This window comes from Ralstonia sp. GX3-BWBA (genome assembly GCF_003290055.1).
Taxonomy (GTDB): Bacteria; Pseudomonadota; Gammaproteobacteria; order Burkholderiales; family Burkholderiaceae; genus Ralstonia; species Ralstonia holmesii.
Map to the genome: position 1 here is coordinate 850,208 of NZ_QMKS01000009.1, position 230,686 is coordinate 1,080,893.

General features: G+C 63.7%; 209 protein-coding genes, 2 tRNA genes and 1 pseudogene (2 of these 212 cut by a window edge). 102 read left to right on the forward strand and 110 right to left on the reverse strand.

The window, feature by feature from the left end; all coding sequences use genetic code 11:
• Window positions 1–1,110, forward strand: the 3' portion of a protein-coding gene (locus DOD19_RS11620) for a deoxyribodipyrimidine photo-lyase (RefSeq protein WP_112185604.1). It extends 447 nt beyond the left edge of the window; the window shows 1,110 of its 1,557 coding nt (coding positions 448–1,557); its start codon lies off the left edge, out of view; it ends in the stop codon at window positions 1,108–1,110.
• A 70-nt stretch (window positions 1,111–1,180) separates the two neighbouring features.
• Here DOD19_RS11620 and DOD19_RS11625 read toward each other — a convergent pair whose 3' ends face one another.
• From DOD19_RS11625 to DOD19_RS11650, 6 genes are all read right to left on the reverse strand, one after another.
• Window positions 1,181–7,228: an Hpt domain-containing protein gene (locus DOD19_RS11625; protein WP_112185606.1), complete on the reverse strand. Its 6,048-nt coding sequence runs from the start codon at window positions 7,226–7,228 to the stop codon at window positions 1,181–1,183.
• An 89-nt stretch (window positions 7,229–7,317) separates the two neighbouring features.
• On the reverse strand, window positions 7,318–9,555 hold the full coding sequence (locus DOD19_RS11630; RefSeq protein WP_024976425.1) for a methyl-accepting chemotaxis protein: 2,238 nt from the start codon (window positions 9,553–9,555) through the stop codon (window positions 7,318–7,320).
• A gap of 246 nt (window positions 9,556–9,801) precedes the next feature.
• Window positions 9,802–10,347, reverse strand: coding sequence for a chemotaxis protein CheW (locus DOD19_RS11635; RefSeq protein ID WP_045204649.1), 546 nt, complete (start codon window positions 10,345–10,347; stop codon window positions 9,802–9,804).
• Window positions 10,348–10,425: 78 nt separating this feature from the next.
• Entirely contained in the window at window positions 10,426–10,794 is a 369-nt protein-coding gene (locus DOD19_RS11640) for a response regulator (protein ID WP_004629647.1), read from the reverse strand.
• Window positions 10,795–10,824: 30 nt separating this feature from the next.
• A complete protein-coding gene (locus DOD19_RS11645) occupies window positions 10,825–11,322 on the reverse strand; it encodes a response regulator (RefSeq protein WP_045204650.1) in 498 nt (165 codons plus the stop codon).
• A 293-nt stretch (window positions 11,323–11,615) separates the two neighbouring features.
• Complete coding sequence (locus tag DOD19_RS11650) at window positions 11,616–11,798, reverse strand: rubredoxin (RefSeq protein WP_003261842.1); 183 nt, start codon at window positions 11,796–11,798, stop codon at window positions 11,616–11,618.
• A 215-nt stretch (window positions 11,799–12,013) separates the two neighbouring features.
• Between DOD19_RS11650 and hemL the strand changes: the two genes are divergently transcribed.
• The gene (gene hemL / locus DOD19_RS11655; RefSeq protein WP_024976429.1) at window positions 12,014–13,315 is read left to right on the forward strand and encodes a glutamate-1-semialdehyde 2,1-aminomutase; all 1,302 of its coding nucleotides are present in this window, start codon (window positions 12,014–12,016) and stop codon (window positions 13,313–13,315) included.
• Between the two features lie 90 nt (window positions 13,316–13,405).
• On the opposite strand, the gene DOD19_RS11660 is transcribed toward hemL, so the two are convergent.
• A complete protein-coding gene (locus tag DOD19_RS11660; RefSeq protein WP_112185608.1) occupies window positions 13,406–14,314 on the reverse strand; it encodes a 4-hydroxy-tetrahydrodipicolinate synthase in 909 nt (302 codons plus the stop codon).
• Between the two features lie 91 nt (window positions 14,315–14,405).
• On the opposite strand from DOD19_RS11660, the gene DOD19_RS11665 reads away from it, so the two are divergent.
• The 8 genes from DOD19_RS11665 (at window position 14,406) to DOD19_RS11700 (ending at window position 22,807) form a co-directional block, all read left to right on the forward strand.
• A complete protein-coding gene (locus DOD19_RS11665) occupies window positions 14,406–14,609 on the forward strand; it encodes a hypothetical protein (RefSeq protein ID WP_112185609.1) in 204 nt (67 codons plus the stop codon).
• Window positions 14,610–14,714: 105 nt separating this feature from the next.
• The gene (locus DOD19_RS11670; protein ID WP_112185611.1) at window positions 14,715–15,341 is read left to right on the forward strand and encodes a LemA family protein; all 627 of its coding nucleotides are present in this window, start codon (window positions 14,715–14,717) and stop codon (window positions 15,339–15,341) included.
• 13 nt (window positions 15,342–15,354) lie between these two features.
• Window positions 15,355–16,212 (forward strand): YgcG family protein, encoded by an 858-nt coding sequence (locus DOD19_RS11675; RefSeq protein ID WP_024976433.1) that lies wholly within the window; start codon window positions 15,355–15,357, stop codon window positions 16,210–16,212.
• Between the two features lie 15 nt (window positions 16,213–16,227).
• A complete protein-coding gene (locus DOD19_RS11680) occupies window positions 16,228–16,752 on the forward strand; it encodes a TPM domain-containing protein (RefSeq protein WP_024976434.1) in 525 nt (174 codons plus the stop codon).
• A 1,124-nt stretch (window positions 16,753–17,876) separates the two neighbouring features.
• A complete protein-coding gene (locus DOD19_RS11685) occupies window positions 17,877–19,256 on the forward strand; it encodes a sigma-54 dependent transcriptional regulator (protein ID WP_024976435.1) in 1,380 nt (459 codons plus the stop codon).
• Window positions 19,257–19,466: 210 nt separating this feature from the next.
• Window positions 19,467–20,639 (forward strand): glycosyltransferase family 87 protein, encoded by a 1,173-nt coding sequence (locus DOD19_RS11690; protein ID WP_239497989.1) that lies wholly within the window; start codon window positions 19,467–19,469, stop codon window positions 20,637–20,639.
• Window positions 20,636–21,736, forward strand: coding sequence for an acyltransferase (locus tag DOD19_RS11695; protein WP_112185616.1), 1,101 nt, complete (start codon window positions 20,636–20,638; stop codon window positions 21,734–21,736). Before DOD19_RS11690 ends, DOD19_RS11695 begins: the two co-directional genes overlap by 4 nt.
• A gap of 9 nt (window positions 21,737–21,745) precedes the next feature.
• Window positions 21,746–22,807 (forward strand): acyltransferase, encoded by a 1,062-nt coding sequence (locus tag DOD19_RS11700; protein WP_112185618.1) that lies wholly within the window; start codon window positions 21,746–21,748, stop codon window positions 22,805–22,807.
• Between the two features lie 258 nt (window positions 22,808–23,065).
• Here DOD19_RS11700 and DOD19_RS11705 read toward each other — a convergent pair whose 3' ends face one another.
• From DOD19_RS11705 to DOD19_RS11715, 3 genes are all read right to left on the reverse strand, one after another.
• Window positions 23,066–24,079, reverse strand: a complete 1,014-nt coding sequence (locus DOD19_RS11705; protein WP_037031666.1) for a glycosyltransferase family 2 protein — start codon at window positions 24,077–24,079, stop codon at window positions 23,066–23,068.
• Window positions 24,079–25,278 (reverse strand): glycosyltransferase family 87 protein, encoded by a 1,200-nt coding sequence (locus DOD19_RS11710; protein ID WP_316683718.1) that lies wholly within the window; start codon window positions 25,276–25,278, stop codon window positions 24,079–24,081. Before DOD19_RS11710 ends, DOD19_RS11705 begins: the two co-directional genes overlap by 1 nt.
• 124 nt (window positions 25,279–25,402) lie before the next feature.
• Window positions 25,403–26,674 (reverse strand): glycosyltransferase family 87 protein, encoded by a 1,272-nt coding sequence (locus DOD19_RS11715; protein WP_112185620.1) that lies wholly within the window; start codon window positions 26,672–26,674, stop codon window positions 25,403–25,405.
• Window positions 26,675–27,274: 600 nt separating this feature from the next.
• Here DOD19_RS11715 and DOD19_RS11720 point away from each other — a divergent pair.
• From DOD19_RS11720 to DOD19_RS11780, 13 genes are all read left to right on the forward strand, one after another.
• Window positions 27,275–27,508 (forward strand): hypothetical protein, encoded by a 234-nt coding sequence (locus tag DOD19_RS11720; protein WP_024976442.1) that lies wholly within the window; start codon window positions 27,275–27,277, stop codon window positions 27,506–27,508.
• A gap of 130 nt (window positions 27,509–27,638) precedes the next feature.
• Complete coding sequence (locus DOD19_RS11725; RefSeq protein ID WP_004629688.1) at window positions 27,639–27,806, forward strand: Flp family type IVb pilin; 168 nt, start codon at window positions 27,639–27,641, stop codon at window positions 27,804–27,806.
• A gap of 148 nt (window positions 27,807–27,954) precedes the next feature.
• Window positions 27,955–28,125 (forward strand): Flp family type IVb pilin, encoded by a 171-nt coding sequence (locus DOD19_RS11730; RefSeq protein ID WP_004629689.1) that lies wholly within the window; start codon window positions 27,955–27,957, stop codon window positions 28,123–28,125.
• A gap of 46 nt (window positions 28,126–28,171) precedes the next feature.
• A complete protein-coding gene (locus DOD19_RS11735; RefSeq protein ID WP_024976443.1) occupies window positions 28,172–28,342 on the forward strand; it encodes a Flp family type IVb pilin in 171 nt (56 codons plus the stop codon).
• An 89-nt stretch (window positions 28,343–28,431) separates the two neighbouring features.
• Window positions 28,432–28,977, forward strand: coding sequence for an A24 family peptidase (locus DOD19_RS11740; RefSeq protein ID WP_112185621.1), 546 nt, complete (start codon window positions 28,432–28,434; stop codon window positions 28,975–28,977).
• A gap of 61 nt (window positions 28,978–29,038) precedes the next feature.
• The gene (locus DOD19_RS11745; protein ID WP_200869035.1) at window positions 29,039–30,478 is read left to right on the forward strand and encodes an ATP-binding protein; all 1,440 of its coding nucleotides are present in this window, start codon (window positions 29,039–29,041) and stop codon (window positions 30,476–30,478) included.
• A gap of 49 nt (window positions 30,479–30,527) precedes the next feature.
• The gene (cpaB, locus tag DOD19_RS11750) at window positions 30,528–31,379 is read left to right on the forward strand and encodes a Flp pilus assembly protein CpaB (RefSeq protein WP_112185623.1); all 852 of its coding nucleotides are present in this window, start codon (window positions 30,528–30,530) and stop codon (window positions 31,377–31,379) included.
• 109 nt (window positions 31,380–31,488) lie between these two features.
• The gene (locus tag DOD19_RS11755) at window positions 31,489–33,471 is read left to right on the forward strand and encodes a type II and III secretion system protein family protein (protein ID WP_112185624.1); all 1,983 of its coding nucleotides are present in this window, start codon (window positions 31,489–31,491) and stop codon (window positions 33,469–33,471) included.
• 25 nt (window positions 33,472–33,496) lie between these two features.
• On the forward strand, window positions 33,497–33,835 hold the full coding sequence (locus DOD19_RS11760; RefSeq protein ID WP_024976448.1) for a hypothetical protein: 339 nt from the start codon (window positions 33,497–33,499) through the stop codon (window positions 33,833–33,835).
• Window positions 33,836–33,951: 116 nt separating this feature from the next.
• Window positions 33,952–35,160, forward strand: coding sequence for an AAA family ATPase (locus tag DOD19_RS11765; protein WP_024976449.1), 1,209 nt, complete (start codon window positions 33,952–33,954; stop codon window positions 35,158–35,160).
• Between the two features lie 39 nt (window positions 35,161–35,199).
• Complete coding sequence (locus DOD19_RS11770) at window positions 35,200–36,564, forward strand: CpaF family protein (protein WP_112185626.1); 1,365 nt, start codon at window positions 35,200–35,202, stop codon at window positions 36,562–36,564.
• Between the two features lie 64 nt (window positions 36,565–36,628).
• Window positions 36,629–37,606 (forward strand): type II secretion system F family protein, encoded by a 978-nt coding sequence (locus DOD19_RS11775; protein WP_112185628.1) that lies wholly within the window; start codon window positions 36,629–36,631, stop codon window positions 37,604–37,606.
• 70 nt (window positions 37,607–37,676) lie between these two features.
• A complete protein-coding gene (locus DOD19_RS11780; protein WP_112185630.1) occupies window positions 37,677–38,639 on the forward strand; it encodes a type II secretion system F family protein in 963 nt (320 codons plus the stop codon).
• An 828-nt stretch (window positions 38,640–39,467) separates the two neighbouring features.
• On the opposite strand, the gene DOD19_RS11795 is transcribed toward DOD19_RS11780, so the two are convergent.
• The 8 genes from DOD19_RS11795 to groES all read right to left on the reverse strand — a co-directional run bounded on the left by DOD19_RS11795 (window position 39,468) and on the right by groES (window position 46,908).
• Window positions 39,468–39,914 carry a TadE/TadG family type IV pilus assembly protein gene (locus DOD19_RS11795; protein WP_024976453.1) on the reverse strand — a complete coding sequence of 149 codons (447 nt, stop codon included), beginning with the start codon at window positions 39,912–39,914 and terminating at the stop codon, window positions 39,468–39,470.
• Window positions 39,907–40,404, reverse strand: a complete 498-nt coding sequence (locus DOD19_RS11800; RefSeq protein WP_024976454.1) for a TadE/TadG family type IV pilus assembly protein — start codon at window positions 40,402–40,404, stop codon at window positions 39,907–39,909. Before DOD19_RS11800 ends, DOD19_RS11795 begins: the two co-directional genes overlap by 8 nt.
• Window positions 40,405–40,413: 9 nt before the next feature.
• Window positions 40,414–41,658 (reverse strand): Tad domain-containing protein, encoded by a 1,245-nt coding sequence (locus tag DOD19_RS11805; protein WP_112185634.1) that lies wholly within the window; start codon window positions 41,656–41,658, stop codon window positions 40,414–40,416.
• A gap of 221 nt (window positions 41,659–41,879) precedes the next feature.
• Entirely contained in the window at window positions 41,880–42,326 is a 447-nt protein-coding gene (locus DOD19_RS11810; protein ID WP_024976456.1) for a GtrA family protein, read from the reverse strand.
• A 119-nt stretch (window positions 42,327–42,445) separates the two neighbouring features.
• Window positions 42,446–43,531, reverse strand: coding sequence for a M48 family metallopeptidase (locus tag DOD19_RS11815; protein WP_024976457.1), 1,086 nt, complete (start codon window positions 43,529–43,531; stop codon window positions 42,446–42,448).
• A 26-nt stretch (window positions 43,532–43,557) separates the two neighbouring features.
• Complete coding sequence (locus DOD19_RS11820) at window positions 43,558–44,631, reverse strand: YjgN family protein (protein ID WP_112185636.1); 1,074 nt, start codon at window positions 44,629–44,631, stop codon at window positions 43,558–43,560.
• Between the two features lie 238 nt (window positions 44,632–44,869).
• Complete coding sequence (gene groL, locus DOD19_RS11825) at window positions 44,870–46,513, reverse strand: chaperonin GroEL (protein ID WP_024976459.1); 1,644 nt, start codon at window positions 46,511–46,513, stop codon at window positions 44,870–44,872.
• 104 nt (window positions 46,514–46,617) lie between these two features.
• Window positions 46,618–46,908 (reverse strand): co-chaperone GroES, encoded by a 291-nt coding sequence (gene groES, locus DOD19_RS11830; RefSeq protein WP_004629730.1) that lies wholly within the window; start codon window positions 46,906–46,908, stop codon window positions 46,618–46,620.
• 1,117 nt (window positions 46,909–48,025) lie between these two features.
• Between groES and dapA the strand changes: the two genes are divergently transcribed.
• The 8 genes and pseudogenes from dapA to DOD19_RS27910 all read left to right on the forward strand — a co-directional run.
• On the forward strand, window positions 48,026–48,922 hold the full coding sequence (dapA, locus tag DOD19_RS11840) for a 4-hydroxy-tetrahydrodipicolinate synthase (protein ID WP_112185640.1): 897 nt from the start codon (window positions 48,026–48,028) through the stop codon (window positions 48,920–48,922).
• Window positions 48,923–48,952: 30 nt separating this feature from the next.
• A complete protein-coding gene (locus tag DOD19_RS11845; protein WP_112185642.1) occupies window positions 48,953–50,122 on the forward strand; it encodes an iron-containing alcohol dehydrogenase in 1,170 nt (389 codons plus the stop codon).
• Complete coding sequence (gene pdxA, locus DOD19_RS11850) at window positions 50,119–52,431, forward strand: 4-hydroxythreonine-4-phosphate dehydrogenase PdxA (RefSeq protein ID WP_112185643.1); 2,313 nt, start codon at window positions 50,119–50,121, stop codon at window positions 52,429–52,431. The genes DOD19_RS11845 and pdxA overlap by 4 nt, the downstream gene beginning before the upstream one ends.
• A 121-nt stretch (window positions 52,432–52,552) precedes the next feature.
• Complete coding sequence (locus DOD19_RS11855; RefSeq protein ID WP_112185645.1) at window positions 52,553–53,983, forward strand: sodium:solute symporter family protein; 1,431 nt, start codon at window positions 52,553–52,555, stop codon at window positions 53,981–53,983.
• Between the two features lie 34 nt (window positions 53,984–54,017).
• A complete protein-coding gene (locus DOD19_RS11860) occupies window positions 54,018–55,193 on the forward strand; it encodes a sialidase family protein (protein WP_112185646.1) in 1,176 nt (391 codons plus the stop codon).
• A 63-nt stretch (window positions 55,194–55,256) separates the two neighbouring features.
• Window positions 55,257–56,021 carry a DeoR/GlpR family DNA-binding transcription regulator gene (locus tag DOD19_RS11865; protein WP_112185648.1) on the forward strand — a complete coding sequence of 255 codons (765 nt, stop codon included), beginning with the start codon at window positions 55,257–55,259 and terminating at the stop codon, window positions 56,019–56,021.
• 2 nt (window positions 56,022–56,023) lie between these two features.
• Window positions 56,024–56,731, forward strand: coding sequence for an SDR family oxidoreductase (locus tag DOD19_RS11870; RefSeq protein ID WP_112185650.1), 708 nt, complete (start codon window positions 56,024–56,026; stop codon window positions 56,729–56,731).
• Between the two features lie 210 nt (window positions 56,732–56,941).
• Window positions 56,942–57,121 (forward strand): annotated as a pseudogene (locus tag DOD19_RS27910) (IS481 family transposase); the annotation flags it as partial.
• A 198-nt stretch (window positions 57,122–57,319) separates the two neighbouring features.
• On the opposite strand, the gene DOD19_RS11875 reads toward DOD19_RS27910, so the two are convergent.
• The 6 genes from DOD19_RS11875 to DOD19_RS11905 all read right to left on the reverse strand — a co-directional run bounded on the left by DOD19_RS11875 (window position 57,320) and on the right by DOD19_RS11905 (window position 63,475).
• Window positions 57,320–58,321 carry a transketolase family protein gene (locus DOD19_RS11875; protein ID WP_112185652.1) on the reverse strand — a complete coding sequence of 334 codons (1,002 nt, stop codon included), beginning with the start codon at window positions 58,319–58,321 and terminating at the stop codon, window positions 57,320–57,322.
• Window positions 58,318–59,169, reverse strand: a complete 852-nt coding sequence (locus DOD19_RS11880) for a transketolase (protein ID WP_112185654.1) — start codon at window positions 59,167–59,169, stop codon at window positions 58,318–58,320. Before DOD19_RS11880 ends, DOD19_RS11875 begins: the two co-directional genes overlap by 4 nt.
• A 51-nt stretch (window positions 59,170–59,220) precedes the next feature.
• A complete protein-coding gene (locus DOD19_RS11885; RefSeq protein WP_112185656.1) occupies window positions 59,221–60,546 on the reverse strand; it encodes an MFS transporter in 1,326 nt (441 codons plus the stop codon).
• Window positions 60,547–60,643: 97 nt separating this feature from the next.
• Window positions 60,644–61,393 carry a glucose 1-dehydrogenase gene (locus DOD19_RS11890; RefSeq protein ID WP_045201860.1) on the reverse strand — a complete coding sequence of 250 codons (750 nt, stop codon included), beginning with the start codon at window positions 61,391–61,393 and terminating at the stop codon, window positions 60,644–60,646.
• A 149-nt stretch (window positions 61,394–61,542) separates the two neighbouring features.
• Complete coding sequence (locus DOD19_RS11895) at window positions 61,543–62,436, reverse strand: LysR substrate-binding domain-containing protein (protein WP_112185658.1); 894 nt, start codon at window positions 62,434–62,436, stop codon at window positions 61,543–61,545.
• A gap of 835 nt (window positions 62,437–63,271) precedes the next feature.
• Entirely contained in the window at window positions 63,272–63,475 is a 204-nt protein-coding gene (locus DOD19_RS11905; RefSeq protein WP_024976466.1) for a ribbon-helix-helix protein, CopG family, read from the reverse strand.
• Between the two features lie 78 nt (window positions 63,476–63,553).
• Here DOD19_RS11905 and DOD19_RS11910 point away from each other — a divergent pair, with 78 nt between their 5' ends.
• The 3 genes from DOD19_RS11910 to DOD19_RS11920 all read left to right on the forward strand — a co-directional run bounded on the left by DOD19_RS11910 (window position 63,554) and on the right by DOD19_RS11920 (window position 65,216).
• The gene (locus tag DOD19_RS11910; protein WP_239497990.1) at window positions 63,554–63,904 is read left to right on the forward strand and encodes an HPr family phosphocarrier protein; all 351 of its coding nucleotides are present in this window, start codon (window positions 63,554–63,556) and stop codon (window positions 63,902–63,904) included.
• A gap of 19 nt (window positions 63,905–63,923) precedes the next feature.
• Window positions 63,924–64,769, forward strand: a complete 846-nt coding sequence (locus tag DOD19_RS11915; RefSeq protein WP_024976468.1) for a fused MFS/spermidine synthase — start codon at window positions 63,924–63,926, stop codon at window positions 64,767–64,769.
• Between the two features lie 99 nt (window positions 64,770–64,868).
• Entirely contained in the window at window positions 64,869–65,216 is a 348-nt protein-coding gene (locus DOD19_RS11920; RefSeq protein ID WP_112185660.1) for a YkgJ family cysteine cluster protein, read from the forward strand.
• A 223-nt stretch (window positions 65,217–65,439) separates the two neighbouring features.
• Here the strand turns inward: DOD19_RS11920 and DOD19_RS11925 are convergent, their stop codons facing one another.
• The 13 genes from DOD19_RS11925 to DOD19_RS11980 form a co-directional block, all read right to left on the reverse strand.
• Window positions 65,440–66,366: a cation diffusion facilitator family transporter gene (locus DOD19_RS11925; RefSeq protein WP_112185662.1), complete on the reverse strand. Its 927-nt coding sequence runs from the start codon at window positions 66,364–66,366 to the stop codon at window positions 65,440–65,442.
• A gap of 33 nt (window positions 66,367–66,399) precedes the next feature.
• Window positions 66,400–66,534 (reverse strand): hypothetical protein, encoded by a 135-nt coding sequence (locus tag DOD19_RS28155; protein ID WP_275426885.1) that lies wholly within the window; start codon window positions 66,532–66,534, stop codon window positions 66,400–66,402.
• A 23-nt stretch (window positions 66,535–66,557) separates the two neighbouring features.
• Window positions 66,558–67,934: an ATP-binding protein gene (locus DOD19_RS11930; RefSeq protein WP_112185664.1), complete on the reverse strand. Its 1,377-nt coding sequence runs from the start codon at window positions 67,932–67,934 to the stop codon at window positions 66,558–66,560.
• Entirely contained in the window at window positions 67,931–68,605 is a 675-nt protein-coding gene (locus DOD19_RS11935; protein WP_024976471.1) for a response regulator, read from the reverse strand. The genes DOD19_RS11930 and DOD19_RS11935 overlap by 4 nt, the downstream gene beginning before the upstream one ends.
• Window positions 68,606–68,636: 31 nt before the next feature.
• Window positions 68,637–69,368, reverse strand: a complete 732-nt coding sequence (locus tag DOD19_RS11940) for a cytochrome b/b6 domain-containing protein (RefSeq protein ID WP_112185666.1) — start codon at window positions 69,366–69,368, stop codon at window positions 68,637–68,639.
• Window positions 69,340–69,831 carry a diheme cytochrome c gene (locus DOD19_RS11945; protein WP_112185668.1) on the reverse strand — a complete coding sequence of 164 codons (492 nt, stop codon included), beginning with the start codon at window positions 69,829–69,831 and terminating at the stop codon, window positions 69,340–69,342. Before DOD19_RS11945 ends, DOD19_RS11940 begins: the two co-directional genes overlap by 29 nt.
• A gap of 48 nt (window positions 69,832–69,879) precedes the next feature.
• The gene (locus DOD19_RS11950; RefSeq protein ID WP_112186025.1) at window positions 69,880–70,296 is read right to left on the reverse strand and encodes a DUF1924 domain-containing protein; all 417 of its coding nucleotides are present in this window, start codon (window positions 70,294–70,296) and stop codon (window positions 69,880–69,882) included.
• A 313-nt stretch (window positions 70,297–70,609) separates the two neighbouring features.
• The gene (locus DOD19_RS11955; protein ID WP_112185670.1) at window positions 70,610–70,978 is read right to left on the reverse strand and encodes a hypothetical protein; all 369 of its coding nucleotides are present in this window, start codon (window positions 70,976–70,978) and stop codon (window positions 70,610–70,612) included.
• 627 nt (window positions 70,979–71,605) lie between these two features.
• Window positions 71,606–72,493, reverse strand: coding sequence for an OmpW family outer membrane protein (locus tag DOD19_RS11960; RefSeq protein WP_112185672.1), 888 nt, complete (start codon window positions 72,491–72,493; stop codon window positions 71,606–71,608).
• A 58-nt stretch (window positions 72,494–72,551) separates the two neighbouring features.
• Window positions 72,552–74,516: an acyl-CoA synthetase gene (locus DOD19_RS11965; RefSeq protein WP_112185674.1), complete on the reverse strand. Its 1,965-nt coding sequence runs from the start codon at window positions 74,514–74,516 to the stop codon at window positions 72,552–72,554.
• Complete coding sequence (locus DOD19_RS11970) at window positions 74,513–75,469, reverse strand: fumarylacetoacetate hydrolase family protein (RefSeq protein ID WP_112185676.1); 957 nt, start codon at window positions 75,467–75,469, stop codon at window positions 74,513–74,515. The genes DOD19_RS11965 and DOD19_RS11970 overlap by 4 nt, the downstream gene beginning before the upstream one ends.
• A 31-nt stretch (window positions 75,470–75,500) precedes the next feature.
• Window positions 75,501–76,571, reverse strand: coding sequence for a VOC family protein (locus DOD19_RS11975; protein ID WP_112185678.1), 1,071 nt, complete (start codon window positions 76,569–76,571; stop codon window positions 75,501–75,503).
• 9 nt (window positions 76,572–76,580) lie between these two features.
• On the reverse strand, window positions 76,581–78,197 hold the full coding sequence (locus tag DOD19_RS11980; protein WP_275426887.1) for a bifunctional 3-(3-hydroxy-phenyl)propionate/3-hydroxycinnamic acid hydroxylase: 1,617 nt from the start codon (window positions 78,195–78,197) through the stop codon (window positions 76,581–76,583).
• A gap of 188 nt (window positions 78,198–78,385) precedes the next feature.
• Between DOD19_RS11980 and DOD19_RS11985 the strand changes: the two genes are divergently transcribed.
• Window positions 78,386–79,153, forward strand: a complete 768-nt coding sequence (locus DOD19_RS11985) for a TetR/AcrR family transcriptional regulator (protein ID WP_112185682.1) — start codon at window positions 78,386–78,388, stop codon at window positions 79,151–79,153.
• Window positions 79,154–79,161: 8 nt separating this feature from the next.
• Here DOD19_RS11985 and DOD19_RS11990 read toward each other — a convergent pair whose 3' ends face one another.
• On the reverse strand, window positions 79,162–80,061 hold the full coding sequence (locus tag DOD19_RS11990; RefSeq protein WP_112185683.1) for a LysR family transcriptional regulator: 900 nt from the start codon (window positions 80,059–80,061) through the stop codon (window positions 79,162–79,164).
• Between the two features lie 103 nt (window positions 80,062–80,164).
• Here DOD19_RS11990 and DOD19_RS11995 point away from each other — a divergent pair, with 103 nt between their 5' ends.
• The gene (locus DOD19_RS11995) at window positions 80,165–81,028 is read left to right on the forward strand and encodes an NmrA family NAD(P)-binding protein (RefSeq protein WP_024976477.1); all 864 of its coding nucleotides are present in this window, start codon (window positions 80,165–80,167) and stop codon (window positions 81,026–81,028) included.
• A 206-nt stretch (window positions 81,029–81,234) separates the two neighbouring features.
• A complete protein-coding gene (locus DOD19_RS12000; protein WP_112185685.1) occupies window positions 81,235–82,737 on the forward strand; it encodes a GGDEF domain-containing protein in 1,503 nt (500 codons plus the stop codon).
• A gap of 66 nt (window positions 82,738–82,803) precedes the next feature.
• Here the strand turns inward: DOD19_RS12000 and DOD19_RS12005 are convergent, their stop codons facing one another.
• Together DOD19_RS12005 and DOD19_RS12010 are read right to left on the reverse strand one after the other, a co-directional pair.
• Window positions 82,804–84,069: a hypothetical protein gene (locus tag DOD19_RS12005; protein WP_112185686.1), complete on the reverse strand. Its 1,266-nt coding sequence runs from the start codon at window positions 84,067–84,069 to the stop codon at window positions 82,804–82,806.
• 63 nt (window positions 84,070–84,132) lie between these two features.
• Window positions 84,133–86,340 (reverse strand): LamG-like jellyroll fold domain-containing protein, encoded by a 2,208-nt coding sequence (locus DOD19_RS12010; protein WP_112186028.1) that lies wholly within the window; start codon window positions 86,338–86,340, stop codon window positions 84,133–84,135.
• 396 nt (window positions 86,341–86,736) lie between these two features.
• Here DOD19_RS12010 and DOD19_RS12015 point away from each other — a divergent pair, with 396 nt between their 5' ends.
• Window positions 86,737–87,651: a LysR family transcriptional regulator gene (locus tag DOD19_RS12015; protein ID WP_024976481.1), complete on the forward strand. Its 915-nt coding sequence runs from the start codon at window positions 86,737–86,739 to the stop codon at window positions 87,649–87,651.
• A 36-nt stretch (window positions 87,652–87,687) separates the two neighbouring features.
• Here the strand turns inward: DOD19_RS12015 and DOD19_RS12020 are convergent, their stop codons facing one another.
• The 11 genes from DOD19_RS12020 to DOD19_RS12070 all read right to left on the reverse strand — a co-directional run bounded on the left by DOD19_RS12020 (window position 87,688) and on the right by DOD19_RS12070 (window position 98,702).
• A complete protein-coding gene (locus tag DOD19_RS12020; protein WP_024976482.1) occupies window positions 87,688–88,470 on the reverse strand; it encodes a substrate-binding domain-containing protein in 783 nt (260 codons plus the stop codon).
• Window positions 88,471–88,525: 55 nt separating this feature from the next.
• On the reverse strand, window positions 88,526–89,821 hold the full coding sequence (locus DOD19_RS12025) for an MFS transporter (protein WP_112185688.1): 1,296 nt from the start codon (window positions 89,819–89,821) through the stop codon (window positions 88,526–88,528).
• Between the two features lie 223 nt (window positions 89,822–90,044).
• Window positions 90,045–90,944 (reverse strand): alpha/beta hydrolase, encoded by a 900-nt coding sequence (locus DOD19_RS12030; protein WP_112186030.1) that lies wholly within the window; start codon window positions 90,942–90,944, stop codon window positions 90,045–90,047.
• Window positions 90,945–91,023: 79 nt separating this feature from the next.
• Entirely contained in the window at window positions 91,024–91,905 is an 882-nt protein-coding gene (locus DOD19_RS12035) for an alpha/beta hydrolase (RefSeq protein ID WP_239497992.1), read from the reverse strand.
• Window positions 91,906–92,021: 116 nt separating this feature from the next.
• A complete protein-coding gene (locus DOD19_RS12040) occupies window positions 92,022–92,819 on the reverse strand; it encodes a substrate-binding domain-containing protein (protein WP_112185690.1) in 798 nt (265 codons plus the stop codon).
• A gap of 43 nt (window positions 92,820–92,862) precedes the next feature.
• Window positions 92,863–93,804 (reverse strand): SMP-30/gluconolactonase/LRE family protein, encoded by a 942-nt coding sequence (locus tag DOD19_RS12045; RefSeq protein WP_112185692.1) that lies wholly within the window; start codon window positions 93,802–93,804, stop codon window positions 92,863–92,865.
• Complete coding sequence (locus DOD19_RS12050) at window positions 93,801–95,102, reverse strand: MFS transporter (protein ID WP_112185696.1); 1,302 nt, start codon at window positions 95,100–95,102, stop codon at window positions 93,801–93,803. The genes DOD19_RS12045 and DOD19_RS12050 overlap by 4 nt, the downstream gene beginning before the upstream one ends.
• A gap of 9 nt (window positions 95,103–95,111) precedes the next feature.
• Window positions 95,112–95,933: an amidohydrolase family protein gene (locus tag DOD19_RS12055; RefSeq protein ID WP_112185699.1), complete on the reverse strand. Its 822-nt coding sequence runs from the start codon at window positions 95,931–95,933 to the stop codon at window positions 95,112–95,114.
• A gap of 2 nt (window positions 95,934–95,935) precedes the next feature.
• A complete protein-coding gene (locus tag DOD19_RS12060) occupies window positions 95,936–96,769 on the reverse strand; it encodes an SDR family NAD(P)-dependent oxidoreductase (protein ID WP_112185701.1) in 834 nt (277 codons plus the stop codon).
• Window positions 96,770–96,795: 26 nt separating this feature from the next.
• Window positions 96,796–97,359, reverse strand: a complete 564-nt coding sequence (locus tag DOD19_RS12065; protein WP_112185704.1) for a carboxymuconolactone decarboxylase family protein — start codon at window positions 97,357–97,359, stop codon at window positions 96,796–96,798.
• Between the two features lie 26 nt (window positions 97,360–97,385).
• The gene (locus tag DOD19_RS12070; RefSeq protein ID WP_024976492.1) at window positions 97,386–98,702 is read right to left on the reverse strand and encodes a cation:dicarboxylase symporter family transporter; all 1,317 of its coding nucleotides are present in this window, start codon (window positions 98,700–98,702) and stop codon (window positions 97,386–97,388) included.
• A gap of 225 nt (window positions 98,703–98,927) precedes the next feature.
• On the opposite strand from DOD19_RS12070, the gene DOD19_RS12075 reads away from it, so the two are divergent.
• Entirely contained in the window at window positions 98,928–99,869 is a 942-nt protein-coding gene (locus tag DOD19_RS12075) for a LysR substrate-binding domain-containing protein (RefSeq protein ID WP_112185705.1), read from the forward strand.
• A gap of 92 nt (window positions 99,870–99,961) precedes the next feature.
• On the opposite strand, the gene DOD19_RS12080 is transcribed toward DOD19_RS12075, so the two are convergent.
• On the reverse strand, window positions 99,962–101,548 hold the full coding sequence (locus tag DOD19_RS12080; protein ID WP_024976494.1) for an isocitrate lyase: 1,587 nt from the start codon (window positions 101,546–101,548) through the stop codon (window positions 99,962–99,964).
• A 441-nt stretch (window positions 101,549–101,989) separates the two neighbouring features.
• Between DOD19_RS12080 and DOD19_RS12085 the strand changes: the two genes are divergently transcribed.
• Window positions 101,990–103,234: a saccharopine dehydrogenase NADP-binding domain-containing protein gene (locus tag DOD19_RS12085; RefSeq protein ID WP_112185706.1), complete on the forward strand. Its 1,245-nt coding sequence runs from the start codon at window positions 101,990–101,992 to the stop codon at window positions 103,232–103,234.
• Window positions 103,235–103,264: 30 nt separating this feature from the next.
• Here DOD19_RS12085 and DOD19_RS12090 read toward each other — a convergent pair whose 3' ends face one another.
• Entirely contained in the window at window positions 103,265–104,314 is a 1,050-nt protein-coding gene (locus DOD19_RS12090; protein WP_112185709.1) for an AI-2E family transporter, read from the reverse strand.
• Between the two features lie 252 nt (window positions 104,315–104,566).
• Between DOD19_RS12090 and DOD19_RS12095 the strand changes: the two genes are divergently transcribed.
• Complete coding sequence (locus DOD19_RS12095; RefSeq protein ID WP_112185711.1) at window positions 104,567–104,848, forward strand: antibiotic biosynthesis monooxygenase family protein; 282 nt, start codon at window positions 104,567–104,569, stop codon at window positions 104,846–104,848.
• A 353-nt stretch (window positions 104,849–105,201) separates the two neighbouring features.
• A complete protein-coding gene (locus tag DOD19_RS12100; protein ID WP_112185714.1) occupies window positions 105,202–106,959 on the forward strand; it encodes a GGDEF domain-containing protein in 1,758 nt (585 codons plus the stop codon).
• A 13-nt stretch (window positions 106,960–106,972) separates the two neighbouring features.
• Here the strand turns inward: DOD19_RS12100 and DOD19_RS12105 are convergent, their stop codons facing one another.
• Window positions 106,973–107,785 carry an AraC family transcriptional regulator gene (locus DOD19_RS12105; RefSeq protein WP_112186033.1) on the reverse strand — a complete coding sequence of 271 codons (813 nt, stop codon included), beginning with the start codon at window positions 107,783–107,785 and terminating at the stop codon, window positions 106,973–106,975.
• A 130-nt stretch (window positions 107,786–107,915) separates the two neighbouring features.
• On the opposite strand from DOD19_RS12105, the gene DOD19_RS12110 reads away from it, so the two are divergent.
• On the forward strand, window positions 107,916–108,584 hold the full coding sequence (locus DOD19_RS12110; RefSeq protein WP_112185716.1) for a glutathione S-transferase family protein: 669 nt from the start codon (window positions 107,916–107,918) through the stop codon (window positions 108,582–108,584).
• A 7-nt stretch (window positions 108,585–108,591) separates the two neighbouring features.
• Here DOD19_RS12110 and DOD19_RS12115 read toward each other — a convergent pair whose 3' ends face one another.
• A complete protein-coding gene (locus DOD19_RS12115; RefSeq protein WP_112185718.1) occupies window positions 108,592–110,394 on the reverse strand; it encodes a methyl-accepting chemotaxis protein in 1,803 nt (600 codons plus the stop codon).
• Between the two features lie 233 nt (window positions 110,395–110,627).
• Here DOD19_RS12115 and DOD19_RS12120 point away from each other — a divergent pair, with 233 nt between their 5' ends.
• A complete protein-coding gene (locus DOD19_RS12120; RefSeq protein ID WP_112186035.1) occupies window positions 110,628–111,734 on the forward strand; it encodes an S-(hydroxymethyl)glutathione dehydrogenase/class III alcohol dehydrogenase in 1,107 nt (368 codons plus the stop codon).
• Between the two features lie 22 nt (window positions 111,735–111,756).
• Window positions 111,757–112,620, forward strand: a complete 864-nt coding sequence (gene fghA / locus DOD19_RS12125) for an S-formylglutathione hydrolase (protein WP_112185721.1) — start codon at window positions 111,757–111,759, stop codon at window positions 112,618–112,620.
• Window positions 112,621–112,643: 23 nt separating this feature from the next.
• On the opposite strand, the gene DOD19_RS12130 is transcribed toward fghA, so the two are convergent.
• Window positions 112,644–113,111 carry a hypothetical protein gene (locus DOD19_RS12130; protein ID WP_112185723.1) on the reverse strand — a complete coding sequence of 156 codons (468 nt, stop codon included), beginning with the start codon at window positions 113,109–113,111 and terminating at the stop codon, window positions 112,644–112,646.
• Between the two features lie 251 nt (window positions 113,112–113,362).
• On the opposite strand from DOD19_RS12130, the gene DOD19_RS12135 reads away from it, so the two are divergent.
• From DOD19_RS12135 to DOD19_RS12150, 4 genes are read left to right on the forward strand one after another with little or no spacing between them, the layout of a single operon-like run.
• Window positions 113,363–114,127, forward strand: a complete 765-nt coding sequence (locus DOD19_RS12135) for a paraquat-inducible protein A (RefSeq protein ID WP_239497994.1) — start codon at window positions 113,363–113,365, stop codon at window positions 114,125–114,127.
• On the forward strand, window positions 114,124–114,861 hold the full coding sequence (locus tag DOD19_RS12140) for a paraquat-inducible protein A (protein ID WP_112185726.1): 738 nt from the start codon (window positions 114,124–114,126) through the stop codon (window positions 114,859–114,861). The genes DOD19_RS12135 and DOD19_RS12140 overlap by 4 nt, the downstream gene beginning before the upstream one ends.
• A complete protein-coding gene (locus DOD19_RS12145; protein WP_112185728.1) occupies window positions 114,858–116,501 on the forward strand; it encodes an intermembrane transport protein PqiB in 1,644 nt (547 codons plus the stop codon). The genes DOD19_RS12140 and DOD19_RS12145 overlap by 4 nt, the downstream gene beginning before the upstream one ends.
• A complete protein-coding gene (locus DOD19_RS12150) occupies window positions 116,498–117,166 on the forward strand; it encodes an ABC-type transport auxiliary lipoprotein family protein (protein WP_112185729.1) in 669 nt (222 codons plus the stop codon). Before DOD19_RS12145 ends, DOD19_RS12150 begins: the two co-directional genes overlap by 4 nt.
• Before the next feature lie 9 nt (window positions 117,167–117,175).
• Here the strand turns inward: DOD19_RS12150 and DOD19_RS12155 are convergent, their stop codons facing one another.
• On the reverse strand, window positions 117,176–118,639 hold the full coding sequence (locus DOD19_RS12155) for a PLP-dependent aminotransferase family protein (protein WP_112186037.1): 1,464 nt from the start codon (window positions 118,637–118,639) through the stop codon (window positions 117,176–117,178).
• A gap of 202 nt (window positions 118,640–118,841) precedes the next feature.
• Here DOD19_RS12155 and DOD19_RS12160 point away from each other — a divergent pair, with 202 nt between their 5' ends.
• A complete protein-coding gene (locus tag DOD19_RS12160) occupies window positions 118,842–119,183 on the forward strand; it encodes a hypothetical protein (RefSeq protein WP_112185731.1) in 342 nt (113 codons plus the stop codon).
• 18 nt (window positions 119,184–119,201) lie between these two features.
• Here the strand turns inward: DOD19_RS12160 and DOD19_RS12165 are convergent, their stop codons facing one another.
• Both DOD19_RS12165 and DOD19_RS12170 read right to left on the reverse strand, forming a co-directional pair.
• A complete protein-coding gene (locus tag DOD19_RS12165) occupies window positions 119,202–119,390 on the reverse strand; it encodes a hypothetical protein (RefSeq protein WP_112185733.1) in 189 nt (62 codons plus the stop codon).
• Window positions 119,387–119,692: a hypothetical protein gene (locus tag DOD19_RS12170; protein WP_112185735.1), complete on the reverse strand. Its 306-nt coding sequence runs from the start codon at window positions 119,690–119,692 to the stop codon at window positions 119,387–119,389. Before DOD19_RS12170 ends, DOD19_RS12165 begins: the two co-directional genes overlap by 4 nt.
• 174 nt (window positions 119,693–119,866) lie before the next feature.
• On the opposite strand from DOD19_RS12170, the gene DOD19_RS12175 reads away from it, so the two are divergent.
• Together DOD19_RS12175 and DOD19_RS12180 are read left to right on the forward strand one after the other, a co-directional pair.
• Window positions 119,867–120,454, forward strand: a complete 588-nt coding sequence (locus DOD19_RS12175; protein ID WP_112185737.1) for a hypothetical protein — start codon at window positions 119,867–119,869, stop codon at window positions 120,452–120,454.
• Between the two features lie 135 nt (window positions 120,455–120,589).
• Window positions 120,590–121,222, forward strand: a complete 633-nt coding sequence (locus tag DOD19_RS12180; protein WP_024976513.1) for a hypothetical protein — start codon at window positions 120,590–120,592, stop codon at window positions 121,220–121,222.
• A gap of 50 nt (window positions 121,223–121,272) precedes the next feature.
• Here the strand turns inward: DOD19_RS12180 and DOD19_RS12185 are convergent, their stop codons facing one another.
• From DOD19_RS12185 to DOD19_RS12195, 3 genes are all read right to left on the reverse strand, one after another.
• Complete coding sequence (locus DOD19_RS12185) at window positions 121,273–123,477, reverse strand: TonB-dependent receptor (RefSeq protein ID WP_112185739.1); 2,205 nt, start codon at window positions 123,475–123,477, stop codon at window positions 121,273–121,275.
• Between the two features lie 86 nt (window positions 123,478–123,563).
• Entirely contained in the window at window positions 123,564–123,980 is a 417-nt protein-coding gene (locus DOD19_RS12190) for a hypothetical protein (RefSeq protein ID WP_112185741.1), read from the reverse strand.
• Window positions 123,981–124,085: 105 nt separating this feature from the next.
• Window positions 124,086–125,072 (reverse strand): DUF6685 family protein, encoded by a 987-nt coding sequence (locus DOD19_RS12195; RefSeq protein WP_024976516.1) that lies wholly within the window; start codon window positions 125,070–125,072, stop codon window positions 124,086–124,088.
• Window positions 125,073–125,301: 229 nt separating this feature from the next.
• On the opposite strand from DOD19_RS12195, the gene DOD19_RS27710 reads away from it, so the two are divergent.
• Complete coding sequence (locus tag DOD19_RS27710; RefSeq protein ID WP_200869036.1) at window positions 125,302–125,463, forward strand: hypothetical protein; 162 nt, start codon at window positions 125,302–125,304, stop codon at window positions 125,461–125,463.
• A 17-nt stretch (window positions 125,464–125,480) separates the two neighbouring features.
• On the opposite strand, the gene DOD19_RS12200 is transcribed toward DOD19_RS27710, so the two are convergent.
• Entirely contained in the window at window positions 125,481–126,695 is a 1,215-nt protein-coding gene (locus DOD19_RS12200) for an HD-GYP domain-containing protein (RefSeq protein ID WP_024976517.1), read from the reverse strand.
• 343 nt (window positions 126,696–127,038) lie between these two features.
• Here DOD19_RS12200 and DOD19_RS12205 point away from each other — a divergent pair, with 343 nt between their 5' ends.
• Window positions 127,039–127,380 carry a hypothetical protein gene (locus DOD19_RS12205; protein WP_024976518.1) on the forward strand — a complete coding sequence of 114 codons (342 nt, stop codon included), beginning with the start codon at window positions 127,039–127,041 and terminating at the stop codon, window positions 127,378–127,380.
• Between the two features lie 79 nt (window positions 127,381–127,459).
• On the opposite strand, the gene DOD19_RS12210 is transcribed toward DOD19_RS12205, so the two are convergent.
• The 3 genes from DOD19_RS12210 to DOD19_RS12220 form a co-directional block, all read right to left on the reverse strand.
• A complete protein-coding gene (locus DOD19_RS12210; protein ID WP_092973072.1) occupies window positions 127,460–127,975 on the reverse strand; it encodes a MarR family winged helix-turn-helix transcriptional regulator in 516 nt (171 codons plus the stop codon).
• A 72-nt stretch (window positions 127,976–128,047) separates the two neighbouring features.
• Window positions 128,048–129,181 carry an ABC transporter substrate-binding protein gene (locus tag DOD19_RS12215; protein ID WP_112185743.1) on the reverse strand — a complete coding sequence of 378 codons (1,134 nt, stop codon included), beginning with the start codon at window positions 129,179–129,181 and terminating at the stop codon, window positions 128,048–128,050.
• Between the two features lie 45 nt (window positions 129,182–129,226).
• On the reverse strand, window positions 129,227–130,492 hold the full coding sequence (locus tag DOD19_RS12220; protein ID WP_024976521.1) for a flavin-dependent oxidoreductase: 1,266 nt from the start codon (window positions 130,490–130,492) through the stop codon (window positions 129,227–129,229).
• Window positions 130,493–130,668: 176 nt separating this feature from the next.
• On the opposite strand from DOD19_RS12220, the gene DOD19_RS12225 reads away from it, so the two are divergent.
• The 4 genes from DOD19_RS12225 (at window position 130,669) to DOD19_RS12240 (ending at window position 134,992) form a co-directional block, all read left to right on the forward strand.
• Complete coding sequence (locus DOD19_RS12225) at window positions 130,669–131,391, forward strand: GntR family transcriptional regulator (protein WP_024976522.1); 723 nt, start codon at window positions 130,669–130,671, stop codon at window positions 131,389–131,391.
• Window positions 131,392–131,437: 46 nt separating this feature from the next.
• Window positions 131,438–132,115, forward strand: a complete 678-nt coding sequence (locus DOD19_RS12230; RefSeq protein ID WP_112185746.1) for a DUF2848 domain-containing protein — start codon at window positions 131,438–131,440, stop codon at window positions 132,113–132,115.
• 27 nt (window positions 132,116–132,142) lie between these two features.
• Window positions 132,143–133,504, forward strand: coding sequence for an amidase (locus DOD19_RS12235; RefSeq protein WP_112185748.1), 1,362 nt, complete (start codon window positions 132,143–132,145; stop codon window positions 133,502–133,504).
• 165 nt (window positions 133,505–133,669) lie between these two features.
• Window positions 133,670–134,992, forward strand: coding sequence for an MFS transporter (locus DOD19_RS12240; RefSeq protein WP_112185750.1), 1,323 nt, complete (start codon window positions 133,670–133,672; stop codon window positions 134,990–134,992).
• Window positions 134,993–135,372: 380 nt separating this feature from the next.
• Here DOD19_RS12240 and DOD19_RS12250 read toward each other — a convergent pair whose 3' ends face one another.
• Together DOD19_RS12250 and DOD19_RS12255 are read right to left on the reverse strand one after the other, a co-directional pair.
• The gene (locus DOD19_RS12250) at window positions 135,373–136,785 is read right to left on the reverse strand and encodes a methyl-accepting chemotaxis protein (protein ID WP_024976526.1); all 1,413 of its coding nucleotides are present in this window, start codon (window positions 136,783–136,785) and stop codon (window positions 135,373–135,375) included.
• 149 nt (window positions 136,786–136,934) lie between these two features.
• Complete coding sequence (locus DOD19_RS12255) at window positions 136,935–139,658, reverse strand: EAL domain-containing protein (protein ID WP_112185751.1); 2,724 nt, start codon at window positions 139,656–139,658, stop codon at window positions 136,935–136,937.
• Window positions 139,659–139,827: 169 nt separating this feature from the next.
• Between DOD19_RS12255 and DOD19_RS12260 the strand changes: the two genes are divergently transcribed.
• Both DOD19_RS12260 and DOD19_RS12265 read left to right on the forward strand, forming a co-directional pair.
• Window positions 139,828–141,003, forward strand: a complete 1,176-nt coding sequence (locus DOD19_RS12260) for an alpha-D-ribose 1-methylphosphonate 5-triphosphate diphosphatase (protein WP_112186039.1) — start codon at window positions 139,828–139,830, stop codon at window positions 141,001–141,003.
• 8 nt (window positions 141,004–141,011) lie between these two features.
• Window positions 141,012–141,788: a DUF1045 domain-containing protein gene (locus tag DOD19_RS12265; protein ID WP_112185753.1), complete on the forward strand. Its 777-nt coding sequence runs from the start codon at window positions 141,012–141,014 to the stop codon at window positions 141,786–141,788.
• Here DOD19_RS12265 and DOD19_RS12270 read toward each other — a convergent pair.
• The 3 genes from DOD19_RS12270 to DOD19_RS12280 form a co-directional block, all read right to left on the reverse strand.
• Window positions 141,778–142,593, reverse strand: a complete 816-nt coding sequence (locus DOD19_RS12270) for a hypothetical protein (RefSeq protein WP_037031676.1) — start codon at window positions 142,591–142,593, stop codon at window positions 141,778–141,780. The genes DOD19_RS12265 and DOD19_RS12270 overlap by 11 nt on opposite strands.
• Before the next feature lie 19 nt (window positions 142,594–142,612).
• A complete protein-coding gene (locus DOD19_RS12275) occupies window positions 142,613–143,002 on the reverse strand; it encodes a hypothetical protein (RefSeq protein WP_024976531.1) in 390 nt (129 codons plus the stop codon).
• Window positions 143,003–143,213: 211 nt separating this feature from the next.
• Entirely contained in the window at window positions 143,214–144,398 is a 1,185-nt protein-coding gene (locus tag DOD19_RS12280; protein WP_112185756.1) for an MFS transporter, read from the reverse strand.
• Between the two features lie 156 nt (window positions 144,399–144,554).
• Between DOD19_RS12280 and DOD19_RS12285 the strand changes: the two genes are divergently transcribed.
• The 5 genes from DOD19_RS12285 (at window position 144,555) to DOD19_RS12305 (ending at window position 151,543) form a co-directional block, all read left to right on the forward strand.
• Complete coding sequence (locus DOD19_RS12285; RefSeq protein ID WP_112185758.1) at window positions 144,555–145,469, forward strand: Ku protein; 915 nt, start codon at window positions 144,555–144,557, stop codon at window positions 145,467–145,469.
• Between the two features lie 18 nt (window positions 145,470–145,487).
• On the forward strand, window positions 145,488–148,091 hold the full coding sequence (gene ligD / locus DOD19_RS12290) for a DNA ligase D (RefSeq protein ID WP_112185760.1): 2,604 nt from the start codon (window positions 145,488–145,490) through the stop codon (window positions 148,089–148,091).
• A 139-nt stretch (window positions 148,092–148,230) separates the two neighbouring features.
• Complete coding sequence (gene dacB, locus DOD19_RS12295) at window positions 148,231–149,769, forward strand: D-alanyl-D-alanine carboxypeptidase/D-alanyl-D-alanine-endopeptidase (protein ID WP_112185762.1); 1,539 nt, start codon at window positions 148,231–148,233, stop codon at window positions 149,767–149,769.
• Window positions 149,766–150,293, forward strand: a complete 528-nt coding sequence (gene mobB, locus DOD19_RS12300; protein ID WP_024976536.1) for a molybdopterin-guanine dinucleotide biosynthesis protein B — start codon at window positions 149,766–149,768, stop codon at window positions 150,291–150,293. The genes dacB and mobB overlap by 4 nt, the downstream gene beginning before the upstream one ends.
• Window positions 150,294–150,496: 203 nt before the next feature.
• Complete coding sequence (locus DOD19_RS12305) at window positions 150,497–151,543, forward strand: tetratricopeptide repeat protein (protein ID WP_239497995.1); 1,047 nt, start codon at window positions 150,497–150,499, stop codon at window positions 151,541–151,543.
• A gap of 63 nt (window positions 151,544–151,606) precedes the next feature.
• Here the strand turns inward: DOD19_RS12305 and DOD19_RS12310 are convergent, their stop codons facing one another.
• The 11 genes from DOD19_RS12310 to DOD19_RS12360 form a co-directional block, all read right to left on the reverse strand.
• Entirely contained in the window at window positions 151,607–152,650 is a 1,044-nt protein-coding gene (locus DOD19_RS12310; RefSeq protein ID WP_024976538.1) for an SGNH/GDSL hydrolase family protein, read from the reverse strand.
• Window positions 152,651–152,796: 146 nt separating this feature from the next.
• Entirely contained in the window at window positions 152,797–153,810 is a 1,014-nt protein-coding gene (locus DOD19_RS12315) for an L-threonylcarbamoyladenylate synthase (RefSeq protein ID WP_024976539.1), read from the reverse strand.
• A 13-nt stretch (window positions 153,811–153,823) separates the two neighbouring features.
• On the reverse strand, window positions 153,824–155,059 hold the full coding sequence (locus DOD19_RS12320) for a 5-(carboxyamino)imidazole ribonucleotide synthase (RefSeq protein WP_112185766.1): 1,236 nt from the start codon (window positions 155,057–155,059) through the stop codon (window positions 153,824–153,826).
• Window positions 155,060–155,078: 19 nt separating this feature from the next.
• The gene (gene purE, locus DOD19_RS12325) at window positions 155,079–155,588 is read right to left on the reverse strand and encodes a 5-(carboxyamino)imidazole ribonucleotide mutase (protein ID WP_012434947.1); all 510 of its coding nucleotides are present in this window, start codon (window positions 155,586–155,588) and stop codon (window positions 155,079–155,081) included.
• Between the two features lie 16 nt (window positions 155,589–155,604).
• The gene (locus tag DOD19_RS12330) at window positions 155,605–156,528 is read right to left on the reverse strand and encodes a phosphoribosylaminoimidazolesuccinocarboxamide synthase (RefSeq protein WP_004636116.1); all 924 of its coding nucleotides are present in this window, start codon (window positions 156,526–156,528) and stop codon (window positions 155,605–155,607) included.
• Between the two features lie 113 nt (window positions 156,529–156,641).
• Entirely contained in the window at window positions 156,642–157,706 is a 1,065-nt protein-coding gene (gene fba / locus DOD19_RS12335; protein ID WP_024976542.1) for a class II fructose-bisphosphate aldolase, read from the reverse strand.
• 87 nt (window positions 157,707–157,793) lie between these two features.
• Window positions 157,794–159,233 carry a pyruvate kinase gene (gene pyk / locus DOD19_RS12340; protein WP_024976543.1) on the reverse strand — a complete coding sequence of 480 codons (1,440 nt, stop codon included), beginning with the start codon at window positions 159,231–159,233 and terminating at the stop codon, window positions 157,794–157,796.
• 49 nt (window positions 159,234–159,282) lie between these two features.
• Window positions 159,283–160,494 (reverse strand): phosphoglycerate kinase, encoded by a 1,212-nt coding sequence (locus DOD19_RS12345; protein ID WP_112185768.1) that lies wholly within the window; start codon window positions 160,492–160,494, stop codon window positions 159,283–159,285.
• Between the two features lie 119 nt (window positions 160,495–160,613).
• Window positions 160,614–161,510: an EamA family transporter RarD gene (gene rarD / locus DOD19_RS12350; RefSeq protein WP_112186041.1), complete on the reverse strand. Its 897-nt coding sequence runs from the start codon at window positions 161,508–161,510 to the stop codon at window positions 160,614–160,616.
• Window positions 161,511–161,512: 2 nt separating this feature from the next.
• On the reverse strand, window positions 161,513–161,836 hold the full coding sequence (locus tag DOD19_RS12355; protein WP_024976546.1) for an AzlD domain-containing protein: 324 nt from the start codon (window positions 161,834–161,836) through the stop codon (window positions 161,513–161,515).
• Complete coding sequence (locus DOD19_RS12360; RefSeq protein WP_024976547.1) at window positions 161,833–162,627, reverse strand: AzlC family ABC transporter permease; 795 nt, start codon at window positions 162,625–162,627, stop codon at window positions 161,833–161,835. Before DOD19_RS12360 ends, DOD19_RS12355 begins: the two co-directional genes overlap by 4 nt.
• Window positions 162,628–162,955: 328 nt before the next feature.
• Between DOD19_RS12360 and DOD19_RS12365 the strand changes: the two genes are divergently transcribed.
• The 5 genes from DOD19_RS12365 to DOD19_RS12385 are packed head-to-tail and all read left to right on the forward strand — an operon-like array spanning window position 162,956 to window position 166,379.
• A complete protein-coding gene (locus DOD19_RS12365; protein WP_024976548.1) occupies window positions 162,956–163,153 on the forward strand; it encodes a zinc-finger domain-containing protein in 198 nt (65 codons plus the stop codon).
• A 49-nt stretch (window positions 163,154–163,202) separates the two neighbouring features.
• The gene (waaF, locus tag DOD19_RS12370) at window positions 163,203–164,228 is read left to right on the forward strand and encodes a lipopolysaccharide heptosyltransferase II (RefSeq protein WP_112185770.1); all 1,026 of its coding nucleotides are present in this window, start codon (window positions 163,203–163,205) and stop codon (window positions 164,226–164,228) included.
• A 25-nt stretch (window positions 164,229–164,253) separates the two neighbouring features.
• Window positions 164,254–164,694 (forward strand): nuclear transport factor 2 family protein, encoded by a 441-nt coding sequence (locus DOD19_RS12375; RefSeq protein ID WP_024976550.1) that lies wholly within the window; start codon window positions 164,254–164,256, stop codon window positions 164,692–164,694.
• 34 nt (window positions 164,695–164,728) lie between these two features.
• On the forward strand, window positions 164,729–165,805 hold the full coding sequence (locus DOD19_RS12380) for an alpha/beta fold hydrolase (protein WP_112185772.1): 1,077 nt from the start codon (window positions 164,729–164,731) through the stop codon (window positions 165,803–165,805).
• The gene (locus tag DOD19_RS12385; RefSeq protein WP_024976552.1) at window positions 165,798–166,379 is read left to right on the forward strand and encodes a DUF2946 family protein; all 582 of its coding nucleotides are present in this window, start codon (window positions 165,798–165,800) and stop codon (window positions 166,377–166,379) included. The genes DOD19_RS12380 and DOD19_RS12385 overlap by 8 nt, the downstream gene beginning before the upstream one ends.
• Window positions 166,380–166,399: 20 nt before the next feature.
• Here the strand turns inward: DOD19_RS12385 and DOD19_RS12390 are convergent, their stop codons facing one another.
• Complete coding sequence (locus DOD19_RS12390; RefSeq protein WP_112185774.1) at window positions 166,400–168,097, reverse strand: M48 family metallopeptidase; 1,698 nt, start codon at window positions 168,095–168,097, stop codon at window positions 166,400–166,402.
• A 105-nt stretch (window positions 168,098–168,202) separates the two neighbouring features.
• Between DOD19_RS12390 and moaC the strand changes: the two genes are divergently transcribed.
• Complete coding sequence (gene moaC, locus DOD19_RS12395; RefSeq protein ID WP_024976554.1) at window positions 168,203–168,679, forward strand: cyclic pyranopterin monophosphate synthase MoaC; 477 nt, start codon at window positions 168,203–168,205, stop codon at window positions 168,677–168,679.
• A 59-nt stretch (window positions 168,680–168,738) separates the two neighbouring features.
• Here moaC and DOD19_RS12400 read toward each other — a convergent pair whose 3' ends face one another.
• The 10 genes from DOD19_RS12400 to recA all read right to left on the reverse strand — a co-directional run bounded on the left by DOD19_RS12400 (window position 168,739) and on the right by recA (window position 178,530).
• On the reverse strand, window positions 168,739–169,254 hold the full coding sequence (locus tag DOD19_RS12400) for a pilin (protein WP_112185776.1): 516 nt from the start codon (window positions 169,252–169,254) through the stop codon (window positions 168,739–168,741).
• A gap of 150 nt (window positions 169,255–169,404) precedes the next feature.
• Window positions 169,405–171,174: an O-antigen ligase family protein gene (locus tag DOD19_RS12405; RefSeq protein WP_112185778.1), complete on the reverse strand. Its 1,770-nt coding sequence runs from the start codon at window positions 171,172–171,174 to the stop codon at window positions 169,405–169,407.
• A gap of 205 nt (window positions 171,175–171,379) precedes the next feature.
• Window positions 171,380–171,883 carry a pilin gene (locus tag DOD19_RS12410; RefSeq protein WP_112185780.1) on the reverse strand — a complete coding sequence of 168 codons (504 nt, stop codon included), beginning with the start codon at window positions 171,881–171,883 and terminating at the stop codon, window positions 171,380–171,382.
• A 342-nt stretch (window positions 171,884–172,225) separates the two neighbouring features.
• Entirely contained in the window at window positions 172,226–172,738 is a 513-nt protein-coding gene (locus DOD19_RS12415) for a pilin (protein WP_112185782.1), read from the reverse strand.
• A 184-nt stretch (window positions 172,739–172,922) separates the two neighbouring features.
• Window positions 172,923–173,621, reverse strand: a complete 699-nt coding sequence (locus tag DOD19_RS12420; protein ID WP_112185783.1) for a TerC family protein — start codon at window positions 173,619–173,621, stop codon at window positions 172,923–172,925.
• Window positions 173,622–173,781: 160 nt separating this feature from the next.
• Window positions 173,782–174,663: a succinate--CoA ligase subunit alpha gene (gene sucD, locus DOD19_RS12425; RefSeq protein ID WP_012434934.1), complete on the reverse strand. Its 882-nt coding sequence runs from the start codon at window positions 174,661–174,663 to the stop codon at window positions 173,782–173,784.
• 85 nt (window positions 174,664–174,748) lie between these two features.
• Window positions 174,749–175,915: an ADP-forming succinate--CoA ligase subunit beta gene (sucC, locus tag DOD19_RS12430; protein ID WP_112185785.1), complete on the reverse strand. Its 1,167-nt coding sequence runs from the start codon at window positions 175,913–175,915 to the stop codon at window positions 174,749–174,751.
• A gap of 66 nt (window positions 175,916–175,981) precedes the next feature.
• A complete protein-coding gene (locus DOD19_RS12435; RefSeq protein WP_112185787.1) occupies window positions 175,982–176,608 on the reverse strand; it encodes a DUF2889 domain-containing protein in 627 nt (208 codons plus the stop codon).
• 287 nt (window positions 176,609–176,895) lie between these two features.
• Window positions 176,896–177,375 carry a recombination regulator RecX gene (gene recX, locus DOD19_RS12440; RefSeq protein ID WP_112185789.1) on the reverse strand — a complete coding sequence of 160 codons (480 nt, stop codon included), beginning with the start codon at window positions 177,373–177,375 and terminating at the stop codon, window positions 176,896–176,898.
• A gap of 96 nt (window positions 177,376–177,471) precedes the next feature.
• The gene (gene recA / locus DOD19_RS12445; protein ID WP_112185791.1) at window positions 177,472–178,530 is read right to left on the reverse strand and encodes a recombinase RecA; all 1,059 of its coding nucleotides are present in this window, start codon (window positions 178,528–178,530) and stop codon (window positions 177,472–177,474) included.
• 265 nt (window positions 178,531–178,795) lie between these two features.
• On the opposite strand from recA, the gene DOD19_RS12450 reads away from it, so the two are divergent.
• Genes DOD19_RS12450 through DOD19_RS12460 form a run of 3 tightly spaced genes read left to right on the forward strand, consistent with a single transcriptional unit; the run spans window position 178,796 to window position 181,378 of the window.
• Window positions 178,796–179,506, forward strand: coding sequence for a response regulator transcription factor (locus tag DOD19_RS12450; protein ID WP_024976564.1), 711 nt, complete (start codon window positions 178,796–178,798; stop codon window positions 179,504–179,506).
• Window positions 179,499–181,067 (forward strand): sensor histidine kinase, encoded by a 1,569-nt coding sequence (locus tag DOD19_RS12455; protein WP_112185793.1) that lies wholly within the window; start codon window positions 179,499–179,501, stop codon window positions 181,065–181,067. Before DOD19_RS12450 ends, DOD19_RS12455 begins: the two co-directional genes overlap by 8 nt.
• A complete protein-coding gene (locus DOD19_RS12460; RefSeq protein WP_112185795.1) occupies window positions 181,064–181,378 on the forward strand; it encodes a sodium/substrate symporter small subunit in 315 nt (104 codons plus the stop codon). Before DOD19_RS12455 ends, DOD19_RS12460 begins: the two co-directional genes overlap by 4 nt.
• Window positions 181,379–181,388: 10 nt before the next feature.
• Here DOD19_RS12460 and DOD19_RS12465 read toward each other — a convergent pair whose 3' ends face one another.
• The 4 genes from DOD19_RS12465 to DOD19_RS12480 form a co-directional block, all read right to left on the reverse strand.
• Window positions 181,389–182,039 carry a 3'-5' exonuclease gene (locus tag DOD19_RS12465; RefSeq protein WP_112185797.1) on the reverse strand — a complete coding sequence of 217 codons (651 nt, stop codon included), beginning with the start codon at window positions 182,037–182,039 and terminating at the stop codon, window positions 181,389–181,391.
• Window positions 182,040–182,055: 16 nt separating this feature from the next.
• Window positions 182,056–183,882, reverse strand: coding sequence for a DUF294 nucleotidyltransferase-like domain-containing protein (locus DOD19_RS12470; protein WP_112185799.1), 1,827 nt, complete (start codon window positions 183,880–183,882; stop codon window positions 182,056–182,058).
• A 64-nt stretch (window positions 183,883–183,946) separates the two neighbouring features.
• The gene (locus DOD19_RS12475; RefSeq protein WP_045203694.1) at window positions 183,947–185,677 is read right to left on the reverse strand and encodes a cation acetate symporter; all 1,731 of its coding nucleotides are present in this window, start codon (window positions 185,675–185,677) and stop codon (window positions 183,947–183,949) included.
• The gene (locus DOD19_RS12480; RefSeq protein WP_024976570.1) at window positions 185,674–185,982 is read right to left on the reverse strand and encodes a DUF485 domain-containing protein; all 309 of its coding nucleotides are present in this window, start codon (window positions 185,980–185,982) and stop codon (window positions 185,674–185,676) included. The genes DOD19_RS12475 and DOD19_RS12480 overlap by 4 nt, the downstream gene beginning before the upstream one ends.
• A 526-nt stretch (window positions 185,983–186,508) precedes the next feature.
• Here DOD19_RS12480 and DOD19_RS12485 point away from each other — a divergent pair.
• The 4 genes from DOD19_RS12485 to DOD19_RS27920 all read left to right on the forward strand — a co-directional run bounded on the left by DOD19_RS12485 (window position 186,509) and on the right by DOD19_RS27920 (window position 189,497).
• Window positions 186,509–188,212, forward strand: coding sequence for an MFS transporter (locus DOD19_RS12485; RefSeq protein ID WP_112185801.1), 1,704 nt, complete (start codon window positions 186,509–186,511; stop codon window positions 188,210–188,212).
• A gap of 48 nt (window positions 188,213–188,260) precedes the next feature.
• Window positions 188,261–188,337, forward strand: a tRNA-Met gene (locus DOD19_RS12490).
• A 114-nt stretch (window positions 188,338–188,451) separates the two neighbouring features.
• A complete protein-coding gene (locus tag DOD19_RS27915; RefSeq protein ID WP_239497996.1) occupies window positions 188,452–188,748 on the forward strand; it encodes a hypothetical protein in 297 nt (98 codons plus the stop codon).
• Window positions 188,749–188,837: 89 nt separating this feature from the next.
• The gene (locus DOD19_RS27920) at window positions 188,838–189,497 is read left to right on the forward strand and encodes a site-specific integrase (protein ID WP_239497997.1); all 660 of its coding nucleotides are present in this window, start codon (window positions 188,838–188,840) and stop codon (window positions 189,495–189,497) included.
• Window positions 189,498–189,585: 88 nt separating this feature from the next.
• Here DOD19_RS27920 and DOD19_RS27505 read toward each other — a convergent pair whose 3' ends face one another.
• Window positions 189,586–189,960, reverse strand: a complete 375-nt coding sequence (locus tag DOD19_RS27505; RefSeq protein WP_162634366.1) for a hypothetical protein — start codon at window positions 189,958–189,960, stop codon at window positions 189,586–189,588.
• A gap of 300 nt (window positions 189,961–190,260) precedes the next feature.
• Between DOD19_RS27505 and DOD19_RS27925 the strand changes: the two genes are divergently transcribed.
• Together DOD19_RS27925 and DOD19_RS12505 are read left to right on the forward strand one after the other, a co-directional pair.
• Window positions 190,261–191,577 carry an Ig-like domain-containing protein gene (locus tag DOD19_RS27925; protein ID WP_239497998.1) on the forward strand — a complete coding sequence of 439 codons (1,317 nt, stop codon included), beginning with the start codon at window positions 190,261–190,263 and terminating at the stop codon, window positions 191,575–191,577.
• 20 nt (window positions 191,578–191,597) lie between these two features.
• Window positions 191,598–192,593, forward strand: coding sequence for a hypothetical protein (locus DOD19_RS12505; RefSeq protein WP_239497999.1), 996 nt, complete (start codon window positions 191,598–191,600; stop codon window positions 192,591–192,593).
• A gap of 48 nt (window positions 192,594–192,641) precedes the next feature.
• On the opposite strand, the gene DOD19_RS28160 is transcribed toward DOD19_RS12505, so the two are convergent.
• Complete coding sequence (locus DOD19_RS28160; protein ID WP_275426886.1) at window positions 192,642–192,776, reverse strand: hypothetical protein; 135 nt, start codon at window positions 192,774–192,776, stop codon at window positions 192,642–192,644.
• 561 nt (window positions 192,777–193,337) lie between these two features.
• On the opposite strand from DOD19_RS28160, the gene DOD19_RS27510 reads away from it, so the two are divergent.
• A tRNA-Ser gene (locus DOD19_RS27510) sits at window positions 193,338–193,430 on the forward strand.
• A gap of 84 nt (window positions 193,431–193,514) precedes the next feature.
• Here DOD19_RS27510 and DOD19_RS12510 read toward each other — a convergent pair.
• Both DOD19_RS12510 and DOD19_RS12515 read right to left on the reverse strand, forming a co-directional pair.
• A complete protein-coding gene (locus tag DOD19_RS12510) occupies window positions 193,515–194,471 on the reverse strand; it encodes an alpha/beta fold hydrolase (protein ID WP_112185805.1) in 957 nt (318 codons plus the stop codon).
• A gap of 23 nt (window positions 194,472–194,494) precedes the next feature.
• The gene (locus tag DOD19_RS12515) at window positions 194,495–196,033 is read right to left on the reverse strand and encodes an NAD(P)/FAD-dependent oxidoreductase (protein ID WP_204360060.1); all 1,539 of its coding nucleotides are present in this window, start codon (window positions 196,031–196,033) and stop codon (window positions 194,495–194,497) included.
• Window positions 196,034–196,153: 120 nt separating this feature from the next.
• Here DOD19_RS12515 and DOD19_RS12520 point away from each other — a divergent pair, with 120 nt between their 5' ends.
• Entirely contained in the window at window positions 196,154–196,822 is a 669-nt protein-coding gene (locus DOD19_RS12520; RefSeq protein WP_112185809.1) for a TetR/AcrR family transcriptional regulator, read from the forward strand.
• On the opposite strand, the gene DOD19_RS12525 is transcribed toward DOD19_RS12520, so the two are convergent.
• The 3 genes from DOD19_RS12525 to DOD19_RS12535 all read right to left on the reverse strand — a co-directional run bounded on the left by DOD19_RS12525 (window position 196,819) and on the right by DOD19_RS12535 (window position 200,234).
• Window positions 196,819–197,805, reverse strand: a complete 987-nt coding sequence (locus DOD19_RS12525) for a M14 family metallopeptidase (protein ID WP_112185811.1) — start codon at window positions 197,803–197,805, stop codon at window positions 196,819–196,821. The two genes, DOD19_RS12520 and DOD19_RS12525, sit on opposite strands and share 4 nt — an antisense overlap.
• 37 nt (window positions 197,806–197,842) lie before the next feature.
• Entirely contained in the window at window positions 197,843–199,171 is a 1,329-nt protein-coding gene (locus DOD19_RS12530; RefSeq protein ID WP_112185812.1) for an MFS transporter, read from the reverse strand.
• A 139-nt stretch (window positions 199,172–199,310) separates the two neighbouring features.
• A complete protein-coding gene (locus tag DOD19_RS12535; RefSeq protein WP_024976577.1) occupies window positions 199,311–200,234 on the reverse strand; it encodes a LysR family transcriptional regulator in 924 nt (307 codons plus the stop codon).
• Window positions 200,235–200,354: 120 nt separating this feature from the next.
• Between DOD19_RS12535 and DOD19_RS12540 the strand changes: the two genes are divergently transcribed.
• Window positions 200,355–201,569 (forward strand): NAD(P)/FAD-dependent oxidoreductase, encoded by a 1,215-nt coding sequence (locus tag DOD19_RS12540; RefSeq protein WP_112185814.1) that lies wholly within the window; start codon window positions 200,355–200,357, stop codon window positions 201,567–201,569.
• A 19-nt stretch (window positions 201,570–201,588) separates the two neighbouring features.
• Window positions 201,589–202,164, forward strand: coding sequence for a hypothetical protein (locus DOD19_RS12545; protein ID WP_112185816.1), 576 nt, complete (start codon window positions 201,589–201,591; stop codon window positions 202,162–202,164).
• Here DOD19_RS12545 and DOD19_RS12550 read toward each other — a convergent pair.
• The 3 genes from DOD19_RS12550 to DOD19_RS12560 all read right to left on the reverse strand — a co-directional run bounded on the left by DOD19_RS12550 (window position 202,148) and on the right by DOD19_RS12560 (window position 204,675).
• The gene (locus tag DOD19_RS12550) at window positions 202,148–202,444 is read right to left on the reverse strand and encodes a cupin domain-containing protein (RefSeq protein WP_024976580.1); all 297 of its coding nucleotides are present in this window, start codon (window positions 202,442–202,444) and stop codon (window positions 202,148–202,150) included. The genes DOD19_RS12545 and DOD19_RS12550 overlap by 17 nt on opposite strands.
• 114 nt (window positions 202,445–202,558) lie before the next feature.
• On the reverse strand, window positions 202,559–203,299 hold the full coding sequence (locus DOD19_RS12555) for a response regulator transcription factor (protein ID WP_024976581.1): 741 nt from the start codon (window positions 203,297–203,299) through the stop codon (window positions 202,559–202,561).
• A gap of 458 nt (window positions 203,300–203,757) precedes the next feature.
• A complete protein-coding gene (locus tag DOD19_RS12560; RefSeq protein ID WP_024976582.1) occupies window positions 203,758–204,675 on the reverse strand; it encodes a LysR family transcriptional regulator in 918 nt (305 codons plus the stop codon).
• 150 nt (window positions 204,676–204,825) lie between these two features.
• On the opposite strand from DOD19_RS12560, the gene DOD19_RS12565 reads away from it, so the two are divergent.
• Window positions 204,826–205,731: a pirin family protein gene (locus tag DOD19_RS12565; RefSeq protein ID WP_112185818.1), complete on the forward strand. Its 906-nt coding sequence runs from the start codon at window positions 204,826–204,828 to the stop codon at window positions 205,729–205,731.
• 39 nt (window positions 205,732–205,770) lie between these two features.
• Here the strand turns inward: DOD19_RS12565 and DOD19_RS12570 are convergent, their stop codons facing one another.
• From DOD19_RS12570 to DOD19_RS12580, 3 genes are all read right to left on the reverse strand, one after another.
• A complete protein-coding gene (locus DOD19_RS12570) occupies window positions 205,771–206,805 on the reverse strand; it encodes a serine/threonine protein kinase (protein ID WP_024976584.1) in 1,035 nt (344 codons plus the stop codon).
• A gap of 5 nt (window positions 206,806–206,810) precedes the next feature.
• Complete coding sequence (locus DOD19_RS12575; RefSeq protein WP_112186043.1) at window positions 206,811–208,484, reverse strand: DEAD/DEAH box helicase; 1,674 nt, start codon at window positions 208,482–208,484, stop codon at window positions 206,811–206,813.
• A 131-nt stretch (window positions 208,485–208,615) separates the two neighbouring features.
• A complete protein-coding gene (locus DOD19_RS12580; RefSeq protein ID WP_112185819.1) occupies window positions 208,616–209,620 on the reverse strand; it encodes a LysR family transcriptional regulator in 1,005 nt (334 codons plus the stop codon).
• Between the two features lie 130 nt (window positions 209,621–209,750).
• Between DOD19_RS12580 and DOD19_RS12585 the strand changes: the two genes are divergently transcribed.
• The 17 genes from DOD19_RS12585 to DOD19_RS12665 all read left to right on the forward strand — a co-directional run.
• Window positions 209,751–211,058, forward strand: a complete 1,308-nt coding sequence (locus DOD19_RS12585; RefSeq protein WP_112185821.1) for an MFS transporter — start codon at window positions 209,751–209,753, stop codon at window positions 211,056–211,058.
• Window positions 211,059–211,084: 26 nt separating this feature from the next.
• Entirely contained in the window at window positions 211,085–212,119 is a 1,035-nt protein-coding gene (locus tag DOD19_RS12590; protein WP_024976588.1) for a histone deacetylase family protein, read from the forward strand.
• A 258-nt stretch (window positions 212,120–212,377) separates the two neighbouring features.
• Complete coding sequence (locus DOD19_RS12595; RefSeq protein ID WP_024976589.1) at window positions 212,378–213,442, forward strand: TetR/AcrR family transcriptional regulator; 1,065 nt, start codon at window positions 212,378–212,380, stop codon at window positions 213,440–213,442.
• 117 nt (window positions 213,443–213,559) lie between these two features.
• Entirely contained in the window at window positions 213,560–216,070 is a 2,511-nt protein-coding gene (locus DOD19_RS12600) for an acyl-CoA dehydrogenase (protein ID WP_112185823.1), read from the forward strand.
• Window positions 216,071–216,104: 34 nt separating this feature from the next.
• Entirely contained in the window at window positions 216,105–217,517 is a 1,413-nt protein-coding gene (locus DOD19_RS12605; RefSeq protein ID WP_112185825.1) for a 3-oxoacyl-ACP reductase, read from the forward strand.
• 34 nt (window positions 217,518–217,551) lie between these two features.
• A complete protein-coding gene (locus tag DOD19_RS12610; protein WP_024976592.1) occupies window positions 217,552–218,445 on the forward strand; it encodes a MaoC/PaaZ C-terminal domain-containing protein in 894 nt (297 codons plus the stop codon).
• Between the two features lie 4 nt (window positions 218,446–218,449).
• Window positions 218,450–219,769 carry an acetyl-CoA C-acetyltransferase gene (locus DOD19_RS12615; protein WP_024976593.1) on the forward strand — a complete coding sequence of 440 codons (1,320 nt, stop codon included), beginning with the start codon at window positions 218,450–218,452 and terminating at the stop codon, window positions 219,767–219,769.
• A gap of 89 nt (window positions 219,770–219,858) precedes the next feature.
• Window positions 219,859–221,598 carry an AMP-binding protein gene (locus DOD19_RS12620; protein WP_112185827.1) on the forward strand — a complete coding sequence of 580 codons (1,740 nt, stop codon included), beginning with the start codon at window positions 219,859–219,861 and terminating at the stop codon, window positions 221,596–221,598.
• 20 nt (window positions 221,599–221,618) lie between these two features.
• Window positions 221,619–222,524, forward strand: a complete 906-nt coding sequence (locus DOD19_RS12625) for a DUF1571 domain-containing protein (protein ID WP_024976595.1) — start codon at window positions 221,619–221,621, stop codon at window positions 222,522–222,524.
• A 211-nt stretch (window positions 222,525–222,735) separates the two neighbouring features.
• Window positions 222,736–223,665 (forward strand): OmpW family outer membrane protein, encoded by a 930-nt coding sequence (locus DOD19_RS12630; RefSeq protein ID WP_024976596.1) that lies wholly within the window; start codon window positions 222,736–222,738, stop codon window positions 223,663–223,665.
• A gap of 140 nt (window positions 223,666–223,805) precedes the next feature.
• On the forward strand, window positions 223,806–224,804 hold the full coding sequence (locus tag DOD19_RS12635; RefSeq protein ID WP_024976597.1) for an NAD(P)/FAD-dependent oxidoreductase: 999 nt from the start codon (window positions 223,806–223,808) through the stop codon (window positions 224,802–224,804).
• A 90-nt stretch (window positions 224,805–224,894) separates the two neighbouring features.
• Window positions 224,895–225,308, forward strand: a complete 414-nt coding sequence (locus DOD19_RS12640; RefSeq protein ID WP_024976598.1) for a hypothetical protein — start codon at window positions 224,895–224,897, stop codon at window positions 225,306–225,308.
• Between the two features lie 52 nt (window positions 225,309–225,360).
• Window positions 225,361–226,731 (forward strand): tRNA (N6-isopentenyl adenosine(37)-C2)-methylthiotransferase MiaB, encoded by a 1,371-nt coding sequence (gene miaB / locus DOD19_RS12645; protein ID WP_045203723.1) that lies wholly within the window; start codon window positions 225,361–225,363, stop codon window positions 226,729–226,731.
• Between the two features lie 21 nt (window positions 226,732–226,752).
• The gene (locus DOD19_RS12650; protein WP_024976600.1) at window positions 226,753–227,745 is read left to right on the forward strand and encodes a PhoH family protein; all 993 of its coding nucleotides are present in this window, start codon (window positions 226,753–226,755) and stop codon (window positions 227,743–227,745) included.
• Window positions 227,746–227,757: 12 nt separating this feature from the next.
• Window positions 227,758–228,570 (forward strand): rRNA maturation RNase YbeY, encoded by an 813-nt coding sequence (gene ybeY / locus DOD19_RS12655; protein WP_024976601.1) that lies wholly within the window; start codon window positions 227,758–227,760, stop codon window positions 228,568–228,570.
• Window positions 228,571–228,941: 371 nt separating this feature from the next.
• Window positions 228,942–230,264: a hypothetical protein gene (locus DOD19_RS12660; protein WP_112185829.1), complete on the forward strand. Its 1,323-nt coding sequence runs from the start codon at window positions 228,942–228,944 to the stop codon at window positions 230,262–230,264.
• A gap of 163 nt (window positions 230,265–230,427) precedes the next feature.
• Window positions 230,428–230,686: the 5' end (the start) of an HlyC/CorC family transporter gene (locus DOD19_RS12665; RefSeq protein WP_024976604.1), read on the forward strand. Its footprint extends 635 nt past the window's final position; the window shows 259 of its 894 coding nt (coding positions 1–259); its start codon is at window positions 230,428–230,430; its stop codon lies off the right edge, out of view.

A 230,686-nucleotide genomic window follows, 5' to 3' on the forward strand; every position in this document is an offset into this window, starting at 1 on the left:
GTGATCTTCGAGCGCGATGAAATCCTGAACGGGCAAGGCAAACCGTACGGCGTTTTCACGCCTTACAAGAACGCGTGGTTGGCAGCGTTGACACCGTTCGACTTGCGCGCGTATCCGACCGAGCCTTACCTCGGTGCGCTGGCCAAGCCGCCGCAGGCGCTTGCGCACGCGACGCCTGCGCTGGAAGCGATGGGCTTCGCTCGCACCAATCTGTCGGAGATTGCCCTGCCCACCGGCATGTCGGGGGGGCAGTCCTTGCTCGACGAGTTTGAAGAGCGCATGGACGACTACCATGCGCGCCGCGACTTCCCCGCCGTGCGCGGACCCAGCTATCTGTCGACGCACCTGCGCTTCGGCACCGTGTCGATCCGCACCCTTGCAGCGCGTGCACATGCCGCCATGCTCCGCGGAAGCCGGGGCGCGGCGACGTGGCTGTCCGAGCTGGTCTGGCGCGACTTCTATTTCATGATCCTGCATCACCGCCCGGACTTGGCCGACGCCGCCGCGTTCCATCCCGAATTCGATCGCATCCGCTGGGTAGACGGCGACACCGGCGATGCGCGCTTCGAAGCCTGGAGGGATGCGCGCACCGGTTACCCGCTCGTGGACGCAGCCATGCTGCAGATCTTCCAGAGCGGCTACATGCACAACCGTCTGCGCATGGTGGCGGCCAGCTTTCTCATCAAGGACCTTGGTATCGACTGGCGACACGGCGAGCAGTATTTTGCCGACGTGCTCAACGACTTCGACTTCGCGGCCAACAACGGCGGCTGGCAGTGGGCGGCTTCCAGCGGGTGCGACGCGCAACCGTGGTTCCGCATCTTCAACCCGGTCACGCAGTCGGAGAAGTTCGATCCGCAAGGCCGTTTCATCCGCAAGTACCTGCCGCAGTTGGCAAAGCTGCCCGACAAGTACATCCATGCGCCATGGACAGCACCTGCCAATGTGCTGAAGGATGCGGGCGTCGCGTTGGGCGAAACGTATCCCTTGCCGATCGTCGACCACGCCAGCGCGCGTGCAGCGACGCTGGACCGCTATGCGGTTACCAAGGCGCATCGCACATCGGGCGCTGAGGCGGCGGCACTCAGCAAAACCAGCGACGACGATTGAAAATCGCCATGCACCAAGAGCAACGGGCCGGTGTTTTACCGGCCCGTTGTTGTTTCTGCGATGCGCGTCGTCAGCCTGCGTTGGCCGCCGGCGCCCGCTCGCCGATGAGGTTGCGCAGATGCCGGAGCAATTCCTCTTCGTTGTACGGCTTGCCCAGGTAGACGTTCACGCCGATCTCTGCGGCGTAGCGGCGGTGTTTGTCCGCCGTACGCGAGGTGATCATGATGATCGGCGTGGCGCCGATGCGTTCGTCCGCACGCACGTTGCGCGTAAGGTCGAAGCCGTCCATGTGCGGCATTTCGATGTCGACGAGCATCGCGTCGGGCGTGATCTCCTGCAGCTGACGCAGCGCGTCCACACCGTCGCGTGCGAGCACGGCCTGGTATCCGGAGCGCGTGAGCAGACGCTGCGTGACCTTGCGCACCGTAAGCGAATCGTCGACAACCATGACGATTGGCTGTGTGGCCAAGCCCGGCACGGCGTCGGTGCTGCCGTCGCGGTGCAGCTCGGCAACAGCACCCGTCGCCTCCTGATCGGACAGACCACGCACGGCGGCTTCGCGCTCGAAGCGCTGCGTGAGCACCACGGGGTTGTAGATCAGCACGATCTCGCCGTCGCCCAGCGTGGTCGCACCGGCAATCCCTTCCAGACGCGCCAGGTGCGGGCCGATGTGCTTGACCACCACTTCGCGGTTGCCGATGACTTCGTCGACGTGCACGGCGGCGCGTTCGGCACCGTTGCGCACCACCACGGCCGGCGAGTACTTGCGCCCGCCCGTGACGGACTTCGCCTCTTCAAGCAGCGCGCCAAAGTAGTGGAACGGCACGGGGCCCGTCGGCAATTGCAGCGCGGCGGCGTTGTACGCCTCGGCCAGCGCCTGGGGGCGCAGTTGCTGCACGTGGTCGATCATGCCTGACGGAATCGCATACACGCGCTCGCTCACACGCACCAGCAGCACCTGCGTAATGGCAGTGGTCAACGGCAGGTGGATGGTGAAACGCGTGCCGACTTCCGGCGTGGTCTGCAGCGAGATCCGGCCGCCCAGGGCGACGGTTTCAGCACGCACCACGTCCATGCCCACGCCACGGCCAGCCAGCTCGGACACCTGATCCGCCGTGGAGAAGCCCGGCGTGAAGATCATCTCGGTGAGACGCGCATCGCTGGCCTCCTCCTCCGGCGCCAGAAGCTGGCGTTCCAGCGCGCGGGCGCGAATGCGGTCGAGGTTCAGGCCGGCACCGTCGTCGACGAAATGCAGCACGACTTCGTTGCCTTCCTGCTGCACTTCGAGCGTGAGCTCGCCGGCCGGATTCTTACCCTTGGCGCGGCGCTCGTCGGCGGATTCAATGCCGTGTGCGACGGCGTTGCGGATCATGTGTTCCAGCGGGCCGCCCATGCGGTCCAGCACGCTGCGATCCAGTTCCACCGTACCGCCCTTGATGAACAGACGGACTTCCTTGCCGGTTTCCGATGCGGCCTGGCGGGCCACACGATATAGACGGTCGGCCACGGTATCGAACTGCACCATGCGTGCGCGCATCAGGCTACGCTGCAAGCCGCGCGTGAGGCGTGCCTGAGTTTCCAGATCGAGCGACGCTTGATCGAAACCGCGGAACAAGTTCTGCTGCACCGTCGCCACGTCATTGACGGACTCGGCCATCATCCGCGTGAGTTCCTGCAAGCGCGTGAATCGGTCGAATTCCAGCGGGTCGAACGATTCGTCGTGTGCAGCCGCATCGGCAATGCGCGACTCCATCTGCGTTTCGGCCTGGATTTCGATCTCGCGCACCTGCGAGCGCAAGCGCGCCACGTTGTCGTTCAGTTCCGACAGATAGGTCTTGAGTGCATCGACTTCCGACTCGAGACGCGCACGCGCGGCACCGACTTCACCCGCATCGTTGATGAGCGAGTCAAGCGCGCGCGCCTGCACGCGCACCATCGCACGCTGGCGTTCGGCGACTTCCAGGGCTTCAGCTTCGGGGCTGCGCGCGCCGGTCAGATCGACGTTCGTCGATACCGCAACAGCTGGCAGCATCGATGCGCCTGACGATGCCTGCGCGTCGGCGGCCGTCTGCTGCGCATCGGCAGCATCGGCAAGGCCGGCATCGAGCGGCAGCAGATTGCCCGCGCCCAGCGCATCGACGTGCGCCTGAATGCGGTCAAACCAGACGTAGAGCTTGCGGAACAGTGCGTCGTCCACGCGGTTCTGGCGCAGGCCGCCTTCAATGGCACTTTCCATTTCGTGCGCGGCCTGACCCAGCGTCATGGCACCGGCCATGCGCGCACTGCCCTTGACGGTGTGCAGGTTACGCAGCAGCAGGCCGGCGGCATTGCGGTCCTGCGGCGCGGCTTCCCACGCACGCAGGTGCTGGCCCAACTCGGGCAGCGCGACGTGCGCTTCCTCCAGGAAGATTTCCAGCAGCGCCGGGTCGAGCGCGTCGGACGGTGCCTGGCGGACCAGCTCACCCACGGCGGGCTCGGCAACCGGCGACTCGTGCACGGGCACCAGCGACGGCACAAACGTCGGCGTGATCTCCGCCGGTTCAAACCCGGGTTCGCCGGCCAGGCCAGCGGTTTCGTTCTCGGCCTGTTCGGCTTCGGTAAAGGCCGCTGGCGCCGGCTCCAGCGGCAGGCGCGGACGCACGAGCAGACGCTCGCACAGTTCGTCCAGGCTGCGGCGCATCGCCTCGTCGGCTTCCGGCCAGAGGCTGGCGGCAAATTGATGCAGCATGCCGCGCATGCGCTCGATGGATTGATCGAGCAGGCGGAAGTCGCCCGGATGCATCGCCACCGGGCGGCTGTTCAGGTTCAGCAGCACCTGCTCCAGCGCGCCTGCCAACTGGCGCACTGGCTCCAGTTCGACCACGGCGGAGCTGCCTTGCAGCGTGTGCGCGGCGCGCAGGGCCAGCTCGCTCGGCGGCGTGCGGCCTTCGTGGCGCCACTCCGAGAAATCCACGCCCAGGCGGCGGATCAGGTCATCGGCTTCCTGCAGGTAGACGTTGTACAGCGCCACGCTGATGCGGACCGGGCCAATCTCCTTCACGCCATCGTCGTGCGGTGCTTCCTCCGGCTCGCCGGTCTGCGCGAACGGGAACGGGATCACCTTGGCGTCGACGTCAGCGTCAGCGGCCACCGGTTCAGCGGCAGTTTCCTGATGGGCCTCTTCGACGCGCTCTGCAACCGGCTCGACGGCCTCATGCTCGACCACCGGCGCGGTGGCCTCGGGCATCGGCGCCTCGACTTCGGGCAGCGCGGGCTCGTCATCCCATGTGAGCGCGACAGCTTCTTCGGCTTTCGCAACGGGCACGTCCGGCGCAGCCAGCTCCATCGGCTGTGCCGCGTCGATGTCGTGCGATGCGGTTTCCGCAGCCGGTGCTTCGTGCGTTTGCGGCTCAACGTGTTCAGAAGCAGCGTGCGCTTCGGGCACCGTCTCCAGCCACACGAACGGACCGCCATGGCGCACACGCTCTGCGGCGGCGACCAGCGGTTCGATGGCGTGATCGGCTTGCGGCGATTGCGCAATGGCAGCCGCCCATGTCGACAGTTCGGACTCGGCGCGCGTCAGGAGCGCGGCCAGGTCATGCGTCGGCACGCGGCTCTCGGCCAGCCAGACGTTCATCACCTGCTCGATCGCCCAGGCAGCTTCGCCATAGCGCGTGAGGCCGACCATGCGGCCCGAGCCCTTGAGCGTGTGGAACGCGCGGCGCAGTTGCGTAAGCAAGTCCAGATCGGGGCCGGCAGCCAGGCCTCCGGTGCCCATATCGGCAGCGGCCTGTAGGCCATGCAGATCGGCACGCACGCCGGCCAGCACTTCTTCGGCTTCAGACAGGAAGATGTCGAGCAGTTCGGCATCGATGGATTGGGTATCCCGCACGGCAGCAGGCGCAGATGCGGCGGCAGCGGCAGGCACGGCAGCCGGTGCCGCCAATGCGGCCTGCATACGCTCAAGCGCACCGGCGCTGCCGACCTGCCATGCGTCGAACTGGGCCAGCGCCTCTTCCAGGCGACGTCGGCGAGCCGGATCGTCGTCGATGGCGGCGGCGTCGCGTGCTTCCTGCAGCGCGGCACGCAACTCGGCGGCCAGCGGGTCGGTCGGGTCAACCGGTTGCTTGGCCAGCAGGCGATCGAGCAGCGATTGCAGCGGCGATGCTGCCTCGGCATTGGACACACCCGCGCCGACGAGCGTTTCGGATTGCGGCTCGCGGCGGGTCAGCATGCCGGATTCGGTATCGAAGGCGAACTCACGCCATGCGGTTTCGCGCCCGGTCGGCGTCAACTGGCTTTCGATGACGATCTCGTCGACCTGGCCGCCGGTCAGTTCTGTGCCGGCAGACAGCGCGTCGAGCAAGGTCTGCAGGCCGCTGACATTGGCGGCCAGCGCAGCCAGGTAGCGTTCGCGATCAGCGGTGGCGCCCTCGCCCGCCGCTTGCAGCGCATTGATGGTCGATTGCGCGGCTTCGGTGGCGTGGACAGCCTCATAGGCGTCGAGTGCGGCAAAGGCACTCTGCATCTCGCCGAACAGGCGTGCAGCTTCTTGCAGACCGCCGCTTTCTTTGCCTTCACGCTCGAACGCATCGAGGTGCGTTTCGGCAGAGGCCAACTGCGTTTGCAGCGTGCGCACCTGCTCGGCGCGCGCGCGGCGTTGTGCGGCTTCTTCGGCCAGCAGCGCGAGCCATGCGGGTGCTGGCACGGCGTGGCCGTCTTGCGTGGCGCGAGCGTGTTCGGCCAGTTCGCTGCAGCGGGCGGCAAACCACGCGCTGCGCAAGTCGCCGGATTCGCCATGCACGGCCCACGGGCGTGCCAGCATGCGCGAGAGGAATTGCAGCGTGGGCGCAACGTCCTGCCCGGCAGCTTCGGTCAGTCGGTTCGACAGGTCAGACAGGGCCGGCTGGCCCAACGCGTCGGCATGCAGCGCAAGCGTCTGCAGTGCGGCGTCGAGTTCGTCCGCAGCGGGCGCAGGTTGTTGACTGAGCGATTCGAGCGAGCGGCCAACGCGTTGCAGCGTGTCGCTGGTGTCCGTCGGCAGCAGCGCGTAATACTGGCGCGTATGCAGTGCGCCAGCCGGTGCGTGCGTGGGCGGAATCGCAAAGGCCTGCACACAGGCCACGATGTCCGGGCCGAGCGTGTCGTCGCCCACTGGGGTTGCGGGCGCGTTGCTGTACGCCATGCCTGCCAGCAGGTACAGCGCGTCGGTCAGCAGGCCTTGCGGCAGATGAACGTTGTTGTGCGAGTACTGGCGCAGCAACAGGTTGACGCGTGCCGCCAAGCGCTTGGCGGTCATGTCGGCCGGCACCAGGCCGGCACGCAAGGCGCCGAAGGTCAGGGCCAGCACGAGCCACAGATCGCGCTGCAGATCGTCTCCGGCACGGCGCGGTTCGCGCTCGAGCGCGCGAATGCCATGCAGCAACTCTTCGAGCGGAGCGTAGGCTGCAGCGGCGGCGGACGGATCCACCTGCGCACCATCGGCGTTGGATGCCGGTGCGCGCAGCGCGGTCAGCAACGCGAGTTCGAACTTGCGGCGCAGGCGTGCCAGTCCGGGCAGATCGCGCGAGGGCAGCAGCAGAGCCGGCAGATGGCGCAGCTCATCGGCCCACAGATCAGCCGGGTGGATGCGCTCTTCGCCCAGGCGGGCAAGCACGGCTTGATACGGCTGGAACAGGCGCAGCGGCTCTTCGTCCATGCCGGCCATCAGGTCGGCCACGTATTCCTGCAACGCCTGCACGGCGCGCGAGAACACATCCAGCGTCTGCGCGTCAGCGGCTACGGTGCTGGCATCGACGGCTTCGAGCAGGCGCTTGGCGGCCTGGCAATACACGTCGACACCACGCAGCCCGACGATCAGCAGCGCGCCGGCAGCCTGGTGCAAATACTGGCCAGCCAGGCGCAGCGAGGTCGTATCGCGCGCACCGATGACCTCCGGATTGGCGATGACCTCGGCCGCGTATTCGCCGAACTCGCGCACGGCATCGTCCAGCGCGGCGCGCATGTTGGGCGCCACCCACGCCAGCGCGGAGAGGTCGCGCGCGGGCACGGCAGCTTTCGGACGAACCGCAGGGGCCCCGGTCGCCTCAAGCGAGGCAGGATGGGACTGGGCGGGCTCGGCGGAAGATTGATGACGCATGTGTGCTTCCAAAAAGCAGGTGGCGGTTGCCGCAATTGCCCAGGGGTGGCCCCTTCGGCGCTCCCGCCCGAAATCCAGTGGTGACGAGCTCAGGCGATGCGGAACCGCGCCACCGAGTCACGCAGTTCTTCAGCAAGCTGCGTGAGCTGGCGCACCGACTGTGCGGTCTGGCGCGTACCCGTCGACGTCTGTTCCGTGATGTGCAGGATCTGTTCGATGTTCTGCGCAACGTCCGAAGCCAGCGTCGCTTCGTGCGAGGTCGTCTGCGAAATGCTCTCAATCAGTTCGGCAAGCTGGCGCGACACACGGCCGATCTCCACCAGTGCGGCACCGGCGTTATCGGACAGCTTGGCCCCTTCCACCACACCCGCCGTGCTGCGCTCCATTGCGTGCACCGCGTCTTGCGTGTCGGTCTGAATCGTGCGGATCAGCGCACCGATCTGCTTGGCTGCCTCGGCCGAACGTTCTGCCAGGCGCTGCACTTCCTCTGCCACCACCGAGAAGCCGCGGCCGGCTTCACCAGCCGATGCCGCCTGGATGGCAGCGTTCAGTGCCAGCACGTTGGTCTGCTCGGTAATGTCCGAGATCAGCTCCACGATTTCACCAATCTCCTGCGACGATTCGCCCAGGCGCTTGATCCGCTTCGAGGTTTCCTGAATCTGATCACGGATGTCGTTCATGCCCGTGATGGCGTTCTGCACCGCCTGCTGACCTTGCTCTGCAGCAGCCAGCGAGGCACGTGCAACGTTGGCCGATTCGGCTGCGCCGCGCGAGACCTGCGTAATGCGGTCGGCCATCTCCACCACCGACTGACCGGTCTGGCGAATCTGGCGGGATTGTTCTTCCGACGCGGCCACCAGGCTTTCCGACGTGGTCTGCACTGCCGACGATGCCTGCGTCACCTGCTCGGCCGTCTGCTGCACCCGGCCGACCAGCTCGCGCAGTTCTTCCACGGTGTAGTTCACCGAGTCGGCAATGGCGCCGGTAATGTCTTCCGACACAGTGGCCTGCTTGGTCAAGTCACCGTCTGCGATGTCCTGCAGCTCGTTCATCAGACGCAGAATTGCGGCCTGGGTGGAATCGTTGTTGCGCTTTTCCACCATCCGGCGCTCTTCAGCTTCACGCTGACGGGCTTCTGCTTCCATCGTACGCACGCGCGAATCGCGCAAGTACAGGGCGGCCAGGCCGGCCAGGCAGACCACGGTCAGGATGGCCGACAGCACCACCGCACCGAGCGTCACCGGGCGGCTACGCACGCTGCCGGCATAGGCAGACTGCAGGTCCGACAGGTCGGCACGCAGCTTTTCGTTGTCGTTGAAGATCTGCTGCTGGGCGCGCTTTGCGGCAATCAGGCCCGGCAGGTTTTCAAGAATGATCTGCGTGGTCTTCTGCACGTTGTCGAAGCGGGTCGACAGCTCTTGCAGATAGCCCTTCGTCTCGGCATCGGTGGCGGCCGAGAGGCGCAGCGCTTCCGAGCCGTTGAGCAGGCCGTTCAGGGTTTCGCGGAAGGTGTTCGTGTCCTTACCGAGCAGGAACGCCGTTTCCGGGTTCACGCCTTCGCCGGCCAGGAACTCGTTCATGTTCTTACCCAGACGCTGCGTCAACATCACCAGCTGCGACGAGGCGGCCACTTCACGGGCCGGCGCGTTGGTCTGCAGCTTCATCGACGAGATCTGCTCGGCTTCTTCCAGCAGTTCGGGGTTCGACGCGTTGAACACGTTCAGCGTCTTACCCACCGCCACCAGCGTCTTTTCCTGCGCCAAGATGGCCTGCGCGCTCTTGTCGCTGCGCTTCCACTCTTCGATCGACTTGTCGAGCAGGGCTCCGGCCTCGCCACCCGAGGCACGCACGCCGCGCTCGGAGCTGCCGTTCTTCAACGCCTCGAGGTTCTCCTGCAAGCGCGCGCGGCTTTCCTTGAGCTGGGCGAATGCGTTGGTGTTACCCAGCAGCGCCACCGGCACTGCCTTGGCCAGACGCTGCGAGTGCATCAGCGTGTCACCGGCAATTTCAATCTGCACCGAACCGTTGTTGGCCTGGCGGTTATCCAGGTACACCGAGATCAGCAGGGCCAGCAGACCGACCACCAGGCCAATCGTGAAGACACGCTGCTGCGCGGCAAACGGCACGCGCTCCATCCAGCCGACCACGGCATCCATGGGCGAGCGGCCCAGCTGCGTGGGCGGGCCAGCGGGATTATCGTCATCCGTATGGGACGCATTGTCCAACTGCGCCAACTGCGCGGAAGCCGCCGACGCGCCCTCCACTGCAACCTCCGGCGCCCCAGCCTCACCGGCACGGCGACCTGCGTTGAACCACTTGAACCCCATAGGACCCTCTTGTCTTGTCGATGCTGCCGTCTCGTTCTATCGAGATCAGCCGCATGGATTTCCCGTCCGCGTCCGCGCCTTGTTCCATCCGGCGTGGTACGCACCTTCGGCAGTGCCTGGATACATCTGGCGCGCCCTGTTGCGCGCCACGCACCGCCTCTTGCCCCTGCACACCCCGCTCGCGTTGCGGCGTGCTCAATCTTTCTTGTTTGGTCTACGGCTCTACGGCCTGATTGCCCAATCGCTTTATGTGCGGCTGCGGCCGACCTGCAGGAACGCCGGATCGGCTAGAAGCTGCCGCACATCCAGTTCGCGCCACTGCGTGCCCTGCGCGTCGCGCCAGGCGCGGCCCAACCACGGACGGCCCTCTTCCACGGAGGCTTCCGCGGGCTGCAGATCGCTCAGGCTGCGCAGGCCCGCCACGCGCGGCACAACAATCGCGCACGCCCGCTGCGGGTCTTTGGACAGCACCACGATCTTGGCGCCGCTGCCGCTGCCCGTCGGCGCTTCACCGCAGAACAGGCCGAAATCGATCACACCAAGCAAGTTGCCGCGCGCGTTCACGAGACCGAGATACCACGGCTGCGTGAGCGGCACACGTGCGGGCGGCTGGTAGTCCAGCACCTCGCCGGTTTCAGTTAGGGACAGCAGCCAGTGGTGCTCGCCGATCTGCACGCCCAGAAAGCCTTCCGTCGACGACTTGGCGCGCGCCTCTTGGAGGCGGCGGGCCAGCATCGCCTGGTATTCATGCAGGCGCTGGCGGGAGGTCAGGTTGGTGCGCTGTTCGTTCACGTCTGGCTCATGTCCTGTGCTGTACGCCATGTCAGGCGTTGCGCGCGGTTAGATAACGATTGGCCAACTGCCGCGGGTTTACTGCGCCAGCTTGGCGATCTTCTCGAGCAACTCTTCGGCCTTGACCGGCTTGACGATGTAGTCCGATGCGCCCTGGCGCATGCCCCACACACGGTCGGTCTCCAGGCCCTTGGTTGTGCACATGATCACGGGGATGCCCTGGAAGCGCTCGTCCTTCTTGATGGCGCGGGTCGCCTGGTAGCCGTTTTGGCCGGGCATCACCACGTCCATCAGGATCAGGTCGAAGGTTTCGGCTTCGAGCTTGGTCATGGCCTGCTCGCTATCGGCAGCGACCGTCACCTTGAAACCGTTCTTGCCGAGGATCTCCGACAGGTGCAGCGCTTCGGTCGGAGAATCGTCGACCACCAACACTTTCTTGATTGCCATACAAACAGTCCTTCGTTAAGAGAGATGCCATCACTGCGCGGCAGCTGGCGCCACCGGCAAATGCGTCTGGACCGCCTCCAGCAGCGCTTCCTTCGAGAACGGCTTGGCAAGGTGGTCCACCGCCCCGACCGACTTGCCTCGCGCACGGTCGAAAATTCCGTCGCGCGAAGACAGCATGATCACAGGCGTGGCATGAAACTTTGGGCTTTTCTTGATCAGCGAGCAGGTCTGGTAGCCGTCCAGATTCGGCATCAGGATGTCGCAGAACACGAGATCGGGCTTCAGGTCACCCACCTTGGCCAGTGCGTCAAAGCCGTCTTCGGCCAGCATGACCTGGCACCCGGCTTGGGTGAGGAAAATCTGCGCGGTACGGCGGATGGTGCTGGAATCGTCGATTACCAGCACCTTACAGCCTGTCAGGGAATGCGCCAGCGGAGAGTTCGCCAGCGGTTGAGAGTCAGCCAGTTGTTCCACCCGCGCGGATTGCATCATGTTCTCGCAGTGCGCGACCACGGGTCGCCACGACATTCTGACCGGATGGATCGCGGCAAATCGCCGCGCAGCGTGCCCTCCAAACGGAAAAGGCCCACGCTGACGACGACTTCAAAACTACGCCCCCCGGCCCGCTTATGAAGTGTGAAGCTCAGAATTTGACGAAGTGTGACAAGTCACCTATTCGCCGTCAATGGCGCCGGCCGTCCGCCGAGCGCTTGTGGCATGGAAGCGACGAGCCCATTTCATCGAACCGTCACTTCCTGATACTTGGCTGTCAGCAAGAGGGCAAACGCTCACTTGCTGACGGGAGACAGGTCAGATCCGGATCAGATCTGCACCATTTCAAAGTCTTCCTTGCGCGCGCCGCACTCGGGGCACGTCCAGTTGATGGGCACATCTTCCCACTTCGTGCCGGGCGCAATGCCGTCGTCCGGGGCGCCTTGTTCTTCGTCGTAGATCCAGCCGCAAATCAGGCACATCCACGTCTTGTATTCAATCTGTTGTTCCATAGGGCAAAGCTTCGGTGGGTTCCGTCTATTAAAATGGCAGGCCAGATGGTACCGAATCGCGCCCGGGTGCGCCAGAACACGCGCCGGGCAGACACGGTGTTTGACTGTATCCAACCCGGATCTGCGGCAAACCACCACATAATCACCTCGAACAGCCTTTAAACCGTGCCGTAGCGCCGCTCTGCTCGGCGCTACGCTCTCTTCCAAAACCCTCCATGTCGACTTCCTCCCGCAGCGCTGCCCTGTTTGAACGTGCCCAGAAGACCATCCCCGGCGGGGTGAACTCCCCGGTACGCGCCTTCCGCTCGGTGGGTGGCACGCCGCGCTTCATTGCCAAGGCAGCCGGTCCGTACCTGTGGGACGCCGACGGCACCCGCTATATCGACTACGTGGGCTCTTGGGGTCCGATGATCGTTGGCCACGCGCACCCAGATGTCGTCCGCGCCGTGCAGGAAGTGGCGGCCGACAGCTTCTCGTTCGGCGCGCCCACCGAGGCTGAAGTCGTCATGGCCGAGGAAATCTGCAAGCTCGTGCCGTCGATCGAGCAGGTGCGACTCGTATCGTCGGGCACCGAAGCGACCATGAGCGCCCTGCGCCTGGCGCGCGGTTTTACCGGGCGCGACCTGATCATCAAGTTTGAAGGCTGCTACCACGGGCATGCCGACAGCCTGCTGGTGAAGGCCGGTTCGGGCCTGCTGACGTTTGCCGATACGACGCAGAACGCGCCCTCTTCCGCCGGCGTGCCGGAAGACGTGGTCAAGCACACGATGGTGCTGCCGTACAACGACGTCACTGCGCTGCGCGAGGCATTTGCCCGTCACGGCAAGGAAATCGCCGCCGTGATCGTCGAGCCGGTGGCCGGCAACATGAACCTCGTGCGTGGCAGCAACGAATTCCACCAGGCCATGCGCGCGCTGTGTACCGAGCACGGGGCCGTGCTGATCTTTGACGAGGTGATGACGGGCTTCCGCGTGGCGCTCGGCTGCGCGCAGGCGCTGTATGGCATCAAGCCGGACCTGACGTGTCTGGGCAAGGTGATTGGCGGCGGCATGCCAGCCGCGGCGTTTGGTGGCCGCCGGGACATCATGGGGTTCCTGGCGCCGCTGGGCAGCGTCTACCAGGCAGGAACGTTGTCGGGGAACCCGCTGGCCGTGGCGGCTGGGCTGACCACGTTGCGGCTGATTGCTGCGGATGGCTTCCATGACCGTCTGGCGACGCAGACACGCAAGCTGGTCGATGGCCTGGCGGAAATCGCTCGTGAGGTTGGTGTGCCGTTTGCCGCCGACAGCGTGGGCGGCATGTTCGGCATCTACTTCCGCGAGGGCGTGCCGACGAGCTTTGCTGAAGTGACCAAGAGCGATGTTGGGCGCTTCAATGCGTTCTTCCATGCGATGCTGGATCAGGGTGTTTATCTGGCGCCGTCTGCGTTTGAGGCCGGATTTGTGTCTTCCACGCATGATGATGCGATTCTGGATGCGACGTTTGAGGCGGCTCGGAAGGCGTTTAGGGGTGTTTGAGTTTGTTTTCTTGGGATGAGCCTTGGTGGTGCATCCCTTGTTTCAGCCCCGGCAGGGAACGAAAGAGAGATGGACCACCAACAAAAAAACTCAAACCCTCCCCACCACCCCCACCAACTCCCGCCCCAACCCCTCAGAAGCCAGCATCATCGGCGCCCGCAACACATTCCGAATCAGCCCTTCGGCAGCAAGCCAAGCCTTCAGGGGCCCCGGATTCGTCTCGGCAAACAGCAACCGAATCACCGGCGCCAGCGCATGATGCAACCGCCGCGCGTCGTTCAACCGCTGCTCTTGCACCGCCCTTGCCATCTCGACAAACAGCTCCGTGCGGACATGCGCGGCAGCAATGATCGCCCCCACGCCGCCCGCACACAGCGTGCCGAACACCTGCGCGTCTTCCCCCGCCAGCACCTGCAACCGCCCATCGGCAATCACGCGCTGCGTCTTGTCCGTATCGCCACCGCAATCCTTGATGCCATGGATCTTGGGATGCGCCGCCAGCGCAAGCAGCGTTTCGGTGTCGATGTTCGCGCCGGTGCGATACGGAATGTCGTACAGCAGCACCGGCACGGGCGAGGCGTCGGCCAATGCGGTGAAGTATTCGATGATCCCGTCCTGCGACGGACGAATGTAGGAAGGCGCAGACACCAGGAACGCCGTGGGGCGGTGCTCGGCCAACCGCAGCATGCGCTCGCGCACCGGCGCCAGTATGCTGCCGGGCAACCCCATCATCACAGGCAGGCCACCGGCGGCGGCACGTACCGTATCCAGCACGTCGGCCTGTTCCTGCTCGGAAAGCGCGATGGCCTCGCCCGTGCTGCTGCACGGAACAAAGCCGGCAACGCCCAGGGCGCGGTAACGCGCAACTAATGTATACAGTGCGCCGTAGTCGACGGACCGCGTCGCGTCATCGGCAAACGGCGTCACGATGGGCACCCAGATGCCCGCATACGACGGACGTTGGTGGTTCGACAGATTGATGGATGAATTTTCAAGCACGACAACACTCCTGGACGAATCAACGACCGGTCAAGAACCATCAGAAGCGCTTCGGGAATGCAGGCCCGCGAGATGCGGGTGAGAGGCAACCGTGTCTAACGTATCGGTCAACCGCTGTTCCGTCGCCCATCTGACGGAACAGCGCTCCGGTCAGACGAGCGGCTGTTTGGTGGCTTTTTTGGCGCGCGCGAGCGTCGACACGACCGACAGGCTGAATGCCGGTGCCGAGCAGATCGACGAGGAACGGGAAATCGCGCGCATGGAAATTGTCAAAAAAGTCTCCATACCGTACTGATGTGTGACTGGAGCGTCAAGCGCATAAGCTAAAGTGCGCTGAAACGTCATGAGGCGATGTCGGTCTCATGCCACACTCTTTTCAGATTCAGATCTAGAGGACTTCATGACCCCTGCCCTGACCTTCCGCTCGACGCGTTTTTCGGTGCTGCGCTGGCTGACACTGTCGCTGGCCGTGCTGGCTGCGCCGTTCCTGTCTGCGTGCGGCTATAACGATTTCCAGGCGAAGGACGAAGCCACCAAGGCCGCATGGGCCGAAGTGGTCAACCAATACCAGCGGCGTGCAGACCTGATTCCGAACCTGGTGAATACGGTCAAGGGCTATGCCTCGCACGAAAAGGACACGCTCGAAGCGGTGACCAAGGCGCGCGCCGCAGCCACCAGCTTCCAGATCACGCCGGAGGTGCTGAACGATCCGGCGGCGTTCCAGAAATTCCAGCAGGTGCAGGGCGAGCTTTCGAGCGCGCTGTCGCGCCTGATGGCGGTGTCGGAGAACTATCCGCAGCTCAAGGCTGACCAGTCGTTCCGCGATCTGCAATCGCAACTGGAAGGCACCGAGAACCGCATTACGGTGGCCCGCCAGCGTTACATCAAATCGGTGCAGGAGTACAACGTGCTGGCCCGTAGCTTCCCGACCAACCTGACGGCCAAGGTAATGGGCTACCAGGTCAAGCCGAACTTCACGGTCGAGAACGAGAAAGGTATCTCCACTGCACCCGCGGTGAAGTTTTGACGAGCTGACGATCATGTCGATGCGCGCACGTGCCTGCTTCGCCTTCCTGCTGACTGCAGCCCTGTGGCTGGCCACTGCGCTGCCTGCGCGCGCGCAAAGCGACATGGTGGCCGTGCCGCCACTGGCTGCGCGCGTGACCGACCTGACCGGCACGCTCAGCGCCGAGCAGAAAAGCGCGCTCGAACAGGTGCTGGCCGATTACGAACAGCAGCGCGGCAGCCAGATCTTCGTGTTGATGGTGCCGTCCACCGCGCCGGAACCCATCGAGGCGTATGGCATCCGCGTGGCCGATGCGTGGAAGGCCGGCCGCAAGGGCGTGGACGACGGCGCGATCATCCTCATTGCCAAGGACAACCCGGCGTCGCTGCGCAAGATGCGTATCGAGGTCGGGCGGGGGCTGGAAGGGGCGCTGACGGATGCGCAATCGAAGCGCGTCCTGCAGGACGTGATGGCGCCGCACTTCCGCCAAGGCGATTTTTACGGCGGGCTGTCAGCGGGCATCTCGGCCATCCAGACCGTCATTGCGCAAGAGAGCCTGCCGCCGGCTGAGCGAGCGAAGCATCAGCAATCCGGTGGCGGCATCGGCGATTGGCTGCCGGTGCTGTTTCCGCTGGCGATCATCGTGTTCTTCGTGCTGAGCGCGGCCATGCGCTCGGGCGGGCGCGTGACCGGCAGCCTGCCCGGCCGGCCCGGCTCCCGCGTGATGATGGGCAACCGCGGCTGGGGCCCGGGCACGATTGGCGGCCTTGGCGGAGGCCTGGGCGGCGAATGGGGACGCGACCGGGACGACTTCGGTGGCGGTGGAGGCGGCGGCTTCGGCGGAGGCGGCGGCGGTGGTTTCGGCGGCGGCGGCGCCTCCGGCAACTGGTAACCGGTGAACGCATCCATGACATCCACAACCCGACATCACCGCGGCGCCGGCCGCGCCCTGACCCACCTGCTGACAACCTCGTCGCACGCCAGGCGCGCGTTTCCGCCCGAGGATCTGCAAAAGCTCGAAGCCGCCGTGCGCGAAGGCGAACAACGCCATCGCGGCGAAGTGCGCGTCGTCATCGAAAGCTCGCTGCCAGTGCGCGACGCGTGGGCCGGCGTGTCGCCGCGTCACCGCGCCCGGATGCTGTTCGGGTTGCTGGAGGTGTGGAATACGCGTGAACACGTGGGCGTGCTGCTCTACATCAACCTGGCCGACCACGCGGTTGAGATCCTGGCCGACCACGGGATCGCCGCGAAAGTCGACGCACACACGTGGCGCACCATCTGCGAAATCATCACGCGCGGCTTCGCGCAGCGCGTGGCCATGGCGCCGGTGCTCGATGCGCTGGCGCAGATCAACGACCTCCTCGCCGCACACGTGCCTTCCGATGGCACGCCGCGCACCAATGAGCTGAGCGACCGGCCGGTCGTGCTGTAACGGCGCTACGTTGAGTGAGGCTGCCAAAGCAGCGTCCCAAGCACGGATCTGCCGCCACATCCGTCGCCTTGTTTCGCAGAGACCCGACTGCGGGTGCCATCCACGGCACGTGTTTCAGTTCTGATACGAAAGCGCACGCGCGAAGGCACGCATGGGCAACACGCCCAGGCAATCAGGCGTCTCATCTTTTAGGATGACATGATGGGCGCCGCGCCTCAGGCATCTGCTTCATGTTCTGCGGTGCCGTCACCCACATCGCCGAGAAGCCGTTACGCCATTTCCGCGACGCACATGTGCGTCGTGCGATACGAAGGCACCTGCCACGGTCTCTGGATTGCAGGATTTGCGACCCATGTTTCATGAATGCAACCATTCGAGGCCCCTCTGGTTGTCCCCGAGTTTTCGCACCGCAACAGGCATTAAAAGTCACTTTTTGCGTCCGTTTGCGCGATGTTTTGCGCACAAAACACCTCGGTCTGAGGCGATTTTCAGTAGCCACCGCCGCTATCCGGCACGTATCCAATTCGAAACATCCGACTAGCGCCTGCCACTGCAAACACCTTGATTCCGGCTGGAATCGTTGTGGCTCAACGGTTTATCCGCCGTGGCATGGTCGTCGCTCTACTGTCCAGGCCAGCAAGGCCAATCAGTGATCTGAAGGCTCGGCAGTCAAACCAGAGCGGCATGCAACGCCGCCGCCGAGACCACAGGACAGAGTCAAGACGGAGTGCAAATTCAAAGGCACTCCGAGGGGAAGCTCAGAACGAAGGCGGTGCATCGGCCACACCAGATGGCCAAGCACCCAAGAACACGCCTGATACAGCCATTCATAACGGCCTCAGGCAATGCGAGGGGAGTCCACTCGTCGTAGTGAAAGTCGAATTAGAAGTTGTCCGGGGGTAACGTCGGTGCGAACCGACGACAAAGCCAGTCTCGAACAAGCGAGACCGCCAGGTTGCCAGGCATGCACCGCACGCCGACAGCCGCATGGTGCAAAGAGGTTTCTCCCCCAGACTGCATTTGCGGACGGACGGCTTTCCGCCCTTGTCCGACGGTTGACTTGGCAGTCCATTGGTGGCCGCAACAGCAGTGCGCGGCTCCATAGAAAAACGTTGGGGGAAAACATGAACGCGTACATCAATCGCCCGTTGCTCTATGTTTCACTGCGTCACGATGCAACGCGTTGCCGCTACCTGGCTCAACAGGGTTGGCAACTGCTGTTTGCCAACAACCGCCGCGACCTTGAAGCGCTGAACCTGCGCGATGAGCCCGTCCTGGGCGGTCTGCTGGATCTGGATTGCGGTTACTCCGACACCGAATTGGAAGAACTGGAACCGTGGCTTGCCCGGCAGAACATTGGCTGGATCGGAGTGGTCGGCAACGGCGACATGCTGTCTGACCCAATGCGCAAGCTGCTCGGCCTGTACTTTGTCGACTACTACAACATCCCGTGCGACAGCGCCGAATTGGCACACGCACTGGGGCACGCCGTCGGCATGGCAAACCTGCGCCCGGCGGCAACGCTCACACGCGATGCGCTGCGCCCCGATGGCATGATCGGTAACTGCCCCGCCATGCAGGGCTTGTTCCGCGGCATCGAGAAGGTCTCGAAATGGGATACGCCCGTGCTGATCTCGGGCGAATCCGGCACCGGCAAAGAACTCGCGGCACGCGCAATCCACTGCGCCTCGCGCCGCGCCGGCCAGCCATTCATCGCCGTCAACTGCGCGGCCATCCCCCCCACGCTGCTGATGTCCGAACTGTTCGGCTATGAGCGGGGCGCCTTCACCGGCGCCGTCAAGCGCAAGCCCGGACGCATCGAACTGGCGCACGGCGGCACCCTCTTCCTGGATGAAATCGGCGATATGCCGCTGGAAAGCCAAACCAGCCTGCTGCGCTTTCTGGAAACCGGCTGCATCGAACGGTTGGGCGGTACAGAGTCGGTTGCCGTCGACGTGCGTGTCATCTCGGCAACGCATGTCGACCTGGAAGCGGCCATCGCCGCCGAACGCTTTCGGGGCGATCTCTACCACCGCCTCTGCGTGCTGCGCGTCAAGCAACCTGCACTGCGCGAGCGCGACACCGACATCCTGCTGCTGGCCGAACACATCCTCAACAGCGTGCGTGGCCATTCGCCCGAACACATCAAGGGGTTCTCACCGGCGGCACTCCGAGCACTCAGCGCGCACACGTGGCCGGGCAATGTGCGGGAGCTGATCAACCGCATCCGGCACGCCGCCGCAATGTGCGAAGACGGCATCATCAAGCCGGCCGATCTCGACCTGCAGCCGCCCGTCGAGCCCTCGCACCCGCCTACCCTGGCCGAGGCCCGGGAAGCAGCCGAGCGCTGTGCCGTCAAAGAAGCCCTGCAACGCAATCATGAACGGCTCATCGACGTGGCCGAAGAGCTTGGCATTTCACGCGTCACGCTGTTCCGGATGATGCGCGAGCACAAGCTGCAGATCCGCAAGGGCGAACTTGGGATGGTGTGTGTGCAAGGGTAAAAGCAAGGCGGATAGCGGGGACAGAACAAAAAACAGGGGCGGACCATGTCAGTCAGCCAGCAGGAGACGGCGCGGGTTGACACAGCGCCGAAATCGAGGGGAGCGAGGGGGGGAAGTTGGCAGGGGTCCCGCCGACTGTATGTGTATGGCGGGGCCCTGCTCTTCCTTGAGTATTTCCTGCTCGGCATGTGGTGGTGGGGCCACCACATCTTGCAAAACACCACCATTCCCTCGCCGGGGTGGGATCTGGCTGTCTTCTGGAGTGCCGCCAACCTGGCCATCACGCACGGCGCGACAGCAGCTTATGACTGGGGGTTGTTGCGCGCTGCGGAAGCCGCCATCCTGCCGCCCGACATTTTTGGGCCGTTCTCCTATCCGCCAACGTTTCTGCTGCTGATCTACCCGATCGGCATGTTGTCGTTTGGTGCGGCCACGGTGGTTTTCTCTGGCTGCGGCATTGCGCTCTATCTGGGGATGCTCAACAAAACGCTGCGGTCGGCGCCAGACGCGCTGCGGCTGCCCTGGCTCATTCCGGCGGTTGCGTTTCCTGGTGTGTGGGTCACGCTGGTCACGGGGCAGAATTCGCTCTTCACCGCAGCAGTTGCGGGTGCGGCGCTGGTGCTGCTGCGGCGATCTCCGGTGGCGGCAGGTGCTTGCATCGCCATGCTGTGCATCAAACCGCAACTGGGCATCCTGTTCCCGCTATACCTGCTCTGCGAGCGCCAGTGGCGCGCACTCGCATCGGCGGCGTTCTTCTCGATGCTGACTTTGGTGGTGAGTTGGCTCGCATTTGGCACAGCCACCTTTGTTGCCGCCGCGAGAAGCATGGCCATGTTCCGCCACGCTATTGTCGAGAACGGTGGTGTGATCCTGTACGGCGCGCCAACGGTATTCGGCACGCTGCGGTCCGCCGGGTACTCGACCACGGTGTCATATGCGGCTCACGCCGGCGTGGCGATGCTGGTGATTGCGGTTTGTGTTTGGTTATGGCGCAGCACCTGCCGCTTTGAGTTGCGCGCTGCCTCACTGCCCGTTGCGACGCTGATGGTGCAGCCCTATCTCATCTACTACGACCTCGCCTGGCTCGCTTTGCCGATGGCTTGGCTTGCGGTCGATTTTGTGCGCCACAGCAGCAACCGATTCGAAAATGCGGTGCTGCTTGCCGCCTGGCTGGTGCCTGCGCAAGGCCTGTTCGCTGTGCTTTCGCACCGGACAGGGCAATGGGCGCCGATCGTGCTGGTGGCCTTGCTCGCCATCATCGTGAGGCGCGCGCGTGCGCCACAACGCGTGATCGCACCACACGAGAGCTTTGACGCTGCAACACCACCCGTTGCCGCGATTGGCGCACACGCATCCAACCCGGCGCAGGGGACAACGGCGTGAACAGAAGCTTTGAGGGCCTGCGCGGCATCGCGGCCTTGTTCATTGTTGTGCATCACATGTTCTGCGCATGGCCGCACCCGCTCTCTGCCAATGCCTATCTTGCGGTAGACCTCTTCTTTGTCTTGAGCGGCTTCGTCATCAGCAGCGCGTGTGGCCCGCAGTTGTCGAATCTCGCATCGCTGCGCACGTTCATGATCCGCCGCATTGGCCGTCTGTGGCCAACGCACATCGCAACCACGGTCCTGGCCCTCGTCGTGGCCCGCCATCTGCCGGCGTTTGGCGAGACGCTGGCACTCGCCACCATGTCGCAGGGCCTGAACGTCTTCCAGGCCGGCATCGGCAACGCCGTGAGCTGGAGCGCCAGCGACGAAATGTACGTCTACCTTCTGTTCGGTGCGGGTTGCATCCTGATGCGCGGCCGCACCCGCATGGTGGTATTCGCAGCGTTAGCCTTGACGGCGTGGGCGCTGGCCGCCTGGATCGAGATCGACCGAGCCTGTCTTCTCCAGGGCGGCTGCCTCAGTAAGTTGGTTCACCAATTCGGCTGGCTGCGGTGTATTGCAGGCTTCTTCATCGGTGCCCTCATTTATGAGTTCCGAGATCGCCTTATTACCTGGGCGAGCCACCCCGTCTTTCAGGTGACGGCGTTTTCAGCAGCGCTGTTCCTGCTCATTTCGGCAGATGCCCTTCCCGGGTCTGCACTGACCGCGCCACTGACGTTCGGTGCGCTGATCGGTGCGCTCATCAGTGACCGCGGCCCGGTCGCGCGCATCCTTCAAACACCGGCTGCGCAGTATCTCGGCAAGGTGTCGTACCCGCTGTACCTTACGCATGGCGTCATGCTGCCGCTTGTCGTAAGCATGCCGGCAGACGTCGGGCTCAAGCAGCAACTTGTCACCTACGCGCTATTTCTCTTCTGGGCGTTTGCCTCCGCCAGTTTGCTGCACAACTACGTCGAGTTGCCGTTTCGTAACCGGTTCAATCGGTGGGCTCAAGCCATGCCCGGCGCAGCCATACCCACCGCTCAAGGGGTTGCCGGCGTTAGGTTGCACGAGCACCAACACAGCGTCATTGGCAATCAGAACAAGCAAGCGTGAGATACACCAATGCGAACCACAGTCACAAGCCTGGAAGGTCTTCGCGGCGTGGCAGCACTGTTCGTCGTGTTCCACCATATGTGTTACGCACCACCGCATCGGCAATTTGACAGCGCATACCTCTGTGTTGATCTGTTTTTCGTCTTGAGCGGCTTCGTGATCTGTCGGGCCTATGGCGGGCAACTAGCGAGCCGGGCTCAGCTGCGCACGTTTGCCATCCGCCGCGTTGGGCGTCTTTGGCCCGCGCATATCGCAACGTCTGCACTGGTCATTGCCTTCGCTTATCGTGTTCCGTCGGTTGGCGAAGTGCTCGCGCTCGTAACCATGTCGCAAGGCTTGAACCTGTTCCCTAACGGCGTGGGCAACCTCGTAGGCTGGAGCATCAGCGATGAAATGTTCGTCTACCTCGCATTTGGCGCGCTCTGCTTCCTGCTGCAAGGCAAAGCGCGCATCGCGGGCTTCGCTGCGCTTGCTCTGATCGGATATGCGCTTGCCGTTTGGATCACGCTTAGCATCGATCGCTGCCTGCTCACCGGAAAGTGCCTTGGCATGACGTTCAACTTCGGCTGGACGCGCTGCCTTGCCGGCTTCTTCATAGGTGCGCTGATCTGCGAGTTCAGGGATCGGGTCGCGGCACTGGCGAGGGGACGCGCCATTCAGCTCACAGCATCGGTCGCATCGCTATCGATGGTTATGTTTGCCAATGATCTGCCCGGTTCGGCGCTGTTTGCGCCATTGGTGTTCGCCATGCTGATCGGGTCGCTGTTAGCCGATCGTGGCCCGATCGCAAACCTCCTCCAGACCCGCCCCGCACAGTATCTTGGCAAGGTTTCATACGCGCTCTACCTCGGGCATGGTGTCTGGTTCCTGCAGATGCTCGGCGCAACGACCGGCACTGGCCTCAACGACAGGCTCATTCCCTATGCGTTGTTCCTCTTCTGGACGTTCGGCATCGCACACCTGCTGCACAAGTACGTAGAAGTGCCGTTCCGAGACCGATTCAATCGGTGGGCGCAATCGAGTGCTCAAGCAACACCGGTCTACAGTCAAATCAAGGAACCGCAACAATAAGCAGGCGAGCGCTGCGCGTCACCAAAGCCGTTCTTCAACGCGTGGTTCATAGAAGGACCATGATCGGAGCGGCCGGCGCAGCCACGAGACCATGCAACGCACGCCACATCGTGCTCGATCGCCGCGCGGGCCCCCTTCAGGACGTAAAACCACACGGCCCAGTCGCGGAACCAAAACCCGAAGCATCAATGCGACCAGAGCATGGACGGTCAGGTGACGTGCCGGGTCCGGTGTGGACTCCCCTGTGCCCAGACGCACCTAACCGCGCTGACCTCGCATCATCTGAATCACGCGCCGCTCACCTGTCAACCGGTTGCGCAGCCGGCGCTCCTGATAGCGGCGCTTCACCAGGTAGATCGGGCGCCCCTTGGCCTCGTCGTAGATGCGGCCAATGTATTCGCCCACCACGCCCAACCCGATCAATTGCAAGCCACCAAAGAACAGCAACAGCGACAGCAGCGAGGCGTAGCCGGGCACATCCACGCCCAGAACCATCGTGCGTGCGATGATGTAGCTGCCGTACACGAATGCCAGGCTTGCAATGGCTAAACCGATATACGTCCAGCTACGCAGCGGCCAGGTGCTGAAACTGGTGATGCCTTCCAGCGCGAAATTCCACAGGCGCCAGCCGGAGAACTTCGACTGACCTGCGCTGCGTGCCTCGCGCTCATACGGAACGATCACGGTGTTGAAACCCACCCACGCAAACAGGCCCTTCATGAATCGGTGCCGCTCGGGCAACTGCTTGAGGGCATTGACGACCGCACGGTCCATCAAGCGGAAATCGCCAACGTTTTCCGGCAGCTTCAGGTCGGACAACGTGTTGTGGACGCGGTAGTACGCGGCAGCAGTTACCCGCTTGAGGAAGGTGTCGCAGGCACGGCTGGCGCGCTGTGCGAGGACCACTTCTGCCCCCTTCTGCCAGTGTGCCACCAGGGTGGGAATCAGTTCCGGCGGGTCTTGCAGATCAGCATCGATTGGGATGACGGCATCGCCAAGTGCCTCGTCAATGCCGGCCGTCAGCGCGGCTTCCTTGCCGAAGTTGCGTGTCAGATCGATCACCCGTACACGCTCGTCCATGCGTGACACCGCGATCAACTTCTGCAGTGTGTCGTCCTTGCTGCCGTCGTTCACGCACACGATCTCGAACTGCGTGAACTCGATCGATTCCAGGATCGGCACGACCCGTGCAAAGAAGGACTCCAGCGCCTCGCCTTCGTTGTAGAACGGCACGACCAGCGAAAGCAGTTGGTTTCTTTTGGTATCCAACATCATTGTTCTCCCCGTCCAAGGCGCCTTGGCACGCGGCTGTGTAACGCGTTGCGTGTGCGCTCAAGATGAATACGGCGCGCGATATGCGCGAGTGCCAGAAGCAATACAAGCGGCATCAGTTGAAAGCCGAGTCGGTCAATCAGGAGCATTCCGCCCAGCGGCAGAAGCCACAGCAGGATCAGCCCTTCACGTTCACCGGGCAGCCACCCTTCCCGCCAGGCATGAGAGGCCAGCCAGGCAATGGCTAGACCCAGGAACGCCAGGTCGTAGTCGTACAGGTAGGGGCTGGCGAGCATGCTTGCCGTCAGCACAGCCGCGGCGCGCAATGCAAAGCTGCATGGCCGGCTCCAGGCGTACGCGACTGCGGCACAAGCCGTGAAGGCCCCCATCAGGTGCAGCGCGTAGGCCAACATCACACTGCCGTGCAGCATCTTGACCATGGCAAAGAGGGTCGGCATGCGCTCCAGATGAACTGCGCCGGATTCCACTGCCGAGCGCGCCAACGCCGCGTTGTGCAGAAAGGCAATGAACGACTGCGGGCCGAACGCTGCCAGCGCCAGCACTGCCAGCGCGAGTGAGGTCAGCGCCATTGCAATCAACGCTTTCCAGGATCTGGCGCACATCAGTGCCACCGGAAACATCACAGCCAGTTGCGGTTTCACCGTCAGCAGGGCCAGCAACATGCCCGCTGCGACCGGGCTAGCGGGCCGCTTTGGACGAGGGGAATGCAGCAACGTGAGCGCAAAGCCAGCACACGACGCCAGCAGCAACGCGTTTTGCCCCGTTGCCAGCACAACTGCAATCCCGGGAAAGGCCGCGCACGGCAGCCATGCCTGCCGCCAAGGCACGATCCGACTGACAACCCACAGGAAGCAGCCAACGCTCATACTCAGGAAGACGAGCACGGCAAGCCAGTACGGCAGCAGCGCGAAGGGCGCGACGAAGGGCAGGAACGTTGGCGGATAGAACCAGGGCAACAAGCCCTGGGTAGTCGCCACCAGAGGGACGGTGGCCAGCTCCAAACTGTGCAGCACGGCCACATCGTAGGCAGCGAGTGGGTGCCCTTGCAGCACCAACTGCGCGGCGCTCCAGAACACCAGAAAATCGCCGCCAAGCGGAAAGACGCCCGCGACCTGCAACACACTGGCGCGAACGGCCCAGATTACAAAGTACGCGACGTAGCAGGCCAGCGCAGCCATCGAGTACACGCGCACGCGGTCCGGGCCCAACCAGTGGCGAGCACCCGCGGCGGCCACTGGAGACGCCGTCGTCCCCTCGGGCGCCCTGTGCTTGAGAAGGTTCAAGGTGATGGCCATGGCGCCCTCACACCCGCGTTGCCACGCGACGCACAACAAGCGCCATCATGGCGATCAGAACCAGCGGCCCGATCTGCGGCAGTTTCAGATACGGATTGGCGTGCTCATAGATCGGCAGCAGCCAAGCCACAACGAGCAGCGCCCGCTCGCCGCTCGACAGGCCACTGCCACTGTCATCACGCACACCGTCGCCCACCAAACCGGCAATGGCCAGCCCCAGCCATGTCAGCTCGTAGTCACGCAGATATGGCGACACCATCAGCGTGGCAATCGCCAGCGCCGCAGCACGTAACTCAAACGCCGTCGTCCGCCGCCAGACATAGGCCATCGCGGCGGCCATCGCCAGCGCTGTCAGCACCTGTACGGCGTACGCACCGGTCACGCTCGCCCCGGCCAGCCGGGCGGCTGCGATGGGCGTTGGCATGCCCCACCATAGGTTGGCGCCACCCTCGATGAAGCTCGCCCGCACCCATTGCGCGTTGGCAAGGAACGCCGGCACCGTGCGCCAGCCGCAGACCAACACGCTGACACTCGCAAACGCCACGGTCGTGAGCAGCGCACTGGCCAGCGCCTTCCATGCACGCGATATCACCAGGGCCAGCGGGAACAACGCCGCCAGTTGCGGCTTGATGGCAAGCAATCCGATCAGCACACCGGCAAGGACGGGACGCTTGTTCAGGTGATACACGGCAGCCCCGGCCACACCGGCCGTCAACAGCGCGTTTTGGCCAGCAAGAATGGTGATGAGCGTTGCCGGAGCGGCCAGCACAGGCAACCACAACCCTTGGCGCCACGGGTGCTGTGCCCCCGTCAACATGCTGATCGATTTGAAATAGACGAGCCCCGTGCCGGCCAGGAACAGCAGATAGCTCAAAGTCAGCGGCATCAACGACAGCGGCAAGACCATCAGCAGAAAGGTCGGCGGATAGAGCCAGGGAAGGATCAGCTCAGCCCCCTTTCCCAACGTTCCATGCTCGGCGATCACCGCAGTCAGTTCGCGCACGTCATATGCATGCAGGGGCCCCTGCGTCAGCGCGAGATGGGAGGCCCCCCAGAACGCAGAGAAATCCGTTCCAGGACGCGCCATCGTCACATCGGTAAAGCCGTTGCTCGTCCAGGCCCAGCCAAGCAGCAGCACGCAGAACAGAACCAGCAGCGCACCGCTGTAGGCGCGCACTCGGGCCAGGTCGATCCAGTGGCCAGCAGCATCCTCACCAGTTGCACGAGTTGCTGCAGCGGTGCTGCGCGCGGCTGGCAGACGCACAGATCTCTGGCTCATGCTGCTCCTCGCGTCGGTTCCGGGTGATGCGCCGCACACGATGTCTGCGCTGCGCTGAGTGGGGCTTCGTCACGCGCGCGACAGCTTCACGCCGCGTGCGGGTCTTAGAGCCCAGTCTTGTTCGCGCACTCGGATAAGGCAAGGCAGGGCACGCGCCTGCGGTCTGTGTTTAGCGCCGCCCGAGCGTCGAAATTGCATCGACGTTTCAGCACTGAAGCACGGGGACATTTCCCGCGATGCGTTGTGGCTACGGCCTTGCTGCGCGCAACCATCAGAGCGATACGCCAGGAGGATCGATCGACGTTTCCATCCGGAAACGTCGCCCGGCTATGGACACACCCTCGGCTGGGGCACTGTGAGGAGGCTCACGCAGACCCCCAGCCTACCCGACGGCGATTTCCACCATCCACTACGCTACCCCCCCACCTGTCCATTTGAATGAGGGCACCCCTGCGCTGCGTCATCCCTACGTAGCCTCATCCAAATCGACGTGCCACGCCACGCGTTTCCCCCTGGCAACCCCGCCCCCGAGAACGCGGCCCCCAATCACCAGGCACACGCCCCCGAATTCTGTCAGTCGCCCGCAAACCCTTGTCGCACATGGAAGTGCACGAGGGTGGCCCGGCTCTTGCCTATGCCAGATCGCAAGACATCGTCACCGCCGCCTTGAACGGGGAGCAGCAAGTTCACAGCAGAAGGCGAAGCGAAACGGAATCTCCAATTCAAAGCATCGAATTGAAAAAAGGGATCGAGACAAATGCCGGCCAACAACACGCTCACATCGCCCACACGGGACAGCACGCTGCGCAACACCGCACGGTGCGTGTCACGTGAGTTCCTGCGGGCAGGTGACGGCAGCCAAGGCTGCTGGCCCTTTCATGCTTGTGCCATCTGTGCGCCGCCGACATGACCTCTTTCATTCTGGCTTTTCGAACGCGCATTTTTTCCACCGAAGGAGATTGTCATGAACTACCTCAACGCACTCAAGCAATTCGCCCGTGACGAAGATGGCGTGACCGCCATCGAATACGGCCTGATCGCCGCCCTGATCGCAGTCGTGATCATCGCTTCGGTCAAGCTCGTGGGTCAGAACCTGAGCACGGTGTTCTCCAACATCGCCGCGGCACTGTAAGTGCACCGATGTTGCAAACGCGAGGCTCACTGCATTGATACCCAGCAATGCGTGCCAAGCGAGTGCAAGCGTGGGTCGCCATGAACATGGCAACCCACGCCCCAGCAACAACGGGCAAAACTTCTGCCAGGGTCAAAGGGAGATTGTCATGAACCGCTACAGCACGCTTCTACAGCAGTTCCTGTACGACGAACAAGCCGTCACTGCAATCGAATACGGCCTGATCGCGGCGTTGATCGCCGTGGTGATCATCGCTTCAGTTCAGCTCGTCGGCACGAATCTGAGTACGGTGTTCTCCAACATTGCAGCCGCGCTCTAGCGGACTGCCAACGCGGTCAGCTACCAGCGCTACACAGGAGACCAGCATGCACAAGCCAATCAACCCGAGGAAGTGGCTGCGCGACGATCAAGGTGTGACCTCGATCGAGTACGCACTGCTGGGTTCGCTTATCGCAATCGTCATTCTCGGCTCCGTCGTGGCGCTGGGTAGCAGTGTGAAGTCTCTCTACGAAATGATCGCTGCGGCCATCCCGTGATGCTGCGCTGCACCGAACAACTACAACTTTTGCACGACCCGACCCCATTGAACTGAACACGCAACCGCACCAAAGAACCCGAGGACACCATGAACGACGCCACCCTGCTCTCGTCAATGATTGCCCCCGTTGCCATGGGCGTGGCGCTGATAGCGGCGGCCATCGACGCGCAGCATCGCCGCATCCCGAACTGGCTGACCTTCGGTGCATGGCTTGCGGCGCTGCCGTTGCAGGTAGCAATCCATGGCTTCGGCAATGGCGCGCTGGAGTGGACGTGCGGCTGGCTTACGGGCCTGGCGATCTTCCTGCCCTTCTATCTGCTGCGCGGCATGGCTGCGGGCGACGTGAAGCTCATGGCCGCCGTAGGTGCCTGGCTTGGTGCGTTCATGGCTTTTGAGATTGCAATGGCCACGTTCGTGATCGGTGGCATCTGGGCGCTGGTATTTACCCTCCGGCATAAGCGCATGGCGCAGCTGCGCCGGAACCTGCGCGACGTCCTGTTGACGTCGGCGCAGGTCAGCCGGGAAGCCGGCGCGCCAACGCCGCAAGCCGATGCCTCTTGGTCGGTGGGCACGTTGCCGTACGGCGTTGCGATTGCCGCCGGCACGATTGCAGTCTTGTTTGCATCGGCCTGATGCGCGCAATTTGCACATCTTGGCGCGCACTTCGTATTCACTCAGCCAAACGGTGATGAAGATGATCGGGGACCAAAGAATCGAGCACACAGAATTCGGGCACGCCCAACATGCGCCGCGCTCGCTCGAGGCCGTGCCATCGCCCACCGGGCTGGACGCCGCCCGTCGCGAGCCCGCTGCCCCTTGGCACATCCTGCCCCGCACCGTGGCCGAAACGGGCCTGGACATCTCGTTGCTGCTCGGCCTGCTCATGAAAGTGGCCTACCTGCATCGCAGCGCCACGCTGGTCATGCTGATGGACACCATCAAGCTGCCCGCCATGGTCATCAATGAAGTGGCGGCCTACGCTGTGCGCGAGCGCATGCTGGAAGTCGCCCACCGTGGCGCCAACGACCTGGACGTGCGCTTTCACCTGACCGACGCCGGCTATGTACGCGCCGCTGAGTTCACTGCGCGCTGCAGCTATGTCGGCGCCGCGCCCGTCACGCTGGAAGCCTATGTTGAATCCGTTCAACGGCACTCCATCCAGTTCGCATCGTTGTCCAAGACTGATGTCACCACCGCCTTCAGCACGTTCGTGATGCCGCCAGACCTGCTCGACGATGTGGGCGTCGCACTGAACACGAGCCGCGCGCTGATGCTCTACGGCCCTGCCGGCGGCGGCAAGACCTATCTCGCCCAGCACCTCGGGATGCTGCTGCCCGGCGCCGTGCCGGTGCCGCACGCCATCACGATCGCGGGCGAGATCATCCAAATCTTCGACCCACTCGTGCACGTGGCGCAGGAAGACGAAGAAGGCCCCGTGGCCCGGCGCCCGCTGGATCGCCGCTGGCAGATGTGCCATCGGCCCGCGGTGCTCTCCGGCGGCGAGTTGACGCTGGAGATGCTCGAGCTGCGCTATGACGGCACGACCGGCTTCTATCAAGCGCCCCCGCACATGAAGGCCAACTGCGGCATCTACATCGTCGATGACCTTGGCCGCCAGCAAGTGGGCGTGAGCGAACTGCTCAACCGCTGGATCGTGCCGCTGGACCGCCGCGTCGATATGTTCTCGCTGCGCAATGGCGTTCGGTTTTCCGTGCCGTTCGATGTTTGGCCGATCTTCTCGACCAACCTTGAACCGGCTCAGTTGGGTGACGACGCCTTCCTGCGCCGGCTCGGCAGCAAGCTTTACGTAGGCCCGCTCTCGGTGGCCGACTACCGCGAGGTCTATCTGCGCGCTGCGCAGGATCTCGGCCTGCAGAACGCAGATGCCGCCTTCAATTACCTGCGCGAAGCGCTGCACGAGGGCAGCGGCAAACCGTTGCTGGCCTGCATTCCGCGCGATCTGCTGCGCCTGGTGGCCTCCGCAGTCCAGTACCACGGTGGGCCGTCCGAGGTGACCGCAGAGGCGCTGCGCCGGGCATGGGACATCTACTTCTGTTCGCACACAGATTTCAAGACAACCGATTCCATGAGTGCGGGCATGGGCTGGCGGCAGGACAAGCAGGCTCGCACCTGAGCCTTGCCGATCCGATCCGCTCTATTGATCTCAGAAGGGGGAACTCATCATGAAAAACGCGCGTGCAATCGTGATGCTGGTCGTCGCATTGGTAGCGGGGATCGCGGCCGTTGTCTCTGCATCACGCTGGCTGTCTCAGCAATCATCCAGCTCCGTCAAACAAGTCGCGGTGGCCGCCAGCGACATGGATCTTGGCCAACCGCTGGGCAATGAGCAATTGCGCATGGTCAGTTGGCCAGCCGGCAGCCTGCCACCGGGCACGTTTGACGATCCCAAGGCGCTGCAAGGGCGCGTGGTGCGCGCAAGCCTGCAGAAAGGCGAACCGATTCTGGAAAGCAAGCTTGCACCCATCGGTACCAAGGGCGGGCTTTCTGCCGTCATCGCGGAAGGCAAGCGCGCCATTACCGTACGTGTGAATGACGTGGTGGGCGTAGCGGGCTTCGCATTGCCCGGCAACCTGGTCGACGTGATCGTCAACACCAATGAAGAAGCGAAGAGCGCGAACAACAATAACAACAGCATCTCCAAGATCGTGCTGGAAAAGATCCTGGTGCTGGCAGTCGCACAGCAAGTCAGCCGCGACGACACGCAACCCAAGGTCGTCAACGCGGTCACGCTGGAAGTGACACCCGATCAGGCAGAGAAGCTCGATGTGGCACGCAGCGTCGGAACGCTCTCGCTGGTGCTGCGCAATCAGGTCGACGTGGCCGCCACGGCAACCGGCGGCGCCACCAAGGGCACCTTGCTGGGCACGCCCGCAGCCGAGCCCGCACCCAAGGTGGTGATGGTCAGCACGACACGTGCAACCGCCAAGGTGCGCCACGTTGCCTCGGGCCCGATCCGGCAACGCGACTGCGTCGGTGTACTGGCGGGCGTGCAAGGCAGCATGGAATGCTTCTGACCCGCCATACCTGACAGTCCTTCAACACGCATTGCAACGTAGAGGTTAACCAGCCACAGCGTATCAACCGCATTTTCATCCTGTGCAGCAGACCCTCGGGGGGGGAGATATGAAGACGAACCAAAAAACCAATGTCGCCACTGTCGCGCCACGTAGCGGACAGATCCTCGGCAGCACACGCCTGCTCGTTCTGGCAAGTGCCGCCAGTGCCATGCTCTGCATGCCAACGCACGCGACAGCACAAACGGCCATGGAAGCAGGTGCCGTAGCCAAGTCCACGACAGCACCGGTCGTGATGCAGTCCCGCGCCGGAGCATCCGCGCCAGTGCAGATGACGATCAGCATGAACCCGGCGCTGGCGACTGCGCCGGTGGCTGACGTACGGGGGCCAAACTGCATAGGCGCCGTGCGCGGCGAAAGCAGCGTAGTGGTGCCTGTTGGCAAGTCTTCGCTCATCTCGCTACCGGAGCCCGTGCGCAATCGCACCCTTGGCAATCCATCCGTGGTGCAGGCCACCATGGTGTCGCCGCAATCGATGTATCTGCTGGGCCGCAGTGTGGGCACCACCAACATGATCGTGCAGGGTCGCAGCGGCGCCTGCAGCATCGTCAATGTAGTGGTCAACGCAGATGCAGGGGGCTTGCAGACCTCGCTCGCGCAGCTGATGCCAGGGGAAAGCAAGATTCGTGTGATGACCGCGGCTGACAGCCTTGTGCTCGCCGGCAACGTGTCGAGCGCACAGGCCGCGCAGCAAGCCATGGAAATCGCACACGCCTATGCAGCCTCCGCACAGAGTGGCGCAGACAAGGGCGGTGGCGCAGCCGGTGCACCCGCAGGCGGCAGCGGCGCCAGCGTCATCAATATGATGATCGTGGATACGCCGCAGCAGGTCATGCTGGAAGTGAAGGTGGCGGAAGTGTCGAAGACCCTGCTGAACCAGCTGGGCTCGGCACTCAATGTCCAAGGCGGATTCGGCTCGTGGAGCGGCGGCCTGTTGACCTCCCTATTGACCGGCTCGTCTACCGCGCTCTTTGGCAACAAGGCGAACAACCGGCCCTTCCAGGTTGAGCTGGATGCGCAAAAGAACGACAGCCTGGTGAAGATTCTTGCCGAGCCGAATCTCGTCACGCTCAGCGGGCAGGAAGCCAGCTTCCTGGCTGGCGGCAAGATCTACATCCCGGTTGCGCAGAGCAGCAGCTCAGGCGGCGCACCCACCATCACGCTGCAAGAAGAGGAATACGGCGTTGGCCTGAAGTTCACGCCAACCGTGATGGCCAATGGCCGCATCAACCTCAAGGTGGCACCGGAGGTGTCGGAACTCTCGCCCACGGGCGCAACTGTCACTGGTGCCAACACGAACGGCCAGACCATCCTGCCGCTCATCACCACGCGGCGCGCGTCCACCACCGTGCAGATGCGTGACGGAGAGAGCTTCGCCATCGGTGGGCTGCTGCAAGACAACGCACGCGGCTCGCTGAAGGCATTGCCTGGCGCGGGTGAAATCCCCGTCCTGGGCACGCTCTTCCGCAGCACGCAGTTCCAGCATGATCTGACGGAGCTGGTCATCGTCATCACGCCGCGACTGGTGCAGCCAATGCAGACAGCCTCGTATCCGCTGCCGACTGACAGCTTCTCGACGCCCAACGAGCTTGCCGTCTACCTGACGGGCAACATGGAAGGCTCCGGCCCCAAGAACCGCGCAGCCAAACCAGCAACGGCCGCTTCGCCTGCCACGGCACCGCAGGCACCCGCACAGGCACCGAGCGCACCCACTGCGCCCAGCTCGCAGGCGCCGATGCCGGCTCCGGTTGCGCCCGCTCCGGTGGCCCAGGCCATCCCTGCACCGCGCACTGAGGTGAGCATCGCCCCGCCCACCCAGCCGGCAAACGTCACGCCAGAAAAGCCGGCGGCCACGCTACCGGTTGCAGAGGCCGCGCCCGCCACAACATCGGCCCCGGCGCCCACGGACGACAACGCCGCGCGTGTTGCCCGAATCGAAGCCACCGCAGCACGACTGGCCCAGGCCAGAACCAAGACGCAGGGCCGGCAGACGGCAGTGGCCGATACGACCACAACCCCGCAGACACGCTAACCCGGGAACCATGTGGAGATATGCCATGAACACCAATCTCAAATACCTGCAACGCGCCGCACTCGTGATCCTGGCTTGCCAGGCCCTGACTGCCTGCATGACCACGACACCCAACTGGGACAAGCACTTCGGCGAGGCCGTCACCAGCGTCAAGCAAGCACAGGTGATCAATCCCGACGCACCGGCCGGGTTGCCCGCGCTGAATGGCTATGACGGCAAAGCCGCAGTGGCCGCCATGAGCAACTATGACCGCTCGATGACCCGCTTCCCCGCTGGGGGTACTGGCACCGGCAGCGGTGGGTACGGCGGATTCGGCAGCGGCGGGTACGGCGGTAGCGGGATGTCCGGTAGCTTCTCACGCTGACAGCACTTGGCGGGTGCCCAAACAGCATCCGCCATCGCCAGCCTGATACCAGGCCAGCCCTGTCACGGCGCGATGCAACGACATACAGAACACACGATCGAACGGGGAGCTTTGCCATGCTCAAGATCTTGATTGCCTCCGAAGACGGTGAACGCCTGGCTGACCTTGCACGCCTGGTAGCCGCCGCCGGCAGCTACCAGGTCATGCACCTGCATGCGGCACCGGGCAGCCTGTCCACGCATGCCTGCCAACTGCGCGGCGCGGATGCGCTCATCATCGACCAGCCAAGCAGTGGCCCCAGCCAGATGCTGAGCATCGAACTGCTGCGGCAGCAGTTCGCTGACCTGCCCTGCATTCTCGTCACGCAAACCCAGGAGCGCGACGACTTGATTCGCGCACTGCGCGCCGGCGTCAGTGACATCCTGACTTGGCCGCTGGAACGCGCCCAACTGACGACAGCGCTCACGCGGCTGGAAACCAGCCACATCCCGAGAACGCGAGAGGAAGCGCGCGTGATTGCCTTCATCTCCAGCAAGGGCGGCGCCGGTTCCAGCTTCATCGCCAGCAACGTCGGCTACACGCTGGCAGCACACGAACACAAGCGCGTGCTGTTGATCGACCTGAACACGCAGTTCAGCGACACGCACTTTCTGGTGAGCAACAAGACACCACCCGCCACGCTGTCCGAAGTGTGCGCACAGGTCGACCGCCTGGACGATGCCTTCCTGGAAGCGTGTCTGACACGCGTGGCAAAGGACTTTGACGTCCTGGCCGGCGCCAGCGACCCCATCAAGGCGGGCGAGATCAAGAAGGACAAGATCGAGTACGTGCTCTCGCTGGTGTCACCGATCTACGACTTCATCCTGGTGGACGTCGGGCAAGCAATCAACCCGCTGTCGATTGCGGTGCTCGACCACTGCGACCAGATCTGCGTCGTGGTCCAGCCGACCATTGCCTTTGCCCGCACGGGGCGGCGCCTGCTGGATATCCTGCACGGCCTGCATTACCCCGCCGAAAAGCTGCGCATCCTGGTCAACCGGCATGGCAAGCGCGACGAGCTGCCACGCAGCACGCTGGAGCAAGTCTTCGGGCAGAAGCTCTTCCATGTGCTTCCCGAAGATGCGGCCTCGGTGGATGACTCCATCTGCCAGGGCATGCCCATTGCCCAGCATCACCGCAGCAGCGCCATGGCCAAGGCGCTCATGGCCTTAGCCAACGTCTTCGCCACAGCGCGCGAGAACGATCGTCACGCATCGCAAGAGAAGGGCTTCTCCTTGAGCAAGTTCTTCTCGCGGGCCAAGACGTCGTCTCCGAACATTGCCTAAGTTTCTCCTGTCCATTTCGCCAGTCAGACGGAGCCCATCATGTCGATCCGCGAACAACTCTCCCGCCCGGACCACGCGCCGATGTCCATGAACGGACACGCACCGCACCACCACAACGTGGCGGGCCATCCGGCCTATCGGGACTTCAAGAAAACCGTGCACGAAGTGGTGCTGGACCGCGTGGATCTGGAACGGCTGGCCCGTTTCCCGACCGAGCAGGTGCGCCACGAGATCGGCGCCCTGGTCAACAACATCATCGACGAAGAAAAGCTGCTGCTCAACGACACCGAGCGCCGGCAGATGACTACCGATGTGTATGACGAGATGTTCGGCTTCGGCCCGCTGGAGCCGCTGCTGCAGGACCCAACGGTGTCCGACATCCTGGTCAACACGGCAAAGCAGGTCTACGTCGAACGCCGCGGCAAGCTGGAACTTACCGACGTCACCTTCTACGACGATGCGCACCTGATGAAGGTGATCGAGAAGATCGTCTCGCGCGTGGGCCGTCGCATTGATGAAACCAGCCCGATGGTGGATGCGCGGCTGCCCGATGGCTCGCGGGTGAACGCCATTATTCCGCCCTCGGCCATCGATGGCCCGCTGCTCTCGATCCGCCGGTTTGCGACCAACCCGCTGCAGGTCTCGGACTTGATCGATCTCAAGACACTCACGCCGCCCATGGCCAAGCTGATGCAAGCCTTGTCGCAAGCCAAGGTGAACGTGCTGGTGTCGGGCGGCACGGGCAGCGGCAAAACCACACTCCTGAACATCCTCTCGGGCTTCATCCCGGCCGACGAGCGGATGGTCACCATCGAAGATGCCGCAGAACTGCAACTGCGCCAACCGCACGTGCTGCGCCTGGAAACGCGCCCGCCCAACATCGAGGGTAAAGGCGAGATCACGCAGCGTGCACTGGTGCGCAACGCCCTGCGCATGCGGCCAGACCGCATCCTCCTGGGCGAAGTGCGCGGCGGCGAGGCCCTGGACATGCTCAATGCCATGAATACCGGCCACGAAGGGTCACTCACCACCGTGCACGCCAACACCCCGCGCGATGCGCTCACGCGCATGGAAAACATGGTGAACATGGCGGGCCTGAACCTGCCACCCAAAACAATCCGGCAGCAGATCGCCTCAGCCATCACCGTGATCATCCAGGTTGCGCGTTTGACGGATGGGCGCCGCAAAGTCATCAGCATCCAGGAGATCACCGGCATGGAAGGTGATGTCATCAACATGCAGGAAATCTTCACCTTCCAGCGCACGGGCATCGCGCAAGACGGCTCCGTCAAGGGGCTCTTCCGCGCCACGGGGGTCTATCCGAAATTTGCCGAGCGGCTGCGCGTGTTCGGGGTGGGCTTGCCAGACGAGACCTTTGACCCGCAAAGGCACTTTGAGGTCTAAAGGCTTGAAGTCAAAGCCACCACCAGTGTGGTCCAAGCGCGATCTAGAAACGGGGGCACCCTAAATGAACGAAATCTTCTACGCGTTCGCAATCCTGCTGTTCGCGGCCGTCGTGCTCTGCATCGAGGGGGTCTACCAGTGGTGGAACAACTACCACGGCCCCGAGGCCAAGCGTGTTGATGCCCGCATCCGTGCGCTATCCGCGGGCGGACACGTCGGCACCGAGCAGCTCTCGATTCTCAAGAAACGCCTGCTGAGCGAATCACCGCAGTTCCAGCGCTGGTTGATGAGCCTGCCCCGCGTGAGCACGATCGACCGTTGGCTGGAGCAATCCGGCAGCGCTTGGTCGGTTGCGCAGCTCCTGGGATACACCATCCTGATCGGCGTCGGAGTACTGGCAGTCGGTGCGTTGCTGCCGTTCCCGTTTGGCATCGTGACGGCCTGCTCGCTGCTCATGTCTGCGCTACCGGTCTTGCACATCGCATCGCAGCGGCGCAAACGCCTGAAGAAGCTGGAGGCGCAGCTTCCCGACGCGGTGGACATGATTGCCCGTGCACTGCGCGCCGGCCACTCCTTCGCCAGCGCGCTAGGCATGGTCGGGCAGGAGATCAAGGAGCCGATGGGCCCCGAGTTCCGCACCACATTCGAAGAAATCAACTACGGCGTGTCGCTCGATGAAGCCTTGACCAACCTCGCCAAGCGAGTGCCCGTCAATGACCTGCGCTACTTCGTGATTGCCGTGCTCATCCAGCGCGAAAGCGGCGGCAACCTGGCGGAGATTCTCGACACCATCGGCAACCTTGTGCGCGAGCGCCTGAAGCTGTACGACAAGATCCGCGTGCTGTCAGCCGAGGGGCGGTTGTCGGCATGGATTCTCGGGCTGCTGCCCTTCGGCACCGCAGGCATGATCCTCATCGTCAATCCGGACTTCATGAAGGTGCTATGGACGGACCCGATGGGGCTGAAGATGATCGGCCTGGCAATGCTCAACATGGTGATGGGGCTGATCTGGATGCGCAAGATCATCCGCATCCGGGTCTGACGGACGTGCGATATGCAGCACAGTGACCTGACCTGACAACGTGACTTCGTTTTCTTGGGGGGAGACGATCATGCAAACGCTCTATTCCAATCAATATTTCATTCTGGCCCTGATCTTCGTGGCTGCCTTTGGCGGTGCACTTGGGCTGCTGCACCTGTTCTCTGCGAACCGCGCGCGCGGCCGGATGCAACAGATCGGCGGCCAGACCGTGGGCGCAGACCTGGCCGGCGTCCCCGACCATGCCTGGGTAGAGAAACTGGCCACCTGGGCCAAGCCGGTCTCGCAACTGTCGTTGCCCAAAGACGGCTGGGAGAACTCGCAACTGCGCATCCGCTTCATGAATGCCGGCTGGCGGCAACCGTGGGCGCCGTCGCTGTACTTTGGTGTGAAGACGGTGCTGGCGATCCTCTTCCCGCTGGCGGCACTGCTGGTGCTGAGCAGCCGGCCGGAACATCACGACCAGGAGGTGGTGCTCGCTGTTCTGGGGCTGCTTAGCGCCATTGGCTATTACGTGCCCAATGCGGCACTGGCACGCAAGGTCGAGCATCGTCAGCGCGATGTGTTTGAAGAGTTTCCCGATATGCTCGATCTGCTCACGGTGTGTGTAGAAGCGGGGCTCGGCCTGGACGCGGCCATGATGCGTGTGTCGGACGAACTCGCGCTGCGCTGCCCCGTGATGGCCGAAGAAATGGAACTCACGCTGCTGGAACTGCGTTCCGGGTTCCCCAAGGAAAAGGCACTCACCAACCTGGCGCTGCGCACCGGTGTGGAAGACGTCGACCGGTTTGCATCAATGCTGATCCAGGCAGACCGTTTCGGTACCAGCCTTGCCGACTCGCTGCGCGTGTTGTCCGACATGCTGCGCACCAAGCGCCGCATGCGTGCCGAAGAACAGGCCGCCAAGATCGCGCTGAAGCTGCTCTTCCCGCTGATCTTCTTCATCTTCCCGACGCTGCTGCTGGTGTTGCTCGGCCCAGCATTCATCCAGATCTACCGTGTGCTGCTGCCGACCATGACAGGCTCGGGAGGCTGACATGCACGCGCGAATATAGCTGGTGGTGAAGGCCCCCGGACTATCACCTGGCGTATGTGCTAGCGCGGTGGTCCTGTTCCCGGACGCGCGCCGGGTTTTTTCCTTTGTATCTTTAGCGTTTGGGATTGGGCTTCGTGTTGCTGGCTTCGGCTTCGAGGTTGCGCTTAGTGGTGTGCCTTCCCTTCGCGCGCTACCGGGGCGGGCGTTTGTGGTCCATCCCTGTTTCATTCCCTACCGGGGCTGACTCACTGTCTTGCCAAAGAAAGCCGGCAAAGATTGATGCGCCCGAGATAGCGACTTCGTCTTGCATTTCTGTCACCAGGGAAAGGGTGGGAAAGTCGCTTCGCTCAGACAGTTCCCCACCTTTTTCCCGGCCGCTTGCAGAAATTCAAGGTGCCATCTCGGCAAGGAAGTCAAAGGCCAACCCCTCTGGACACCAGCCCAAACGACAAGGCCAACCTCACGATGAGCTGGCCTTTTTCTCGGGTGCGCCGAACATGGCACCAGAACTAAAAATCCACTCCACCTACACGGCGACCAAAGCAACGCCGAACTCTCGACGGTTTGGCCGTCCCTGCCATTGATGGCGTCTTGGATTTTGTTGCTGGGAGGAAAAAAGGAAGGAAAACTGCCTGAGCGCAGTGAGTTTTTCCCTTCCCCTCACTACGACATAAATTCAAGGAGGCTTTCGCCATCTCGGGCGCATCTATCTTTGCCGGCTTCCCTTGGCAAGACCAAGAAAGTGGTTCAGGCCCGGCAGGGAACGAAAAAGGGGATGAACCACCAGGCCCATCCCCCACAAAAAAAAGTGAACCCGACCAACGCCATTCAGGAGCAAACACTACTGCTATTAGGATCCTGCCCCATGACCTCTCGCGGCAAGTAAGTGGAAAACCCGGGCACAGCGAGCTGAGAAAAGCCAATCCAGGTAGCAGGCGAATAAGGCGCCACCGTCATACCGGTCACGCTGACTGCAACACCACCGCAGCTCGTAGCATCACAACTGGTGCTCACCACCCCACTGGTGTCGTACCACTGCACTGACACATTCGCAGACGTGAGCGTCGGAAGAATGGTCTGCATCTTGCTCAATACAGATGTCGAGCCCTGCCCGCAGACCACCGCCTGTCGCGCCCCCCATCGCGTCGCTTCTCCCACGGCGTTCCAGGTAAAGAGAATGCGCCCAAAGTCGAGGATGCCAAGCAGCACCGTCAGAAAGAGCGCCACCACAATGGCGAACTCAACCGCCGTCGTACCTTTCTGATGTTTATTCATAGGACTGCCTCATGGTCACTGAGATGTTCCCAAACGGAAACGAGGTGATCGACCCGGTGCCGCCTGCATAGAAACGCAGGAACGCCATCATGTCGATCACCGGGTTGAACGTGTAGCCCGAGATCGTGACGGTGACGGTGTTGATGGCAGGGTTGGTCCCTTGTGCAATGTTGGACGTGCAGCTCGTGTTGGACGCATCGCATATGGAAACCATGCTCGACGTCAGCCCAGGTGCCAGCGGCACTTGCGTGCTGCCGACCGTCGGCGTGCCGTAGACCGCCAGATTTGTTGCAGTCGTATAGGAAGTCGTGTTGCCGGCAGCCTGCGTGCTCAGGTAACGGGTGGCGTCTCTTGTGGCCTTGGCCAAGGTGTTGTACGTGTAGATGGCCCGGCCGAACTCCGTTACCGCAAAGGTGATGGCAAGCAGCAGGCTGAGCATGATGGCCAGTTCGACCAGCGCCACGCCATGTTGTCGTTGTCGCGTCTTCATGGTTCGCTCCTACTGCACCAATGCTGGAACCAAGGGGCCCTTGCTGCCGCCCGCCAGGCCACTGGGTGAACACGGGCTGCTGGTGCCCCCTGCGTTGCCCAGGAACTCAAACTGCGGCGTGTTGTGGACACCGTCAATGGGCTGCAACATCAGCATGCAGGCGTAGTCGATGATCTTTGACGCGGATGAGATGACGGGTACTAGGACAACGCGCCGATTCACCCCATAGGTGGCCAAATCGCCACTGTTCCCGCTGGTGGCGAGGCTCTTGTAGCCGCCCTTGACGTTGAGCCCGGTGATCTTGTCGCCGCCGGTGACACTCGTCCCGGTATCGTCGTAGTTGGCATAGGCAAGCCGTTTGCTCTTGAAATTGGCAGCGCTCTTGTCAGAGCCCGCAGCAGGTGTGCCGCTGTAGGCGTTCTGCGGCACCGTGTTCGTCCAATTGGTCGACGTATAGGAGTAGCCCGTGAAATCCGGCTGCAGTTGCGACGCGTTTGACTTGTTCTTGTAGATGCCAAAGCGCCCGTTCCAGTTGTCGTCAACTGAGACCTTCGCACCAGGTGTCCCCAACTGATCACCGATCTTGGAATTGCAATAGCCCTGATCCATTTCGGTTTTCGTCTCGTTGGCATTGGTGGAGCCGTCGAGGTTGTACCAACCCATCTCACCCGGTGTAGTGGACCCGCCGGAGTACAGCATGCTGACCCACTCACCGATCTGGAAACCATAGTTGGGAGCCGTACCCCCGGATTTTGGGATCAGGGCCACTGGAATGGGGCACGTGCTCTGCGCATGTACACGCGTGGCCACCGCCAGCGCAGCAACGGCATTGCTGGTAGCACCACCAACGAACTTGATCAGGCGTGCCGTGATCCCGCTCTTGGTATGCGTGCACTTGACATAGCTCGACGAACTCGACGCCACGCCGGCCGCGCTGTAGGTGCCGTTCAGTGCCGTGCTGAACGTGACATCCGCGTTCGCCAACGATGCGGACGATGCTTGGTAGACGACGCGGTTGGCGTTGCCCGCTGTCAGCCCCGCATTCGTTGCCCGAGTCAGTGCATCCGATGCACCATCCAGTTCCTGCGCCGCTGACAAGGCACAGCTATCCACCGCTGACTGAAGCTCCGTCTTGGCCACGAACAAGCCACTCAAGTCGATGACCAGGCCTGCCATTCCCAGCAACACGGCAAGGGTCAAGCCGACCATTGGGAGCACCGCCCCTCGTTCTCTCTGTTTGGTATGCGCGCGCATATGCCTTCGCCTCCGCCGGTGTGAGTGGCTATCGGGCGTTGTACTGACTACCTGCCGCGGCTCGCCGGTCGCTTGCAGATTTCCCCGTCCCTTATCGTCAGTTGTAGCCGCCACAGACGCAGTCCGAAACTGGCCGTAGGTATGATTCAGCGATGAAACGCGAAGCCGCTTGGTGGCTTGCATTGCGGGCGGTTTGTGCAGGCAGCCCATGTTGCCCTCCGCTAGCGGAACGTCCAGAACCGATGCAATAAAAAGGTGAGCGGCGGCACCACCGACAAGATCGCCGCAAGCCCGACCCAGTAGCTCAGGCCCAACGTCTGGGCTAGCCACGAGATCGCAAGCGTCAGCGCCAAGCAGAGCAGCGAGACGGCGTAGAAGCGCAAGAAGTTCGCGCGTCCCGGCTTGGCCGAGAAGCTCCACAGCGCGTTGAGCAGGTACGAGCAGACGTTGGCGCAGATGAACGCAACGCCGTTGGCCGTCACCTGAGAGGCAGAAAAACCGTTGATGAGCGTGGTGGCGATGGCAACATGCATGCCGGTGGCCACAACACCGGAGACCCCGAAGCGGAACACGCGGGTCACCATCGTGCGGTCCGGCAACCGCCGCACAAGCGTGGGCGGCAGCACACCCGCCAATGCGTTCATGACGCCCGATTCAGCGTGTCGCATGATGTCCCCCCGTCCCTCTGTCACCATTCTTGGTGGCCCGAGGCAGGGGGGAAATCGATCAAACGGATGACGAAGCAGCCGGGAATTAGACGAGCGTGACGAGCGGAGTGCGTGACGCGTCAGTCCGCGTCGCCGTTGTCACTGCCGCCGTGCGTGCGGTCAAAGCGGCGCAGCGTGTCGATGCGCTCGCGCGTCAGCGGGTGAGACGAGAAGAACGCCGAGGCATCGTCATCGCTGGCGGCGTCGGCCTTCTTCGTGGCATCGGCCTTGCGCGTGCCGCCATGCGTGTCTTCCAGCGCCTGCAGCACGTCGGCAAACGCACCGACGGACAAGCCGTTCTCCTGCAGCAGCAACGCGGCATAGTGGTCGGCGTCGCGCTCGTAGTCACGCGAATAGCGCAGCGTCAGCAGCGCCGCCGGCACGCCTGACAGAATGGTCGAAACATCGCCAAACAGCAGCGCCGCCGTGGCTCCAATGGCCGACGACTGAATCACCTGCCGCAGCCCGTGGCGATATTCAACGTGACCTGCCTCGTGCGCCAGCACACCCGTCAGGCCATCGCCCTCACCCACCAGCTTGACCAGCGCGTCAGTCACGACAATGTCGCCGCCGGGCAGCGCAAAGGCATTGGCGCCGATGTCGGCATCACGAAAAACAATGTGATACGTGTGCGTGGCCTGCGGCGGCCTGTGCAGGGCGGCAAACCGTGCACGGATGCGGTCTTGCTGCGCGGCGGGCAGCTTGCTGGGCCGGAGCCAGCGCTCGTCCATGGCTTTCAGCGTGCTGCGCCCGAGCTGTGCCTCGGCGCGCTGCGGCACCATATTGGCCACCACCTTGGCGCCCCACGGCAAGCCGTAGCGATAGCCCAGCGCCAGCACCACCACCATGGCCAGCAGCGAGCCCAGCGCCAGCTTCCAGCTGTTCTGCGCCAGCACGACCCAGCCCTCGCGATAGCCGGTGCGATGCAGCAGCGCGTTCAGCGATGCCTGCTCCGCCGGGTCGGTGATCTCGCAAAACGCACCGTCCTCGAACGTAATCAAGCGCGGTGCATGCTTCACGCGCTCCGACACCCGCAGCGTAGAGAGCGGCGCGCGGCGCAGCGCCGTGCCCTCCGCGTCGAACAGCACCGCCTCGCCCGCCTCGACGGCAAGGCGCACGGGTTGCGCCCGCGAGGTACGGCCGTCGAAGTAGGTCGCGATAATCACAGGGGTTGCCTTTGCCTGCAGCGCGCTTACAGCGCGATGTCGATGTCGTACCAGTCCACCGTGGCGTCGCCCAGGGCGCTCACCTTGGTGGTCTCGCCAGCAACGAAGGTGTCGAGTGAGCCCGACGCAAACATCGTCACGGATTCGAGCTTGTAGCGTGCAGTACGCACCCGTGCAAAGGGCGTGAACAGGCCGACGGTGATCACGATCATCACGGCGTTCGACACGAAGATCCAGAACAGCTTGCCTGCACCGACCTGGCTCTGAAAGCGGTGCGCGCCCAGCGTCGTGTTGCTCCACACCAGGTTCTGCAGGCGCGACAGAACGTACGGGGTCAGGAACAGCATCGCCGCATACATGAACAACCCGATGACGATGAAGCCGAAGATCTGACCTATGCCCGGCGCGCGATGGAACGACACCCCCAGCAACAGCGACAGCACACCAGCCACCACGACGGCGAGCACCGCCAGCCCGAAGGTGCGCAGATACACGCCGTAGAAGTTGCCCGGCGTGCCCGAGAAATCAAACGATGCGGTACCGAAGCGCGTGTTCTTGTGTTGGAAACGCTTGAAGCGCTGATGCGCCAGCGGCGCCAGCAGGTAGAGCGAAAACACGCTTAGGATCGGCCACACCAGGAACACCATGTAGCCCTCGGCATCCTTGCCAGTAAAGGCGAAGCGCAGGCCGCGATAGCTGGAATTGGCCATACGGAAACGCAGCGAGCGCACGAGCAGCCACGGAAACGCAGCGGCCATCAGTGCAAGCAGCGCCAGCCCCAGCAGCGGCGACGAATGGCCCAGGAGGTTGAACGCAAGCGCCAGTACGAAAATGATCGCGCGGCCCTTCAGAATGGCGATCGGGCTGCCGTGATAGTCGAAGCTCGAACCGGCCAGCTGCGTGTTGCGATAGAAATACTGCAACGTGCGCACCTTCGCCCAGGCCGAGTAGATGCCCAGCGTAACGATGGTCAGCAGCAGATTGACGATCCAGATGCGAAAGTATTCGGAGCCACTGCCGATAAAGCGCAGTCGCAAGGGCTGCGGCGCAGCCGGAGCGGGGGCGCTGCCCAGGACGGACTCGCGTGCGATGTCGTTCATCTGTTTTCCCTTCCCTGAGTTGTTGTCGTGCCCGCTTCAGGACGCTGATCGCTTATCGACACTTAACGACGCTGAGGCTCGCGGGTGGGCCGATTGTAGCGAAGCCCACTGCATTGCAGCGTTAACGCCGTCTTAACAAAGCAGGCAACAAAAAACCCCGCGGGCTCGCACCCACGGGGTTTTTTGCTTGGAACAGCCATCCCGAAAGATGGCCGGGCCAGGTTGCCGAACAGGCAAATTACATCATGCCGTCCATGCCGCCCATGCCACCCATGCCGCCCGGCATTGCCGGAGCTGCATCGTCCTTCGGCAGTTCTGCCACGGCGCAATCCGTGGTCAGCATCAGCGAAGCGACCGAAGCGGCGTTCTGCAGCGCGGTGCGGGTCACCTTGGTCGGGTCCAGCACGCCCATCTCCACCAGGTCACCGTACTCGCCGGTCGAAGCGTTGTAGCCGTAGTTGCCCTGGCCGGCGATGACGTTGGCCACCACCACCGAAGCCTCGTCGCCAGCGTTCGTGACGATCTGACGCAGCGGCTCTTCCATGGCGCGCAGCACGATCTTGATACCGGCGTCTTGGTCAGGGTTGGCACCCTTCAGGCCGGAGATCAGCGCACGGGCGCGCAGCAGTGCAACACCGCCGCCAGCCACGATACCTTCTTCCACGGCAGCGCGCGTTGCGTGCAGAGCATCTTCCACGCGGGCCTTCTTTTCCTTCATTTCGACTTCGGTGGCAGCGCCAACCTTGATCACAGCAACACCGCCGGCCAGCTTGGCCACGCGCTCTTGCAGCTTCTCACGGTCGTAGTCCGAGGTCGCTTCTTCGATCTGGGCACGCACTTGCTTCACGCGGGCTTCGATGTTGCGGGCGTCGCCTGCGCCATCGATGATCGTGGTGTTTTCCTTGCCGATTTCAACGCGCTTGGCTTGGCCCAGGTCGTTCAGGGTTGCCTTTTCCAGCGTCAGGCCGACTTCTTCAGCGATGACTTGGCCGCCCGTCAGGATGGCGATGTCTTCCAGCATGGCCTTGCGGCGGTCGCCGAAGCCCGGTGCCTTGACGGCGGCGGTCTTCAGGATGCCACGGATGTTGTTGACCACCAGCGTTGCCAGGGCTTCGCCTTCAACGTCTTCAGCGATGATCAGCAGCGGACGGCCAGCCTTGGCGACTTGTTCCAGCACCGGCAGCAGGTCGCGGATGTTGCTGACCTTCTTGTCGAACAGCAGCACGAACGGGTTGTCCAGCTGGACAACTTGCTTTTCCGGGTTGTTGATGAAGTACGGCGACAGGTAGCCGCGGTCGAACTGCATGCCTTCCACGACGTCCAGCTCGTCGGCCAGCGACTTGCCGTCTTCCACCGTGATCACGCCTTCCTTGCCGACCTTGTCCATGGCTTCAGCGATGCGCTGGCCGATGGATTCGTCGCTGTTGGCCGAGATGGCGCCAACTTGAGCGATTTCCTTGCTGGTGGTCGTCGGCTTGCTGATCTTCTTCAGTTCTTCGACGGCAGCGCCGACAGCCTTGTCGATGCCGCGCTTCAGGTCCATCGGGTTCATGCCGGCGGCAACGTACTTCATGCCTTCGCGCACGATCGACTGAGCCAGCACCGTTGCGGTGGTGGTGCCGTCACCGGCGTTGTCGCTGGTCTTGGAAGCGACTTCCTTGACCATTTGCGCGCCCATGTTCTGCAGCTTGTCCTTCAGCTCGATTTCCTTGGCGACCGACACACCGTCCTTGGTCACGGTCGGGCCACCGAAGCTGCGCTCCAGCACCACGTTACGGCCCTTCGGGCCCAGGGTCACCTTGACTGCGTTGGCGAGAATGTTCACGCCTTCGACCATCTTGGCACGTGCGGCGTCGCCGAACACTACGTCTTTAGCTGCCATCTTGAGAATCTCCGAGATCTTTGGATGTTGCCTACACCGGGGGAATCCGCCGGGCAGACAATGAGGATTGGTTTACTGGTAAGCCGATGCGACAGAGCGCCCGCTTACTTCGCCACCACGGCCATGATGTCTTCTTCGCGCATGACCAGGACTTCCTGACCATCCACCTTGACGCCTTGGCCGGCGTACTTGCCGAATAGCACGCGGTCGCCGACCTTCACGTCCAGCGCGATCGCATTGCCCTTATCGTCTTTCTTGCCCGGACCGACGGCCAGCACTTCGCCTTGATCCGGCTTTTCAGCGGCGGCGTCAGGAATGACGATGCCCGAAGCGGTCTTCGTTTCGTTGTCCAGGCGCTTCACGATCACGCGATCATGCAAGGGACGCAGGTTCATACAAACTCCTCAATGCAAAGTGAGTGTTTATTCACAAAACGCGCCGCGGGACGCGGCGCATCGGGAAAGCATCGGGGGTGGAGGCATTGTTAGCACTCCTGCCCGGCGAGTGCTAATTATAGGGACGGGGTATTACGATTTCAAGAAGGGGGGGCGGCTGATGTCGAGATTCACTCAACGCTGAACTTTGTTCACTCAACTCTGAACTCCATCGCGCCCTCGCTCGACCTCTCCCCGGAGAATCCCTTTTCCATCAATAGGTTGTTGGATGTGGCGTGGCCGAGACTGACCCGCAATAGAACAGCGGAACGCACTAGGAAAGAAGCTCTGGCAAGCTCAGCAACCTTTTCGGAAAGTCATTTTGTGCATCATGGCGCACAAGAAATATTCCCCTACACATCGAGCCCACGCGGGCCACCGACACTCGGGTAAACAAGGAGGCCCAGCTCGGCCACTTTCCAGTTACCGCCCTCGGCAGCGCTTAGGTCTTACTCGCAGCCATCGCCGAGTGCGCTGACGCAAGACCAACAGAGAGCACTGGATGTGTCCGAGATATGCGTGCGGGAGGCCTGGAGCAATACCACGGCCGAACCGTGGCACCTGATCGCGGTTCGAAGCATTGCCCAGCTTGTGAGGGTGATGACGTTTGACCCGGAGGGCGCGTACGCCCATGTCATGGAGGGGCTAGCTGCAAGGGTGACGACGACGGATCAGGCCCGACCTTTGATCACCACGCTGATCCAGATCAGCCAGCGCGGGATTGCCTGCTTTCATTCCCGGACTGCGCGGTAGTCCACCCCACGCCCATACGCGCCTGCGTAAATCAGCTGCCGAACAGGATTGCCTGGGCGAGCCAAGTGTGACTGATTCGATCAAAAATTAGCCGTACCCTCAGAGCATGCCGCTTCACCCAGGTCCAAAAGCAGTACTGAAAGCGCACGAGACGGCGCCCGCTCGGCTTCCACACAGCGGAGCAAGATCAGGGTAAACATTGATCGATTCGGTCATTTTGTGGATTACAATGACTGAACCGATCGATGCCAGAGGTATTCACCGTGCATCCCTCCGGTCCAAGCTGACCCACGGGCCACCGGCCCACCACACAAGGATGTGCAACATGACCGCGTCGTTCAAAGGGATCGTCCCAGCTCTGATTACCCCGATGACCCTGACGGAAGACGTGGATGAAAACGGTTTGCGCGTGCTGGTCGATCGTCTAATCGATGCGGGCGTCCACGGCCTCTTCGTGCTCGGCACCAACGGCGAATTCATCGCGCTGAGCGAAGAAGAGAAGCTGCGCATTGCCCGCATTACCGTCGAGCAGGCGCGCGGCCGCGTGCCCGTGGTGGCCGGCACCGGCGCCTATGCCACGCGTGACGTGATCGCGCTCAACCACAAGATGCAGGACGTGGGTGTGGATGCCGTGTCCGTCATCACGCCGTACTTCAACGGCGCCACGCAGCCCGAACTGTTTGCGCACTACGAGCAGATCGCGCGCGCCACGTCGCTGCCGATCCTGCTGTACACGATTCCGGCCAAGGCCGGCGTGACGCTGACCGTCGACACCGTGCGCCGGCTGGCGGATATCCCGAACATCCGCGCCATCAAGGACAGCGGCGGCGATTTCGACCGCCTGCTGCAACTGATCAACCTGCGCCGCGACGACTTTGCCGTGTTCACCGGCACCGATTCAATGATCCTGTGGACGCTGATTGCCGGTGGCGATGGCGCTGTAGCTGCCACCACCAACGCCGTGCCGCACGTGGTGATGTCGATCTGGAATCAATTCCAGGCAGGCAACATCCCGGCCGCACGCGCCGCACAGGAATCGCTGCGTGCGCTGCGCGATGCGTTTGCGCTCGGCACCATGCCCGTGGTGCTCAAGACCGCCGCCGAGATGCTCGGCATGCCCGCCGGCCCAGCACGCTCGCCGGCCAAACCGCTCGACGCCAAGAGCCGCGAACGCTTGGCCGAAGCCCTTGCCATCTATCGCGCCGCACTGAACGTCGCCTGAGCCTCGTCCGCCCCCACACCGTCAAACGTCATGTCCCAGACCTATCACTTCCAGACCGTCAAGCACATCGTCCACGGCGCCGGCAGCCTGGCGCTGCTGCCCGAGAAGCTCGCTCTGCTCGACGTATCCGTCAAGCGCATCGCCCTCATCACGCAGCCGGTGATGGAACAGAACGGCGTGATCGGCCGTGTGGTGGAAGCGCTGGCCGCACGCGACGTGGAAGCGTGCATCGTGCGCGGCGTCGAACCCGAACCGACCATTGAGAACGTCGAGACCGTCTTCCGCGAGCAGATCGCACCGTTCGCCCCGGACGCAATCCTGTCGACCGGCGGCGGCAGCGTGCTCGATGCAGCCAAGCTGTTTGCGGTGCGCCTGACCAATGACCAGCCGCTGCGCGAATGGCTCGGCATTGACCTGATTCAGCGCCCGGGCATCCCGCTCGTCCTGGTGCCGACCACCGCGGGTACTGGTTCGGAAGTCACACCCAATGCCATCGTCACGCTGCCCGATGAAGAACTGAAGGTGGGCATCGTCAGCCGGCACCTGCTCCCACAGCTAGTCATCCTCGATGCAGAGCTGACCTTCGACCTACCCAAGCCAATCACCGCCGCCACCGGCATCGATGCCTTCGTGCATTCGCTGGAGTCGTACATCTCGACCAAGGCCAACCCGGTGAGCGACATGTTTGCGATGGAGTCGATGCGGCTGATTGGCGGCAGCATTGTCGAGGCGTATCAGAACGGCCGCTCGGTCAAGGCACGCGAGGCGATGATGCTAGGTTCGATGTACGGCGGGCTGGCACTCACCGCTGCCGGCACGGCCGCTGTGCACGCGCTGGCGTATCCGCTGGGCGGCATGTTCGGCGTGACGCACGGCGTGGCCAACGCGATGCTGCTGCCCCACGTGATGGCCTTCAACAAAGACGCCGTCGTCGGGCGCCTGGCCAACGTGGCGCGCGCGCTCGATATCCGCCGCCACGATATGGACGACGAAACCGCCGCCGATGCCCTCATCGAGCGCCTGACCGAGTGGACCGACGTTGTGCAGATCCCGCAGGACCTGCGTCAGTTCGGCGTGTCCGAATCGCACCTGGACGTGCTGGCCGAGGCGGCCTCGAAGGTCAAGCGGCTGCTGAGCAACAATCCCAAGCCGCTGAGCCATGCGGACATCAAGGCCATCTACCAGCGCCTGCTGCCGTGAATACTTCCACCCAAACCGCCCCGAAGCTGCTGATCCTGGCCGACGACCTGTCGGGCGCCGCCGATTGCGCGGTGGCGGGCGTGCGTGCCGGATTGCGCAGCGCGGTCATGCTACGCGCCGATATTGGACACCCCATCGGGCATCCGACCAGCGCCGACGTCCTCGCACTGGACACCGACACGCGGCGCGCCAATGCCGTTGATGCGGCGGCCACGCAGGTGGCGGCATGGCATGCACTGGCCCGGCCAGCCACGCGGCTCTACAAGAAGATCGATTCGACCTTGCGCGGCAACGTCGCCGCTGAGGTGGCTGCACTCGCACCGCTCGCCGGCCTAGCCATCGTGGCGCCGGCGTTTCCGGCAGCGGGACGCACCACCCGCGACGGCCGCCAGTGGCTGCACGGCGTGGCCGTGGAAGACACCGAGGTGTGGCGCAACGAAAGCATCGGCGGCCGCGCCGATCTGCGCGAAATGCTGGAGCGCCAGGGCCTCCAGACCGCCGTGCTGACGCTTGACGACGTCCGCGCCGGTGCCGCCGCGCTGGCCGGTCGCTTGGCGGCACTCCAGGCGGACGGTGTGCAAGCCGTGGTGTGCGACGCCGAGACCGATGACGACCTCGCGCACATCGCCGAGACCTCCGTGCGGCTGGCACATGTGTTCTGGGTCGGCTCCGCCGGTCTGGCGCCCGCGCTGATTCGCGCGGCGGGGCTCGGCAGCGCCAACGCCGCTGTCGAAGGCGATGCGGCAACCGCAATCGCCGGGCCGGTGCTGACGGTGGTGGGCAGCATGTCCAGCGTGTCCCATGCGCAGGCGTCGGAATTGAAGGCCGCTGCCGGTGCGCGCCTGCTGTCGCTGGAACTGCCCGTGGAAGCGCTCGACACACCGCAGGCGGACATCACCCAGACCGTCATCGATGCGCTGTGCGAAGGCCGCGACGTGCTGGTCACGCTCAGCCAAACCACGCGCGGCAACAGCGCCGACGGCCTGCACTTCTGCCGCCGCCTCGCCACGTTGCTGGCGCCGGCCCTGCCGCATGCCGGCGGGTTGATCGCCACCGGTGGCGAAACCGCTCGCGCCGTGTTGTCGACCGCCGGTATCGACGCGCTGCAACTGACCGATGAAATCGAACCGGGCCTGCCGTTGCTGCACGCCCGACTCATTGGCGTCGGCCGCGTGCTGCCGGTCGTCACCAAAGCGGGTGGCTTCGGTGCACCCGGCTCCCTGCTTGCCGCCTGGCAACGGTTGATCGAAGCCGCCGCCAGCACCCCACCCAAAGGAACTCACACAATGACCTATCGTCCTGTCATCGGCATCACCATGGGCGATGCCGCCGGTGTCGGCCCCGAGATCATCATGAAGGCGCTCACGCACCGCGCGGTGTACGAGCAATGCCGACCTCTGGTGATTGGCGACACGGCACGACTGCGCGATGCCGCCCAACGTACCGGCGTGGCACTGGAAGTTCGCTCGATCGAGCGCCCTGCCGATGCCGCCTTCCGCTACGGCGTAGTGGACTGCATCGACCTCGGCCTCATCCCTGCCGACCTGCCCTACGGCAAGCTCTCTCCCATCGCGGGCGATGCCGCGTATCAGTACATCGCCCGCACCGTCGAGCTGACGTCCGCTGGCGAACTGGATGCCATCTGTACCGCGCCGCTGAACAAGGAAGCGCTGCACGCCGGCGGCCACATCTTCCCGGGCCACACCGAAATGCTGGCGCACCTGACCGGCATCGATGAAGTTTCGATGATGCTCGTGGCGCCCAACCTGCGCGTGATCCACGTGACGACCCATATCGGGCTGCTCGACGCCATCCGCCGCATCGAGCCGGGCCTGGTCCAGCGCACCATTGAACGCGCGCACGCCACGCTGGTACGCGCCGGCATCGAGAACCCGCGCATCGGTGTCTGCGGCATCAACCCGCATGCTGGAGAGAACGGCCTCTTCGGCCACGGCGAGGAAGAGGAAAAGATCATCCCTGCCGTGCAAGTGCTGCAGACGCGCGGCTGGCGCGTGGAGGGCCCCCTGCCCGCCGATACGTTGTTTTTCCGTGCCGGCCGCGGCGACTTTGACGTGGTGGTCGCGATGTACCACGACCAGGGCCACGGCCCCGTCAAGGTGATGGGGCTGGAGGCCGGTGTGAATGTCACCGTGGGCCTGCCGGTGATCCGCACTTCGGTTGACCACGGCACCGCCTTCGACATTGCCGGCAAGGGCATCGCCGATGAACGCAGCATGCTCGAAGCCTTCCGCCAGGCCTGCGAACTCGCCACCCGACACGACGATCCGCAAGCCATCCGCGCGGCCTGAGGCTGAGGCTCCCCCGAACACCATGTAGCAACCAGCAATATCGCGCGCCCCCGCGCAAGGCCAGACCCGACGGACACACGCTGGGCCGGCCGGAGCACCCGCTCAAAATCAGGAGACAAAGATGACCTCGTTTTCGAACTGGGACACCACCATGATCATCGCCATGGTCGTGGTCTATATCGTGGTGACCAGCATCGCCAGCATCCGGCTGCGCAGCCGCAATTCCGAGCAGTTCATGGTGGCCGGGCGCTCGATGCCGGCTGTGGTGGTGGCCGTGCTGCTGATGTCGGAATACATCGGCGCGAAGTCGACGGTGGGTACGTCGCAGGAAGCGTTCAACGTGGGGATTGCCGCATCGTGGTCGGTGATCTCGGCGTCGATCGGCTTCCTGTTCTTCGGTCTGTTCATGGCCAAGCGGTTGTACGCATCGGGCCAGTTCACCATCTCGGGCTTCATTGCCAAGAAGTACGGCAACACGGCCAAGCTGGTGGTGTCGGCCATCATGATCTATTCGCTGCTGCTGGTGAACGTGGGCAACTACGTGAGCGGCGCGGCGGCCATCTCCACCGTCATGCACATCAACCTGCCGACGGCGGCCGTCATCACGGCCATCATCAGCACGATCTACTTCGTGTGGGGCGGGCTCAAGAGCGTGGCCTACCTGACCATCGTGCACAGCGCGGTCAAGGTGGTGGGCATCGGCATCATCGTCGCTGTGGCATGGAAGCTCTCGGGCGGCATCACGCCCATGGTGCAGACCATGCCGGAGCACTACTTCACCTGGAAGGGTGCGCTGTCCGGCGGCACCATCGGCGCGTGGATCATCGGTTCGGCCGGGGCGATCTTCTCCACCCAGTTCATCATTCAAGCCATTTCTTCTACCAAGAGCCCTGAAGCCGCCCGCTCGGCTTCGCTCATGGCGGCGGTGCTGTGCGTGCCGATCTCGATTGCGCTGGGCTTCATCGGCGTGGCCGCCAAGTATCTGTACCCGGGCATCAAGAGCCTGTATGCGCTGCCGGTCTTTCTGCAACACATGCATCCGCTGCTGGCCGGCGTGGTAACGACTTCGCTGGTGGCGTCGATCTTCGTGAGCGTGTGTACGGTGGCACTCGCCATTGCTTCGCTCATCGTGACCGACTTCTATGTGCCGCGCTATCGCCCGTCGGCCGAGCAGGAAATGCGCGTGACACGCTGGATCTCGCTGGCGGTGGGCGTGCTGCCACTGGTGTTCGTGCTGTTCGTGCCGCAAATCCTGGCGCTATCGTTCTTCACGCGGGCGCTGCGGCTGTCGGTGTCCATCGTTGCGCTCATCGGCATCTATCTGCCGTTCTTCAACAGCAGTCGTGGAGCCGTTTCTGGCCTGATCCTGGCCGCGATTGCAACCACCATCTGGTATCTGCTCGGCAACCCGTTCGGCGTCGACAACATGTACATCGCGCTCGTCACGCCCGCCCTCGTTCTGGTGGTCGAGAAGCTGCTCTTTCGCGCAGCTGAGCCTGCACAGGCCAGCGCACCCGTCGCCAACATCAAGCCAAACAACGCGGCGCATTGATCCCCAGACACCGAGCATTGAACTGAGACACAACATGACTGCCACCCTTCCGGCCTACGCCGCCTTCGATTCGAACGTGCGAGCCGCCTATACCGACGCAGAGCGCCGCGAAGCGTTCCTGCCCACACCTTGCGTGCAAAACCACGCGGCCAACCTGCACGCGCTGCCCAACGGCGACTTGCTGTGCGTGTGGTTTGGGGGCACGCAGGAAGGCATTCCCGATGTATCGATCTACCTGTCTCGGTTGGCGGCAGGCACCTCCGAATGGCAGCCTGCGACCAGGCTATCGGAAGACCCGACACGATCGGAGCAGAACCCGGTACTGTTCACCACACCCACCGGCGAACTCTGGCTGATCTACACCGCGCAGCTCTCCGGTCACCAGAACACGGCCATCGTGCGCCGGCGCATCTCGACCGACAACGGCCAGAGCTGGGGCCCGATCGAAACGCTGTTCGACCAAGCCGGCACCTTCGTGCGCCAGCCCATCGTCGTGCTCCCTGACGGCGCATGGGCCTGCCCCGTGTTCCTGTGCCGCACGCAACTAGGCGAACGCTGGGTCGGCAATGACGACATCAGTGCCGTCATGATCTCCGAAGACCATGGCCGCACCTGGAGCCGCCACGACGTGCCCGACAGCATCGGCTGCGTGCACATGAACGTGCAGACGCTGGCCGACGGCAGCCTGCTGGCGCTGTACCGCAGCCGCTGGGCAGATCACATCTACGCCAGCCGCTCGCAAGACGGGCGTACCTGGAGCGCACCACAGCCGACAACGCTACCCAACAACAATTCTTCGATCCAGTTTGTGGCGCTGCGTAACGGTCATCTCGCGCTGGTCTACAACGAGAGCAATGCCTCGCACAGCACCGGTCGACGCACCTCGCTGTACGACGACATTGAAGACGCCGAAGACCATGGCGAGCTGCGCGACCAGCAGGCATCCACGCGGGGCACCGCTTTCTGGGGCGCTCCGCGTGCGCCGCTGTCGCTGGCCGTCTCGGAAGATGGTGGCCACACCTGGCGCCGCCGCAACATTGAAATTGGCGACGGTTATTGCATGACCAACAATTCAGCCGACCAGCGCAACCGCGAGTATTCGTATCCCTCCATCGTGCAAGGGAACGACGGCGCATTGCACATCGCCTTCACCTATTTCCGCCAGCGCATCAAATACGTGACGGTTGACGAATCGTGGGTGCGCGGCTGACCTGGGCGGGGGCCAATTTGCTACAGTGGCTCCCCATCTGAGGCCGGTTGGAATTTTGCAGACATGAAAGTCACGAAGCGCCGCGAGGCCATGCTGAAAGCCGTGCTGGGCGGCATGAACGACGTCGCCACGCTGTGCGAGCACTTCGGTATGTCGGAAGCCACCGTGCGCCGCGACCTGCGCGCGCTCGCTTCCGATCGCCGCATCCTGCGCACTTACGGCGGCGCGGCGGCAGTCGGCTCGCACGAACCGGAAGCGCCGCTGGAAGAGCGCCGCACCAGCGCGCGCGAGCAGAAGGAGGCAATTGCCCGCCTGGCGCAAGCGCATATCGTCGACGGCGACACCATCTTCCTCGACGGCGGCACGACCACCGCGGCACTGGCGCGCCATCTGTCCGGCAAACAGATCCACGTTGTCACGAACAACTTGATGGTCGTGACATCGCTGCCGGCTGGCGGCATCCCCGTCACGCTCATCGGCGGTGATGTGCGCCCGTCGAGCATGAGCACGCTTGGGCCCCTCGCGCAGTTGTCGCTCGGCCGCGTGAGCGTCGACAAGGCATTTCTGAGCGCCGACGGCGTGGTGGCCACTAACGGCCTGTGTGAAGCGTCCGCCGATCAGGCGTATCTGAAGGAATGCGTGATCCGGCAGGCCGCGCAGGTGATCGTGCTGGCCACGGCAGACAAGCTCGGGCGCGCCAGCCAGCAGCACTGGACGCCCATCGAACGACCCTGGACGCTCATCACCGACAACGGTGCGTCGCCCGATCAACTGGAGCCATTCCACGAACGCGACGAGGTCGACGTGGAAATCGCCCCGCTGGAATAAGCATGCCAACCCACCCCGCACCGCAAGCCACTACCGCCCGTCATGCCTTGGTGACGGGAGCCTCGTCGGGCATTGGCCGCGCCATTGCAGTGCGCCTGCTGGCCGACGGCTGGCGTGTGACGGGCCTGTGCCGAACCGCCCCTGCCGAGCCGGTCAAGGGCTTGGAAATCGCACACGTGGATGTGACCGACTTCGAGCAGTTAGGCAAGGTGTGTGACAGCTTGGGCGCAGTCGACGCACTCGTGCATGCCGCTGGCTTCATGCGCACAGCGCCGTTGGGTGAGCTTTCCGCCGCCGATGGTGCGGCGATGTGGCGTGTGCATGTCGACGCCGCAGCCTTCCTCGCAGACAAGCTCGTGCCGCGCATGCCATCCGGCGGCCGCGTTCTTTTGATCGGTAGCCGCACCGCCAACGGCGCCCCAACGCGCAGCCAGTACGCGGCCTCCAAGGCGGCACTCGTTGGCATGGCGCGCTCGTGGGCCGCGGAGCTTGCACCACGCGGCATCACCGTCAACGTGATTGCGCCCGGCGCGACGGATACGCCGTTCCTGCACGACCCTGCACGCGCGCACACCCCACCACGCATGCCGCCCATCGGCCGGTTCATCGCGCCGGAGGAAGTGGCCGCCATGGCGGCATTCCTGGCAAGCGAATACGGTGGCGCCATCACCGGCCAGCAGATCGTGATGTGTGGCGGGGCTTCGTTGTAGCGCTGGCGTGCAGTTAGGAGATTACGCCAAAGCGGGGCAGACGCCCCAGGGTCGGTGTCGCCGTCGTCGTATGCCCACTCCTTGTTTTGATTTGAGGGGCTGGGCATGGAGGCCGTGGCCCGCGCGCCGGCGGAAGCACGAGGACAGGCCATGGGCGTGTAATCGTGGAGTTGACCGGAATGCACCACACGGGACACGCATCAAGCGGCCGGCCACCGCGTTATCAGCAACCACCACGACTCGGTGGACGGCGCGGGCTAGGAAATGCTCTTCGTGGCCGCAGATGCCCGCGCTCGCATCGCGTTCACAGCCACGCCCCCGGATAAGAGGAGGGTCAGCCCCGCGCAGTTCCTGCGTGACGCCGTTGCGTACTACGCTGGGGTTGGCATCCTCTGCCTCTGACGTTGGCTCTTGCGGCCAAATTCGATACAGAGCACTCCCCCGCTCGGCAGCGAGCAGGAGAGTGCTCTGATCAACGCGGCTGCCCTCAGCATCATTCGAAGCTGGCGGGACGCGAACCAGCCGACACTACCTCACCGCGGAACGCCCCAATGTGCCGCTGCCCGCTGGAGCGAGAGGTGCACTCTTTCAATCTAGCCAACCGCGAATGGTCGATGCCATGACGTTCGTGGAAATCCCATAGCGATCGTGCAGGGTGGGAAGTGCCCCGGCATCGAGAAATGCGTCCGGCAGCCCAACCTGGCGGAACGGCACGCAGACCCCAGCTCGCATCAAGGTGCCAGCAACCGCCTCGCCCAGGCCGCCGATCACGGTGTGGTTCTCTGCCACCACCACGAGCCGGCCCGAGAGTCGTGCCTCACGCAGGATCGTCTCGGTATCGAGCGGCTTGATCGTCGGCACGTGCAGCACGCCCACGCCAATGCCGTCGTCCTCCAGCGCCTTGGCCACTTCCAGCGCGCGCATCGTCATGATGCCGGACGAAATGACCAGCACTTCGGCGCCATCGCGCAGCAGCTTGGCCTTGCCCAGTTCGAACTGATAGCCGTATTCGTCAAGCACCACCGGCACGTTGCCGCGCAGCAGGCGCGCATAGACAGGCCCGGCATGCGCTGCAATGGCCGGCACCATCTGCTCGATCTCCAGCGCGTCGCACGGGTCGATGACGGTCATGTTGGGCATGGCACGCATCAGCGCCAGGTCTTCGGCGGCCTGGTGGCTCGGCCCGTAGCCAGTGGTCAGGCCGGGCAGCGCGCAGACGATCTTCACATCGAGGTTGTCTTCGGCAATCGTCTGGTGCATGAAGTCGTAGGCACGACGGGTGGCGAAGACAGCGTAGGTCGTCACAAACGGCTGGGCGCCTTCGTTAGCCAGCCCGGCGGCAGCGCCCATGAGCAGTTGCTCGGCCATGCCCATCTGGTAGTAGCGGTCGGGGAATTCCTTGGCGAAGATGTGCAGATCGGTGTACTTGCCCAGGTCTGCCGTCATGCCGACGACGTTCGGCTTCACGCGTGCCAGCTCGGCCAGCGCGTGGCCGAACGGCGCCGGGCGTGTTGCCTGGCCCTCGCCCGCAATGGAGGCGATCATTGCGGAGGTCTTCAGCTTGGGCTTGTTGATGACGGTGCTGCTCATGCGGTCCTCCCGGCTTCCAGTGCTTGCAGCGCGAGCTGCCATTCGTGCGCGTCAACGCGGATGAAGTGATTCTTTTCGCGCTGCTCCAGGAACGGAACACCGCAACCCATGCGGGTATCGCAAATGATCATGCGCGGCTGCGCACCCTTGTGTGCGCGCGCTGCGTCAAACGCGGCCTTCACCGCGTCGATGTCGTTGCCATCCACGCGTTGAGTGAACCAGCCGAACGCTTCGAGCTTGGGCAGCAGTGGCTCGAACGCCATGATCTGCGTCGACGGGCCGTCGGCCTGCTGATTGTTCACGTCCACCACGGCGATGAGGTTGTCCAGCTTCCAGTGCGCGGCGGACAGCAGGCCTTCCCACACGGCGCCTTCATCCAGCTCGCCATCTGAGAACAGCGTGTAGACGAACGCGTCGGAGCCCTTGCGTTTGAGGCCCAAGCAGCGGCCGACGGCAATCGTGAGCCCCTGGCCGAGTGAGCCACCGGACATTTCCATGCCGGGCGTATAGCTGGCCATGCCCGACATCGGCAGGCGGCTGTCGTCACTGCCGTACGTCTGCAGTTCTTCGGCGGGCAGGATGCCGGCTTCGAGCAACGCGGCGTACAGCGCGATCGCATAGTGGCCGTTGGAGAGCAGGAAGCGGTCGCGGCCTTCCCAGTCGGGGTCTTCGGGCCGATAGCGCATGGCGCCGAAGTAGGCGACGGCCAGCACGTCGGCAATGTCGAGCGCTTGCCCGATATAGCCCTGGCCCTGCACTTCGCCCATCAGCAGGGCGTTGCGGCGGATCCGGTAAGCGCGCTCGGCCAGAGGCAGAGCGTCGGTTGGGGGCAATGATGTGGAAGTCATGATGGTTCCTGTGATGAAGCGGGAAACACGGGGGCAGAGACAGTCAGCGCCTCAACGGTTGACGGTCTTTGCGGGCACGAAGAACACCAGCACGGCGCCAAGCACGATGGCTGAGGAGATGAAGATCAGGCCAGCCGTTGATTTACCCGTCAGGTCGTTGAGCCACCCGACGATGGCCGGCGAGAAGAACCCGGCAAGGTTGGCGAAGCAGTTGACCGCAGCGATGCCCGCAGCGGCGGACATGCCGCCCAGCATGGCGGTGGGCAACGACCAGAACTGCGACGACGAAGACAGGATCCCGGCGGCAGCAATGCTCAGGCACACCAGCGCAGCGCCCACGTTGCCAATCAGCGGCAGCGCGGCGAACCCGGCGGCGGCCACCAGCATCGGCACGGCAAGGTGCAGACGGCGCTCGCGGCGGCGGTCCGCGCTCATGCCAATCAACGGCAGCGCGACGATGGCGCAGATATACGGCACGGCGGTGAACACGCCCACCCACAGCGGATCAGCCACGCCAGCCTTGCGGATCAGGGTCGGCAGCCAGAACGTGAGCCCGTATTGGCCAAGCACCACGCAGAAGTAGATGGCGGCCAGCAGCCAGAGGCGGCGGTCTGCGATGAAGGCGCCCACCGAACCGTGAGCGGTCTTCTGTGCGTTGTCTCCGGCGACGTTGCGCTCAAGCAGCGCCTTTTCTGCGTCGGTCAGCCACTTGGCCTGGGCGATGCCGTTGTCCAGATAGAACAGGATGGCCACGCCCAGCAGCAGCGACGGCAGAGCTTCGATCAGGAACAGCCACTTCCAGCCGGACAGCCCTGCCACATCGTGAAAGGTGTGCAGGATGTAGCCCGACAGTGGTCCCCCGACGATGCCCGCGAGCGGAATCGCCATGAAGAACATCGACAATGCCTTGGCCCGGCGCTGCGACGGGAACCAGTACGTCATGTACAGGATGACGCCCGGCGCGAAGCCGGCTTCGGCCACCCCGAGCAGGAAGCGCAGCACGTAGAACGACGTCGGTGTGTTCACGAAGGCAAAAGCTGCAGAGATGACTGCCCACGTCAACATGATGCGTGCGAGCCAGTTGCGCGCGCCGACCTTGTGCAGGATCACATTGCTCGGCACTTCAAACAGGAAGTAGCCAAGAAAGAAGATGCCGGCACCCAGGCCGTACACCGTCTCGCTGAAACGCAGGTCGTTGAGCATCTGCAGCTTGGCGAACCCCACGTTGACGCGATCCAGGTAGGCACCCAGATAGCAGATCATCAGGAATGGAATGAGCCGGCGCGCGACCTTGGCATACGTGCGGGCTTCAAACGTGGCGGCATCGGCATGCGCCATCTCGTCGCCCGGCAGGGGCGATGCAAACTTCGTCGTCATGGTGTCTCCTACCATGTGCCCCGGGTGGGCCCGGGTGCATGTGTCTTGAAGAAGTCCACGGCCGGTGTACGTGCCGTGGCGGTGTAGGTTGGATCGTTCAGTGAATCAGCATGCCGCCGTTCACGTCGAGCGTGATGCCGGTCAGGTAGGCAGACAGATCGCTCACCAGGAACAGGCACGCGTTGGCAACGTCGGCCGCATCGCCGAGCCGGCCAAGCGGGATGCCCTTGATGATCTCGGCGCGCATGTCGGGCGTGAGCTTGTCGCCGGTGATGTCGGTTTGGATCAGCCCTGGCGTGATGGAGTTGACGCGGACATTGTCGCCACCGAATTCGCGGGCCATGGCCTTGGCAAGGCCAAGCACGCCTGCCTTGGCAGCGCTGTAATGGGGCCCGCCGAAGATGCCGCCGCCGCGTTGCGCAGACACCGACGACATGCAGACAATGCTGCCGCGCTTGCGCGCTTTCATATGCGGCAGGACGGCTTGCGACATGTACAGCGTGCCGCGCAGGTTGACGTCGACCACCGCATCGAAATTGCCCGCCTGGATGTCGAGCGTGCGCAGCGGCTGGGTGATGCCTGCGTTGTTGATGAGTCCATCAATACGGTCGTATTTGGCAAGCGTGGCCTGTGCAGCCGCATCGCACGCAGCCCGATCGGTCACATCGCAGGCCAGGCCCAGGTGGCCTTCACCAAGTTCGCGCGCCGCCTGTTCGGCATCTTCGCGCCGCAGGTCGAGTACGACCACATGCGCGCCTTGTGCGGCAAGTGCCTTTGCGGTGGCCCGCCCGATACCGCGCGGCGAAGCGGCACCGGTCACGATCACGACCCTGTTCTCAAGCAACATCGTTGTCTCCTGGCTGTTGGAATCTTGTTGGCTGCAGTGTTGTGCCAGCAGACGATTCGATCAACGCAGTTGGATTCAACTATGGCTGAGAAATTTTCAGATGAAGCCGGGCATGCCACTGGTGCGGCGCACCATGGCGCCCCGGCAAGCTAGGCGCCCGGTGCTGTTTTGACCTGCCGGTCGACCCAGGCGAGAAAGCGCGCCACGCGCGGCAGTTCGGCATTCTGGGGTGGGAAGACGATATGGTGGCCCGCCACCTCCAGCGCGTGGTCCTTGCCAAATACCGGCACGAGCCGGCCCTGGTCGATCAAGACCGATGCGAGCAACGTGCTTTCCAGCGCCACGCCCAGGCCGAGCGCCGCAGTCTCGAGCGACATGTACGAACGGTCGAAGGCGAAGTCGAACGACACGTGCATGTGCTCAACGCCAACGCGTGCAAACCACTGCTGCCACTGCACGATCGGCGTCTCCGACCGAATGAGCCGATGCGCGAGCAAGTCTTGCGGCGAGGGCACGGGGTGCCGTTCGAGGTATGCCGGTGAGGCCAGCGGAGCGATGTGCTCGGTGCGCAGCGTCCTGATCTGCACGTCGCGCCAATGCGCGTGTCCGTAGCGGATGTCGAGGTCGTAGAACCCGCTGGTGAACGAGACGTCTTCATACGAACACGACACGTTCAACCGAATGTCGCTGTGATCCTCCTGGAATGCCGCGAGCCGGGGCAACAGCCACATCAGGCCAAAGCTCGGGCTGGAATGCACGCGAAGAATCTCGACATCGGCGCGGCTGGAGGCGCGCTCCGTGGCACGGTTGAGTTCGGCCAGCGCGCCCGTCACCTCACGCAGATACTGCTCGCCCACGGGCGTGAGTACGAGCCCTCTCCCTTGCCGGAAGAACAGGGGCTGACCGATCGCCGCCTCGAGATTGCTGATCTGGTGGCTGACCGCCGACGCCGTCAAGCCGAGCTCTTCGGACGCACGATTTACGCTCTTGGTCCGCGCGACGGACTCGAATGCGATGATCGCCTTCATTGGGGGAATGCGCATCTTTCGCGTGGCCGATGTCGGCGGGCAGTTGGCGAAATACGGAGCCTAACCCCTTTTTCTGCGTAGGGTGGAAAGTTCCAAACTCAATGACTAGTTGAGCACCGCTTCCTTCAACTGCTTCGATCCCAATGACGCGCCAAACAGGTTGGGATCTTGCGCTCGCCAAGTGCTTGAGCAGAATCTCCCGCAAGGTTGCATCAAGTCCGGGGAGTGTCAGCCAACCCACGCAGTTATCGTCGGAACACTCTGCCCAGGCACGGACTGCGTAGTCGTCGGCGAACTGCCTCCCGAGTTCCTGTCGCACAGGGAAGATCTGCTTCATGGCGGTGAGCTGAAAGCGCGTACTCCGTTCGCGGGAGCATGGCCTCAGATCGTACAGACCGGACCAGTGGCCACGACGGACGACTTACCGGCACCTCTGCTCGCGCCGTTGCGGAACGCCCTGATTGGTCGCACGAGTGGGCTCTTGATGTTCGGTTCGTCGGTCATCACAGACCATTGTGCAATTGACTTGGTGGCCGCATCGCTGGCCCTCGTCAAACATGTTGGCCCAGCGGCGCGCATCATGCCGCGGCACCGCTCCACGCCGGCGAAGGATTGGATGGTGCCCGAGGCGATCTGCCAACGACCTTGCCGTCACCGAAGATGGAATCGAAGCCGCACGAGTGGTTAAGCGACAGCCGCTCTTGCCACTCGCCGGCTTCATCAGTGGTCAGCCGGCGCTGACATTGGTCACAGGAGCATGCAGCCAATTCTTGGACGGTATCCGTCCCTCCCAGGACACAGGCAACGCGTCAGTGCAATTCGAGGCGATCCGCCGTGAGGGGCTCAGAGACTACGGATTGCGTTTTTGAGTCAGGGTGGCCGTCCCGACTTTGGGGCGGGTCGCATAGCTGACGCCGTGCTGCTCCAGGTAGTCGCGAATCAACTGTCGCACCACTTGCGACGGCGTCTGATCTTGCGCCGCGCACAACTTCTCGAAGGACTTCTTCTTCACCGGATCGATCAACACGGTGAGACGCGCAGTCTTGGATTCCATGTGGAGTATCATTGTATGATAATGTCATTATCATTATATACAACCATGCACCAAAGCACAGCCTGAGACGCGCGCTAGGTGCTCCGTCGCCAATTCGCGGGCTGCAGCCAGGCGACCGTGAGCCTGTTTGGAATTCACCGTTTTTTTGAGGATGCATTGGTAGAAGCGACGATCGAGATGACCTGCCGCGTTGGTCTGCAAGGCAGTGGATCTGCGCGGCTGGTACATGCCGCCAGCCAGTTCGATTGCGACATCCTGCTCGTCTGCAACGAGCGCACGGCGAACGCCAAGAATGTCATGGAGGTCATGCGGCTCCCCGCCCGCGCGGGCGCCAAGGTAATGATCCAGGCCGTTGGTCGGGATGACGCCGCCGCAGTGAAAGTCATTGCAGCGCTGCTGAGCGCCCGACTCATTCATACGAACGCTTGATCAAGATCGGCAATTTGACATGTCCTACGGCTCCCTTGACGCCTATGTGAAGTTTCTCGCCGAAGCCCCTAACGACGGGACGCCAACGCTGCTGGAAACTGCGCACGAACTGTCGCTCCATTTTGACGTGCATGGGGTACAGAGCCTCATGTCAAGGCGCGACCCAAACAAGTTGGTGCTCGGCTATACCCGAACGATGATGGGCTTTCTGCTCCTGCAGCCGGCGCCTGCCCGAATCTCCATGATCGGCTTGGGCGGCGGCTCGTTGGCCAAGTACTGTTACCACCACCTTCCCAATACCAAAGTGGCGGCAATCGAGATCGACCCTGCTGTAATCGCTTTGCGCGATACGTTCCACATTCCCCGCGACGACGACCGCTTCGAAGTGATCTGCGCGGACGGTGCCGAGTATGTCAAAGGGCAGGATGCACGACCCGATGTGATTCTGGTCGACGGATTTCTGGCGCATGGCATGGCCGCGCAACTGGGGACTGCAGACTTTTACGCTGCCTGTTACGCGCGCCTTGCCGACGATGGCGTACTGGTTGCCAACTTCCTCGAGAGTGATCGCGATATCCCGTTCTACCTTGAGGAGTTGCACTCGGTATTCGGCGAGTCGTTCTCCGTTTCGACGTCCGAGGACAGCTGCAACTACACGTTGTTCGCTTGGAAGGGGTCGTGGAAACTTCCGGCGCTGGACACGCTGCTCACGCGTGCGCGCACGCTGGAGATGGAGCACGCTCTGAACCTGCGCTTGGCTGCGCGCCGCCTGAAGCAAAGCAAACGGCTCGCGCTGGACCTCGAATTCTGGGAAGAGCGGGCGAGCTTACGGGGCGGCGGCGAACGCCGAATCGACCAGAGCTGAAAGCTCTTGCCACGGAAGTGACCATGCCCATTCGCATATGCCGGGGATCGTGTCCACGATGGACGACAACCTTGTGCTCAGCTACGCCTAGCTACACCGATGCATAGCCAAAAAATCAGGTTTCTTCGCTCACGAATTCCCACATTCGAGTGCACTCCGGGATGTCACGATTGTTGTGGACCTGTGACAACCTCAACGGAGGAGATGTCGAGGCTTCCCGTTAAGAGCGATGCCGAGCGCGACGCTGCGCTGGCAAACCTAAGTTGCCCTCATCTTGATACCAAGGGATGCAGCGTATATTTGGAGCGCCCGTTGATTTGTCGCTTGTTTGGTTCGACTCCAAGGCTTGCCTGTCCGAACGGAAAACGGCCGGACGAAATGATCGATCCGGAAATTGAACAAGAGATTCAGCGCTTCTTTCTTGAGGTGCGTCACGTGCTGGTCTGAGGCAAGGCGACCGCTGCCGATAACAACAGACGCAGGCAATCCGCTATCGTAGGCCGCCCTGCGCAGGAGAGCCAACGCTGGCGGCCAGTAATGAATCGCCCCGGCTTTCCTAGACACCCGCGGGCCGTTGGGAATGGCGTTGTTCGAACTCTACCGGTGGTAGTCCGTTACCCCAGGTTGGGAGTGGCTTCTCACAAGCTCACATAACAGGAGTCGGTTGCGATTAAACCGGCACATCCACCGGATCCACATGGGTCATCAAATTGAGCACGTCGTGGCGTTCCATTACGCGGCGGCGAGCCTCCAGTGCGATGTTGTGGCCCTCGCGCACACTGGCGCGGGCATCGACTTCAAGGTGAGCGTCCACCAGGATCATGTCGCCCATGCGGCGTGTCTTGACGTCGTGTACGCCAAGCACCCCAGGCGTTGCAAGCATGACTTGGTGGATCGCCTCCACAGTCTCCTCATCGACGGCGCGATCCATCAGGTCGTGCAGGGCTTCCCGGCCGAACTGCCACCCCATGCGGGTCACCATCAGACCCACGACAAGCGCCGCCACCGGGTCGAGCAGGCGATACCCCAGCACGTTGCCCACAATGCCAAGCGCCACCACCAGCGACGATGCGGCATCCGAACGCGCATGCCAGGCGTTGGCGACCAGCATGCTCGAACGCACCCTTTCGGCCACCGCCAGCATGTAGCGGAACAACAGTTCTTTGGCGGCCAGGGCGCCCAGCGCGACCCATAGACCAATCAGCCGCACCGGCTGGATCGCCTCGACGTGCTCCAGCTTAAGCACCGCGTTCCAGAGCATGCCCACACCCACCGCCAGCAGGAGCAGACCGAGCGCGAGCGAAGCGGCATTCTCGAAGCGTTGATGACCGTAGTGGTGGGTCTGATCCGGCCCCTTCTGGCTATGGTGGCTGGCAAACAGCACCACAAAGTCCGCGATCAGGTCGGACAAGGAGTGGATGGCGTCGGCAATCAGCGCCTGCGAGCCAGCCAGCATGCCAGCCGCCACCTGCGCGACCGTCAGCCCAAGATTGACCGCCACGCTCACCAGGGTGCTGCGCCGGGCGGCGGCCTGCTTGACCACGCTGTCATCAGAATCGGCAGCGATCTCAAGATCGATTTCTTTTGTCTGTTGCATGGGTTATCTGAGCAGTGAGCGTGGGGATGGGGTTCAGGTTGAGCAGTAGCACTCGGTCGATTCGCAGCCCCGGGCCAATCCATTGAGCATGAGATACGCCGGTGCGGTCTTCCACATATAGATGATCTTCGATCCGCGCTGGTGGCCCGTATTCTTCATGGCTTCCATGAAGGGATGAAGTCGCGCATGACCTATTGGTGGATCCCGGACACGCTGGGCTCCAGCGCTGGCCAGATGACGTCGACGCGCAACCCACCGAGACCCGACGAGCGGCCCACCGTAACGCTTGCACCGTGAACTGCCGCGATCCGGCGCACGATTGACCATCCGAGGCCGCTGCCACTCTGTTCCGTTCCGACGACACGAAAAAAACGCTCGCCAAGTCGGTCCTGTTCGGAAGGCGGAAGCCCGGGGCCGCTGTCTTCCACGCTGAGCGCGGCACGTCCGCTTCGGTTCGCTACCGTCACGACGATGTGGGCCTCGGCGGGGCTGTAGCGTATGGCGTTATCGATCAGGTTGCGGCCAAGTGAGGCAAGCAAAGCCCTGTTACCGGTGACCATGCAACACTCCGGGCTCTCCAATTCGATGTGCTGTCGCTTGCCGAGGGCCATTGGCGCAATGTCTGCCATGACTTGCCTTGCCAGTGCGCCAAGGTCAATCGGTTCTATCGACACGCCGGCGTTGGCGTCCAGTCGCGAAAGCAGCAGTAATTGGTCAACCAGGTGGGCGGCACGGTCGCACCCTTCCAGCGTTCCGAGCAAGGCATGGCGACGCATGGCGTCGTCTTCGGCGCCCATTGCCACCTGGGCTTGTGCCTTGATCGCGGCAAGCGGCGTGCGTAACTCGTGGGCTGCGTCTGCGGTAAAGCGGCGCTCGGCTTCGATCATGGCCTGAATGCGGACAAAGAGCGCGTTGAGCGCGTCGAGCATGGGCATCATCTCGTCCGGCGCATGGGGCATCCGGACCGGATCAAGCGCTCGCGGGTCGCGCTCAGCAAGCGCGTTGCCCAATTTGCGCAGCGGCAGCATGCCCCGCTTGACCGCCCACCAGACGGCCAAGGCGAGTAACGGCAATGCCAACGCCATCGGCCACAGCATGTTGCGCAGTATCGCTGTCAGGATTGCGGTGCGCGAGTCGATGCGCTCGCCGACGTAGACCTGGACGTCCTTATGCACACCCTGCGCTGCAAAGACACGCCAGGCATTGCCCCCGATTCGCACCGTCGCGAATCCGGACGCGGTGTGCTCACCCGGTTTCACCATCGGCTGGTCTGGCGCGTTGGCTGAATGGATGCCCAGTTTCCCTTCGTGAAACACTTGAAAGGCGACCTTGGGCGCGTGGCGATACTGGAGCGGCAGGTCGTGGCTCGGTTCATCGTCTTCGTCGAAGGCCTGCGCGTGCTGCATGGCCAGTAGCGCGCCGGCTTGCGCCAGATGGCTGTCCAGCAGTTGATCAATCTCGTCCTGGGCGTCGTACCACGTGATCAATGCGGTGACGAGCCACAGGCCGGCGACGGCGCCAAGCACCAGAAGCAGCAGCCGACCATGGAGCGAGCGCGGCCGCGTCATGGCGCTTCTGCGTTGTCACGCGGCAGCATATAGCCGACGCCGCGCACGGTCAGGATGAGGTCGCTGCCGAGTTTGGCGCGCAGATGATGGATGTGCACCTCCACTGCGTTGCTTCCAACTTCCTGCCCCCATGTGTACAGGCACTGCTCGAGCTGCTCGCGTGACAGCACGCGCCCTGCGTTCAGCATCAAGGCGTGCAGCAGGTCGAATTCCCGCGTGGACAGCGCAACCGCGCTGCCGTTGCAGAAAACCGTGCGTGACGCCGGCTCAAGCACAATGCCGCGCGCGCGCAGCTGCTCCGTGGGATGGCCATGTGCACGGCGCACCAGCGCGCGAAGTCTCGCACTGAGTTCGTGCAGATCGATGGGCTTGACAATGTAGTCATCGGCGCCGAGATCGAGACCGCGTACGCGATCCGGTATCGCGTCTCGCGCGGTCAGCACCAGGATGGGGACCGCGATGCCTGCGGCGCGCACCTTTCGCAGCACGTCCACACCGTCCATGCGCGGCAACCCAAGATCGAGTATCGCGGCGACGTAGGCGTCCGTGCGCAACTCGCGCCACGCCGCCTCACCGTCGCGCACCCAATCGACCAGGAAGCCCTGCTGCTGCAGGCCCGCCCGAATGCCGTCGCCAAGCAGCGAATCATCTTCGACAAGCAGGATGCGCACGGATCAGATCTCCGCTCGATACCGGGTTGGATCAATAGTCGTCTCTGACTGCACCGTGTTGCTTCGCGGATGCTGAGGGTCGGTCAGTGGCCCCAGCCGGCGGCGCGGACTGCCATTGCACCCACCAGAAGCCCAGCACCGCCACCAGCATCAGCACCGCGAGGCTCCACCACGCGCGGCGGATGCCCTCATTCGGCAAGCCCGTCTTGCGTCCGCTGATCATCGCGCCAACCAGATTCTCACGGTGCAGCCAACTGCTGGCGAAGACGGCGAGAACATGAACGCCCACCAGTGCAAGCATTGCGTTGGCGATGCCCTCGTGCAGTTCGCCGAGCCAGTCACCGCCGACATCGTTGTAGGTGGCCCAGCCCGTTCCTGCCAGGCCGCACGCCATCAGCAGCAAGGCGATGATAGCAAGCGCACCAGCGGGGTTGTGGCCAATATGGTGCTCCGGCTGACCGCGCATGATGCTGGTCAAATAGCGGAGTGTGGCGGCGGGGGACCGTATGAAGTTGGAGAACCTGGCATATCGCGTACCCACCATGCCCCACACCAGCCGAAAGCCGACCAGCGCAGCCATCGTGTAGCCGAGTGTGATGTGGACAAGGCGCCACTGCTCACTTTCCGCAGTCAAGTAGGCACCAAGGAAACTCAGCGCCAGCAGCCAGTGGAACAGACGAGTCGGCGCATCCCAAACCAGGATGCGGCGAGCGATGGAATCGGGTTTCATGGTTTTAGCGTGGGATGCGGACATCGTGTTCATTGAAATTGCCCTGATCCGCCTTGGTATGGCAGGCGACGCAGTTCGAGGCGCTCTTGATGGAGGGCCGGCGCCACACCGCAGCGGGCACTTCGTCGTGGGTGCGTGCAAACCACGCCGAGCGGGTGATACGGTCCTCGGGCGGCGGAGGCATCGACCTCGAGCGATCCGCCGCGTTGGCCGTGAGCCATTGATCAAGCTGCTTGACGGTGGCGGGGTCCAACGACGCATCCGTCCCATAGTGGTGCTGCAGGTTGCCCACAATGCGCTGCCACGAGCTGGCAGGTAGCATGCCCGGCGGATAGGCAATGTGGCAGGACGCGCATTCCTGGCGATACTTGGGCAGCAGCGGTGCAGCGCGCACGCCAGGCCCCTCTTCGGCGGTGGCGAGAAACGACAGCGCCAAGCCCGCGATTGCCAAGCAAGCGCGTGCAGTTGGGCTTGTAACGATGAAATGTCCAGACATTGAGATGCTCCGAATCAGGTCAGGAATTGCGTGGCGTGCTGAACGGTCCTACTTGCCGAGAGTCATCAGCCAACTCAGGATGTCTGCTTTCTCGGCTGCCGTGCACTCACGCCCTACCACGTCGTTGCAGTTGCGCCGGAACCATTTCTCGGTCTTGGCGACATCGGTAAAACGCTCTGGGTTGAATGCCGGAGCCAGCGGCGCGATCGACTTGCCGGTCGCGGCATGCCGGCCGGTTTGCGTTGGCGGATTGCCATGGCAAGAAGCACAGCTCCATTCACGGCCGTGCTTGGATGTAAAGAACTGCTGCCCGCGGGACGGGTCGGAGGGGGTTCCGGCCTGCGCTCGATATTGGTCGAGCAGTTGCGCGGGCGCTTGCGCATTTGCCAGGGGAGCGGCAGCGGCTAGTGCCAACGCCAAGACCGAATGCAGGCGGGCAACAGGAAGAAATTTGGGGGTTGGCATCATGGCCTCTCACGCTGAGGAATGCCTTGATGCTCTCGGATTCTTCTTAACGGATTCTTAAGCGATACCCCGGAAACCATTTCAGTGGCCCGATCAAGGATCGGCCCGCTTGCATGGATTTCCTATCGATAGGTTCCGGATGCGGTGTGGCAAAGGGCGAGCGACGAAGGGAACTTCACCCCGAGGTCGCACTCGTTGCTGCCCTAAGCAGCTGCCGATACAGGAGTCACTCAGTAAAGAGAGCGCCAGCGCGGTCATTCCGCCCGGCTTGCCTCGGCATTCCCGCCCGTCACGGGAATGCGTCAATCGGTTTTTATTGGCTGTAGCCCCGCCGCTCTATGGCAGCTAGTACGTCCCACGTTTGCGGATCGACATCGCGGCCCCCGAGCGACATCGATACGTATGCATCAATCGTATCCACAAAGCCTTTGATGAATGCCGGCGGGAACGCGTGCGTGGAGAGGTGTTGAAGCTGCTCGCGCAGCATGCCCGGGCGACATTGTCCGTGTGAGCGCATGGCGGTGCGCGTGCGCTTGAGATACGCCTGCGCTGCGATTGCGCCGTTCAGGTAGGTGCGGTTCTTGGTGAGCGTGCCTCCATCAGACGACGTGGGCGCGTGCGTGGGTGGTTCGGGTGGAGATGGATAAGACGCGGGGCGGTGCCCGCTTGGACCATTTGGCATAGAGCCTCCAGAGGTGGTTGGAGGCCCGCCAGCTCGTCGCTACACGGGGGTGGCGGGCCCGACGGCGGGGGTAGCGAACCGGTTCTCTGGAGCACCGGCAGACCCGAAGGTCTCCCCACCCGGCCCGCCCTTGAAAGCGCGCGAGTGTCTGCCGGCGAATCGCTGAGCGATTGCCGTCCAGAGGCACTGCATAGATCAGGTCGCTACACCCGGCTGCCGTTGGTGCGGCAGCGGCTGAATTATAGCGAGGGGGGCGGCGGCAAAAGTTGGATTATTGATTCGCCCTGGGCGCCGGGCTGAATCTCACGTTCCACCCTCAAACACTGGAGCTTCACCCTCAGACACTGGAGCTTCACCCTCAAACACTGGAGCTCCACCCTCAATGAGTCGAACGTCAGGGTCAAACACTGAAACGTCACTGTCTGACGGTCGCGTTTTCGGCCTCAAACACTGGAATCTCACTGTTTGAGGGTAAAGCTCCAGTGTCTGAGGGTCGAGCTTCACTCTTCAACACTCGAACTCCACGGTCTGAGCCTCGCGCTCTGCCCCACCGCGGATGCCCAAGCACGAGCGGCGTTTAAGCCCCACCGAGTTCATCAGCTCGCTCACCCTTGGCTTCTCGATCCGCTAGAACCGGTATCCAACGTTCAGGCTGAAGACGACAGGCTTCACGTTGATCTCCGTCTTGTTGACGGCCAGCACCTGGCCTTCCTGGCTTCGGAGCGTGATGGTCGATGTGGTTTTGAGCGGCAGATAGGCGACGGTGCCGACAAGCGTCCAGTTCTTGGCAAACTCGTACGACGCGCCAATGTTGGCAACCGGCGCCCACGAACTGGAGGTCGCTGCCGACACCTTGGCGGGGCCGGTGGGAATCTGGCCCATGCCCAACTGAAGGACTTGGCCGAGGTTCTGCATGGCGCTGACGAAATTCGAGTTCAGGCGCAGTTGGGTGAAGAAGTTGTAGCTGACGCCCGCACCGATGAACGGGCGCAGCTTGCTCTGCGCGGTTCCAAAGTAGTACTGCCCAATGAGCGCCGGGTTCCACGCACGGGCAGATGCAACGGGGTTGTTCTTAGGCAGCCCCAGATCGATGAGCGTGAGGTTCCCAAGTCCCGGCACTGGCGCGACGACCTTGCCACGACCGTAGATGTTCGTGGTGGGTGGGATGCCCCCGACCGCAGTAACAGCCCAGTTGTCGTTGATGAAATATGTCTGCGTGAGCGACAGCGTGGTGGAGCTGCCCGTCTTGGCACTGGTGCCGGGCGACTCATAGCTACCCAGGCCAAGCGCGCTGGTTGAGGTAGACAGCGGCGTTGACGAATCCGTGGGATGAATATGAAGCACCCCAACCGAGAGCACGTTGCGCCCGCGTATGTATCGGTCAAAGAAGCTGGCATCACTGCTGGGCGGGTCTTCGTTTGATTGCGCATGTGCCAAGGGGGCTGCCATTGCGATGGCGGCCGCCACGGCAAAAAAAGAACGAGCGGGGGCGAAGCGCAGAGTGAAGTGCGCCATGGTGTGTCTCCTGTTTTGGAATCGTTGTATTGGCTAAGGCAAGCTGGGGCGTGACGGACTAGGGAGGCGCGCCTCCGTCTGGCGAGATGGAAAACGAAAACGGGAATCGGCCGAGCACGGCTGCAACGCTGTCGTGCAGGGCTGGGTCACTCAGGCCGGCACGTACCAGGATGCCGGTGGTCTTGTCTTCATCCAGCACGAGGTGCACACCCTCGATGCCTGCGTCGCGCAGCGCGCAGTGCAAGGCATCGGCGGCTTCTATTCGCTTCAGCGCGGGCTTGAAGATCTTGCCCACCGCCGTGAGCGGTATGGCATCCACGATGTGAATCTGCTTTGGCTGCGCAGCGCGCTCAAGGATGGCTTCGCGCACGAAGTCCGCAAGTTCTTCGCGGCTGGCCGTGGCGCCGGGCTTGAGCTGGACGTACGCCACTGGCAGTTCGCCCGCATGCGCATCCGGTCGCCCGATGGCTGCCGCAATCTGGACAGCCGGGTGCCGATGCAGCGGCTCCTCAATGGTGGCCGGATCGATGTTGTGGCCACCGCGGATGATGAGTTCCTTCTTTCTGCCGGTCAGCCAGAAATAGCCATCGTGATCCATGCGGCCGAGATCACCGGTGTTGAGCCACGCCCGGCCATCGCCCAGGTCAATCCACAAGCCCTTGTTGTGCTCGGGCTGCACGTAGCCGCCAAAGACGTTTGGCCCCGAGATGACCAGGACCCCAGGTTCGTCCGTAACGCAATCGCGCACATAACGGCCGTCTTCGCCGAGCACCACGGCCTTCATGAGCTGGCCGGGCACACGCAGGCCAATGGAGCCGAGCCGCCGGTCGCCCAGCGGTGGGTTGACGCTGCTCACGCACGTGCCTTCGGTCAGGCCGTAGCCCTCCAGAATCTTGACGCCGGTGCGCCGCTGGAATGTGCGGAACACCTCGACCGGCATCGGCGCAGCGCCGCACAGGCCGTATTCCAGCGAACTGATGTCGCGCTTGCCCACGGGCACATCAAGCAACGCCGCATAGAGCGTGGGCACGGCGCTGAAGAAGTTGATGCGGTGGCGCTCAACGATTTCCCAGAAGCGCGCGACAACGCCCTCGCCGCGATAGCCCTGGGGCGTGCCGAGCACCACGTGCGCGCCCTTGGAGAACGGCAGAAGCCCGGTCGCCAGCACCGCGTTCACATGAAACAACGGCAACCCGCAGAAGATCGTCTTGCCGGGCCCCACGCTGTTGCCAAGGAACTGCCCTGCCGCCCACGCATTGGCTACTTCATTGCCATGGCTGCGCGTTGCAATCTTGGGTAGCCCCGTGGTGCCGCCTGTGCAGAAATACGAAGAGGTATCCCCTGCCTTGAAGACGCGCGGATAGGCGAGCGTTGCACCGGATTCGCGCGCCATCGCCCTGCCGAAATCGTGCAGGTGGATATATCTGGGCACGGCTGCGCGAACACCGTCCCGGCCGAGCAGCCGTGTGCATTCCCTACGCTGCACGAGCCGCGCCATCCAGCCCTTGGGCCCGCGCACACGATCAGCCAGATTGACGAGCACGAGATGCTCGAGCGATGCCACATCGCCCAGAATGCGCTGCACCTTGGGCCACAGATCGGTTCCGGGAAACGGCGCCAGCGTGACCAGCACACGCGCGCCGGCGGCCTTCAGCAGATCGGCAATGGCGGGGGCTTCGAGCAACGGATTGATGGCGCAGACCGTGCCTGCGGCCTCCCCACCCCAGATCACGAAATGCGTTTCCGGCAGATTCGGCAGCACGTAGGCGACCACCTCATCCCGGCGAATGCCGAGCCGCGTGAACAGGTTGGCGGTGCGCGTGATGTCTCGCACAAGCTCGCGATACGTCCACGTTTCGGCCTTGCGATGATCTGATGCACGCAAGAAGAACGACAGCGCTGGGGCAGACGGGTTGATGGCCGCGCCGCGCCGGATCATCTCGTACGTGCTGGTTGGCAGATCCGCCGGCACTTCCCTCGCTTCAATGGCGAGGATGTCGCTCTGGTTTGCGATGCCGTTCATGCTGCGTCTTCCACTACGCGGTTGCGCTGCGTGCCCAGGTCGATCTCGCTGTCGGCACTGAAGATGCGCGATTCGACGATGTCGCCGGGCTTCAGATACTGCGGGCGCGCCGCCTGCACCTTCATGAACATCCGCCACTTGGTGGCCTCCGGCAACAGCGCGGCGATGCGCTGCTTGGCTGGTGACGGAACGCTCAGCGCGCAGCCGGCGGGTGTGCCCGTGGCGATCAGGTCGCCGGTGTGCAGATCATGAACGCCCGACAACTCGGTCAAGGTTTCGGCGGGCCCGTGAACCAGGTTGGCGGTGCAATCGCTCTGCCGCGTCACGCCGTTGACGGTCAGCCTGAGTTGCAGGTCGCGCAGCCGGCCAAAGTCGCGCGGCTGCAGCAGGCACAGATACGGGCCTACCGGGCCGAACGTGCGATAGCTCTTGCCCTTGTAGAACTGCATCTGCGGAATCTGGATGTCGCGCGCCGAGTAGTCGTTGACGATGACGATGCCGGCTACGTACTCGTGCAAGTTGGCGTCCGTTACCGACTGGCGCGTTGTTACCTCGCGTTTCATGACGAGGCCCAGTTCGATCTCGTAGTCGAGAAACTGCACGTGACGAGGCCGCACGAGATCCGATGTGGCCGGAACAATGCAGCCCGGTGCCTTGGTGAACACCATGTTGAAGTGCTTGGCGTCCGGATTCATGCCCGACTCGATCATGTGCTGCCGATAGTTCGCACCCAGGCAAACGAACTGCTGGTTGCGCGTGACCGGCGAGAGGATCTCAACTTCCGACACCTTGATGGCGGGGCCGGCCAACACCGACAGCGCCTCCACCGTGTTGGACTGGAGAAAGGCGGAGGTGGTCGGAAACTCGCCCGGAATGGGCGTGATCATGCCGGCGCGGATCATTCCCCACTGGGCGCGACCCTGGTACCGGTAATGCAGAACATTCAATGCCATGGCGTATCGGGGCTGTCGGTAAATGAGGGGGTTACGCGAAAAGCTTGGCCAGCGTGCGCAGCTTGCCGACTGTCAGGTCGGGGCTGTTCCGCAGGTTCCTTAGCAGGGCCACCAGCTTGGACAGGGAGAGCTTGGGCTTCGTAAAGCTGCGCGGCATGACGGGGCCCCATTGCGACATCGCCTCTCGGCTTACGGCATGGATGCCGGTCGGCTGGTCGGCGGTGAACATGTCACCGTCGCAGTAGTGTTCGTGCTTGTCGCCCCACGGGTCTTGCCAGTAATCGAAGATCTGGCTGCCCAGGATGTGCCGGCCGATGCCCCACGCATGTTTCCAACCGCGCTCGCGCAAGATACGTTGCCCCATGCCGATGGCATCAGCGTCGATCACTTCAAAGGCGCTGTGGCTGTAGACCGGCGCGAAGCCCTGGGCGAGTGCCAGCGTGTGGTGATCGGCAGGCGTAGCGCCCAGGTCAAGCCGCATGAATGCCACCGCCGGCGAGCCATCGGGCAGCACCTGCACATCGCTGGGAATGAAGCCGAAGTGCTGCGTGTACCAGGCGCTCGTGGCTTGGTAGTCGGCCACTTCCAACACGACGTGGCCCAGGCGGATGACCTCCTGCGGCCTGGCCTGAACGCGCTGCGTGTCATTCACACGAACAATGCTGTCGGCCGTGTTGAGCGCCATGGCCGTACGATGCGGCAGCGTGCCGCTGGGCGCCTGGCCCCACACGGCATCCACGCGAAAACCGGACGGGTCACGCAAGCGCACGCACAGTCCGCCGCCCGGTGCAGTGATTGGCTCCACGCCAGATGCGCGCGGCAGGCGGGCGAGCGCTTCCAGGTCTTTGCTGTCGGCAACACGCAAACCGAATCCGACAAAGCGGTCTGTGTCTGCCTTGTTCACCATGTAACAGAACGGGGCTGTACTGGTGCCGCGCATGAACAGCCGCTCGCCGTCGCGCCCCACGGTGTGCAGGCCGAAATCGGTCAGGAATTGCTCTGCCTTGGTCAGGTCAGGCCGTTCGAAGATCAGGTAAGCCAGTTCGAGCGCCTTGGTGGTCGGGTTCGGGTGGCGTGCAGGTTGGGCTGTCGTGAGTTTCATGGTGAGACCTCAAGCGGCGCGTGCGACGGGGGCCAGGGAAGACGCCTGCCCGGCAGATGCGCCGAGCAATGCGAGGCTTTCTCGGACAAGGCGGACGGCGTCCCGTGCCGGGCCGTCATGGACGATGGTGCGATCGGGGCGGATGACGGCAGCCCAGCCAAAGGGCACGGAGCGCGGCAGGAAAACACCTTCTAGGTCTTCCCAGTGCTCGCCTGGCGCAACATGCAGGCGTTGGCCCCGATGCGTGATCTGGACCACCTTGCCGCCCGCCGCTGCAAACGCTTTGGCGGTGTCGGCATCCAGTTGTGTGCTGAGGTCATGGCCAAAGCCGATCAACGCAAGCCCGGCGCCAAACACTTCATCGCTCAGTCGCGTCGTGCCATCGCGGCCGCGCACCCAGCCCTGGGCGAGCACGGCGCCACGGCGCAAGCGCGAGCCGCCCTTCCCCGTAACGAACAGACCCCGTGCGAACGCGTTCTTCGGCTTGATGCCGAGTTCCTCAAGCTGGGTACGCAGCGGCGGAACCAGGCGCACAAGGCGCATGAGCCCGTGCGTGATCAACGCAACGCCGGCATTGCGCGGCATCACGAGCTTGCCCATGAACTTGGCGAGGTTGATCATCGCCTTCGCATGCGGGCGGCGTTCACGGTCGTACGAATCCAGGATTCCCGGTGCCGCGCGGCCATGGACCACCCAGGCCAGCTTCCAGCAGAGATTGGCGACATCCCGCAGGCCGGCCACCAGCCCTTGTCCGACGAAGGGCGGCGTGATGTGCGCGGCATCTCCGGCAAGAAAGACGCGCCCCTTGCTGAACGTATCGACCACGCGTGCATGGAAGCGATAAACGGCCTTGCGCTCGATGACGATATCGTCGACGTTGCACCAGGGCTTGAGCAATGTGCGGATGCGTTCGTCCGATTCCATTTCGGCGCGCGTTTCACCGGGGCTCAGCATGAACTCCCAGCGTTCGCGCCCGCCCGGGGCCGTCATGTGCGGCGTCGGGCGGCGATGGTTGCAGAGGAACTCAACGTGGTCGATCGGGCGCGGCACGTTGCGCGCATCGACGATGAGCCAGTCTTCGGCAAAGGTCTTCCCCTTGAAAGCCTGTCCGATCAACCCGCGCACCACGGAGCTAGCACCGTCTGCCCCGATGACGTAGCGCGCACGCACGCGATGCGTCTGTCCGCCGGCCACTGCGACTGAAGCCACAACGTGGTCTTCGGAGGCTTCCAGCCCCATGAACTCCGCGCCCAACGCGATGTGTACGCCGTCGTACTGCTGGAGTTGGCGCCGCAGGCTGCGCTCCAGATCGGGCTGGTAGAACGTGACGAGCTTCGGGTGCCCGTCTGCGCCGCCGAGCGTATTCACGCGCGCGAATTCGCCAAACACCGGCGAGCGCATGCGCACAAACGGGATCGCGATGGTGTCGAGCTCGCGCTCGCCAATGCCCGCCAACTGCAGGATGCGCAGCGCCTCGTTATCCAGCGCGATGGCGCGAGGCGCCATGAAGATCTCCGTGGATTTCTCCACGACCAACACCCGTACGCCGTATCTGGCCAGCAGGTTTGCAGCCATGGCACCCACGGGGCCAAAACCCACTACCAGCACATCGACTGCAGAAGGCAAATCGGGGGCGGGGGCGCACTGGGGCGCGAACGGAAGCGCTTCCTGCGCCTCTTGTACAGCTGTCTCCACGCGAACTCCTGTTCTTGTATCGCCCATGCATCGGGCGCTTTCGATATTCAAATCATAACTGATACTTTTGTCAACTTTGATCAGGTTAAACTCTAACACCGCTTCATCGACTCGATCCCATGCCCCGCACTCCCACTTCCCGCGCCGCCAAGGCCATCAAATCCGCCACAGCGGCCGCAACGGCTACGCCGGCGGCCACCGCCGTTGAAGAAAAGGAGCCGCGCGGGGCCCGTCGCAAACGCGAGACACGGTCGCGCCTGTTAGAGGCGGCGCTCAAGTTGATGGCCGAGAAAGGAATGGAGGGCGTTGCGATCAACGAGATCACCGAGGCCGCGGATGTCGGCTTTGGCTCGTTCTACAACCACTTCGAATCGAAGGAAGCGATCTACCTGGCGCTGACGGACTGGGTGTTCGAAGAGTTTGCGGACACGCTGGATCGGATTGCCGAGGGTCTTGCCGACCCGGCCGAAGTGATCGCCGTATCCGTGCGGCACACGCTGCTGCGCGCGCGACGGGAGCCTGTGTGGGGACAGTTCCTGATTCGCGAAGGATTCTCGCCTCGCATCCTCAGCCGTGGGCTTGGCCAGCGGCTGCTTCGCGACATTGGGCGGGGCGTTGCGGCACGTCGGTTTGACGCACCCGATCCACTGATGAGCCTGATTTCCGTTGGCGGCACTGTTCTCGCCGCCGTGGCTGTGGGCGTGCAAATCGACGCGCAATCGGAGCCGGCGGCCACGCTGCTGAAAGGCCTCACCGACGGCAAGAGCGATTTTCCGGAGCGTGCGGCGTCGGCACTGCTGCGCATGCTCGGGTTGGACCACGCCGAGGCGGAAGACATTGCGCATCGCCCATTGCCGAAAATGAGCGGAGACACCGAAGCGCTATAACCGCATCCCTATGCTCCAGAATGGAGATAAGCCGCCAACTCTTCGGGCTCGCCCGTCGGAAACGCGTCTTTGAGGTGGTCGAGAAAAGCGGAAACACGGGCGCTGAGCAAACGCCTGGAAGGATAAAGCGCCCATAGCGCGATTTCGGGGCCGTCCACATCACCCCAATGCACCAACGTGCCGGCCTCCAGATCGTGGGCCACGAGCGACACCGGCAGGCACGCTGCGCCCACGCCAAGACGGACTGTGTCGCGCACCATGATCAGCGACGACAGGTGTGCGACGGGCTTGATCGCTATGCGCGACTTTCCCTCCGGTCCGGTGATATCCCAGGCGGTGCTTCCAGTGCCGGGGCCGCGAAGGACGGCCGGCGCAACGGCCTTACCTGATGGCCGCTCCAGTTCCGGCTTTGCCACGACAACGAGGCGGTCACGCAAGAACACGCGCCCGATCAGGCTTTCGTCCGGGTCCGGGTTGACTCGGATCACAAGGTCATAGCCCTCCTCGATCATGTCGACGCCACGGTCTTCGGTCGTCACCTCCAACTGCACCTCGGGATATTTCAACGCGAACGTGGCAACCAGCTTGCCCATGGCAATTTGGGAAAAGAGCATCGGCGCGCTGATGCGCAGACGCCCGCGTGGCCGCTCGCTTCCCGACGCAATTGCCGCGGCGCTCTCGGCAATCTCGGTGAGCAGCGTGCCGGTACGCTCGTAAAGCGCATGTCCCTCCTGCGTGAGCTTGAGCCCGCGGGGCCCGCGCTCAAACAGCCGAATATCGAGACTGCCCTCCAGCTCCGAAACCCTGCGAGACAGCGTGGCCTTCGGACGACCGGTCGCGCGCGCGGCCTCGCCAAAGCTTCCATGCCGGGCAACCAGGTTGAAATCGGCAAGCGCAAGCAAATCCATGTGTTCCACCAGTGAGATACCTCGTCTATTTATAGCATCTTCCGGACCACAGATGGATCACCTACCTTAGCTGGGAACGCAACCCACTCAAGGAGTGAACATCATGACCATCCTCGTTACTGGTGCTACCGGCCGCGTCGGCCGCCAAGTCGTCAATCAGCTCGTCAATCGCGGTGCGAACGTGCGCGCGCTGGTTCGCGACCCGTCGAAAGCCGACTTCCCGGCCAGCGTGAATGTCGTGCAGGGCGACATGCTGGATCTCGAATCGCTTCGGCGTGCCTTCATCGGTGTCCGGACACTGTTCCTGCTCAACGCGGTTGCTGGGGACGAATTCACCCAGGCGCTCATTGCGCTGAACGTTGCCCGCGAATCCGGCGTTGAGCGCGTCGTCTATCTGTCGGTCATGCACGCCGAGCGCTTCGTGAACGTGCCGCACTTTGCGGTGAAGTCCGGCGCAGAACGCATGATCGAGCAGATGGGCTTCAGCGCCACCATCCTGCGTCCGGCTTACTTCATGGACAACGAGCACATGGTCAAGGACGTCATCGTCAACCATGGCGTCTACCCAATGCCGATCGGCAGCAAGGGGGTCGCCATGGTCAACACGCGCGATATCGCAGAAGTGGCGGCCATCGAACTGATCCGCCGGGACACGGCACCGGGCAAGCTGCCGATCGAGACCATCAACCTGGTGGGCCCCGACACGCTGACGGGCCCTGAACTGGCCTCCATCTGGTCACAGACCCTTGGCCGCCCCGTCGTCTACGGCGGCGACGATCCAACCGGTTTCGAGAACAACGCGGCGAACTTCCTGCCCAAATGGATGGCCTATGAGATGCGCCTGATGGCCGAGCGTTATGTCAGCGATGGCATGGTTCCGCAGGCTGGCGATGTTGAGCGTCTGACCAGCATCCTGGGCCGACCGCTGGGCTCGTATCGTGAGTTCGCCGCCGCGCTCGCCGGCTAAGCCGCATGCAGGCGTGGCGGGCATCTCGGCCGAATTGGAAAGGCCTGCAATAAAAGCCGCTCGTCGGACTGCAGTTTTTCTGTCTTGTGCCGATTACCAGCGGGGATGGCGTGCTACGCACACATCAATACCGCCTCCAGATCGACCGCACTCTGTCTCGCCAAACAGGCAGACGTGCGGTCTGTCGTCGCGCCCAAGACCACGACATGCCTCTTCGCCCATTCGCCCGACGGCTGGCCACATCGGCAGGCCAACATCCTTTTGTTGTTGGGGCGGTGGGAACGCTGCTGACATTGATTGTCCTGGCAATCAGTGTACTGACGCTGTGGGCCAACCGTGAAACGGCCATCGAGCACGCTCACGAAACCTCGAGGAATGTCGCGGCCGTTCTGGCGAGCCACATCTCGCGCACCGTTGAATCGGCAGATCAGTCGCTGCAGACGCTGATCGCCGCACTCGACAAACCCAGCATCCGACACCTCGATCCGGAGATCCGGCACGATCTGCTGTTCAGCCCGACAGCCTCTGCCCGGTATGTCACGGGCATGGGCGTCACAGACGACAAGGGCCGGCTCATCGACGGTTGCTGTTCTGTGACACACCACTGGGATTTCAGCGACCGCGATTACTTCATCGTCCATCGCGACCACGCAAACGTTGGCCTCTACACGTCCGCCGTCTATAAGGCGCGCTCACGCGCAGGCGTGGAGGCCATTGCGCTGAGCCGAAGGATGAACCGCGCCGACGGGACGTTCGCGGGCACCGCATTGGTCGCGATCGATCTCGATTACTTCAAGCAGCTTCTTGAGAAGCTGGATGTCGGGCCGCGCGGCATCACGGCCATCGTTCGCACCGACGGAACGCTGGTGGCGAGAAATCCGCCGCCCGGCGCAGCCCGCGCGCTCAATCTCAGCAAATCGTTGACGTTCCCGCGCATGGTGAATCAGGAGTCCGGCTTCTACGTAGCACCGTCGGCCAGCGACGGCGCGCTGCGCCTCTATACGTTTCAACGTGTGCCGGGCACACCCTTCATCGCCGTGGTGGCTCCGGCAATGAGCGATGCACTTGCGCCCTGGCAACGGCTGTCGTGGATCGTCGGGTTGTCGTCGCTGTCGGTCAGCCTTGCCTTCTGCGCAGGTGTCTGGCTCCTGGCTTTTGCGCTGCGGGGCCGCGTGATGGCTGAAAACCACCTGCGCGAGCTTACGCAAACCGACCCGCTGACCGGCCTGAAGAACAGGCGCGCACTGGATGTCGCACTGGAAAACGAGTGGGACCGCCTGCAACGGAATGACAGTCGCCTATCCGTGCTCTTTGTCGATGCCGATCACTTCAAACGCTACAACGACGAGCACGGACATGCCCAGGGCGACTCCGCACTCCAGTACCTCGCCAACTGCATTTCCAAGCATGCGCGTCGACGCGGCGACCTCGCAGCCCGATACGGCGGTGAAGAGTTCGTGGTGTTGTTGCCCGACACGGGCGAAGCCGGTGCCAGGCGAATCGCTGAAGCGATACGCGCCGAAGTCGAAGAAAACCGCACCGCAATCGGGAGCTCAGGCTTGGCTCCCTTCACCGTGAGTGTCGGTTGCGCTACGGGGCGCCGCTCGAGCTTCCCGTCGCTGGATGCGTTGACCAAGGCCGCGGACGATGCGCTCTACGAGGCCAAGCGCAAGGGGAGAAACCGCGTTGACTACGCGGCAACTGCGTAGCCTCGCAAACAGGGTGTGCTCGCGGCATATAGCCCGCGAGCAGCCCCGCATAAGCGCCGCGCCCGGTTATTGCAGCGTGGCCCCGCCCCCGCCGAGATACAGACCGAGCAGGCGCGCAAACTGGCCACCGTCGGTGTTGATCGTCGTCTGGTACGTGCCGCCCGAGCCGAAGACGACCGCGAAGGTATGGCCGTCGCCGTATTCCTGTGTGTTGCGCAGCATGTAGTCGACCCGGTTATCGCGGTAGTGCTGGTTGGTGCCGCCCGGCGCGCTGGACGGCACACCCAGCGGCGTCTGCCACCACAGAATGGGCAACCCATTGCCCAGTGCGGTCCGATAGTCCAGGTAGCTGCTTTGCGACTGATGGAAATTGGGCGTGTTGATGTTGGCCTCGTCCCAGTAGAACGTGCCGCTGCGGCCCGTGCATTCCGACACCGTGGCGGCTTCAAGGCAGCCGGCGTCACGGTCGCTGGTCTGGGCGACGATGAAGTCGGCCTGGTGCGCACCGGCGGCACGCATTTCCCCCGCAACCGCAGTCGGCGATCCCGACCAGAACGCCGGCGGGAAGCCGATCAGCGCCTTGGGTGCGATCTGGCGAGCCATCTGCACCAGACACTGCCCGAGGCCGGCGGCTGTGTTGGGCAGGCTGCTGCATTCGGGCTGGCTGTTCACCACCGCGGCCATCTGCGTCGGATCATGGTTCGGTGCCTGCGCCCACACGTAGCCCCAGAAGTCGGGCTCGAGGTTGACCAGCACGGGCGCATTCAGGGCGGCAATGCGTTGATACATCAATCGCGCCTGGCTCCAGTACGTGTTCATGAACGTTGCATCGGTGATGCCGCTCAGGTTGCCGTCACCGTTCTGCGCCATTTGGTAGAAGGTGAACATCGGCGTTGCGCCATAGGCCTGGGCGGCCTGCGCGCTGTACGTGATGTAGGCGCCGTCGGGGCTGTTCCAGTAGGGCCACGAGCCAGGTCCCGCGCCTACGAGGTAGACGTCGATGATGTCAGGACGAATGCCCTGGCTTTGCATGTCCGAAATCGACTGACCCGAACCCAGGCCGACGAGCACGCGCGAAGGCTTGCCCAACTTGGCGACGAGCGCGGCGCTGGCTGACAGGCTGGATGTGCTGCCGCCGGTGGTTCCACCTCCAGTTCCGCCGCCATTTCCACCGGTCTGGCCACCAGTGGTGCCTCCGTTGGTGCCGCCTTGCGTTCCAGTGCCGCTGCCTGTCGTGCTACTGCCCTGCGTGCTATCGGACCCGCCGCCGCAGCCAAATAGCGCGAACGCAATCGCGGCGACGGCAATCCATCGATGAGAAAACACGGTCATCAAAAAATCCTTGAAAGAAAAGGTGCATCGGATTGCCAGGGCCCTCCATCGGGCCCGTGGCAATCAACTCGCCATGAGCGATGCGATCTGGGCAGCGCTGAGCGCGCCGCGATAGATGCGGAAATCATCGATCCGGCCGTTGAACGTCGGGTCTGTGCTGTATTGCGATTTGCCCAGCCAGTTCTGTGTGGTGCTCTCCAGGCGGAACGGTGCCTGGAACATGGCTGTGTTGGTGCTGACGGCCGCACCGTTCACGTACAGCGTGCCGGTGGAGCCTGATAGCGTCACGGCAACATGCACCCATTGCTTGCTGGGCAGCTCGGTGGGGGCGTCAATGATCTGTTCCGGCGGGCCATCGCCGGGGCCATTGGCCGTCATGGCGAAGCGTATGCCAGCCCAGCCGCTTCGCAACTGCGCGCGGGGCGTCAACATCAGGTAGCGGTGAAAGCCCGTTCCGAAGTCGAACAGGCGGGCCCATGTTTGCGAGCCATTCCAGAACACCCACGCCGCGATGGTGAAGTCCGACACGTCGACCAGAAGGTCGTTGGGCAACGCCACGTAGGCGCCCGAGCCGTTGAGCGAGACCGCGTTGCTGCTGCGACCTGCGCCCCATGCCGCACCATTGAGCGTGCCGTTGCGCCCGTTGCCGGAGCGATCGGCTGCGGTGGTGCCGCTGCCCTCATCGAAGGCGAGATGCGTGAGCAGCTGCACCGCCGTGATGGCCTTCACCTCGTTGGAGACAGCCGATTCACCACCAATCGTTTGCGCTGTCACGACATAAAAATACGTGCCGGCAGCGGGCGGCGTATCGGTATAGGTCAGCAGATCGGTGATACCGCTGCGGATGGTGGTGTACGGGCCACCGGCAATCGTCGCGCGCTTGACGTTGTAGCTGGTGGCGTTGCTGGTGCCCCACCACGACAACACGACCTTGCCCGCGCTGGCATAGCCAGTGAGGCCGCTCGGCGCCGCAGCGGGTGTTCCAGGGTCGAGCGTGCACGTGAGCGTGCCATAGCCAAGCTGATCGAAGCCGCCACTGTTGGGGCCGTAGTTGCCGCCACCGCCTTCCGGCGCCACGAGGTCAGCCGCGCGCTTCGTGTAAGGCGCCGCCAGGCCTTTCCGGTTGATGTAATGGTTGGCCACCAGCGCCCAGCACGGGCGGCCCAAAGCACCGCCCTGCCCACCGGTGGAGAACTGCGTCTGGATGACGCCGGCGCTGTTCTGGTACGTGACAAAGGGCACCGAATAGAACGTGCCGTCCGGCTGTGTCAGGTTGGCCTTGGCGACGTACTCGGCGCCCGCCAGGAAGCGGTTGTTGTCATAGCCGTACAGATCGATGCCCTGGTTCCAGGCCATCTCGCAAATGGCGCCCGTCAAGGCAATGCCGAGCGTGGTGTGGCCCTGATCGCGGCCGGCTTCCTGCCATTGTCCGAGGTTGCCGGGGTGCATGTAGTACACGGCCTGCCGGATACAGCCGTTGCTGCCCCCGGTCTTGAAATGGGTGATGGCCTCGTTGACGAGATCGGCATCGTCACACAGCACCCCAATGGCCAGAATGCACGCGATGTTGGACAGGCCCCAGTTGGCCCAGTAGTGCGTGTCCATGGCGGTGTCGATACGCGTCAGGAAAGCATGACTGACAGGGTAGAAAACCTTGCGCATCATCGACTGGAACGCGGCCAGGCCAGCCGGGCTCCAGCCGCTGTAGCTGCGCATGATTTCGGCCGCGTTGGCGAACTCGTAGCCGTAGATGCCAGCGGCCAGCGCCACGTCACTGCCGCCCAGCGTTGTCAGCGTCGAGGCCCACTGGTCGAGATATTCGATGGCTTTATCGGCGTATTGCTTGTCGTCCGACACTTTCCAGCGCAGCGCGTCGCCGTAGGCAGCGGCGATGTCGTGGTAGAGCGTGCCGTAGTTCTGACCATGTGTCGGGTCATTGCCCCGGTAGATGGCGACTTGCGGATTCGGCTTGTTCGTCAGGCGAGTGTGGCCATTCGCAACCAGCACGTTCCAGCTATCGATCCAAGGGGACGCATGCGCCCCCACCTTGGTGCGCATGCGCGCGAAATCCGCTTCGGTATGCAGCAGGCCGGGATGCGTGAAACTCTGGATCTGCACGGTGCCCGCGGGCGGCGCGACGGGCGTCTTGTTGATCGGGGAGCCCGGCGCGGTGGTGCTCCCGCCTGTCGTTGTCGCAGGGGCGACGCTCGCAGCGTCGGCATCATCGCCCCCGCCCCCGCAACCGGCCAGCAGCGAGGCTCCCAGCCCCATCACGAAGTGTCGGCGCGAAATTTTCGTGATGCTGCCCGGCTGGCAAACCGCTTCCAACAGCGGCTCCCCTGGCACCTGCTTGTTGCTCATACACCCTCCCAACTTTTTTGTTGTCGTCAAACCGTGCGCAAGGCTGCACGAACCATGCCACACCCCCTACGAAAGAGGGGTGACGGGGCGTGGTGCGACATGTGACACGAAGCGTCGGTGCAGTTCAATGCATTGGCAGGTTTGATGAGCTTTTTTGATAAAGCGCGCGTGCGCTTTCCGACATGGTTCCTTGCGCAAATGGGGGCATCATCGTGACAGCAGCATCGCTTCCGTCCTTCTCCGCCCCGTGTCACCCCGTGATAAATCGCGCAAAATGCTGCGCATCTGGGATGTGGAGGCTGGCCCGTGGGCATCAACTTCGATTTGACGGACTTGCAGGCGTTTCGCGCGGTGGTGGAGTTGGGCAACTTCCGAAAGGCCGCCGAAGCGATCAGCATTTCCCAGCCCGCGCTGAGCCGCCGGATCGACAAGCTCGAGAGCGCGCTGGGCGTGCCCCTGTTCGAACGCACCACCCGCAGCGTCACGCTCACCACGGTCGGCCGCGTGTTCGCACGCAGCGCAGAACAACTGCTCGACGATCTCGACGTCGCCCTGCTCGGCATCCGCGACGTTTCATCGAGCCGCCTTGGGCACGTGACCATCGCCTGCGTGCCGTCGGTGGCCTATTACTTTCTGCCCAGCCTGATTGCGACCTATCACCGCCGCTTTCCACGCATCAGGGTCAAGCTGCTGGATGCAAGCGCGAACGAGGTGCTCGGTGCGGTCATTAGCGGCGAGGCAGATTTTGGCGTGAGCTTCATGGGCAGCCAGGAGCCCGAGATCGAATTCAAGATGCTGCTGCAGGAGCGGTTTGTTGCCGCCTGCCGGCGCGATCATCCGCTTGCCCGAAAGAAGCGCGTGACGTGGAATGAGCTTTACGCGCACGAATACGTGTCAGTGGACAAGACGTCCGGCAACCGACTGCTGCTGGATCAGGCGCTGTCGGCCGTAGCGCCGCGTGCGCCAAGCGTTTGTGAGACGCGGCACGTCACCACCATGCTTGGGTTGGTTGAAGCGGGGCTTGGTGTTGCTGCGGTGCCGTCGATGGCCATGCCTGGGAATGACCATCCGATTCTCACGAGCGTGCCGCTGGTGGAGCCGGTGGTGAACCGGCGCGTAGGCATTGTGAAGCGGCGCGGCCGTGCGCTCACACCGGCCGCAGAGGAATTTCACCGGATGATCATTGAAGCGAAGCGCGGCGGGATGGCGAGCGATGCATAGCATGGGCTGCTTGGCCCATCGCCCCGCCGCCCTGCCTCAATGCGCAGTCACCGAATCGAGCCCGGTCGATTTCACGTCTGCCTGCACTCCAGGCGAAGCAAGATAGTCGAGTAGCGCCTTCGCTTCCTTCGGATGCTGTGCCCCAACCGGGATGCCCGCAGCAAAGCGCGTGACCGACTGCAGCGACTCCGGGATCTTTCCGACGAAGGTAGCACCCTGCACCGGCAGAAGCTCGCTCACTTGCTGAAAGCCGATTTCGTAGTCGCCGGTGGCCACCACCGATGCCACCGGAATGCGCGGGACCATCTTCGCTTTCGCCTTGACCTGCTCTTCAATGCCGAGCTTCTTGAACAGCTCGCGCTCGATATAGACGCCGCTCGCGCTGTCCGAGTAGGCAATCGACTTGGCATGCAGCAGCACTTGCTTGAGGCCCTCCGGCGAGCTGATGTCGGGCTTGGCCGCGCCTTCACGCACAACCATGCCGATGCGCGAGTCGGCCAGTTCCACGCGCGAGTCTGGAATGACCTTGCCTTGCTTGATCAGATCGTCGAGTGCGTAGCCGACCATGATGACGGCGTCGGCCGGCTCACCGCGCGCAAGCCGATTTGGAATCGCTTCGGGCGATTTGCCCATCGAGGGTCCAAGTGCGGTGTTGAGCGTGTTGCCTGTCTGCGATGCAAATTTCGGCCCGAGCATCTTGTAGGCGGCGGTAAAGCCACCGGAGCTCATGACGTGCAGCTCGGCAGCCTGAACGTTGACCGCAATGGCTGAGGTTGCGACGAGCGCGGCTGCGCACAGTTTCAAAAACAGAGTCTTCATGGTGATGGTCGTGCCAGGTCGTACGTGTTTGTGAGTATCTGGAGCGCGCTCTGCGTCAGTGGGCCGGAGCCAGCGTCACCGCGCGGCGGCGATACAGCGTCAACGTCGCCAGGAGCGCGCACACAGCGGCAAAACTCATCCAGTAGCCGGGGGCGGCCTTGTCGCCGGTCATGTGGATGGCGGCCGTCGAGATGGCGGGGGTAAAGCCGCCAAACACTGCCGTCGCAAGGCTATAGGCAAGCGAGAATCCGGCAACGCGCACCTGCACGGGCATCACTTCCGTGAGCGCGACAACCATCGCGCCGTTGTAGATGCCGTACATGAACGACAGCCAAAGCAGCACGAGCAGCATGTTCATGAAGCTCGGCGCGTGAGCGAGGAACGAAAGCGCCGGATAGGCGGTAGCGATGGTGAGCACCGTCATGCCGATGAGCAGCGGCCGGCGGCCGATCCTGTCGGAGAGCGCGCCACCAATCGGCAGCCACACGAAGTTCGACACCCCCACACACAGCGTGACGAGCAGGCTGTCGGCCGTGCTCAGGTGCAGAACGGTCTTCCCGAACGTGGGCGCATAGACAGTGATGAGGTAGAAGCTCGTGGTGGTCATCGCCACCAGCATCATGCCGGCGATGACGACGCCCCAGTTTTGCACCAGCGTGCTGAGTACGTCCTTCATGCTCGGACGATGCTTGCGTGCCTTGAACTCCTGCGTTTCCTCAAGATTGCGGCGCAGCACGAAGATGAACGGCACGATCATGCAACCGACGAAGAACGGCACTCGCCATCCCCATGCGGCAATGGCCGGTGCGCTCAGCCATTGGTTGAGCGCAAACCCCAGGCCCGCCGCCACCACAATTGCGACCTGCTGGCTGGCGGACTGCCAGCTCGTGAAGAAGCCCTTGCGGCCCGGCGTAGCCATCTCGGCCAGGTAGACCGATACGCCACCCAACTCGGCGCCCGCCGAGAAGCCCTGCAAGAGGCGCCCGAGCAACACGAGCGCAGGTGCCAGGAGGCCGATCGAGGCGTAGCCGGGAACGAATGCGATCAGCACGGTGCCGCTTGCCATGATGGACAGCGTGACGATCAGGCCCTTCCGGCGGCCGACATCGTCAATGTACGCACCGAGCACCACCGCGCCCAGCGGCCGCATGAGGAACCCGGCGCCAAAAACGGCGAAGGTCATCATCAGCGAGGCGAATTCGCTATCGGTGGGAAAGAAGACGTTGGCGATCTGTGTGGCGTAGAAGCCGAACAGGAAGAAGTCGAACTGCTCCAGGAAATTCCCGGCGGTGACGCGGAAGACCGCGGCGGCCTTTGATTGCCCGGTCGAAAGGCTGGACTGGGGGTGCATCGAGGTGTCTCCTGGAAGCCAAAAAAAGAATACGCCGTCGAACGGCGTTTGTCGTTTTGGCAATGTTCGCCGGGAGACCAACAAACGAGAAGTGCAATTTTCGGAAGGATTGATGTGCTTTGGTTATCAATCCCTTTGCCCTTCCTCGGGGGGTTTTCCGTCCAGTTAGGCAAGCTGTGGAGGCGAATCACGGACCCAGCCTCCACATGGCAAGCACGTTCGATTACTGCTTGGCGGGTTCTGCGTACACGCGCTTGGCGAACGTTGCGATCGCATCCGCCATCGCCTTGGGCTGTTCGGGTGCAAATGCATGGCCTGCATTCGGCACCACAACCACCGTCACACGATCGCCCAGCATCGATTTCAGAACCTGCGAGAAGCGGCGCGGCGCCACAGCGTCGTGCTCGGCCTGCAAGTCCAGGATCGGCGCGGTGCCGGCCGCGAAGTACGCGTTCACCGGCGTCACGTTGCGGGCATGGGACTCCGCCTCATGCGTCTCTTCGTGCCAGCCATCGAGCCACACGCGTGGGTCATTGCCCGGCGCAAAGAAGGCCTGTCGCAGATACGCAAGGCGCTGCGCTTCCGAAAGACGCATATCACCCGCGCCGTCGATGGCTTTACGCATCTCTGCGTTGATCGGCTTTTCGGTCGAACCCGGCGGCACCTTGCCGGCGGAAGCCGCAACCAGAACGACGCCGCGCACCAGCTCGGGCCGATCCACCGCCACCATGCGTGCCGGGAAATTGCCCCACGCGTGGCCAACCACAACCGCCGGCCCTTGCTTTTCATGCTCGATCACGGAGGCCACATCGGCGGCAAAGGCATGCATGTCCAGATTGGTCATGGGCCCCTTGCTCTGGCCGATGCCGCGCGGCTCAGGACGCAACACACGGAAGCCATCGGCGACGAGCTGGTTTGCAACCTGATCGTAATCGCGCCCCGAACGGCCCAGCGACGGCAGGATGACGATCAACGGGCCCTTACCTTGCCGCATCACCTCAATCTGCACGTTGCTGTACTTGACCAATTCACGATCGATCTGACCGGCATCCGTTGCAGCCAGTGCAGAGAAGGAAAGCATGACCGCAGCCAACGCGGTACAGCCGTACTTGATCAATTTCATGATGTTCTCCTTGGTGTGCTTGGTGTGGATAGGCATGCCACGCGGATGCGTCGGCCTGCGCGTTGTTGTGTTGACGAAATCAGGACGCGCCCGCATAGACACGTCGGGCGAAGCGCGCGATGGCGCGGCTCATCGCCGCGGGCTGCTCGGGCGCCATGGCGTGCCCGGCATCTGGAATCACTTCCACCGTCACGCGGTTACCCAGCATGGGCTTGAACACGTTGGGCACGACCACGGCGTCGTACTGCGCCTGCAGATCAAGCATGGGCACCGTGCCGCCAGCGAAGTACGCATCCACAGGCGTGACGTTGCGGGCATGGGCTTGCGCGTGGTGTGCATCCGAATACCAACCGCCAAGCCACGGCTTGGGGTCGTGGCCGGGAGCAAAGAACGCCTGGCGCAGATATTCCAGACGCTTTGCCTCGGGCAGCGCGAGGTTGCCGGAGCCGTCGATCGCTTCGCGCAAGCGGCCATAGGGCTTCTCGTTGGAACCGGGCGGCAGCTTGCCGGCAGAAGCTGCGGCCATGACGAGGCCGCGCACCAGGTCAGGCCGATCCACCGCCAGCATGCGCGCCGGCTGGCTGCCCCAGGCATGCCCCACCACGACAACGGGCCCCGTCTTTTCGTGATCGATCACGGCGGCAACGTCGGCCGCAAACGCATGCATGTCGAGATTCGCCATCGGGCCCTTGCTCTGGCCAATGCCGCGCGGTTGCGGCCGCAGGACACGCAGCCCATCGGCTGCAAGCAGGCGGGCCACCTCGTCGTAATCTTCCGCGCCGCGCCCAAGCGACGGCAGGATGACAACAGTCGGCCCACTGCCCTGGCTGAGGGTTTCGATCTGCACATCGCCGTGGCGCACGAGCGTCCGCTGTACGTCTGCTCCGTTGTTTGGCGGCGCGGCGCACGCCGCCATCACCAAGGTCAATGCGGCGCCCAGAAGGCACTTCTGCAACGTCATGGAGTCTCCTAGTTCCGGGATCTAGCCCGGTTGTTTTTTGCTTCGGGCAGCAGTTGCCCCTCGCGGCAGGAAACCCACCGCGATGCAACGGACAACGGCAACGAATCAGGCGATTTCTATTTGGTGGGGATCGGGTCGAGCCCCGTCTGGACCAGCTTGGCGGCGACTTCCGGAGAACGCAGATACGTGATGAGACCTTCAGCGGCCTGGCGCTCCTTGGCATCTTTTGCCACTGCAACGGCAATCACGCTCGTCTTCTGCACCTCGGCGGGCAGCGGCCCCACATATTGGATGCCGCCGAATGCCCGTAGCTCGCTGATCTGCTGCAGGCCCAGATCCGCCTCGCCGCGCTCAAGCGCCGAGCCGACCAGCTCCTTGCCCCGGATCAGCACGCTCTTGGTTTTCATCTGCTCGGCAATCCCGAGACGCGCGAACAGCGTGCCGGTGATGTAGGTACCGCTGGCGCCTTCCGAAAACGCCACAGACTTGGCCGCCAACAAGGTTTGCCGCAGATCGTCAACGGTCTGGATATTCGGCTTGGGCAAGCCCTTGCGCACTGCAACGCCCACGCCTGACGCCACCAGGTCAACGCGCGACTCCGGAATGAAGCGCCCTTGCTTCACTTGATCCGTCAAGGCGGCGCCGATCATGAAGCACACATCCATCGGCTCGCCGTTCTTGATGCGCATCGGCAAGGCGTCGGGCGAGGTGCCATAGGACGGCCCCCACGCGATGATCAGATGGTTGCCCGACTGCTGCTCGTACGCCGGTATGACCTTCTCGAAGGCCGCGTGCAACGCGCCGGTCGCCAGCACGTGCACATCTGCGGCCCAGGCGGCACTGGTGGCGGCAATGAGCGGTATTGCACAGAGGCTGCGCACTGCAAAGCGGCGCACGCTGGATTGGAATGGCATGTCGTGTCTCCTCGTTCATTATTGGTGTAGGGGTGGCGCAGGGCTAGACTGCCCCGCGTGTGTTCACGTACAGGGCATAGAGCGATGTGGTGGACGCCATGAACAGGCGATTGAGGTGTCGGCCGCCGAAGCACAGGTTCGCGCAACGCTCCGGCAGTGCGATGTGACCGATCGCGGTGCCGTCGGGGGCGAACACGCGCACGCCATCAAGCTCTGCCGACCCCGTGCCCCAGCCGCACCACAGGTTGCCGTGCGCATCGACGCGAAAGCCGTCCGGCGCACCGTCCGCGGCGTCGATCAACACACGGCGCTCGCCAAGCGCTTTGCCGTCGACCACGTCGAATGCCAGGATCTCGCGCGGCCGCGCACGCGATGCCACCACATACAACGTCCGCTCATCCGGCGAGAACGCCAATCCGTTGGGGCCGAGCACATCGTCGGCAACACAGTCCAATCGCCCGTCGCGCGGGTCGATCCGATAGATGCTGGCCGGCAACTGCGGCTCGGCAATCTGGCCCATGTAGTCGCTCACCAGGCCGAACGGCGGATCGGTAAACCACACTGCGCCGTCGCTTGCGACCACCACATCGTTGGGCGAATTCAGCGGCTTGCCATCGAACTCGCTGGCCAGCACGGTGATGCTGCCGTCGTATTCCGTGCGCGTGACGCGGCGCTGGCCGTGCTCGCAGGCAATCAGCCTGCCCTGCCTGTCGCGTGTCAGGCCGTTGGCCTTGTCTGAGGGCGCGCGGTATGTCGCCACCGCGCCGGAGGCCTCGTCCCAACGCAGGATGCGATCGTTGGGCAGGTCGGTCCAATAGATCGCCCCTGCGTCCCCAAACCAGACGGGGCCTTCGGCCCACCTGCAGCCAGTCCAGAGGCGTTCGACCTTGGCGTGCGGCAGACGGTAGTGCTCGAAGCGCGGGTCCAGGATACGCACGGCCGGATCTGGCGTGCGCAGGCTCGGCTGCCACCCATCGTTGCTCATCGCTGGCCCTCCTTGACGCGGCCCAGCAGCACCATAGAAAGCAGCGTTGCGAGAACCAGCATGGTGCCCATGCCGATCAGCCCGGCCTTGAACGAGCCCGTGGCGTCTTTCAGCCAGCCCACCATGTACGGGCCGAACAACCCGCCAAGGCTGCCCACCGAGTTGATGAACGCCAGCCCGCCGGCGGCGGCCTGCTTGTCCAGGAACGTGGCCGGGATGCCGTAGAAGCACGTGCGCACGGATGACAACCCCACCACCGCCACGGTCAAGCCCAGCATGGCCGGCACCAGCGCATCGGACGCAACCGACACAAAGAAACCCAGCGCCGCCACCGCACAGGTGATCACCAGGTGCAGAACATAGCGCTGCGTGCGCGCCACCACGCGTGCCCAGCCCAGCATCACCAGGGCGCCAACAACATAGGGCAGCGCCGTGGCAAAGCCCACCTGCGTGTTCGACAGGTGATGCGTCTTGAGGATGGTCGGCATCCACACACCAATGCCGAGAATGCCGATGATGTAGCTGAAGAGAATGGCCGTGAGCAGCCAGACGCGGGCGTCCTTGAGCGCCGGCCCGAGGCGATGCTCGACCGCCGCGCTGCGCTCCCGCTCGATGGCAGCCGCCAGGGCGGAGCGCTCCTCTGCCGTAAGCCAGGCTGCGTTGTCCGGCCGATCGGTCAGCATGCGCAGGCACAGCAGGCCCAGCACGCAGGCCGGCAACCCCTGCAGGATGAAGAGCCATTGCCAGCCGTGCAGCCCGAGCCAACCGTCCAGCTCCAGCATCGATACCGACAGCGGCCCGCTGAACACGGACGACAACGGAATAGCAGCGAGGAACCAGCCCATCATGCGCGTGCGATACCGCGACGGAAACCACAACGTCAGATAGAAGATGACGCCGGGAAAGAACCCCGCCTCGCCAATCCCGGCGAGCAAGCGAATCGCCGCATAGCTGTTGGGGCCCACGGCAAAGCTGGTGGCGGCGGCAAACAAACCCCACGTGATCATGATCCGCGCCAGCCAGCGACGTGCGCCGTAGCGATACAACGCCAGGTTGCTCGGCACCTCGAACAGGCAATAGCCCACGTAGAAGATGCCGGCCGCCAGGCCAAACTGGGCCGCGCTCAGGCCCAGGTCGCGGTTCATGGTCAGCGCGGCAAAGCCGACGTTGGTCCGGTCGAGATAGTTGACGAAGTAGGCGAGCGACAGCAGCGGAACCAGGCGCCAGGCGGCCTTGCGGCAGGCGCTCTGCTCAGCAGTGTGCTCTGCCTGGGCGGCATCGATAAACGTGGCTTGCATGGCGATGCCTCAGAAATAGAGCCGTTGCGGGTTATGAACGAGCACGGCTTCAGCCGCTTCAGCACCGCAGGCTTCCTGCACGAACGCGAGCAGGCTGCTGTCGTCGGGCACGTCGCCCTTGATGTTGGGGTGCGGCCAGTCCGTGCCCCAGATGGCCCGCTCGGGCGCCGCCTGCACCAGCCGCCTGACCAGCGGCAGCGCTGCAGTCCATGGCGGCGCAGCGCCTTGCATCAGGCGGTCGACACCGGAGAGCTTGATCCACCGATTGTCTTTACGCAGATGGCGCTCCAGCTCGCGCACGGCGGCTTCATCCAGCGGGCGGGTCGCATCCTGCCGGCCCATGTGGTCGATCACCAGCGGCACGTCGAAGTCTTCCCACGCATCGAGCACCGGCAGAAGCTGATCCAGTTGCCCATGCAGCAGCACGTGCCAACCCATCGGCCCAACGCGCTCGGCGAGTTCGCGCAAGCGGTCCAGATCGCGCTCGCCCGGCAGGTGGCCCATGAAGTTGAAGCGGATGCCGCGGACGCCGCCCTCGTGCAATTCGCGCAGGGCGTCGTCACTCGTGGTGTGGTCGACCAGCGCGACGCCGCGATAGCGCCCGTGCGTCATGGCCAGCGCCGACAGCAGCGCACGGTGATCGGACTGGTAGCACGCCGCCTGCACCAGCACGCCGTGCGTGACGCCCAACTGCTCATGCAACGCAAGCAGTTGCGTCATCGGAGCTTCCACCGGGCGATACGACGCGTCGGCGGGCAGCGGAAACGCGTCCCAGGGCCCATAGATGTGCGTATGGCAATCCCACACGCCGCCGTTCAGCTCGCCTTGCATGGTCAGTCGCACCGCGCCGTCATGCCGCCATCGACCACGACTTCGGTGCCGGTGACAAAGCGCGCCTCGTCAGACGCCAGGAACAGCGCGGCATGCGCGGTGTCACGCCCGTCACCCATGAAGCCGAGCGGAATGCGAGCGAGCCGGCTTTCGAGCAGCTTGTCGACGTCGCCGCCGGAGCGCTGGCCGGCCAGGCGCACTTCCACCATGGGCGTATGCAATTGGCCCGGCACCACGGTGTTCACGCGGATGCCCTTCTTCGCGTACTCGACGGCCACCACCTTGGAAAGCTGGATCACGCCCGCCTTGCAAGCGGCATAGGCCACCTGCGCCGAGCCCGTCCAGCGGATGCCGGATGTTGAAGCCGTATTGACGATGGCGCCACTGCCCTGCGCTTCCATCACGGGCAGCACGTGCTTGCAGGTCAGATAGACGCTCTTGAGGTTGAACGCAACCTGTGCATCCCACTTGTCTTCCGACAACGCCACAGGGCCGCCGGCAGCGGAGCCGCCAACGTTGTTCACCAGGATATCGACGCGGCCGTACTGCTCCACGCAGGCATCGACCATGCCTTTGACGGCCGTAGTGTCGGTCACGTCGCAGGTGTACGGCGTGACCTCACCACCCGCCTCGCGCACGCGGCGCAGCGTTTCTTCCATGGCTTCGAGGTTCTTGTCGACGGCGAATACGCGTGCCCCAGCCATCGCAAACAGCACGGCCACGGCGCGGCCGTTGCCCCAGCCCGGCCCGACGCAGCCCGCGCCAGTCACGATGGCTACCTTGCCTGCCAGTCGGCCCGCAGCCGTGGTTTGTTCAAATTCGGTCGTTGCTTGCACAGTGAATTCCTTGTTGCTTGTTGCTGTTACATCGGCAGTTGCGTCGGCAGTTCCGGCGTCGCACCGGCCGGCGCGGGCACGTTGAATGCCTTGATGGTCATGGAGATGAGCGTGTAGTAGCCGGCAATGCCAACCAGATCGACCACGCCGTCCTTCCCAATGGCGTCAACCAGCTCGGCGTACAGGCCGTCGTCCACTTCGCGCTCGGCATGCAGTTGCTTCAGGAAAGCGAAGACGAGCGCCTCGTCGCGCTGCTCGAACGCCGGGTTCATGCCGTCACGAATGGCGTCGATCACCGCCGGCGACACACCGGCTTCCAACGCGAACGGCTTGTGCGCGGCCCATTCGTATTCCGCCAGCCAGTAGCGGCCCATGAACAGGATGGCCAGTTCGGACAGGCGCGGCGGCAGGCTGCTGTCGTAACGGCAGTAGCGTCCGAGCGCCTGTGCGCGGTCGGCCAGCAGCGGGCGATGCAGCCAGACGGCCAGCGGGCCGCGCACACCCTTGCGGGGGCCGTTGGCAATGGCGTCGTAGACGGCGCGCTGGTCTGCGTCCAGCGCATCAGGATCGAGGGCGGGAATGCGTTGCATGTTGGTGTTGCTCAGTGCTTAGTGGCTTAGTGGGTCAGCGCGTCTTGCGCAACCGCAGCCTGTGCGGTGGGCTTCTGCAGCTTGAGGAGAGAAGAACGGGCCTGCCCGCCGGTCTCGCGATGGAACGCTTCGGCGTCGAACGCACCTTCCCAGCGGGCGATGGCGAACACCGCCACGGTGTTGCCCACCACGTTCACGAGCGCAGTGGCAATCGCCATCACGCGGTCGATGCCGAACAACAGCCCCAGGCCGGCTACGGGCAGCGAGCGCACCGATTGCAGCGTGGCCGCCAGCTTGACGAACGCCCCGCCGGCAACGGTGGTCCCGCCCTTGGAAGTGAGGCTCAGGATGGCGAGCAGCCCGAGTTGCTGCCACAGCGAGAACGGCGTGTCCGTCGCCTGCGCAATGAAACCCACGGCGATGGCCATGTAGATGGAGGTGCCGTCGAGGTTGAAGCTGTAGCCCGCAGGCAGCACGAACCCGACCACGGCCTCATCACAACCTGCGCGTTGCAGCTTCTCAACCAGACGCGGGAAGGCCACCTCGCTTGATGCCGTGCCGAAGATCAACAGCATCTCGTCGCGAATCAGCTTGAGCACGCTGAAGTACGGCAGGCCGATCATCCACGTAATCGAACTGAGCACGCCGAACACGAACAGCAGCGACGCGGCGTAATACAGCAGGATGACCTTCAGCAGATAGAGCAACGTCACGCCGCCATAGCTGCCCACGGCCGCGGCCATGGCACCGAACGCGCCGAGCGGTGCCAGCTTCATGATGAAGCCGAGCATGCGAAACAGCACCTTCTGCGCTTCATCCATGCCGCGCAGCAGGACCGAATCCGGACCCACCGAGAGGTTCAGCGCCAAGCCCGCCAGGATGGAGATGATCAGCACCTGCACGATGTCGCCCTTGGCAAATGCATCGACCAGCGTGTGCGGAATCAGGCTGAGCAGGTAATTGACGGCCGAGATGCCGCCGGCGCCGCTGGTGGCCTTCACAGCATCGGCGCTTTCGGCAAGGTTGGTGGCATGCAGCCCCACCCCGGGCTCGAACACGTTGACGAGCACAAAGCCCAGCACCATGGCCACCGTGCTGACCACCTCGAAGTACACCAGCGACTTCACGCCCATGCGGCCCAGCATGCGCAGGTCGCGCACATGCGCCAGGCCCTGCACCAGCGTGCAGAAGATGATCGGGGCCAGCATCATCTTCAGCAGCGCGATGAATGCCTGCCCGATGGGCTTCATGGCAACGGCCCACTGCGGCGCGGCGATGCCGAGGACGACCGCACACGCCAGGCCGATCAAGACCTGCACATGCAGCTTCTTCAGATGTTTCATGGTGTCTCCTGCGTCCAGTCATTCAGCGCTCTGCCGCTACCAGGCGGCACCAGCGTGCTGGACTTGTCTTGCTTGAAAGGCGGTCGTCGCTGGGGGCGTGAACGCCGTCTCCGCTACGCGTTGGGTGATTTGTTATTTGTAGAAAGCATAGATTGACGGTCTTTTCTTGACAAAGACCATGTGAACATACAAATCTATGCCGACACGGCATATCTCAACGCAAGCATGGACATCCGAGAACTCAAGAGCTTCATTCGCGTGGCGCGTGCCGGCAGTTTCAGCCGCGCAGCCGCCGAGCTGTACATCGCGCAACCCGCGCTGAGCCGGCAGATTGCAAAGCTGGAGGCAGAGATTGGCGTGCCGCTGCTGGTTCGGCATGGCCGGGGCGTCCGGCTCACCGCGGCGGGCTCGCGTCTGCTGGAGCGCGCTGAAATGATCACCCACCTGCTCAGCGAAACCAGCGAAGACGTACGCGCCAGCGCGGACGAGGAGCGCGGGCATCTGGCTGTTGGCCTGCCGCCGACCATGGGCGCGCTGATCGGCGCCGATCTCGTCCAGGACTTCCGGGCGCAGTGGCCTCGGGTGTCACTGCACGTGCGAGAAGGCCTGAGCAGCTCGCTGCAGGAGTGGGTGCTGGATCGGCGCGTTGACCTTGCCGTCGTCTACAACCAACCGCCGCTGGATGCGTTCCACGTGCGCCCTTTGTTCAGCGAGCCCATGATCCTCGTGGGGCCGCCTGGCTCAGAGACCGACAAGCGCGAATACCAGATCCGCGACCTGGCCAGCATTCCGCTGATCTTGCCCGGCCTGCCGCACAGCAACCGGCGCCTGGTCGAACAGGCGGCGATCCAGCACGGTGTGCGCCTGCGCATCGCCCTGGAAGTCGACAGCGTGTCGCTGACCAAGCAACTGGTGAAGGCCGGCGCCGGCTATTCGATCCTGACCTACATCGCAATCAAAGAGGAGATCGCGCGTGGTGAACTCGTTGCACATCGCATCGGGCGTCCCGGCATCCGGTCGAGCGTGGCGATCACGACCCTGCGCGAGAATCCCCCTTCCCGCTTCGCCGCTGCCTGGACCGCACTGCTGCAAGACAAGCTCAAGCAATTCATTGCGTCGGAATCGTGGAAAGCCGATGTGGTCTGGCCGAAGGACGGGACTCACTGAGCAGGCCGTCTCACGGCCCCCCAAAAGAAAACGCCAACCCGCGATGGGTTGGCGTTTTGCTTGGGGTATGACCGAATCAGTCGATCAATGCATCAGTGGAACTGGTTCATCGTGTTGTCCTTACCCGCAGCCTTCAGCGCTGCTTCGCCGCTGAAGTATTCCTTGTGGTCGTCGCCAATATCCGAGCCCGACATGTTCTGGTGCTTGACGCAGGCGATGCCTTGACGGATTTCCTTGCGCTGCACGCCAGCCACATAACCGAGCATGCCCTGGTCGCCGAAGTATTCCTTGGCCAGGTTGTCGGTCGACAGCGCGGCGGTGTGGTACGTCGGCAGCGTGATCAGGTGGTGGAAGATGCCGGCTTCGCGCGACGCATCGGCCTGGAACGTGCGGATCTTCTCGTCAGCGAGCTTCGCCAGTTCGCTGTCGTCGTATTCCGTGCTCATCAGTTGGCCGCGCTCGTAGGCCGACACATCCTTGCCGGCTTCCTTCATCGCGTCATACACCTGCTGACGGAAGTTCAGCGTCCAGTTGAACGACGGGCTGTTGTTGTACACCAGCTTGGCGTTCGGGATGACCTTGCGGATTTCGCTCACCATGCCGCCAATCTGGGCGATGTGCGGCTTTTCGGTTTCGATCCACAGCAGGTCGGCGCCGTTTTGCAGCGAGGTGATGCAGTCGAGCACGCAACGCGCTTCGCCGGTGCCAGCGCGGAACTGGAACAGGTTGCTCGGCAGGCGCTTCGGACGCAGCAGCTTGCCGTCGCGCTTGATGACGACATCACCGTTGCCCAGTTGGTCGGCCGACAGCTCTTCGCAGTCGAGGAACGCGTTGTATTGGTCGCCCAGGTCGCCCGGCGTGTTCGTCACGGCGATCTGCTTGGTCAGGCCTGCGCCCAGCGAATCGGTACGGGCGACGATGATGCCGTCGTCCACGCCCAGCTCCAGGAACGCGTAGCGGATCGCGCGGATCTTGGCCAGGAAGTCTTCATGCGGCACGGTGACCTTGCCGTCCTGGTGGCCGCACTGCTTCTCGTCCGACACCTGGTTTTCGATCTGGATGCAGCAGGCACCCGCTTCGATGAACTGCTTGGCCAGCAGGTACGTGGCTTCTGCGTTGCCGAAACCGGCGTCGATGTCGGCAATGATGGGCACCACGTGGGTGACGTGGTTGTCGATCTTTTCTTGGATCGCGGCCTTGGCAGCGGCGTCTTTGGCAGCGTCCAGTTCGCGGAAGAGGCCGCCCAGTTCACGCGCGTCGGCTTGGCGCAGGAACGTGTACAGCTCGCGGATCAGCGCGCTGACAGAAGTCTTCTCGTGCATCGATTGATCCGGCAGCGGGCCGAACTCCGAGCGCAGCGCAGCGACCATCCAGCCCGACAGGTACAGGTAGCGGCGTTCGGTGCTCTTGAAGTGCTTCTTGATGGAAATCATCTTCTGCTGGCCGATGAAGCCGTGCCAGCAACCCAGCGACTGCGTGTACTTGGACGGATCGGCGTCGTAGGCGGCCATGTCGGCGCGCATGATCTTGGCGGTGTACTTGGCGATGTCCAGACCCGTCTTGAACTTGTTCTGTGCACGCATGCGAGCAGCGTACTCGGGGTTGATCGCGTTCCATGCGTTGCCGTAGGTTTCTTTCAAACCGGCAACTGCCTTGATGTCGTCTTGATACTGGGCCATGTCAATTTCCTGGAAATAAAGCGCGTTTGAGAAGAATCGGTTGCGTGTGCAGCTCCGGAGTTCGAAGCGAGCAGCATGGATTTATTGTAGGTCGGCTTTGACGCGTCGCAGCAATGTCTTATATAAGACATAAGAGTTAGTTTTTCTTTATTTTTCAAATAGATAGCTGACAAATTTTGCGATGCGGAACGTGTTTTCAGCAAACGGGAAGACGACGCCCGAGAAATTCGAGGCAAATTCCGTAATGTGAAACGGTCTTTCAGGTGCTGGAGGCGGTGAACGTGGGGGCCGCGGGGGGCGACGCAGGCGTGTCCGCCTGAGTCATGCGATGCCGACGATGCCAGTTGCCTGGCGGGCGGGGCACCTTCACTATTGTTTGCCGCTGAACGACAGAAGGCCGCCATACCGGCACTTTCATCCGCCCATCAAAAGGAAGACTCCATGCCCGCTCCGGACTATGACGTTGTCGTGTTTGGCGCCACCAGCTTTGTCGGTCAGATCCTGACCCGCTACCTGGCCGAACAGTTTTCGGGCGGTGGAGAAACGCTGCGCTGGGCCATTGCCGGCCGATCCGAAGCGAAGCTGCTGGACGTCAAGCGTTCACTAGGCGCGGCGAGTGAATCCCTCCCGATCATCGTGGCAGACGCCGCCAACGAACCCCAGTTGCGCGCACTGTGCGCACAGACCCGGGTAGTGGTCTCCACGGTTGGCCCCTACGCGCTGTACGGCGAGCCCTTGATCAAGGTCTGCGCCGAAAGCGGCACGGACTACTGCGACCTCACCGGCGAGACCCAGTGGATCAAGCGCATGATCAACAAATATGAAGCGACGGCGCAGCAGTCAGGGGCACGCATCGTGCATTGCTGCGGCTTCGACTCGGTGCCGTCGGATATGGGGGTCTACTTCCTGCAGCAACAAGCCATGCGGCAATGGGGTACACCCGCCACGCGGGTGAAGTTGCGCGTCAAGACGCTCAAGGGCGGCGCATCTGGCGGCACTGTGGCCAGCCTGATCAACGTCGTGCAAGAAGCCGCTGCGGACCCTGCCTTGCGCCGGGAACTCGCAGACCCTTACTCCCTCTGCCCCCAGGGCCACGGCTTCACGGCACGCCAACGCTCGGTACGGGGCGCGGCGTTCGATGCCGATTTCGATGTGTGGATTGCGCCCTTTGTCATGGCGGCCATCAACGAGCGCGTGGTGCACCGCTCCAACGCCCTGTCCGGAAACGCCTATGGCAACCCATTCACCTACGACGAAGCGGTGATCACCGGGCCCGGCCTGCGCGGCCGTTTGCGGGCCGTGACGATGGTGGCCGGCCTGGGCGCCTTCATGCTGGGCATTGTCATCAAGCCCATCCGCATCGTGATGGAGCGCTTTCTGTTGCCCAAACCCGGCGAAGGCCCCACGCCTGCGGCGCAATTGGCAGGCCGCTATGACCTGCGGCTCTTTGGCCGCACCGATCAAGGAAACACCTTGCGGGTGAAGGTGACCGGAGATCGGGACCCCGGCTATGGCTCGACCGGCAAGATGCTGGGTCAGGCTGCCGCCAGCCTCGCGCTGGACCACGTAAAAGAGGGCACCAAGACCGGACGCCCCGGCGGCTTCTGGACGCCGGCCACAATGTTCGACGAACGCTTCATCGAGCGCCTGACCCGCCATGCTGGTCTGCGTTTCGAGCGGATATAAGCGCGATGAAGCGCCAGCTCAGCCGAGGCATCAGTCGTTCTGCCCGCGCGCAAAAATATCCCAGCTGGCCATGAACAGCGCGGCAACCAGCGGCCCGATCACGAAGCCTGTGATGCCGAACAATTCCATACCGCCCAGGGTGGAGATCAGCACGACCCAGTCGGGCATCTTGGTGTCCTTGCCGACCAGCAGCGGGCGCAGCAGGTTGTCGACCAGGCCGATCACACCGCCGCAGAACGCGACGAGGATCACGCATTTCCAGATCGCGCCCACCATCAGGAAGCAGAGCGCGACCGGAATCCACACGAGGCTCGCGCCAATCGCGGGCAGCAGCGACAGGAAGGCCATCAACGCGCCCCACAGCACCACGCCGTCAATGCCGAGGAGCCAGAAAATCAGCCCCCCAAGCGCGCCCTGCACCAGCGCAACGGCAATGTTGCCTTTCACGGTGGCGCGCACGACGGTCGTAAACTTGCTCAGCAGCAGGCGCTTGTGCTCTTCATCCATCGGCAGCGCGCGGCGCACGCGGCGGCCGATCTCGGCGCCATCGCGCAACAGGAAGAACACCATGTACAGCATCACGCCAAAGCCGACGACGAACTGGAACGTGTTCTGCCCGATGCTCAGCGCCTGCGTCGCGGCAAACTGGCTGATCTGCGCTGCCCCGTCGGCCAGCTTTCTCTGGATGCCGGGGATGTTGGTCAGGCCGGCTTTGGCAAGCAGTTGCTGCACCCATGTGGGCAGCGCATGGACCGCCTCCGAAAGGTACCGGGAATAATTGGGCTGCGCGCTCTGGATCTCCTGATAGGCAACGCCGATTTCCTGCACGATGGTCGCCGTCACAAAGATGACCGGCAGGATCACGATCAGGACGATCAGGGTGAGCGTGGTGAGCGCAGCAAGATTGCGCCGCTTGTCCATCCGGGCGACCAGCGCACGCTGCACGGGCTGGAACAGGATCGCCAGGATGACGCCCCAGAACACCGCGCCAAAGAACGGCGAGAGTATCCAGCAGAGCCCGAGCGTGACGACAAACAGCAGGAGGTAGAAAAATTTCTGGTGGTCGTTTCCGCTATCCATGGGTTGCTTTTGCTTAAAGGTGACGTCTCAAAGGCCCGAGCAGGAACCAGGCCCGGCAATGAAATCCGAGTATGCCCGCGCAACCGCGGTTGTCATAGGGGCGGCCGACGGGGCGGACAGGCTGACGAAGCCCGCCGAAAGCTGGCGCCCGCGGTTGAACAACCCCGATACCGGCCGGGCTATGGCGACGAGCATTGCCAGCTATAGTCTGCCCACCCATCCAACCGAACGGAGCACAACGTGGTATTCGAAATGGCCCACATCGAGATTCTCGCCGGCAAGCAGCGCGAGTTTGAAGCCGCCGTCCAGCAAGCCTTGCCGCTGTTTGCACGCGCCAAGGGCTGCCACGGCGCCGAGCTGCACCACATCGTCGAGCGCGACACCAGCTACGTGCTGATCGTGCGCTGGAACACCGTGGAAGACCATATGGTCGATTTTCGCGAGTCCGACGACTTCCAGGAATGGCGCAATCTGGTCGGGCCATTCTTTGCGAAGGCGCCGGAGGTCGTGCACTCCGAAGTGGCGGTCAAGTAACCGGCCCGCCTGAATCATTCGATCCTCACCCAGGCACGAGATGCGCTCGGCGCTCTCAAGGTGCACCCCCATCTCGTGCCATGCCGACGCGGCAACCTGACCGCCGGCCCCTTTTCAGCGCTTGGGCCTGAACATCCCGTAAGAATCCTTTTGCATTTGTTTGCAGTCCGCCCGCGCGGCGCGAGTCCAATGGCACGGTAAAGAAGCCCCCGGTGCTGCCGTTAGCCAGAGATGTGCATTGCGCGCGGCAACGAGCGCGGGCACCTGTGCAACCCATTCGCAACTGCCTCCCGGCTCTGCCCAACCGCCCGCCAAGACGCTCTTCCACTCTGTTCATGTCTTCTGAAACGTCGATGGACAGGCGCTTTAGCGCCAGCGTCGCCATCGTCCTTGTTCCGGTGTTGTCGCTGTCGTGCTGGCTGCTGGGCTACGCGTGGCTGGCTTACGGCCGCGCCGACAATGCCGCCCGCAGCGTCCAGGCGCTGCGCATGACGTTGTTGGCCATGGAGAAGGTTTCAGCCGAACGCGGCCCGACCAACGGCGTGCTCGGCGAAGACTTGCCGCTGCCCGCCGAGCGCAAGGCGGCCCTGCAACGCATGCGCGCCACCAGCGATGAACATGTCGCCCAATTGCTCGACGCCCTGAGCCCAGAACATTGCCCGGGCTGTGAAGCCGACATCACCGCCGCGCGCCGCGCCCAAACGCATCTGGCCGCTGCCCGCGCCAACATCGACCGGTTGACCGCACTGCCCCTGCGCGCACGCAGCAGCGATGACCTCGCCGACGGCGTGAACCGCATGATCGCGGTGATCCCCGAATTCCTGCCCATCGTCAACGCGCGCACGGCCAACATCACGCGCGGCGATCCCGACGTGCTCAATTGCCTGACGCTGGCGCGGCTGTCGGCCGATCTGCGTGAATACGCGGGCCAGCTCGGTTCGCGCTTTACCGGTGCGCTGGCCATGCACCGCATGCTCACATTTGAAGAGCAGCTTGCGATCGAACGCACGCACGGCCGTATTGACCAGTTGCGCAGCATGATCGAGACCCGCGTGGGTGCGCATTCGGCACTGAACCAGCACGCCTTGACCACCCTCGGCGCCCAGTACTTCGGCGATGGGCTGCGCTATGTGGCTGCCGTGCGCGCCAAGGCCAGCCAGCCCGGCGGCGTCGATATCACCCCCGCCGCATTTGCCGAGCGCTACGTGCCCACCATGCGCGCCATTACGGATTTCCGCGACATCGTGCTGGGCCTGGCGGATGACGACATCCGCGAACATCGGCGCGCGATGCTGCTGGTGCTCATCGGCTCGGCAGGCGCGGTGCTGTCGGTACTCGGCGCACTGGCATGGATGACGATTTCGTTCCGCCGCAACGTGGTGGGGCCGTTTGTCAACGCCACGCGGCTGATCGACGGGATTGCGCGCGGCAACTTGAGCGTGCACATCCCGACCGGCTTTGCGCGGCGCGAGATTCGCGCGATGTTCGAGGCGATTCGCGTACTGCGCATCAACAGCATCGAGCGCCGCCGGCTGGAACTGGAACGCGCACACCTGATGCAGGAACTCGCGCGCATGGCCGAGACCGACCCGCTCACCCATCTGCTCAACCGCCGCGCCTTTGAAGACCGTGCCAGCGCGATGTGCAAATCGCCGCAGCCGAAAGCGCGGCTCGTTGCGCTCATCATGTTCGACATCGACCACTTCAAGCGCATCAACGATACGTACGGCCATGCCGTGGGCGACGAAGCGCTGCGCACCGTTGCAAGCCTGTGCCGCGCCGAGGGCCCGTCGGCCGACATGGTGGCGCGCATCGGCGGCGAAGAATTCGCGGTCATGGTGTGGGCGGATAGCCTCGCGCAGGCGCGCGCGGTGGCTGACCATCTGCGCCATCGCATTGCCGAGGTGACGGTGCCCACCGGCACCGATCTGCCCTGCCGCATGACGGCCAGCTTTGGCGTGGCGGCGGCACCCGCGGCGGATGGCCCCGAGCTGGAGCCACTGCTGCGACGAGCAGACCGCCTGCTGTATGCCGCCAAGCTGGCGGGGCGCAACTGCGTGATGACGGACCGCCCGCCTGCGTCGCCGGACGTGGCGCTCGCGGCGGATTGATGCGCCGGGCGCGCTAGGCCTGATTGGCGCGCCGATACTCCGCAGGCGCCTTGCCGACAAGGCGGCGGAAGTCACGCGTGAAATGGGCTTGGTCAAAGTAGCCAAGCCCGTGCGCAAGCTCAGCCAGATCCACACCCACGCCGTTGGCAAGCTGGTCCGCCGCCTCATGCAAGCGGTATCGGCGGATCACCCACTTGGGCGTCACACCCACATACTCCGAGAACAATTGCTGCAGCGTGCGTTCGCTCATGCCGGCGCGCTCGGCCAAGTCGCGTACCTGGGTCAGACCTGCGTCCTGTTGCAGCGACTGCAAGATGCTGTGAATGCGCTCAACCAGTGGGTCCGGTGGCGGCAGCACGCGTAGCAGCAGCGTTTCTGCGGCAGACACCATGCCGGCGTCGTCAGGTGCGCCGAGCACCATCTCTTCTGCCTGCGCATCGCCAATGCCAAGCACATCGGAAACCGGCAGGGTCTTGTCGGTCAGCAAACGCACCGGCTTGCCGAAGAACGCGCGAAAGGCACCGGGCCGCAAGCGCAGGCCGATCACGCGGCCCGTCTCCGCCAATGTGGTTTCGAACGCGCCCGACATCACGCCAAAGACGGCGGTCTGGCGACGGTCGAACACCAGGTTGACGCACGGATACGGAAGCGTGCGCTGGGTGTACGGCGGCTGGCCGCGCAAGTCCCATTCAACGATCCAGTGGTGCTCGAGCACGCCGGCCAAGGCATCACTCGGCTGATAGCGGTTCAGGCGGAAACGCTGGCGGAAAGCGAGCGGGTCGACCACGCCCTTTGGCTTGTCGGCAACGTCACGTAGATCGGTCATGGAAGCGGCGTCCGCGAAAACAATGCCGCGATGATGCACCGCCGCAGCGGATTTTTCCAAGACGGAGGCAAGCCTTGCGCCTACAGTGGCACTCTTTTCTCACCCGTATCCATCGAACACGGAGCCGACGATGCCCCAAGACCGCCACCTGATCCTTTACCACTCGCCGCGCAGCCGCTCGCGGGGCGCGCGCATGCTGCTCGAAGAACTCGGCGCCGACTACGAGGTGCATGCCTTCGACCTGACCACGGGCCAGCACAGGACGCCGGAGTTTCTCGCGATCAATCCGCTGGGCAAGGTGCCGACACTACGCCATGGCGATGCGGTCATCACCGAGCAGGTGGCGGTGTATCTGTATGCGGCAGAGCTGTATCCGGAAGCCGGGCTGTCGCCAGCCGTGGGCGATCCGCTGCGCGGGCCGTACCTGCGATGGATGGCGTTCTACGGTTCGTGTTTCGAGCCCGCTGTCGTCGACCATTCAATGGGCCGCGCGCCCGCTGCGTATTCGACCTCACCCTATGGCGACTTCGATACCGTCATTGCCGCGATCAACGCACAGTTGGCCAAAGGGCCCTACTTCCTCGGCGAGCGCTTCACGGCGGCAGACGTCCTCTGGGGCGCCGCATTGGACTGGATCACGATGTTCAAACTGATGCCCGAGACGCCCGTGGTGCGCGCGTATATCGACCGCATCCTGGCACGGCCTGCGGTCCAGCGCGCACGGGCAGCGGACCTCGCGCTGGCGGAAGAACAGGACAAGGCCAAGGCGGCCGCCAGTGCAGCCGCTCCCCAGGCCTGAGCCCGATTCAGTGCGACAGGCGGAACTGCCCCACGGCCTCGTTCAGGTTGAGGGCCTGTTCCTCAAGCGACTCCGCAGCGGCCGCGGCCTGCTCGACCAGCGCGGCGTTCTGCTGCGTCACCTGGTCCATCTGGTTGACGGCCTGGTTGACCTGCTCGATGCCGCTGCTCTGCTCTTCCGACGCTGACGAAATCTCGCCCATGATGTCGGTCACGCGCTTCACCGCATCGACGATCTCTGCCATCGTCACGCCGGCCTGATCAACCAGCGCCGTGCCGTTGCTCACACGATCTACCGAGTCGTGAATCAGCGCCTTGATTTCCTTCGCCGCGCCCGCCGAGCGCTGCGCCAGGCTGCGCACTTCGCTGGCCACCACCGCAAAGCCGCGGCCTTGCTCGCCGGCCCGCGCGGCTTCCACCGCAGCGTTCAGCGCCAGGATATTGGTCTGGAACGCAATGCTCTCGATCACGCCGATGATGTCGGCGATCTTCTTGCTGCTCTCGTTGATGCCGCCCATGGTTTGCACCACCTGGCCGACCACGTTGCCGCCGCGCGTGGCAACGTCCGACGCCGTCACGGCAAGCTGGCTGGCTTGACGCGCGTTATCGGCGTTCTGCTTCACGATGCTCGTCAGCTCTTCCATGCTCGACGCGGTTTCTTCCAGCGAGCTGGCTTGTTCTTCCGTGCGCTGCGACAGGTCTGCATTGCCGGCAGCAATTTCTTGCGCGGCCGAGCGCACCGAGTCGCTGCCCAGGCGGATCTGCTGCATCACCGCCGTCAGCTTGTCGGCAAACGTATTGAACGAGCGGGCGATCTGTGCGACTTCGTCTTCGCCATCTGAGGGCAGACGCTTGGTGAGGTCACCGCTGCCCGAGCCGATGTCGTCCATGGCATCGCGGATCATCGACAGGCGGCGGAACGCACGCGAAGTCATTGCGCCGACGATGAGCGCCGCCACGATGGCCACACCCACCAGCGCGCCAATCGACGTCATCACCAGTGAGCGCATGCCGGCCGTGGCATCAGACTTGTCCAGCGCCACCACCAGGCCCCAGTCGGTGCCCTTCACGCCCTGGCGGTAGAGCAGCTTGGATGCGCCATCCACTGACACTTCCACCGGCTTCTCCGCCTGCGCCAGCGACGCCAGCGTGGCTTCGTTCAGCCCTGCCGACAGATCGGTCGCCGGCTTGAGCGTGAGCTTGTCATTCGGGTGCGCGACGATCTTGCCGGCCGCGTTGACGAGGAAGCCGAAGCTGGCCGGCGTCGGGTGAATGGCCTTGACGTTGGCGATTACGCTGTCCATCGCCACGTCGCCGCCAATCACGCCCTTGAGGGTACTGCCGTCCAGAATGGGCACCGCGAAGGTCACGACGAGCTGGCCGGTGCTGGCGCTCACGTACGGCGGCGTCACCACGGGCTTGCCGGCCTCCACCGCCTGCTTGTACCAGGGGCGCGCGGTCGGGTCATACGTGGGCGGAATGCCTTCGGGGTTCGAGAATTTGTACGACTTGTCGGGGTAACCGACATAGACGTTGATGAAGCCGCCAGCCTTGTGCACGGCCTTGAAAACCGGAATCGGATCAGCAGACACTGCCACGTCTTGCAGCGACATCATCATCTGCGTCTTGGACGCCACCCAGTCGTCGATGCCGGCGATGTGGCCGCGCGCGACGGACTGCAGGTTCTGGCGGATGGACTCGTCGTTGTACGAACGCGTCACGAGATAGTTAAGACCGCCAGCGAAGGTCAATGCGCCGACCACGATGGCAACGCAGGTCAGCAAAATGCGAGTACGGATGGATGCAAGCACGGTATGGTTTCCTACTACGAGGCCCATGGCAGGGATTCCACCATGTAAGGCATGCGGCACACGACCCTGTCGGCCTTGCCGTCGCACAAGAAACGGCCGTCATAACGAAATCTGAAGTCTGATCTGCGTGACATGACTCCGCTATCACGTTGCCGGAGCAGGCAACGTTCTACAATCGCCCTCCCTACGCTGCCCACGTCGGGCAGGCTCCACTTCAAAAAAAAGGAATGCGCATGAAAACCAAAGCCGCCATCGCCTGGAAAGCCGGTGCTCCGCTCACCGTGGAAGAAGTCGACCTGCAGGGCCCGCGCGCCGGTGAGGTGCTCGTCGAGATCAAGGCGACCGGCATTTGCCATACCGATTACTACACGCTGTCGGGTGCCGATCCGGAAGGCATCTTCCCGGCGATCCTCGGCCATGAAGGCGCGGGCGTGGTGTTGGAGGTGGGCGCAGGTGTCACATCGTTGAAAGCCGGCGACCACGTGATCCCGCTGTACACGCCGGAATGCCGTCAGTGCAAGTTCTGCCTGTCGCGCAAGACAAACCTGTGCCAGGCCATTCGCGCCACGCAGGGCAAGGGCCTGATGCCGGACGGCACGTCGCGCTTCTCGCTCGACGGCAAGCCGCTGTTCCACTACATGGGCACGTCCACGTTTGCAAATCACATCGTGGTGCCGGAGATTGCGCTGGCAAAGATCCGCCCCGATGCGCCGTTCGATAAAGTCTGCTACATCGGCTGCGGCGTCACCACGGGCGTGGGCGCGGTGGTCTACACGGCCAAGGTGGAACCGGGCGCAAACGTGGTCGTGTTCGGCCTGGGCGGCATCGGCTTGAACGTGATCCAGGGCGCAAAGATGGTGGGCGCCGACAAGATCATCGGCGTGGACTTGAACCCCGCACGCGAAGCCATGGCACGCAAATTCGGCATGACGCACTTCATCAACCCGAATGATGTGGACAACGTGGTCGACCACATCATCCAGCTCACCGACGGCGGTGCGGATTACTCGTTCGAGTGCATCGGCAACACGAAGGTCATGCGGCAGGCGCTGGAGTGCTGCCACAAGGGCTGGGGCCAGTCGATCATCATCGGCGTGGCCGAGGCCGGCGCGGAGATCAGCACGCGCCCGTTCCAACTCGTGACCGGCCGTGAGTGGAAGGGCTCCGCCTTCGGTGGCGCACGTGGCCGCACGGACGTGCCGAAGATCGTCGACTGGTACATGGAAGGCAAGCTCAACATCGATGACCTCATCACGCACAGGCTGCCGCTGGAGCGCATCAACGAGGGCTTCGAGCTGATGAAGCGCGGTGAGTCGATCCGTTCGGTCGTGCTGTATTGAACCTCGAGGATGGAGCCACGCAATGACGATCCCGGTACCGGCACTTGAACTGCTTTCCGAGCATGCCTGCTTTGGCGGCGTGCAGCGCTTCTATCGGCATGCCTCGACGGCGATCGGGCTGCCGATGCGCTTCTCGGTCTACCTGCCGCCGCAGGCGTTGGAAGGCACGCGCTGCCCCGCGCTGTTCTATCTGGCGGGCCTGACGTGCACGGAAGAGACGTTTGCCATCAAGGCCGGTGCGCAACGCGTGGCAGCACGCGAAGGCCTCATCCTCATCGCGCCCGACACCAGCCCCCGCGACGCGAACATCCCCGGCGAAACCGATAGCTGGGATTTCGGCATCGCCGCCGGCTTCTACCTGGACGCCACGCAGGCGCCGTGGCGTGGGCATTACCGCATGGAAAGCTACATTGCCGACGAGCTGCACCACATCGCGCGCGTGGCCTTTCCGGTGGCGCCGGGGCGCATCGGCATCTTTGGGCATTCGATGGGCGGCCACGGCGCGTTGACGCTGGCCTTGCGCCATCGGGAGCGCTTTGCTTCGGTCTCCGCGTTTGCGCCCATCGCGCATCCGTCGGTGTGCCCGTGGGGCATCAAAGCGTTCACCGGATATCTCGGGGACGATCGCACCGCCTGGGCAGCGCACGACGCCACGGAGTTGATGCGGCAGGCATCGTGCCCGTTCCCGGGCGGCATCCTGATCGATCAGGGCGAGGCCGACAAATTCCTCGCAGAGCAGCTGTACCCGGATGACTTTGCCGCCGCGTGCGCTGTAGCCGGGCAGCCGCTGCAACTGCGCCGCCACCCGGGCTACGACCACGGCTACTACTTCATCGAGACCTTCATCGAAGACCACCTGCTGCATCACGCAGCACAACTGCGCTAGCAGCCGGTAAATGCGGGGCCAGGCTAGCGGCTGCCGCCACCGGCACTGCCGCCAGCCGCCCCACCGGCGCCTCCGGTACCCGCAGCACCACCGCCACTACCGCCGCCCGGCGCACCCATCGACCCGCCCGTGCCTGGCGCGCCTACGCCCACTCCACCCGCGCCGCCGCCGGTTGCACTGCCCGTTGAATCGTTGGCACTGCCGCCATAGCCCCCGCTCGAACCCGAGCGCATATTGCCGGCGCGCCCTTGCTTACCGGTGGCGTTGCGGTTGCGGGTGGCATCCCGACCGCCGTTGGCCGAACTGCCGTTGACAGCGGTCCCCCCCGTGCCCGTTGCAGTTGCGCCGGTGTCGGTACCACCCGCCGGAGACATGCTGCTGCCGCCCGCCGTGCTGTTGGATTGGGCTGCCCCCGTTTGGGCATACGCCGCTGCAGTACCGCCCGCCAGCGCCAACGCGATGACGAGAGAAGACGCACGGAGATACGTCATGAAATGCTCCTTTGAGGTTGAGAACATGCCCCTCCAAGGCAGCAAGGCCCGTTCCTCCGTCACGCCATGCAATATCGAGTGCGCCGATTGGCGGGATATTTGCTTCGGACCGTGCGTCAAAATGAGGAAGCCCGCACTCAGCTATACATTCAACGGTGTATGTATAATCGCCTGCCCCACTGTCGGTGTGCCGCTGCATGCTTCTGCAACGCTGGCGGCCCACCTTCAGCCCGACGATGGAGCTGTAAACCGTGAAATTCCCCTTCCCGCTGCCGCCGTCCTGGCGCGCAGCGGGCGACACCCCCGACGCCAAGGCCGCCCCTGTAGCCCGGCCCTTGCCTGGCGATCCAGATGCCTGGATCGCATGCGAGCACTGCGACACCCTGCATCGCCACGAAGTCATTGCGTTGGATGAAGAAGCGCATTGCACGCGCTGCGGCGTCAAGCTGTACCGCAACCAGAGCGAGCGGCTCTCGGTACTGCTGCCGCTGGTGTTGACGGGCCTCATCGTCTACATCGTGGCCAATATCTTTCCGATTGCCGAGATGAACGGTGGCGGCAACCGGCACGCCACCACGCTGTGGGGCGCCATCGTGGCGCTGTACGACTACGACATGCTCTTCGCTGCCGTACTGGTGGCACTCACCACGGTTTTCTTCCCGCTGATGTACATGTCAGTGCTGGCGCCGCTGCTCATTGCGCGATTGCGTGGGCGGCAGCATCCGGCCGCGGCGCTGGTGCTGCGCACGGCGGCGCTGATCCGCCCGTGGGCGATGGTCGAGATCTTCATGCTGGGCGTAGTGGTAGCGCTCATCAAAGTGGCGCGCATGGTTTCGCTGGAAGCCGATGCGGGCTTGTGGGCGTTTGCTGCGCTCACCGTGTTCCTGACGGTGGCGTTGTCGATCGACCTGCGACCGTTCTGGCGCGAGATCGGGTTGACGCTGCCGCCAGGCTCGCATGTCGACACGCCCACCGGCATGGACGCCGCCGCCCGCCCCGGCGAGGATCACCCATGAACAGCGTCACTACCCCTGCACCGGCTCAACCGGCTCAAGAGAGTCGCCCGCTGCGGGCCGCCGCACACGGCTTGGTGACATGCGAGCGCTGCGGCCTGCTGGCACGCATGCCCCAAGCTTCGGCCGCCACGCAGGCGGTGCTCACAGACGAAGACGCACCTGACGAGACCACCGCGGCGCCGGTCTGCCCGCGTTGCATGTCGCCCCTACACGTGCGCAAGCCAGACAGCCTGGCGCGCTGCTGGGCGCTGCTGATTGCGGCCGCCGCCATGTACCTGCCCGCCAACCTGCTGCCCGTGATGATTACCGACACCCTGCTCGGCACGCAGCAGGACACCATCATGAGCGGGATCGTCTACCTCTGGACGTCGGGCTCGTGGCACCTGGCCATCATCGTGTTCATCGCAAGCTTTCTGGTGCCGCTGGCCAAGCTCGGCATCCTGGCGGTGCTGTGCCTCTCGGTGCAGCAACGCTGGCGCTGGAACCCGCGACTGCGCACGCGCCTGTATGCGCTGGTCGAAATCATCGGCCGGTGGTCGATGCTCGATGTGTTTGTGGTGACACTGCTGGCAGGGCTCGTACATCTGTCGACGCTGGCCATCATCAAGCCCGGCCCTGGTGTCGGCCCGTTTGCCGCCGTGGTGGTACTGACCATGTTCGCCGCCCGCTGTTTTGATCCCCGCCTGATCTGGGACGTCATCGACGAGCCCGATCCTGAAGAGACCGATGTATGACCGACCCCGTCGATAACGAAAACATCCCCGCGCCGCGCCGCACGAAGCGCAAGCGCTGGCTGCCCTCGCTGATCTGGCTGGTGCCGATCGTGGCACTGTTGGTGGGCGCCACGCTCATGGCGCGCGTGATCCTGGCGCGCGGCGCGCAAGTGACCGTCACATTCAGTTCGGCCGAGGGCATCGAAGCGGGCAAGACACGCGCGAAGTTCAAGAGCGTCGATATCGGTGTGGTCAAGGCGGTGGGCCTCACCGACGACCGGTCTGGCGCCGTGGTGCTGATCGAACTCACACATGACGGCAAGGCGTTCGCCGCGTCGGATACGCGCTTCTGGGTGGTGCGCCCGCGCGTGGCGGCCGGCAGCATCTCGGGGCTCGGCACGCTGCTCTCAGGAGCGTACATCGGCGTGGATGGAGGCCGCTCGCAGGAGAAGAAATCCACCTTCAAAGGCCTCGACACACCGCCGGCCATCTCCGCTGATGCGCCCGGCAAACAGTTCACGCTGCGCGCGCCCGACCTGGGCTCGCTCGATATCGGCGCGCCGGTGTATTTCCGCCGCGTGCGCGTGGGCCAGGTCACCGCCTATGACATCGACACCGACGGCAAGGGCGTGACGTTGCACATCTTCGTCAACGCGCCGTTCGACAAGTTTGTGGCACACGGCACGCGGTTCTGGAATGCCAGCGGCATCGACCTCAAGCTCGACGCCAACGGGTTGAAGGTCGATACGCAATCGCTGCTGACCGTGGCGCTGGGCGGCATCGCGTTCCAGACACCCGAAGAAGCCGATCACCAGCCGGCCGCCTCTGACGCCGAGTTCCAGCTCGTGCGCAACGAGACCATGGCACTGAAAGACCCCGAACACCTGTCGCAGACCGTGGTGATGTACTTCCACCGCTCGCTGCGCGGGCTCAACGTGGGTGCGCCGGTGGAATTCAAGGGTATCAACGTGGGCGAGATCAAGTCGATCGGCATCCACTACAGCAAGAAGCGCCACGAGTTCGTGCTGCCCGTGACGGCCACGCTTTACCCCACGCGCTTCGGCATGGACATCCGCGACGACAACCCGCAGCACGCCGCCGAAGACGTCCGCACGCAGTTCGACGTGCTGGTGAAGAACGGCATGCGCGCACAGTTGAAGAGCGCGAGCCTGCTGACGGGCCAGCAGTTCGTGAACCTCGACTTCATTGACGCAGCCGACCGCGACAAGACCCCGCCGCGCTTCGGCATGCGCGATCGTGACGGCGCATATGTGTTCCCGACTGCCGATAACCCGACTGACGACATCGAAGCGCAGATTGCCGGCATCGCCAAGAAACTCAACAAGGTGCCGTTCGAGCAGATCGGACAGGATGTTCACCGCACGCTGACGACGCTCGACGCCACGCTCAAGCAGACCGAGCAACTGGCCAAGACCGTCAACAGCGACCTCGCCCCGCAGATGAAGGAAACGCTGGCCGAGGCGCGCCGCACGCTCGATTCTGCGCGCCAGGTCTTCTCCGACGATGCCCCGCTGCAACGCAACGCGCGCGACACGCTGGAACAAGTGGCCAAGGCCGCCGCGTCTGTGCGCGTGCTGACCGACTATCTGGACCGCCACCCGGAAGCGCTGATCCGCGGCAAGGCAAAGGACGCGCAATGATGCCGATGCAAACGACGATGCTGTCTTCTTCTCTTCGCTTGGCCGGCGCTGCTGCCGTGGCGTTGCTGATTGGCGCGTGCGCTTCGCCCGAGCCGACGTTGCATACGCTGTCGGTGCGCCCCGAAACAACAGATACCGGCCGTTTCCAGCGCGCCTTCCGCCTCTCGGGCGTGCGGGTGCCCGATCGGCTGGACAAGCCACAGATCGTGCTGCGTACGTCCGATAGCGAAGTGGTGGCGCTTGAGCAGCAACGCTGGGCCGCGCCGTTTGGTTCGGAACTGCGCGATGCGCTGTCTGCGAATCTGGCGACAACGCTGTCTGCGGTGGACGTCGGGAGTGCGGCCGCGCCGGCGGGCGTGCCGCTCTACCGCATCGGCGCCGAAATGCGCAGCTATGACGCGCGGCCCGGACAGGGCGTGACGGCACTGGTGACGTGGCGCGTATCGCGCGATGCGGCCACCCCGGGCACAAGCCCCGCCGCCCTCACCTGCCAGACGACGCTTGCGCTGCCGGTAAATGGGCAACCTGCAGGTGCGGATGCGAATGCGGGCGTAGATGCGGTGGTGTCATCCACGCAACGCCTCGTGCAGCAGTGGTCGCAACAGATTGCGCAGAGCGTGCAGGGTCTGGAATCGTCTTCCGCTGCGCCGGCGTGGTGCCGGTAGGTTGATCGGTCAGCGCTCGGCCAGTTCCTGCGTGAGCCGGCCGAGTGTGGCGAGCGCAGCTTCGAGGTTGGCCGAAGGCGGCAGGCCGAAGCAGATGCGGAAATAATGATCGAAGCGGTTCAGGTTCGAGAACATCGTCCCCGGCGCAATGCGGATGCCCTGCGCCAGCGCCGCATCAAACAGTGCCACCGACGACACGTTGGCAGGCAACTCCACCCACATCGCCAACCCGCCTGACGGCACCGACAACCGCGTGCCGGCGGGAAAGCATCCCGCAATCGACTCGGCCATGCGCTCGCGCTGTTCACGCAAGGTCTGGCGCAGCGTGCGCAGGTGACGGTCGTACGCACCCGAAGCGATAAAGCGCCCCGCCAGCACCTGCGACCACGAATCGTTTGGCCGCGACTGCGCAAACTTCAGCATCTGCACGCGCCCCTGCCAGCGGCCGGCAGCCATCCAGCCCAGGCGCAGGCCGGGCGCCAGCACCTTGCTCAAGGACGCGCAATAGATGACGTTGCCCGTGCGGTCCCACGCCTTGAGCGCCTTGAGTGGCGTGGGGCTATCTCCCAGCGCACTGTAGGTATCGTCTTCAATGAGCGCGATGCGGTTGGCATCGCAAAAGGCGGCCATCCGGCGCTTGGCCGCGTCCGGCATGATGCTGCCGAGCGGGTTCTGCAGGTTGGGCACCACCACCACGGCGCGGATGTTGCCGTAGGCCTGCACCGCCATCTCCAGCGCTTCGAGCGACATGCCGGTGCGTGGGCTGGTAGGAATTTCCACCGCGCGCATGCCCAGGCTTTCCAACACCTGCAGCAGCCCGTAGTAAGTCGGTGATTCCACGGCCACGGTATCGCCCGGCTGCGCCACCGCGCGCAATGCCAGGTTCACCGCTTCGATACAGCCGTGGGTGACGATCACGTCGTCCGGCGCGATCTGCACGCCCATGTCGAGCGCACGGCGCGCCACGGCAGTCTGCAATTCGGGATGGCCGTTCGGGATGACAGCCTGCGTCAGCAGCAACGGATACCGCCGCAGCACCTGCGACGCAATCCGGTTGAGCGCCGCCGCCGGGTACAACGCGGCCGCCCCGCTCGCCCCTGACAGATCGACATGCACGCTGGCCTGCTGCCCGCGCGCCACGATGGCGGACACGCGCGCATGCACGCCCACGTAAGCGGCCGGGTCGGGCGTCGAGACTTCAGGCTCCTTGACCGGTGCCAGCATAGCCCGGCGCGGCTGGCGCACGAAGTAGCCCGAGCGCTCACGCGCTTCGAGCCAGCCTTCCGTCTCCAGATGCCGGCACACCTGCAGCGCGGTCGACAGACTCACAGCGTGCGTGCGCATCAGCATGCGCACCGACGGCATGCGCTCGCCCGGCGCCAGCACTCCGCTGCGGATCGCACCGAGGTAGTGATCGGCAAGCGTCCGGTACAGCGGCTGCGCGGGCGGAGAAGTCAACTCGGTGACGGACATGGCGGCGAGGGCGGCAAGCGGCAAGGAGAGGGGCCAGCACAGCATGCCGGCAAGCCTGTCACCGCAACAGATACAGACGACGTCAAACTGTACCGCAACAGATTGTCACAAGGTTCGGCTGTTGCCCCGCACCTTGTCGGTTTCTGTGTCTGTCGGCGGTGGTGCCGCATGCCTACGCTGGAGCCATGTTCAGGAGATCGACATGACTGCAACGACACCCGCATCCGAACCCGAAAGGCTGACGCTTTGCCCCGGACATGCCGGCCTGCGCTGGCTCCCCGCTGGAACCACGCTCGTGGCATTGGAAGGCAGCTTGTGCCTGGAACCGCCATCGCGTTGGATTACGGCAGCGCAATACACGCTTGGCGCCGGACACGCGCATGTTGTGGAAACCTCCGGGTGGTGGCACCTGCATGCAGACGGGCGCAGCGGCGCGCACGTGCACATCGTGGCTGCTGTCACTGGCACACGACGCCCGGCGTGGCCAGCGATATGGCGTTGGTTGGCACACGTCATTCAGCCGCGCCAGACTTCGCGCGGCTGAAGTGAAGAGGTGTCCCTGTCAGCGCCCCTCGCTAGGCGCGCGGGGACGCTTCCCGTCGTCCGAATGGATCGACGCGTTCTCGAAGTCGCCAGGGTCTTCCTCGCCCACGCCGCTTTCACCTGGGATGGCCGGCGCGACGGGCTTGGCGGTGTCACCCGAAGGCGCCTTGGCTTTGTCTTCGCCACGAGGCTTCTTGGTGGCGTTCATGGCTGCTTCCGACTGTTCTGGTGCTGCCCCAGACGCTGCTGGTTCTGCGGCAATTGCCCTTCCTGTGCGGCGGCACGGCCATCCTCGGCGGGCACCGTCATCGGGCGTTTCGCCGAGTGGTCCGTGCCGTGCTGCATGGAAGTGCGCTCGGCGCGGTCGGCTTCAGCGCGGTCCTTGGCGGCACCCCGTCCTTGCTGGGCTTGATCGCTGCGCTCACCCTTCTTGCTTTCGCGCTTTCGTTCCCCCGCGTTTTCCGCCGCGTGGGCAGCCGGCTTGTGCGGTTGCTGTGCGTGTTGCTTCATCGTCAGCCTCCTGGTTCGGTTTACGGACGACTCGCCCGTACCCAACTGCGTCGCAACCAGCGTGCCGCCGCAACAGTGCGCTGAAATACGCGTGCGGCGCGCCGCGCCCAGGTATCCGCCTTGCTGCACGTGCAGTGTCGCGCGTTGGCGCACAAGCACGCATGGAGAAACCACATGGCAACCAGCAACCTGTATCGCACCGGCGAAGCCCCTGCACAGACCGGCAAGGGCGACGGAACCGACGCACTCGGCCCCTCCGACAGTTCGGACTCGGGCAGCGACGTGGTGGGCGGCCCGGGCTTGGGCAGCGACGTTGAAGATCGCTTTGACGACGATCCCGCCGTGCACCCGCGCGGCAACGCAGCCAACCGCACCGCGGGCGCAGACCTGGGAGATGTCAACCTCGACAGCGACACAGATTCCACCGGCACCGGCGAGCGTCGCGCGGCAGGGCACGAACCCGTCATACGCGAAGGCGGCGACCTGATGCCCGACGCCATACACGACATAAACCATCCCGAAGTCGACACACCCATCGACGACGAGAACTTTGAACACGCCACGGGCCTCGCCGGTGAAAACGACGACGCCGATGCTCCGGATGCGGTCGACCTGGATGAAGCGCGGATCGATCCGAAACCCGGCAGCCGCGATGTTCCGGTGCACTCACCCACCGGGGGCGGCACGGATTGGTCCGACAACATGCGCCGCAGCCGCCCGACGTACAAGGGCAAGCGCGTGCCGGGCCAGCATCGCGGCTAAGCCGCAGCGGATGAACGCGGACCGCGCCTGCAAGCCAGCGCGGTCCGGTCTAGACTGGCGGACCGCCCCCGCAGCCCATGCGAGTTGCGCTGGCCCGCCCCGCTCACCTTGAGCGAACTTCACGCCCCCTACCCAATGACCCGACTACGTTTCTCAGCTCGTACCGCCGCGGTTGTCACCGTCGTGACAGCACTCTTCCCGCTGGCAGCATCCGCGCAAAGCACCGCTGCGCCAACGCGCGTGCGCGCCACCATCAATGCCGTCCACAGCACCGCTGTCGACGTAACCGACGCCTCCGGCAACAAGGCGACTGTGACGCTGCCGGTGGACCTCAGCGTCACCCAGGTCGCGCCGATCGAACCGTCGGCCATTCGCGCCGGCAGCTATATCGGCACGGCAGCGGTCAAGGAGCCGGACGGCACGTTGCGTGCACTCGAAGTCCACGTGTTTCCGGAGGCGATGCGTGGCACCGGGGACGGCCATCGCCCCTACGACATGGGCCCGAACAGCAGCATGACCAACGGCACGGTCGAGCAGGCAGGCGCCGTCACCGGGGCTCAGGGCCGCACGCTGTCGGTCAAATACAAGGACGGGGAGCAGCGCATCGTGGTGCCGCCGCAAGTACCGATCGTCACCTTCGAGCCGGGTCGGCGCGATGACCTGAAAGCCGGCGCGCACGTTGTCATGTTCGTGCGCGCCGATGCGCAAGGCACGCTGGTAGCGCAGCGCGTGCTGGTCGGCAAGGACGGGATGGTCCCACCGATGTGACGGCGATGTGATGGGAGAGCGGGCCAGCCTCATACGCTGGCCCGATTTGCTTAGAACGGCTTGCTGACCGACAAGAGGAACGTACGGCGCGGTGCAAACTGCGGCGCCCCCACGCCAATGCCCGTACCGTCGCGCAGTTGATAGCTGCGGTCGAAGATATTCAGCACGGTCAGGCGCGTCTTGAACTTGCCCAGCGCCGGGAGGTTGAAGTCCCGTGCAGCGCCGACGTTCATCTGCCAGTAGGCTGGCAGGTGCTCGGTGTTGGCGAAGCCGTTGCGCAAACCTGTACCGAACAGCACATCGCTCGTATACGTCGTACCGGAATACCGATACGACACACCGGCCGACGCGGTCAGGCGCTGGTCGTGATCGAGGTTGACCCAATGGTTGTTGATGTAGGCCAGCTCGTCGGCACCAAAGTTGAACTGGCCGGTCTCGATGCCCTTGCCCTGCGCGCGTGACACGGCCAGATTCAGGTACGCCCCGAAGTTACCGTTGCGATAGTTCGCGCTGCCTTCCAGCCCGTAGATCCGGCCACGCTCGTAGTTGAACGCCGAATACAGCAGCGCATTGCCGAACTGCCCTTCATCCTGCAGATGGCGCACGTCGCGGTAGTACGCATCCAGCCCCAGCGTCAGATGCGGCGTGAGCTGGTGCGAAACCCCCAGGTCAAAGTAGTTCGAACGCTCCGACTTGACGGCCGTGTTGGCGTCCGAAGGCAGCGCATTGGTCGTGCCGGCAAAGGCTTGCACCGAGGTGGTATCGAACTTCTCCGTGGGCGGCGGCGTGAAGTAGCGCGCGTAGCCGGCATGCACGCGCGTGCGCGGCGTCAGGTCATATGTCAGGCCCAGGCGCGGGCTCAGCTGCTGCTCGCTGACGATGGTGTTGACGCGGTCGTAGCGCGCGCCGTAGTTGACGGTGAGCTTGTCGGTGGGCTTCCACTCGTCCTGCAGGTAGACGCCCATGGTCGTGCCGCTGCCGCTGTGGTTGTCGACGATGGTGAACGGCGTGGTGCTGGTCTGGGCGCCGGAGCTATCGGCGGCAAACACGCTGGCGGTGTTGTCGGCCACGTAGCGCTCGCGCTGCACGAATACGCCGGCACGCAGCGTGTGCTTGTCGGTGAGCTTGTAGCTTGCGTCGCCCTGCACACCGTAAGCCTCGTTGCGGCGCGTGATGTCGGCAGCCACACCGTTGTAGACCAGATCGCCAATCGGATCGGGCATGTAGTCGATCCGGCTTGCACGGCGGAACACAGACACCTGGTAGTCCAGCTTGGGCGACACCTTCTGCTGATACGTCAGGATCTGGAAGTCGGTCTTCTCGCGTTGATTGGCGTTGAGCGCTTCAGAAGCGGGCGGCACTGCACCGTCGAGCGTGAATTGCGGCGTCAGGCCGGGGCGCGTCGGAATCTGGAAACGGCCGTTCGACGTGCCGAACATGAAGCTCACGCGGCTATCGTTATCAAGCAGGTACGACAGCATGCCGAACGACTTGTTCTGCGTGGTGTGATCGTGCGTGGCGTTGCGGTTGCCCGTGGGATTTTCGATGCCGAGGTTGTTCTCGGCAAACACGCCCGAGAGGTAATAGCTGAAGCGGTCTTTCGTGCCCTGGATCTGCGCGTTGACCTCGTGCGTGGCATTGCTGCCCAGCACGGTGCCGATCTCGCCGCCAAATGCCTTGGGCTCGCCGTCCTCGTCGGTGGATGCGCCCTTGGTGGTGATGTCGACGATGCCGGCAGTGCGGTAGCCGTACTGCGCCGGCAGCGCGCCGGTCAGCACATTGATCTGGTTGGCGAAGCGCGTATCGAGCATCTGCCCGAAACCGCTGATCGGCTCGGGGACGATCACGCCATTGATGCGGTACTGCAGGTTCGAGTGGTCCCCGCGCACGTGCAATTGCCCATACGAATCCTGCACCACGCCCGGCGCCTGCAGCAGCACCTGGTTGAGCGGCGTGGCATCGCCCAGCGGCAGGCGGGCGATGTCATCGGTGTCGAACTTGTAAACAGAGCTGCCGGTGTCCGGCGACAGCGCATTGCGTGCAGCGTCCAACCGCTTGGCCGTGACGCGGGTTTCGCTGAGGTCGCGCACGTTGGCGGCAGCCGGCTTGGGCTGTGCTGCGGGCGCTGTCGTGGCAGGCGTGGCGGGTGTGGAGGCCGGCGTCGCGGCTTCCTGAGCCAGTGCGGAAACAGAGGCGATGGATGGCAAGACGGCGGCAAGCGCCATCACCAGCTTGCGGGGCTGGAATGGAATCATGAAAGACCTTTGAATCGAGCGGATGCGTTAAGCAGCGGCCCGCGCATGCGTCAACGCAACGCGCGAGCCGATGGGCAAGGCAGGAATCAAAGGCGGAATGGAGGATCGCGCGAGCAGACGGCCACCGGAAAAACCGGCGCGCCCGCATGAAAGCCAATGCGCGGAAAATGCCAGCGCCGCGTATGCGCCAGGCGCAGCGCCACCAGCATCGGCAAGGCAGCCGCCAGCGCAGCATAGGCAGCGCACTGCAAGCATGCGGCGTGCTCCTGCGCGGGCTGGCTGCGCTGGGCGCCGGCCGGCTTGGCCGTGGCGGCGGCGTTGAACTCGACCGCAGTCCCTTCGCTCAGTTCGCTCCAATGCGAGAGCGCATGCCGCAGCGCGCCCTGCTGACCAAACAGCAGGAACACGGTCAGCAGGCAAGCCAGCCAACGCAGATGGAGGAGGGAGGAACGGAAGGAACGCAAGGTCGGGCGCAGGTGCCGGCGCACGATGTCACTCGACACTGCGCGCCTCAATGCAACTAAGTTGCGAATTCTGACACCAGCCGCCTGATTCAGCAATCCGTCAGGTGGAGGGGCAGAACAGCCCGCGAGCTTAGCGCCCTTGTATTACAAGCGCGTGTGCGCAAAGCCCGGCATGAGACCCGTCGGCACGCCCAGGCTCGGCACGGGCACGCGCTTCCAGTTCGGGCGCGTTTTGCGGCCGGCCTCGGCGCGTTGCGCGGGGGCACCCACCTCGGTGGCATCGTGCAGGCTGGCCAGCCAGGCGCCGTAGTCGAACCAGCCGTCGCGCACGAGCTGTTCGCCCACGCAGTTGGCAAAGCGATCCGACTTGGGCAGGAAGCACAGCTCAAAGCCTTCGGCCTCGCGGCGGCCATGCATCCAGCGATGCGGCACCTGGTGGCTGGCCAGCGCTTCCGACAAACGCGTGCCGTAGCGCTGCTGCCCTTGCCGTCGCGCGCCGATCACGTAGAAACCGTCAAGCAGACGACGCAACCCCAGCGCAGAACGCGCGTGACGCACCTCGGCATCGACCAGCAGCTCACGGTTCTGCGTGCGAGCCTGCAACGCCAGCGCAGCGAAATGGTGCGCGCCCCACTCGTTCATGTAGAACAGCTCGCCGCCGGCAAAGTCGTAGGCGCGGAACACGTTGGACTGATCTGCGTAGCGGAATACGTGGCGCCGGTTGGCGGCAAAGTCGGCGTCCGTGCTGTGCGGAATGCGGCGGCAATGCTGATGCGCAAACACCAGCATGCTCGGAAACGAATGCACCGAGCACGGCGACTGCGCCAGCCCCGTCACCGCGCGGATGTCGATCTTGCAGTGCTCCCGTCGCACGCCCACGAGCTGGCCCAGATGGTGGTGCAGCTCGTCCACCCATTCGGCATGCGCCAGATGCTTGGGAAACAGTTGGTGCGCGGGCTCGGCAAGGCCGCCCTCGAACAGGAACGGCACGCTCTTGTGCCAGATATCGAGTTTCCAGTGCGACAACGCATCGCTGGGCGTGCGATGGTGTGCCACCGATTGCGCGACATTGAAAGCGCGCGACTGGACAACCCAGTTCGACGCTGCATGCAGCAGATTGGAAACGTTCATGTCACCCCCCGGAAGACTGAATCGTTCGTTTGCGGGTTGCCGACATCGCTCTGAATGTGTGGCGATTGTTCAGCAATGTAAAAACCAACGACTCAAACGTACCCCACTTTAGAGGGGTGCGCCATGAAGTTTGTTGAAGTCCGTGTTAAGAAAAATACACATAAAACGTGGGGACTTGCCAGGCGCGCGACATGCTGGAAGAGGGGCATCCGCAAATCAGGAGACCGCGATGCCCACCCAGCCAAGCCGTTCAGAAACCGATACGACACAGCCCGCAAGTCCGAAAGCCCAGCCCGAGCCTGCCAAGCGCAAACCCGGCGACCCGCTGGTGCCACGCGATACCCGCCCGAATCCAGCCGAGCAGAACGAGCCGCCCGTGGAAAACGTGTGAACCTGGGCGCCCGCGGCTCAGACCAGGCACATATCGGAGACTTCTTCGTCCGATAAACCCCAGGTGGTGGCATCTTCCACGGTGACGATGGAATCGTCGGACTTGCCCAAGCTGATGCGCTCGGGGCGCACGCGCGTCTTGGTGTTGCCCGAATAGAAAACGACCACGTCGGGCTTGAGCGCAGACGCCTCGTTCTGGTGGACCACCACGCCCAACCGGTTGGTGCGCAGCTTCACCAGCGTGCCTACCGGGTAGATGCCCACGCTGCGCGTGAAAGCCTGGAACACGGTGCGATCGAACTGCGTGTCGGTGCGCGCCATCATGTATTTCAGCGCCTGCGCGGGAGACCACGCATGGTGGTACGGGCTGCTTGACGTAAGCGTGTCGTACACGTCGCAGATGGCGCCCATCTTGGCCCACAGGCTAATAGCCTCGGCCTTCTGGGCGTCAGGATAGCCGCTGCCGTCAATGCGCTCGTGATGGTGCAGGCAGATCTCGCGCGCGATCTCGCTGAACTGGCCGGTACCCTGCAGCAGGTGGTGGCCACCCACGGCGTGGGTCTGCAGCAGCGCCAGTTCGTCCTTGGTGAGGGCGGTGCTCTTGTCGAGCAGCGTGCGCGGCATGGCCGATTTGCCGATGTCGTGCACCAGCCCGCCCAGCCCGCATTCTCGAATCTCGTCTTCAGGCAACCCCAGCGTCTTCGCCAGCGCCACCATCAACGCGCAAACGGCAAACGAATGCAGATAGGTGTAGTCGTCCTTGTTCTTCAGCCGCGCCAGCGCAATCAGCGCATAGGAGTTGCGTGCCAGCGAGTTCGACACGTCGTCCACCAGCAGCAGTGCCTTTTCGGTTTCCAGAGCACGGCCCATGCGGGCTTCGGAAAACATGTGGCCAAGCGTCGCCTTGCCGTTTTGCATCAGCTGCTGGGCGTGCTTCCACTCTTCCTTGAGCGACGTTGGCGTGAGCGGCGGACGCGCCGCCAAGGTCTCGCGCGTGAGCGGCTCGGGCGCAGGCGCCGGCGCAGGTACGGGCATCAGCGTTTGCGACATGACGTCTTCGCCGCGCTCGGGGTCGATCCAGATCTCGGTGATACCCGCCTTGCGGATGTCGTCAATCTGGCCCTGGTGCGACAACTGGAATTGCGCACGCCAGAACGGATGCTTGAGCCAGGACCCGCCCAGCTTCATCACAAACATGCCGATACGCAATTGGCTCGCATCGATTCGCTTCATACCCTGCCTACCTCGGCTCGAAGCCCGGTTTTTTGATTGAATTAGGGGAGCGGCGTGCCAGCCGACACTGGCTCGTGTTTCGCAGTCTAGGCGTTTTACGCTGGTGGATGCTCTGGTCCGTCAGCGCGCCAAACCGCGCTTGGCTTATCGGCAAGCCTGCGCAAAACTTGAGGCGAATGTGGATTGGGCGGCGCGCAGCATACTGCAGCCTCGGCAAGCAAACGGCGGGACACTGGCTGTGGCGGCGGTCGAATCAAACGGGTGATGCGTCAAGACCCTCGCCTGTCGGGCTGGCAGGCCGGCGCGGGAGGGGTACACTAGACTTCAAGGATGCGCATCCGATATGACTCAAGATCCCACCTCTCAACGCAAGCAGCAAAACGCCGATGACTTCGCGCTCAACCGCGACGCCATCCGGTGGCTCGCGTCCCTGCCCGACCAGGTGAGGCCGATCGAACTTGGTCGGAAATTTCCGCGCATCATCAACACGATCGCCGCCAAGTGGGCCGATTTCATCGGCTGCCGGCGCTACCTGAACAGCCTGCAGATTGACGACCGGGGCGGCCGCCAAGGCTTCCCGTTCGAGATCGTCCAGGAGATCTGCGCGCTGCGCGAGTACTTCGATTCGCTGTATCCGCCGGACAAGGACCTTTGGCAGAAGGCCATCGACGCCAACAAGCGCTGAAGCGCCCGCAGCCCGCACCAAAGCAAAGCAAAGCGGCCCACTTTCGGGCCGCTTGTCATTTGCACGGGCAGGCAGCAGATCAGGAAGCGGAATCCGGCCCGGATGCCAGCTTGTTGAGCAGTGCCAGCAGCGTGTGCCGCTCATCCTTTGAAAGATGCGCTGTTACGCGGGCGTCGTGTGCGGTGACGGCGCGGGTGATTTCGTCGAGGGTGGTCGCACCCTTGGCAGTCAGCACAAGCCGGAACGCGCGCTTGTCCTTGGGCGACGGCTGCCGCTCGACCATGCCCATGTCTTCCAGCGTATCGACCAAGAGCACTGCACCGGAGCGCGCCACGCCCAAAATGTTGGCCAGCTCCGTCAGCTTGAGGTTCGGGTTATGCGCGATCACGGTCATGGCCGAGAAGCGCGGCGGCGTGATGTTCCACGCGTGCAGCGAGCGCACGAAATCTTCGTAGATGTGCAGCTGGGCGCGGCGCACGGCATAGCCGACCAGCCCGTCGAGCGCGCCATACTCCACGTCCGCCAGATGCGGGTTGAAGTGCCCCGAAGGGGCCACGGCGGGATACAGGTCGTCGGCTTTGGGCGTGCGGGGCATGGCAGTGTGGATGGGAAAGACCCCTCGATTATCGTCGGCGACGCGCCCGCCGGCCATGCACGCGCGCGTGTTTCAGTTCAACAATTTCCACTTGCCGTGGTCGATGGTCAGCAGCACGCGGCCGCGCGCGTCAAAGCCAAAGTGATCCGTGGCCGTGTAGTTGAGCACGCCGTGCGAAACAACAATGTCGTGCTCCGATTCCAGCGCGCTCTTCAGCGCCTGACGGAACTCGGGCGTGCCCGGCTTGGCCTTCTTGAGCGCCACCGGCACGATGCGCTGGAGCACCTGCAGCGCATCCCACGTGTGGGCGCCGAACTGCGTGCGCGTGTCGGGCCCGTTGGCCTTTTCATAGCGCGTCACGTATTCGAGGGCGGTCTTCTTGCTTGGGTGGCTGTCGGGCAATTGCTCGGCCACGATCACGGGGCCTGCCGGCAGGATGGCCCCGTCGACCGCCTTGCCGCCGATGCGGATCAGGTCTTTCGTTGCCGCGCCGTGCGTCTGATAGATCGGCCCCGCATAACCGCGATCTCGCAACGCGGTGTGCGGCAGCGCAGCGCCCGTGCCTGCACCGGCCACCAGGATCGCATCGGGCTTGATACTGACCAGCTTGGCGATCTGCCCCGTCACGCTGGTGTCTGCGCGGGCATAGCGTTCCACGTCGACGATCTTGATGCCGCGCGGCGTGGCGGCCGCAGTGAAGTCCTTGAGCCAGCTCTCGCCGTACGCATCGGCAAAGCCGATGAAGCCGACGTTCTTGATGCCGGACGCCGCCATGCGCGCGGCAATCGCCTCGGCCATCAGCGAGATCGGCTGCGCAAGACGATAGGTCCAATCGCCCTTGCCCGGCTTCAGCTCAACCGGCGCCAACGCCAGTTGCGGCGTGTGCGATTCGGCGGCGACTTCGGCAATCGCAATCGACGGTGCCACCGCCGACGAGCCAACGATGATGTCGACATGGTCTTCCGTCACGAGCTTGCGTGCCAAGCGCGTGCCGGTGCTTGGGTCTGAGGCGTCATCCACCACCACGAGACGCAGCTTTTCTCCGCCGATGGAATCCGGATAGAACGCCAGCGAGTTCTTCTGCGTGATGCCGAGCGACGCCGACGGCCCTGTCGTCGACAGGCTCACACCAACGACGATTTCGGCGTGGGCAGCGGTGGCGAGCAACAGCGCAGCAGCGGCGCAGATGGTGCGGCGGATGGTCATGGGGCCCCCTTTTTCTCTCTTCTGGCGTGTGAACGTATCGGTGTTTCAGGCGCGGCCAGGCATGGGTGGCTGATCGCGCAGCGATTGCGGATCGAAGCCGGCCAGCTTTTTGTAGCGCATCGCAATCCCTTCCAATTCCGAGCGCGGGATCACGTCATCGATGCGCGCAAAGCCTTGGGGCGCGCGCTCATGCGCGAGCTGCATGACCTGCTCCGGCCCGTTGAGGCGGTTGCGCAGCACGATGCCAGCCGTGCGCGGCAGGCGATCAGCCTCGTACTCACGCAGGGCCACGCCGGTGTCGCGCGTGGCGAGCAGGCAATCGACCAACGCCCGCGCATCGAGAATCGCCTGCGCGCTGCCGTTCGAGCCGATCGGATACATCGGGTGTGCCGCGTCGCCCAGCAGCGTAGCGCGGCCGAAGGTCCAGCGTGGCAGCGGATCTTTGTCGACGAGCGGGAATTCGTACACGGCCTCTGCGCCGTCGATCAAAGCCGGGATGTCGATCCAACTCCATTTCCAGTCGGAGAAGGCGCTGCGGAAGATCGCGCGGTCGACCTCGCGGTTCCAGTCGCTGCGTGGCGGTGCCTCGTCGGGCACGCGCAGCTCGGCAATCCAGTTGATGCGCGAGCGGCCCTGCTGGCGTAGCGGTTCGGAGATCGGATAGGCGACGAATTTCTGATCTTGGTGGCCCGCCATGAACATGGTGCGGCCATCCAGATACGGCTCGGCTTCGGTGACGGCGCGCCACAACATGCGGCCCGCAAAACGCGGCGCATCGCCGCTCGGGTAGAAGTGCCGGCGTACGGCGGAGTGGATGCCATCGGCGCCGACCAGCACGTCGGCCGAGGATTCGACAACGGTGTCGTTGGTGCGATCACGCAGCGTGAAGCGCACGGGGCCGCCCTTCTCGCCCGTCGATTGAACCGCCTCGAAGCTGTGGCCAAGGCGGATGCAACCAGCGCCGAGGCGCTCGGTCACGGCATCGGCCAAGGCCATCTGGAATTCGCCACGGTGAATGGAGAACTGTGGCCAGTCGTAGCCTGCGGCCAGCCCGCGCGGCTCGTGCCAGATCGGCTGGCCGAAACGGTTGTAGTAAGCCAGCGCGGACGTCCGAATCGCGAGCGCACTCAGCGTGTCTTCCAAGCCCAGTTCGCACAGCTGGCGCGCCGCGTGCGGCAGCAGGTTGATGCCAACGCCCAGTGGCCGCAGCGTCTGCACGGCCTCCCACACCTCAACCTCGAAACCTTGGCGCTCCGCCATCAACGCGAGCGTCAGGCCGCCGATGCCCGCCCCGATGATGGCGATCTTCATGGCTGTCTCCCTGAAATTTGTTGCAGTCTATAACGAATCTCAACGGCATCCTGCCAACGACATATCAGGGCAAATACCTAGAAGAACGCGGCTGAATGCGGCGTGTTGCTCGCTTGACGCTCTGTGAGATATCACAATACCATCACTCGACTTTTACAAAATTCGAGGCCGTCGCGATGTCGCGTCCGATCAAGCTGGTTTCCGGTTCTGCCAAACCCGCGTCTGCATCTGCACCGTTTGCCGTTGAACCCGACGCGCATGCGCCCAAGGGCGCCGCCATGCGTGAACTCGCCTACAACGAGATCAAGCGCCGCATCATGGCGTGCGAGTTCCGCCCCGGCGAGCCGCTCAACGAAGCTCAGCTCGGCACGATTTTGGGACTGGGCCGAACGCCGATCCACCAGGCGCTGCATCGTCTGGAGGTGGAGGGGCTGGTGCAGATCCTGCCGCGCAAGGGCGTGCTGGTGACGCCGCTGTCGCTCAACGACGTGCTCGACATGATCGAGGTGCGCGCCACCAACGAGATCCTGTGCGTGACGCTGGCCGCCGAGCGCGCCCACCCCGCCGATTTCGAGGCCATGCGCGCCATCGTCGATGCATCGCCCGCGCTGATCGAGCACCGCGACATTGCCGCGTTGGCCGCGCTGGACCTCAAGTTCCACCTCGCCATCTCCGCCGCCTCGCGCAACCGCGTGCTGGCCGAGTTGCTGCGCGGCCTGCACGAGAAGCAGGCGCGCTTCTGGTTCCTCTCGCTCTCAGAGCCGCAGCACCTGCAGAACGTGTACGACGAGCACCTTGCCGTGCTGGATGCGCTGGAGCGCCGCGACGTGCCCGCAGCGCGTGAAGCCATTCGCGAGCACATCGACGAGTTCCGCCGCACGATCATCCGCACGCTCTGATCCCGATTTCCCTCCGTTCGTTTTTCCCGCTTCTTCCGGATTCCGCATGACCACGCTGCACCTGAACCTGATCGGCCACGGCCCCATCGACGTGACCGTGGACCACCTTGTCATTGCCGGCTGGACCGGCCGCGATGCACAAGCCGTTGAACACCACATTGCTGAACTGGAAGCCATTGGCGTGGCGCGCCCGGCGCGTGTGCCGTGCTTCTACCGCGTGTCGGCCTCGCTGCTGACCACCGACACCAGCGTGGAGATTCCCGGCGCAGATTCATCAGGCGAGGCGGAGTTCGTGCTGTATTCCACGCCGATGGGCCTGCTGGTCGGCATCGGCTCGGACCATACCGACCGCAAGGTCGAAGCCTATGGCGTGACGGTCTCCAAGCAGATGTGCGCCAAGCCCGTGAGCCGCGACGTGTGGCGCTTCGACGCGCTCGCCGACCATTGGGACAACCTGCAGATGAAGACCTGGCGCACACGCGACGGCCAGACCGCGCTGTACCAGGAAGGCGGCGTCACGCGCATGCTCGACCCGCGCGACCTCATCCGCCGCTACACCGGCAACGACACGCTGCCGGTGGGCACCGCCATGTTCTGCGGCACGCAGCCCATCATCGGCGAACTCGGTTTTGGCGAGGCCTTCGACATGGCACTGATTGACCCGGTGTCGGGCACCGAGCTGCGCCATCGCTATGCTGTTGACACGCTGCCTGTTGAAGGCTGAAGCGCACCACCCAACGGAGACCACCGCATGATGACGCCCCGCCCGAACATGATCCGCGCACTGGCCGCTGACCTGGCTGCCGGCCGCACCACCAGCGTCGCGCTGACCGAAGCCGCGCTGGAGCGCGCCGAATCGCACCGCGCCGCTGGCGGTGCCGCCTATGTGAGCATCGACGTGCAAGCCGCGCTGGCCATGGCGCGCGCCGCCGATGCCGCGCGTGCGGCAGGCAACGTGCCCTCGCCGCTGGCGGGGTTGCCCGTGTCGATCAAGGATCTTTTTGACGTGGCCGGGCAGGTGACGGCAGCCGGTTCGCGCGCCCTGGCCCATCAGCCGCGCGCCACTGCTGATGCTGCTGCCGTTGCGCGCCTGCGTGCAGCCGGAGCAGTGCTGCTCGGCCGCACCAACATGAGCGAATTTGCGTTCTCGGGTCTTGGCCTGAACCCGCACTACGGCACGCCGCGCACGCCGGCGGACGGCGCGCGTGCGGCGGGCGGCTCCACGTCGGGCGGCGCCGTCACCGTTGCGGGCGGCATGGCCGTGGCGGCACTGGGCACGGACACCGGCGGCTCGATCCGCATTCCGGCGGCGTTCTGCAATCTGACCGGCTTCAAACCCACCGCGCGCCGTGTGCCGATGACGGGCGGCGTGCCGCTGTCCACGTCGCTCGATTCGGGCGGCCCGCTCACCAACTCGGTCGACTGCTGCGCCATCGTCGATGCCGTGCTGAGCGGCGAGTCGGGCAGCGACGCGTTCGACACCACCGCTGTGCCGCTGGCCGGATTGCGTTTGGGCATCACACAGGACTTTGTCGGTGCCGACCTCGACAACACGGTCGCCGTTGCATTCAACCGCGCCGTTGAACAGCTCGAACGTGCCGGTGCACACGTCGTGCGTTTTGAATTTCCAGAGCTGCTGCAACTGCCGGAGATCAACAGCGGCGGCGGCTTCTCGGCGGCGGAATCGTGGGCATGGCATCGCTCGCTGCTCGCGCGTGCGGAAACCCAGTACGACCCACGCGTCGCCACGCGCATCCGCCGTGGTGAGCAGATGAGCGCCGCTGCATACATCGACGTGATCAACGCACGCGCCCGCATGATTGCCGCCGCACGCAAGCGTCTGGGCAACCTCGATGCATGGCTGATGCCGACGGTTGCCATCGTGCCACCCGAGGTCGCACCGCTCGAAGCGGATGACGCGCAGTTCTTCCGCACCAATGCACTCACTCTGCGCAATCCAAGCGTGATCAATTTCCTGGACGGCTGCGCGCTGACGCTGCCTGTACACGCCGCCGGCGAACTGCCGGTCGGCCTGTCGCTCTGCGGTCTCGCCAACGACGACGCACGCATCCTGCGCGTTGGCCGGGCGGTGGAGGCTGCCCTGCGGCGTTGATCGACTAGCCAGAACATTCCCCGCCTGCGCCCGGGCCGCGCAGGCGGTTTCCCAAGCCAAATCAAAAGGCGCGCTGCAGACGCGCCGGGCCCAACTCATGCCTGCGTTTCGTACAACACAGCAGCACACGAAGCGCTGGCCCCTCACACGCTATTGGAGGAAACCATGTCGCAAACCCAAGCCCTGGCGGCTACCCCAACGGACCCGGCCAGCCGCCCACTCCCCAGCGCCGAGCTGGATGTCACCTACCGGCGCATTGCGTACCGGCTGGTGCCGTTCCTGGTGGTGCTGTTCATCCTCGCCTGGATCGACCGCGTTAACGTCGGCTTCGCCAAGCTCTCGATGCTGCAGGACCTGCAGTTCAGCGAAGCAGTGTACGGCCTGGGTGCCGGCATCTTTTTCATCGGTTACTTCCTGTTTGAAGTGCCGAGCAACCTGCTGTTGGAAAAGATCGGCGCACGCAAGACGCTGGCGCGCATCACCATCCTGTGGGGCCTGGCCTCGATGGCGATGATCTACGTAAAGACGCCCACCTCGTTCTACGTGATGCGCTTCCTGCTGGGCATTTTTGAAGCGGGTTTCTTCCCTGGCGTGGTGTTGTATCTGACGTACTGGTTTCCCTCCGCACGCCGCGCACGCATCAATGGCCTGTTCATGACCTCGTTTGCGATTGCGGGCGTCGTGGGCGGCCCCGTTGCCGGCTTCATCATGAGCCGCATGGAAGGCGTGGGCCACCTCGCCAACTGGCAATGGCTGTTCCTGCTCGAAGGCATTCCGTCGGTGCTGGCCGGCTTTGCCGTGCTTGCGTGGCTGCCCGAAACGCCTCGCCAGGCCAAATGGCTTTCTGCTGCAGAACAAGACGCCGTCGTGCGCGCCGTTGAAGTGGAGAACCGCGACCCTGCCAAGCATGCCTCGTTTGGCGCCGCACTGGCCAACGCTCGCGTGTGGATCTGCGCAGCGATCTACTTCTGCGTGGTCAGCGGCAACGCCACCATTGCCTTCTGGACGCCGTCGATCATCAAAGAACTGGGCGTGCAGGGCAATTTCCACATCGGGCTGATCTCCGCCATTCCGTTCATCGCGGGCACGATTGCGATGGTGTGGAACGGCGCGCATTCCGATCGCACCGGCGAGCGCCGCATGCACTGCGCCATTGCGGCCGTCATCGCAGCCGCCGGCCTGGTCGCAACAGGCGCAATGCTCGGCTCGCCGGCGCTTGCACTGATCTCGCTGACGGTCGCCGCCATCGGCATCCTCGCCGCGTTCCCGGTGTTCTGGTCGATCCCGGCCGTGTTCCTGGCCGGCACTGCAGCCGCAGGCGGCATCGCCCTCATCAACTCCATCGGCAACCTGGCCGGCTTCGTCGCGCCGTACATGATCGGCTGGTTGAAGACGAGCACAGGGCACCTCTCCGCTGGCCTCTACTTCGTAGCCGCGCTGGAGCTGGGCGCCGCCGTGCTGGTCATCCTGGGCACGCGCAAACACTAAGCACTTACGCAAACGAAGCATCGTGGCGCCAACCTCAGCGCCGCGATGGTTTGGCCGTACCCTGCCCTAGATGGCGCCTTGAATTTCTGTAAGCGGGCGGAAACAAGAAGGAGACCTGTCTGAGCGAAGCGAGTTTGCCTCCTTCTCCGCCCGGTTACAGAAATTCAAGGAGAAGTCGCCATCTCGGGCGCGCCTTTCTTTGCTTACTTTCTTTGGCAAGACAAAGAAAGTGAGTCAGCCCCGGCAGGGGATGAAGCAAGGGATGCACCAGCAACAAAAAAACCCGCGAGCAAAGTCAAAAACCCACGCGCGAAGTTCCCCCCCCGACGTTGCGAACCCCATCAGCGAAGTTCGGAACATCAACCCTGCAGTTACGGACCCTAGCCCGCCACCTTGTACCCCATCCGAACGCCACCCCAGTGGCGGCCTTTGACGTAAATCGGCGCCGACACATCCTTCATCATCGCAAACGTCCCGTTCCCCATATCGCGACGATATGTCTGCAACAAAAATGCCTCGGTATTGCGCGCCGCCCCGAGTCCCGTCCTATCGGTGAACAGCCGACGGTTACGGCTGTTGGCAGCATTCCAGGCTGGATCGCTGCCCTGCGGCTGGGAGAACTTCAGGTTGTGCGTCGGCAGATAGCCATTGGTGTCCACCGCCGCACAAAACACCACGCGAGGATCAAGCTGAAGCAAAGGCTCCTGCACCGCAGGCAGCACGCGATCCGTGAACACCGTAAACCGCGCCATATGCTGCGGCGGATCGGTATTCGGCACCGGCTCATAGGCGCGGTCGAACAAGTCGCCCTCGCTGATATCGCCCCGCGCCAGCGCCGATTCAAACAGCGCACTGATCTTGCCAGCTGCAGTCTGCACCGCTTCGATGAAGGGCGTATCGGCGCTCTGCACACCGGTTGACGCCGTCAACCGGATCAACGTTTCCGACGCCCCCAGCAACCCGGAAAGCTGCCGTTGCGCGTTGTCGATGTTGTGGCTCGATTGCTTCACACCCTCGGCCATCGCATCCACCTCACGTGCAAGCGACGCGCATTCGCCTTCAATGGCGGCAGTGGATTCCGCAATGCTCGTCGCCTCAACGTCAAAGCGCGCGATGGCCTCGCCAGCCACGCCAATCACCGCACCAATCGCCTGCGTGCCGGTATCCACACGCTGGGCGCGTGCCACGTTCGCACTGCTGTCGCCGATCAACTTGTCGGTCTGGCCGGACAAATCCGCCAAGGTGGTTTCGATACGCTGCGTTGCTTCGGCGGTCTGGCCTGCGAGCTGCTTCACAGCACCCGCAACGACGGCAAAGCTGCGGCCCGATTCACCCGCGCGCGCGGCTTCAATGGCGGCGTTGATCGCCAGCAGATTGGTCTGCCTGGCAATCTGCGAAATCTGCTCGGATGCCTGCGCCACGTGGATGAGCGCCTCACGCAGCGCAGCAATCTGCTGCTCCATGCTCGCCACGCCAACGGCAAGCTCGCGAATGTCGCGCAGCGATGCATCGACCGTTGCACGCGAGCCACTCACCTCCTCGCTGGCATGCGAGGCGACTTCACGCGCATGCCGCGCTGCCACAGCGATGTCGTGGTTGCCGCGCATGGTGACGTCGGCAGCATTGCGCAACTGATCGAACACATCGGCCTGCCGGCGCAGCCGCACGGCCACGTCTTCCACATTGCCGGACACTTCGCAGATGCCCATGCCCACGCGGCCGGCCTCTTCGGCAATACGGGCGACAAGTTCGGGAGGGGCTTTCGGGCCGCGGCCCCAGGCAAATGGCTTCACGTGCGGTGGTCTCCAGATGTCGTTGTTGTGTGTGCGCTCGCGCTGATGGCGAAGCAACCCTCTGTGGGGAGTATCGGCGCGGGCGGTCCGCGCTTGAGCCACGCTACCCGCCCCGGCTTACGCGGGCATTACATGCGCCTTGCTCAGCACTACGCCTGGGCGGAACGGTCGCGACGCAGCCGGGCCTCGTAGGCGGCGGCCGTCATTGGGGGGCCGAACAGGAAGCCCTGCAACTTGTCGCACCCGGCAGCTTGCAGGAACTCGGCCTGCTCCAGCGTCTCGACACCCTCTGCCGTGACGGTCATGTCCAGCGACGCGGCCATCGCGACCACGGCGCGCGAGATCACCACCGAATCGCGATGGCGCGGAATGCCCGAGACGAACGAACGATCCACTTTCAGGTTGTCGATCGGGAAACGCTGCAGATACGACAGCGACGAATACCCCGTGCCGAAATCGTCGATCGAGATGCGAATGCCCAACGCCGTAAGTGCGTCGAGCATCGGCATCACAGCGGCGGTGTCGCGCATGAGCAGGCCTTCGGTAATTTCCATCTCCAGCGCGCTCGCGGGCAAACCCGCTTCGGTCAGGCAGCGCGAGATGGTCGGCACGAGCCCCTCGCCAAACTGGCGCGGCGACAGGTTCACGGCGACAAAGAACTCCGGCATGCACGTGGCACGCCAATGCGCGGCCTGGCGGCACGCTTGCGCCAGCACCCATTCTCCGATGTCGCCGATGAGCCCGGCATCTTCCGCCACGGGAATGAACTCGGCCGGTGACACTTCGCCCAGTTCGGTGCTGTGCCAGCGCAGCAGCACTTCAGCGCCGACGATGTCCATCGACGTGGCATCGACGATGGGCTGGAAGCGCAGCGACAGCTCGCCCGCTGTCAGTGCGCGGCGCAGGTGGTATTCCAGCTGGAAGCGCCGTTGCGCACGCTGCGACAGGCGCGCGGTGTAGACGCGATGCTGGTTGCGGCCGTTCTGCTTGGCGTTGTACATGGCGGCATCCGCGCAGCGCAGCAGCGTGGCGGCATCGTTACCGTGCTCGGGGTACACCGCGATGCCGATCGACGCGCCCAGGTAATACTCCGTGCCGCTCGTCGAAAACGGCTGCGCGATCGAATGGACGATGCGCTTGGCCAAGCGCTCTGCCTCACCCAACGAGCGCACGTTGTCGAGCAGCACGACAAACTCATCACCGCCCAGGCGCGCCAGCGTATCGCTCTGGCGCACGCAGGCCGACAGGCGTTGCGCGACGATGCGCAGCAAGTGGTCACCGGCTTCGTGGCCGGCTGTGTCGTTCACCTTCTTGAAGCCGTCCAGATCGAGGAACAGCACGGCGACCTGGCGCGCTTCGTTGGCCTGGCTGGCCGCCTGCTCCATCACCGCCTGCATGCGCTGAGAGAAATACGCGCGGTTGTACAAGCCGGTGAGCGCATCACGCTGCGCGAGGAAAGTGAGCTGCTGCTGGGCCGCGCGCGCTGGCCCGATATCGTTGAACGAGATGAGCACGGACGACGGGGCATCGTCGCCGGGGCGCACGATGGGCAGCACGTTTTCGTGCACCCACACGATGTCGCCGTCCACCAGCTCCAGGCCGACGGTCAAGCCGAGCAGCGGCTTGCCGGTGGCGAACACCACGCGCGTGGGGCGCTCATTGAGCGGGATCTCGCTGCCGTCTTCGCGCAACGAGCGGCGCATCAGCGTCAGATGGCTGGTGCCCACGGGCGACACGTTGCCCGCGCGAAGAATGCGCCGTGCGCTCGGGTTGCACGCGAGGATGGTGCCATCGGCCGCCTGCACGACGATGCCTTCGGTCAGGTTGTCGACGGCCAGGCGGTAGCGTTCTTCGCTCTCTTGGAGATCGCGTGCGATATGCGCCTTCTGCACAGCCACGCCGATGATGTCGGTAATGCCGTCGAGCAGCCCCATGGCGTCGCGCGTGGGTGCACGCGGGGTGTCGTAATAGATACCCATCGCGCCGATCATCTGCGCGTTGTCGCCGCGGATGGGCGTGGACCAGCACGCGCGCAGGCCCAGCGGCGCAACGATATCGCGGTAGCCATCCCAGAGCGGGTCGGCGTCGATGTCTTCTACCACCACGGTCTTGTTCAGGAACATGGCCGTCCCGCACGAACCGACCGAAGGACCGAGCGTGATGCCGACCAGCAACTGCGAGAGTATGAAAGGCAGCGACGGTGCCACGGCCTGCGTGATGTGCTCGCCATCGCCGCTTAGCAGGACCGAACACATCGCGCCGTCGTCAAGCAGCACCTCCACCAGCCGGCACACCTCAGCCAGCAGATCCGGAAGCGGCACGTTGCGCGAGCTAAGCTCCAGCACGGTTTTTTCGCAGCGCAGCAATTCCTTGGCGCGCGCGGTTTCAGCGGCCAGTGCCCGGTAATTGGCTTCGGATTCGCGCAGCGCTTGTTCGGCCTGCTTGCGCTGGGTGATGTCGCGAGCCACCACCTGGATGGCGGTGCGCCAGCCGAGCTGCACCGGCGCGGAAAGCACCTCGACTTCCACGGGAGTGCCATCGCAACGCAGCAAGGTCTGCTCGACCGGCGGCAAGCCCGCATTGTGCTCAACCATCCACTCCCGGCGCTGACGGGCGAGGTGCGTCGAATTGTCGTGGACGAACTCATCCAGTTCGTGGCCCACGATGTCGCGCGCCGTCTGCGCGCCAAACAGCCGAACGCCCGCCTCGTTGACGAAAACGATAATGTCGTCCGCCACGATGTACAGCGCATCTGGCATTTGCCGGACAAGCGCCTCGTAACGGTCATCAGCGAGCGGCAACGGCCTGGGGCTGTCCTGATCGATCACATCCGGTTCGGGACGGTCAGGCCGCTCAGCAGAGGTGGCGTCCATATCTGGGTTGTTTTTCAAGATATCGACCAATGTGTCAGGAAAGTTAAGGCGTTTGGCTGGCCCTCCCCTCTTCAGGGTGGTGCAAATGGCGGATGTGCGGCTAAGCGGCATGCCAGTTGCGGCACAATGCCTGCACGATGTCTCTGCGCACTTTTCGCACCTCGGCCTTATGCAATCGTTTTCGTCTTCCGTCAGCCACGTGGCTGGCCTGATTTCGCGACGTACCCTGCTGCCCGAGGGGCTGACCGAAGCTGCCGTGCAGTTTCGCGACGGGCATATCGCCGCCTGTGATGCCAACCCGACGCGCGGCATGATCGACTGCGGCGACCTGCTAGTCCTGCCCGGCATCGTCGACCTGCACGGCGATGCCTTCGAACGCGCCGTCATGCCCCGCCCCGGCGTGGCCTTTCCCTACGAAACCGCCCTGGCCGACGTTGACGGTCAATTGCTTGCCAACGGCATCACCACCGAATTCCACGGCGTGACGTATTCCTGGGAGGGTGGCCTGCGCGGCCACGCCTATGCCCAGCGCATGCTCGACACGCTCGATGCCATGCGCCCGCACCTGGGGGCACAGCATTTGATGCACCTGCGCTTCGAATTGCATCACGCCGATGGCGTTGCCGATGCGCTGGCCTGGATGGACGCCGGCCGCGTGCACTTCCTGTCGTTCAACGATCACCTGCCTGGGATGCGAGAGAAGCTGGGCGACGCGCGCAAGCTCGCACAATACGCCGATCGGGCCGAGTGCGACATCAACACGTTCCTCGCCCGTCTGAATGCCGCCGCAGTCAACGCCACGAGGCTCTCCGAGGTGACCGGCACGCTCGCGCGGGCGGCGCAGCAACGCGGCATCTGCATGGCGTCACACGATGAACCCGACATTGCCACGCGCAACACGTTCCACGCGCACGGCTGCACCGTCACTGAATTTCCGTTGACCGAGAATGTCGCGCAGGCGGCACGCGCGCATGGCGGACATATCGTCTTCGGTGCGCCCAACGTCGTGCGCGGCGGCAGCCATAACGGCGCACCCGATGCGACAGCCATGGTGGCCGCGGGCCTGGGCACCGTGTTGGCATCCGACTATTACTACCCCGCGCTGCTGGCCGCGCCGTTCAAGCTGGCCGAACGCGGTGTGGTGCCGCTGGTCGAGGGCTGGGCGCTGGTGGCGGCCAACCCGGCCGAAGCCGCTGGCCTGACGGATCGCGGCGCGCTCGCGACTGGCCTGCGCGCCGATGCCATCGTGGTGGATGACCGCCGCCCCGGCCTGCCGCGTGTGGTGGCAGCCGTGGTGGGTGGCCGGCTGCGCCATGCTGCCGGGCAGTTGCCGCTGATCGGCTGAACCACACCATGGAGCAAGCGCCGGCACCTTTACCGTCAGCCTGGCGATACGCGCTCTACCTGCTGCCGCCCGAGCCCTGGTACGGCCTGGGCACGCGCTGGCTCGGCCGCTGCGCCCGCACCAGCGCCGCCATCTCTGCCGATGAGCGCGAGGCGTTTGTCCGCGAAGCCGGCATCGACCTCGCCACGCTCGACTGCTGGACGGAAGCGCCGCGCCAATACGGCCTGCACGCCACGTTCAAGCCGCCGTTCCGCTTGGCAAGCGATCGCACCGTTGATGAGCTGGACGCCGCGCTGCGCCGCTTCGCACAGCAACAGCAAACCTTCGCGATCGAGCCGGCCTTGCAGACGCTGCGCGGCTTTCTCGCTTGGCGGCTGCGTCATGGCGACCCAGCGCGCGACAGGCTCCACCGGTTAGCCGATGCGTGCGTCGCCGAGTTCGATGCCTTTCGCGCGCCGCCTCCGCCCACTGAACTTGCGCGCCGTCGTCGTGCGGGCCTGTCGGATGCGCAAGAGCGCCATCTGCAGCGCTGGGGCTATCCGTATGTGTTTGGTACGTTCACGTTCCACATCACGCTGACCGGCCGGCTCGACCATGCCGAGCAGCTTGCGTGTTATCGCGCATTGGAAGCCACGCGCGTGGTGCAGCCACCCGCCATGCCCATCGACCACATCGCGTTGTTCTCGCAGCCCGCGCCGGAAGCGCCGTTTACGGTGGCTCGTGTGTACCGGTTTGATGGGAGCACGGAAGATTTCGACGCTGCGCAGAGCGCGCTCAGCGCTTGAGTTCGACCACGTCGATCACCTCCGTCTGGCCGTGCTGCTCAACCTCCTGGCGCATCACGACGGCCGCTTCGGGGCAGTACCAATCGGTGATGTGCGCCACCGTCGGGTCGGGCTCAAGCGTTTCATTGCCCAGCCGCAGCACACCGAGGCGCGCCGTGCGCGTGTAGCGGATCGGCCGGCACTGCAACTCGCCGACCACGGTGTTCATCGGCTGCGGCGGCCCGACCTCGCGCTCCGACACCTCCACCTTGGCGCGCTCGGCCCGCATGCGCCCCACGGAGATCCCCAGACGTGGCGAGACCACATCGAAATCGAAGCTCGATTCATATGTATCGCCGGGCAGCATCTCGGCTTCGGGCGCCAAGCCAGCGCCATACAGGAACATGCCGGAAATGGCAGTGCTCACGGTGCCGATCAGATCGGCATGTTCGCTTTGCGCAAACACGCGACCGTTGATGCTGACGATGCGCGTGACCACGCCAGCCTCGTCCACCAGCAACTGGTGCTCCTGCACCGTCTCGATCGGCCGGCCACCCAACGCCACGAGGCCCGATTTGGCGTAGATGTGCAGACCGATTTCGCAGCCGTCCTGCATGTCGCGATTGACGTCGTGCAGGGTGAACTCGACGATCATCGGCGTCTTGCCGTTGCCGTCCAGACGCACGCGGCTGCCGTCGTGCACCCAGGGCGCGGAGCATAGCCCCGCTGCCTGCGCAGGCAACGCCAACGCCATCGCCGCCACGGCTGCGGCGGCGTTCCATAAAGAAAAACGCTGATGCATCGGGCGATGCATCAGCGTCTTCATGAACCCGATCGGCACGGGCTTACTGCTTGGGCGCGTCCTTCTTGTTGGCACCCTCGCTGTACGGGTCAAACTTGCCGCCGGCCTTGGCACCTTGGGTGTACGGGTCGAACTTCTCGCCGGCCTTGGCGCCCTGGGTGTACGTGTCGTACTTGCCCTTCTCGACATTGGCCGGCTGGGCGCCCGGGTTGAGCGCGCTGGCGGTGCTGTCATTCTTGTTGGCGCCCTGCGAATACGGGTCGAATTTGTCGCCGGCCTTCGCACCCTGCTGGTACGGATCGAACTTGTCGCCGACTTTTGCGCCTTGGCTATAGGGGTCGAACTTCTTCTGGTCAGTCTGCGCGTGGGCTACGGTGCCGATGGCTGCTACGGCAGCGACTGCTGCCACGAGGGTAAGACGTTTGTACGGCATCTGAAGCTCCTTTCCTATGGGTCGTTTGGGCTGATCAAATCAAATGGTGCAGCCTCGTTTTGAACGCATCCCGGTGTCATGCACAACTGGCACGTTGGCAACGGCGCCGGGAAACCCCTCTCCTCGTCGTAAGCTATGGCAAGCGCACAGGAAAGTCAACGCGCAGAAACTGCATATTTTTTGGGCAGTTGCCAGCTGACGCGCAGGCCGATCAGCGGCGTTCCGGCTGGCGGATCGCACGCGGGCCTAACACCGCAATCAACGCCATGGTGAGCGCCACCACCGACAGCCCCCAGCGCAGGTCGGAGCGATGGGCAATCAACCCGATGATGACCGGGCCGATCAGCAAGCCCACGTAGGCAAAGCGCGCCACGGCAGCAATGCCTTCGGCGGCCGGCACGCCCGGCAGGCGCGACGCGGTGATGAAGAAGATCGGCACCATGTTGGCGGCGCCCACGCCCATCAGCGCAAAACCTGCCAGGACAGCGATCGGCGCGGGCCACAACAGAGCAAGCAGGATTCCGCCCGTTGCCAGCACGCCACTGCCGCAAAGCACACGCATGTTGCCCCAGCGCCCGCGTGCGAAATCGCCGCCAAAACGCGCCAGTGCCATGCCGCCCGAAAACGCCGCATAACCCGCGCTGGCAATGGCCTCGGGCGATTGCGCGATCTCGCGCATGTACACGGTCGTCCAGTCGTACATCGCGCCTTCGCCTACCAGCCCCAGGAAGGCCAGCACGCCGAGCAAGAACAGCGTGCGGCCCGTGGTCGGATGTGCCGGTTCGCCTTCTGCATGCACGTGGTCAGGCAGCATGAAAGGGCCCGCACACAGCGCAGCCGCCATGGTGACGAGCGCCATGCCGCCGCAGTGCACCGCCGGCGGAACGCCCAGTTCCAGCAGCACGCCGCCCACCGCCGCCCCCACCATGCCGCCCAGGCTGAACATGCCGTGCAGCGACGAGATGATCGGCTTGTGGTGATTGGCCTCCACTGTGGTGGCCTGCGCATTGATGGCCACGTCGAAACCCGCGTTGGTGATGCCGAACAGCAGCAGCACCGCCAGCAGCGCGGGGTAGCTCGGCATCAGCATGAGGAGCGCCGTCGTGGCACCAAAGGCCACGCCGCCCTGCACGCTCGCGCGCCGTGTGCCGACGCGTGCCGCCCACTTGCCCGCAAACTTCATCGCGACGATGGCGCCGGCGGCCACCATGAACATCGCCAGCGACAGCGATGCCTCGGACAATCCGAAACGCGCCTTCACCGTAGGAATGTGAACGCCCCACGTCGCAAACGTTGCACCGTTGGCGAAAAAGAGGGCCATCGTCGCCGCACGAGCCGACAGGGGAAGCCGGCGCCGCTGCAACGCGCCGGCAGATTGGACGTATTCGGAAGACATGAAGGACTGCTGAGAAAAACGCACGGCGCAAACGTGCCGCGCCGCAAAGGCACCATGCTACCGCGCCCGGCTGATGAGCGTATGACGCCGCCCCGCGCCAGGCAGGTATGCGGCTTGCGTCACCACGCTCGAATCCACCGCATCGGGAGACCCGCCATGCCCCGCGTGATCTGGAAAGGCGCCGTCAGCTTCGGCCTTGTCCACATCCCCGTTGCGCTGTATCCAGCCACCCGCAGCGACGATCTCGATTTCGACTGGCTCGACCGTCGCACGATGGACCGCGTCGGCTACAAGCGCATCAACAAAACCACCGGCAAAGAGGTGCCGCGCGAGCAGATCGTGCGCGGCTACGCTTACGAGAAAGACCGCTACGTGATCCTGACCGACGAGGACATCCGCGCGGCCAACCCGGTCTCGACGCAAACGGTGGATCTGCTGACCTTCGTCGATGCGGCTGAGATTCCGTTTCTTTATCTCGATACGCCCTACTTTCTCGCGCCCGACCGGCGCGGCGAAAAGGTCTACGCGCTGCTGCGCGAAGCGTTGACGCGCTCGCAAAAGATCGGTGTCGCCAACGTGGTGCTGCACACCAAGCAGCATCTGGCTGCGCTGATTCCGATGGGGCCGGTGCTTGTGCTGCATACGCTGCGCTGGTCCAACGAGGTGCGCGACTGGTCCGAGCTCGACGTGCCGGAAGAAGGTGCCAAGGCTGCCAAGCTCACGGCCAAGGAGATCGACATGGCTGAAAAGCTGATCGACGACATGAGCGGCACGTGGGACCCTGCCGAATACCACGACACCTTCCGCGACGACATCCTTGCGCTGGTCGATCGCAAAGTGCGCGCAGGCCGCACGGAATCCGTCGAGCCGATGGAAGCCGAACACGCCGCACCGCGTACCGGCAACGTGATCGACCTGACCGACCTGCTTCGCCAGAGCCTTGCCAAGCGCGGCAAGGGCAAAGGTGCGTCAAATGACGAGGCGGAGGACGAACCCGCCCCGCGCAAGCGTGCGCCACGCAAGGCCACTGCCAAAACAGCGCGCAAGCCGGCCGCGCGCAAGCGCGCATAACACGACGGAGCCGACGCCATGCCACGCCATCTCGCCGACTACCACCGCAAGCGCGATTTCACGAAGACGCAGGAACCCGCGGGCGCACGCCGCAAAGCCGACGAGCGACATGACGATGGCGCCCTGCACTTCGTGATCCAGAAGCACGACGCCACGCGGCTGCACTACGACTTCCGGCTTGAACTCGACGGCACGCTCAAGAGTTGGGCCGTCCCGAAAGGCCCCAGCCTCGACCCCGCCGACAAGCGCCTCGCCGTGCATGTTGAAGACCATCCGCTGGACTACGCGGATTTCGAAGGCCACATCCCCGAAGGCCAATACGGCGGTGGTGACGTGATCGTGTGGGATCGTGGGACATGGCGCCCGCATGGCGATCCGCGCAAGGCGTACCGCGACGGCAAGCTCAAATTCGATCTCGACGGCGAGAAGCTCCACGGGGCGTGGGCGCTCGTGCGCACGCACTTGCACGGCACGGGCAGACATCCGAAAGAACAGTGGTTGCTGATCAAGGAACGGGACGACCAGGTGCGCGCATCCAGCGACTACGACGTGACACAGGCCCTGCCCGCCAGCGTGATCACCGGAGAGAACGTTGGCGCAAAACCCAAGGCCAAAGGAAAGGCCAAGGCCGATGACGGCAGGACCGAGCGTGCCGAACCGGCACAAGTGCAGCCGCCCTCCGGGGCCGTGCCCGGCACGCTGCCCAGAACGCTGGAGCCGCAACTCGCCACACTGGTCGATGGGCCGCCCGCGCAGGGGGAGTGGGACTACGAAGTGAAGTTCGATGGCTACCGCATCCTTGCGCGCATCGACGGCAACACCGTGCGCCTGTTCAGCCGCAACGGCCGGGACTGGACAGCCAAGCTACCGCGCCAGGCGCGCACGCTGCATGCGCTGGGCCTGCGTGAGGCGTGGCTCGACGGCGAAGTCGTGGTGATGGGCGAACGCGGCGTGCCCGACTTCCAGGCGCTGCAGAACGCCTTCGAAACCGCGCATGCTGAACGCATTGCCTACTACCTGTTCGACATCCCGTTCTGCAACGGTATGGACTTGCGGGGCGTACCGTTACGCGAGCGGCGGGCGCTGCTGCAACGCATTCTTGATGCGGCCCCGGGCGACCTGGACCGCGATGCGGTGCTGTTCTCAGGCACATTCAACGCGGCACCCGAAGACTTGCTGTCGTCGGCGTGCAGCATGTCGCTCGAAGGTGTGATCGGCAAGCGCGCCGATGCGCCGTACCAGGCCGGCCGCGGCCCCGCATGGATCAAGCTCAAATGCGGGCAACGGCAGGAATTCGTGATCGGCGGCTACAGCGCCCCGAAGGGCAGCCGCAGCGGCTTTGGCGCCCTGCTGCTCGGTGTGTATGACGACGCGGGCAGGCTGCGCTATGCAGGCCGCGTCGGCACCGGCTTCAACGAGACGAGTCTGCACGCTTTGCATCACGAGCTGACCGGTCTGACCCTCGACACGCCGCCCTTCGCCGACCCGCCCACCGGCAGCGATGCGCGCGACGTCCGATGGGTCAAGCCCGAGCGCGTGGCGGAAATCGCCTTTGCCGAATGGACGCGCGAAGGCATCGTGCGGCAGGCGGTGTTTCAGGGTTTGCGCGACGACAAACCCGCCCGCAACATCGTGCGTGAAGAAGCCAAACCGCCCAGTGCCGCCGCCCGCAAGGAGACCCGTGCCGTGAATGCCCCTGAACGCAAGGTGCGCCCCGGTGCCGAACGCATCGCGGGTGTGGATGTCACGCATCCGGACCGCGTCATCGAAAAAGCCAGCGGCACCACCAAGGCTGACCTGGCGCGCTATTACGCAGGCGTGGCCGAATGGATGCTGCCGCATCTGCGTAACCGGCCGACGTCGCTCGTACGGGCACCCGATGGCATCGACGGCGAGCGCTTCTTCCAGAAGCATTCCGCCGCACTCAAGCTGCAGGGCATCACGCAGTTGGACCCTTCGCTTGACCCGGGGCATCCGTCGCTGCTGGCGATCAACTCGGCTGAAGCCCTGGTCGGTGCGGTGCAGATGGGCACGGTGGAATTCCACACGTGGAATGCACTGGCCGACCGCATCGAACAGCCCGACCGCATCGTCTTCGATATCGATCCCGACCCGGCACTGCCCTTCGCGCGCGTGATCGAGGCCACGCAGCTCACGCTTGCGCTGCTCGATGAACTCGGCCTGAAGGCGTTCCTGAAAACCAGCGGCGGGCATGGCATGCACGTGGTGGTGCCGCTCGCGCGCCGTGAGGCGGCCGGCTGGGACACGCTCAAAGCCTTCGCGCAAGCCGTGGTGCAGCACATGGCGGCGACTTTTCCTGACCGCTTTGTCGCCAAGATGGGCCCGCAGAACCGGGTGGGGAAGATCTTCATCGACTATATGCGCAACAACCGCGGCGCGAGCACGGTGGCCGCGTATTCGGTGCGCGCGCGGACGGGGCTGCCGGTGTCGGTGCCGATCCGCCATGAAGAGCTGGAGGGACTGCGGGCGTCTGCACAATGGACGCTGCGCACGCTGCCGGAGCGGCTGGCCCAGCTCAAGGACGACCCGTGGGCGGACTACGCCGGCACGCGCCAATCGGTCACGGCCGACATGCGCAAGCGCATCGGCGCCAATGACTGAACCATCACACGCTGGCGATTCTTAAAGAATTGGGCGGTGAACGCCCTATTGCTTGTCGGCCGAAGTGCGGGGCCACTGCGTTAACATGCCTGCGTCTGCACTTGGCGCACTTATCTGCGCTCCACTCTGCCCCCCGCCGATGGCCCGAATTCGTCCGACCCGTTTGCTGAATCTGTCGCGCAGTGCGCTCGCCTGCGCCGCGCTTTTGACCATTGCGGCCTCGCCGCTGGCCCACGCCAAGAAGGCCAAGGCCCACGCCGCACCGCACGCCACCGCCGCGCAAGCTCGCCAGGCCGCGCACAACCCCGCCGGATTGCCTGCCAACGTGGCGCTGGCCTTTGCGCGCGCGCATATCCCGCTGGATGCGGTGAGCGTGTTCGTGATCCGCACCGGCACCGCCACGCCCATCCTGCAATGGAATGCCGACACCGGAATGAACCCGGCGTCGACCATGAAGCTGCTGACAACCTTCGCAGGGCTGGACCTGCTGGGCCCGGACTTTCGCTGGAAGACCACGGCCTATGCCGACAAACAGCCCGTCAACGGCACGCTCGACGGCAACCTGTACCTGCGCGGCCAGGGCGATCCGAAGCTGATTCCCGAAGAACTCGTCAAGCTGGTGACCGACGTGCGCCGCGCCGGCGTGGATGAACTGGCCGGCAATATCGTGCTCGATCGCACCTACTTCGAGGGCGGCCTGTCGGAAGCACCGCCGCTGGACGGCGACAGCGCGCGTGCCTACAACGTCGCGCCCGACGCCCTGCTGTATTCATTCAAGACGCTCACGTTCACGCTGTCGCCAGATGCCGGTAACGGCGCGGTCAACATTGATGTATCGCCGCCGCTGGCCCAATTGCAGATCGACAACCAGTTGCGCACCACGCGCGGCGGCTGCGGCGACTGGAAGACAACCTCCGGCGCCAACATCTCCACGCAAACCGACGGTCATGTGCTTGCCAGCTTCGACGGCCGCTATGCCGCCGCGTGCGGCGAACGCGTTTTCAATATCGCCGCGCTCACGCATGCCGACTTCATCTGGGGCGGCTTCCTGTCGCTGTGGCAGCAAGCCGGCGGCACGACCCGCTTTACGCCGGGCCTGCGCGAGGGCAAGGTGCCACGCCAGGCCATTCTGCTGGCCACGCACTACGGCCCGCCACTGTCGGAGGTTGTGCACGACATCGACAAGTATTCGAACAACGTGATGGCGCGCCAGCTCTTCCTGACGATCGGCGCGGAAATCGGCCGCAAGCCCGCATCGGTGCGGCAATCGACCGAGGTCATCAACCGCTGGCTGGCCAAACAGAACCTGACGATGCCGGAGCTGGTGCTGGAGAACGGCTCGGGCCTGTCGCGCATCGAGCGCATCAGCGCACGCAACATGGGGCGCTTGCTGCAGCAGGCCGATGCCAACCCGAACGGCGGCGTGCTGCGCGATGCGCTGCCCGTCGTCGGCGTGGACGGCACCATGCGCAACCGCCTGACACGGGCTGGGGTGGCGGGCAATGCCGAGATCAAGACCGGCACGCTCAACGACGTGCGCGCCATCGCGGGCTACGTGGAGGGAGAAAACGGCGAGCGCTTCGTGGTGGTCAGCATGATCAACCACCCGAACGCCAGCGGCGGCCAGGCTGCACACGACGCACTGCTGCAATGGATTTACCAGGGCGCGCCGCGATGAGTTCACGCAAGGCATTACTGGGCATCACCGGCACGTCGGGCAGCGGCAAGACCACGCTCGTCGAGCAGCTCATCGCCCGTTTCGTGCGCGACGGGCGGCGCGTGGCGGCCATCAAGCACACGCATCACGGCTTCGATCTCGATTCGCCGGGCAAGGATTCGTACCGTATGCGCGAAGCCGGCAGCGCCGAAGTCGTGCTCGTGGGCGGTGAACGCCTCGTGCTGATGCGCGAATACACCAACGCCGTGGAACCCGAACTTGATGACGTGCTGGCGCTGCTCTCGCCCGCCACCGACCTCGTCATCGTAGAAGGCTATAAGCGCAGCACCTTCCCGAAAATCGAAGTGTTCCGCCCGTCGCTGGGGCGACCGCCGCTTTGGCCAGAAATTGGCGGCGTGGTGGCGGTGGCCACCGATTCGCCTGACGCCGTGCAGCCGCCTGAAGGCGTGGCCGTGCTCGATTTGAACGACGTCGATGCGGTGTACCGGTTTGCCGTACGGCAACTGGCCAACGCATCCATATGAAGCACTCTTAACATCCGGGCGAAGCAGCTTGGCTATGATGGGGCCGTCCAGTTTTTTGCCAGCCCCCTCCCTACAACATGCTTTCCCGTCTATCGGCCGCGCTGCTTGGCGCGGCATTTTTTTGCTCGGCCCTGCCAGTCGCTGCGCGTGATTGGGTCGCCCCGAATGCGACTCTCGGGCGCGGCGCACAGGTCCACCAATTCGTGCTCATCGATTCTGCGACCGGGCGCCCGATGCCCAACGCGCGCTACCGCCTGTTCCTGCCCGGCCACACCATCGCCGGCAAGCCGCCGCAGGCGGGTGAAACCGACAGCGTGATCTTCGGCACCACCGACGGCGCCGGACGTACGGCCAAGGTCCGGTTGCCAAAACATTACGCGGCGGCACGCTGGGTGCTCAATCCCGTCGTCGGCAATGGCGACCTCGGCGAATCGTTCCGCCTGGTCGATTCGCTCGGTGGCGCACCCATCGAGGGGCATCCGTATCTGATCGATGTGGTGGACGAATACCTGGTCTGCGGCCACTCCAGCGCCGGTGGTTATACCGCCTACGTGCAATCGCGTGAGTCGCGCACCGTGCACCTTGAAAACACTGTGACCTTCACGCCGGCCGACGATGCCTGGTGCGCCGGCGAAGGCCGTGCGATCGCCGATAGCAGCAACTCGCAGGGCGCACCCGCTCTCTATTCGCAGTATCTCGGCACGCTCACCGCCAACGCGGCGACACTCAGCGAAGACTTGCAGAGCCGCATCGCGCGCAAGCTGATGTCGCTCGCGATTGCCGAACGTGACGACGCCCGCATCGACCTGGCCCTCGACCTGCAGCCGGTGCCGGAAGACCGCCTCAACAGCTACGGCTACGAACTTGTTGACGCGGGCCTGCGCGTGGAGCGCGGCCTGTCGATGATCGAAGCCTATCTGGCCAAGCACCCGAACGACCCATTCGCGCTCGACAGCAAGGGCTGGGCGCTATACCGGCTCGGCCGCAACGACGAAGCGCTTACATGGTTCGACCGCTCTATCGCCGTCTTCGCGCAACCCGGCAGCGACTATGAAGCGAGCGACGACGCAGTACGCGAAGCACGCGCGGAAGGCCTCGCGCACAAGGGCGAAGTGCTTTGGAAGCTGGGCCGCGCGGACGAAGCGCACGATTGCTTCAGGCAGGGCCTCGCCATGTCGCCGCAGAACGATGTGCTCAAGGCCACGCTGGCCCGCCTGGCCGTGACATTGCCGACCGCCGACGCCAAGTAGGAAAAACATCGCTACAAACAAAAACGCCCGCTTCACGCGGGCGTTTTGCTCAGTGGTGCTCGATCAGTGCGTCACACCGTCAGCCAGCAGGCGTTGCAGCACGTTGCTCGAGATCAGGCGATGACCGCCCGTGGTGGGGTGCACGCCGTCGGCGAACAGGTAGGACGTATCGGCGCCCGTGGCCACAAGCGTGTTGGCCGAGCAGAACAGCGAGCTGCCGCCCGCGCCCGGCACGAGTGTGTTGATCTTGGTCGCATCGCACGCCGGCACGCTGGTGTTGCTGAACCCGAACGTCGCGCCGTTCTGGATGACGGCAGTCAGCTGCGCGTTGAAGTCGATCACGCGAGCGCTGGTGCCGGCCAGACCGGTTTGCAGCGTGGTGTTGAACGCGCCCACCAGTGCATGAAGCAGTGCCTGGCCTGTCGCGCCGCCCGCCACGCCTTGCGGCGTCAGGCTGCTGTCAGGCAGGTTGAACACGTAGAGCTGCGTCGCGTTCTTGCTGATCATGTCCTTGATGTAACCGACCAGATCGGTCGCCGCCTGCTGCACTTGTGCGGTAGCGATGGCAGGCGTCACACCCGAGTTGGGTGTCGCGACGGCGGCAGCCCAGTAGAAGATGTCGTTGTTGCCGCCGAACACGAACACCACGTCGTTGTTGCCGTTGAACGTGTTGTTGCTGGCCGCGTAGAAGTTGGCGAGTTGCTGTTTGACCGGATAGGTGAGCGCCCCGGCGCCACCGTTGTGACCAATGCCATTCGGGTCGGTCACGCGCGAGCCGCCTTGCGCGTAGTCGAAGCAACCGGGTTTCGGGCAGGTCTGCACCGAGGTGGCGTAACCCATCACTGCCGGCGTGAGCGTCACACCGAGTTGTGCGGCCACGGTTTCCGCCCAGATCGGACCGGGGTTGGTGGTGAACTTGCCGCCGCCCACGGCAGCCGCTGCTGGCGTGTAGGTGCCGGCATCGCTCAGGCTGTCGCCGAATACCACCATGCGCTGCACCTTGGCGACGTTGGGGTTGCCGCTCTGATCGCTTTCACCGCCGCAAGCCGCCAGGCTCAAGGCCAGGGCCGCCGATGCGACGACGCCCATCCATTGACGCAACTTCATGATGTCTGTCTCCCGTGTGGAATTTTTTTTGGTCTGTGGTGCCGCGGTGCGTAACCTCGCCGTGCGCGTTTGAAGCACGCGGAACGACACAACGCCCAAGTGTAGCGAGGTTGCCGGGCGCACGGCGAACGCGCACCCCGTAAGAATTAGAGGTCCGTCTCGAACGCGGCGGCGGCGCGACGCAGGCGGTCGTTGACGGCCGCCCAGGCGGGCGTGTCAGCTAGGGTTTCCACCCAAATGGCGTCGTAGCCGCCGCGGTCGAGTTCGCGCAATAGCGCGTAGAGCGCGTTGGCATAGGCGGCAGGTGTGGCGGGGGCGACGCGCTGATCGCAGCCGTCACGCAGTGCCACGGGGGCACCGAGCCACACGATGCGCTTGTCCGCGGGCAGCGCAGCCAAGCGCGCGGGCACATCTGCAGCCGATAGCAGATGCAATGGCGTACGCGGCGCGTAGTGCGCCTTCAACGTGCCGGAAGCACGCGGCGCAGCGGCATCGGGAAGCGCCGGCACTTCGCCGGTCACGCGCTCGATGTCTTCGGGCGTGATGGCGCCCGGGCGCAGCAGCACGGGGCCAATGCCCTGATCCAGCCGCGAAAGATCGATGATGGTCGATTCGATGCCCACATCCACGCCGTCGCCTTCGAGCACGAACACGGCATCGCCGAATTCGTCTCGCACGTGCTGCGCGGTGGTCGGGCTGACCTGGCCGAACTTGTTGGCCGACGGCGCTGCAATGCCGCCGCGCCCGCGCTTGAAGCGCGAGAGCAACGCCTGCGCCACCGGGTGCGATGGGCAACGCAGCCCGATGCTGTCCTGCCCACCCGCCACGGCCGCGGGAATATGCGGCGCACGTTTCAGGATCAGCGTGAGCGGCCCCGGCCAGAAGGCTTCGATGAGTTGGAGCGCGATGCCGGGCACATCGTCGGCCCAATAGGAAATATCGGCGCCGTCGACCACGTGCACGATCACGGGGTGATCGGACGGACGCCCCTTGGCCGCATAGATCTTGGCGATGGCCTGCGGGCTTTCGGCATCGGCGCCGAGTCCGTACACGGTCTCGGTCGGGAAGGCGACCAGCTCGCCCGCCTCCAGCCTGCGCGCAGCCTCATCAAGGCGTTCGGCGGAAGGCATGGTGTAGGGCGTTTTGGTCCGATGCGGCATGGGCTACTCGTCTTCAGGCGGGCTGCAGGCCGAGCACGTGCGCGGCATGGCGGAATGCTTCGTCCACCACTTCCGGCGAGGTGCCGACGCAATTCACGTGACCCATCTTGCGGCCCGGGCGCGCATCCGCCTTGCCGTACAGGTGGACCTTCGCACCGCTGTGGCGCATCACTTCGTGCCACGCAGGCGTGCGCTCGAGACCGTATTCGAACCACACGTCGCCCAGCACATTCAGCATGCGCCCCGGCGAGTGCTGCCGCGTGCTGCCCAGCGGCAGGCGGGCCATGGCGCGCACCTGCTGCTCGAACTGGCTGGTCTCGCACACGTCCATGGTGATGTGGCCGGAGTTATGCGGACGCGGCGCCATTTCGTTGGCGACCAGAGAGCCATCCTGCAGCACGAAGAACTCGATGCACAGCACGCCGACGTAGCCCATTTCTTCGGCGATCATCGCCGCGGCGGCACGTGTGCGCGTGGCAATGTCATCCGACACGCTGCGCGAGGGCATGGTCGTTGAAAACAGGATGCCGTCACGGTGCTCGTTCTCGGCAAGCGGCCAAGTGGCGGTCGTGCCATCGGCGCCGCGCGCGGCCAGCACCGACACCTCGTACGCCAGCGGCAGCATCTTCTCCAGCACGCACGGCACGTGCTGCATGGCCGCCCAGGCCGCGCGCAGCTCTTCAACCGTTGCGACACGCGCCTGGCCCTTGCCGTCGTAGCCCATGCGGGCGATCTTCAGGATGCCGGGCAGCAGGTCGGCGGGCAATTGTTCGATATCGGCTTCGTGCTCGATCACCCAGCTCGGTGCGGGGTGGATGCCGGTGCGTGCGGCGCACAGCGCGAAGAATTTTTTCTCGGCAATGCGGTTCTGCGCGATCGATACGCAGTTGGCACGCGGCGCAACGAACGCACCGAGTTGCTCCAGGCGGTCGAGCGCCATGGCCGGCACGTTTTCGAATTCAGTGGTGACGGCCGGGCACAGCGCAGCCATCTCTGCCAATGCGGCTTCATCGGTATAGCCAGCGCACAGATGGCGCTCTGCGATGGTGCCGGCAGGGCTGTTCGGATCCGGGTCGAGCACGCAGACTTTGTAGCCCATCGCCTGCGCGGCGTGCGTGAACATGCGGCCGAGCTGGCCGCCGCCGAGCATGCCAAGCCAGGCATCGGGCAGGATCGCGTTGGGAACGTTCAGCGCGCGGGATTCCGCGGTGTGGGCTTGCGCCAGGCGCGGGTTCAGGTCGTCGGCCATGAATCAGGTCGTAGGTTACTTAAGCGCCGTGCACAGGGAGCGTCATGCCGCGCGCGACTTCGGTCTGCTGGGCGCGGAAGGCCTCGAGCTTGTCGGCAAGGGCCGAGTCGGTGGTGGCGATCGTCGCGATGGCAGCCAGCGCTGCGTTGGCCGCACCGGCCTCGCCAATAGCAAACGTCGACACCGGAATGCCCTTGGGCATCTGCACGATGGAGAGCAGCGAATCTTCGCCGCGCAGGTACTTGGACGGCACTGGCACGCCGAACACCGGCACGATCGTCTTGGCGGCGATCATGCCCGGCAAGTGGGCTGCCCCGCCCGCGCCGGCGATGATGGCGCGCAAACCACGGCTGCGTGCGGCTTCGGCGTAACGGAACATGTCGTCCGGCATACGGTGCGCAGAAACAACCTGCGCCTCGAACGGAATGCCGAACTGCGTGAGCATGTCGACGGCGTGGCGCATCACTTCCCAGTCGGAGCTGGAGCCCATCACCACGCCAACGAGCGGAGCGGATTGCTGTGCGGTCATCGTCATCGCTCCTTGTTCAGCGCAGCGATTCGCCGGTCAGGCGAGTCAGTGCTTCGCGGTACTTGTCGGCGGTCTTTTCGATCACGTCGGCGGGCAGTTGCGGCGCCGGCGCAGTCTTCGGCCACGGTTTGCCGTCGATGCGCACCGCTTCGAGCCAATCGCGCACGAACTGCTTGTCGAACGACGGCGGGTTCGTGCCGACCTGGTACGAATCGGCCGGCCAGAAGCGCGACGAATCTGCGGTGAGCGCCTCGTCCATCAGCGTGAGCGTGCCGTTCTCATCCAGACCGAATTCGAACTTGGTGTCGGCGATGATGATGCCGCGCGTGGCAGCAAAGTCGGAGGCTTCCTTGTACAGGCGGATGCTCACGTCGCGGATCTGCGCGGCGAGGTCGGGGCCGATGCGGCGCTCGACTTCATCGAAGGAAATGTTCTCGTCGTGCTCACCCATCTCGGCCTTGGCGGCGGGGGTGAAGATCGGCTCGGGCAACTTCTGCGCGTTCTGCAGGCCGGGGGCCAGATGCACGCCGCAGACGGCGCCGGTGGCTTGGTAATCCTTCCAGCCGCTGCCGGCCAGGTAGCCGCGCACCACGGCTTCCACCAGGATCGGCTTCAGGCGTTTGACCACGATGGCGCGGCCGCGCACCTGGTCGACTTCATTCGGAGCCACCACGGTTTCCGGGGCGATGCCCGTCTCGTGCGTCGGCACGATGTGGCGCAGCTTGTTGAACCAGAAATCCGACATCTGCGCGAGCACACGGCCCTTGTCCGGAATCGGCTGGCCGAGAATCACGTCAAACGCCGAGAGGCGGTCGGTGGTGACCATCAGCAGCTTGTCGTCGCCGACAGCGTAGTTCTCGCGCACCTTGCCACGGCCGAGCAACGGCAGGCTGGTGATCGACGATTCGTAAAGGGCGGAGGATGCAGGGGTGGCGGACACGGCGGAACCCGAGAGGAGATAAGAAAACGTGGAAGGCCAGCATTATACGTGGCCCATGCAATGCAAAACGGCTGGCGCAGTGCCAGCCGTTTGCCAGATGTGACGCGAAATGCTTATTGCACCACTTGCGCCAGATCGCCGCTTTGGTACTTCTGCGCCATCACCGACAGACCGATCGGCTTGATCTTGCCAGCCTGACCTTCGCAGCCGAACTCGATATAGCGCGCCTTGCAGACTTGCTTGGCGGCTTCGCGGGCGGGCTTGAGCCATTCGCGGGCATCGAACTTGTCCGGGTTTTCGGCCAGGAACTTACGCACCGCGCCCGTCATTGCCAGGCGGATGTCGGTGTCGATGTTGATCTTGCGCACGCCGTACTTGATGGCTTCCTGGATTTCCTCGACGGGCACGCCGTAGGTTTCCTTCATCTTGCCGCCGTACTGGTTGATGATCGCCAGCAGTTCTTGCGGCACGCTCGACGAGCCGTGCATCACCAGGTGGGTGTTCGGGATGCGGGCGTGGATTTCCTTCACGCGGCTGATCGCCAGGATGTCGCCGGTAGGCTTGCGCGTGAACTTGTAGGCGCCGTGGCTGGTGCCAATGGCGATGGCCAGCGCGTCCAGTTGGGTCGCCTTGACAAACTGGGCAGCCTCTTCCGGGTCGGTCAGCAGGGACGAGTGGTCGAGCTTGCCTTCCGCGCCGTGGCCATCTTCCTCGCCGGCCATACCGGTCTCCAGCGAGCCCAGGCAGCCGAGTTCGCCTTCAACGGTCACGCCAACCTTGTGGGCCATCTCGACCACGCGGCGCGTCACGTCGACGTTGTAGTCGAAATCAGCCGGGGTCTTGCCGTCTTCGCGCAGCGAGCCGTCCATCATGACCGAGCCGAAGCCCAGGTCGATGGCGCCCTGGCAGATTGCCGGGCTTTGGCCGTGATCCTGGTGCATGACCAGCGGAATCTCCGGATAAGCCTCGACGGCGGCCTGGATCAGGTGCTTGATGAACGATTCGCCGGCGTATTTGCGGGCGCCTGCGCTGGCCTGCAGGATGACCGGTGCGCCGGCTTCCTTGGCAGCTTCCATCACAGCCTGGACTTGCTCCAGATTGTTCACGTTGAATGCCGGCAGGCCGTAGCCGTTTTCAGCGGCGTGGTCCAGCAGTTGGCGCATCGAGACGAGTGGCATGGTTTTCTCCTATGGATCGATCTGTATTCGGTCTCAGGAACCCGTGGGCGTCTGGTAGACGTAGCAAACGGCGTTCCGTCGTGGGCGTCAGTGCATGCCGACGCGAACAATCTTGAGCGTGTTGGTGCCGCCGGCCTGACCCATCGGCTCGCCGACGGTCAGGACGATGAAGTCGCCACGCTGCACGACGCCACGCGCGACCAGCAGTTCTTCGGCCTGGTGCAGGGCTTCGTCACGGTCGGCGCTGTTGGCCAGCGGCAGCGACTGCACGTTGCGGTACAGGGCCATCTTGCGCTGCGAGGCCACGTTGGGCGTCATCGCATAAATGGGGATGTTGATGCCGTGGCGGCTCATCCACAGCGCCGTGGCGCCGGAATCGGTAAGCGCGGCAATCGCCTTGACCTGCAGATGGTGCGCCGTGAACAGCGCCCCCATGGCAATCGACTGGTCAATGCGGCTGAAAGTCTGGTCGAGGAAGTCAGTGTCCAGGTGCACGGATTGCGACTTCTCGGCTTCCAAACAGATGGCAGCCATGGCCTCGATGGTCTCGACCGGGTAGCGGCCGGCAGCGGTTTCCGCCGACAGCATCACCGCATCGGTGCCGTCGAGCACGGCGTTGGCGACGTCCGACACCTCGGCGCGCGTCGGCACCGGGTTGACGATCATCGATTCCATCATCTGCGTGGCGGTGATGGCCAGCTTGTTGTTTTCGCGGGCCAGCTTGATCATGCGCTTCTGCAGCGCTGGCACAGCCGCGTTGCCCACTTCCACCGCCAGGTCGCCACGCGCGACCATGATGCCGTCGGAAGCGGCCAGGATCTCTTCGAGCACGCCGGGGCGGATGGCCTCGGCACGCTCGATCTTGGCGATCATGCGCGTCTTGTGGTTGTGCGGCGCGCCTGCCACGGCGGCCAGCTGGCGCGCCATTTCCATGTCGGTCGCGTTCTTGGGGAAGCTGACCGCAACGTAATCGGCGCCCAGCGCCATCGCGGTCTTGATGTCTTCCATGTCCTTGGCGGTCAGCGCCGGTGCCGACAGCCCGCCGCCCTGGCGGTTGATGCCCTTGTTGTTGGACAGATCGCCGCCGATCTTGACGATGGTCTCAATCTCTTCACCCACCACGCGCTCGACCTGCAGCACGATCAGCCCGTCGTTGAGCAGCAGCAGATCGCCCGGGCCAACGTCGCGCGGCAGTTCCTTGTAGTCGAGACCGACGCGCTCCTGGTTGCCCAGTTCGCAGCGGGCGTCGAGCGTAAAGCGATCACCCGGTTCGAGCGTGATCTTGCCGCTCTCGAACTTGCCGACGCGGATCTTCGGACCCTGCAGGTCGGCCATGATGGCCACCTCGCGGCCCACCGAACGCGCCACTTCGCGCACAAGCTGCGCACGATCGATGTGATCTTGCGCCGCGCCGTGCGAGAAGTTCAGCCGCACCACGTCCACCCCCGCGGCGATCATGCGGGTCAGGACTTCCTGCGTGCTGGACGCGGGGCCGAGCGTTGCGACGATCTTGGTAGCACGGGTCATGGGCGGCGGTGTCTCGTTGTTGTGGTGGGGATGTTCGCGGCGCTTGCGCTCAAGCCACAGCGGTCTGGCTCTGCGCGCGTTGCTCCAGGATTTCGACGGCCGGCAACGTCTTGCCTTCCAGGAATTCGAGGAACGCACCGCCGCCGGTGGAGATATAGCCCACCTTGTCGGCGATGTTGTACTTGGCGATGGCAGCCAGCGTGTCGCCGCCGCCCGCAATCGAGAAACCCGACGAGGCAGCAATCGCCTCGGCCAGCACCTTGGTGCCATTGCCGAACTGGTCGAACTCGAACACGCCGACCGGGCCGTTCCAGACGATGGTGCCGGCTGTCTTCAGTTGCTCGGCCAGTTGGGCAGCCGTCTTGGGGCCGATGTCGAGGATCATGTCGTCGTCCGCCACATCCGCCACATCCTTGACGGTCGCGGCCGCGGTAGCGCTGAATTCCTTGGCGCACACCACGTCGACCGGGATGGGCACCGATGCGCCACGTGCTGCCAGCATCTCAATGATGGCCTTTGCATCGCCCACCAAGTCGGCTTCCGCCAGCGATTTGCCGATCTTCAGGCCGGCAGCCAGCATGAACGTGTTGGCAATGCCGCCACCGACGATTAGGTTGTCCACCTTGTCAGCCAGCGACTTCAGGATAGTCAGCTTGGTCGAAACCTTCGAGCCGGCCACGATGGCGACCAGCGGGCGTGCCGGCTGACCCAGCGCCTTGCCCAGCGCATCCAGTTCGGCGGCCAGCAGCGGACCGGCGCAGGCGACGGGCGCAAACTTGGCGATACCGTGGGTGGTGGCTTCCGCGCGGTGGGCAGTGCCGAAGGCGTCGTTGACGTAGACATCGCACAGCTTGGCCATCTTCTGGGCCAGTTCGTCACTGTTCTTCTTCTCGCCCTTGTTCACACGGCAGTTTTCCAGCAGCACGACCTGGCCGGGCGCGACATCCACGCCGTCGACCCAGTTCTGGACGAGTTTCACGTCACGGCCTAGCAGCTCGGACAGGCGCTTGGCAACCGGCGCGAGCGAATCTTCGGGCTTGAATTCGCCCTCGGTCGGGCGGCCCAGATGCGAAGTGACCATGACGGCCGCACCCGCGTCCAGCGCGGCTTTGACGGCCGGCACGGATGCGCGGATGCGCGTGTCTTCGGTGATGTTGCCGGCATCGTCTTGCGGCACGTTGAGGTCGGCGCGGATGAACACGCGCTTGCCGGCAAGCTTTCCTTCGGAGATGAGATCGGACAGACGCAGGACGTGGGGCATGGCAGCTACGGAAGAAATCGCGGAAAACGACAATTTTACCCGATGCGCCTGGTCAAAACGTGCGTTTCTCGGCCGAACCTTCCGGGCTCGACCGTCTTGCCGAGGCCGATTGGCGGGGACTATGCCGGCACCGGCGTGCGACGGCGCAGCCGCATCCAGCCTTCGGCCGAATACACGGCAAGACCTGCCCAGATGAGCACATAGCCCGCCACCTTGGGGCCCGCAAACGGCTCGTTGTAGAGCCAAACGCCCAGCAGCAACTGCAGCGTCGGGCTCACGTATTGCAGCAAACCCAACAGCGACAGCGGAATACGCCGCGCGCCGGCGCCAAACAGCAGCAGAGGCAGCGCCGTCAGCGGGCCGGCCAGCGCCAGCAGCAACTGCGTGCCCGGAGGTGCGGCCAGGAAGGCATTCTGATGCTGCGAAGCCAGCCAGCCGAGATAGGCCAGCGCCAGCGGAAACAGCAGTAGCGTCTCCAGCGTCAGCCCTTCCAGCGCGCCCAGCGGCGAAGTCTTGCGCAGCAAACCGTAGAACCCAAACGAAAATGCCAGCGCCAGAGCAATCCAAGGCAGCGTGCCGGCCTGCCAGGTCAGCCACGCCACGCCTGCCGCCGCCAAGGCTACCGACACCCACTGCACTGGCCGCAGCCGCTCGCCGAGCACCAGCAGCGCCAGCATTACCACCACCAGCGGGTTGATGAAGTAGCCCAAGCTGGCGTCGATCACGTGGTCGTGGTTGACGGCCCAGATGTAGGTCAGCCAGTTGGCGGCCAACAGGCTGGTGCTGGCCGCGTAGCGCGCCACGACACGCGGCTGCGTGCGCAGCGCCCAAAGCCACGCCCAGTGCCGTTTCACGAGCAGAATCACCACCATCACCGCCAACGACCAGATCACGCGGTGCGAAAGAATCTCCACCGGCGACACCGCCTTGAGCAGCTTGAAGTACAGCGGAAACAGGCCCCACATCGTGTAGGCCAGAAACGCGAAGATCGCGCCGTTGCGATTGGAGCCCGGCATGTTCATCCCCAGAGACGCAGCACGGTAAAGACGCCCATGCCGACGAAGATCATGCCGAGCATGCGCCGCGTTGCCACATAGAAAGCGGTGGCTGCAACGCCGGCCATCAGGCGCGGGTTGGTCCAGCTCGCGTCGAAGTGCCCCTGATTCCAGAGCAGGTCCGGCAAGACGATGGCGACGAGCGCGGCAGCGGGCGCAAAGCGCAGCGCGTGCTGCACGCGGGTGGGCAGGGTCATGCGGTTGCCCACGATCAGGAACAGCGAACGCGTGACGATCGTCACCACGGTCATCCCGGCAATCACCAGCCAGATTTCGAGTGCGCTCATGCGTCGTCCTCTTCGGCTGCAACACGCGCGGCGCGGCGGCGTTGCCACTGCAGGCGCGCGGCGGCTTCGTCCGCAGCCAGGCCGGCAGCCATCGCGCCGGTCACTGCAATCACCAGACTCAATCGATACGGCAGCCTGAAGGCAACCAGAGCCAGCACCGCCGCCACAGCCACCGCCATGAGGGTGGCACGGCTACGAATGGTCGACACCATGACAGGAATCAGCGCGAGCGTCCCGGCCAACGCCAGGCCCCACGCGTCAGGAAACAGGCTCGCCGCGACGATGCCCACGATGGACGACACCTGCCAGCCAACGAAGCTCAGCAGGACCATGCCCCAGTAATAGCCCTCCTTGCCCGCCTGCGGCGCGGCCGAGGGGTACTGCTGGGTGAACAGCACGAACGGCAGATCGCCGTTGAACACGCCCAGGACCACGCGCCGCATGAACGGCAGGTGCCCGAAATGCTGCATCAGCCCCGCGCTAAAGATGATGAAGCGCACATTCACGATGAACGCCGTCAGCAACGCCGTCCAGATCGGCAACCCCGCCGCCAGCAGCGGCAGCACCGCCAACTGCGATGACCCGGCATATACGAAGATCGTCATGCCGATGGCCTGCGGGATGGTCAGCACCGATTTGCTCATCGCCACGCCGGTCACCAGCCCCCAGGCGAGCACCGGCGGCATCGACGGCATGTAAGCTCGCACGCCGGCAAAGAAGCCCGCACGTTCGGCCGGATCGATCGCTTCCCAGCGGCGCTGCAACGCAGCCGCCCAGCGAACTAGCGCCATAGCGCCCCCAAAAGTGGCGAATCAGACTCTTTTTGATCAACCGGACGGGGACAACCGGCAGCGCGGGCGCGCAGGAACGTCGGGGGCGACATGGGTGGCTCGTAGGAAACACGCGATTATACTTTTGATGTTAAGCATCCGCTTAACGGCGATGCGCGTGCGCCCCGCCCTACGAAACGATTCGTGCCGGGCGCCACGCACTGCAACAATCTGCGTTGGCGTGCCTGCGCCCACCCCTTACAATTTCGCTTTTGTCGGTTTTTGAACCTGCGGCCCATATCACGGTGTGGCTGACCTGCTCAGACCGCGCCGGCACTCCTCACTCACCATGACCTCGCAAACCGCACCCACGATCGAAATCGGCGCAGACGACCTGCCGCTGCATTGCCCGACCGCCAAAACGCCGGCCTGGAACTACCACCCGCGCGTGTTCCTCGACATCGCTGACACCGGCGAGGCCAAGTGCCCGTACTGCGGCACCGTCTACAAGCTGGCCCCCGGCGTTGAACTGAAGGGCCACCATTGAGCCCGATTCACCTGCAGTACACCGGTCGCCGCGCTCGCCAGGCGATTCGATGATGCGCAAGATTCTCGTCGTCGCCCCCAATTGGATCGGTGATGCGCTGATGGCGCAGCCGCTGTTCGCGCAGCTCAAGGCGCGGCACCCGCGCGCGCAGATCCACGCCATCGCCCCAAAATGGGTCGCGCCCGTGCTCGCGCGCATGCCCGAGATCGCGCGCGTGCTGCCGACCGAACTCGCCCACGGCAAGCTGCAGCTCGGCAGCCGCACGATGTTCGCCCAGCAGCTCAAAGGCGAAACCTTTGACGCAGCGTACGTGCTGCCGAACTCGTTCAAGAGCGCGCTGATCCCGTGGCTGGCCGGCATTCCGCTGCGCATCGGCTACAAGGGCGAGTCGCGCCTGGGCGTGCTGAACGTGCGCTATCCGAATCCGCCCAAGAACGCGCGTCCGCCGATGGTGCAGCACTACGCGGCGCTGGCTTTCAAGCCCCACGCCAAGCTGCCCGACACCCTGCCCGACCCCAAGCTCGACATTGATGTGCAGCGGGTGGCCGCCACCTCGGCCAAGTTCGGCATTCCGGGCAACGCGCGGCTGATTGCCTTCTGCCCGGGCGCGGAATACGGCCCCGCCAAGCGTTGGCCTGCCGAACACTTTGCAGAGCTTGCGCAGATGCTGCGCCGCTCGTTCCCGTATGCGCAGATCGTCGCGCTCGGTTCGGGCAAGGACCGCGAGATGGCCAACGCCATCGTCGAGCGCGCGCCGTTCGTGCGCAACCTGTGCGGCGAGACCTCGCTGGACGAAGCCATCGAGCTGCTCGCCCGCGCCGAAGCCGCCATCTGCAACGATTCCGGCCTGATGCACGTGACCGCTGCCCTAGGGCGCCCACAGGTGGCCGTATTCGGCTCCAGCGACCCGCGCCACACGCCGCCGCTGTCGCCCGCTGCGAGTATCATGTGGCTCCATCTGGAGTGCAGCCCGTGCTTTGCGCGCGAATGCCCGCTGGGCCACTTGCGCTGCCTGCGCGACATCGGTCCCGAGATGGTGTTTCATGAATTGCGCCGGCTGCTGCAGCCGCAGTAATACGCTCTCCTTAACGTTCACCGCCATGCCACGATTTGCCCGCCTGTTCGAAGCCGCCGAGGACATCCTCGAAGCCTATCGCGATGCGCTCAAGCGCCGCGATGCCGATGGCGCGCTCAAGCTGTGGCTCGATGAGGACTCGGTGAGCTTCATCCTGCCGGATGGCCAGCGCCTGAACGGCCACGAGCAACTGCGCGGCTGCCTTGATGCGCTGGTCGAGAAGAACCCGGTCTGGATCGAATGCCTCTCGCAGCAGGTGCATTCGTCGCTGGGCGTATCGATCTTCGAAGCCACGGAAGCGCTACGCTTCTCGGCCACCGCCACCGAGGCCGACCTGTACGTGCACACGACGTACGTACTGATGCAGAACCACGAAGGCTGGCGTATCGCCCACGTGCATTCCAGCCAGGCCGCCGAAGAACGCGTGGCCGCCTCCATCGCCAGCGTTACGCACTCTCTGCACTAAGCTGCCGCGCTTGGCGTGGCTGCCGTCTCTCTCGATGACCCACCCGTCTCGCCACGCCACTCCCCTTGAACTGAATCTGGGCGCCCTGCTTGCAGGGTCGTTCGAGCCGCATGCGTTCCGCTCGCCGTGGTGGCTGATCGGCGGCAACGCGCAGACGATCGTGCCCGCGCGCCTGTGGCGCTTTCCGCGCATTACGTATCGGCGCGAACGCTGGGACACGCCCGACCACGACTTCATCGACCTCGACTGGACCACGCATGAAACGGATGCGCACGCGCCGCTCGTCGTCATGTTTCATGGCCTGGAGGGCGATTCGCGCAGCCATTACGCGCGGCTGCTGATGGATGCGCTGCGCGCGCGCCGCTGGCTGGGGGTCATTCCGCACTTTCGCGGTTGCTCGGGCGAGATGAACCTTGCGCCGCGCATGTATCACTGTGGAGACGGCGCTGAGATCGCGTGGATCCTCGAACGCCTTTATCGGACGGTTTGCCAGCCGCAGGGCCGCAAGCTGCTGGTCGTCGGCATCTCGCTGGGCGGCAACGCGCTGCTGCGCTACCTGGGCGAACATGGTACCGATGCGCGCTACGTGAGCGCGGTTGCGACGGTGTCTGCGCCGCTGGACATGCGAGCGGGCGGCGCAGCGTTGTCCAAGGGCTTCAACATGGTCTACACGCGCATGTTCCTGCGCACGCTCAAGGACAAGGCCAACGCCAAGCTCGACCAGCACCCAGGCCTGTACGACCGCGCCGCCATGATGGCCACGCGCACGCTGGGGCAGTTCGACAATCTTGTCACCGCCCCGCTGCACGGTTTTCGCGACGTGCTCGACTACTGGACACGCGCTTCATCCAAACCCGTGCTGCGCGAGGTACGCGTGCCCGCGCTGGTGCTGAACGCTCGCAACGATCCGTTCCTGCCCGGACAGCACCTGCCCGGCCCCGCCGACGTGTCACCCGATATCACGCTGGACCAGCCGCTGCACGGCGGCCATGTCGGCTTCCTGGTGCGCCATGGCAAGACAGGCCGCGTCGACTGGATGCCCGCCCGAGTCCTGCGCTTTTTCGATGACGTTTTGGGCCGCCAAACCAACGCGGAAGACGCCCATGGATGACATCGTCCGCCAGGCCATGGCCAAGTGGCCGAACGTGCCGAACTGCTTTGGCTGGCTGGCGCTGGATCGGCGGGGCCAATGGCGCATGCGCAACGAATATGCGCAGGCCAACAACCTATCCGGTGAGCCGATCCGCCACGCGGCGCTCGTCGATTTCATCGTGCGCAACTATGCGCATGACGATGCGGGGCGCTGGTTCTTCCAGAACGGGCCGCAGCGAGTGTTTGTCGGACTCGATTACACGCCGTGGGTGGTGCGGCTGTCAGCCGACGGCGCGCCGCCAGCGTTCACCACAACCACCGGCGCCGCATTCTCACCCGGCGACTGTTTTGTCGATGAACAAGGCAGCGTGCTGCTCTCGGGCCGCGTGGGCGGCTGCGAAGCAGAAGAGACGATTGCGCTGCTGCACGATCATGACCTGGAGCCGTTCTCATCCTTGGCCCAATGGCACGGAGACGCATGCGGAGCCGCACTGGGTACGTTGACGCTGGGGGATCGGACGTTCGACATTGAGCCAATTGCGAGCACGGAGGTTGCAAAGCGCTATGGCTTCGTGACCCGGCCCGCGGAATAGCGCCCGCTGGCCCACCCGCCCTACTTCGGCAACGCCTTGTCTTCCGCCTTCTCTTCCCGGTATTGACGTTCCATCTGGTGCAGGCGCGCATCCACTTCGGATAGCGTGTAGAAATCCGCATCTCCCGCATCGCGGGCGAGCTTCAGTTGCTCCACTGCCGATTCCCACGCCCCATCCCGCGCGTATTTCTCCGCCAGCGCACGATGCTGCTCAACGCGCTTGCCCTTGTCGGCATAGGCACGGGCGAGCATGTCCCACCAGATCGGCTGGGTGGTGTCTTCGCGGGTCTTGTCTTTCAGATACGGAATCGCGTCATCGGCCCGGCCGGCCGTCAGCAGCGTTTGCGCATAGGTGATGCCCACCGCGCGTGACAGCGGATACGCAACGAGCGCCGCGCGTGCCAACGTCAGCGCTTCGGATGCACGGTCACGAGCGCGTGCCAACTCGATGGCCGTCACATCCAGCTCGACGCTGCCCGACGTGATGCCGGGAATGTTGCCGTACAGGCGTCGCGCCTCCTGCAGCGCCTGCTCAGCGTCATCCAGCCGCCCGGCCATCTGGTTGGCGACGGCCACGCCGTACCAGAGCGCCGCGCGCTTCTCGACGGGCGCATCCGGTGCCGACGACAATTGCGAGCGCATCGCATTACGCACGTCGATATAAGCGCTTGTGGACGTTTCCTGCAGCACGCGCGCGCGCACCTTCGCAAAACCAAATTCTGGCCGATGCGGCTGGCGCGGATGCGGCAAGCCTCGTGCGCGGTCCTCCATGTCGGCGATACGTTCGCCGGTCAGCGGGTGGGTGCGCGCATAACCGGGAATCACGCCGGTATCGGCAATGTTCGTCACGCGCTGCAGACGACGAAAGAAGTCCGGCATGCCGTCCGGGTTGTAGCCAGCGCCGGTAAGCAACGTGAAGCCTACGCGGTCTGCCTCGCGCTCCGCGCCGCGCGAGAAGGCGAGCTGGTTCGATACTGCCGCCGCCTGCCCGCCCATCGCCAGCGCCTGCGCGGCGTCACCGCTTTTGGTGGCTGCCAGGCCGGCCAACAGAATCGACGCCAGCGCAATCCACATCGACTCGCCGGATTTATCGATGCCGCGCGCAATATGCCGCTGCAGCACGTGCCCGATTTCGTGACCGAGCACCGAGGCCAGCTCCGATTCACTCTCGGTCGCGACCAACGTACCCGTGTTCACGCCGATGTAGCCGCCCGGCAACGCAAACGCATTGATTCCCGGATCACGCACGGCGAACAGCTCAAAGCTCGACGCCGACGTGCTGCCCGCCACGTGCTGACGGCGCGCCGCATCGATCAGCTTGTAGCCAATGGTATTGAGGTAATCGGTGATCAGCGGGTCGGGCACGAAGTCCGGATCGCGGCGTATCTGGCGCATCACACGGTCGCCCAGGCGGCGCTCCATCTCGGGCGACAACGACGCTGTCGACGGATCACCCATATCGGGCAACTCGTACGTCGGCGCGTCAATAACAGCCGGCTCCTTCGGCAAATACGGTGACTGCCGGCCGATCTGCACGCTGCGATTCAGGTTGCTTTGCACCTGATCGGCAGCGGAACCTAAGCCCGGGTTGACCGAGGCCGCAGGCGCGGACGCCACCGCCTGGCCCAGCACGGGCAATGGCAGCGGCGTCAGCCATGTCGACAACAGCACAGCAGCCGTCAGCTTGCGGACGCGCGGCCGAAAAAGTGAAAGCGTCATACGGAAAGCACGGAGAGCGGAATCAGCGCGGCTACATCGCCGCAAGCCGGGTGCTTGCTATCATAAAACGCTTCGTACCCTGCCCCGCAAAACGCGCTGTCACTCATGTCGCAACTCACCCACTTCGATTCCGCCGGACAAGCCCATATGGTCGACGTCGGCGACAAGGCCGTTACCCACCGGGTGGCCGTGGCCACTGGCACGATCCGCATGCTGCCCGAGACGTTTGCGCTGGTGCGCGACGGCAACGCCAAGAAGGGCGATGTGCTCGGGATTGCGCGCGTTGCGGCCATCCAGGGGTCCAAGCGGACGTCGGATTTGATTCCATTGTGTCATCCGCTGGCGTTGACGAAGGTGGGGGTGGAGTTTGTGCTGGATGAGGCTGAGCAAACCGTCCGCTGCACCGTTCGTGCCGAGACGCGTGGACAGACCGGCGTGGAAATGGAAGCGCTGACTGCGGTGCAGGTGGGGCTGCTGACGATCTACGATATGTGCAAGGCTGTGGATCGGGGGATGGTGATTGGGGATGTGCGGCTACTGGAAAAGCATGGGGGGAAGTCGGGGGATTGGGTGGCGGTTTAACCAACCCCTTGCCCCAACAAGAAGAGCGTCACGGAGACGCTCTTTTTTAATGCGGGAAACTAACTGCAATCCGCAGGGGCAATATTATTAGGGAGTGTCGCTTTCCCATCAATTGGGCCCGCTACATCTACTGCTGTCTTCCCAGCCGCGTAGCAGTCCCAATGAATTGGACCATTAGGACGCACTCCACTCGCCAAAGCAGTGCCACCCGATGTGGGCTTCAACACCAGAACGTTGGCACCGTCTTTTGCAACACGCGCCCCATATTCAATGCTGATTTCCCCATTATCATTGTCGATCGTGACTCCTTTTGCTTTCACATTGGCCGTCGGCACTGAAGCAGGCGTATAGCCATGTGCTAGTCCCGAGTTACCCATCACGGCATTCTCCGCCACGATGGTCTTGGCGCCAGCTGCCAGAGCCAAACCTTCTGTCACGCGTGAGCGACTCATGTAGTCCTGATAGGCCGGCACTGCGAATGACGCCAGAATGCCGACGATGGCAACGACGATCATCAGTTCAATCAAGGTAAAACCCATTTGAGCTTGCTTACCGGCACGGTACTTCAAACGCATTTACTTCTCCTCTGTTGTTATTTCTGAAATTCAACTGCCAACCTCTTTTGGCACTTGAGAGGAAGAAGACTAAGCGAACAGATGCAGCCTCATACAAAGCGCAACGATTTTTGATTTTCCCAATAAGAAAGCGCCCAAAGGGCGCTTCAACTATTGCGATGCGGAGGGCGCTTTTTCAACCGATGGTTTTGCCGCCGGCACAAGCAGATTTTCGGCTCGGAGCCGAGTGCAAAATGTTTTGAGCTTGTCCTCACCATGCTTGTCACAAGCCTGCGTGAACAGCCATGACTGTTCAGCATAGTTGGTCCAGTAGTGATTGTGCATACGGCGGACATGCACCATCGCCTCGTCCGTCTTACCAAGATACGCCAATGCTAGCGCGTAGCGCTGGACAGTCGCCGAACCAGGATAAAACTGCATGGCCTGGAGTTCCAGCTTCGCAAGCGACGATGCCATGTCCGGCACGACGTTAAAGTGAAACGCCATTGCCAAGTGCTCGTAGGGCAGCAGGAGCGTCGGCCCATGCTGACTGTAAAGGGCGATCTCTTTTTGCATACCATCGGGGGCATAGTGAAGGCGTTCCACCGCCTTATAGTCACCCCAGAGATGCGACATCAGCGCAGCGCTAACAACAGTAATAGCAGCGGTTGCTGTCCAGGTCATGCTCGCAGACGGCACGCGCAAGTTCCGTTCGTCCACATAACCCAACGCAAACGCGCATGGGAGCAGAAAGAATGCGTAGTGCAGTGGGTACTCGACCATCGAGTGCGCACCTATCACGAGAACGATGGTGAGCAGAAATGCCAATGCAGGCGTCAGCTTTCGCTTTCGCAGGCTCCACGCGAAACTTAGCAATGGCAGCGCGATGGCGAGCAAACCGAGCAAACCGACCTTCGCCAATTGGTCCAGAACAATGTTGTGCGCGTTGAGCGACATCTCGACGTGGCCGAGTGTGTCGGTTTGCACGTACTGATTCCAAGCGTAGTCACCCCAGCCGCCGCCGAGCCACGGGTGCGCCAGCAACATATGCCACGCGTGCTTCCAAAGCAACGGCCGCAGCCCAACACCTTGCTGCATGCGCTCGCCGAGTGACGTCGGCAAGTCTAAATGCCAGAGGATGTTGGCATATGAGACCAGCCAGTTGCAGATTTGGTAAACCAGCACCAGCGTTACGAGTGGCACACATGCCTTCAGCCATCGTTGCGGTCCACGCTGACCAGTCGTCCACTGCAAACCGCCGAGACCGCCAATCACAGCGACGTACAGCCACGTTACCCGCGAGACAGTCAGGGACATCCCCAGCATCAGCGCGAAAGCAATGACCGCGAACAGGATCCAGGTGCGCCGGAACTTGGATGCAATGAATGTACAAGCTGCCAAGCCAAAGGCAAGATACGACGCCACATGATTGGGCTGATTCATGTTGCCCCACATGCGACGCTCACTGCCACCCGGCTCTAGTGCGAGCAACATTGGCCAGGAATTTGGCACACGAAACAACTGCAGCAACTCAATCGCGACCGTCACCAACCCGCCCAGAATCAAACCCAGCGCCAACGCCTCCAGCACAAAGGGAAAGCTGCGACAGCGTGCCCCCAAGACGCAAGCTGCCGCTGCCCCCAACAGGAAAACCGTCGCGGCCAGCGACATGAACGGGTTCAGTGGCGGCGCAACTGCAAGCTGCACAAACAAGACCGCAATCAACGCAAGCGGCGCAAGTGCAACCTTGGGAAGTCCCGTCTTGCTGCCCCAGGTCAAAGCAAGTACGACGACCGCTGAGGCAGCCCAGCAAACGCCCGTCGCGAATTCGGAATAGAACGTTGGCATTGGAAGCGTGTGCAACGCGACCAGGTAGGGCACGGCGCCGCACACTGCAAGGGCAAACCAAAGCAGCAGGAACAGAACACGAGATCGGAACATTCGCGAAAACGGGAAGACTGGAAAGAAAGAAGTGAAGGTTTGAAGCAACCCCCACAACATTAGTGAACTGTACTGGAACATTGGACTTAGAAGCGTATCCACATTTGGTTGAAGCAAAGCAAAGGGCGCCCGAAGGCGCCCTTGTATTTTTGCCCTTCAACCCACCAACCAGTTCAGGCTATTGGCGAGAGCAAAACGAAGACCATCAGTTCTGGCAAGATGCCGGCAGGTAAGGGAACAGCACTGTATCTTTTTGCGGGTTGACGTCGGTCGCGGTCTTGGCTGTCCCGCAAACCCAGGCAACGGTGCCATCAGCGCCACCCGTGCCAAACAAAGCCAGCATATGAGTGTCGGCGTTGGTATTGCCCGTACTGGCAATCGTCAGAATCACCGAGACCGTTGAGGCAGTACCATTTTTCGGGTAGTAAACGATCCCCGAGTTATTAATGTACTTAGTGTTCGTCGGCGTCGCCGTTGAGAACGGGGCGCTGGCCGGGAACGCCAATCCGTTAGACGCATATGCTTCCGAAATCGCCGAGCGCGTCGAATCCAGCAGCGTCGTCGCTTCCGTCAGCTTCGACTTGATCATGTAGTTGTTGTATGCCGGCAGCGCAATGGCAGCCAGGATACCGACGATCGCGACCACGATCATCAGTTCGATCAGCGTGAAACCCTTCTGGACACGCTTGTTGAGACGCATCGACTTCATAAAATCCCCCGGATGTTTGGTTAAAGGTGAAGCGGTCGAGGTAGAGCAGGGATCGTGCCAAGTCCAAACCTACGTTCTAGCCCGGAAAATGCACCCACGATGGACAACTGTGGGCAATATCGAATGACAATTATTGACACATCGTGACAGAAGTCGTTAGTTTTGTGATTCTCGGCGCACAATAATGGCTTCCGCATTGCTACGCTTTTGAACGGGCTCCCGTCGCTAGGCTCGCGTCCTTGTGGCCTGCAATTCAAAAGCAACGCGGGCAACGAGTTACACACCCGCTGCCCGCGCCAAAACACATGTGAAGCCGCGTCGACCTTCGTTTTTCTGCTGCTGTCAGTTCTGACACGCCGCCGGTAGATATGGATACATGGATTGCACGGCCGCTCCGGAAGCGGAGTCATTTGCTGTTTGCGCGGTCGCGCAAGTCCACACCACCGTCCCATCAGCCTTGCCAGTACCGAACATCCCCAGGTAGTGACCATCGATTTGGGCGTTACCCGTGTTACCAAGCGTCACGACGACGCCGACGCCGGAACTCGTTCCGGGGTTGTTGTATTTGATGCCGGTCACATACTGGGCGTTGCTAGCCACAGCCTGCGTAATGATGGGCGGCGAACTTGCACTCGGAAAGACGCCGTTATTGGATGAGTACGCCTCGTTGACCGCAACCCGTGCCGCGTCCAACGTCGTTGTTGCCTCGGTCAACTTCGACTTGATCATGTAGTTGTTGTAGGCAGGCAGCGCAATCGCCGCCAGAATCCCAACAATCGCCACCACGATCATCAGTTCGATCAGCGTAAATCCGGCCGCCCGACGTCTTCTTCCCTTGCTGTGCTTGAAGCCCATGACCTCTCCCCAAAAGGCATTTTGTTGTGGGGAGGCCACCCGCAGGGACTATGCCAAGGCACACATTGTGTATCTAGGCAAAAACTGGCGCACTTTGGTGGGAATTCAGGCGCAAATCTGACCGTTCTTGACATAATTTCGGACAGAACCCGTCATCACCTACTTTCGTGGGGAATCGTTCGAACTAGGCTTGGCGCAACGCGCGCCGGCTGAGCCACCAGCCCACACACACCACCAGCAGCGCCCCAACACACCCAACCACCAGATCCGCATACGGCACCGCGCGCTCAAACCACGCCGCGTCAATCGGATCAGTGACGAGCATGTCGCCGGCAAGGTATCCAAGTAGCGCCGCCCCCAGCGTGATGATCACCGGAAAGCGCGCCATGACCCCCACCAGCAGCGTGCTGCCGAATACGATCAACGGCACCGACAAACCAAGCCCCAGCACGAGCAACAGGAACGTCGTGCCTGGCGGCCCTTTCTCCGCCGCGGCGGCCACGGCGACGACGTTATCAAGCGACATCACAAAGTCGGCGACGAGGATGGTCTGAATGGCAGGCCACAGGCCAACTCGCTGGCGGTGGTCTCCGGAGGCTTCGTTTTCAGCTTCCGTGAGCAGCTTCACGCCGATGTAGAGCAACAGCAGCGCGCCAATCGTTTTCAGATACGGCAGCGCAAGCAGCTTAACGGCCAGCACGGTCAACACCACGCGCAGCACAATGGCGCAGGCGCTGCCCCAGAAAATGGCCTGTTTCTGCTGGCGCTTGGGCAGGTTGCGCGCAGCCAGCGCGATGACGACCGCGTTGTCGCCCGACAGCACGATGTTGGTCAGGATGATGGAGCCAAGTGCGAACCAGAATGCGCTTGAGGTGAGCGCCATAGCGTTTTCGAAGATGTCCTTGGGGTTGGCTTGCAGTGAGCCGGTGTGCAGCCTCTTGTCCGCTTATACACATGTCGTGCCTGGATCGCATGCTGCGTCGCGACCAAACAAAAACGGGAGGCCAGGCCTCCCGTTCTCGCACAACCTCAAACCTTGCCGATTACAGCATCGCCTTGAGCAGACGTGCCATTTCCGACGGGTTCTTGGTGGTCTTGATGCCGCATTCTTCCATGATGTCCAGCTTCGCTTGCGCGGTGTCGGCACCACCCGAGATCAGCGCGCCGGCGTGGCCCATGCGCTTGCCCGGAGGCGCGGTCACGCCAGCGATGAAGCCCACCACCGGCTTCTTCATGTTGTCCTTGATCCAGTAAGCCGCGTTGGCTTCGTCCGGACCGCCGATCTCACCGATCATGACCACGGCGTCCGTTTCCGGATCGTCGTTGAACATCTTCATCACGTCGATGTGCTTCAGGCCGTTGATCGGGTCGCCGCCGATACCGACTGCCGACGATTGGCCCAGGCCCAGCGCGGTGAGCTGGCCCACGGCTTCGTACGTCAGCGTGCCCGAGCGCGACACCACGCCGATGCGGCCCTTGCGGTGGATGTGACCCGGCATGATGCCGATCTTGATTTCGTCCGGCGTGATCAGGCCCGGGCAGTTCGGGCCCAGCAGCAGCGTCTTGCTGCCGGCCTTACGCATCTTGTCCTTGACCATCATCATGTCGCGCACGGGGATGCCTTCGGTGATGCAAACCACCAGATCCAGTTCGGCCTCAACGGCTTCCCAGATTGCATCCGCAGCGCCTGCGGGCGGCACGTAGATCACCGACACGGTTGCGCCGGTTTGCGCCTTTGCATCCTTGACGGTTGCGTAGATGGGGATGCCTTCGAAGTCTTCGCCGGCCTTCTTCGGGTTCACGCCTGCCACGAAGGCGTTCTTGCCGTTGGCGTAGTCGCGGCAGCCGCGGGTGTGGAACTGGCCGGTCTTGCCGGTGATCCCCTGGGTGATGACCTTGGTGTCTTTGTTGATCAGAATCGACATGCTGTAATCCTTTTATGCAGCGAGCCGCGCCGTCATGTTCAACGGGCGCCGCTCGCGTTCGCGTATGGTTGGGTCAGCGGGCGGCTTACTTGCCGGCGGCTGCGGCCACGACCTTCTCGGCGGCCTCTGCCATCGTGTCTGCCGCGATGATGGGCAGACCCGAGTCGGCCAGCATCTTCTTGCCGAGATCTTCGTTCGTGCCCTTCATGCGCACAACCAGCGGCACCGACAGCGACACAGCCTTCGCCGCGGCGATCACGCCTTCGGCGATCACGTCGCAACGCATGATGCCGCCGAAGATGTTGACCAGAATGGCCTTCACGTCCGGGTTCTTCAGCATCAGCTTGAAGGCTTCGGTCACCTTCTCGGTGGTGGCGCCGCCGCCCACGTCGAGGAAGTTGGCCGGCTCGCCGCCGAACAGCTTGATGGTGTCCATCGTGGCCATGGCCAGACCGGCGCCGTTCACCAGGCAGCCGATGTTGCCGTCCAGCGAGATGTAGGCCAGGTCGAACTTCGAGGCTTCGATTTCGGCCGGATCTTCTTCATCCAGATCGCGGTAAGCCACGATTTCCGGGTGACGGAACAGCGCGTTCGAGTCGAAGTTGAACTTGGCGTCCAGCGCGATGACCTTGCCGTCGCCGGTCAGGATCAGCGGGTTGATTTCAGCTTGCGAAGCGTCGGTTTCCCAGAATGCCTTGTACAGGCCTTGCAGGGCTTGGCGGGCTTGTGCCAGGCTCGCGTCGGGCACGCCGATCTTGCGAGCGATGTCGTCAGCCTGAGCGTCTTGCAGGCCGGCTTGCGGATCGATCAGCAGCGTGTGGATCTTTTCCGGATGCGATTCGGCGACTTCTTCGATGTCCATGCCGCCTTCGCTCGAGGCCATCAGCGCGACCTGCTGCGACACGCGGTCCACCACGAGCGACACATACAGTTCTTTCTTGATGTCCGCGCCTTCTTCGATCAGCAGGCGCTTGACCAGCTTGCCTTCCGGACCGGTCTGGTGCGTCACCAGCGTCATGCCCAGGATGCTGCTGGCGTATTCCTTGACCTGGTCCATGCTCTTGGCAACCTTCACGCCGCCGCCCTTACCACGGCCACCCGCATGAATCTGTGCCTTCACGACCCACACCGGGCCGCCCAGGGTTTCAGCAGCCTTGATGGCCTCGTCGACCGAGAAGGCCGGAATGCCGCGCGGAACCGGCACATTGTATTTGCGCAGGATTTCCTTGCCTTGGTACTCATGGATATTCATGCGTGTTTCCTTTGCTAGGCAGAGTGAGTGTGATGAGTATTGAAAACGCGAACAGCGCGGTGCCCTTCAGGACGAGGGCTCAGGCGACAGTTCGGTGGGTGGCGGTTGGATCTTGGCTTCGGGCTGGTATGCAAACCAGCGCGGGTAATGCTTGCGGACCACCTCGCCCTCAAGATGCAGGGCATGGCAGCCGTGGAGTTGATAAGGCGGCTTCTCGCCAGGCTCGACGGGCCGGAGGTCGGTAGAGTTATCACGCACCGGGAAAACGTCGCCCGCGAAGGCCTGGATGGCGGCGGTCGGAAGCACACCGCACAGCTCGGTCAGGTGCGTACAGCCCGCCACGCCGCCGAGTCTCTCACGCGAGGCCTTTCGAAATCCCTTCATCAGGTTCAGGCCGATGAGCTTCCGGTAGGCGGGGCCAATCGTGTCGCAATGTGTGGGGTACGGCACCCAGTCGGAACACGCTTCGGCATCCACGACGTTCATGCGGGTATCGATCGTCACGCGCAGCCACAGGTCATGCAGCGGCTGGCCCTCGGGGCGCACGCCGCCGCTGGCCAGGGGGATGTCACGTGGTTTTGTGTCGGTCAGGCGCGCTTCGATGTCCCACAAGCCGTCTTCCCGCAAATAGGCCTCCACCGTGATGGCACGGCGGTGGCGCATGACGCGCGGGACGGGGGCAGACAGAGGCATGGACCAGACAGACCGATAGGACCGATGGAGGCGGCGCACGCGGATCTCGCGCATCGCCTACGGGACATATGCAGCAGCGCATCAGCCGCCACACACGAACACTACCGTCCGGCAATTGAGATGAAGGACGGTACCAAAGACTCGAATTTTAACACGTCGTCACGACCAGACTGGTCGCGTGCTGCAACGCAGTGTGAAAGCGGTTGCAACAACCGGGGGAGGTGCAACCGACACGATCCGCACACAAGAGAATTGTTCGGCGCGAATTGTGGCGAGATCGGCGGCGTTCAGGCGGGTTCGTCGCCATCTTCCAGCAGTTCATGCGCCCCTGCGATGATGCGCGACACCACGGAACGGGAGAATCCACGCGCCATCATGTATCGCACCTGCTTGGCACGTTCGGCCAAGTCGGCCGGTGGGCGGCCGAAGCGTTTTTCCCACAGGGCTTTGGCCCGGGCTGCTTCCGTGCTTTGCAGTTGCGCCTTGACCTCGCCCAGCGTCTCTGCGCCAAGCTGATGCGTCTTCAACTCCTGCATCAAGCGCGCTGTACCGTAGCGGCCCGCGCGGCGGTGCACCATGCTTTCAGCAAAGCGCGTGTTGGAGAGCCAGTTTTCGCCTTCCAGCCAATCCAGCAGCGCGTCGACCTCCTCGGCAGACTCGGCGTGCGGCACCAACTTACGGCGCAGTTCGACGCGGCTGTGCTCGCGCCGAGACAGATAGCCCAGCGCGCGTGCCTTCAGCGATAACGGTGGGCGCGGCAACGGCATACGGTTTCAGGCTCAAAAAGAAAACGCCCACCGTTGGGGGACGGCAGGCGTATGAAGCTCGATAGAGCCGTCGATCTGTGCCGACGGCCAACCCAATTACTCTTCTCCGACGGTCTCGGCCACTGCGACGGCGCCCATCGGCGTCACGCCCAGTGCTTCGCGGACCTTGTTCTCGATGTCGCGGGCGAGGTCGGGGTTCTCGCGCAGGTATTCACGGCAGTTGTCACGGCCTTGGCCGATGCGCTCGCCGCCGTAGCTGTACCAGGCGCCGGACTTCTCAACGATCTTGGCTTCCACGCCGAGGTCGATGATTTCGCCCTCGCGCGACACGCCCTGGCCGTAGAGGATGTCGAAGATGGCTTCGCGGAACGGCGGCGCCACCTTGTTCTTGACGACCTTGACCTTGGTCTCGTTGCCGACCACCTCGTCGCCCTTCTTGATCGAGCCGATGCGGCGGATGTCCAGACGCACCGAAGCGTAGAACTTGAGTGCGTTACCACCCGTGGTGGTTTCCGGCGAGCCGAACATCACGCCGATCTTCATGCGGATCTGGTTGATGAAGATGACCATGCAATTGGTCTTCTTGATGGTGCCGGTCAGCTTGCGCAGTGCCTGGCTCATCAGGCGGGCCTGCAGGCCGGGCAACGCGTCGCCCATTTCGCCTTCAATTTCAGCCTTTGGCACCAGAGCAGCCACCGAGTCGATGACGATCAGATCAACCGAGCCCGACCGAACCAGCGCGTCGGCAATTTCCAGAGCTTGTTCACCCGTGTCCGGTTGGGAGATCAGCAGGTCCGGCACGCTCACGCCAATCTTGTCGGCATAAGTGACGTCTAGAGCATGTTCCGCATCGATGAAGGCGCAAGTGCCGCCCAGCTTCTGCATCTCGGCAACCACCTGCAGTGTCAGGGTAGTTTTACCCGACGATTCCGGACCGTAGATTTCCACTACGCGGCCGCGCGGCAAGCCACCAACGCCCAGCGCCACGTCCAACCCCAACGAACCTGTCGACACGACTTGGACCGGCTCGACCTCGGCGTCGCCCATCTTCATGATGGAGCCCTTGCCGAACTGCTTTTCGATCTGCGCGAGCGCGGCAGCCAGCGCCTTCTGCTTTTCTGCGCTCATTGCGGCTGCCTTCTTACCGTCTTCCATGGTCGTCCTTCGTGCAAATTGGTGTATAAATGGGCCGCAAGGGCTTGCGATTCCAGCGGTTGCCTGCAATAACGGGCCGCAGCGTGATTGCCCCGACACGACCCATTCCATGACTTTAGCGCCGCCAAGACTACAGCACCGCGAATTCGGAGTACTGTATAAAAAACCAGTGGTTTTGACAAGTCTCCAGAACACATGTCGCGCGAAAACAATGTAGCGGGCGGGATGGGCAAGACATCTTGCCCGGCATCGCGGGGAGACACGCATGCGCATCCTGATTGCCGAAGACGACGCCACGCTGGCTGACGGGCTCACACGCTCGCTACGCCAAGCGGGTTATGCCGTCGACCAAGCCTCCGATGGGGCGACTGCCGACGCGGCGCTGTCCGCGCAAACGGCCCAAACCTATGACCTGCTGATTCTCGACGTGGGCCTGCCGCGTATGTCCGGGCTGGAGGTCCTCAAGCGCCTGCGCTCGCGCGGGGCGATGCTGCCGGTGCTGATACTGACCGCCGCCGACAGTGTGGAAGAACGCGTCAAGGGACTGGACCTTGGTGCCGACGATTACATGGCCAAGCCCTTCGCGCTGTCCGAACTGGAAGCACGCGTGCGTGCGCTGGTGCGCCGGGGCACGGGCGGTGGCGCTACGCTCGTTCGCCATGGGCCGCTGGCGTTCGACCAAGTCGGGCGCATTGCCTATATCCATGATCAGGTGGTGGAACTGTCGGCGCGTGAGATCGGGCTGCTGGAGATTCTGCTGGCGCGCGTCGGTCGCCTGGTGTCGAAGGAGCAACTGGTCGACCACCTGTGCGGCTGGGGCGAAGAAGTCAGCAACAACGCCATCGAGGTCTACATCCACCGGCTGCGCAAGAAGATCGAGGTGGAAGGCATCCGCATCGCTACCGTGCGCGGACTGGGCTATTGCTTGGAACGCATGGCCACCCCGACGACAACCGCGACGGCTGCCCATGGGTGATCGGCTGGCCTGGCCGTGGCGTCGGCATCGCGCGTCGCTGCGCGAACGTGCCGACGCGGCGCCCGAGGCCGGGGGCCCCGATGACGGGGGCGACCTCACCGACACCCTCCCCCACCTCGAAGACGACGCCACGCGGCCCGTCGCCCGATCCCTCTTCGGCGAAATTCTCGACTGGATGCTAGCGCCGCTGCTGTTGCTGTGGCCGATGAGCATTGCGGTGACGTACCTGGTGGCCAAGTCGATTGCGAATGCGCCATACGACCGCGCGCTGGAATCGAGCGCGATCGTGCTCAGCCAGCAACTGCGCGAGGTGAATGGGCGCGTGACACTGCAACTGCCGATCTCGGCGCGCGAGATTTTGCGCGCGGACGAAACCGACAACATCTACTACCAAGTGCTCGGCACGAACGGCGAGTTTGTCTCCGGTGACCGCGACCTCCCGCTGCCGCCCGAGGAAGACGCCAACGCCGGTGGCCTCGTGCAGCTGCGCGACGACCACATCCACGGCGCTGAGATTCGCGTTGCCTATACGTTCGTGCAGCGGCCAGGCTCCGGCGACAAACCTGCGCTGGTGCAGGTGGCGGAAACGCTCGACAAGCGCGCGCAACTCGCGAACGAAATCATCAAGGGCGTGATCCTGCCGCAGTTCGTCATCCTGCCGTTGGCGGTGATCCTGGTGTGGTTTGGCCTCACGCGCGGGCTGGCGCCGCTCAATGCGATTCAGGAGCGCATCCGCGCGCGTAACCCGGGCGACACCAGCCCTATCGACGAAGGCGCCGCGCCGCAGGAGCTGACGCCGCTGGTGGCGTCGTTCAATGACCTGCTCGGGCGGCTGGAGCAATCGGTGCACACGCAGAAGCGCTTCATCGCAGACGCCGCGCATCAGATGAAGACGCCGCTGGCGGGTCTGCGCATGCAGGCAGAGCTGGCACAGCGCGAACAATCGCCCGATGAGCTGCGCCGCACGCTCGCGCATATCGCCGACAGCTCGGATCGCACCGCGCACCTCGTGAAGCAGCTGCTTTCGCTGGCGCGCATGGAAAACATGGGCGCGACCGACGGTCTAGTGCCGCTGGATATCTGCGCGCTGTCACGCCAGGTGGTGGCCGAGTGGCTGCCCAAGGCGTGGGCCAAGCAGATCGACCTCGGCTTTGAAGAGCCTGGGCCGCCGGTCACGATTTCGGGCAATGCAACGATGCTCGCCGAGATGCTCAACAACCTGCTCGACAACGCGATCCGCTACACGCCCGACGGCGGACATGTCACCGTGCGCGTGACCACCGCGCCGTTCGAACCGTTCGTCTTCATCGATGTGGATGACACCGGCCCCGGCATCCCCGCGGCCGAGCGCGAACGCGTGATGCAGCGCTTCTACCGCATTCTTGGCACGCAGGCCGAGGGCAGCGGGTTGGGCCTGGCCATCGTGCGCGAGATCGTGCAGCAACACGGCGGCGACATCGAGGTGCTCGACAACGTGTATCAGGCATCGCCGCGGCTGGCGGGGGCGCGCTTTCGCATCACGCTGCATCGCTGCTCGCCAGGCGAGGAAGCCAACGCATGAGCATCACGCCCGGAACTCCGGCACGCCGCCGCTGGATCGCCAACATGCGTTGGATCGCAGCGCTGCTCGCGGTGTGGTTTGTGGTGACATTCGTGGTCGCGTTCTTTGCGCGTGACCTGTCGACGCACTTTTTCAACTCGGACTGGACATTCGCCTACTGGGTCGGCGCGCAGGGTGCGCCCATCGTTTATGTGCTGATTACAGTGCTCTATGCCTGGCACACCAACCGCGCTGCGGATGCGGCCGCGCAAGACGACGAAACGGCGCAGCGCGAAGCCTCGTCGGAATCGTCCCCTCCGCCGTCAATCTGACACCCGCAAGTTACGCGGCACCCAGATGGCGCAGCTTCACGAAGGCCAACGCGGCCATTACCGCGTCGTTAAGCGCGTCGTGCGCGTCCCAGGTCGGCAAATCCAATCCCTTCATGACAGTGGCGAAGCGCAGGTCCAGATCAGGGTCGCCCTGTTGCCGATACGGCGGTAGCTGCCGGAACTGATAGTCGTAATACAAGGCGGAAACTTCAATCTTGGACTGCGGCAAGCCGATGCCAAGCATGGGCACCACCACCCGATTGAGCATCGCCACATCGAACTCAAGGTAGTAACCCACCAATGGCCTGCTGCCGATAAAGTGCAGCAGTGCATGGACGGCCTGCTCGATCGATACACCGCTGTCCAGGTCGCGGTTGCGCAGACGATGCACGCAGATGCTATCTGCGTGCATCTCGCCCCGTGGCCGGATCAGCAACTCCAGGCGCTGGCTGGTCAGAATGCGATTGCCGGCGATACGGACGGCACCGATGGAGATGATCTCGTCGGTGCGCACGTTCAGGCCTGTGGTCTCGCAATCGAGCGCGACCCACTCATCTGGGGGCGGTGCCTCGAAGAGGAAGCGGAACGCCGGATCGCGCAACTTGCGCAACTGGCGCCGCCTTTGCCGTGCCTGCAGCCAGTCGGAGAGCCGTCCATTCATGACTGCTCGCTCATGTTCACATCCACTCGGTCCGCCAGCGCTGCCGCAGCAGCGCCTTGAACCGTTTGACGGCGCTCAGCGCATCCTTGAGCAGATCACGCTCCAGCGATGACAGGCTCGCCAGATGCACGTCGCACGACACCGGTTGATGCGCATCGATCTCGGCCAGCCCGGCCTTGAGCCGCAGCGTCATCAGGAAGTGCAGGCTCTCGCTCAACTCGGCAGCCATGTGCGCGTCGAGGGCCTCGGCGCGCACCAGTGCATCCAGACGCGGCACGGTGCCGGTCTCGTCGAGCACTTGGTGGGCCAGCGCAAGGCTGCGCACCCCGTGGACAATCGGGAAGATGCCCTCCTTCTTCACATCGAGCACCGGATCGGGATCGCCAAACCCGAGCAGGCGATCGCGCCAGCCCGGAGCGGCACTGAAGGCTTCAACGGCAGCGGCAAAGCGGCCAAGTACGGCGTCATTGTCGATCGTCAGCTCCAGCAACGTCCGCCGCAATTGTTTGAGCAAGGCGGCATCGCCGCACACCGCATGGGCATCGAAGAAGATTGCCAGATGCATCAACCCTTCGGAGCTCGGCAGGATCAGCCATTCGCGAATGCGCCGCGCGAAGTCGCTCGCATTCATGCACCACTCGGGCCGGCTGAGCATGATGCCGCCAGGGCAAGGCGGGTAGCCGAACGCGGCTAGTGCATCGGAGAAGCGCGAGACGATGCGCTGCAGATCAGCGGGAGGCACATAACCATCGCGCAGCACCAGCGCGTTGTCCTGATCGGTCTTGAGCAGTTGCTCGCCACGCCCCTCGCTTCCCATGACGAACAGGCAACTGTTTGCCACCAGTTCCGGTGGCGCGATCATCTGCCAGGCGCGTTCAAACAGTCGCGCGTTGATTTCGCGCACGAGGCTGGCGACGTGGTCAATGCGCGAGCCGCCACGTGTAAGCAGCGCGACCATCCGGGTGATCTGCGCGGCCACCTGCGCAAGCCCGTCCAAGTCCTGCGCCAGGTTGATCTGCACGGTCAGCAGATACGAGTGGTTGGCCAGGAAGCTGAACACATCCAGTGATTCCAGCAAACCGAGAATCTCATCTCCGTGCGTGACGACCAGCCGGTGCACGCGATGGCGCAGCATCAGCGTCAGGGCGTCGCCGATCTGCGCCGAGGCTGGGACGGTGATGAGCGAGAACTGACTCATCTGCCCTACCGGCAGACGATCCAGCGGTGTGTCTTGCAGGACGGCGCGCTGCAACGAACTGCGTGTGAAGATGCCCACGCGCGGCGGGCTGCTCGTGCCGTCACCCACGAGCACGTTCGAGGTGTTATGTGCTTGGAACAGCTTGACCACGGAAACCACGTCCGTGTCGGCATCCACAAAATGGGCGGGCCGGATGAAGGCATCGCTCACGCGAGAGACGGCCAGCGACTGCATCGTCTCCATGCTCTGCCGCTGTGCGATGGCGCTGAGCTTGCTGCCGAGATCGGAAAAAAGCAGCGCGCCAAAGGTGGCGTTGGCGGCAATGAGGTCACGCACCGCCTGACGTGCCACCTGATAGACCACCACTTCTTCAGCAGCGACGAAGCGGCTGCTTGCCTTGCCGGCCACCAGCGCTCGGCCGTCAAAGCAATCGTCGGGGCCGTAGGTGGCGATCAGCTCGTCGCCGTCATACTGGGCGACGTGCCCTTTGATGATCAGGAACAGGTGCAGCGGTGCTGCGCCCGTATCGAGGATGATCTGCCCTTCCGGGTAATAGCCGATGTCGACGGCATCAAGCACCAGGCGCTGCTCGTCCTGGTTGAGGCAATCGAACGGCCAGACAGTGAAGTTGAAAGCGCCGGGCATGGTTGCCTTGAAGGCGGGCGATGCAATGCGTCACCCGCCTTCGATCAGCGTGGCCAGTGGCCGATCAGTGGCCCGACGCGCCAGCCGCACCGAGGCCCGTTTCCGAGCGAACCTGCTGCGCGGCAAACGACGCCTTCTCGTTCTTGGCGCGAACGCTGCTGTCCAGCACCGAGAACAGCCACACGCCCACGAAGCCGATCGTCATCGAGAACAACGCGGGCGACGTGTACGGGAACCACGCCGAGCCCTTCGGATAGCCAAGCGTGGCTTCCCACACCGACGGCGAAACGATCGTCAGACCCACCGACGAGATCAGCCCCAGGAACCCGCCAATGACCGCACCACGCGTGGTGCAGCCCTTCCACAGCATCGAGAGGAACAACACCGGGAAGTTGGCCGACGCCGCAACTGCAAACGCCAGCGACACCATGAACGCGATGTTCTGTTTCTCGAAAGCGATGCCGAGCAACACAGCAATCACACCGAGCACCAGCGTGGTGATGCGCGACACCTTGAGTTCATCTGCGCTGTTGGCCTTGCCGTTCTTGAAGACCGTGGCGTAAAGATCATGCGACACCGCCGAGGCACCGGACAGCGTGAGCCCCGCCACCACCGCCAGAATCGTGGCAAAGGCCACGGCCGAGATGAAGCCGTAGAACACATCGCCGCCCACCGTCTTGGCCACCAGCACGGCTGCCATGTTGGCCGTGCCCGCACCGCCCTTGATGATGCCCTTGGCCACGTCGGACAGCTCAGGGTTCGTCAACACCAGCGTGATCGCACCAAAGCCGATGATGAAGATCAGGATGTAGAAGTAGCCGATCCAGGTGGTTGCCCAGAAGACCGATTTGCGTGCTTCCTTGGCATCGGGCACCGTGAAGAAACGCATCAGGATGTGCGGCAGACCAGCGGTGCCAAACATCAGCGCCATGCCGAACGAGATGGCCGAGATCGGATCCTTGATGAAGCCGCCCGGCGCCATCACAGACAGACCGATCTTGGCAGCCTCATCGGGCGATTTGCCTGCATTGGCTGCAATGGCCGTCTTGACCTGCACGGCCTTGGCGAACAGCGCTTCAAAGCTGAAGCCGTACTGCGCCATCACCATGATCGCCATGAAGGTCACGCCGGCCAGCAGCATGCACGCCTTGATGATCTGCACCCAGGTGGTTGCGGTCATACCGCCGAAGAGCACATAGACCATCATCAGCGCGCCGACGATGACCACCGCGATCCAGTAATCCAGCCCGAACAGCAGCTTGATGAGCTGGCCTGCACCGACCATCTGAGCAATCAGATAGAACGCCACCACCACCAGCGTGCCAACTGCGGCAAAGCTGCGGATGGGGCCTTGCTCAAACCGGTAGCCTGCCACGTCCGCAAAGGTGAACTTGCCGAGGTTGCGCAGCCGCTCGGCCATCAGGAACGTGATGATCGGCCAGCCGACCAGAAAGCCGATGGAGTAGATCAGGCCGTCGTAGCCGGAGGTCATCACGGCCGCGGAGATGCCCAGGAAGGACGCTGCCGACATGTAGTCGCCCGAGATGGCCAGGCCATTCTGGAAACCGGTGATACCGCCGCCCGCCGTATAGAAGTCTGCCGCGGAGCGCGTACGCTTGGCAGCCCACTTCGTAATCCACAGCGTGCCGGCCACGAACACTGCGAACAGCACGATGGCCGTGGTGTTGGTTTCCTGCTTGGCGGTCTGTCCGACATCGCCGCCGGCAGCCAGAGCTGCTCCGCAGGCGCCAGCGGCCAGTAGCGCCACCAGCAGGATCGAAAGCATCTTCTTCATTTGGCGACGTCCTTCAGGATGTCCTGCGTCAGTTGATCGTATTCGCTGTTGGCCCGGCGCACGTAGATGCCGGTAATGACGACCGTGAAGATGATGACCGCCATACCGACGGGCACGCCCACGCTCATCACACCTGTACCCACGGGCTTGGCGAGAAACGCCTTATCGAACGCGATCAGCGCGATGTAACCGTAGTACACAGCAAGCATCAGCACTGTCAGAACGATTCCGAGCTTGTTGCGTCGCTGTTTGAGTTGCGCATATTTCGGATGCGCCTCGATTTTTCCTACCAATCCATCCTGCATCGCCTGTCTCCTGGTTTGCTTTTGGAATGTGTGCGGCGATTCTGGATAGCGAAACTGACTGAACTCTTACTCACGCCGTCCGTGGCGGTTTACTGCGATAGTGGTTTTCCCTAGCGCTGCAAAACAACCTAAGAAACAGTGCGCGACATCCGGCGCCAAATGGATCGCGGGGCGGCTCCCCTCGCCCCAAACGACGCTGGCCAGCGCGTGCATCTTGTGCATATGCACATTCGCAGGAGGCGCACATACCGTCTGGCACTGCCGGCACAAAGTGGCTGTTGGATGATGCAGCGCACGCATTGCGGTAAGGGTCAGGTCGATGCACCGCTACCCAACTCAGGCGAGCCCAAGTGCTTGATTTTCTTGAAATCTCGATCACCAATCGAGTGCATTGAAAGGCACATGTCTGTCAGAACACCGTAAGTTTCGCCTCCCACAATCGTTGACACTTCCGCGGGCGAAAAGCGTTTGCGTTGTCATGTCCATGCCCAGCGGGACGACCTACGAAAAAAAAACAGGAGACAACATGGCAACCGTGCAAAGTGCACCGAACGCGCCCGCTGGGCGTGTGCAGCCCGCGCCCATGACGAAGGAGGAGAAGAAGGTCATCTTTGCCTCGTCGCTGGGGACGGTGTTCGAGTGGTACGACTTTTATCTCTACGGCTCGTTGGCGGCCATCATCGCCAAGCAGTTCTTCTCGGGCCTGGACCCCACGGCGGGCTTCATCTTTGCACTGCTGGCGTTTGCTGCCGGCTTTCTGGTGCGCCCGTTTGGCGCGCTGGTGTTTGGCCGCCTGGGCGACATGATCGGGCGCAAATACACGTTCCTGGTGACCATCGTCATCATGGGTACGTCGACGTTCGTCGTCGGTCTGCTTCCGTCATACGGCACGATTGGCGTCGCCGCGCCGGTCATTCTGATCGCGCTGCGCATGCTGCAAGGTCTGGCGCTGGGCGGTGAGTACGGTGGCGCCGCCACGTATGTCGCCGAGCATGCCCCGCACGGCCGCCGCGGTGCCTACACGTCGTGGATCCAGACGACGGCCACGCTGGGCCTGTTCCTCTCGCTGATCGTCATCCTGGCTATGCGCGAACTGACCGGCAAGGCGTTCGACGACTGGGGCTGGCGCATCCCGTTCCTGGTGTCGATCCTGCTGCTCGCCACGTCGGTGTACATCCGTCTGTCGATGAGCGAATCGCCCGCGTTCCAGAAGATGAAGGCGGAGGGCAAGACCTCAAAAGCCCCGCTGACGGAAGCTTTCGGCCAATGGCGCAACCTGAAGATCGTGATCCTGGCGCTGCTCGGCCTGACCGCCGGCCAGGCTGTGGTGTGGTACACGGGCCAGTTCTACGCGCTGTTCTTCCTCACGCAGGTGCTGAAGGTCGACGCCTTCACGGCCAACGTGCTGATTGCCGTAGCGCTTGCCATCGGCACGCCGTTCTTCGTGTTCTTCGGCTCGCTGTCTGACCGCATCGGTCGCAAGAAGATCATCATGGCCGGCTGCCTGCTGGCGGTGCTGACGTACTTCCCGCTGTTCAAGGCGCTCACGCACTACGCCAACCCGGCGCTGGAGCGCGCCCAGCAGACTGCGCAGATCACCATCACGGCCGACCCGAAGGAGTGCTCGTTCCAGGGCAGCCCGATCGCCCGCGAGGTGGACTTCCGCTCGTCTTGCGACATCGCCAAGCGCACGCTGGCGCAATCGTCGGCCAGCTACGAGACGGTCGATGGTCCGGCCGGCACGGTCGCCTCGGTGTCGATTGCGGGTAAGCAGATCGCCTCGCTCAACGCTACCCGGACGGCAGACGGCCAGAACTTCGACGCCGACAGCAAGACCAAGATCGCCGACTTCAAGAAGCAGGTGAGCGAGTCGCTCAAGGCGGCCAACTACCCGGCCAAGGCAGATCCCGCCCAGATGAACACGATCATGGTGCTGGTGATCCTGGTGATCCTGGTGATCTACGTCACCATGGTCTACGGCCCGATCGCGGCAATGCTGGTCGAGATGTTCCCGACACGCATCCGGTACTCGTCGATGTCGCTGCCGTATCACATCGGCAACGGCTGGTTCGGGGGCCTGCTGCCGACCATCTCGTTCGCCCTGGTGGCCCAGAACGGCAATATCTATCACGGTTTGTGGTACCCGATCTGGATTGCGGCCATCACCTTCGTGATCGGTGTGCTGTTCGTGCGCGAGACCAAGGATGTGGATATCTATCGCAATGATTGAGACAGGGGGTTGACATATTCGCCGAAGACGGTAGAATCCCGCTTCTTCGGCGAATTAGCTCAGTCGGTTAGAGCGACGGAATCATAATCCGCAGGTCCGGGGTTCGAGTCCCTGATTCGCCACCATACAAAACAAGGGGTTAGGCATTGCCTAACCCCTTTGTCTTTCCGGGTTCCGTTTTTTGTCCAAAATCTGTCCAAATGAGGCCGCCAGGTCTCACACAGGTAAAGGCAAAAACAATGGCATCCTTCCGCAAGCGCGGCGAGCTCCAGTGGCAAGCCCGTATCGCCCGCAAGGGCTTCCCTCCCCAGGTCAAGACGTTCAACACAAGAGCCGAAGCTGAGTCGTGGGCGCTCGAAGTCGAGGCGCCCATGAAGCGCGGAACCTTCGTTGATCGCAGCGAAGCCGAGCGGACCACCTTGTGCGAGGCCCTTGAGCGGTACGAACGCGAGGTCACGGTACATAAGAAAAGCGCCACCCAGGAAAAAGGGCGCATCAAGACCCTCAAGACAGTTCCCTGGCATCGATGCCCCTAGCGTCCATACGGGGCAGCGACATCGCCAACTACCGCGATAAGCGCAGCACTACAGTGTCCGCCAGCTCGATACTCAACGAGCTTGCCGTCTTGTCCCATCTGTTCACTATCGCCCGCAAGGAATGGGGCATGGAACACCTAGAAAACCCGGTCCTCTTGGCACGCAAGCCGAAGCGCCCGGCCGGCCGAGACCGCCGATTGATGGACGGAGAAGAACAACGGTTGCTGGACGCTTGCGAAAAAAGTCAGTCCGTGGCCCTGGCCCAGTTAGTCATCGTCGCCGTGGAAACCGCGATGCGGCTTGGCGAATTACTTAGCCTCACCTGGGACAACATCGATCTCAAGCGGCGCGTTGCAATGCTGCCGGACACCAAGAATGGCGACGCCCGCCTGGTTCCACTATCGAGCCGCGCGGCCAACGCACTTCAGGCGGTGAGTCGCCACATCCAAGACAAGCGGGTTTTCTGGAACTGGCAAGCGAGCGACAGCGTACGGCACGGCTGGCAGCGCGCGATACAACTCGCGCGAAGCCAGTATGAGAAAGAGTGCCTGGAGCTTGCCGCTGAACCCGATGCCGACTATCTGACGGGCTTGCGGTTCCATGATCTGCGCCACGAAGCCACATCGCGACTTTTCGAGCTGGGCTTCAACCCGATGGAGGTTGCGGCGATCACCGGTCACAAGACGCTGCAAATGCTCAAGCGATACACACATTTGCGCGCAGAAGATCTTGCAAAGCGCTTGGCCTAAGTGTGGCGCCCCTCCTCAGCACGCCGCATACGGATCCAGTGTCCAGCGCGTTCGGGCCAGCAGGCACCACGGTGACTTCTCGGTTCCGTCACTCAGACTGGAACCACGCGCGCGCAAGTTGCACGGCCTCTTTCAATTCATCCATTTGTTCATTTACCTGCCGAACGGCCTCAAGAAATGGAGCGGCAATTTCGGGCTTGTTTCTGGCAGAGGATGCAAGTGAATCGAGCGTTTCGCGTAGTGCCACGAGTAATGCCCACGACGATTCAAGCCTAGCTTTGACTGAGTCCAGACTCCCCCAATCACGGAGCTTAGCAATATCTCGCACTTGCATTGCTGCTCGGTTAGACCGGCGCACAGCCTCCCCGCAAAACCACTGAATGTACTGTCTATCGGTTGTGCTATTGCCGTTGCATTGTGATGCTGAGTCTATGTCGAACGTGTAGCTTTGAGTTTGTTCCATATTCTTTTTCCGTCATCAGATTGTGGCTTGCTCGCCAGGAACCGCAGCTTGACTTTTCCTCGGTCGCACCGTGTCATTTCTCCGACATTAGAGAAAGTGAAATTAGATATAAGTACCGCTTAATTTAGTGTAGCTTCGCGCTAATTTCGCCGACGCTTTCCCTCCACATATGTTATCAGCGCCGTCAACCCCCCTGCGCGAGGGGATTTCAACGTAAAGGTCACGGTACATCTTCCGATTCAGGTCGACATATCGCAAACGAAGTATGAGGACATACCGTAATTGGGGGACGTTTTGGGATTGCTTAACATCAAGTCAATTAAGCGCTTAATTTTATTGATTTTATTCATTGCTGGTTCGGGCTGCAGTTGCGCCGCCTATGCTGTTGATGGATGTCCGGTTGATGGCATCAATTTTACCTGCGTTCCATTTCAAGCCTCCCCTTGGCGCTATTTGGCAGGACTAAGCTCAGGCAATGGTACTGGGCAGTGGTATTCCACACCACAGGACGCTTATGCCGGATTAGTTGCGTGGTACAGGCCAAATTGCCCTTACACAGTGAGTCCACTGTCTGCGTTTGTGCCAAATCAGTTTGATGCAGACGCCAACGAATATGCCTCAGTAGTCTTTTCCTTGTCGTCAACATGCACTATCGACCCGGGAGCGCAGATTACCGCCTGGGTTGGGGGATACAGGGACGTTACCTGCCCCGCAGGCTCAACATTTTGGACCAACAATGGATTTTATAGAAGTCCCCACGTCTATTGCATAACGCGAGTAAGCAATACTGCGAACGCAAGCATCGAACTTATGTGGGTGTCGCCATCATCCAATCCGCCAGATAGTTCTATCCCTAATAACGCCTTGGGGGCAATTGTTCCCAGCAAAATTAGAGGGACGAACAATGTCCACTATTCGACCGCGACTCTTAAGGCTGTCGTGAAAACAGCTACGGGCTCTCCGATTGCAGGTGCCCAAGTCTCTATTTTGGTCGATGTTACGCAGTCGTCCGGCTACCATAACCACGCGTCTGGAAATCGCCCTAAGGGTATCTTGAGTTCTGCCACCATACCCATCTCGTATGAGAAGATCCAAATACCTGGAATTACGGATGGCAATGGAGAATTTCAGTTTAATTTTACGGCAACTGATTTCGCCAGTGAGCACAAAATGACCGCATCCTGCACGGATCGGACATGTGGTCAAAAGGGGAAAAACCTTGTCTTAACCAAAATTCCAAGCTTGATCCCTCTCGCAGCAAACGGACAGCTTTACACATTGAGGGGTGCGAGTTCCACGCATCAATCGAACCACAACTTTACCTCGACCGCCCAAGATTCTTTGATTGAGCTTGCAACGAGATTCCGGGATCAGAATGGAGGTACACTCTTAATTGTGAACGATGGAAGTCTGCCATTTGGTGGGCTTTATGACTTCACAAATAATTGGGCTAACCCTCACAAGGCTCATCGGAGAGGGGTGGTTGTTGACATCAACAATTTCACGGTCAGAAGCATTCCTTTTGAGCATTTGTGTAAAGACTTAGGTATTTTTCCATCATGGGAAGGTGGTAGTCACCCTCACTATCATTTGTGGCTTATTGGGCAGGATGGTTAACTATGAAAAGAAGCTCTAGGGTGTTGCGAATTCTCTTGGCCATTGGCGCGTTGATTTATGGGACGGCTGCGCAGCCGCAGAGCATTGCTCTCGATCCTTCGTCCGGTGACTACACGATTTCGTACTACGCATCCGACGACAACGGGAATCAAGTGCTTCGGCAAACGGTATTCGTGCCGAGCACGAAGGTTCGCCCGACCATCCGATCCGAGTTTGAGGAGCGGCATGGCGGTAGCATCGTGTACCGGTATGCGCTCAAGAACGGGGCTAATGCCCCTCAAGCAATTCAAGTGTTCACGCTTGATCCTGTGGTGGGCATAAAGACGCAGGTCGTAGCCTCCGGCAAGCGTGCCGCCCACGGCGAGATATCGACGCCGCAGCCGTGGACCATTTTGACCGCCGCGAGGGGGGGCGACTCCCTTCGAGTCGTCTGGAGGTATCCAGGCGCTGGTGGCCTCTGGCCAACACAAGCTCAACCGGGATTTGGCTTTGAGAGTACAAGCCTTCCTGGGATTGTTGCGGCTGGCGTCGCTGGTAATGCCCCTGATTTTGCCGGTTTGGGAGAGGATGGATTCGACTCTGACTCGACGCTTGGCAAGCAGTTTCAGCAGTTGGTTATGCATGACTATGTCGATGTCTGGGTTGCAGCACCAACTATTTCGCTGACGAATCCCGTCAATCCGACCGCGGTGTTGACGCAACTGAGAACGCACGTCGCGACTTGGCCTTCACAGAAGCTCATTGACCAGAACGTTGCGGCAAGTCTCGATTTGCAATTTCAGACTGCTATCGCCGCGCTCGCTCAAGGGAATACGCAGCAGGCAATTCAAGCGCTGCGGGCAGCGCGCCAGTCGATCGCACCTCTTCATGATGGTGACGGGCGTAATGAAGATGAAGGGCCAGCCGAGGAGCGACGTAAGGGGAGCGGCAGCAAGTCAAATGGGCTCGCCGCGCGTGTCCTGCAGTTTGACTTGCGGTTTTTGCTCCGCCAACTCTCAGGCAATACAGACATTTGACGTGTAGTCGCTGACTCCCTTCTCAGAGGGAAGGGGGTCTTGCTTCTTTTAACGGCCCAGACTAATCGCGTTACGAATCGTCTGCTCGGTCTCGCTGGTGATTTCGCTCACCTGGCGGACTGAGAGCGTGGGCGGGTAAAGCGGGGTCAGGTACTCAAGGAACGTGAGTTGTGCGAAAGCCACGGCGGAACACCTCTGGTGATGGCCACGAACACCGTTGGGTGTTCGTGGTTGCAACCGAGAGATGTGTGATCCGGTTTCTGCCAGGTCCAAACCGCTGCCTGGTTCACGGCTGTTCGCATTATTTTAGAAACACCGGCGCTCACTGGGCTGGCCGCCCTGTGTTCACGCAGCAGAGGTTCTCGTAAGCCCCTACTTTGGCGTTCCTCTGCGGGCGCTACCCCGCGCTATCAACCCTGTCGCTATTGCTCGCCATATCCACACATTTTCGAAGGCAAGCGCAGCCGTCATGCTCGCTTTCATGGTCTTCGTACGCCACCCCATGACGGGCTTCGTTAAGGTGGACGCCGTACCACAGACCAATCCGGTGCGAGAATTATACTTAGCGCTACCCCAACGCCGTCAACCGCAATGGAGAACGATCACGAGGCAGCGCATACCCCGAAACCGCTGTCCAAATTTTGTCCAATTGAGTGCCGAAGACTTCCGGTAGAATCAAAAATAATTGGACATAAGCCGGCATACCGGAATTTGCCTAACCCATTGATCGGCAAGTGGAATTCAGAAGAATTCCACTTACAAATCAGGTAGTTACGACCCACCTCGGACGGAATCATAATCCGCAGGTCCGGGGTTCGAGTCCCTGATTCGCCACCAAATACCAAAAAGCCCTGCTTCGGCAGGGCTTTTTGCTTTTCTGCTGCTTCCGTGCATCCCTAGCCCCACACAAGGGGCCCCGGGCTAGGCAAGCGCCTCGGCTCGCGCAGGCGCCGCAGCGGCAACCGCCAGCACCCAATCCGTCGTCAACGCCGGCTGCGTCACGGGCAGCATATGACCGCCGTCGATGATGCGCAGGTTCACGCGGTCGAGCTTCTGCTTGAGTGCCTCGCCCTGGCGTTTGACGTTGAGAATGCGGTCACCGCGGCCGTACAGCATGTCGACAGGCACCGTCATCGAGGCATAGCGGCGTTCCATGTCGGGCAGATCTTCCGGCGCAGAGACCAGATCCGACGAAGCCGCATAAAACACATGCGGACGCAGCCCCAGCAAGCCGCCACCCTTGAACGGGAAATCCTTCGGCATGGTCTCAGGCGCGAACACCGCGGCGATGGCCTTGCGAGAATTGATGATCGACAGGGGAATCGCGAGCGTCCATGACACCAGCCTGCGCACCAGCGGCGACGGCAACACCAAGCCCCCGAACGCACCGGGCGGCGCGCTCTCTGCATGCGTGAGCGGCGCGATCAACGCGAGCCGGCGAATGACGTGCGGATGGTTCAGCCCCACCGCCAGTGAAATCGCTCCGCCAAGCGAATGCCCCACCAGCACGGGCTTGTCGAGCCCAAGCTTCTCGATGCACTGCGCGACCATGCCAGCCTGCGCGTAGATATTGGCCGGCGAATCCACACCGCGCACGGACCGCCCCGCCCCCGGCCGGTCGATCACGATCACGCGGTGCGAGCGCGCAAGCCGATCCATATCCAGATACGCGAAGTTGCGCAGGTTGCCGCACAGGCCATGCACGAACACGATGGCGGGGCCTTGGCCGCGATCGGTGTAATGCACGCGGTCTGCCCCGACATCAATGAACTTGCCTTCGGGCGGAAATCCCTTTGTGACGCGGCGTGCGATGAAGAACGTAAACGCAACAGGCGCCAGGAGTGCAAATGCGATGACGCCAAGAATGGTGCTGGTCATAGTGTCCCCGATGCGGGAGGCGGTTAGGCGGACTGTGCCGCGCCGATCGGCTGCGCGCGGCGTTCGAACTGCATGGCGCTGTCGGCCAACGTGCCGAATTTGAGCATCATCAGATCGCGTGCGTAGTTCTGATACGACTTCCACGGCTGCTTGTCGCCCTGCTTGGGCAGGATGGCGGCGGCACGCTGAATGTAGCCGGACGTCAGATCGACGGCAGGCTCGCAGCTCATCGCTTCGTCATCGAGACGCGGCACGCAGGTATCAAACCCGTTGGACTGCATGTGGTTGAGCAGCCTGCAAACGTACTGCGCGATCAACTCGGCCTTGAGCGTCCACGACGCATTTGTATAGCCGAACGACGACGCGAGGTTCGGCACGCCGCTGTACATCATGCCCTTGTACGACACCGTCTCTGCCAGGTTCACTGCGCGCCCGTCGACGCTGATGGCGGCCCCGCCCAGCACCTTCAACTTGAGCCCCGTGGCCGTGACGATCACGTCGGCATCAAGATGCTCGCCGCTCTTGAGCTGCAGGCCGGTCGGCGTGAAGCGCGCGATCTCGTCGGTCGCAATCGACGCCTTGCCCGCGCGGATCGTCTTGAACAGATCGCCGTCGGGCACAAGGCACAGGCGCTGGTCCCACGGGTTGTAGCGCGGCGTGAGGTGTTTGCGCACGTCGAACCCGGGACCGATCTGCTTGCCCGCCATGCGGATGATGAAGTCTTTGAATGCCTTGGGCTTGCGACGCGCGAGGCTGTAGAAGTACATCGTCAGCAGGACGTTTTTCGTGCGCACCAGCCGGTGAGCAAGGCCCGACGGCAACCAGCGACGCAATGTGTTGGCCACGGCATCCTGTTCCGGTCGCGAGACGATGTACGTAGGCGAGCGCTGCAGCATCGTCACGTGCTGCGCGGTGCCGGCCATCGCGGGCACAAGCGTGACGGCCGTGGCTCCGCTGCCGATCACCACCACGCGCTTGCCGGCGTACGACAGATCGTTCGGCCAATGCTGCGGATGGACGATCCGCCCCCGGAACTGATCCATCTCGGGCCACGTCGGTGCGTGGCCTTCTTCGTAGTCGTAGTAGCCGCTGCACATGTAGAGGAACTTGCAGGTGAACTGCACCGGTTCCTCGCGCGAGCCATCGCTGCGTAGGGCCTGCACCGTCCAGCGCGCCGCTGCGGAATCCCAGCTCGCACCCGTCACCTTGTGGCGGAAGCGGATCGACTTGTCGATGCCGAACACGCGTGCGGTGTCGCGGATGTAGTCGAGAATCGTCTGGCCGTCGGAAATGGCTTTGCTGCTGTGCCACGGCCGGAAGCTGTAGCCGAGCGTGAACATGTCGGAGTCGGATCGGATACCCGGATAGCGGAACAGGTCCCACGTGCCGCCAATGGTTTCGCGCCCTTCAAGGATGGCGAAGCGCGCCGATGGGCAGCGCTCGCGCAGGTGATACGCCGCGCCAATGCCCGAGAGGCCCGCGCCGACGATGAGCACGTCGAGGTCTGTATCCGGCGCGGCAGCCCGGTTGCGGGGCGCGCCCGGGTTGGCGCTTCGCTCCATCGTCGTGTCCATGCGGTCTCCTGTTTGCAGCCCCGGGGGCGGGATCGGCAAATTTCGCCTTAAATGTGGTGTGATTCATCACCACTTTAATTTTTGGCCGTCCTGACGTCAAATAGCGAAATGGAGAAAACACTTGAAACAGCCGACGCGCCCGCCAAGAAGGGCCGTCCGTATGGCGGTGTGGCGCCGGAAGCACGCGCAGCAGACCGCCGCGATGCGCTGATCCGCGCCGGCACGCGCGTCTTCGGCACGGTGGGCTTTCGCAAGGCCACCGTGCGTGCGATCTGCCAGGAAGCGAGGCTCAACGATCGGTACTTTTACGCCGCGTTCGACAGCACCGAAGCCCTGCTGCGCGCGACCTACCAGCAACATGCGGAAGACTTGCGCGCGCAGGTGTCGGAGGCCACCGCGGCTGCGGAAGGCACGCTGGAAGCTCGTGTCGACGCCGGCCTGCAGGCGTTTTTCGCGTTCTTGCGAGACTCATGCGCAGCGCGCGTGCTGCTACTCGAAGTGATGGGCGTGAGCCCGGAAACGGACGCAACCTATCAGCGCAACCTGCTGGAGTTCGGCAAGCAGATCATGGCGAACGCCCAACTGCCCGGCACGCACAATGACGACGATGCAGAACTGCGCGCCGATCAACGCATCATCGGCCTCGCGCTCGTGGGAGCATTGACCAACGTCGGTGCGGCGTGGCTTCTGACCGGCTATCGAGATCCCGAAGAGAAGATGGTGCGCAACTGCCGCCAAGTCGTGCTCGGCACATTGCGCACCATGCTGGGCGCTTAGGCCGTGCCTTCCGGCTTGCCCAACCGGACCACGGTCACACCCTGCGCCAGGTGTCGCAACGATGGCTGCAGCAGAACGCAGTTGTCGTACGGGGTGACGATCTGCAGGTCTCCATCGGTGGCGATGACAGTGCCTGCTCGCTCGATGGTTTCCATACCGCGATAGTCGTCCGCAAAACGGAATGCCGTGGATTTAGCGACCACCGGATCGGTCACACGAATGCAACGCACCTCCAGCGCGGGCGCAATCCCCAGCCATTCCGATACCGCCGATGCGTCGACGGTGCCAAGCGCCACCAGGAAACGCGCGCACGCATCCAGCGCCACATCGCGGCTCGTGCGCTCGAAATGCTGGCCGCATTCGATGAGCAGCGCGTTCTTCGGGCTAGCGGCATCGCCAAAGCCGCCGTACTCGCGCAAGCGGCGGCCAGCAGCGTGGCCGGCATCGATCATCAGATGCGAAGGCGCGCCAACCTGGCGGCCCAACGCGACGCCTTTCGCATGCGGACCCGTCAGCATCAGCGGCTCCGCCTTTTCATGCATCGAGTGAATATCGAGCAGGTAGTCGACCGTGTCGATCACAGGGCGCAGTTCACGCGCGCGGCGCAGTTCCAGCGTGTCGCCTGCGCCGTCGAGCTTGTCCGCCGACCAGACGCGGTTCAGATCTTCGTCGATAAAGCGCGTGGCATCCGGATCGTTAATGTCGAAACGCTCGTACGCCTCGACGTTTGCGAATGACAGCGTGAGCCGGCCACGCGCCGGGCGCACGCCGGCAGCCAGCAGCATATCCACCGCAATCGCGCCGCACAGCTCATTGCCATGCGTGAGCGCGTTGATCATGACGTGCGGACCGGGCATGCCGCTATCGAACGTGTGCACGTAATCAATGTCGTGCGTACCCGTCTTCCAGCGGTGGATATCGGGCTTGTGCAGCTCGATCGGGTACACCGGCAGCGTGGCGCGCAGCGCCTCCAGGGTCATCATGCGAAATCCTTGGGTGTTACGAGAAGTCTGTTCAGGTTCAGTGCGCACGAGCGCGTCCACGCAGCATCCAGAGCGAGACCAGGCTGATCAGCGTGGTCGCAAACACATAGAAGCTCGGCGACGTCTTGATGTGCGTGACGCCAATCAGCCATGTGACGATCAGCGGCGAGAACCCACCGAAGATCGTTACCGACAGGTTGTAGCTCAGCGCCAGGCCCGTGCCGCGCGTACGCGTCGGGAAGATGTCAGCCAGGAGCGCCGGCAACGGCGCCAGGATGGCGGCCAACAGCACGCCCACAATCGCCTGCATGACCAGCAGCGTCCAGAACGTCGGTTGCGCGACCAGCGTGGCAAACATCGGATACGTCGACAGCGCAATCACCACCATCGCAATCGACACCACGCGGATGCTGCCGAAACGATCCGCCAACAACCCGAACGCCGGCGCCATCACCATCAGCATCGCGCCGGTGATCATCGTGCAGACCAGCGAGGCACTGGTCGCGATGTGGAGTTGATTGATGGCATAGGTCGGCATGTAGACCTTCTGCACGTAGTTGAATGCGGTGACGGCTACGACCACGCCCGCCCCCAGCAGTAGCCCCGGCAAACCCTGAGTGAGGGTATCGCGCAGCGGCGAATGCGTTTGCGGCGCGCCCTGCGCCTCGGCCTGCATGGCGACAAACTCGGGCGTCTCAGGCGTGTGGCGACGAATGTAGACGCCAATGGGACCGATCAGCAAGCCGAATAGGAACGCCACGCGCCAGCCCCATGACTCCACTTGCTCGGTGGTCAGCGCGTAAGTCAGCCATGCGCTCAAGCCCGCCGCCAGCAATGTGGCAAGGCCCTGCGTGGCGGCTTGCCAGCTCGCGTTGTATCCCATGCGCTTGCCGTTGGCGTGCTCGATCATGAACGCCGTGGCTGAACCGAATTCTCCACCGGCCGAAAAGCCCTGCAGCAGCCGCGCCACGATCACGATGGCCGGCGACCACAGCCCGATCGACGCGTACGTCGGTGCAAACGCGATCATCGCGGTGCCGAGCATCATCAGCAGGATCGACCACGTCAGCGCAGCCTTGCGGCCGACGCGGTCTGCATAGCTGCCAAGCACCATCGAGCCCAGCGGCCGCATGATGAACGACACGCCAAACGTGCCGACCGAGAGCATCAGCGAACTCCACGCATCGCCCGTCGGGAAGAACAGCTTGCCGATGGTGATGGCGAAATAGCCGTAGATCAGCAGATCGTAGTATTCGAGCGCGTTGCCAACGCTGGCTGCCAATACGGCACGCCAGGGCGCGGGATGTCGATGGGTATCGCTGGCGCGTGCGGATGCGCCGCTCGCATTGAGGGTGTGGGCTGGCATGGTTGTCTCCCCGTGGTCTGTGCCGATCCGCCGGTTTTGCTGAATAGCGCTGGCGGGCGAAGGTTGCGGAGGAGTCTAGGTGCCGTGCCCAGGCGGCTTGTGCCGTTTCGGCACAAGGTTGGGCTTTCTGCGATGCGCCTCAGGCGAGGTCGGCGCGGGCGTTGTTGTTGGCGTTATCAACGGCCAGTTGCCATACCTCGTCAAGCAGTGCGCTCTGATTGCTGCGCACCCGCATCATGCGGATGTTGACGTGGATGTGCCAAGCGTCATCGCCGGCGGGGCGAAGTTCACCCGCATTCAGGTGCGGCTTGGCCAGGCGATACGGCAACCAGGCCATGCCGAATCCACGCAGGGCCATCTCTTCCACGGCCTCGTAAAAATCCGCCTGAAACACGGGCTGCAGATGCGCCTTGCGGTCGGCGGCGGCCAAGTGGCTGTCAAGCATTTGGCGCAACGTCAGCCCACGTGCAAAGGCCAGCCATGGCAGCGGTGCTGCGGCCGAGCCCGGCAGGGTGAACCGGGCACGACCACGCTTGTCAGGCGCGCTGACCGGTACCAGCGTCTCGCTGCCCAGCGTGCAATGGTCGTACTTGCGCGGATCGAGCAATGCATCGGCCTGCGGGCTGGCGTAGGCGATCAGCAGATCGACCGTGCCATCGGCAAGTGCCAAGACGCCCTCCTGTGTGCCGCCCGTCGTCACGCTGAGCGGAAACACGCCGCGCTGGCGTGCCAGCGTTTCATACCAGCCCGGGACGAAGGTGCGCGCCAGCGTGCGCCCTGTGCCGATCTTGAGCGCCACCGGCAATTGCGCCTCGCGCAGCAGCAAGCGCGCATCGTTCAAGCCGTCGACGGCATTGGACGCGGCATCCAGAAACAAGCGCCCCGCCGCCGTGAGCGTGACCGGATGCTCGCTGCGCTCGACCAGCGCGGTGCCCACCCATTCTTCCAGCGCCTTGATCCGCCGGCCGAATGCGGGATGCGTGACGTTGCGGTTCTCGGCAGCGCGGCTGAAGCTGCGTGTCTTGGCGAGTTCCTTGAAGTCTTCCAGCCATTTGATCTGCATGGCGCGTCCGGGTGGGGTGGTGGGCGGGAGGTCTGCGCATTATCTCCGCAGCGTGCACGAACGGCCTTAACGTGCGTGCCGTATCGTTATCATCTTGAGCAAACGATCTGCCACGCCTTCATGACCGCACCCCGCCCGCTGACCATCGGCATTGCCGGCGCCGGTAACGCCGGCCTCGCCGCCGCCATCGCGTTTGCCCGCCAGGGGCACGACGTGCACGTCTTCGAAAAGCACCCGCAGCTGACCGCCATGGGCGCGGGCCTGCTGATTCAGCCGCAGGGTATCCGCGCGCTGGAGACACTCGGCGTGGGTCGCGAGCTGGAGGGCATCGGCGCGCCGATCGACCGGCTGATCGGCCTGAGCCATCGCGGCTGGCGCCTGCTCGACATCGACTACGCCGATACGCCCGGCCGCGCCGTCACGCGCCACGCGCTGTCATCCATGCTTTACGACGCCGCGTTGCACGCGGGCGCATCGTTCCACTTTGATTGCGCGATCCAGCAACTGCTTCTTGATGGCCCGCGCGCACGGGTCACGCACGCACAGGGCGAATCAATGTTCGACTTGTTTGTGATTGCCGATGGCGCGGCCTCGGCGCTGCGTGAGCCCGCAGGGCTCGCCGGCCCGTCGAGTACCTACCGATGGGGCACGCTGTGGTTCCAAGGGTGGGTGGATGGCTGGAACCCGCGCGTGCTGCAGCAGCGCTTTCGCGGCACGCGCGAAATGATGGGCCTGCTGCCCACCGAAGTGGACGGCACCCGCACTCGCCTATCGATGTTCTGGAGCCTCCCCGGTGATGCTGTGGACGCCTGGCGACAGACCGACATCACGCAGTGGAAAGCGCATGTGCTGAGCCTGTGGCCGCAAGCCTCGCCCATGGTCGAACAGATTGGCTCCCACGACGATATGCCTTTCGCCGTCTATCGCCACACATGGCCGCGCGCGCTGGCCAAACCACCCTACTGCGTCATCGGCGACGCCGCCCATGCCATGAGCCCGCAGCTCGGCCTGGGGACCACCCTGGCCGCGCAAGATGCCCTGGCACTCGCCGCGTGCGTGCAAGTGCATGGCCCCACCGATGGCGCCCTCGCCTATCACGCCCGGCGTCTGCGTACCGTGCAGGCCTATCAGACGCTTAGCCGAGCACTCACGCCGTGCTTCCAGGCCCAATATGGAGGCTGGATGCGAGACGTGGTGTTCGCCACCGGCTTGCGTATCCCGGGTGTTGCATGGCTGATGAAGCGCAGCCTGGCGGAACCGCCTGCTCGCGACGCCACATTCGCCCCGGCCGCGGCCGCGGCTTCCACAACAGCCAGCGAAAAACCGCAGGCATAACACCACGCCACGGATCATCATGAGCCTGCTGAACACCTTCCTTCCCGAGCATCAGTTCAGCGAGCAGCACCACATACGCGTCAATGCCCCGCCCGCGCGCGTGCTCGACGTGGTTTCGCAACTGGACGTCAGTGATTTCCCGCTGGCCAGGCTGTTCCTGCACTTGCGCGCCATCCCGGCACGCATCGCCGCCGCGATGGGCAAACCCAGTGCGCGACGTATCGATGCCGGATTTGGCCTGCACGATTTCACGGTACTCGGCCGCGATGGAGATCGCGAATTCGCGCTGGGCCTGGTCGGCCGCTTCTGGGAATCCGCCGGTGGGCTCGTCCGCGTTGAAGCCGGCGCATTTCGCGCGTTCTCGGAGCCCAACATCGCCAAGCTGGTCATGACGTTCGTCGCCGAACCCGACGGCGCCGGCACGCTGCTGACCACGCGCACGTGCGTGCATTGCTCCGACACAACGGCGCGCCGCCGCTTCACGCCTTACTGGGTGCTGATCCGCATACCAAGCGGGCTGATCCGCCGGATGATGCTGCAGCGGATCAAGCAACTCGCGGAGGCCCACTGCGCCCCGCTTACACGTCCAGAATAACCAACGTGCCCGCGCTGCCGGCGTCCACGCTGTGCGGCACGCCGGCGGGCACGACGTACAGCTCGCCGCGCGACACGGTTACCGGTTCGCCGTCGATGCGCAGACGCAGCTCGCCATCGATCACTAGCAGGCCTTCGGCATAGTCGTGCACTTCGTCGGGATACGGCGTGCCGTCCATGCGCAGCACCTTGAAGTTGCCGCCGCCAAAGCGCTCCAGCACGCGAGACGACCATGCACGCGGCAGCGCATCGGCCTCTGCATTGAGATTGAAAGACGGCACACCGGCCTCGCCCGAGAATCAGAAGCGCTGAGCATACCAGCCGATGAACAACAAAAAGGGCACCGCCGCGTTCCTGCGGTGGAGCCCTTTTTGCGCGGGGCGATCGGCGTGCGCCTAGACGTCGTACGACGAAAGATCCATCTCGGACAGCGCATTCATGTCGTCCGCCGGCTTCAGATAGTCGACGCGATAGCCATGCTTGTACACCGCCACCAAGCGCACCTCGTTCACCGGTTCGATATTCAGCTTCATGCGGATGCGCGACACGTGGCTATCGATCGTGCGCGTGTACTCCGAGGAGTTGCGGCCCCACACCTGCCCGAAGATGTGATCGCGCGACAGCGTGCGCCCCACGTTCGAGAACAGCAGCAACGCCAGCTGGAATTCGATGGCCGTCAGCGTAACGGGCTCGCCGTGCAGCGTGACCTGCTGGCGCTGCAGGTTGAAGTAGTACGGCCCCACCGCGAACGGCAGGCGGCCATACGGAATCGGATACGCCCGGCGCAGCAGCGCATCGACACGCGCACGCAGCTCGGCAATGCGGAACGGCTTGGCGATGTAGTCATCGGCGCCATGCGTGAGAGCGCGCACGAGGCTTTTCTCGCCCTCCTCGGCGGTGACGAACAGGATGGGCAGCACATCCCTGTGGCGGCTGCGCACCACGCTCAGCACGTCGATACCGAGCATGCCCGGCGTGTGCCAGTCGAGGATCAGCATGTCGTACGACGAGCGGCCCAGCATGCGCAGCAACGTCGCACCATCGCTGTAGGTCATCACGTCGTGGCCCGACTGGGACAGGATCTGGACGATGACTTCGCTTTGGAAGGGATCGTCTTCAAGCAAGGCGATACGCATGTTCTGCTCCGTGGAAATTGCGCACATGCGTGCCGGGATGGTGCGGGCCTTTATAGCGACCTAACCGTCGCGCTCATCGCGATCCGTCGCATGTGTTACGTGTCGGCAATTTTCATGGCGAGGTTTGCTACAAACCATGAGAAGAGTCCTAATTTGTGAAGACCCTTGAGCCACCCAATGCCGTGTCCATTCCACGGAACCCGGACAAAAAAAAGCCCGGACAACGCGGTCCGGGCGGCGGTGTTTCCCACAACGTGACGGGATCGGAAACACCCAAGGGTCGCATGTGCCAGACGCGTCGCAGTGCACCGGGGGGAAACACTGCAACGCTACGGGATAACGTCAAGGAGAGCCCGACGTACTGGTCGGCACACGCGAAGCGCATGATGCCGTGCCATATGCCCAGCCGGAGCAGTCGTGACAACATTTGACACGCCCAGTTTCCGGGCCGCGACACCTCAGGTGGGATCAGCGTTTTCCAACTCTTGCCGAATCGACTCGGTCAGCATGTCGATCAGCAATCGGACACGTTTGGGAACGAACCGCGCGGATGGGGTGACGAGGTTGATCGGCTCTCCGCTGGTCGCATAGTCGGGCAACACGCGCACGAGGCGAGGCAGCGGTGCGTTGGCGCGTGCCACCGCGCTTGCGTACAGCGGCAGCGGGCCTATGCCGGCGCCCGATGCAATCAGCGTTTCCAGATAGATGAGGCTGTCGGAATTCAGGCGGGCGCGCACAGCCACGGTTTTCAGGCCATCGGGGCCGACAAGGCGCCATTGCGTTTCGCCGCGGCCGGTGCCGCGAAAGTCGAGGCAACAATGGTCGGCCAACCCTTGCACGGTGGCCGGAGCACCGCGGCGCTGCAGGTAATCGGGCGAGGTGAATAAGCCAATGCGCAATACGCCAAGCGACCGAGCCACGAGCGAACTGTCGGCCAAGCGTCCGACGCGGACGGCAAGGTCAAAACCCTCCTGCACCAGATCGACATTGCGCGGCGTCAGCACCACGTCCAGATCAATCTCCGGGTACTGCTGCATGAAGCGGGCCGCGACGGGCGCCACCAGCAGGCGGCCCACGTCTTCGGAAGACGTGATCCGCACCTTGCCGCGAGGCAGGTCCTGCAGCTCGCCGGCGCACGTCGTGGCACGTTCGATGTCTTCCAGTGCATGCGACGCCACCTGATACAGACTCTGGCCGGCGTCGGTCAGATGCAGCGTGCGCGTGGTGCGCTGTAACAGGCGTACGTTCAAATCCTGTTCAAGCGCCGCAATGCCCCGGCTGACGGACGATTTGGGCAGATCGAGCCGCGTTGCCGCTGCCGTGAAGCTACCCGCTTCGACCACGCGCACGAACAGCGCCAATTGGTTCAGATCCATGGTTTCCTCCTCTTGTAGTGATGCGCGCCGGCCTAGGATTGTCATTGTCTCGCCGGGAGCAACATTTTTTCCCACAATAACCGACTAGTGCAAACCGGGCAACCACCCTACATTTGGCATATGACAAATGCCCGATTTCAGGAGAACAACATGGAAACCCTCGTACAACCGCAAGTGCAGCAAGTGCAGCGCGGCCGCCGCGTGGAGCGCATCATCACAGGTCGCCCAACCTCCGACGGCGCGGGCGTGAAGCTCACGCGCGTGCTGACGAACAACCTGCAACGTCGGCTGGACCCGTTCCTGATGCTGGACGCGTTCCGTAGTGACGACCCGAACGACTATCTGGCCGGCTTTCCCGACCACCCGCACCGTGGCTTCGAAACGGTGACGTACATGATCGCTGGCCGCATGCGCCACCGCGACAGCGCCGGCCACGAAGGGCTGCTGCAACACGGCGGCGTGCAGTGGATGACGGCCGGCAGCGGCGTCGTGCACTCTGAAATGCCGGAACAGGAAGATGGCGTGATGGAAGGCTTCCAGCTGTGGCTGAACCTGCCCGCCAGCGACAAGATGACGACGCCCTGGTACCGCGACATTCCGTCGAACGAGATTCCCGAGTTCACGACGGAAGACGGCGTGACCGTTCGTGTGATCGCCGGAGATTCGCAAGGCGTGCGAGGTGCGATGACGCGTGAAGCGACGCAGCCGCTGTATCTGGACATCACGCTGCCGGCGGGTGCGTCCTTTGCGCAGCCGCTGCCGGCCGGGCACAACGCGTTCGTCTACGTGTTCCGCGGCAGCGCGCTGGTGGGCGATGCCGACGCGTCTGGCAATGCCGGTCTGCAACGCGTGGAAGACAAGCAGATGGCCATCCTTGCCAACACGGAAGGCAGTGACGGTGTGGTCATCCGTGCAGCAGACGCAGACGCACGCGTGCTGCTGGTGGCTGGCAAGCCGCTGAACGAGTCGATCGCCCAGTACGGCCCGTTCGTGATGAACACGCAGGAAGAGATCTTCCAGGCCGTGCGGGACTTCCAGGCCGGCAAGTTCGCTTAAAGCATCTACGCAGTCGCAAAGAAAAACCGCCGCTCGGTTTCACCAGAGCGGCGGTTCGTCCAACAGCGCGATCTGCTCGCGCAATTCCAACACCCGATCCTGCCAGTAGCGTTGCGTGTTGAACCACGGAAACGCGGCAGGAAACGCCGGATCGTTCCAGCGACGCGCCAACCATGCGCTGTAGTGCAGCAAGCGCAGCGTGCGTAACGCTTCCACCAGATACAGCTCGCGCGTGTCGAATTCGCAGAAGTCTTCATAGCCGGCCAGCAGGCTGGCGAGCTGCGATTGCATCGACGCGCGATCGCCCGAGAGCAGCATCCACAAATCCTGCACGGCGGGGCCGGTGCGGCTGTCGTCAAAATCGACGAAATGCGGGCCGGCGCTGCGCAGCGGATCGCCTTGCTTGGCGTCGGCCTCTTCAATCCAGAGCACGTTCGACGCGTGGCAATCGCCGTGCAGGCGCAGCAGCGAGACATCGCCCGCGCGGTCGTAGCAGCGGCGCACGCCGTCGAGTGCGGCGTCAGCCACGCTGCGCCAGGCCGGCAGTAAATCGGGCGGAATGAAATCGTGTTCGAGCAGCCAATCGCGCGATTGCACGCCGAAGGTGTCAATGTCGAGTGCAGGCCGGACCATGAAAGGCCGCTGCGCGCCAACGGCATGGATGCGCCCGAGGAAACGGCCCATCCATTCAAGCGTGTCGTCTTGGTCGATGGAAGGCACGCGCCCTGCGCAACGCGGGAAGACCGCGAAATGCCAGCGCTCGAACGCTTGAAGCGTGCGACCGTCGATTTCCAGCGGCGCGATCACGGGGATTTCCGTGGCGGCCAGTTCTGCCGTGAAGGCGTGTTCCTCGATGATCTGCGCTTCAGTCCAGCGGCCCGGGCGGTAGAACTTGACCACCACCGGCGCGCTGTCTTCCACGCCGACTTGGTAGACGCGGTTTTCGTAACTGTTGAGCGCGAACATGCGGCCATCCGGCATCAGCCCGACCTGCGCCAGCGCATCGAGGATGCTGTCGGGCGTCAGGCCGTCGTAGGGCGCTTCAGCTGATGCGGGCTGGCCGTCGTCGTGCATGAACGTCAGGCTTTACGGCCGCCGAGCAACGCAGCAGCCTTGGCAAACAGACCGTTGAACGGCTGCTTGGCCGGCTTCCCCTTGTGGGCAGGCTGCGCGGCTTGCGTGCTCGATGCGCGACGCTGTTGGCCACCCTGCGCGCCTTGCCCATTGCCCTGGCCCTGACTTTGGCCGTTGCCTTGGCGCTGGCCACGCGCTTGGGATTGGCCATTGCGCGGCTTCGGCGCAGCCTGGCCGTCGCGTTGACCTTGCGCCTGACGCTGGCGGCTGCCGGCACCATTGCGACCCTGGCCTTGGCCTTGGCCTTGGCCTTGGCCTTGATTCTGGCCCTGGCCCTGACCATTACCGCTCGACTCGCGACGCGGTTCGCGAGGCTCACGCGGAGCCCGCGGCTCGCGTGGCGCAGCGTTGGCGCTGGCCTGACGAGGCTGCTGGCTGCGGCCACCGCCCGGGCGGCCACCGCGCGCGTTGCCGCCACGGCCCGCCGAGTTGCGCCCGTTCGGAATCGGCTCCGCCTCGATGGTCGGGTCCGGCTCGAAACCTTCCAGCACGGTACGCGGCAGTTCGCGCTTGATGAGGCGCTCAATGTCACGCAGCAAACCGTGCTCGTCCACGCAGACCAGCGAGATCGCCTCGCCTTGCGCACCGGCGCGGCCCGTGCGGCCGATACGGTGCACGTAGTCCTCCGGCACGTTCGGCAGATCGAAGTTGACCACGTGCGGCAGTTGGTCGATGTCGATACCGCGCGCGGCGATGTCGGTGGCAACCAGCACGCGCAGCGTCCCGGCCTTGAATTCCGTCAGCGCGCGCGTGCGTGCCGATTGGCTCTTGTTGCCGTGGATGGCCAGCGCGGGAATGCCGTCGCGCGTGAGCTGCTCGGCCAGGCGGTTCGCACCGTGCTTGGTGCGCGTAAACACGAGCACCTGGTGCCAGTCGTTGTCGCGCACGAGCTTGGCCAGCAGTTCGCGCTTGCGCTCGCGGTCGACCGGGTAGATGCGCTGCTCCACCGTCTCGGCCGTCGTGTTGCGGCGAGCGACTTCGATCAGCGCCGGCTTGTCGAGCAGGCGATCGGCCAATTCGCGAATGTCGTCAGAGAACGTCGCCGAGAACAGCAGGTTCTGACGCTTCGACGGCAGGATGTTGAGGATCTTGCGGATATCGTGGATGAAGCCCATGTCGAGCATGCGATCGGCTTCGTCCAGCACCAGCAGTTCAATGTGGGACAGGTCGATGGTGCGCTGCCCTACGTGGTCCAGCAGGCGGCCCGGCGTGGCCACGACGATATCGACACCGCGCTTGAGCGCATCGATCTGCGGGTTGATGCCGACGCCGCCGAACATCACCATGGACTTCAGCGGAAGGTATTTGCCATAGGCGCGCACGCTTTCTTCCACCTGCGCGGCAAGCTCACGCGTGGGCGTCAGCACCAGCGCGCGGATCGGAAAGCGCATGCCCTGCGGCGTCTGCACTTTGTTCGGTTGCGAGGCAGACAGGCGGTGCAGCAGCGGCAGCGTGAAACCGGCGGTCTTGCCGGTGCCGGTCTGGGCACCGGCGAGCAGGTCACCGCCCTTGAGGATAGCGGGGATGGCCTGGCGTTGAATCGGAGTGGGTTCTGCGTAGCCGAGTTCGGCCACGGCGCGTACCAGCTTGTCTGACAAGCCGAGTTCGGAAAACGACATGGAAAAGCGATTGGACCGGCGTGTCCCGCGCATTCGTTCGTGCGCCAATCGTGGACAAAGCCTGGGTAGGTGACGGGGCGACTGGACCCCGGGGACTGCAAGAAGAGCGCTAGTTTAACAGGTGATGGTGTTTACCCCACCGGCGCCCGCAATGCCGCCAACGGCGCATTTACCACGTCCCCCAACCGCTCCGCCAACGAATACCGCGCCATATACCGACGGAAATGTCCCAGGAACGCGTCTTCGGCTGGCGCCAGACGCCGCTCCTTGTGCCACATCAGGTACAGATCGATGTCGGCAATGCCCTCTTCCGGCGGTAGCCGCCACAAGCGCTGCTGCGCCACGTCGTCCACCACGATGTGCTCCGGCAGGCAGCCGATCCCATAGCCCGCAAACACCAGCCGCTTGATCTCGTCCAGGCTCGGTGACGTAGCGACGATGCGTCCGGTGAATCCCTGCTGATCCCGAAACACCGCCAGCGGCGATAGCGCATCGCCCAATTGGTCGCTCATGAACGAGACAAAGTTCTCGCCGAGCAGATCGTTGATCGACAAGCCCGTCCGCCCGAACAACCGGTGATGCCGCCCGCAGAACACGGCGTAGCGCTGGCGCAGGAACAGTTGCCGCTCGAGCTTCTCGACGGGCGTGCGGCACAGGCTGAGCCCAATGCCCGCCCGCTTTTGCGCAAGCGCATCGAGGATGTCCGTGCTGCGCATCACTTCCACCTGCAGATCCACGCGGGGGTGATGGCGATGGAACGCCGCGAGGCATTCGTCGTACACGCCCGATTGGATCCGGCTGACCGTCAGCAGATGCAGCACGCCGCTCACGTCGTCTTGCGGCTCCCCGAGCTCTGAGCCGAGCCGCGCGACATTGCCGTAGACATCGGTGGCGATGCGCAATACGTCTTCGCCGACGCGCGTGAGGCGGAAGTGCGAGCCGCGCCGCTCAATCAGCGTGTGGCCGAGCTGATCTTCGAGGCGCCGCAGCGCAAGGCTGACCGCCGGCTGCGTGATGTGCAGCCGCACCGCCGCGCGGCTGATGCTGCGCTCGTGGACGATGGTGAGGAAGGTGCGCAGCAGGTTCCAGTCAAGCCGGTCGCTGACCAAGGCGGGATCGAGAGCGGACGAGTCCATGGCGGCAGGTATGAGTTCAATTTATGCAAACAATAAGTATTTGGAATTTGACTAATACCCGTCAAGCGGCAATAAACACGCATCGTCGCCTTGAAGCGACGGACTAAAAAAACCTGTGAGGAGCTTCACTATGCAACCGTCTCAACCCGGCGGGCGCCAGCCTGCCCGTGCGGCCACCGCCGCCTTTGTCGGCACCATGATCGAGTGGTACGACTTCTACATCTACGCCACCGCCGCAGCGCTCGTGTTCGGGCCGCTGTTCTTCCCGGGTGGCGATCCGTTCCTCAGCACGCTTGCTTCGTTCGGCACGTTTGCCGTGGGCTTTTTCGCGCGGCCGCTGGGCGGCATCGTGTTTGGCCACTGGGGTGACCGCATCGGCCGCAAGAAGGCGCTGATGATCACGCTCACGATGATGGGCCTGGCGACCATCGGCATCGGGCTGCTGCCGACGTATGCCACCGCCGGCGCCCTCGCGCCCGTGCTGCTGGTGCTGCTGCGCGTGGTGCAGGGCATCGCGGTCGGTGGCGAATGGGGCGGCGCGGTGCTGATGGCGGGCGAACATGCGCCCACGGGCCGCCGCACGTTCTTCGCGTCGTTTGCACAACTCGGCAGCCCGGCCGGGTTGATTCTCTCGCTGCTGGCTTTCCGCCTCGTCACGTCGATGGAGAAGGACACGTTCATGGACTGGGGCTGGCGTCTGCCCTTCCTCGCCAGCGCGGTGCTGCTGCTCGTTGGCGTGGCGATCCGCCTGGGCGTGAACGAGTCACCTGAGTTTGCCCAGGTGCAGGCGCAACGCAAAACGGCCAAGCTGCCGATCGCCGAAGTCTGGCGCACGGCTCGCGTGCCGGTGCTGCTTTGCATTGGCGCCAACACCATCGGCATTGCGGGCGTGTACTTCACCAACACGTTCATGATCGCGTACGCGACGCAGTATCTGTCGCTGTCGAGAACGCTGATTCTCGATTGCCTGTTTGTGGTCGCGTTCATCCAGTTCCTCGCCCAACCGTTGGCGGCATGGCTGGCGGAAAAGCTTGGCGGCGCACGCTTCCTCAAGCTGATGGCGCTGATGGCGATGGCGTCGCCGTATCCGATGTTCCTGCTGGTGCAAACGCGCCAGGCGCCGCTGATGGTGCTGGGCATTGCGCTGGCCGTGGTGTGCATGGCGAGCTTCTATTCGGTCATCGCCGGCTTCGTGTCGGGCGTGTTCGAAACGCGCGTGCGGTACTCGGCGATCTCGCTGTCATACCAGGTATGCGGTGCGGTGGCGGGCGGGCTCACGCCGCTGATCGGCACCATCCTCGCGCAGCGCTTCCATGGCCAGTGGTGGCCGCTGGCGGTGTTCTACACGCTGCTCGCCGGTATCTCGCTGCTGAGCATCGCCGCCATCGACGCGCGGCAGCGCGGCAGCGCAACTGCTGCCAACGCAGTCGGCGCATGACGGTCTTTCCCAACCCGGTTTCACCCATGCTGACGTTCTTTCACCCTGAACAGCTTCTGCACCATCCGCAGAGCTATTACTCGCGCGGCAAGATGCGCACGCCGCAGGAAGTGCCCGCGCGCGCGCTGAATCTGCTGCAGGCCGCGCGTGATCTCGGCTTTACCATTGCGCGCCCCGAAGATCACGGCATTGCGCCGCTCACCGCCGTGCATGGCGAGCCCTATCTGCGCTTCCTGCAGGACGCTCATGCCGACTGGCTGCGCCTGCCCGAAGACTGGGGCGACGAGGTCATGTCGAACATCTTCGTGCGCGAGCCCAATGCGTTGCGGGGCGTGCTGGCCCAGGCCGCCCGCTACCTGGCAGACGGCAGTTGCCCCGTCGGCGAGAACACATGGCGATCGGCGTATTGGTCGGCACAGAGCGCAGCTGCCGGCGCGCAGGCCATCCTCCATGGCGAGCGCACCGCTTACGCGCTGTGCCGCCCGCCCGGCCATCACGCGCGCCGCGAAGCAGCCGGCGGCTTCTGCTACCTGAACAACGCCGCCGTTGCCGCGCAGGCGCTGCGCACCAAGTTCAAGCGCGTGGCCATCCTCGACACCGACATGCATCACGGTCAGGGCATCCAGGAGATCTTCTACGACCGCGCCGACGTGTTGTACGTCTCCATCCACGGCGATCCGACCAACTTCTACCCGGTCGTCGCCGGCTTTGACGACGAGCGCGGCACGGGCGACGGCCTGGGCCTGAACGTGAACCTGCCGATGCCGCATCGCTCGCCGGAATCGGTGTTCTTCGACAAGCTCGGGGACGCGATTGCCGCACTCGAACGCTTTCAGCCCGATGCGCTGGTGCTCTCGCTCGGCTTCGACATCTATCGCGAAGACCCGCAATCGCAGGTGGATGTCTCGACGCAGGGCTTCGGCCGGCTTGGCCAGGCCGTCGGCGCGATCGGGCTGCCGACGCTGGTCGTCCAGGAAGGCGGCTATCACCTCCCCACCCTTGCACAAAACGCTGCCGCATTCTTTGGCGGCCTGACCTCGCTCCATCAGCCGGCCGGCTGACCCGCCCACCGGGGCGCAGACCTCCCTTCAGCTTTTTTGATGTTTGCGCCCACTCACTTTCCAAGCCACGTGTTTCATACGTTGGCTTGGCAACCTTCCCTCCTCTAGAGTGCCCGCTCGAATTGGGCGCTTGGCGTTTTCAAACGTCTGTTCCTAACATGCCCGGGCAACCCCATACACATGTTTGAATCGTACGTTCGAGCGCTGCACTGCAGCAATCGACCCCGATATCAGACCTAAAAAAACGAGGTAGGAGACATGGGACGTCCTGGAGCAGGAGACACCAAGGGCCGCATTCTGGAAGCCACCGAACTGCTGTTCATCGAGTTCGGCTACGAGGCGATGTCGTTGCGGCAGATCACGGCGCGCGCCAAGGTCAATCTGGCCGCGGTCAACTATCACTTCGGCAGCAAGGAAGCGTTGATGCAGTCGGTGCTTGGGCGCCGGCTCGACCCGCTCAACACGCGCCGGCTGGCGCTGCTGACCGCGTGCGAAGAGCGCTGGACCAAGGAGCAACTGACCTGCGACCACGTGCTCGGCGCGCTGTTTGTGCCGGCGCTGCAGATGGCGCGAAACCCCGACACCGGCGGCCCTGCGTTCCTGCGCCTGATGGGACGCGTGTATTCCGACACCTCGCCGTTCGTGCAGAACTATCTGCTCGGCCACTACGCGCTCGTGTTCGATCGTTTCTTTGAAGCCTTTTCGCGTGCGCTGCCGCACTTGCCGCGCGCAGAACTGGGCTGGCGCCTGCACTTTGCGCTCAAGGCGCTGGCCGGCGTGCTGGCCGGGGACGACCTCAACAACCTGCTACCGCTGTTCACGCAGGGCAAGACGATGAACGATGCCTCGCTGCTGGCACGCCTGACGGCCCTGGTGGTGGCTACGCTCAACGCCCCGCTGCCCGGCGAGGCCGGCGCGCTCGATCAGGTGGTCGAGCTGGCCGAAGCACAGGTGCCCACGCCCGTCGCACAAGCAGACGATGCCCCCAACGGCAGCGACAGCGGCAATGGCGGCTCCGGTCGCCACGCCGGGCACGGCAACGGCCGCGGCAGCGAACGCAGTTCGACGCCGACCACCGCCTCGCCCTTCGCCGGTGACCTGTTCGGCCGCACACCCGCCGCACGCGCCAGCGCCGACGATGCCGCAGACGACCACGACGATCTCGGCGCCGATGAGCACGACGATCATCACGGTGACGACAGCGATGGAGACGGCCCCGCGCCCTCCGCGCGCACCCGCGCATTGGCCGTTCGCCGCAGTAATGCAGCACGCGCGATCTTCCCGGCCAACCCAATGCGCCCCTGGCGCAGCCCTAACGCCTGACAACCCGGGCCCAGCCCCGATCTCCCGTGTGCTGGCACGGGAGTCGCTCGGGCATTCGGCAGGTGCCGCCGCGTGTTCGAGACATCCGGCACATAGACGCATCGAATGGAGACCCTCATGACGACAATCTGGATCGTCCTGCTTTGCATCGGCGTGCTCGGGCTCGCCAGCATGGAAGCCTCGGCATTCGCTTGGCTGGTCGTGACCGCGGCGTGGCTGGTGGCCGGCGTCTGGCTTGGCCTGGTCGGCCCGGTGATGACCACGGTACTCGCCATCGTCTTTGTGCTGCCGGCGCTGGTGCTCGCGCTCAAGCCGCTGCGCCGGGCACTCATCACGCGCCCGGTGCTGGCGATGTTCCGCAAGATCATGCCGGAGATGTCGCAAACGGAGCGCGACGCCATTGAAGCGGGCACCGTCTGGTGGGATGCCGAACTGTTCTCCGGCCGACCCAACTGGTCGCGATTGCTGTCTTCGCCGCCGCCGCGCCTGTCGGCGGAAGAGCAATCGTTCCTCGACGCGGAAACCGAAAAGCTCTGCGACTTGGCCAACGATTGGGAAAGCACGCAGATCTGGCAGGACCTGTCACCCGACGCGTGGGCCTATGCGAAGCGTGCCGGCTTCCTCGGCATGATCATCCCGAAGGAATACGGCGGCAAAGGCTTCTCGGCGTACGCGCACTCGCAGGTCATCATGAAGCTGTCGACGCGCTGCTCCGCCGCAGCCGTGTCGGTCATGGTGCCAAACTCGCTCGGCCCTGCCGAACTGCTTCTGCACTACGGCACGGAAGCGCAGAAAAACCACTACCTGCCGCGCCTCGCACGCGGTGAAGAAATTCCCTGCTTTGCGCTGACCAACGCGTATGCCGGCTCCGATGCCGCAGCCATTCCCGATGTGGGCGTGGTCTGCCGCGGCATGCACGAAGGCCGCGAGACGCTTGGCTTTCGCGTGACATGGAGCAAGCGCTACATCACGCTCGGCCCCATCGCGACGGTGCTGGGGTTGGCGTTTCGCGCGGTCGATCCGGATGGCTTGCTCGGTAGCGAGAAGGAGCCCGGCATCACCTGCGCGCTCATCCCGACGAAGCATCCGGGCGTAAACATCGGGCGCCGCCATTGGCCGCTCAACGCGGTGTTCCAGAACGGCCCCAACTGGGGCAAGGATGTATTCATTCCCATCGACTGGGTCATCGGCGGCGAGGCGCAGGTCGGCCGCGGCTGGCGCATGCTGATGGAGTGCCTGGCAGCGGGCCGCGCGATCTCGCTGCCGTCGTCCAACGTGGGCATGGCCAAGCTGGCCGTGCGCAGCACCGGTGCCTATGCCGCCGTGCGTCGTCAGTTCCGCACACCCATCGGCAAGTTCGAGGGCATCCAGGAAGCGCTCGGCCGCATGGGCGGCAACCTGTACATGATGGATGCCGCGCGGCGCCTGTCCGCGCTCGCCGTAGACCTGGGCGAGAAGCCGTCGGTCATCTCCGCCATTGCCAAGTACCACGTCACCGAACGTGCGCGCGATGTGGTGACCGATGCGATGGACATCGTCGGCGGCAAAGGCATCTGCATGGGGCCGAACAACTTCCTGGCGCGTGCGTATCAGCAAGTGCCGATCGCCATCACGGTGGAAGGCGCGAACATCATGACGCGCTGCCTGATCATCTTCGGGCAGGGCGTGATCCGCTGCCATCCGTATGTGCTGCGCGAGATGACGGCCGCACAAGGCGCCGATTCACCCGAGACGCTGCAGGCGTTCGATACGGCACTGTTCGGCCACGGCGCGTTCATCGCGGGCAACCTGGTGCGTGCGTTCCTGCATGCGCTCTCCGGCGGGCGCGTGGCAAGCGCCCCGGGCAATGCCGCACCGGAAATGCAGCGGTATTACCGGGCCGTGAACCGCTTCTCGACCGCGCTGGCGCTGTTGTCCGATGTGTCGATGTTCACGCTGGGCGGCACACTCAAGCGCCGCGAGAGCATCACGGGGCGGCTTGGCGACATCCTCTCGCAGATGTATCTGATCTCGTCCACGCTCAAGCGCTTTGAAGATGAAGGCCGCCCGGCAGAGGACGCGCCGCTCGTGCATTGGTCAGTGCAGGACGCGCTGGTGAAGGCGCACGATGCGCTCGACGGCGTGTTGGCCAACTTCCCGAACGCGGGCATCGCAGCGCTGCTGCGTGCGCTGATCTTCCCGTTCGGCACGCCATATCGCAAGCCGTCGGATGCGCTGGCTGCGCAGGTTGCCGAGCTGATGCAAACGCCGGGCGCTGTGCGCGATCGCCTGCTGGCCGACTCGTACTGCCCAACGCCCGAGGTCGACCCCATCGCCTATGGCGAAGCGGCCTTCCGCCTGCAACCCGCGGTGGACGCGATCGAGCAACGCTTGAAACCGGCCATCCGCGCAGGCAAGCTGCCGCCGGTGCCACAAAGCCTGCCCGATTTCGAAGCCTGGACCGCGCAAGCCGTCGCACAAAACCTCATCGACGATGGCGAACGCAAGCAACTGTGCGACTACGCGCGCTACGGTGAACACGCAGTCGCCGTGGATGACTTCCCGCCCGACTTCAACCTGATGGCCGACCTGCAGCGCCGCAAGGATGCGCTCGATGCCCTGCAGGCCGCCGAGCGCCGCGCAGCCTGATGGCCCAGGGGCCGGACAAACGAGAACAACAACGATGCAAGACAAATACCTCGATTTCGTCGGTTCCGGTTTCGGCAAGTGGCTGTCGGCCAACCTCGGCCTGCCGCAGCCGGTGCCGTTGCGCCGTTATGTGCCGGGGGAACCGGAATTTGTCGGGCCGTTCCTCGTGGGCTCGGCGCCCGGGGGCTCCATGCGCGAAACGCTCGCCGCGCTGTTTGCCGAGACCGGCGTACCCACGCGCTTTCATGAAAGCGATCCGGAATGGCTCGGCGCTGCCAACCGGCACGGGCAAATCACCGGCCGCTTTGTCGCGCCCACGGGCAAGGACGGCGACGCGTTTGATCGCATTGGCGGCATCGTCTTCGATGCCACGGGCATTGCATCGATCGACGGCCTCGACGCGCTGTATCACGTGTTCCACGACGGCGTGCGCGCCATCGGCCGGTGTGGCCGTGTGGTCGTGATCGGTCGCCCGCCGGAAGGCTGCAAGACGCCCGAGACGGCGATTGCGCAGCGCGCGCTGGAAGGGCTCACGCGTTCGCTCGGGAAGGAAGTCAGGCGCGGCTGCACGGCGCAGCTCGTCCATGTGGCAGAGGGGGCGGAAAACGTGGCCGCGTCGACGCTGCGGTTTCTGCTGTCGGCACGCTCGGCGTATGTGTCGGGGCAAGTGGTGCGCGTGCATCGCGCCGCAGCGGTCTCGGTGGATTGGCAGAAGCCGCTGGCAGGGCGCACCGCGCTGGTCACCGGCGCCTCGCGCGGCATCGGTGCAGCCATTGCGCACGTGTTGGCGCGTGATGGTGCGCGCGTGCTGTGCCTGGATGTGCCCGCCGCGCAGGAAGCGCTGAACGCGGTCGCACAGGAAATCGGCGGTGAAGCCATGGCGTACGACATTGCCGCACCGGAAACGCCCGCCCTGCTCGCGCAACAACTTGCTGCATTGGGCGGCATCGACATCCTCGTGCACAACGCAGGCATCACGCGCGACAAGACCATCGCCCGCATGGCCGAACCCGCGTGGCGCAGCGTGCTCGACATCAACCTGACTGCGCAATTGCGCATCAACGACGCGCTGTTTGCAGCCAATGCGCTGCATGCGGGCGGAGCCATCGTGTGCGTGTCGTCCATCAGCGGTATTGCAGGCAACCTCGGGCAGACCAACTACGCGACATCCAAGGCGGGCGTGATTGGCCTCGTGCAGGCTGGCGCCCCGTTGCTGGCCGAACGCGGCATCACCATCAACGCCGTTGCGCCAGGCTTTATCGAAACGCAGATGACAGCGGCCGTGCCGTTTGCCATCCGCGAAGCCGGCCGCCGCATGAACGCGATGAGCCAGGGCGGCCAGCCGGTCGACGTGGCCGAGACGATTGCGTGGTTCGCCAACCCCGCGTCCAACGGTGTGACAGGCAACGTCGTGCGCGTGTGCGGGCAAAGCCTGCTGGGAGCCTGACGCAACCATGCGCTCGCTAGCCCTGCACTCCCCGATGATCGCCACCCAGACGCTGGTGACCGAGCCGCCGTCGCCGGGTGCATTGGCCTGGCGCGCGCTGCTTTCGCAACGCAAGGGCAAGCGCGGCGGGCCGTTGCCGCGCCACACGCTGGTACGCCAGGAAGTGCCGCTTGCGGCCGAACACATCGCGCAGTACGCAGCGGTATGCGGCTTCTCCTCGGCGCATGGCGTGCCGATGACGTATCCGCATCTTCTGGGCTTTCCGCTGCAGCTCATGCTGATGACGGAATCGGCGTTTCCGTATCCGGTAATCGGCCTGGTACACCTGTGCAACACGATCCGCCAGCACCAGCCTCTGCAGGCGGGCGAGCGTGTGCGCGTGGAAGTACGCCCGCGCCGGTTGTTCCACCATGCACGCGGGCAGGCGTTCGGCATCGAAACCGCCATCATCAAGGCTGGCGCAGTGGTGTGGGAATCGCTGTCGACCTACCTGCGCGTGGGCGTGCCGTCGCCACAGGGCGCGCCATTGATTGCACTGCCGAGTGCACAAGACCTGTCGCCCGATGGCCGCTGGGATGCACCCGCCGACACCGGCCGCCGCTACGCCGGGGTGTCGGGCGACTGGAATCCGATCCACGTGTCCAGCATCGGCGCAAAGCTGTTCGGCTTTGCGCACCCAATCGCCCACGGCATGTGGACGAAGGCCCGCGCGCTGGCCGCGCTGCTGCCGGCGGCACCGCTCACCCAGGGCGAGGTGGTGGCCGAGTTCAAAACGCCGCTATCGCTGCCCGGGGCAGCGACGCTGTGGCAAGCCAACGAAGCCACTCCCGGCCGCGCGTTTGAAGTGCGCAACGCCACTGGCGACAAACCCTATCTGCGCGGCATGCTGACGCTGCCGCAAGCACAACAAGAAAACACGGGAGACTGAATCCATGCTCGTCAACGCGCAGGTGCGCCGCGTCGCCATCCTCGGGGGTAACCGCATTCCGTTCGCGCGCTCGAATACGGCCTACGCTACGGCGTCGAACCAGCAGATGCTGACCGCCGCGCTGCAGGGCCTGATCGACCGCTTCAACCTCCACGGCCAACGACTGGACGAAGTCGTGGCCGGCGCAGTCATCAAGCACGCGCGCGATTTCAACCTCACGCGCGAGACGGTGCTCTCAACCACGCTCGCCAAGCAGACACCCGCATACGACATACAGCAGGCATGCGGCACGGGGCTGGAAGCGGCCATCCTCGTCGCCAACAAGATCGCGCTGGGGCAGATCGACGTGGGTATTGCCGGCGGCACGGATACCACCTCCGATGCGCCTGTTGGGCTGAACGAAAAGATGCGCAAGATCCTGCTGGAGGCCAACCGCGCCAAGTCCACCGGCGCGCGCGTCAAGGCGCTGGCCGGTCTGCGGCCGTCAATGTTCGTGCGCCCATTGCTACCGCGCAACAGCGAGCCGCGCACCGGCCTGTCAATGGGCGAACACTGCGAATTGATGGCAAAGCGCTGGGGCATCCGCCGCGAAGACCAGGACGCGCTGGCCCTGCGCAGCCACCACAACCTCACGGCCGCTTACGAACGCGGTTTCTTCACCGACCTCATGACCGCTCACCTCGGGCTGGATCGCGACAACAACCTGCGCAGCAACCTGACCCTCGAGCAACTGGCGAAGCTGCAGCCGGTATTCGACCGCGGCGCGGCCGGCACCATGACCGCCGGCAATTCCACGCCGCTCACCGACGGCGCATCGTGCGTGCTGCTCGCCAGCGAAGACTGGGCGCGTGCGCACAACCTGCCCGTTCTGGCCTACATGACCTGCGCGGATACGGCTGCCGTCGATTTCTTCAGCGGCACGCCGGAGCAGAACGAAGGGCTGTTGATGGCGCCGGCCTATGCCGTCTCGCGCATGCTGCAACGCGCGGGGCTCACGCTGCAGGACTTCGACTACTACGAGATCCACGAAGCCTTTGCCGCGCAGGTGCTCAGCACGCTCGCCGCCTGGGAATCGCCCGAATACTGCCGCGAAAAACTGGGCCGCAGCGCCCCGATGGGCAGCATCGACCGCACCAAGCTCAACGTGAACGGCAGTTCGCTGGGCACGGGCCATCCGTTTGCCGCCACGGGCGGGCGCATTGTCGCGACGCTGGCCAAGATGCTGGCACAGCGCGGCGGCGGGCGCGGGCTGGTGTCGATCTGTGCCGCTGGCGGACAAGGCGTGGTGGCCATTCTGGAGCGCCCCGAAACGATGTCGCATTGAACCTTCGGGCCAATACGGGAACGGCCCGACCCGAGAACCCGCGCGGCACATAACAAAACCACGCCGCGTTTTTCATGGACGGAGACACCATGAACACCGTTGCTGACCGCAACAGCCTTACCGACCGCATCTGGCTGAAGTCGTACCCCGAGGGCGTACCCGCCGAGATCAGTCCCGATCGCTATCACTCGCTGGTCGAGGTGTTTCGTGAATCGGTCGAGAAGTACCGCACCCGCGTCGCCTACGTGAGTGTCGGCACCCAGATGACCTACGACGAATGCGAACGCCAGGCCAAGCAGTTTGCGGCGTGGCTGCAATCGCGCGGCGTGAAGAAGGGCGATCGCGTGGCGATCATGCTGCCCAACAGCCTGCAATATCCCGTGTGCCTGTTCGGCACGCTGCTGGCCGGCGCCATCGTCGTCAACGTCAACCCGCTGTACACCGTGCCGGAACTGGCGCACCAGCTGCGCGATTCCGGCGCACAGACGATCGTCGTGCTGGAGAACTTCGCACGCACGCTGGAACAGGCGCTGCCCGGCAGCGAGATCCGCAACATCGTCATTACCGGTATTGGCGATCTGATGGGCGGCGCGATCAACCTCAAGGGCCGCGCGCTGAACTTCGTGATGCGCAACGTGCAGAAGCAGGTACCGCCCTACAAGCTGCCCTCGCCGGTCTGGCTGCGCGATGCGCTGGCCGTAGGCCGCTCACGCGCGATGCAGCCAGTGCAACTGGCGCCGGAAGACATCGCCTTCCTGCAATACACCGGCGGCACCACGGGCGTGGCCAAGGGCGCGATGCTCACCCACCGCAACATCATCGCCAACCTGCTGCAGGCGGAAGAGTGGTCCAAGAGCATGCTCAACGGCGGCGTGGAAACCAACGTCACGCTGCTGCCGCTGTATCACATCTTCTCGCTCACGGTGAACCTGCTGATGTTCATGACGCTGGGCGGGCGCAATATCCTGATCGCCAATCCGCGTGACACCAAGCGCGTGATCTTCATCCTGCGCAATGAGCGCTTCTCGGGCATTGCGGGCGTGAACACGTTGTTCAATGCACTGCTGGAAGATCCTGACTTTGCCAAGCGCGATTTCTGGGCCATGAAGATCACCATCGGTGGCGGCATGGCAGTGCAGCGCGCGATCGCGCAGCGCTGGAAAGAGGTGACGGGCCATACCATCGTTGAAGGCTACGGGCTGACGGAGTGCTCGCCAGTCGTGTCGATGAACCCGCCGCACGTAACCGAATTCAGCGGCACGATCGGGCTGCCCGCGCCGTCCACCGAAGTACGCTTCAAGCGCGACGACGGCACGATCGCGCCGCTGGGCGAACCCGGCGAACTGCAGGTGCGCGGGCCGCAAGTCATGCGCGGCTACTGGCAGCGCCCGGAAGAAACCGCCAAGTCCATCGATGCCGAAGGCTGGTTCTCCACCGGCGACATCGGCGTGATGGACGCCAACGGCTACATCCGCCTGATCGACCGCAAGAAGGACATGATCCTGGTCTCGGGTTTCAATGTGTACCCGAACGAGATCGAAGACGTGGTAGCGCTGCACCCCGAAGTGCTGGAGGTGGCGGCCATTGGCGTGCCAGACCCGGTGGCTGGCGAACGCGTGAAGATCATCGTGGTGCCGCGCACCGGCGCGCTGACCGAGCCCGCGCTGCTCGAACACTGCCGCGCCCATCTGACTGGCTACAAGATGCCGCGCATCGTCGAGTTCCGCCACGAAGAGTTGCCCAAGTCGACGGTGGGCAAAATCCTGCGCCGCGAACTGCGCGATGCCGATCCGGACATCAAGCGCGCCCGCGCGCAGGCGCAGCAATAACAACATCACCGGAGACTTGTATGCGCTTGCGTACTCTCGCCCTGGCCATGGTGCTGGCAGGCGCCGCACACGCCTGGGCCCAGCCCGCCACGCCGGATGCTTCCGTGCCAGCGGCAGCCGCACCGACGGCCACATCGCAATCGGCGGCCATCGGCAGCTTTGCCGCCATGGACATCGCCAGGCAGACGGCTTGGCTCGGCAGCCAGGTCCACGCCAACGCGTTTGCGGGCTGGTCTGACGAAGACGTCCTCGCCATGGCGCAGGCCATGAAGCCCGAAACACTGGTGCGCTGGCTCAAGGGCGAGGCGGCCAAGCTGCCCGAATATGAATACCGCATGCGCCGCCAGGAACGCGTGAAAGACCAGTGGCAAAGCCAGCCGGCGCTCATGCTCATCCGCTACCGCAACGCGCCCCGACAGGTCTACGCGCGCTGGCTCAAGGGCGGCTCGCACGCTGGTCAGGAAATCATCTATGACGAAACCGTGCGCAAGGACGAGATGTACGGCCACCTGGGCGGCCTCGTCGATTTCGTGGCGATCTGGAGCGCGCTGGATGGCTCGCTGGCCAGATCGCAGTCGAACCACACGGCACGCGAGCTGGGGCTGCAGTTCATCGTCGATACGCTCGAGCGCGACGGACGCGCCCACGTGGCAGCCGGCAGCAGCGGCAAGTTCAGTGAAGCCAAAATGGTGACCGAAGACGGTGAGCGCATGCTGCGGCTGACCTGGGATGCGCCAAGCGGACCACCCACGTTCTACGCCAAGCGCGTGCGCCTGTACTTCGACCTCAAAAACCCCTGGGTGCGCATTGAAGAAGCGTGGGATGAATCGGGCAATCAGCTCGAGAAAATCGTCATTGAGAGCGTGGCGCGCAAGACGTGGAGCGACCAGACTTTCAACCCGAAAAATCCGGAATACAAATTTTAGACAGCAGCCCGGAGACCGTTGTGGGCCAAGGCTCCGCCGACCGGTGGAGAGTATGAAACGAGACTAGGGGAAACCCCTTGTTGCGTGCGTACACGCTAGAGGAAAACTTCGATCGTCGCAGCGCAACCGAACAAAAGCGCTGCGTTATGCTGCGGAAACACAAATCGCCACACCAAGGCGTGATAACAATCCAATCCAGAGAGACAACCACATGAACCGCACCGCCCTCCGCCTTGCTGCAGCCCTTGCCTGCGCTGCCGCCAGCACCCTTGCTGCCCCCCTGGCTCACGCCCAATCCACCGCGGAGGCCAACGTGGCCGCAAGCGCCAGCAGCGGTAGCGGCAGTGGCATCAGCAGCAGTGGTGGCGGCTTCAGCGGTTTCATGGACAACTACGTCTGGGGCCGCAACGTCATGGCACTGGGCTGGTTCTACATCCGCCCGATGGATTCGGCCACGCCGCTGACCACCACCACCAGCGCGCTGGGCCTGGGCACCTACCAGTCGCCAGGAACTGACGTGAAAGTCAGTAACGCCAATACGCTGTCGCTCACGTTCACGCACTTCTTTACCGACAACATCGCCGGTACGTTCGTGGGTGGCGTGCCTCCCAAGTTCAACCTGTATGGCAGCGGCAATGTGATCGCGCCGGTGCCGGTTGTTGGGCCGCTGACGCTGATCAATCTGGGCCTGCCGCAAAACAACCCGGTCGCCACCGTGCGTGAATGGAGCCCGGCAATCGTCGCGCAGTACTACTTCGGCACCAAGGAAAGCAAGCTGCGCCCGTTTGTCGGCGCAGGCGTCAGCTACAACTTCTTCACCAACCTGAAGCTGAACCAGAACTTCGTCAACGGCCTGCAAAACCTGGGGCAGGTGCTGCAGCTCGGCATGGGCCAGGTTCCGACGGGCCCGGCCAAGGTGACGGCGGAAACGTCCAGCTCGTGGACGCCGGTCGCCAATGTGGGCGTGTCGTATGAGTTCGCCAAGAACTGGACCGCCATCGGCACGGTGTCATACCTGCCGCTGAAGACGACCTCCACCATCACGATCCGCAGCCAGCAAGGCCAGGTGCTGGCGGTCAACAAGACCGACATCAAGGTCGACCCGATCGTGTTCGGGCTGGCTGTGGGTTACAAGTTCTAAGCCGCAGAATTGCTCCATCGCAAAACGCCACCTCCGGGTGGCGTTTTTCATTGGGGCGCGACCCGATATCATGGCGGACTATTACGCGCCGATTTGCGCGCCGATTTCCGGATCCCTCGCCCCACACCCACGTCACATCCATGAGCCAGCCTTCCATCGCCATCGTCGGAGCCGGCATTGCCGGTGTTGCCTGTGCCAATGCGCTTGCCGCAGAAGGCATTGCCACCACGGTCTATGAGCGCGCGGGCGGTGTGGGAGGCCGGCTGGCCACCACGGTGCTGCCCGAGTCCGCCCCCGCGTATGCGTTCGACCACGGCGCGCAGTCGTTCAACGTGCGCAGCGAGGCCTTCCGCCGCGCGGTAGATGCTGCTGGCCGTCAGGGTTCGGTGCTGCCGTGGCCCGCGCGCTGGGGCCATCGCACGGTCGACGCCCTGCAAGCCGATTCACGCGACGAAGCCCGTTACGTCGGCCTGCCCGGCATGGGCGCGCTGGTGCGCAGCCTGGCCGCGCCACTGGATGTGCGTTTCGGTCACGCCGTCACGCGTGTCGCGCACGATGGCCGGCGCTGGACGATTGAGCGCAACGGCACGGACACCGCCTACGCCGACATCGTCGCCCTGGCCTTGCCAGCGCCTGAACTGCCGGCGCTGTTTCATGGCGCCACGCCGGCGTCGCTGCAGGAAGCCATCGCCCCGGTGCATTACGCCCCGTGCTGGGCGCTGATGATGGGTTTTGCGCAACCGCTGGACCTGCCGTATGACGGCATCCGCATCGACGACGACATGCTCGCCTGGGCGGCCCGCGACAACACCAAGCCGGGGCGCGTCATGGTCGATGAATCCTGGGTGGTGCATGCGTCGCCGGGCTGGTCGGCAGCGCACGCTCAGGACACCCCCGAACAGGCGCTCCACGCCATGTACGCACGCTTTGCCGAAGCCTTCCCGGGCACGCCGCAGCCTGACGTGGTGGCCGCGCACCTGTGGCCGCACGCGCTGGTGGAGCAGTCCGCCGGCATGCCGTGCCACTGGGACGCCGCCGCCCGCCTGGGCGCCTGCGGTGACTGGTGCGAAGGCCCGCGCGTGGAAGCCGCGTTCCTGAGCGGTGTTGCGCTGGCGGCCAAGATTGCCGAAGCGCTATAAGACTTGGCCCCGGAACGCTACAATATCGGGTTGTCTCGTGTTTCGTGTGCCGGGTCGCTCACCCGGCGGTGGCTTTCTTCTGACGACGCCATGCGCACCCGACGCCAAGTCCTCGCCCTCGCCTTTGCCGCCGTTACTGCGGCTGCGGCGCCGCTGCTGTCTCATGCGCAAGTGCTGCGTAACATTCCGGCGACGGCTCCGGCGGCCCAGTTGACCATCAATTCGGCCAACTCCGGCACGCTGAGTACCGGCAGCACCGGCGTCGTCCGTATCCTGCTGTTGGGCTTCGGGAGCACCAGCGCCGATATCCGCTTCGCCCCGGGCGTGCGGATTCTGTCGCTGGATGGGCGCCTGTTACCGACCTCCACGGTGGTCGGCCAGACGTTCAAGGTTCGCTATCAGCTCGATCTGTATCAGCAGTTGCTGACCGCCTGGGTTGTCAGCGATGACGATTACAAGGCCGCGGTGGCTGCCCAAAATCAGGCGCAAACGCAGTCTCAGTAGTCAGAGCACCCCACGAAGCACGTGCCCCCAGGTCAACCACTGTGAACGGCACATGAAAAAAGTCTTCATCAAAACCTACGGCTGCCAGATGAACGAGTACGACTCGGACAAGATGTCCGACGTGCTCAACGCGGCTGAAGGCCTCGTCCCCACCGACACGCCCGAAGATGCGGACGTGATCCTCTTCAACACATGCTCCGTGCGCGAGAAAGCGCAGGAGAAGGTGTTCTCCGAACTCGGCCGCGTGAAGGCGCTCAAGGCGCTCAAGCCGGATCTCGTGGTCGGCGTGGGCGGCTGCGTGGCCAGTCAGGAGGGCGCCTCCATCGTGGCGCGCGCACCTTACGTAGACGTGGTGTTCGGCCCGCAGACGCTGCACCGCCTGCCGGAGCTGATCGCCGCGCGCCGCCGCACAGGCCGCTCGCAGGTCGACGTGTCGTTCCCCGAGATCGAAAAATTCGACCACCTGCCGCCTGCGCGCGTCGATGGCGCCACCGCTTTCGTGTCGATCATGGAAGGCTGCTCGAAATACTGCAGCTACTGCGTGGTGCCGTACACGCGCGGCGAAGAAGTCTCGCGCCCGTTCGACGACGTGCTAGCCGAAGTGGCCGGCCTGGCAGAACAGGGCGTGCGCGAAGTCACCCTGCTGGGCCAGAACGTGAACGCCTACATCGGCAAGATGGGCGACACGAGCGAGCGCGCCGATTTCGCGCTGCTGCTCGAATACGTGGCCGAGATTCCGGGCATCGAGCGCATCCGCTACACGACCAGCCACCCGAAGGAATTCAGCTCGCGCCTGATCGAGGCCTATGCCACCAACCCGAAGCTCGTCGACCACCTGCACCTGCCCGTGCAGCATGGCTCCGACCGCATCCTGATGGCGATGAAGCGCGGCTACACGGTGCTCGAATACAAGAGCAGCATCCGCAAGCTGCGCGCGATCCGGCCGAACATCTCGATCGCCACCGACTTCATCGTCGGCTTTCCTGGCGAGACCGACGCGGATTTCGCCAAGACGATGGACCTGATTCACGAGATCGGCTACGACACCTCGTTCAGTTTCATCTACAGCCCGCGCCCCGGCACGCCGGCCGCCAACCTGCACGACGATACGCCGCAGGCCGTCAAGCTCGAACGCCTGAAACATTTGCAGGCGACCATCGAAGAAAACGTAGCGCGCATCAGCCAAGGCATGGTCGGCAGCGTGCAGCGCATTCTGGTGGAAGGCCCGTCGCGCAAGGATCCGACCGAACTGCACGGCCGCACCGAGAACAACCGCGTCGTCAACTTCGCGCTGCCAGATCTGCCGCAGGCGCGCCGCGAACAGCTGATCGGCCAGATGCTGGACGTGCGCATCGTGCACGCCTTCCCGCATTCGCTGCGCGGCGAAGTGGCGGAACAGCGTACGGCCAGCGCGACTCACTGATCGTCAACACGACCTGACTTGATGAAACCAACCACCGCAGAATTCACAGCGCCGAAGAACGACAACACGCGCCTGCAGAACCTGTGCGGGCCGCTGGACGAGAACCTGCGCCAAATCGAGCAGGCGCTGGACGTGACCATCAACCGGCGCGGCAGCAAGTTCACCGTGCGCGGCGCCAACGCACAAGGCGCGGCCAACGCGCTGGAAACGTTCTACAACGCCGCGCGCGAGCCGCTGTCGGTGGACGACATCCAGCTCGGCCTGGTGGAAACCCGCCAGGTGGCCGCACACGGCGCTTACCTGCCGGAATCGAGCGCCGACGTGCCGGATGGCAATGATCTGTCGCCGGTGCTGCACACGCGGCGTACCGATCTGCATGGCCGCACACCGATGCAGCGCGAGTACCTGCGCAGCATCCTCTCGCACGACCTGTCATTTGGTATCGGCCCGGCGGGTACGGGCAAGACGTATCTGGCCGTGGCCTGCGCGGTGGATGCGCTGGAGCGCGACGCCATCAAGCGCATCGTGCTGACACGCCCGGCGGTGGAAGCCGGCGAGCGCCTGGGCTTCCTGCCCGGCGATCTCGCACAAAAGGTGGACCCGTACCTGCGTCCGCTGTACGACGCGCTGTACGACCTGCTTGGCTTCGACAAGACGCAGAAGATGTTCGAGCGCCAGATGATCGAAATCGCGCCGCTGGCGTACATGCGCGGGCGCACGCTCAATCACGCCTTCATCATCCTGGACGAAGCCCAGAACACCACGCCGGAACAGATGAAGATGTTCCTCACCCGGATCGGCTTCGGCTCCAAGGCGGTGATCACCGGCGACACAACGCAGATCGATCTGCCGCGCGGCCAGAAGAGCGGCCTGATCGAAGCGCAGCATGTGCTGCGTGACGTGCGTGGCGTGTCGATGACGCGCTTTACCAGCGTCGACGTGGTGCGGCACCCGCTGGTGGCCCGCATCGTCGAGGCCTATGACGAATTCCATGCCCAGCATAAAGATGCATAAGGACGCCTGAACGTGGCTAAAGCAAAGACCGATACCAAAGCAAAAACCAAGAAAACCCAACCCGCGGCGGCCGAGTCATTCGGCCCACGCGTCGACGTGTTCGACGCTCAAGGCAAACCCAAGACGGTCGACGCCAGCGCGCTGCGCATCGCATTTGCCGATGGCCGCAGCCTGATCCTCGGTCTGCCGAATACCGTGGACGGGCCGATCACCCTGGTTGCCGAGCACGCCGACGCCGACATGCACGCCATGCTCTCGCTGCGCCCCGAGCACCACGACAGCATCACGTTGCGCATCGAAACCCAGGCCGCTGAGTTGGCAGACTCCACGGAAGAAGCCTTCGATGACGACACTGCCGGCGCCGAGATGCTCACGCTCGACCTGACGGTGCAGTACGGCGACGAACTCAAGGCTGCCGCTCGCAAGGCATTGCCGAAAGAACGCGACATCGAGGCGTGGATCGCCCCCGCGCTGTTTGCCGATGCGCAACTCAACGTGCGCTTCGTCGGCGAAGAAGAAGGTCGCACGCTCAACCGCACCTACCGCAGCAAGGACTACGCCACCAACGTACTGACCTTCTCGTACGCAGAGAGCGCAGAAGACCCGGTCTCCGCCGACATCGTGCTGTGCTGCGCGGTGGTCGAAAAGGAAGCGAAGGAACAGAAGAAGCCGCTGCTCGCACACTACGCGCATCTGATCGTGCACGGCGCGCTGCACGCCCAGGGCTACGACCACGAAGACGCGGCCGATGCAAAGGAAATGGAAGGCATCGAAACGGAGATCCTCCGCGACCTCGGTTTTGCCGATCCGTACGCAGATCGTTAAAGCGCCACGCGCTTGATGTTCAGACGCCGGCTTCGCGCCGGCGTTTTGCTTTTTCATGTTCCATTCTTGCAGCATGCCGTTTCAACGGTGAATCAACCCGTATTGACGCAAACCCAGTCCTGACAACGGTTTACGGGTTCTCCTCCGCCATTCGGCGCATGCTCGCGCCGTTCGAATCGCGCATACACGTCGCACAGGCCGTCCGCCATCCGGGACCCTTGCTGCTCTCCGTATGGCGCATGGGTTTTGCCGTAGCGATTTCTATCCTCCACGCATAAGCCGCCGCTCGAGCGCGCTTCACGAATTCGGCGCAAACGAGCGCCATCGGCCAGCCCGCGCACAGACGGGCAAGGCCACGCGGGGAGGTCATCATGCGTCAACGCTTCATGGATAGCATTCCGTGGGCCACGCTGCTGCTTGGCGTGGGTGTCGGCACGGCGCTCGCGGTCACGCCGCGCATCGCACACGCTGATCACAAGCAATCATGCTATGCGGGCATCGTCGTCGTCTTCGACGGCGCCTGGCATCCGGGCGCGGTGGTCGGCTGCCGCACGGTCAACATCTCGGACAGCAACAACGTGATCGGCGCAGAAGTGAACCTGATGGTCGCGCAAGGCACCATCCGGCCGCGTGTGCAGGCGGTGGTGGGCAGCACGAGCGTGCAGGCACTCATTGGCGGCGGCTACGACTTTGCGAGCAGCAAGGCGCTGGTGGGCGTCGGAGCCACGGGCGACCACTGGCTCGCTGGCGTCGACATGGAAATCGCCGGACGTTGGACAGCCTACGGCGGCGCGAGCACGCTGGGCCGGTATCACAGCAATTCGCATCCCGCAGACCCGGCACCAGCCGCAACCACGCCGACGAGCAACAACGACGCACCGCCACCCACCGGCAACAACACGCCGCCGTCCAAGCCCAGTCCCACACCGGCACCAGCACCGGCACCTGGCGCATCGCCCAGCCCCGGCCCCGCTCCGGCCCCAACACCCAGCCCCGGGCCGAGTCCATCGCCAACCCCGAGTCCGACGCCTGCTCCAACGCCAACGCCAACCCCGAGTCCGAGTCCGACGCCAACGCCTGCCCCAACGCCCACGCCGAGCCCATCGCCAGTCCCTTCGCCGTGCGGAAGCTGCCACGGCGGCGGTCACCACCACGGGCACCACCATGATCACGACCACGATCATGACCACGGTGGTCATCACGGCGGTGAACATGACCATGGTGGCAATGGCAACCACGACGGTGACCACGATCACGGCGGCGATGGCAACCATGGTGGCGACCACGATCATGGCGGCAACGGCAATCACGGCGGTGACCACGATCATGGCGGCGATGGCAATCACGGTGGCGACCACGACCATGGCGGCAACGGCAACCACGGCGGTGATCACGATCACGGCGGCGATGGCAACCATGGTGGCAATCACGATCATGGCGGCGATGGCAACCACGACGGTGATCGCGACCACGGCGGTGACGGCAACCACGGCGGTGACCACGACCACGGCGGTGACGGCAACCACGGCGGTGACCACGATCACGGCGGCAACGGCGACGACCCTGGCGGACACAGCCCGCATCACGGTCAGGGCGATGGCGACCACGGCCAGAACGACAATCACCAAGGCAACGAAGGCAGCAACACGCACGGCAACGGCCAGCAACGCGGCGGCGACGGCGGACGCGACTGACCGCTCCCCCTTCGGCAGATCGTCCGTCCTTAACGCGCCCGAACCCGGCCTCCAGATGTGAAATAAACCGCACTTCAGGAGGCCGGGCGGCCACCCCGCGTCATCGGGACGGCAGGGCTTTTGGTGTATGCTGGGCCGATGTTTAACGACGCGCGACCGCGCCATGAATGATCCGTATCCCAGTCCGAAGCCAGCCGACAAACCCCGTACGCTGCTGGAACGCCTGACCGACCTCATCTCGCCCGAGCCCGAATCGCGGGCCGAGCTGCTCGAAATCCTCCAAGACGCCCATGCGCGCAACCTGATCGACGCCGACTCCTTGTCGATGATCGAAGGCGTCTTCCAGGTCTCAGACCTGTGCGCGCGCGACATCATGATCCCGCGCGCGCAGATGGATGCGCTCAACATCGCCGACGCGCCGT

Bases quoted from the DNA above. Each gene is read 5' to 3' on its own strand.
- DOD19_RS12640 (WP_024976598.1), top strand. From the start codon at position 224,895: ATGCGCACCCGACGCCAAGTCCTCGCCCTCGCCTTTGCCGCCGTTACT.
- DOD19_RS11985 (WP_112185682.1), top strand. From the start codon at position 78,386: ATGCCCCGCACTCCCACTTCCCGCGCCGCCAAGGCCATCAAATCCGCC.
- DOD19_RS12200 (WP_024976517.1), bottom strand. From the start codon at position 126,695: ATGAAGCGAATCGATGCGAGCCAATTGCGTATCGGCATGTTTGTGATG.
- DOD19_RS11800 (WP_024976454.1), bottom strand. From the start codon at position 40,404: ATGAAGACGCGACAACGACAACATGGCGTGGCGCTGGTCGAACTGGCC.
- DOD19_RS12050 (WP_112185696.1), bottom strand. From the start codon at position 95,102: ATGCAAGCCACGTTTATCGATGCCGCCCAGGCAGAGCACACTGCTGAG.
- DOD19_RS12000 (WP_112185685.1), top strand. From the start codon at position 81,235: ATGCCTCTTCGCCCATTCGCCCGACGGCTGGCCACATCGGCAGGCCAA.
- DOD19_RS12095 (WP_112185711.1), top strand. From the start codon at position 104,567: ATGGCCCACATCGAGATTCTCGCCGGCAAGCAGCGCGAGTTTGAAGCC.
- DOD19_RS12030 (WP_112186030.1), bottom strand. From the start codon at position 90,944: ATGAAATTGATCAAGTACGGCTGTACCGCGTTGGCTGCGGTCATGCTT.
- DOD19_RS11945 (WP_112185668.1), bottom strand. From the start codon at position 69,831: ATGTCTGGACATTTCATCGTTACAAGCCCAACTGCACGCGCTTGCTTG.
- DOD19_RS12615 (WP_024976593.1), top strand. From the start codon at position 218,450: ATGCTCGTCAACGCGCAGGTGCGCCGCGTCGCCATCCTCGGGGGTAAC.
- DOD19_RS27710 (WP_200869036.1), top strand. From the start codon at position 125,302: ATGCCCACCCAGCCAAGCCGTTCAGAAACCGATACGACACAGCCCGCA.
- DOD19_RS12595 (WP_024976589.1), top strand. From the start codon at position 212,378: ATGGGACGTCCTGGAGCAGGAGACACCAAGGGCCGCATTCTGGAAGCC.
- DOD19_RS11715 (WP_112185620.1), bottom strand. From the start codon at position 26,674: ATGAGCCAGAGATCTGTGCGTCTGCCAGCCGCGCGCAGCACCGCTGCA.
- DOD19_RS12515 (WP_204360060.1), bottom strand. From the start codon at position 196,033: ATGGAGCGAAGCGCCAACCCGGGCGCGCCCCGCAACCGGGCTGCCGCG.
- DOD19_RS12650 (WP_024976600.1), top strand. From the start codon at position 226,753: ATGAAACCAACCACCGCAGAATTCACAGCGCCGAAGAACGACAACACG.
- DOD19_RS12480 (WP_024976570.1), bottom strand. From the start codon at position 185,982: ATGCAGGATGGATTGGTAGGAAAAATCGAGGCGCATCCGAAATATGCG.
- DOD19_RS12485 (WP_112185801.1), top strand. From the start codon at position 186,509: ATGGCAACCGTGCAAAGTGCACCGAACGCGCCCGCTGGGCGTGTGCAG.
- DOD19_RS11965 (WP_112185674.1), bottom strand. From the start codon at position 74,516: ATGAACGGCATCGCAAACCAGAGCGACATCCTCGCCATTGAAGCGAGG.
- DOD19_RS12385 (WP_024976552.1), top strand. From the start codon at position 165,798: ATGGATGACATCGTCCGCCAGGCCATGGCCAAGTGGCCGAACGTGCCG.
- DOD19_RS12590 (WP_024976588.1), top strand. From the start codon at position 211,085: ATGCTGACGTTCTTTCACCCTGAACAGCTTCTGCACCATCCGCAGAGC.
- DOD19_RS12455 (WP_112185793.1), top strand. From the start codon at position 179,499: ATGGGTGATCGGCTGGCCTGGCCGTGGCGTCGGCATCGCGCGTCGCTG.
- DOD19_RS11705 (WP_037031666.1), bottom strand. From the start codon at position 24,079: ATGTTGGATACCAAAAGAAACCAACTGCTTTCGCTGGTCGTGCCGTTC.
- DOD19_RS12230 (WP_112185746.1), top strand. From the start codon at position 131,438: ATGACCACGCTGCACCTGAACCTGATCGGCCACGGCCCCATCGACGTG.
- DOD19_RS12145 (WP_112185728.1), top strand. From the start codon at position 114,858: ATGACCGACCCCGTCGATAACGAAAACATCCCCGCGCCGCGCCGCACG.
- rarD (WP_112186041.1), bottom strand. From the start codon at position 161,510: ATGCCGGGCTCCAATCGCAACGGCGCGATCTTCGCGTTTCTGGCCTAC.
- DOD19_RS12275 (WP_024976531.1), bottom strand. From the start codon at position 143,002: ATGCCGTACAAACGTCTTACCCTCGTGGCAGCAGTCGCTGCCGTAGCA.
- DOD19_RS12390 (WP_112185774.1), bottom strand. From the start codon at position 168,097: ATGACGCTTTCACTTTTTCGGCCGCGCGTCCGCAAGCTGACGGCTGCT.
- DOD19_RS12215 (WP_112185743.1), bottom strand. From the start codon at position 129,181: ATGACCATCCGCCGCACCATCTGCGCCGCTGCTGCGCTGTTGCTCGCC.
- waaF (WP_112185770.1), top strand. From the start codon at position 163,203: ATGATGCGCAAGATTCTCGTCGTCGCCCCCAATTGGATCGGTGATGCG.
- DOD19_RS11870 (WP_112185650.1), top strand. From the start codon at position 56,024: ATGCCAACCCACCCCGCACCGCAAGCCACTACCGCCCGTCATGCCTTG.
- DOD19_RS11680 (WP_024976434.1), top strand. From the start codon at position 16,228: ATGACATCCACAACCCGACATCACCGCGGCGCCGGCCGCGCCCTGACC.
- DOD19_RS12310 (WP_024976538.1), bottom strand. From the start codon at position 152,650: ATGAAGTTGCGTCAATGGATGGGCGTCGTCGCATCGGCGGCCCTGGCC.
- recA (WP_112185791.1), bottom strand. From the start codon at position 178,530: ATGGAAGACGGTAAGAAGGCAGCCGCAATGAGCGCAGAAAAGCAGAAG.
- DOD19_RS27505 (WP_162634366.1), bottom strand. From the start codon at position 189,960: ATGGAACAAACTCAAAGCTACACGTTCGACATAGACTCAGCATCACAA.
- fghA (WP_112185721.1), top strand. From the start codon at position 111,757: ATGACGATCCCGGTACCGGCACTTGAACTGCTTTCCGAGCATGCCTGC.
- DOD19_RS11625 (WP_112185606.1), bottom strand. From the start codon at position 7,228: ATGCGTCATCAATCTTCCGCCGAGCCCGCCCAGTCCCATCCTGCCTCG.
- DOD19_RS11895 (WP_112185658.1), bottom strand. From the start codon at position 62,436: ATGCGCATTCCCCCAATGAAGGCGATCATCGCATTCGAGTCCGTCGCG.
- recX (WP_112185789.1), bottom strand. From the start codon at position 177,375: ATGCCGTTGCCGCGCCCACCGTTATCGCTGAAGGCACGCGCGCTGGGC.
- DOD19_RS11700 (WP_112185618.1), top strand. From the start codon at position 21,746: ATGCGAACCACAGTCACAAGCCTGGAAGGTCTTCGCGGCGTGGCAGCA.
- hemL (WP_024976429.1), top strand. From the start codon at position 12,014: ATGTCGACTTCCTCCCGCAGCGCTGCCCTGTTTGAACGTGCCCAGAAG.
- DOD19_RS12575 (WP_112186043.1), bottom strand. From the start codon at position 208,484: ATGTCGTTTTCCGAACTCGGCTTGTCAGACAAGCTGGTACGCGCCGTG.
- DOD19_RS11915 (WP_024976468.1), top strand. From the start codon at position 63,924: ATGTCCTACGGCTCCCTTGACGCCTATGTGAAGTTTCTCGCCGAAGCC.
- moaC (WP_024976554.1), top strand. From the start codon at position 168,203: ATGTCGCAACTCACCCACTTCGATTCCGCCGGACAAGCCCATATGGTC.
- DOD19_RS12105 (WP_112186033.1), bottom strand. From the start codon at position 107,785: ATGACCGATCTACGTGACGTTGCCGACAAGCCAAAGGGCGTGGTCGAC.
- DOD19_RS11745 (WP_200869035.1), top strand. From the start codon at position 29,039: ATGATCGGGGACCAAAGAATCGAGCACACAGAATTCGGGCACGCCCAA.
- DOD19_RS11730 (WP_004629689.1), top strand. From the start codon at position 27,955: ATGAACCGCTACAGCACGCTTCTACAGCAGTTCCTGTACGACGAACAA.
- DOD19_RS11765 (WP_024976449.1), top strand. From the start codon at position 33,952: ATGCTCAAGATCTTGATTGCCTCCGAAGACGGTGAACGCCTGGCTGAC.
- DOD19_RS12090 (WP_112185709.1), bottom strand. From the start codon at position 104,314: ATGGATAGCGGAAACGACCACCAGAAATTTTTCTACCTCCTGCTGTTT.
- DOD19_RS12530 (WP_112185812.1), bottom strand. From the start codon at position 199,171: ATGCCAGCCCACACCCTCAATGCGAGCGGCGCATCCGCACGCGCCAGC.
- DOD19_RS12475 (WP_045203694.1), bottom strand. From the start codon at position 185,677: ATGAAGAAGATGCTTTCGATCCTGCTGGTGGCGCTACTGGCCGCTGGC.
- DOD19_RS12410 (WP_112185780.1), bottom strand. From the start codon at position 171,883: ATGAAGTCGATGCGTCTCAACAAGCGTGTCCAGAAGGGTTTCACGCTG.
- DOD19_RS12540 (WP_112185814.1), top strand. From the start codon at position 200,355: ATGACCGCACCCCGCCCGCTGACCATCGGCATTGCCGGCGCCGGTAAC.
- dacB (WP_112185762.1), top strand. From the start codon at position 148,231: ATGGCCCGAATTCGTCCGACCCGTTTGCTGAATCTGTCGCGCAGTGCG.
- DOD19_RS12605 (WP_112185825.1), top strand. From the start codon at position 216,105: ATGCAAGACAAATACCTCGATTTCGTCGGTTCCGGTTTCGGCAAGTGG.
- DOD19_RS12225 (WP_024976522.1), top strand. From the start codon at position 130,669: ATGTCGCGTCCGATCAAGCTGGTTTCCGGTTCTGCCAAACCCGCGTCT.
- DOD19_RS12400 (WP_112185776.1), bottom strand. From the start codon at position 169,254: ATGCGTTTGAAGTACCGTGCCGGTAAGCAAGCTCAAATGGGTTTTACC.
- DOD19_RS11820 (WP_112185636.1), bottom strand. From the start codon at position 44,631: ATGAACGACATCGCACGCGAGTCCGTCCTGGGCAGCGCCCCCGCTCCG.
- DOD19_RS12020 (WP_024976482.1), bottom strand. From the start codon at position 88,470: ATGAAGACTCTGTTTTTGAAACTGTGCGCAGCCGCGCTCGTCGCAACC.
- DOD19_RS12610 (WP_024976592.1), top strand. From the start codon at position 217,552: ATGATCGCCACCCAGACGCTGGTGACCGAGCCGCCGTCGCCGGGTGCA.
- DOD19_RS12085 (WP_112185706.1), top strand. From the start codon at position 101,990: ATGCCCGCTCCGGACTATGACGTTGTCGTGTTTGGCGCCACCAGCTTT.
- DOD19_RS12315 (WP_024976539.1), bottom strand. From the start codon at position 153,810: ATGCCGCATCGGACCAAAACGCCCTACACCATGCCTTCCGCCGAACGC.
- DOD19_RS12420 (WP_112185783.1), bottom strand. From the start codon at position 173,621: ATGGCGCTCACCTCAAGCGCATTCTGGTTCGCACTTGGCTCCATCATC.
- DOD19_RS12160 (WP_112185731.1), top strand. From the start codon at position 118,842: ATGACTGCAACGACACCCGCATCCGAACCCGAAAGGCTGACGCTTTGC.
- DOD19_RS12120 (WP_112186035.1), top strand. From the start codon at position 110,628: ATGAAAACCAAAGCCGCCATCGCCTGGAAAGCCGGTGCTCCGCTCACC.
- DOD19_RS12460 (WP_112185795.1), top strand. From the start codon at position 181,064: ATGAGCATCACGCCCGGAACTCCGGCACGCCGCCGCTGGATCGCCAAC.
- DOD19_RS12625 (WP_024976595.1), top strand. From the start codon at position 221,619: ATGCGCTTGCGTACTCTCGCCCTGGCCATGGTGCTGGCAGGCGCCGCA.
- DOD19_RS11810 (WP_024976456.1), bottom strand. From the start codon at position 42,326: ATGCGACACGCTGAATCGGGCGTCATGAACGCATTGGCGGGTGTGCTG.
- DOD19_RS28155 (WP_275426885.1), bottom strand. From the start codon at position 66,534: ATGGAAGCCATGAAGAATACGGGCCACCAGCGCGGATCGAAGATCATC.
- DOD19_RS11805 (WP_112185634.1), bottom strand. From the start codon at position 41,658: ATGCGCGCGCATACCAAACAGAGAGAACGAGGGGCGGTGCTCCCAATG.
- DOD19_RS12265 (WP_112185753.1), top strand. From the start codon at position 141,012: ATGGAGCAAGCGCCGGCACCTTTACCGTCAGCCTGGCGATACGCGCTC.
- DOD19_RS12180 (WP_024976513.1), top strand. From the start codon at position 120,590: ATGACCCGACTACGTTTCTCAGCTCGTACCGCCGCGGTTGTCACCGTC.
- DOD19_RS12465 (WP_112185797.1), bottom strand. From the start codon at position 182,039: ATGAATGGACGGCTCTCCGACTGGCTGCAGGCACGGCAAAGGCGGCGC.
- DOD19_RS12025 (WP_112185688.1), bottom strand. From the start codon at position 89,821: ATGCACCCCCAGTCCAGCCTTTCGACCGGGCAATCAAAGGCCGCCGCG.
- DOD19_RS12355 (WP_024976546.1), bottom strand. From the start codon at position 161,836: ATGAGCGCACTCGAAATCTGGCTGGTGATTGCCGGGATGACCGTGGTG.
- DOD19_RS11990 (WP_112185683.1), bottom strand. From the start codon at position 80,061: ATGGATTTGCTTGCGCTTGCCGATTTCAACCTGGTTGCCCGGCATGGA.
- DOD19_RS12150 (WP_112185729.1), top strand. From the start codon at position 116,498: ATGATGCCGATGCAAACGACGATGCTGTCTTCTTCTCTTCGCTTGGCC.
- DOD19_RS12065 (WP_112185704.1), bottom strand. From the start codon at position 97,359: ATGCAACGCATTCCCGCCCTCGATCCTGATGCGCTGGACGCAGACCAG.
- DOD19_RS12600 (WP_112185823.1), top strand. From the start codon at position 213,560: ATGACGACAATCTGGATCGTCCTGCTTTGCATCGGCGTGCTCGGGCTC.
- DOD19_RS11865 (WP_112185648.1), top strand. From the start codon at position 55,257: ATGAAAGTCACGAAGCGCCGCGAGGCCATGCTGAAAGCCGTGCTGGGC.
- DOD19_RS12285 (WP_112185758.1), top strand. From the start codon at position 144,555: ATGCCCCGCGTGATCTGGAAAGGCGCCGTCAGCTTCGGCCTTGTCCAC.
- DOD19_RS11970 (WP_112185676.1), bottom strand. From the start codon at position 75,469: ATGGCATTGAATGTTCTGCATTACCGGTACCAGGGTCGCGCCCAGTGG.
- DOD19_RS11955 (WP_112185670.1), bottom strand. From the start codon at position 70,978: ATGCCAAATGGTCCAAGCGGGCACCGCCCCGCGTCTTATCCATCTCCA.
- DOD19_RS11630 (WP_024976425.1), bottom strand. From the start codon at position 9,555: ATGGGGTTCAAGTGGTTCAACGCAGGTCGCCGTGCCGGTGAGGCTGGG.
- DOD19_RS12565 (WP_112185818.1), top strand. From the start codon at position 204,826: ATGGAAACCCTCGTACAACCGCAAGTGCAGCAAGTGCAGCGCGGCCGC.
- DOD19_RS11670 (WP_112185611.1), top strand. From the start codon at position 14,715: ATGACCCCTGCCCTGACCTTCCGCTCGACGCGTTTTTCGGTGCTGCGC.
- DOD19_RS12405 (WP_112185778.1), bottom strand. From the start codon at position 171,174: ATGTTCCGATCTCGTGTTCTGTTCCTGCTGCTTTGGTTTGCCCTTGCA.
- DOD19_RS27915 (WP_239497996.1), top strand. From the start codon at position 188,452: ATGGCATCCTTCCGCAAGCGCGGCGAGCTCCAGTGGCAAGCCCGTATC.
- DOD19_RS12130 (WP_112185723.1), bottom strand. From the start codon at position 113,111: ATGACGTATCTCCGTGCGTCTTCTCTCGTCATCGCGTTGGCGCTGGCG.
- DOD19_RS11685 (WP_024976435.1), top strand. From the start codon at position 17,877: ATGAACGCGTACATCAATCGCCCGTTGCTCTATGTTTCACTGCGTCAC.
- DOD19_RS12040 (WP_112185690.1), bottom strand. From the start codon at position 92,819: ATGCCATTCCAATCCAGCGTGCGCCGCTTTGCAGTGCGCAGCCTCTGT.
- DOD19_RS12205 (WP_024976518.1), top strand. From the start codon at position 127,039: ATGACTCAAGATCCCACCTCTCAACGCAAGCAGCAAAACGCCGATGAC.
- DOD19_RS12075 (WP_112185705.1), top strand. From the start codon at position 98,928: ATGGACATCCGAGAACTCAAGAGCTTCATTCGCGTGGCGCGTGCCGGC.
- DOD19_RS12560 (WP_024976582.1), bottom strand. From the start codon at position 204,675: ATGGATCTGAACCAATTGGCGCTGTTCGTGCGCGTGGTCGAAGCGGGT.
- miaB (WP_045203723.1), top strand. From the start codon at position 225,361: ATGAAAAAAGTCTTCATCAAAACCTACGGCTGCCAGATGAACGAGTAC.
- DOD19_RS12470 (WP_112185799.1), bottom strand. From the start codon at position 183,882: ATGCCCGGCGCTTTCAACTTCACTGTCTGGCCGTTCGATTGCCTCAAC.
- DOD19_RS11720 (WP_024976442.1), top strand. From the start codon at position 27,275: ATGGAAGTGCACGAGGGTGGCCCGGCTCTTGCCTATGCCAGATCGCAA.
- DOD19_RS12110 (WP_112185716.1), top strand. From the start codon at position 107,916: ATGCCCCAAGACCGCCACCTGATCCTTTACCACTCGCCGCGCAGCCGC.
- DOD19_RS12220 (WP_024976521.1), bottom strand. From the start codon at position 130,492: ATGAAGATCGCCATCATCGGGGCGGGCATCGGCGGCCTGACGCTCGCG.
- DOD19_RS11760 (WP_024976448.1), top strand. From the start codon at position 33,497: ATGAACACCAATCTCAAATACCTGCAACGCGCCGCACTCGTGATCCTG.
- DOD19_RS11675 (WP_024976433.1), top strand. From the start codon at position 15,355: ATGTCGATGCGCGCACGTGCCTGCTTCGCCTTCCTGCTGACTGCAGCC.
- DOD19_RS12080 (WP_024976494.1), bottom strand. From the start codon at position 101,548: ATGGCCCAGTATCAAGACGACATCAAGGCAGTTGCCGGTTTGAAAGAA.
- DOD19_RS11740 (WP_112185621.1), top strand. From the start codon at position 28,432: ATGAACGACGCCACCCTGCTCTCGTCAATGATTGCCCCCGTTGCCATG.
- DOD19_RS11650 (WP_003261842.1), bottom strand. From the start codon at position 11,798: ATGGAACAACAGATTGAATACAAGACGTGGATGTGCCTGATTTGCGGC.
- purE (WP_012434947.1), bottom strand. From the start codon at position 155,588: ATGACCGCACAGCAATCCGCTCCGCTCGTTGGCGTGGTGATGGGCTCC.
- DOD19_RS12545 (WP_112185816.1), top strand. From the start codon at position 201,589: ATGAGCCTGCTGAACACCTTCCTTCCCGAGCATCAGTTCAGCGAGCAG.
- DOD19_RS12520 (WP_112185809.1), top strand. From the start codon at position 196,154: ATGGAGAAAACACTTGAAACAGCCGACGCGCCCGCCAAGAAGGGCCGT.
- DOD19_RS11875 (WP_112185652.1), bottom strand. From the start codon at position 58,321: ATGAGCAGCACCGTCATCAACAAGCCCAAGCTGAAGACCTCCGCAATG.
- cpaB (WP_112185623.1), top strand. From the start codon at position 30,528: ATGAAAAACGCGCGTGCAATCGTGATGCTGGTCGTCGCATTGGTAGCG.
- DOD19_RS12585 (WP_112185821.1), top strand. From the start codon at position 209,751: ATGCAACCGTCTCAACCCGGCGGGCGCCAGCCTGCCCGTGCGGCCACC.
- groL (WP_024976459.1), bottom strand. From the start codon at position 46,513: ATGGCAGCTAAAGACGTAGTGTTCGGCGACGCCGCACGTGCCAAGATG.
- DOD19_RS12280 (WP_112185756.1), bottom strand. From the start codon at position 144,398: ATGTCTTCCGAATACGTCCAATCTGCCGGCGCGTTGCAGCGGCGCCGG.
- DOD19_RS11795 (WP_024976453.1), bottom strand. From the start codon at position 39,914: ATGAATAAACATCAGAAAGGTACGACGGCGGTTGAGTTCGCCATTGTG.
- DOD19_RS12345 (WP_112185768.1), bottom strand. From the start codon at position 160,494: ATGCCCCACGTCCTGCGTCTGTCCGATCTCATCTCCGAAGGAAAGCTT.
- DOD19_RS11860 (WP_112185646.1), top strand. From the start codon at position 54,018: ATGACTGCCACCCTTCCGGCCTACGCCGCCTTCGATTCGAACGTGCGA.
- DOD19_RS12630 (WP_024976596.1), top strand. From the start codon at position 222,736: ATGAACCGCACCGCCCTCCGCCTTGCTGCAGCCCTTGCCTGCGCTGCC.
- DOD19_RS12360 (WP_024976547.1), bottom strand. From the start codon at position 162,627: ATGGCGCTAGTTCGCTGGGCGGCTGCGTTGCAGCGCCGCTGGGAAGCG.
- sucC (WP_112185785.1), bottom strand. From the start codon at position 175,915: ATGAATATCCATGAGTACCAAGGCAAGGAAATCCTGCGCAAATACAAT.
- DOD19_RS12555 (WP_024976581.1), bottom strand. From the start codon at position 203,299: ATGCGTATCGCCTTGCTTGAAGACGATCCCTTCCAAAGCGAAGTCATC.
- DOD19_RS11640 (WP_004629647.1), bottom strand. From the start codon at position 10,794: ATGGCAATCAAGAAAGTGTTGGTGGTCGACGATTCTCCGACCGAAGCG.
- DOD19_RS12005 (WP_112185686.1), bottom strand. From the start codon at position 84,069: ATGACCGTGTTTTCTCATCGATGGATTGCCGTCGCCGCGATTGCGTTC.
- DOD19_RS12660 (WP_112185829.1), top strand. From the start codon at position 228,942: ATGCGTCAACGCTTCATGGATAGCATTCCGTGGGCCACGCTGCTGCTT.
- DOD19_RS11845 (WP_112185642.1), top strand. From the start codon at position 48,953: ATGTCCCAGACCTATCACTTCCAGACCGTCAAGCACATCGTCCACGGC.
- DOD19_RS12240 (WP_112185750.1), top strand. From the start codon at position 133,670: ATGTCGCAAACCCAAGCCCTGGCGGCTACCCCAACGGACCCGGCCAGC.
- DOD19_RS12235 (WP_112185748.1), top strand. From the start codon at position 132,143: ATGATGACGCCCCGCCCGAACATGATCCGCGCACTGGCCGCTGACCTG.
- DOD19_RS11890 (WP_045201860.1), bottom strand. From the start codon at position 61,393: ATGTTGCTTGAGAACAGGGTCGTGATCGTGACCGGTGCCGCTTCGCCG.
- DOD19_RS12140 (WP_112185726.1), top strand. From the start codon at position 114,124: ATGAACAGCGTCACTACCCCTGCACCGGCTCAACCGGCTCAAGAGAGT.
- DOD19_RS12525 (WP_112185811.1), bottom strand. From the start codon at position 197,805: ATGATGACCCTGGAGGCGCTGCGCGCCACGCTGCCGGTGTACCCGATC.
- DOD19_RS12045 (WP_112185692.1), bottom strand. From the start codon at position 93,804: ATGAGCAACGATGGGTGGCAGCCGAGCCTGCGCACGCCAGATCCGGCC.
- DOD19_RS12100 (WP_112185714.1), top strand. From the start codon at position 105,202: ATGGACAGGCGCTTTAGCGCCAGCGTCGCCATCGTCCTTGTTCCGGTG.
- DOD19_RS12415 (WP_112185782.1), bottom strand. From the start codon at position 172,738: ATGGGCTTCAAGCACAGCAAGGGAAGAAGACGTCGGGCGGCCGGATTT.
- DOD19_RS11780 (WP_112185630.1), top strand. From the start codon at position 37,677: ATGCAAACGCTCTATTCCAATCAATATTTCATTCTGGCCCTGATCTTC.
- DOD19_RS11930 (WP_112185664.1), bottom strand. From the start codon at position 67,934: ATGACGCGGCCGCGCTCGCTCCATGGTCGGCTGCTGCTTCTGGTGCTT.
- DOD19_RS11645 (WP_045204650.1), bottom strand. From the start codon at position 11,322: ATGTCGTGGCGACCCGTGGTCGCGCACTGCGAGAACATGATGCAATCC.
- DOD19_RS12155 (WP_112186037.1), bottom strand. From the start codon at position 118,639: ATGTCCGTCACCGAGTTGACTTCTCCGCCCGCGCAGCCGCTGTACCGG.
- DOD19_RS11920 (WP_112185660.1), top strand. From the start codon at position 64,869: ATGCATAGCCAAAAAATCAGGTTTCTTCGCTCACGAATTCCCACATTC.
- DOD19_RS12010 (WP_112186028.1), bottom strand. From the start codon at position 86,340: ATGGGGCTGGGAGCCTCGCTGCTGGCCGGTTGCGGGGGCGGGGGCGAT.
- DOD19_RS11770 (WP_112185626.1), top strand. From the start codon at position 35,200: ATGTCGATCCGCGAACAACTCTCCCGCCCGGACCACGCGCCGATGTCC.
- DOD19_RS11940 (WP_112185666.1), bottom strand. From the start codon at position 69,368: ATGAACACGATGTCCGCATCCCACGCTAAAACCATGAAACCCGATTCC.
- DOD19_RS12260 (WP_112186039.1), top strand. From the start codon at position 139,828: ATGCAATCGTTTTCGTCTTCCGTCAGCCACGTGGCTGGCCTGATTTCG.
- DOD19_RS11880 (WP_112185654.1), bottom strand. From the start codon at position 59,169: ATGACTTCCACATCATTGCCCCCAACCGACGCTCTGCCTCTGGCCGAG.
- DOD19_RS12365 (WP_024976548.1), top strand. From the start codon at position 162,956: ATGACCTCGCAAACCGCACCCACGATCGAAATCGGCGCAGACGACCTG.
- DOD19_RS11855 (WP_112185645.1), top strand. From the start codon at position 52,553: ATGACCTCGTTTTCGAACTGGGACACCACCATGATCATCGCCATGGTC.
- groES (WP_004629730.1), bottom strand. From the start codon at position 46,908: ATGAACCTGCGTCCCTTGCATGATCGCGTGATCGTGAAGCGCCTGGAC.
- DOD19_RS12170 (WP_112185735.1), bottom strand. From the start codon at position 119,692: ATGAAGCAACACGCACAGCAACCGCACAAGCCGGCTGCCCACGCGGCG.
- DOD19_RS12435 (WP_112185787.1), bottom strand. From the start codon at position 176,608: ATGCCTCTGTCTGCCCCCGTCCCGCGCGTCATGCGCCACCGCCGTGCC.
- DOD19_RS11995 (WP_024976477.1), top strand. From the start codon at position 80,165: ATGACCATCCTCGTTACTGGTGCTACCGGCCGCGTCGGCCGCCAAGTC.
- DOD19_RS11975 (WP_112185678.1), bottom strand. From the start codon at position 76,571: ATGAAACTCACGACAGCCCAACCTGCACGCCACCCGAACCCGACCACC.
- DOD19_RS12270 (WP_037031676.1), bottom strand. From the start codon at position 142,593: ATGAAGACGCTGATGCATCGCCCGATGCATCAGCGTTTTTCTTTATGG.
- DOD19_RS12510 (WP_112185805.1), bottom strand. From the start codon at position 194,471: ATGACCAGCACCATTCTTGGCGTCATCGCATTTGCACTCCTGGCGCCT.
- fba (WP_024976542.1), bottom strand. From the start codon at position 157,706: ATGCCACTCGTCTCGATGCGCCAACTGCTGGACCACGCCGCTGAAAAC.
- DOD19_RS12380 (WP_112185772.1), top strand. From the start codon at position 164,729: ATGACCCACCCGTCTCGCCACGCCACTCCCCTTGAACTGAATCTGGGC.
- DOD19_RS12165 (WP_112185733.1), bottom strand. From the start codon at position 119,390: ATGAACGCCACCAAGAAGCCTCGTGGCGAAGACAAAGCCAAGGCGCCT.
- DOD19_RS11960 (WP_112185672.1), bottom strand. From the start codon at position 72,493: ATGGCGCACTTCACTCTGCGCTTCGCCCCCGCTCGTTCTTTTTTTGCC.
- DOD19_RS12620 (WP_112185827.1), top strand. From the start codon at position 219,859: ATGAACACCGTTGCTGACCGCAACAGCCTTACCGACCGCATCTGGCTG.
- DOD19_RS11905 (WP_024976466.1), bottom strand. From the start codon at position 63,475: ATGGAATCCAAGACTGCGCGTCTCACCGTGTTGATCGATCCGGTGAAG.
- pyk (WP_024976543.1), bottom strand. From the start codon at position 159,233: ATGACCCGTGCTACCAAGATCGTCGCAACGCTCGGCCCCGCGTCCAGC.
- DOD19_RS12185 (WP_112185739.1), bottom strand. From the start codon at position 123,477: ATGATTCCATTCCAGCCCCGCAAGCTGGTGATGGCGCTTGCCGCCGTC.
- DOD19_RS12450 (WP_024976564.1), top strand. From the start codon at position 178,796: ATGCGCATCCTGATTGCCGAAGACGACGCCACGCTGGCTGACGGGCTC.
- DOD19_RS11755 (WP_112185624.1), top strand. From the start codon at position 31,489: ATGAAGACGAACCAAAAAACCAATGTCGCCACTGTCGCGCCACGTAGC.
- DOD19_RS11885 (WP_112185656.1), bottom strand. From the start codon at position 60,546: ATGACGACGAAGTTTGCATCGCCCCTGCCGGGCGACGAGATGGCGCAT.
- DOD19_RS12535 (WP_024976577.1), bottom strand. From the start codon at position 200,234: ATGCAGATCAAATGGCTGGAAGACTTCAAGGAACTCGCCAAGACACGC.
- DOD19_RS11950 (WP_112186025.1), bottom strand. From the start codon at position 70,296: ATGCCAACCCCCAAATTTCTTCCTGTTGCCCGCCTGCATTCGGTCTTG.
- DOD19_RS12580 (WP_112185819.1), bottom strand. From the start codon at position 209,620: ATGGACTCGTCCGCTCTCGATCCCGCCTTGGTCAGCGACCGGCTTGAC.
- dapA (WP_112185640.1), top strand. From the start codon at position 48,026: ATGACCGCGTCGTTCAAAGGGATCGTCCCAGCTCTGATTACCCCGATG.
- DOD19_RS12570 (WP_024976584.1), bottom strand. From the start codon at position 206,805: ATGCACGACGACGGCCAGCCCGCATCAGCTGAAGCGCCCTACGACGGC.
- ligD (WP_112185760.1), top strand. From the start codon at position 145,488: ATGCCACGCCATCTCGCCGACTACCACCGCAAGCGCGATTTCACGAAG.
- DOD19_RS11735 (WP_024976443.1), top strand. From the start codon at position 28,172: ATGCACAAGCCAATCAACCCGAGGAAGTGGCTGCGCGACGATCAAGGT.
- DOD19_RS12070 (WP_024976492.1), bottom strand. From the start codon at position 98,702: ATGAAACATCTGAAGAAGCTGCATGTGCAGGTCTTGATCGGCCTGGCG.
- DOD19_RS12035 (WP_239497992.1), bottom strand. From the start codon at position 91,905: ATGACGTTGCAGAAGTGCCTTCTGGGCGCCGCATTGACCTTGGTGATG.
- DOD19_RS11925 (WP_112185662.1), bottom strand. From the start codon at position 66,366: ATGCAACAGACAAAAGAAATCGATCTTGAGATCGCTGCCGATTCTGAT.
- DOD19_RS12320 (WP_112185766.1), bottom strand. From the start codon at position 155,059: ATGGCCGACGACCTGAACCCGCGCCTGGCGCAAGCCCACACCGCGGAA.
- DOD19_RS12195 (WP_024976516.1), bottom strand. From the start codon at position 125,072: ATGAACGTTTCCAATCTGCTGCATGCAGCGTCGAACTGGGTTGTCCAG.
- mobB (WP_024976536.1), top strand. From the start codon at position 149,766: ATGAGTTCACGCAAGGCATTACTGGGCATCACCGGCACGTCGGGCAGC.
- DOD19_RS12255 (WP_112185751.1), bottom strand. From the start codon at position 139,658: ATGGACGCCACCTCTGCTGAGCGGCCTGACCGTCCCGAACCGGATGTG.
- DOD19_RS12635 (WP_024976597.1), top strand. From the start codon at position 223,806: ATGAGCCAGCCTTCCATCGCCATCGTCGGAGCCGGCATTGCCGGTGTT.
- DOD19_RS11775 (WP_112185628.1), top strand. From the start codon at position 36,629: ATGAACGAAATCTTCTACGCGTTCGCAATCCTGCTGTTCGCGGCCGTC.
- DOD19_RS12210 (WP_092973072.1), bottom strand. From the start codon at position 127,975: ATGCCCCGCACGCCCAAAGCCGACGACCTGTATCCCGCCGTGGCCCCT.
- DOD19_RS12375 (WP_024976550.1), top strand. From the start codon at position 164,254: ATGCCACGATTTGCCCGCCTGTTCGAAGCCGCCGAGGACATCCTCGAA.
- sucD (WP_012434934.1), bottom strand. From the start codon at position 174,663: ATGTCGATTCTGATCAACAAAGACACCAAGGTCATCACCCAGGGGATC.
- DOD19_RS11725 (WP_004629688.1), top strand. From the start codon at position 27,639: ATGAACTACCTCAACGCACTCAAGCAATTCGCCCGTGACGAAGATGGC.
- DOD19_RS12175 (WP_112185737.1), top strand. From the start codon at position 119,867: ATGGCAACCAGCAACCTGTATCGCACCGGCGAAGCCCCTGCACAGACC.
- DOD19_RS12055 (WP_112185699.1), bottom strand. From the start codon at position 95,933: ATGCAAGGCGAGCTGAACGGCGGCGTGTGGGATTGCCATACGCACATC.
- DOD19_RS11710 (WP_316683718.1), bottom strand. From the start codon at position 25,278: ATGGCTGCGCTGGCCTGCTACGTCGCGTACTTTGTAATCTGGGCCGTT.